The organism is Arthrobacter zhaoxinii (assembly GCF_024385505.1).
In the GTDB taxonomy this organism is placed as follows: Bacteria; Actinomycetota; Actinomycetes; order Actinomycetales; family Micrococcaceae; genus Arthrobacter_B; species Arthrobacter_B zhaoxinii.
Genome location: NZ_JANFLT010000006.1, coordinates 1 through 230686 on the forward strand (window position 1 = coordinate 1; position 230686 = coordinate 230686).

192 protein-coding genes, 2 tRNA genes, 6 pseudogenes and 2 riboswitches are annotated in these 230686 nt (G+C 65.5%); of the genes and pseudogenes, 107 read left to right on the plus strand and 93 right to left on the minus strand.

Annotated features, from left to right (window positions below; genetic code table 11):
* The first annotated feature begins 148 nt into the window (after positions 1–148).
* Both NNX37_RS11485 and NNX37_RS11490 read left to right on the plus strand, forming a co-directional pair.
* Positions 149–646: an SRPBCC family protein gene (locus NNX37_RS11485; RefSeq protein WP_255792859.1), complete on the plus strand. Its 498-nt coding sequence runs from the start codon at positions 149–151 to the stop codon at positions 644–646.
* A gap of 9 nt (positions 647–655) precedes the next feature.
* A complete protein-coding gene (locus tag NNX37_RS11490) occupies positions 656–2029 on the plus strand; it encodes an FAD-binding oxidoreductase (RefSeq protein WP_255792860.1) in 1374 nt (457 codons plus the stop codon).
* Here NNX37_RS11490 and NNX37_RS11495 read toward each other — a convergent pair.
* A complete protein-coding gene (locus tag NNX37_RS11495; RefSeq protein ID WP_255792862.1) occupies positions 2026–3738 on the minus strand; it encodes a glycoside hydrolase family 13 protein in 1713 nt (570 codons plus the stop codon). The genes NNX37_RS11490 and NNX37_RS11495 overlap by 4 nt on opposite strands.
* Positions 3739–3994: 256 nt before the next feature.
* On the opposite strand from NNX37_RS11495, the gene NNX37_RS11500 reads away from it, so the two are divergent.
* A complete protein-coding gene (locus NNX37_RS11500) occupies positions 3995–4621 on the plus strand; it encodes a DUF4190 domain-containing protein (protein ID WP_255792864.1) in 627 nt (208 codons plus the stop codon).
* A 34-nt stretch (positions 4622–4655) separates the two neighbouring features.
* Here the strand turns inward: NNX37_RS11500 and NNX37_RS11505 are convergent, their stop codons facing one another.
* The 4 genes from NNX37_RS11505 to NNX37_RS11520 all read right to left on the minus strand — a co-directional run bounded on the left by NNX37_RS11505 (position 4656) and on the right by NNX37_RS11520 (position 9646).
* Entirely contained in the window at positions 4656–6017 is a 1362-nt protein-coding gene (locus tag NNX37_RS11505; protein WP_255792865.1) for a DUF4032 domain-containing protein, read from the minus strand.
* 106 nt (positions 6018–6123) lie between these two features.
* Positions 6124–7212 carry an ABC transporter ATP-binding protein gene (locus NNX37_RS11510; RefSeq protein ID WP_255792867.1) on the minus strand — a complete coding sequence of 363 codons (1089 nt, stop codon included), beginning with the start codon at positions 7210–7212 and terminating at the stop codon, positions 6124–6126.
* Between the two features lie 167 nt (positions 7213–7379).
* On the minus strand, positions 7380–8162 hold the full coding sequence (otsB, locus tag NNX37_RS11515) for a trehalose-phosphatase (RefSeq protein ID WP_255792869.1): 783 nt from the start codon (positions 8160–8162) through the stop codon (positions 7380–7382).
* On the minus strand, positions 8159–9646 hold the full coding sequence (locus NNX37_RS11520; RefSeq protein ID WP_255792871.1) for an alpha,alpha-trehalose-phosphate synthase (UDP-forming): 1488 nt from the start codon (positions 9644–9646) through the stop codon (positions 8159–8161). Before NNX37_RS11520 ends, otsB begins: the two co-directional genes overlap by 4 nt.
* A 169-nt stretch (positions 9647–9815) precedes the next feature.
* On the opposite strand from NNX37_RS11520, the gene NNX37_RS11525 reads away from it, so the two are divergent.
* The 4 genes from NNX37_RS11525 to NNX37_RS11540 all read left to right on the plus strand — a co-directional run bounded on the left by NNX37_RS11525 (position 9816) and on the right by NNX37_RS11540 (position 13315).
* Positions 9816–10685 (plus strand): DsbA family protein, encoded by an 870-nt coding sequence (locus NNX37_RS11525; protein WP_255792873.1) that lies wholly within the window; start codon positions 9816–9818, stop codon positions 10683–10685.
* A 153-nt stretch (positions 10686–10838) separates the two neighbouring features.
* A tRNA-Thr gene (locus tag NNX37_RS11530) sits at positions 10839–10915 on the plus strand.
* A 626-nt stretch (positions 10916–11541) separates the two neighbouring features.
* Entirely contained in the window at positions 11542–12351 is an 810-nt protein-coding gene (locus NNX37_RS11535) for a hypothetical protein (protein ID WP_255792874.1), read from the plus strand.
* 322 nt (positions 12352–12673) lie between these two features.
* Entirely contained in the window at positions 12674–13315 is a 642-nt protein-coding gene (locus tag NNX37_RS11540) for an AmiS/UreI family transporter (RefSeq protein ID WP_255792875.1), read from the plus strand.
* On the opposite strand, the gene NNX37_RS11545 is transcribed toward NNX37_RS11540, so the two are convergent.
* The gene (locus NNX37_RS11545) at positions 13295–13711 is read right to left on the minus strand and encodes a MarR family transcriptional regulator (protein WP_255792876.1); all 417 of its coding nucleotides are present in this window, start codon (positions 13709–13711) and stop codon (positions 13295–13297) included. The genes NNX37_RS11540 and NNX37_RS11545 overlap by 21 nt on opposite strands.
* Before the next feature lie 141 nt (positions 13712–13852).
* Here NNX37_RS11545 and NNX37_RS11550 point away from each other — a divergent pair, with 141 nt between their 5' ends.
* The gene (locus tag NNX37_RS11550; protein WP_255792877.1) at positions 13853–14878 is read left to right on the plus strand and encodes a substrate-binding domain-containing protein; all 1026 of its coding nucleotides are present in this window, start codon (positions 13853–13855) and stop codon (positions 14876–14878) included.
* Here NNX37_RS11550 and NNX37_RS11555 read toward each other — a convergent pair.
* Together NNX37_RS11555 and NNX37_RS11560 are read right to left on the minus strand one after the other, a co-directional pair.
* Entirely contained in the window at positions 14873–16018 is a 1146-nt protein-coding gene (locus NNX37_RS11555) for an AAA family ATPase (protein WP_255792878.1), read from the minus strand. The genes NNX37_RS11550 and NNX37_RS11555 overlap by 6 nt on opposite strands.
* 65 nt (positions 16019–16083) lie before the next feature.
* Complete coding sequence (locus NNX37_RS11560; protein WP_255792879.1) at positions 16084–17121, minus strand: aliphatic amidase; 1038 nt, start codon at positions 17119–17121, stop codon at positions 16084–16086.
* 312 nt (positions 17122–17433) lie between these two features.
* On the opposite strand from NNX37_RS11560, the gene NNX37_RS11565 reads away from it, so the two are divergent.
* Entirely contained in the window at positions 17434–18252 is an 819-nt protein-coding gene (locus tag NNX37_RS11565) for a histidine phosphatase family protein (protein WP_255792880.1), read from the plus strand.
* 34 nt (positions 18253–18286) lie between these two features.
* Positions 18287–18661, plus strand: coding sequence for a DUF4259 domain-containing protein (locus NNX37_RS11570; RefSeq protein WP_255792882.1), 375 nt, complete (start codon positions 18287–18289; stop codon positions 18659–18661).
* Here the strand turns inward: NNX37_RS11570 and NNX37_RS11575 are convergent.
* The 8 genes from NNX37_RS11575 to NNX37_RS11610 form a co-directional block, all read right to left on the minus strand.
* Positions 18658–19137: a hypothetical protein gene (locus tag NNX37_RS11575; protein WP_255792884.1), complete on the minus strand. Its 480-nt coding sequence runs from the start codon at positions 19135–19137 to the stop codon at positions 18658–18660. The two genes, NNX37_RS11570 and NNX37_RS11575, sit on opposite strands and share 4 nt — an antisense overlap.
* 199 nt (positions 19138–19336) lie before the next feature.
* Positions 19337–20251 carry a ribokinase gene (locus NNX37_RS11580; RefSeq protein WP_255792885.1) on the minus strand — a complete coding sequence of 305 codons (915 nt, stop codon included), beginning with the start codon at positions 20249–20251 and terminating at the stop codon, positions 19337–19339.
* A gap of 30 nt (positions 20252–20281) precedes the next feature.
* Entirely contained in the window at positions 20282–21712 is a 1431-nt protein-coding gene (gene uriT / locus NNX37_RS11585) for a uridine transporter UriT (RefSeq protein ID WP_255792887.1), read from the minus strand.
* Entirely contained in the window at positions 21709–23157 is a 1449-nt protein-coding gene (gene uriT / locus NNX37_RS11590) for a uridine transporter UriT (protein WP_255793514.1), read from the minus strand. Before uriT (NNX37_RS11590) ends, uriT (NNX37_RS11585) begins: the two co-directional genes overlap by 4 nt.
* Positions 23158–23162: 5 nt before the next feature.
* A complete protein-coding gene (gene uriH / locus NNX37_RS11595) occupies positions 23163–24110 on the minus strand; it encodes a uridine-preferring nucleoside hydrolase UriH (protein ID WP_255792889.1) in 948 nt (315 codons plus the stop codon).
* 437 nt (positions 24111–24547) lie between these two features.
* Entirely contained in the window at positions 24548–24775 is a 228-nt protein-coding gene (locus tag NNX37_RS11600; protein ID WP_255792890.1) for a hypothetical protein, read from the minus strand.
* A gap of 298 nt (positions 24776–25073) precedes the next feature.
* The gene (locus NNX37_RS11605; RefSeq protein ID WP_255792891.1) at positions 25074–25916 is read right to left on the minus strand and encodes an NADP-dependent oxidoreductase; all 843 of its coding nucleotides are present in this window, start codon (positions 25914–25916) and stop codon (positions 25074–25076) included.
* A gap of 99 nt (positions 25917–26015) precedes the next feature.
* Positions 26016–27191 carry an SDR family oxidoreductase gene (locus NNX37_RS11610; protein WP_255792892.1) on the minus strand — a complete coding sequence of 392 codons (1176 nt, stop codon included), beginning with the start codon at positions 27189–27191 and terminating at the stop codon, positions 26016–26018.
* Between the two features lie 146 nt (positions 27192–27337).
* Between NNX37_RS11610 and NNX37_RS11615 the strand changes: the two genes are divergently transcribed.
* From NNX37_RS11615 to NNX37_RS11635, 5 genes are all read left to right on the plus strand, one after another.
* Complete coding sequence (locus NNX37_RS11615) at positions 27338–28420, plus strand: PLP-dependent cysteine synthase family protein (RefSeq protein WP_255792894.1); 1083 nt, start codon at positions 27338–27340, stop codon at positions 28418–28420.
* Positions 28421–28563: 143 nt separating this feature from the next.
* Positions 28564–29544, plus strand: a complete 981-nt coding sequence (locus NNX37_RS11620; protein WP_308206318.1) for an ABC transporter substrate-binding protein — start codon at positions 28564–28566, stop codon at positions 29542–29544.
* On the plus strand, positions 29544–30383 hold the full coding sequence (locus NNX37_RS11625; protein ID WP_255792895.1) for an ABC transporter permease: 840 nt from the start codon (positions 29544–29546) through the stop codon (positions 30381–30383). Before NNX37_RS11620 ends, NNX37_RS11625 begins: the two co-directional genes overlap by 1 nt.
* Positions 30380–31153 carry an ABC transporter permease gene (locus NNX37_RS11630; protein WP_255792897.1) on the plus strand — a complete coding sequence of 258 codons (774 nt, stop codon included), beginning with the start codon at positions 30380–30382 and terminating at the stop codon, positions 31151–31153. Before NNX37_RS11625 ends, NNX37_RS11630 begins: the two co-directional genes overlap by 4 nt.
* Entirely contained in the window at positions 31143–32021 is an 879-nt protein-coding gene (locus NNX37_RS11635; RefSeq protein ID WP_255792898.1) for an ABC transporter ATP-binding protein, read from the plus strand. The genes NNX37_RS11630 and NNX37_RS11635 overlap by 11 nt, the downstream gene beginning before the upstream one ends.
* Before the next feature lie 97 nt (positions 32022–32118).
* Here NNX37_RS11635 and NNX37_RS11640 read toward each other — a convergent pair whose 3' ends face one another.
* Both NNX37_RS11640 and NNX37_RS11645 read right to left on the minus strand, forming a co-directional pair.
* A complete protein-coding gene (locus tag NNX37_RS11640) occupies positions 32119–33081 on the minus strand; it encodes a catechol 2,3-dioxygenase (protein WP_255792899.1) in 963 nt (320 codons plus the stop codon).
* Positions 33082–33218: 137 nt separating this feature from the next.
* Positions 33219–33992: an NAD(P)-dependent oxidoreductase gene (locus tag NNX37_RS11645; RefSeq protein ID WP_255792900.1), complete on the minus strand. Its 774-nt coding sequence runs from the start codon at positions 33990–33992 to the stop codon at positions 33219–33221.
* 161 nt (positions 33993–34153) lie between these two features.
* Here NNX37_RS11645 and NNX37_RS11650 point away from each other — a divergent pair, with 161 nt between their 5' ends.
* Positions 34154–34813 (plus strand): GntR family transcriptional regulator, encoded by a 660-nt coding sequence (locus NNX37_RS11650; RefSeq protein ID WP_255792901.1) that lies wholly within the window; start codon positions 34154–34156, stop codon positions 34811–34813.
* Positions 34814–35169: 356 nt separating this feature from the next.
* On the opposite strand, the gene NNX37_RS11655 is transcribed toward NNX37_RS11650, so the two are convergent.
* Entirely contained in the window at positions 35170–35541 is a 372-nt protein-coding gene (locus NNX37_RS11655) for an SdpI family protein (RefSeq protein ID WP_255792902.1), read from the minus strand.
* 192 nt (positions 35542–35733) lie between these two features.
* On the opposite strand from NNX37_RS11655, the gene NNX37_RS11660 reads away from it, so the two are divergent.
* From NNX37_RS11660 to ligK, 3 genes are read left to right on the plus strand one after another with little or no spacing between them, the layout of a single operon-like run.
* A complete protein-coding gene (locus NNX37_RS11660; RefSeq protein ID WP_255792903.1) occupies positions 35734–36960 on the plus strand; it encodes a 4-oxalomesaconate tautomerase in 1227 nt (408 codons plus the stop codon).
* A complete protein-coding gene (locus NNX37_RS11665) occupies positions 36957–38012 on the plus strand; it encodes an amidohydrolase family protein (protein WP_255792904.1) in 1056 nt (351 codons plus the stop codon). Before NNX37_RS11660 ends, NNX37_RS11665 begins: the two co-directional genes overlap by 4 nt.
* Complete coding sequence (gene ligK / locus NNX37_RS11670) at positions 38005–38688, plus strand: 4-carboxy-4-hydroxy-2-oxoadipate aldolase/oxaloacetate decarboxylase (protein ID WP_255792906.1); 684 nt, start codon at positions 38005–38007, stop codon at positions 38686–38688. The genes NNX37_RS11665 and ligK overlap by 8 nt, the downstream gene beginning before the upstream one ends.
* 41 nt (positions 38689–38729) lie before the next feature.
* On the opposite strand, the gene NNX37_RS11675 is transcribed toward ligK, so the two are convergent.
* Positions 38730–39230, minus strand: a complete 501-nt coding sequence (locus NNX37_RS11675; protein ID WP_255792908.1) for a GNAT family N-acetyltransferase — start codon at positions 39228–39230, stop codon at positions 38730–38732.
* 173 nt (positions 39231–39403) lie between these two features.
* Between NNX37_RS11675 and NNX37_RS11680 the strand changes: the two genes are divergently transcribed.
* The 5 genes from NNX37_RS11680 (at position 39404) to NNX37_RS11700 (ending at position 43057) form a co-directional block, all read left to right on the plus strand.
* Positions 39404–39988, plus strand: a complete 585-nt coding sequence (locus tag NNX37_RS11680; protein ID WP_255792910.1) for a hypothetical protein — start codon at positions 39404–39406, stop codon at positions 39986–39988.
* Positions 39988–40524, plus strand: a complete 537-nt coding sequence (locus tag NNX37_RS11685) for a hypothetical protein (protein WP_255792911.1) — start codon at positions 39988–39990, stop codon at positions 40522–40524. Before NNX37_RS11680 ends, NNX37_RS11685 begins: the two co-directional genes overlap by 1 nt.
* 82 nt (positions 40525–40606) lie before the next feature.
* Positions 40607–41026, plus strand: coding sequence for a hypothetical protein (locus tag NNX37_RS11690; protein WP_255792913.1), 420 nt, complete (start codon positions 40607–40609; stop codon positions 41024–41026).
* Positions 41027–41101: 75 nt separating this feature from the next.
* Complete coding sequence (locus tag NNX37_RS11695; RefSeq protein ID WP_255792914.1) at positions 41102–41761, plus strand: peptidyl-tRNA hydrolase; 660 nt, start codon at positions 41102–41104, stop codon at positions 41759–41761.
* Between the two features lie 42 nt (positions 41762–41803).
* Entirely contained in the window at positions 41804–43057 is a 1254-nt protein-coding gene (locus NNX37_RS11700) for an MFS transporter (RefSeq protein WP_255792915.1), read from the plus strand.
* A gap of 86 nt (positions 43058–43143) precedes the next feature.
* Here the strand turns inward: NNX37_RS11700 and NNX37_RS11705 are convergent, their stop codons facing one another.
* Together NNX37_RS11705 and nhaA are read right to left on the minus strand one after the other, a co-directional pair.
* Positions 43144–43902 carry an SDR family NAD(P)-dependent oxidoreductase gene (locus NNX37_RS11705; protein ID WP_255792916.1) on the minus strand — a complete coding sequence of 253 codons (759 nt, stop codon included), beginning with the start codon at positions 43900–43902 and terminating at the stop codon, positions 43144–43146.
* Positions 43903–43925: 23 nt separating this feature from the next.
* Positions 43926–45752: a Na+/H+ antiporter NhaA gene (gene nhaA / locus NNX37_RS11710; protein ID WP_255792918.1), complete on the minus strand. Its 1827-nt coding sequence runs from the start codon at positions 45750–45752 to the stop codon at positions 43926–43928.
* Positions 45753–45949: 197 nt separating this feature from the next.
* Here nhaA and NNX37_RS11715 point away from each other — a divergent pair, with 197 nt between their 5' ends.
* Complete coding sequence (locus NNX37_RS11715; protein WP_255792919.1) at positions 45950–47476, plus strand: acetyl-CoA hydrolase/transferase family protein; 1527 nt, start codon at positions 45950–45952, stop codon at positions 47474–47476.
* 20 nt (positions 47477–47496) lie between these two features.
* On the opposite strand, the gene NNX37_RS11720 is transcribed toward NNX37_RS11715, so the two are convergent.
* From NNX37_RS11720 to NNX37_RS11730, 3 genes are read right to left on the minus strand one after another with little or no spacing between them, the layout of a single operon-like run.
* On the minus strand, positions 47497–47877 hold the full coding sequence (locus NNX37_RS11720; protein ID WP_255792920.1) for an RNA-binding S4 domain-containing protein: 381 nt from the start codon (positions 47875–47877) through the stop codon (positions 47497–47499).
* Between the two features lie 12 nt (positions 47878–47889).
* The gene (locus tag NNX37_RS11725) at positions 47890–48768 is read right to left on the minus strand and encodes an HNH endonuclease (protein ID WP_255792921.1); all 879 of its coding nucleotides are present in this window, start codon (positions 48766–48768) and stop codon (positions 47890–47892) included.
* A 3-nt stretch (positions 48769–48771) separates the two neighbouring features.
* The gene (locus tag NNX37_RS11730; RefSeq protein ID WP_255792922.1) at positions 48772–49062 is read right to left on the minus strand and encodes a DUF1540 domain-containing protein; all 291 of its coding nucleotides are present in this window, start codon (positions 49060–49062) and stop codon (positions 48772–48774) included.
* Positions 49063–49199: 137 nt separating this feature from the next.
* Between NNX37_RS11730 and zapE the strand changes: the two genes are divergently transcribed.
* The gene (gene zapE / locus NNX37_RS11735; protein WP_255792923.1) at positions 49200–50288 is read left to right on the plus strand and encodes a cell division protein ZapE; all 1089 of its coding nucleotides are present in this window, start codon (positions 49200–49202) and stop codon (positions 50286–50288) included.
* Between the two features lie 26 nt (positions 50289–50314).
* Here zapE and NNX37_RS11740 read toward each other — a convergent pair whose 3' ends face one another.
* The 3 genes from NNX37_RS11740 to NNX37_RS11750 all read right to left on the minus strand — a co-directional run bounded on the left by NNX37_RS11740 (position 50315) and on the right by NNX37_RS11750 (position 52769).
* On the minus strand, positions 50315–51295 hold the full coding sequence (locus NNX37_RS11740; protein ID WP_255792924.1) for a coiled-coil domain-containing protein: 981 nt from the start codon (positions 51293–51295) through the stop codon (positions 50315–50317).
* Positions 51292–51663, minus strand: a complete 372-nt coding sequence (locus tag NNX37_RS11745) for a DoxX family protein (protein ID WP_255792925.1) — start codon at positions 51661–51663, stop codon at positions 51292–51294. Before NNX37_RS11745 ends, NNX37_RS11740 begins: the two co-directional genes overlap by 4 nt.
* Before the next feature lie 128 nt (positions 51664–51791).
* Complete coding sequence (locus NNX37_RS11750) at positions 51792–52769, minus strand: aldo/keto reductase (RefSeq protein ID WP_255793516.1); 978 nt, start codon at positions 52767–52769, stop codon at positions 51792–51794.
* A 134-nt stretch (positions 52770–52903) separates the two neighbouring features.
* Between NNX37_RS11750 and NNX37_RS11755 the strand changes: the two genes are divergently transcribed.
* From NNX37_RS11755 to NNX37_RS11770, 4 genes are all read left to right on the plus strand, one after another.
* A complete protein-coding gene (locus NNX37_RS11755) occupies positions 52904–54412 on the plus strand; it encodes a CYTH and CHAD domain-containing protein (protein ID WP_255792926.1) in 1509 nt (502 codons plus the stop codon).
* A 13-nt stretch (positions 54413–54425) separates the two neighbouring features.
* A complete protein-coding gene (locus tag NNX37_RS11760; protein WP_255792927.1) occupies positions 54426–55991 on the plus strand; it encodes an MFS transporter in 1566 nt (521 codons plus the stop codon).
* Between the two features lie 129 nt (positions 55992–56120).
* A complete protein-coding gene (locus tag NNX37_RS11765) occupies positions 56121–57194 on the plus strand; it encodes a lipid II:glycine glycyltransferase FemX (protein ID WP_255792928.1) in 1074 nt (357 codons plus the stop codon).
* A gap of 446 nt (positions 57195–57640) precedes the next feature.
* Positions 57641–59248, plus strand: a complete 1608-nt coding sequence (locus NNX37_RS11770) for a threonine/serine exporter family protein (RefSeq protein ID WP_255792929.1) — start codon at positions 57641–57643, stop codon at positions 59246–59248.
* A gap of 56 nt (positions 59249–59304) precedes the next feature.
* Here NNX37_RS11770 and NNX37_RS11775 read toward each other — a convergent pair whose 3' ends face one another.
* Both NNX37_RS11775 and NNX37_RS11780 read right to left on the minus strand, forming a co-directional pair.
* Positions 59305–60168 (minus strand): siderophore-interacting protein, encoded by an 864-nt coding sequence (locus tag NNX37_RS11775; RefSeq protein WP_255792930.1) that lies wholly within the window; start codon positions 60166–60168, stop codon positions 59305–59307.
* Positions 60169–60197: 29 nt separating this feature from the next.
* The gene (locus NNX37_RS11780) at positions 60198–60971 is read right to left on the minus strand and encodes a uracil-DNA glycosylase (RefSeq protein WP_255792931.1); all 774 of its coding nucleotides are present in this window, start codon (positions 60969–60971) and stop codon (positions 60198–60200) included.
* A 166-nt stretch (positions 60972–61137) separates the two neighbouring features.
* Here NNX37_RS11780 and NNX37_RS11785 point away from each other — a divergent pair, with 166 nt between their 5' ends.
* The 4 genes from NNX37_RS11785 (at position 61138) to groL (ending at position 64504) form a co-directional block, all read left to right on the plus strand.
* Positions 61138–61401, plus strand: a complete 264-nt coding sequence (locus tag NNX37_RS11785) for a DUF3263 domain-containing protein (protein ID WP_407079970.1) — start codon at positions 61138–61140, stop codon at positions 61399–61401.
* Positions 61402–61468: 67 nt separating this feature from the next.
* Positions 61469–62104, plus strand: coding sequence for a LytR C-terminal domain-containing protein (locus NNX37_RS11790; RefSeq protein ID WP_255792934.1), 636 nt, complete (start codon positions 61469–61471; stop codon positions 62102–62104).
* Between the two features lie 204 nt (positions 62105–62308).
* Complete coding sequence (locus NNX37_RS11795; protein ID WP_255792935.1) at positions 62309–62512, plus strand: cold-shock protein; 204 nt, start codon at positions 62309–62311, stop codon at positions 62510–62512.
* Positions 62513–62866: 354 nt separating this feature from the next.
* Positions 62867–64504, plus strand: a complete 1638-nt coding sequence (groL, locus tag NNX37_RS11800; RefSeq protein WP_152272585.1) for a chaperonin GroEL — start codon at positions 62867–62869, stop codon at positions 64502–64504.
* A gap of 174 nt (positions 64505–64678) precedes the next feature.
* Here groL and NNX37_RS11805 read toward each other — a convergent pair whose 3' ends face one another.
* The 6 genes from NNX37_RS11805 to NNX37_RS11830 all read right to left on the minus strand — a co-directional run bounded on the left by NNX37_RS11805 (position 64679) and on the right by NNX37_RS11830 (position 71911).
* A complete protein-coding gene (locus tag NNX37_RS11805; protein ID WP_255792936.1) occupies positions 64679–64969 on the minus strand; it encodes a WXG100 family type VII secretion target in 291 nt (96 codons plus the stop codon).
* 215 nt (positions 64970–65184) lie between these two features.
* Positions 65185–66651: a sensor histidine kinase gene (locus NNX37_RS11810; RefSeq protein WP_255792938.1), complete on the minus strand. Its 1467-nt coding sequence runs from the start codon at positions 66649–66651 to the stop codon at positions 65185–65187.
* Positions 66652–66655: 4 nt separating this feature from the next.
* Positions 66656–67369, minus strand: a complete 714-nt coding sequence (locus NNX37_RS11815; RefSeq protein WP_227913521.1) for a response regulator transcription factor — start codon at positions 67367–67369, stop codon at positions 66656–66658.
* A 116-nt stretch (positions 67370–67485) separates the two neighbouring features.
* Positions 67486–69132 (minus strand): DNA repair helicase XPB, encoded by a 1647-nt coding sequence (locus tag NNX37_RS11820; protein ID WP_255792939.1) that lies wholly within the window; start codon positions 69130–69132, stop codon positions 67486–67488.
* On the minus strand, positions 69125–71560 hold the full coding sequence (locus NNX37_RS11825) for a helicase-associated domain-containing protein (RefSeq protein WP_255792941.1): 2436 nt from the start codon (positions 71558–71560) through the stop codon (positions 69125–69127). Before NNX37_RS11825 ends, NNX37_RS11820 begins: the two co-directional genes overlap by 8 nt.
* 39 nt (positions 71561–71599) lie before the next feature.
* Positions 71600–71911, minus strand: coding sequence for a hypothetical protein (locus NNX37_RS11830; protein ID WP_255792942.1), 312 nt, complete (start codon positions 71909–71911; stop codon positions 71600–71602).
* A 237-nt stretch (positions 71912–72148) separates the two neighbouring features.
* On the opposite strand from NNX37_RS11830, the gene NNX37_RS11835 reads away from it, so the two are divergent.
* The 3 genes from NNX37_RS11835 to NNX37_RS11845 are packed head-to-tail and all read left to right on the plus strand — an operon-like array spanning position 72149 to position 74445.
* Positions 72149–72532: a cold-shock protein gene (locus NNX37_RS11835; RefSeq protein WP_255792943.1), complete on the plus strand. Its 384-nt coding sequence runs from the start codon at positions 72149–72151 to the stop codon at positions 72530–72532.
* A gap of 48 nt (positions 72533–72580) precedes the next feature.
* Entirely contained in the window at positions 72581–73111 is a 531-nt protein-coding gene (locus NNX37_RS11840) for a DUF3027 domain-containing protein (RefSeq protein ID WP_255792945.1), read from the plus strand.
* A 53-nt stretch (positions 73112–73164) separates the two neighbouring features.
* Positions 73165–74445 (plus strand): MFS transporter, encoded by a 1281-nt coding sequence (locus NNX37_RS11845; RefSeq protein ID WP_255792947.1) that lies wholly within the window; start codon positions 73165–73167, stop codon positions 74443–74445.
* Positions 74446–74475: 30 nt separating this feature from the next.
* On the opposite strand, the gene serC is transcribed toward NNX37_RS11845, so the two are convergent.
* Entirely contained in the window at positions 74476–75603 is a 1128-nt protein-coding gene (gene serC / locus NNX37_RS11850; RefSeq protein WP_255792948.1) for a phosphoserine transaminase, read from the minus strand.
* A 214-nt stretch (positions 75604–75817) separates the two neighbouring features.
* Here serC and NNX37_RS11855 point away from each other — a divergent pair, with 214 nt between their 5' ends.
* The 9 genes from NNX37_RS11855 (at position 75818) to fdhD (ending at position 83539) form a co-directional block, all read left to right on the plus strand.
* Positions 75818–76516: a metal-dependent transcriptional regulator gene (locus NNX37_RS11855; RefSeq protein ID WP_255792949.1), complete on the plus strand. Its 699-nt coding sequence runs from the start codon at positions 75818–75820 to the stop codon at positions 76514–76516.
* A gap of 90 nt (positions 76517–76606) precedes the next feature.
* A riboswitch (cyclic di-AMP (ydaO/yuaA leader) is annotated at positions 76607–76801 on the plus strand.
* A gap of 111 nt (positions 76802–76912) precedes the next feature.
* Complete coding sequence (locus NNX37_RS11860) at positions 76913–77572, plus strand: M23 family metallopeptidase (protein WP_255792950.1); 660 nt, start codon at positions 76913–76915, stop codon at positions 77570–77572.
* Between the two features lie 149 nt (positions 77573–77721).
* Positions 77722–77881, plus strand: a riboswitch (cyclic di-AMP (ydaO/yuaA leader).
* Between the two features lie 3 nt (positions 77882–77884).
* Positions 77885–78700, plus strand: a complete 816-nt coding sequence (locus tag NNX37_RS16540) for an NlpC/P60 family protein (RefSeq protein ID WP_255792951.1) — start codon at positions 77885–77887, stop codon at positions 78698–78700.
* Between the two features lie 18 nt (positions 78701–78718).
* The gene (locus NNX37_RS11870; protein WP_255792952.1) at positions 78719–79519 is read left to right on the plus strand and encodes an NlpC/P60 family protein; all 801 of its coding nucleotides are present in this window, start codon (positions 78719–78721) and stop codon (positions 79517–79519) included.
* A gap of 262 nt (positions 79520–79781) precedes the next feature.
* Positions 79782–80282, plus strand: coding sequence for an HNH endonuclease (locus NNX37_RS11875; protein WP_255792954.1), 501 nt, complete (start codon positions 79782–79784; stop codon positions 80280–80282).
* Positions 80282–80980 (plus strand): molybdenum cofactor guanylyltransferase, encoded by a 699-nt coding sequence (gene mobA / locus NNX37_RS11880; protein ID WP_255792956.1) that lies wholly within the window; start codon positions 80282–80284, stop codon positions 80978–80980. Before NNX37_RS11875 ends, mobA begins: the two co-directional genes overlap by 1 nt.
* 36 nt (positions 80981–81016) lie before the next feature.
* Positions 81017–81301 (plus strand): DUF6457 domain-containing protein, encoded by a 285-nt coding sequence (locus NNX37_RS11885; RefSeq protein WP_255792957.1) that lies wholly within the window; start codon positions 81017–81019, stop codon positions 81299–81301.
* Positions 81298–82593: a molybdopterin molybdotransferase MoeA gene (locus NNX37_RS11890; RefSeq protein ID WP_255792959.1), complete on the plus strand. Its 1296-nt coding sequence runs from the start codon at positions 81298–81300 to the stop codon at positions 82591–82593. Before NNX37_RS11885 ends, NNX37_RS11890 begins: the two co-directional genes overlap by 4 nt.
* 100 nt (positions 82594–82693) lie before the next feature.
* Positions 82694–83539 carry a formate dehydrogenase accessory sulfurtransferase FdhD gene (gene fdhD, locus NNX37_RS11895; RefSeq protein WP_255792960.1) on the plus strand — a complete coding sequence of 282 codons (846 nt, stop codon included), beginning with the start codon at positions 82694–82696 and terminating at the stop codon, positions 83537–83539.
* A gap of 98 nt (positions 83540–83637) precedes the next feature.
* Here fdhD and NNX37_RS11900 read toward each other — a convergent pair whose 3' ends face one another.
* On the minus strand, positions 83638–85353 hold the full coding sequence (locus NNX37_RS11900) for a hybrid sensor histidine kinase/response regulator (protein WP_255792961.1): 1716 nt from the start codon (positions 85351–85353) through the stop codon (positions 83638–83640).
* A gap of 193 nt (positions 85354–85546) precedes the next feature.
* Between NNX37_RS11900 and NNX37_RS11905 the strand changes: the two genes are divergently transcribed.
* A complete protein-coding gene (locus NNX37_RS11905) occupies positions 85547–87427 on the plus strand; it encodes an ABC transporter ATP-binding protein (RefSeq protein WP_255792962.1) in 1881 nt (626 codons plus the stop codon).
* 41 nt (positions 87428–87468) lie between these two features.
* Here NNX37_RS11905 and NNX37_RS11910 read toward each other — a convergent pair.
* Positions 87469–87542 (minus strand) — tRNA-Arg (locus NNX37_RS11910).
* Positions 87543–87574: 32 nt separating this feature from the next.
* Positions 87575–88108: a MarR family winged helix-turn-helix transcriptional regulator gene (locus tag NNX37_RS11915; RefSeq protein ID WP_255792963.1), complete on the minus strand. Its 534-nt coding sequence runs from the start codon at positions 88106–88108 to the stop codon at positions 87575–87577.
* An 84-nt stretch (positions 88109–88192) separates the two neighbouring features.
* On the opposite strand from NNX37_RS11915, the pseudogene NNX37_RS11920 reads away from it, so the two are divergent.
* A pseudogene (locus tag NNX37_RS11920) lies at positions 88193–90154 on the plus strand (MMPL family transporter); the annotation flags it as partial.
* Between the two features lie 21 nt (positions 90155–90175).
* Here NNX37_RS11920 and NNX37_RS11925 read toward each other — a convergent pair.
* Positions 90176–90820, minus strand: coding sequence for a hypothetical protein (locus NNX37_RS11925; protein WP_255792964.1), 645 nt, complete (start codon positions 90818–90820; stop codon positions 90176–90178).
* A gap of 90 nt (positions 90821–90910) precedes the next feature.
* Between NNX37_RS11925 and NNX37_RS11930 the strand changes: the two genes are divergently transcribed.
* The 5 genes from NNX37_RS11930 to NNX37_RS11950 all read left to right on the plus strand — a co-directional run bounded on the left by NNX37_RS11930 (position 90911) and on the right by NNX37_RS11950 (position 98044).
* The gene (locus NNX37_RS11930; RefSeq protein ID WP_255792965.1) at positions 90911–91714 is read left to right on the plus strand and encodes an inositol monophosphatase family protein; all 804 of its coding nucleotides are present in this window, start codon (positions 90911–90913) and stop codon (positions 91712–91714) included.
* Positions 91715–91792: 78 nt separating this feature from the next.
* Positions 91793–94243, plus strand: coding sequence for a DNA helicase PcrA (gene pcrA / locus NNX37_RS11935; RefSeq protein WP_255792966.1), 2451 nt, complete (start codon positions 91793–91795; stop codon positions 94241–94243).
* Positions 94244–94446: 203 nt separating this feature from the next.
* Positions 94447–95616, plus strand: coding sequence for an ADP-forming succinate--CoA ligase subunit beta (gene sucC / locus NNX37_RS11940; RefSeq protein ID WP_255792967.1), 1170 nt, complete (start codon positions 94447–94449; stop codon positions 95614–95616).
* Between the two features lie 38 nt (positions 95617–95654).
* On the plus strand, positions 95655–96557 hold the full coding sequence (gene sucD / locus NNX37_RS11945) for a succinate--CoA ligase subunit alpha (protein WP_227926711.1): 903 nt from the start codon (positions 95655–95657) through the stop codon (positions 96555–96557).
* A 77-nt stretch (positions 96558–96634) separates the two neighbouring features.
* Entirely contained in the window at positions 96635–98044 is a 1410-nt protein-coding gene (locus tag NNX37_RS11950) for a sugar porter family MFS transporter (RefSeq protein ID WP_255792968.1), read from the plus strand.
* 79 nt (positions 98045–98123) lie between these two features.
* On the opposite strand, the gene NNX37_RS11955 is transcribed toward NNX37_RS11950, so the two are convergent.
* The 4 genes from NNX37_RS11955 to NNX37_RS11970 all read right to left on the minus strand — a co-directional run bounded on the left by NNX37_RS11955 (position 98124) and on the right by NNX37_RS11970 (position 104315).
* Positions 98124–99686, minus strand: coding sequence for an alpha/beta hydrolase (locus NNX37_RS11955; RefSeq protein ID WP_255792969.1), 1563 nt, complete (start codon positions 99684–99686; stop codon positions 98124–98126).
* Positions 99687–99875: 189 nt separating this feature from the next.
* Positions 99876–100373, minus strand: coding sequence for a hypothetical protein (locus tag NNX37_RS11960; RefSeq protein WP_255792970.1), 498 nt, complete (start codon positions 100371–100373; stop codon positions 99876–99878).
* A gap of 617 nt (positions 100374–100990) precedes the next feature.
* Positions 100991–102742: a BCCT family transporter gene (locus NNX37_RS11965; protein WP_255793517.1), complete on the minus strand. Its 1752-nt coding sequence runs from the start codon at positions 102740–102742 to the stop codon at positions 100991–100993.
* Positions 102743–103184: 442 nt separating this feature from the next.
* Positions 103185–104315: a VIT1/CCC1 transporter family protein gene (locus NNX37_RS11970; RefSeq protein WP_255792972.1), complete on the minus strand. Its 1131-nt coding sequence runs from the start codon at positions 104313–104315 to the stop codon at positions 103185–103187.
* Positions 104316–104635: 320 nt separating this feature from the next.
* Here NNX37_RS11970 and NNX37_RS11975 point away from each other — a divergent pair, with 320 nt between their 5' ends.
* A complete protein-coding gene (locus NNX37_RS11975) occupies positions 104636–106435 on the plus strand; it encodes a long-chain-fatty-acid--CoA ligase (RefSeq protein ID WP_255792973.1) in 1800 nt (599 codons plus the stop codon).
* A gap of 16 nt (positions 106436–106451) precedes the next feature.
* On the plus strand, positions 106452–107618 hold the full coding sequence (locus NNX37_RS11980; protein WP_255792974.1) for an AI-2E family transporter: 1167 nt from the start codon (positions 106452–106454) through the stop codon (positions 107616–107618).
* Positions 107619–107630: 12 nt separating this feature from the next.
* Here NNX37_RS11980 and NNX37_RS11985 read toward each other — a convergent pair.
* A pseudogene (locus NNX37_RS11985) lies at positions 107631–108029 on the minus strand (sodium:solute symporter); the annotation flags it as partial.
* Positions 108030–108120: 91 nt separating this feature from the next.
* On the opposite strand from NNX37_RS11985, the gene NNX37_RS11990 reads away from it, so the two are divergent.
* Positions 108121–108696, plus strand: a complete 576-nt coding sequence (locus tag NNX37_RS11990; RefSeq protein ID WP_255792975.1) for a helix-turn-helix domain-containing protein — start codon at positions 108121–108123, stop codon at positions 108694–108696.
* Between the two features lie 24 nt (positions 108697–108720).
* On the opposite strand, the gene NNX37_RS11995 is transcribed toward NNX37_RS11990, so the two are convergent.
* Positions 108721–110418, minus strand: coding sequence for an FAD-dependent monooxygenase (locus NNX37_RS11995; RefSeq protein ID WP_255792977.1), 1698 nt, complete (start codon positions 110416–110418; stop codon positions 108721–108723).
* A gap of 124 nt (positions 110419–110542) precedes the next feature.
* Here NNX37_RS11995 and speB point away from each other — a divergent pair, with 124 nt between their 5' ends.
* From speB to NNX37_RS12020, 5 genes are all read left to right on the plus strand, one after another.
* Positions 110543–111517 carry an agmatinase gene (gene speB / locus NNX37_RS12000; RefSeq protein ID WP_255792978.1) on the plus strand — a complete coding sequence of 325 codons (975 nt, stop codon included), beginning with the start codon at positions 110543–110545 and terminating at the stop codon, positions 111515–111517.
* Positions 111507–113177, plus strand: a complete 1671-nt coding sequence (locus NNX37_RS12005) for a thiamine pyrophosphate-binding protein (protein WP_255792979.1) — start codon at positions 111507–111509, stop codon at positions 113175–113177. The genes speB and NNX37_RS12005 overlap by 11 nt, the downstream gene beginning before the upstream one ends.
* Positions 113178–113317: 140 nt before the next feature.
* On the plus strand, positions 113318–113725 hold the full coding sequence (locus NNX37_RS12010) for an ACT domain-containing protein (protein ID WP_255792980.1): 408 nt from the start codon (positions 113318–113320) through the stop codon (positions 113723–113725).
* A 130-nt stretch (positions 113726–113855) separates the two neighbouring features.
* Positions 113856–114365, plus strand: coding sequence for a MarR family winged helix-turn-helix transcriptional regulator (locus NNX37_RS12015; RefSeq protein ID WP_255792981.1), 510 nt, complete (start codon positions 113856–113858; stop codon positions 114363–114365).
* Between the two features lie 45 nt (positions 114366–114410).
* Positions 114411–116093: an MDR family MFS transporter gene (locus NNX37_RS12020; RefSeq protein WP_255793518.1), complete on the plus strand. Its 1683-nt coding sequence runs from the start codon at positions 114411–114413 to the stop codon at positions 116091–116093.
* Between the two features lie 4 nt (positions 116094–116097).
* Here the strand turns inward: NNX37_RS12020 and NNX37_RS12025 are convergent, their stop codons facing one another.
* The 5 genes from NNX37_RS12025 to NNX37_RS12045 form a co-directional block, all read right to left on the minus strand.
* On the minus strand, positions 116098–117321 hold the full coding sequence (locus tag NNX37_RS12025) for an FAD-dependent oxidoreductase (RefSeq protein WP_308206320.1): 1224 nt from the start codon (positions 117319–117321) through the stop codon (positions 116098–116100).
* Positions 117311–118042 (minus strand): class I SAM-dependent methyltransferase, encoded by a 732-nt coding sequence (locus NNX37_RS12030; RefSeq protein ID WP_255792983.1) that lies wholly within the window; start codon positions 118040–118042, stop codon positions 117311–117313. Before NNX37_RS12030 ends, NNX37_RS12025 begins: the two co-directional genes overlap by 11 nt.
* Positions 118039–119238: a type III polyketide synthase gene (locus tag NNX37_RS12035; protein ID WP_255792984.1), complete on the minus strand. Its 1200-nt coding sequence runs from the start codon at positions 119236–119238 to the stop codon at positions 118039–118041. The genes NNX37_RS12030 and NNX37_RS12035 overlap by 4 nt, the downstream gene beginning before the upstream one ends.
* 104 nt (positions 119239–119342) lie before the next feature.
* The gene (locus NNX37_RS12040) at positions 119343–120125 is read right to left on the minus strand and encodes a cytochrome c oxidase assembly protein (RefSeq protein ID WP_255792985.1); all 783 of its coding nucleotides are present in this window, start codon (positions 120123–120125) and stop codon (positions 119343–119345) included.
* Positions 120118–120606 carry a DUF2243 domain-containing protein gene (locus NNX37_RS12045; RefSeq protein WP_255792986.1) on the minus strand — a complete coding sequence of 163 codons (489 nt, stop codon included), beginning with the start codon at positions 120604–120606 and terminating at the stop codon, positions 120118–120120. Before NNX37_RS12045 ends, NNX37_RS12040 begins: the two co-directional genes overlap by 8 nt.
* 79 nt (positions 120607–120685) lie before the next feature.
* Here NNX37_RS12045 and NNX37_RS12050 point away from each other — a divergent pair, with 79 nt between their 5' ends.
* Positions 120686–120979 carry a DUF503 domain-containing protein gene (locus NNX37_RS12050; RefSeq protein ID WP_255792987.1) on the plus strand — a complete coding sequence of 98 codons (294 nt, stop codon included), beginning with the start codon at positions 120686–120688 and terminating at the stop codon, positions 120977–120979.
* A gap of 54 nt (positions 120980–121033) precedes the next feature.
* Positions 121034–123568, plus strand: coding sequence for a Tex family protein (locus tag NNX37_RS12055; protein ID WP_255792988.1), 2535 nt, complete (start codon positions 121034–121036; stop codon positions 123566–123568).
* A gap of 7 nt (positions 123569–123575) precedes the next feature.
* On the opposite strand, the gene NNX37_RS12060 is transcribed toward NNX37_RS12055, so the two are convergent.
* The 3 genes and pseudogenes from NNX37_RS12060 to NNX37_RS12070 all read right to left on the minus strand — a co-directional run bounded on the left by NNX37_RS12060 (position 123576) and on the right by NNX37_RS12070 (position 125054).
* The gene (locus NNX37_RS12060) at positions 123576–123812 is read right to left on the minus strand and encodes a hypothetical protein (RefSeq protein ID WP_255792989.1); all 237 of its coding nucleotides are present in this window, start codon (positions 123810–123812) and stop codon (positions 123576–123578) included.
* Between the two features lie 21 nt (positions 123813–123833).
* A complete protein-coding gene (locus NNX37_RS12065) occupies positions 123834–124526 on the minus strand; it encodes an HAD family hydrolase (protein ID WP_255792990.1) in 693 nt (230 codons plus the stop codon).
* 11 nt (positions 124527–124537) lie between these two features.
* Positions 124538–125054, minus strand: a pseudogene (locus NNX37_RS12070) (very short patch repair endonuclease).
* Between the two features lie 125 nt (positions 125055–125179).
* On the opposite strand from NNX37_RS12070, the gene NNX37_RS12075 reads away from it, so the two are divergent.
* Positions 125180–125416, plus strand: coding sequence for a YegP family protein (locus NNX37_RS12075; protein WP_255792991.1), 237 nt, complete (start codon positions 125180–125182; stop codon positions 125414–125416).
* 99 nt (positions 125417–125515) lie between these two features.
* On the opposite strand, the gene NNX37_RS12080 is transcribed toward NNX37_RS12075, so the two are convergent.
* The gene (locus tag NNX37_RS12080) at positions 125516–125659 is read right to left on the minus strand and encodes a hypothetical protein (RefSeq protein WP_255792992.1); all 144 of its coding nucleotides are present in this window, start codon (positions 125657–125659) and stop codon (positions 125516–125518) included.
* Between the two features lie 206 nt (positions 125660–125865).
* Between NNX37_RS12080 and NNX37_RS12085 the strand changes: the two genes are divergently transcribed.
* A complete protein-coding gene (locus NNX37_RS12085; RefSeq protein ID WP_255792993.1) occupies positions 125866–127536 on the plus strand; it encodes an FAD-binding dehydrogenase in 1671 nt (556 codons plus the stop codon).
* Positions 127537–127623: 87 nt separating this feature from the next.
* Positions 127624–128247: an FMN reductase gene (locus NNX37_RS12090; protein ID WP_255792995.1), complete on the plus strand. Its 624-nt coding sequence runs from the start codon at positions 127624–127626 to the stop codon at positions 128245–128247.
* 21 nt (positions 128248–128268) lie between these two features.
* On the opposite strand, the gene NNX37_RS12095 is transcribed toward NNX37_RS12090, so the two are convergent.
* The 4 genes from NNX37_RS12095 to NNX37_RS12110 all read right to left on the minus strand — a co-directional run bounded on the left by NNX37_RS12095 (position 128269) and on the right by NNX37_RS12110 (position 133560).
* Positions 128269–128721, minus strand: a complete 453-nt coding sequence (locus NNX37_RS12095) for a MarR family winged helix-turn-helix transcriptional regulator (RefSeq protein WP_255792996.1) — start codon at positions 128719–128721, stop codon at positions 128269–128271.
* Between the two features lie 118 nt (positions 128722–128839).
* Positions 128840–129100, minus strand: a complete 261-nt coding sequence (locus NNX37_RS12100) for a hypothetical protein (RefSeq protein WP_255792997.1) — start codon at positions 129098–129100, stop codon at positions 128840–128842.
* Between the two features lie 205 nt (positions 129101–129305).
* A complete protein-coding gene (locus NNX37_RS12105) occupies positions 129306–132620 on the minus strand; it encodes a DEAD/DEAH box helicase (protein ID WP_255792998.1) in 3315 nt (1104 codons plus the stop codon).
* A gap of 151 nt (positions 132621–132771) precedes the next feature.
* Positions 132772–133560, minus strand: coding sequence for an SRPBCC family protein (locus tag NNX37_RS12110; protein WP_255793000.1), 789 nt, complete (start codon positions 133558–133560; stop codon positions 132772–132774).
* Positions 133561–133823: 263 nt separating this feature from the next.
* Between NNX37_RS12110 and NNX37_RS12115 the strand changes: the two genes are divergently transcribed.
* The 5 genes from NNX37_RS12115 (at position 133824) to NNX37_RS12135 (ending at position 138302) form a co-directional block, all read left to right on the plus strand.
* On the plus strand, positions 133824–134345 hold the full coding sequence (locus NNX37_RS12115) for a gluconokinase (RefSeq protein ID WP_255793001.1): 522 nt from the start codon (positions 133824–133826) through the stop codon (positions 134343–134345).
* A gap of 30 nt (positions 134346–134375) precedes the next feature.
* Positions 134376–135779, plus strand: coding sequence for a GntP family permease (locus tag NNX37_RS12120; protein ID WP_255793002.1), 1404 nt, complete (start codon positions 134376–134378; stop codon positions 135777–135779).
* A gap of 16 nt (positions 135780–135795) precedes the next feature.
* Positions 135796–136569 carry an SDR family oxidoreductase gene (locus NNX37_RS12125; RefSeq protein WP_255793003.1) on the plus strand — a complete coding sequence of 258 codons (774 nt, stop codon included), beginning with the start codon at positions 135796–135798 and terminating at the stop codon, positions 136567–136569.
* 15 nt (positions 136570–136584) lie between these two features.
* Positions 136585–137634, plus strand: coding sequence for an L-idonate 5-dehydrogenase (locus NNX37_RS12130; protein ID WP_255793004.1), 1050 nt, complete (start codon positions 136585–136587; stop codon positions 137632–137634).
* Between the two features lie 95 nt (positions 137635–137729).
* Positions 137730–138302, plus strand: coding sequence for a GNAT family N-acetyltransferase (locus tag NNX37_RS12135; RefSeq protein ID WP_255793006.1), 573 nt, complete (start codon positions 137730–137732; stop codon positions 138300–138302).
* A 3-nt stretch (positions 138303–138305) separates the two neighbouring features.
* Here the strand turns inward: NNX37_RS12135 and NNX37_RS12140 are convergent, their stop codons facing one another.
* The 3 genes from NNX37_RS12140 to ppk2 form a co-directional block, all read right to left on the minus strand.
* Positions 138306–139091 (minus strand): alpha/beta fold hydrolase, encoded by a 786-nt coding sequence (locus NNX37_RS12140; RefSeq protein WP_255793008.1) that lies wholly within the window; start codon positions 139089–139091, stop codon positions 138306–138308.
* A gap of 52 nt (positions 139092–139143) precedes the next feature.
* The gene (locus NNX37_RS12145; RefSeq protein ID WP_255793009.1) at positions 139144–139881 is read right to left on the minus strand and encodes a FadR/GntR family transcriptional regulator; all 738 of its coding nucleotides are present in this window, start codon (positions 139879–139881) and stop codon (positions 139144–139146) included.
* 81 nt (positions 139882–139962) lie between these two features.
* Positions 139963–141000, minus strand: coding sequence for a polyphosphate kinase 2 (gene ppk2, locus NNX37_RS12150; protein ID WP_255793011.1), 1038 nt, complete (start codon positions 140998–141000; stop codon positions 139963–139965).
* 151 nt (positions 141001–141151) lie between these two features.
* Between ppk2 and NNX37_RS12155 the strand changes: the two genes are divergently transcribed.
* Positions 141152–142204, plus strand: coding sequence for a GmrSD restriction endonuclease domain-containing protein (locus NNX37_RS12155; RefSeq protein ID WP_255793012.1), 1053 nt, complete (start codon positions 141152–141154; stop codon positions 142202–142204).
* A gap of 65 nt (positions 142205–142269) precedes the next feature.
* On the opposite strand, the gene gluQRS is transcribed toward NNX37_RS12155, so the two are convergent.
* The gene (gluQRS, locus tag NNX37_RS12160) at positions 142270–143187 is read right to left on the minus strand and encodes a tRNA glutamyl-Q(34) synthetase GluQRS (RefSeq protein ID WP_255793013.1); all 918 of its coding nucleotides are present in this window, start codon (positions 143185–143187) and stop codon (positions 142270–142272) included.
* A 161-nt stretch (positions 143188–143348) separates the two neighbouring features.
* On the opposite strand from gluQRS, the gene NNX37_RS12165 reads away from it, so the two are divergent.
* Complete coding sequence (locus NNX37_RS12165) at positions 143349–143603, plus strand: hypothetical protein (protein ID WP_255793014.1); 255 nt, start codon at positions 143349–143351, stop codon at positions 143601–143603.
* A 15-nt stretch (positions 143604–143618) separates the two neighbouring features.
* On the opposite strand, the gene NNX37_RS12170 is transcribed toward NNX37_RS12165, so the two are convergent.
* From NNX37_RS12170 to NNX37_RS12190, 5 genes are all read right to left on the minus strand, one after another.
* Positions 143619–144992 (minus strand): amino acid permease, encoded by a 1374-nt coding sequence (locus tag NNX37_RS12170; protein ID WP_255793520.1) that lies wholly within the window; start codon positions 144990–144992, stop codon positions 143619–143621.
* A gap of 218 nt (positions 144993–145210) precedes the next feature.
* Positions 145211–145648, minus strand: a complete 438-nt coding sequence (locus tag NNX37_RS12175) for a VOC family protein (RefSeq protein ID WP_255793015.1) — start codon at positions 145646–145648, stop codon at positions 145211–145213.
* A 4-nt stretch (positions 145649–145652) separates the two neighbouring features.
* Positions 145653–146141, minus strand: a complete 489-nt coding sequence (locus NNX37_RS12180; RefSeq protein WP_255793016.1) for an SRPBCC family protein — start codon at positions 146139–146141, stop codon at positions 145653–145655.
* Entirely contained in the window at positions 146141–146647 is a 507-nt protein-coding gene (locus tag NNX37_RS12185; protein WP_255793017.1) for an SRPBCC family protein, read from the minus strand. The genes NNX37_RS12180 and NNX37_RS12185 overlap by 1 nt, the downstream gene beginning before the upstream one ends.
* Positions 146644–147012, minus strand: a complete 369-nt coding sequence (locus NNX37_RS12190) for an ArsR/SmtB family transcription factor (protein WP_255793018.1) — start codon at positions 147010–147012, stop codon at positions 146644–146646. The genes NNX37_RS12185 and NNX37_RS12190 overlap by 4 nt, the downstream gene beginning before the upstream one ends.
* A gap of 301 nt (positions 147013–147313) precedes the next feature.
* Between NNX37_RS12190 and NNX37_RS12195 the strand changes: the two genes are divergently transcribed.
* Together NNX37_RS12195 and NNX37_RS12200 are read left to right on the plus strand one after the other, a co-directional pair.
* Positions 147314–147760: a hypothetical protein gene (locus NNX37_RS12195; protein ID WP_255793019.1), complete on the plus strand. Its 447-nt coding sequence runs from the start codon at positions 147314–147316 to the stop codon at positions 147758–147760.
* A 349-nt stretch (positions 147761–148109) separates the two neighbouring features.
* The gene (locus NNX37_RS12200; protein WP_255793020.1) at positions 148110–149300 is read left to right on the plus strand and encodes an NRAMP family divalent metal transporter; all 1191 of its coding nucleotides are present in this window, start codon (positions 148110–148112) and stop codon (positions 149298–149300) included.
* 129 nt (positions 149301–149429) lie between these two features.
* Here NNX37_RS12200 and NNX37_RS16635 read toward each other — a convergent pair whose 3' ends face one another.
* From NNX37_RS16635 to NNX37_RS12225, 6 genes are all read right to left on the minus strand, one after another.
* Positions 149430–151199: an HNH endonuclease signature motif containing protein gene (locus tag NNX37_RS16635; RefSeq protein ID WP_407079955.1), complete on the minus strand. Its 1770-nt coding sequence runs from the start codon at positions 151197–151199 to the stop codon at positions 149430–149432.
* Between the two features lie 250 nt (positions 151200–151449).
* Entirely contained in the window at positions 151450–153198 is a 1749-nt protein-coding gene (locus NNX37_RS12205; protein ID WP_255793021.1) for an ATP-binding protein, read from the minus strand.
* The gene (locus tag NNX37_RS12210) at positions 153195–154910 is read right to left on the minus strand and encodes a 5-oxoprolinase subunit B/C family protein (RefSeq protein ID WP_255793022.1); all 1716 of its coding nucleotides are present in this window, start codon (positions 154908–154910) and stop codon (positions 153195–153197) included. The genes NNX37_RS12205 and NNX37_RS12210 overlap by 4 nt, the downstream gene beginning before the upstream one ends.
* Positions 154907–155665, minus strand: a complete 759-nt coding sequence (locus tag NNX37_RS12215; protein ID WP_255793023.1) for a LamB/YcsF family protein — start codon at positions 155663–155665, stop codon at positions 154907–154909. Before NNX37_RS12215 ends, NNX37_RS12210 begins: the two co-directional genes overlap by 4 nt.
* 151 nt (positions 155666–155816) lie before the next feature.
* Positions 155817–157238, minus strand: a complete 1422-nt coding sequence (locus tag NNX37_RS12220; protein ID WP_255793025.1) for an FAD-binding oxidoreductase — start codon at positions 157236–157238, stop codon at positions 155817–155819.
* 226 nt (positions 157239–157464) lie between these two features.
* The gene (locus NNX37_RS12225) at positions 157465–158577 is read right to left on the minus strand and encodes a thermonuclease family protein (RefSeq protein WP_255793026.1); all 1113 of its coding nucleotides are present in this window, start codon (positions 158575–158577) and stop codon (positions 157465–157467) included.
* A gap of 265 nt (positions 158578–158842) precedes the next feature.
* On the opposite strand from NNX37_RS12225, the gene NNX37_RS12230 reads away from it, so the two are divergent.
* Positions 158843–159232: a hypothetical protein gene (locus NNX37_RS12230; RefSeq protein WP_255793027.1), complete on the plus strand. Its 390-nt coding sequence runs from the start codon at positions 158843–158845 to the stop codon at positions 159230–159232.
* A gap of 495 nt (positions 159233–159727) precedes the next feature.
* On the opposite strand, the gene NNX37_RS12235 is transcribed toward NNX37_RS12230, so the two are convergent.
* Positions 159728–162082 carry a hypothetical protein gene (locus NNX37_RS12235; RefSeq protein ID WP_255793028.1) on the minus strand — a complete coding sequence of 785 codons (2355 nt, stop codon included), beginning with the start codon at positions 162080–162082 and terminating at the stop codon, positions 159728–159730.
* A 318-nt stretch (positions 162083–162400) separates the two neighbouring features.
* On the opposite strand from NNX37_RS12235, the gene NNX37_RS12240 reads away from it, so the two are divergent.
* A complete protein-coding gene (locus NNX37_RS12240) occupies positions 162401–162835 on the plus strand; it encodes a VOC family protein (protein ID WP_255793030.1) in 435 nt (144 codons plus the stop codon).
* 61 nt (positions 162836–162896) lie between these two features.
* On the opposite strand, the gene NNX37_RS12245 is transcribed toward NNX37_RS12240, so the two are convergent.
* Positions 162897–163430: a VOC family protein gene (locus NNX37_RS12245; protein ID WP_255793031.1), complete on the minus strand. Its 534-nt coding sequence runs from the start codon at positions 163428–163430 to the stop codon at positions 162897–162899.
* Positions 163431–163464: 34 nt separating this feature from the next.
* Here NNX37_RS12245 and NNX37_RS12250 point away from each other — a divergent pair, with 34 nt between their 5' ends.
* The 4 genes from NNX37_RS12250 to mmsB all read left to right on the plus strand — a co-directional run bounded on the left by NNX37_RS12250 (position 163465) and on the right by mmsB (position 168532).
* Positions 163465–164337: an AraC family transcriptional regulator gene (locus NNX37_RS12250; protein WP_308206321.1), complete on the plus strand. Its 873-nt coding sequence runs from the start codon at positions 163465–163467 to the stop codon at positions 164335–164337.
* A gap of 232 nt (positions 164338–164569) precedes the next feature.
* Positions 164570–165682: a multiple monosaccharide ABC transporter substrate-binding protein gene (gene chvE, locus NNX37_RS12255; RefSeq protein ID WP_255793032.1), complete on the plus strand. Its 1113-nt coding sequence runs from the start codon at positions 164570–164572 to the stop codon at positions 165680–165682.
* A gap of 103 nt (positions 165683–165785) precedes the next feature.
* Positions 165786–167333 (plus strand): multiple monosaccharide ABC transporter ATP-binding protein, encoded by a 1548-nt coding sequence (gene mmsA, locus NNX37_RS12260; protein WP_255793033.1) that lies wholly within the window; start codon positions 165786–165788, stop codon positions 167331–167333.
* Entirely contained in the window at positions 167330–168532 is a 1203-nt protein-coding gene (gene mmsB / locus NNX37_RS12265; protein WP_407079956.1) for a multiple monosaccharide ABC transporter permease, read from the plus strand. Before mmsA ends, mmsB begins: the two co-directional genes overlap by 4 nt.
* Before the next feature lie 71 nt (positions 168533–168603).
* On the opposite strand, the gene NNX37_RS12270 is transcribed toward mmsB, so the two are convergent.
* Together NNX37_RS12270 and NNX37_RS12275 are read right to left on the minus strand one after the other, a co-directional pair.
* Positions 168604–169605 carry a sugar phosphate isomerase/epimerase family protein gene (locus NNX37_RS12270; RefSeq protein ID WP_255793034.1) on the minus strand — a complete coding sequence of 334 codons (1002 nt, stop codon included), beginning with the start codon at positions 169603–169605 and terminating at the stop codon, positions 168604–168606.
* A gap of 39 nt (positions 169606–169644) precedes the next feature.
* Positions 169645–170826 carry a Gfo/Idh/MocA family protein gene (locus NNX37_RS12275; protein WP_255793035.1) on the minus strand — a complete coding sequence of 394 codons (1182 nt, stop codon included), beginning with the start codon at positions 170824–170826 and terminating at the stop codon, positions 169645–169647.
* Positions 170827–171096: 270 nt separating this feature from the next.
* Here NNX37_RS12275 and NNX37_RS12280 point away from each other — a divergent pair, with 270 nt between their 5' ends.
* Together NNX37_RS12280 and NNX37_RS12285 are read left to right on the plus strand one after the other, a co-directional pair.
* Complete coding sequence (locus NNX37_RS12280) at positions 171097–172290, plus strand: ROK family transcriptional regulator (protein ID WP_255793036.1); 1194 nt, start codon at positions 171097–171099, stop codon at positions 172288–172290.
* Between the two features lie 71 nt (positions 172291–172361).
* Positions 172362–173516, plus strand: a complete 1155-nt coding sequence (locus NNX37_RS12285; RefSeq protein ID WP_255793037.1) for a GDSL-type esterase/lipase family protein — start codon at positions 172362–172364, stop codon at positions 173514–173516.
* Here the strand turns inward: NNX37_RS12285 and NNX37_RS12290 are convergent.
* From NNX37_RS12290 to NNX37_RS12300, 3 genes are all read right to left on the minus strand, one after another.
* Entirely contained in the window at positions 173497–175065 is a 1569-nt protein-coding gene (locus NNX37_RS12290; protein ID WP_255793038.1) for an SIR2 family NAD-dependent protein deacylase, read from the minus strand. The two genes, NNX37_RS12285 and NNX37_RS12290, sit on opposite strands and share 20 nt — an antisense overlap.
* Positions 175066–175133: 68 nt before the next feature.
* Positions 175134–176618, minus strand: a complete 1485-nt coding sequence (locus NNX37_RS12295) for an ADP-ribosylglycohydrolase family protein (protein ID WP_255793039.1) — start codon at positions 176616–176618, stop codon at positions 175134–175136.
* A complete protein-coding gene (locus tag NNX37_RS12300) occupies positions 176615–177568 on the minus strand; it encodes an ARPP-1 family domain-containing protein (protein ID WP_255793040.1) in 954 nt (317 codons plus the stop codon). The genes NNX37_RS12295 and NNX37_RS12300 overlap by 4 nt, the downstream gene beginning before the upstream one ends.
* 90 nt (positions 177569–177658) lie before the next feature.
* On the opposite strand from NNX37_RS12300, the gene NNX37_RS12305 reads away from it, so the two are divergent.
* The 4 genes from NNX37_RS12305 (at position 177659) to NNX37_RS12320 (ending at position 181262) form a co-directional block, all read left to right on the plus strand.
* Positions 177659–178321 carry an NUDIX hydrolase gene (locus NNX37_RS12305; RefSeq protein ID WP_255793041.1) on the plus strand — a complete coding sequence of 221 codons (663 nt, stop codon included), beginning with the start codon at positions 177659–177661 and terminating at the stop codon, positions 178319–178321.
* A gap of 256 nt (positions 178322–178577) precedes the next feature.
* Positions 178578–180242, plus strand: a complete 1665-nt coding sequence (locus NNX37_RS12310) for a hypothetical protein (protein ID WP_255793042.1) — start codon at positions 178578–178580, stop codon at positions 180240–180242.
* The gene (locus NNX37_RS12315) at positions 180239–180496 is read left to right on the plus strand and encodes a hypothetical protein (protein ID WP_255793043.1); all 258 of its coding nucleotides are present in this window, start codon (positions 180239–180241) and stop codon (positions 180494–180496) included. The genes NNX37_RS12310 and NNX37_RS12315 overlap by 4 nt, the downstream gene beginning before the upstream one ends.
* A 211-nt stretch (positions 180497–180707) precedes the next feature.
* Complete coding sequence (locus NNX37_RS12320) at positions 180708–181262, plus strand: hypothetical protein (RefSeq protein WP_255793044.1); 555 nt, start codon at positions 180708–180710, stop codon at positions 181260–181262.
* A gap of 85 nt (positions 181263–181347) precedes the next feature.
* Here the strand turns inward: NNX37_RS12320 and NNX37_RS12325 are convergent, their stop codons facing one another.
* The 4 genes from NNX37_RS12325 to NNX37_RS12340 all read right to left on the minus strand — a co-directional run bounded on the left by NNX37_RS12325 (position 181348) and on the right by NNX37_RS12340 (position 189641).
* A complete protein-coding gene (locus NNX37_RS12325; protein ID WP_255793045.1) occupies positions 181348–184689 on the minus strand; it encodes a UvrD-helicase domain-containing protein in 3342 nt (1113 codons plus the stop codon).
* Positions 184686–187538: a PD-(D/E)XK nuclease family protein gene (locus NNX37_RS12330; protein ID WP_255793046.1), complete on the minus strand. Its 2853-nt coding sequence runs from the start codon at positions 187536–187538 to the stop codon at positions 184686–184688. Before NNX37_RS12330 ends, NNX37_RS12325 begins: the two co-directional genes overlap by 4 nt.
* A gap of 98 nt (positions 187539–187636) precedes the next feature.
* Complete coding sequence (locus tag NNX37_RS12335) at positions 187637–188893, minus strand: sigma factor-like helix-turn-helix DNA-binding protein (RefSeq protein ID WP_255793047.1); 1257 nt, start codon at positions 188891–188893, stop codon at positions 187637–187639.
* A gap of 37 nt (positions 188894–188930) precedes the next feature.
* Positions 188931–189641 (minus strand): ribonuclease HI, encoded by a 711-nt coding sequence (locus NNX37_RS12340; protein ID WP_255793048.1) that lies wholly within the window; start codon positions 189639–189641, stop codon positions 188931–188933.
* A 507-nt stretch (positions 189642–190148) separates the two neighbouring features.
* Between NNX37_RS12340 and NNX37_RS12345 the strand changes: the two genes are divergently transcribed.
* The gene (locus NNX37_RS12345; protein WP_255793049.1) at positions 190149–196610 is read left to right on the plus strand and encodes a DUF4011 domain-containing protein; all 6462 of its coding nucleotides are present in this window, start codon (positions 190149–190151) and stop codon (positions 196608–196610) included.
* 387 nt (positions 196611–196997) lie between these two features.
* Here the strand turns inward: NNX37_RS12345 and NNX37_RS16545 are convergent.
* Together NNX37_RS16545 and NNX37_RS16550 are read right to left on the minus strand one after the other, a co-directional pair.
* A pseudogene (locus NNX37_RS16545) lies at positions 196998–198206 on the minus strand (RNA polymerase sigma factor); the annotation flags it as partial.
* A 36-nt stretch (positions 198207–198242) separates the two neighbouring features.
* Positions 198243–199616 (minus strand): annotated as a pseudogene (locus NNX37_RS16550) (DEAD/DEAH box helicase); the annotation flags it as partial.
* On the opposite strand from NNX37_RS16550, the gene NNX37_RS12355 reads away from it, so the two are divergent.
* The 5 genes from NNX37_RS12355 (at position 199578) to NNX37_RS12375 (ending at position 210935) form a co-directional block, all read left to right on the plus strand.
* Entirely contained in the window at positions 199578–200015 is a 438-nt protein-coding gene (locus NNX37_RS12355) for a very short patch repair endonuclease (RefSeq protein ID WP_255793051.1), read from the plus strand. The pseudogene NNX37_RS16550 and the gene NNX37_RS12355 sit on opposite strands and share 39 nt — an antisense overlap.
* 71 nt (positions 200016–200086) lie before the next feature.
* Entirely contained in the window at positions 200087–201442 is a 1356-nt protein-coding gene (locus NNX37_RS12360) for a DNA cytosine methyltransferase (RefSeq protein ID WP_255793523.1), read from the plus strand.
* Positions 201443–201450: 8 nt separating this feature from the next.
* Positions 201451–203886, plus strand: coding sequence for a hypothetical protein (locus tag NNX37_RS12365; protein WP_255793052.1), 2436 nt, complete (start codon positions 201451–201453; stop codon positions 203884–203886).
* A gap of 6 nt (positions 203887–203892) precedes the next feature.
* Positions 203893–205332 (plus strand): hypothetical protein, encoded by a 1440-nt coding sequence (locus tag NNX37_RS12370; protein ID WP_255793053.1) that lies wholly within the window; start codon positions 203893–203895, stop codon positions 205330–205332.
* Positions 205329–210935, plus strand: a complete 5607-nt coding sequence (locus NNX37_RS12375) for an ATP-binding protein (protein ID WP_255793054.1) — start codon at positions 205329–205331, stop codon at positions 210933–210935. The genes NNX37_RS12370 and NNX37_RS12375 overlap by 4 nt, the downstream gene beginning before the upstream one ends.
* A 325-nt stretch (positions 210936–211260) precedes the next feature.
* On the opposite strand, the gene NNX37_RS12380 is transcribed toward NNX37_RS12375, so the two are convergent.
* Positions 211261–212934 (minus strand): nuclease-related domain-containing DEAD/DEAH box helicase, encoded by a 1674-nt coding sequence (locus tag NNX37_RS12380; protein ID WP_255793055.1) that lies wholly within the window; start codon positions 212932–212934, stop codon positions 211261–211263.
* Positions 212935–213069: 135 nt separating this feature from the next.
* Between NNX37_RS12380 and NNX37_RS12385 the strand changes: the two genes are divergently transcribed.
* The 3 genes and pseudogenes from NNX37_RS12385 to NNX37_RS12395 form a co-directional block, all read left to right on the plus strand.
* Positions 213070–214332, plus strand: a complete 1263-nt coding sequence (locus tag NNX37_RS12385) for an arginine deiminase (RefSeq protein WP_255793056.1) — start codon at positions 213070–213072, stop codon at positions 214330–214332.
* Positions 214333–214618: 286 nt separating this feature from the next.
* Positions 214619–216067, plus strand: a complete 1449-nt coding sequence (locus NNX37_RS12390; protein WP_255793057.1) for a basic amino acid/polyamine antiporter — start codon at positions 214619–214621, stop codon at positions 216065–216067.
* Between the two features lie 26 nt (positions 216068–216093).
* Positions 216094–216316, plus strand: a pseudogene (locus NNX37_RS12395) (arginine deiminase family protein); the annotation flags it as partial.
* Between the two features lie 4 nt (positions 216317–216320).
* Here NNX37_RS12395 and NNX37_RS12400 read toward each other — a convergent pair.
* Complete coding sequence (locus NNX37_RS12400; protein ID WP_255793058.1) at positions 216321–216677, minus strand: hypothetical protein; 357 nt, start codon at positions 216675–216677, stop codon at positions 216321–216323.
* A 385-nt stretch (positions 216678–217062) separates the two neighbouring features.
* Here NNX37_RS12400 and NNX37_RS12405 point away from each other — a divergent pair, with 385 nt between their 5' ends.
* The 7 genes from NNX37_RS12405 (at position 217063) to NNX37_RS12435 (ending at position 222753) form a co-directional block, all read left to right on the plus strand.
* On the plus strand, positions 217063–218082 hold the full coding sequence (locus tag NNX37_RS12405) for an EcsC family protein (RefSeq protein WP_255793059.1): 1020 nt from the start codon (positions 217063–217065) through the stop codon (positions 218080–218082).
* A gap of 93 nt (positions 218083–218175) precedes the next feature.
* Positions 218176–218787 (plus strand): phosphatase PAP2 family protein, encoded by a 612-nt coding sequence (locus NNX37_RS12410; protein ID WP_255793060.1) that lies wholly within the window; start codon positions 218176–218178, stop codon positions 218785–218787.
* 194 nt (positions 218788–218981) lie between these two features.
* Positions 218982–220160, plus strand: a complete 1179-nt coding sequence (locus tag NNX37_RS12415; RefSeq protein WP_255793061.1) for a YkvI family membrane protein — start codon at positions 218982–218984, stop codon at positions 220158–220160.
* 125 nt (positions 220161–220285) lie between these two features.
* Entirely contained in the window at positions 220286–220780 is a 495-nt protein-coding gene (locus NNX37_RS12420; RefSeq protein ID WP_255793062.1) for a hypothetical protein, read from the plus strand.
* On the plus strand, positions 220777–221781 hold the full coding sequence (locus NNX37_RS12425; protein ID WP_255793063.1) for a hypothetical protein: 1005 nt from the start codon (positions 220777–220779) through the stop codon (positions 221779–221781). The genes NNX37_RS12420 and NNX37_RS12425 overlap by 4 nt, the downstream gene beginning before the upstream one ends.
* Complete coding sequence (locus tag NNX37_RS12430) at positions 221732–222316, plus strand: hypothetical protein (RefSeq protein ID WP_255793064.1); 585 nt, start codon at positions 221732–221734, stop codon at positions 222314–222316. The genes NNX37_RS12425 and NNX37_RS12430 overlap by 50 nt, the downstream gene beginning before the upstream one ends.
* Positions 222307–222753 (plus strand): hypothetical protein, encoded by a 447-nt coding sequence (locus NNX37_RS12435; RefSeq protein ID WP_255793065.1) that lies wholly within the window; start codon positions 222307–222309, stop codon positions 222751–222753. Before NNX37_RS12430 ends, NNX37_RS12435 begins: the two co-directional genes overlap by 10 nt.
* A 407-nt stretch (positions 222754–223160) precedes the next feature.
* Here NNX37_RS12435 and NNX37_RS12440 read toward each other — a convergent pair whose 3' ends face one another.
* Positions 223161–224432 carry an MFS transporter gene (locus NNX37_RS12440; RefSeq protein WP_255793066.1) on the minus strand — a complete coding sequence of 424 codons (1272 nt, stop codon included), beginning with the start codon at positions 224430–224432 and terminating at the stop codon, positions 223161–223163.
* Positions 224433–224458: 26 nt separating this feature from the next.
* On the opposite strand from NNX37_RS12440, the gene NNX37_RS12445 reads away from it, so the two are divergent.
* Positions 224459–225049, plus strand: a complete 591-nt coding sequence (locus NNX37_RS12445) for a TetR/AcrR family transcriptional regulator (RefSeq protein WP_255793067.1) — start codon at positions 224459–224461, stop codon at positions 225047–225049.
* Here the strand turns inward: NNX37_RS12445 and NNX37_RS12450 are convergent.
* A complete protein-coding gene (locus NNX37_RS12450; protein ID WP_255793068.1) occupies positions 225012–225587 on the minus strand; it encodes a hypothetical protein in 576 nt (191 codons plus the stop codon). The two genes, NNX37_RS12445 and NNX37_RS12450, sit on opposite strands and share 38 nt — an antisense overlap.
* 239 nt (positions 225588–225826) lie before the next feature.
* Here NNX37_RS12450 and NNX37_RS12455 point away from each other — a divergent pair, with 239 nt between their 5' ends.
* Together NNX37_RS12455 and NNX37_RS12460 are read left to right on the plus strand one after the other, a co-directional pair.
* On the plus strand, positions 225827–226834 hold the full coding sequence (locus NNX37_RS12455; RefSeq protein WP_255793069.1) for a hypothetical protein: 1008 nt from the start codon (positions 225827–225829) through the stop codon (positions 226832–226834).
* 170 nt (positions 226835–227004) lie between these two features.
* Entirely contained in the window at positions 227005–228192 is a 1188-nt protein-coding gene (locus tag NNX37_RS12460; RefSeq protein WP_255793070.1) for a hypothetical protein, read from the plus strand.
* A gap of 5 nt (positions 228193–228197) precedes the next feature.
* On the opposite strand, the gene NNX37_RS12465 is transcribed toward NNX37_RS12460, so the two are convergent.
* Positions 228198–229427 (minus strand): acyl-CoA dehydrogenase family protein, encoded by a 1230-nt coding sequence (locus NNX37_RS12465; RefSeq protein WP_407079971.1) that lies wholly within the window; start codon positions 229425–229427, stop codon positions 228198–228200.
* 70 nt (positions 229428–229497) lie between these two features.
* On the opposite strand from NNX37_RS12465, the gene NNX37_RS12470 reads away from it, so the two are divergent.
* A complete protein-coding gene (locus NNX37_RS12470) occupies positions 229498–230682 on the plus strand; it encodes a thiolase family protein (RefSeq protein WP_255793072.1) in 1185 nt (394 codons plus the stop codon).
* Positions 230683–230686: the final 4 nt, after the last annotated feature.

Genomic DNA, 230686 nt, shown 5'->3' on the forward strand with positions numbered 1-230686 from the left:
ACCCACAGCGCCGATGGTACTGCATCCGGGAGGATGTGGGAGAGTAGGTCACCGCCGGACAATATTTAGTAGAGAGGGTCAGGTCCCGCACCATTGGTGCGGGACCTGACCTGTTTAACGCCTAAACACGGCAGGTAGGGTGGAATGCATGAGTGCTTCCCTGTTTTCCCATGCCGCCGATCCGGATCCGGACGAAGGGACGCCCGGCCACGTCACGTCCGTGCCGGACGTGGTTGCGGTCCGGACGGTTCCCCGCGATGCTGAGGAAGCGTTCAACGGATTCACCGATTATCTCCATCTCTGGTGGCCGGAGGACCTGACGGACTTCGGGGAAGGTACACACGCCGAGTTCGAAGGCGGGGTGCTGACCGAGACCGGTCCCGACGGCGAAACCGCAGTGTGGGCCACGGTACGCACCCGGGAACCGGACACACTGCTGGAACTGGAGTGGGTGGCCGGCCAGGACCCGCGGACCCCCACCGACGTACGCGTGGAGTTCTCCGCCGTCACCGACGCTGCCACCTCGGTCACCCTGCGCCACTCGGGCCTGGGACGGCTCCCGAATGCAGCCCGCGAATATGATCGGCTCGAGAGCGAATGGGCGCAGATTCTGGACCGCTACGCCCGCTTTATGGGGGCACGGTAGTCTGCTGGCATGAACGCTCTGCACGGTCTTACCCTCGACGGCCCCGGCCGGCTCGTCGAAACCGCGCCTGATGTTCTGGCCGCCTTTGCCACCGACCAAGGTCCCGTCCTGGCCTATGCGGAGCCGCGAGCGGTTGTCTGGCCTACCAGCGTCCAGGGCGTCCAGGACGTGATGCGCTGGGCGGCGGCAACGGGTACTGCTGTGGTCCCCCGTGGAGCGGGCACCGGAGTCTCGGGCGGCGCCCATGCGACCGGCGGGTGCATCGTCCTCTGCCTGGACCGGATGAACCGCATCCTGGAGCTTAATGCGCAGGACGAGGTCGCCGTCGTCGAACCCGGCGTGATCAATGCCGACCTGAATGCGGCGGCAGCGGCCCACGGGTTGATGTACGCCCCCGATCCGGCCAGCTACCGGACTTCCACGATCGGCGGGAATGTGGCCACCAACGCCGGCGGCCTTCGCTGCGCCAAGTACGGCGTGACCCGGGACTCCGTGCTGGCGCTGGACGTGGTTCTGGCCGACGGATCGCTGATCAGCACCGGACAGCGCACCTTCAAGGGAGTCGCCGGTTATGATCTCAAGGGCCTTTTCACCGGCTCGGAAGGTACCTTGGGGATCATCGTCGGTATTACCGTTCGGCTGCGGTACCTGCCGGTGGCGATCCGGACCGTTGCAGCCTTCTTTACCGATTTTTCGACGGCGGCCGCAGGAGTCCTGGCTGCGGGGGCCGCCCGCGTTCAGCCGGCCATCATGGAGCTGCTGGACGGTGCCACCCTCAGTGCGCTGGACGACGCCCATGGAAGCAGCCTCCGTTCCTGGGGAAACGCGTTGCTGCTCATCCAGACCGATGGCTTCGGAGCCGACGCCGAGGCGGACGTTGTGCGCCGGTTGCTGGCGGCACTGGGCGGAACAGTGAGTACGGAAGGGTCGGTGGAAGCCGAACGGCTCCTGGAGCTGCGACGGCACAGCCGCGGCGACTCAATTGCCCACCAGTTCCGGGTGGGGGAGGACGTCGCAGTCCCGCGCTCCGCACTGGTACGGTACGTCGACGAGCTCGAGCGGATGGCGGCACAGCACCGGGTAAACCTCAAGGTGGTGGCCCACGCCGGGGACGGCAACCTGCACCCGACGTTCTGGGTGCAGGCGGCCGACGACGGCGGGCGGGAACGCCTGGACGCAGCACTGGATGAGTCCATCACCGTTGCGCTGTCCATGGGCGGAACCATCACCGGCGAGCACGGCATAGGCCAGTTCAAACTGCCCTGGCTGCCGCAGGAGCAGCAGGCAGAGGTGCTCGAGCTTCAGCGCAGGGTCAAAGCGGTGTTCGACCCCGCCGGCATCCTCAACCCCGGGAAAGCCATTCCCGGCGGCGAACCCCGCTAGTCCAGGCGCAGCCAGACCGCGCGGTTGGGGCGCAGCCGGTCGCCCTCGAGAGCATCGGGTGCGCTGCCCAGCAGCAGCGGAAGATCCGGCAGTTGCACCGGGGCGTCGCCCATGTTGATCGCGACGAGAACGCCATCATTGACGAACGACACCAGCCCCTCGTCGTCGTGCTCCGGCCACCACGCCAGGGAACCGTCACCCAGCCGCAGCTCCCGGCGCAGGGCGAGGGCGTTGCGGTAGAGGTTCAGGGTTGAGTCAGGATTGCGCTGCTCGATGTCGCGGGAGTGCCTGCCCCAGATCGGCGGCTGCGGGAGCCAGCTCTCGCCCGTCGCGCTGAAGCCGTAGCTGGGGAGGTTGGCCTTCCACGGCAGGGGGACCCGGTTCCCGTCCCGTCCCACGCGGACACCTGCGGTGCGGTGGAACGTGGGATCCTGACGGAACTCATCCGGAAGCAGCGTGTGGTCCGGCAGGCCGAGCTCTTCGCCCTGGTAGAGATAGACGCCGCCAGGCAATGCGAGCATCAACAGGGTCGCGGCCCGGGCCCGGGCAAGTCCAAGTTCAAGGTCCGGCTGTTCATCCTGCGGTCCGAGTCCGTCCCCGCTCCGGGGCCCGGCACCGGTGAGGCCGAAACGGCTGGTGTGCCGGACGACGTCGTGGTTGGACAGCACCCAAGTGGTCGGAGCCCCCACTTTGTCGAAGGCGCGCAGGGAGGACTCGATGACCTCGCGCAGGGCCGGGGCGTGCCAGGGGTGGTGCAGGTAGGCGAAGTTGAAGGTCTGGTGCATCTCGTCCGGCCGGACCCAGTCGCTGAGCCGGTCGACGGGATCAATGGTCGCTTCGGCGCAGAGCACCCGCTCCCCGTCGTAGGAGTCCAGGATTTTCCGCCAGGAACGGAAGATGTCGTGGATGCCCGGCTGGCCGAACATCGGGGCGGCATCGCCGGGGAACCCTTCGGAGGAGGACCCGTCGGCGCGCCCGCCCCAGTCCGGAAGCCCGGACTTCTTGATCAGCGCGTGGGCAACGTCCACCCGGAATCCGCCGACGCCGCGGTCCAGCCAGAAGCGCAGGATCTTTTCGAACTCGGCGTGCACGGCGGGGCTGTCCCAGTTGAAGTCCGGCTGGGAGGTATCGAACAGGTGCAGATACCACTGTCCGGGGGTGCCGTCCGGTTCGGTGACGCGGGTCCAGGCGGGCCCGCCGAAGTGGGACTGCCAGTTGTTCGGCGGGTTCTGGCCGTGCTCGCCGGTGCCGTCGCGGAAGATGAACAGATCCCGGGCGGGGGAACCGGCGGGGGCGGCCAGGGCTGCCTGGAAGAGGGGGTGCTGGTCCGAGCAGTGGTTGGGGACCAGATCCACGATGACGCGGATACTGTGGCGGGAGGCTTCGGCCACCAGGGCGTCGAAATCCTCCAGGGTGCCGAAGAGCGGGTCCACGGAGCAGTAATCGGCGACGTCGTAGCCGGCGTCCTTCTGCGGGGAACGGTAGAACGGGGAGAGCCAGACGGCGTCGATATCCAGATTCGCGAGGGCGGGGATCTCTGCGGTAATACCCTGCAGGTCTCCGATGCCGTCACCGCGCAGATCGCGGAACGAGCGTGGGTAGATCTGGTAAATCACCGAAGACCGCCACCATTCGCGGCCAGTCGCCGGTTTATGGACAGGGACCACGCGCAGCCGTGTCCGGCTGGGGGTAGCCAGTTGTTCAACCATTCGAGGCGTCTTCCTTCCGCAGATTCATCGAGTCTACAGTTCCATTTAACGACCCCGGGATCCCGGCCGGGGGTCGAATGCCGCGGAGATCACAGGAGATCCTGGACACGCCGGAGGGGCTTGCGGAGGATCTTTCCCTGCGCGATGGAACCGGTAGCCGCGCGTGTATAGGATTGGCGTACGTCACACTGACTTTGCGTAGTCGATCGATCAACCGTCCCGGCCACGCTAACCACTTCTTCAGGGGGAATACCGCGTGTCAGACAATCGACCAGAATGGCAGCCCGGGGCGGACCCCGCCGGCACCGATAATGCTGCGGACAGCGGCCAATACGCGTCCGGGTCCTCTGCCGCCGACCCCGGAGCCCAGGAGGGGCAGGACAACACTGCCTATCCGTCCTACGGCCAGCAGGAAGGCCAGCAGGATTCCAATCCCTACGGCCAGCAGGATTCCAATCCCTACGGCCAGCAGGACTCCAATCCCTACGGACAGCAGAACACTAATCCCTACGGACAGCAGAACACTAATCCCTACGCCCAGCAGGACGCCGCCCCTGCGCAGCAGGCAAGCTATCCGGGCTACGGCCAGGAAGGCTCGGCGTACAGCCAGCCGGCCGGTTACCCCGCCTACGGCCAGGGCGGCTACCCGCAGCCGCAGGCAAACCCCGGACAGGCGATGGGCATCGCCGGACTCATCACGTCCTTCTTCTTCTCCGTGGTGGGCCTGGTCCTGAGCATTGTGGGCCTGAACCAGTCCCGCAAGGCGGGGATGGGCAACACTCCCGCGGTCATCGGCATTATCGTCGGCGGGTTGGGAACCCTCTTCGGGGCGCTGATGCTCATCTTCATCATCGTTGCCATGTCGGCCCCCAGCGGCTACTGACCGCTACCCGAGCAGCATCCAGGGAGCCTCGGCCTTAGGCCGGGGCTCCTCCTGCATCCAGGATCTCCATGGTCCGGGTATCCGTGCTGAGCAGGATCGCGGCCTCGTCGCGCCGGTGGCGAAGGATGGTGTCCATGTAGGACTGCACCGCCTCTGCCATGGGCACGTTGCGGTTGGCCTTTTCAGACATGTACCAGCGGTGCTCCAGGACCTCGTGCACCACTTCGGCGGCTTCCAGCTTGCTGCCCAGATCCCGGGGGACGGCTTTGACAATCGGTTCGAAGACCTGCGTGACCCACAGATGCGCACTGAGCTCTTCGTCGAGTTCGGGATGGTTGGTCACCCGGTAGGAGTCCAGGTCATTGAGCAGCCGCCGGGCCTGGTTCTCCTGGGCATCGATTCCGGTCAGGCGCAGCAACCGGCGCTGATGGTGTCCGGCGTCGACCACCTTGGGCTGGAGCTGGACCTGCGTGCCGTCGGGGGTGGTGCTGATGCTGAGCTCGTCGACGTCGAACCCCAGGTCATTCAGGCGGCGGATGCGGGCGTCCACCCGCCAGCGGTCCGCCATTCCGAAGGACTCCCGTTCGGTCAGCTCCGCCCAGAGCCGGCGGTAACTGTCCATGATCCGTTCGCTGGTGGCCAGCGGATCCACGGATTCCTCGACCAGACCGCCCTCGGCCAGGTCCATCAGTTCTCCGGCGATGTTGACCCGGGCAATCTCCAGGTCATATTCGCGCTGGCCGTTGGACAGTTCGGGGTAGAGCTCTCCGGTCTCCGCATCCACAAGGTAGGCGGCAAACGCGCCGGCGTCGCGGCGGAAGAGAGTGTTGGACAGGGACACGTCCCCCCAGTAGAAGCCCGCCAGGTGCAGGCGCACCAGCAACAGTGCCTGGGCATCAATCAAACGGGTCAGCGTGACCTCGCGCAGGGTCTGGGAGAAGACTGCACGGTAAGGAAGGGAGAAGCGCAGGTGCCGGGTGACGAGGACCGGCTGCAGCTCCTCACCCGCGGGATCCATGCGCCCCGTGATGACCGCGACCGGCGACACCGCGGGAACATTTAACCGGCGAAGCTTGCGCAGCATGTGGTATTCCTGCCGCGCCACATGTTCGCTGGTTTCCTTGATGGCAATCAGCGAATCGCCCAGCGGGGCGAAGCGGACAACGTGGCGGGAGATGCCGCGGGGCAGGGCGGCCAGGTTTTCCTTGGGCCATTCCTCCAGCGGAATGTGCCAGGGCAGGTCCAGCAGGGCCGGGTCCATGGACGCGGCCGTGATGTTGAGCGACCCCAGGGTGTTGATCCGGTTGGTCGAAGAGCGTGTGGTGCGGGGCAGCTTGCCGGTCTGCTCCCAGTCCGTGGGTTCGTTCTGCCAGCGGGCAGGTACGGCGTCGGTCATAGGCGAAAGCCCTTACGTCTCGAGCATGCGTTAACGAAAAAGCGGCGGCTCCCCGTCTCACAGTTTAGTTGAGCAGGGGAGCCACCGCATGTCGCGTCGGTCCGGGTTACGCCTGCTCTGCGAGCCGTTCCCCGTTGGCGGTGTCGAACAGGTGCACGTGGCCCTGCTGCGGGCGGACGTGGAGAGTGTCGCCCTTCAACGGCGGACGCCGCCCGTCAACGCGGACCACCATGTCATGGTCCTTGCCGTCGATGGTGCTGTGGCCGTAAACGTAGGCATCGGCTCCCAGCTCCTCGACGACGTCGACCTCCACGCGCAGGCCTTCACCCTCGGGCACCGTTTCCAGGTCTTCGGGCCGGACGCCCAGCGTCACGGTGTTGCCTGCGGCAGCACCCAGCACGGCGCTTTCCACCGGGTAGACAGACCCGCCGAACGCAACTCCGCCGTCCACCACCGGCAGTTCAAGCAGGTTCATGGCGGGGGAACCGATGAAGCCGGCCACGAACACGTTCCGGGGGTGGTCGTAGAGGTTCCGCGGGGTGTCGACCTGCTGCAGGACACCGTCCTTCAGCACTGCCACGCGGTCACCCATGGTCATGGCTTCCACCTGGTCGTGGGTGACGTACACAGTGGTGACGCCGAGCCGGCGGGTCAGCGACGCAATCTGGGTGCGGGTCTGCACGCGCAGCTTGGCATCCAGGTTGGAGAGCGGTTCATCCATCAGGAAGACCTGCGGGTTACGCACAATCGCGCGGCCCATGGCAACGCGCTGGCGCTGGCCGCCGGAGAGGGCCTTCGGTTTCCGGTCCAGGTAGTCTTCGAGGTCCAGCAGCTTCGCGGCCTCGCGGACGCGCTCCATGCGCTCTTCCTTGCCGATGCCGGCGATCTTCAGGGCGAAGCCCATGTTGTCCGCCACGGACATGTGCGGGTACAGCGCATAGTTCTGGAAAACCATGGCGATGTCGCGGTCCTTGGGCGGAACGTCGGTGACGTCACGGTCGCCGATGAGGATCCGCCCGGAGTTGACGTCTTCGAGCCCTGCGAGCATCCGCAGCGAGGTGGATTTTCCGCAGCCCGAGGGGCCGACGAGAACCAGGAATTCGCCGTCGGCGATTTCGAGGCTGAGGTTGTCTACTGCGGGGCGTTCCGTCCCCGGGTAGAGGCGTGTTGCCTGGTCAAACGTTACCGTTGCCATGGTATTTCCCTTCACGGGCAGGTACGTGCCCGACGATCCGTTGTGAATGGAGAGCTATTGAGTTGGATTGAGGGCCGCGGCGGCAGATCATCTGCGATCTGTGACGCGGCTCACGGGGACAGTATTGCACACGTTTCCCGGTGCGGACGCCGGCCCGGCGCCCCGGGTTAACCGGCGACGGCGGCGGCGCGCAGCCGGGCAAGTTCGGTGAGCACCCCGGTGAACGCTTCGGGGGAGGCGACCCGGTACGCGGCGGCGGTGGTGCCGTCACCGACCTTGATCCCGACGTCGCCCGGTTCCAGGGCCTCGAAGCCGCGTTCGTCGGTGACATCGTCTCCGGCGAAGAGCACCGCCGTCGCGCCGGTCAGCCCGCGCAGGGCACGGATGCCCTCACCCTTGTTGGTGGAAACCACCGAGGCCTCCAGTACGGACTTGCCGTCGGTGACGTGCACACCGTCGAGCCGGCCGAGTTCCCGCCGCGCGTCCTCGGTGGCAGCGGCTGCCACCGGATCAGACACGCTGCGGGTGTGCAGTACGACGCCGGCCGGCTTGTCTTCCAGCCGGCAGCCCGGGTGCCGGGCGACCACGGATTCCACCGCCGTGCGGGCACGGGCCAGCAGCTGGGCCTGCTCGGCGGTGAGCTGCAGGGGTTCCTGGTTGGGCCCCGTCCAGGTCTCGGCGCCGTGGCTGCCGATCAGCAGGGTTTCGGGTTCCGGGGTGGCAACGGTGCGCAGGCTGTCCAGCGCGCGTCCGGAAATAAACGCGGTGACCGTGTCCGGCAGGGCGGCAAGGGCGCGGACCGCGGCCGCCGATCCGTCCAGCGGGCGGGCATCCTCGGCATGCTCCACCAGCGGGGAGAGCACGCCGTCAAAGTCCAGCGCCACCAGGAGTTTTCCGGTGCGGGCCAGCGAATCCAGCGCCGCCTGCAGATCCGGCTCCAAGGCACTCATGATTGTTCCCGTTCCTGATCCTGGCCTTGCTCCGGGTCCTGGTCCTGGTCGAGGGCCTCCAGGAAGTTCCGGGACCAGCGCTCGACGTCATTCTGCAGCACCTGCCGGCGCATCAGGCGCATCCGGCGGCTCGCTTCCCGGGTCGGCATGTTCACAGCGGTGAGGATGGCGGCCTTCAGCCCGTCGATGTCATGCGGGTTGACGAGCACCGCCTGGCGCAGCTGATCCGCGGCGCCGGTGAACTCGGAGAGCACCAGCGTGCCGGTGTTGCCGGTGCGGGCAGCCACGTATTCCTTCGCGACGAGGTTCATGCCGTCGCGCAGCGCGGTGACGAGCATAACGTCTGCCGCCAGGTAGAGCGCCACCATTTCCTCCACCGGATAGCTGTGGTGCAGGTAGCGCAGGGCGGTGTTGGAGATGGTGTCGTAGGTGCCGCTGATGCGGCCCACGGTGCCTTCGACCTCTTCGCGGAGCAGCCGGTACTGTTCAACGCGCTCGCGGGAGGGGCTGGCGACCTGGATCATGGCGGCGTTTTCCACCGTGATCCTGCCGTCTTCCAGAAGTTCCCCGTAGGCCTTGAGCCGGTGGCTGATGCCCTTGGTGTAGTCCAGCCGGTCCACGCCCAGCAGCACGGTGTCCGGGTTGCCCAGTTCACGGCGGATCTGCTTGGAACGTTCAATGACGTCTTCGCGCTGCGCCAGCTCCGCGATCTGGGCGGCGTCGATGGAGATGGGGAAGGCCTCGGCCCGGGAGACATAGGACAGGCCGTCTTCGGTGGTGACATTCACCTGCTGCTGCCGGATGGTGTAGCCGGCGAAACGGCGCACGCAGCGGAGGAAGTTGCTCGCGTCCGAGGGACGCTGGAACCCGATGAGGTCTGCACCCAGGAGGCCTTCGATGATGTTCCGGCGCCACGGCAGCTGGGCGAAGATTTCCAGCGGAGGGAACGGAATGTGGTTGAAGAAGCCGATCTTCAGGTCGGGGCGGGCCTGGCGCAGCAGCTGGGGGACCAGCTGCAGCTGGTAATCCTGTACCCAGACAGTGGCGCCCTTTGCGGCCACTGACGCGGCGGCGTCGGCGAACCGGCGGTTGACCGTGCGGTACGCATCCCACCACGTGCGGTGGAACTCCGGGGTGGCGATCACGTCGTGGTACAGCGGCCACAGCGTCGTGTTGGAGAAGCCCTCGTAATACAGCTCGACTTCGTCGGTGCTCAGCGGCACCGGCTTAAGGTGCATGTTGTCGTGGTCGAAGGGTTCCAGTTCTTCATTGGGGGAGCCTGGCCAGCCCACCCACGCGCCGTCGGCTTTTGCCATCACGGGAGCCAGTGCCGTGACCAGCCCGCCCGGTGAGCGGCGCCACGTTTCACCGTCGGGCCCGCTGATCCTGTCAACGGGAAGCCGGTTGGATACGACGATGAAATCAAAATCGCCGTAGTTGCCAGGAGCTTCGTCCTTGGAACTCGGCTCCGCGTCAGCGTTCACGAATGGCACCCCTTTGTTGATTGGCCGTATATTGCCACTCTAGCGAAGCAGCGAAACTTTGTACCGCCCGCAGGCGTTGGTCCAACGGCGGCGGACTTCGTTCCGCCTACACTGGTGATGAGCTGAGAGGCCCCGGAAACGGAGCCTGCGTTGAGAGACATGAGGAATAATGACTGACCGGAACCCCAAGCTGACCAAGGCAGAGCGCACTGTCGCCGCCCGCGAACAGGCCCGCGCACTGCGCGAGGCCCAGCAGAAGAAGGAGCGGCGCAACCGTCTCCTGGTGATCTGGGGCGTGGTGGTTGCCGTTGTTGCGCTGATCACGATCGTGGCGGTGATTGTGTTCAGCAGCATGAACGACAAGGTGCCTAATACCGGGCAGTCGCCGGCGAACGCCAATCAGTACGGCGGCTTCACCCTCACGTCCACCAGTGAGCTGGAGCCCACGGAGACGTTCGACTTTGATGTCGAGACGCTGCCTGCCGCCCCGGAAGAAGCTGCGGAAGAGACACCGGTTCCGCCGGGCGTTGCTGCCGCTGAGCCGGGCCAGCCGATCCAGATCGTGGAATACGTGGACATTAACTGCGTGCACTGCGCTGACTTCGCCGCGATGTTTGACGACCAGATTTCCCAGTGGCTGGATGCCGGGGAAGTCACCTACGAGTACCGTACGGTGGCGTTCCTGGACCGCAACTCGCCCACCAACTATTCCTCCCGCGGCGCCAACGCCGCGGCGTGCGTCGCAGCAGAAAGCCCCGAGTCCTACTGGGACTTCATGAAGGCCATCTTCGCCCAGCACGCCTCCGGTGAAGTGAACAACGACGGACTGGTGGACATGGCCGAGTCCGTGGGCGCCGACACCGACGGCATGGAAGACTGCATCGACGACGGCACCTACCGTCCGTTTGTGAAGTATGCGGACCAGCTGGCCCGCGTGGATGGCATCAACGGCACCCCGACGGCCTACGTCAACGGCGCCGAAGCGGACCTGAACACGTTCGCGGAGACCGTTCAGTCGGCGATCGACGCCAACAAGTAAACCCTGATTCGTCCGGGCCCTGTTCCCCGTGAAACCTTTCCGGTTTCACGGGGACGGGCGCTCTGGGCTAATCTTGTCTAGCGCTGTTTGTTCGGGCCTGTTTAGTCAGGCGGACGACGGCGGCGTTGCTCGCCTGGTTGTTTGAGGCAGCACGCCCCCTTAGCTCAGTTGGCCAGAGCACCTGTCTTGTAAACAGGGGGTCGCCGGTTCGAATCCGGCAGGGGGCTCCACTAAACCCCTCCTGATCAGGCATAACGCCTGACCAGGAGGGGTTTTTCTATGGGCTGCCAGGGGCAGGACCCCACCCCCCCCACACGGACCGGAAGGCTTTCATCGGGGTGGGCATGGGCAACGTCACCATTGCGCCCCGGGCGTTGTCCCCGGACATGCTGAGGTCCCACGATGTCCGCAAGGGCGATCAGCCTGCACCGGATCTGTCCTGGATTTATATGTCGCGCCGGCGCTTCCGCTTAATGAGGCGATCAGAAACAGTCCACACAAGGACGATAACCAGGGCTGTGATGAGCAATTGCATGAGACTTATCGTTCCACCAAGGACGACAGCATAAACAAAGACTGCAATCAGGAACAGTATTGGCGGGCCAATTCGATTGAGTAATTTGCGATCCAATATCCTGCCTCGATCCAGGCGGCGGATGGGGCTCTGTCGCCACTTACCCTAGCTCTGTGCGATGAAGCTAAGCGGCCGACGGACTGGCAGCGCTGGCCGCAACTCTACGCCGATAGAGTGTCCGGGGGAGCAATACCGCGGTATTTGCGCACAGCGCCCGGATCTGCAATGCACTCAGCTTCCGCGCTCCAGTCTCTTTACCAATATCAAATGGGGAAAACACCGATGAGAAATATTGCCAAACGCAAATACGCTGCAGCCCTGCTCGCTGCTGCCGCTCTTGCCCTGTCCGCCTGCTCTGCTACGGAAGAGGCGCAGGCCGGCGACACTACCCCGTCAGCAACGCCCTCCACGGCACCGACGCCGACGGAAAAGCCTCAGGCCGGGCCTGAACCGGTGTCCTTCGATCCCTCCAGGCTGGAGATGGTGGACGAGTCATCCCTGCAGACCAACCTGGCCCAGCAATGGGTGGGGAACGTGAGCACAAACGCCTATGGGCTCTCCGGCCAGTACACGCTGGACGGCAACGATCCGGCCAACATCGCCAAGCTTTGGTCCAATTACTTCAGCGACGATCTCTTGGCCAAGCTCACGGCCGCCGGAGTGAACGGTGATGTGTCCGGCTTCGGGTCCTGGGCCATCATGGCGCTCGCCCCCTCCGACAGCACAGACCCCATCAAGGCGTCCCCGTCCTGCAGCATGGAGTTCACCAGCTGCAACCTGGTGACCACGGCAGCCGACGGATCCCGATCCGTTTCGGGAAATACGCGCTATGAAACGCTCGATACCTCGGTTCCCAACAGGGTTGCCTACGATTACGACCTGATGGTCCCCGTCTCCCTGACTGACCACGGCAACGCCGAAGGCGTGCTCAAGGGGCTGCTGAAAGTGGACATCACGTTCGTGGAGAACCCGACTCCGGGCGACGGACGTCCGCCGTTCCTGATTGATTCGATCAAGAACGATCTGGTGGATGCGAACGCAGATCTGGCGACCAACTTCCCCGAGCTGGCTTTCGCCGGGGGAGCTAGGTAAGGCACTTGCAGCAGCAGCAGCAGCAGCGGCCGCCAGGCAGTCAACGGCGGCCGCTTTTGTGTCCGATGCCGCTGCGGCTCGAAGGGGTAAGCCTCGTCCTCCAGCGGCGTGCAGGCATCCGGGAGCCAGCCGAACCCCGGCTCTCGAGGGCGATTGCGAGGTCACAGCAAGAACCCTCACGGGCAACCTTGTCCAAAGCGATCCCTGGGTCCGAGGGATTCAATGATGCACAGGCGTTGACGTGATGTCGCAGCCTCGGTAGTTTCTGTATGAGATATTTTCAAATGAAACTAATTGGGCCGAGGCTCCTCGGAGGTGAACCATGAGTGCAGTGGGACTGTTCTATGTCGGTGCCGTGCTCTTCATAAATGGGCTGATGCTGCTCGGGCGCATCTCCGCCAGAAGCGCCGGGATCTTCAACATTCTCGTCGGGGCGCTGCAGTGCATAATGCCGCTGATGATTCTGGCCCAGTCCGGCGGGGATCCTGCCACGCTGCACGCGACGTTCACGATCCTGCTCTTCGGCTTCACCTATCTTTATGTCGGTATCGCTAATCTGTCGGGGATTTCCGGTGAGGGCATTGGCTGGTTTTCCCTCTTTGTGGTGATGGCAGCCATTTATGCCGCCATCGACTCGTTCTTCGCGGGCGACCTCACCTTTGGTGTGATCTGGCTGGCTTGGGGTGTCCTCTGGACGATGTTCTTCACCCTTCTTGCCCTGGAGAAAACCGCCTGGACTGCCTTCGCCGGATGGCTGGTAACACTGTGGGCGATTCCCACGACATCCCTTCCGGCGGTGCTCCTGATGCGCGATGCCTGGGTGCCCGGGGGTGCGGGAGCCGCGGGGCTGTCCGTGCTGCTGGGTGTGCTGGCTGTCGCAGCCTGGAGCTTGGCGAAGCGAACTTCCATGCCTTCCGGTGCCTCGGGCGGTGCGGTGCAGGAGCTAGCGGGCCAGCCCGTTTAGCATCCGGAGGATCTGCTCGGCAGTCTCGGTGCTGCCAGCCAGATCCTGTTCGAGGGCTGTCATCTGCGGTGCCAGTTTGGCGTGGACGGCCCAGCCTCTTTTGGACGGGCTCACCAGCACGCGCCGACGGTCACCGGGGTCGACCTCGCGAAACATAAGGGCCGAGGTTACCAGTTTGTCCACCGCCCGTGTGAGACTGGGGCCGGTTAAGCCCACGGCCTCAACGATCTCATGCATGGCCACCGGGGCGTTGGATCTTGCCACGAAGTCCAGAACCGACCACTGGTCCGCAGTGAGCCCCTCGGCTGAAGACAGAGCATGGGCGCGCTCGTGAACGCGCCGCGTGGCGGCTCCGAGAGCCGCGGCTAAGCCGACATCCGCTGTTGTCACCGACATTCCGACGACTCCTGTTCACGACAATTAACTTCCAAACTGAATCTTTACATGTGGAAGCAATCTATGGCAACGTGAGGGGCGCACACCTCTTACCGGAAGGGTGACTGGATGTCGAGTCAACCGTTGAACTGGCGTGTCGGTATGGTTGTTCCGTTGGAGGGAAGCGCGGGCATCTTCGGCCCCTCGTGCCAAGCAGTGGCCGAGCTGGCTGCCGCGGAGTTCAACAAAGAGGACGGCGTCCTGGGCAGGCACGTTGAGCTCGAGTTCATCGACGCCGGCCAGGCTCCCCGGGAGGTGGCCGCACAGGTGGCTGCCTTGGCCGACGAGGGCCGTCTCGATGCTGTGACGGGATGGCATATCTCATCGGTGCGCAATGCCCTCGTACCTGCGATCGCTGGAAGGCTTCCTTACGTCTACACATCCCTCTACGAAGGCGGAGAGCGCCGCCCGGGTGTTTACTGCAGTGGAGAGGTGCCGAACTTCCAGATCGTTCCGGCACTGGCTTGGATGGCGTGCCAGCTGGGCAGGAGGCGCTGGTTCGTGGTGGGTCATGACTACGTTTGGCCGCGGCAGACTGCTGCGGTGCTGACCCAAGCATGTGCCGGGCTGGGGATCGAAATTGTCGGAGAGGCCTTTGTGCCCATGGACGCCGGCCGGGTGAACATGCTCGTGAACGAGGTGGCCAAATCTTCCTGCGACGGGGTGCTGATGCTCCTTGTGGGACAGGAAGCAGTTTTGTTCAACAGGCTCTTTGCCGAACTTGGTCTGAGCGAGCGGATGGTGCGCTACAGCCCGTTGATGGAGGAGAACATGGTCATGGGCAGCGGTCCCGAGGCCACGGACGATCTCTATGTATCAGCGGGGTTCTTCCGCACCCTCGTCACAGCCGGGTCCTTCGACCTGCAGTCCCGGTACGCAGCCTTCCACGGTGTGGGAGCTCCACCGCTGAACAACGTGGCCGAGTCCTGTTATGAAGGTATGCACACCTTGGTCCACCTAGCGCGGCTGGCCTGCTCGCCCCTGGTCCAGGATATGAATCGGGTTATCGGAGAGCTGGGCTATGACGGGCCCCGGGGCACAGTGCAGTTCCACGGTAACCAGGCCACCCACCCGGTCTATCTCGCCCGGGCGGATGGCTTGGACTTCGAGATCATCGAGCAGTTATGACTCGACGGGAATGACAGCCACGGCACCGTCTCCGACTTCGGCGAGCAGCTGCACAGACTCTCCGGTGGCTCCCCTCAGGCCGAGGGCAGCTCGGGCGACGGGGGTGGCCAACTGGTCGCGCACCAGGAGCTTGATGCTGCGGGCTCCGTAGGTTTGGTCGAATCCCTGCCCGGCGATGAAGACTGCCACCGCAGGGTCTACGGCCAAATTGATGCCACGCAGTGCACACCGCCGCGCCAGGTCTGAGATCTCAAGGCGGACCACTCCAACGGCATCCCGGCCGGTCAATGAATTGAACACGACTATCTCGTCAATTCTGTTGATGAACTCGGGCTCGAAGAATCCTTCCAGGGCCTTACGGACCACCATTCCCTCGTTGGCGAGGGAGAATCGCCGGTACACCGTGGACTCCGCCACACCTATGCCGCGGGCCGTCTTGTCGAGAATGCCGCGTACTCGGCTGCGACTGCGGGCCAGCAGCTCAGCCGATCCCAGATTGGAGGTCATGAAGACATAGGAGTTTCGGAAGTTGATTGTTTCCTGCCCGTTTGCGAGCTTGAGCAGCCCGTTGTCCAAGACGTGGAGCATGGCCCGGTGCACGGAACGGTGTGCCTTCTCCACCTCGTCGAAGAGAGCGATTCCCGGGGTGTAGGGGTCTCCGGAGATTTTCGAGCGGTCGAAAAGCGAGAAGCTCTCCTTCGCCCCGGCGTATCCGGGAGGGGCACCGGTCAGGGAAGCCATGTAGTGCTCCTGGGAGAGCGAACTCATGTCGATGCGTGAGAGGTCGTCAGGATCCGAGCGCAGGATTCCAGCGACTTGGCGCACCAGTTCGGTCTTGCCGACTCCGGTCGGACCCAGCAGCAGGATGTTAGCCAACGGGCGGTCGCGATCGTTGAGGCCGGCCTGGCCGATGGCCACTGAGCGGACGACAGCCTCGATGGCTTGATTCTGACCCACGATCCGGTGGCGCAGGCGGCGACGAATGGCTTCCAAATCGGCCCCGTCGTCGACCGCCGGAAGACTCTCGGGTGGACCGCTGGGGTTGATTGGCTCGATGGGCCGGCTCCTGTCCTCCTGGAGCATCTTCTGCAGGTCTTGCTGCTGCTTGATTTCATTAAGCCGGTCGTTGATGAATGGCATGGCGCGCTCCAAAAAGGTAAGGGCGCCAGACCTCGGTCCGGCGCCCCTACCGTCGTAGTACGGTGCTAAACGGTCATTTCTTTCTTAGAGGGAAGCGACCCGACTTGGCACTCGGCGACGCCGATAGTGTCTCGAGTGATAGCCTCGACGGCTTCCTGGGCCTTCTGGGCGTCCGTGACCCACAGCTTGTAGAAGTCGAAGGGGCACTCTGCCACGCCCTTGTCACCGTCCCCGGCCGCGTGAATCCCCGTGTACCCGCGGTGCAGGAGCTTGAAGAGGTGGTTCTGGGACTGATCGTTCTCCCGGGCGTCGCGGATTGCCGAGACGGAAAGCTGGGCATACTGGATGCCGTACTCCTCTTCTCCCGTCTCGCCGAGTGTCCGGCCGTCGAAGCCGATGATGGCACTGTGGCCAAAGTAGGAATACACGCCATCGAAACCGGCAGCATTGGCCACGGCAACGTAGCAATTGTTTGCCCAGGCCATGGCCTTGGACATCAGCACCTGCTGGTCCTTGGCCGGGTACATGTACCCCTGGCAGCGGACGATCAGCTCCGCACCCTTCATCGCGCAGTCGCGCCAGATCTCGGGGTAGTTGCCGTCGTCACAGATGATCAGCGAGACCTTCATGCCTTTGGGCCCCTCGGTCACATACGTGGTGTCCCCGGGGTACCAGCCCTCGATCGGGTTCCAAGGCAGAACCTTGCGGTACTTCTGGACGATCTCGCCCTGGTTGTTCATCAGAATCAGGGTGTTGTACGGCGGTTTCTTCGGGTGGTCCTCGTGCCGCTCACCAGTGATTGAGAAGATCCCCCAGGTGTCAGCCTCCCGACAGGCGGCGGCAAAGATGTCTGTCTCATCGCCCGGAATCGTGGATGCCGTCTCGAACATCTCATCGTTGTCGTACATGATGCCTTGTGTTGAATACTCGGGAAAAACAACCAGGTCCATCCCCGGTAGTCCCTGCTTCATTCCCACGACCATGTCTGCTATTTTCCGAGCGTTCTCCAGCACCTCGGCCTTATTGTGAAGCCGTGGCATTTTGTAGTTGACGACAGCCACGCCCACGGTGTCGGGGCTGGAAGAGATATCACCATGACGCATCGGAAACTCCTTCGTTCAAAGTGGAATACTTTCATTTGAAAGTGTCTAGTGGTCTGAACCACCTGTCAACCCCTTTCCGCGTTCATGACACCTCACGCGTGCCGCCGCCCAAATCGTCTTGCCCACCATCATCAACACGCAGACTGGAAGCCGCTGAAGATTCCAGGATGAGGGCATGCTGGTGAACGAGCGGTCACCCGGACCATGGACGTTGATTTCAGCGCCTGACACGCGGACGCGGCAGGGAGGCGCCGCCGTCGTATCTAAAATGAACAGCAGAACCTGCCCACGTAGAAGGAGTCTCACATGGTCATGCCCCGGAATCTGTTCCTCGTCCGCCACGGACAGAGTGAAGCGAATGTGATGCAGCGGGCGGCCAAGGCGGGGGACCCCAGCCTGTACAACGAAGAGACGATGACCGTCCCGGACAGGTCCTGGCGGCTCACGGACCTCGGGGTACAGCAGGCCAAAGTGGCCGGATCCTGGATTGCCGAACAGAATATCGAGTTCGACCGTGCCATGGTCTCCGTGTACACCCGGACCCGCGAGACTGCCGCGCATCTGGGATTGGATGTGCGCTGGGAGGAGAACCGGGTGATCCGTGAGCGGTCCTGGGGCGAGATCGGGTCCATGTCGAAGCAGGACTTTGCACGCAAGTACTCGCAGAACGCGGCGTACCGGGACAGTGATCCGTTGTACTGGGCCCCGCCGGCAGGCGAATCCATTGCGAATGTTGCCGAGAACCGGGTGCGGAATATCCTGAGCACCCTGCACCGCGAAAACGCCCGGGACAACGTCCTGCTGGTTACTCACGGGGAATTCATGTGGGCTACGCGGCTGGTCCTAGAGCGCTGGAGCGACGAGGAATTCCTGGAACGGGAGGCCGACCGGGAGCAGATGATCCACAACTGCACCGTCCTGCAGTACACGAGCACCGATCCGAGTGACCGGAACAATGTCCGGGAGAAGCTCAACTGGGTCCGCCGCTGCTGGCCGGTGCAGGTTGACGGCGAGTGGACCATGTTCGTGGGCGAGTGGGAAGCCTTTGACCGGAAGCGCTTCACCGGGGAGGAACTCCTGGTGCGGGCCGAAGCAAACCGGCATTTTCTGGAGGGATCGTTCGGCAGCTGAACGGGTCTTGCCGTGCATCTGCAATACTCAGGGCATGGGTGCATGGGGGACAGGCATTTTTGCCAACGACACAGCCGCGGATGTCCGTGATGAATACTTCGAATACCTCGAGGACGAGGTGCCGGATGAGGAAGCGACACGTCGCCTTATCGACTCATTCGCTTACCTTCTGCGGGAGGACAACGCGGCCGAGTTGTGGGTGCCGCTTGCTGCGGCGCAGTTCCAGGTGGGCCGGCTCGACGGCCAGGTAAAGGCAGCAGCGCTCGCCGCCATTGATGAGGGCGCCGGCCTTGACCTATGGGAAGAAGCGGGCCCGGACGAGCTGGCCGAACGGGTGGCAGCTCTCCAGGAGCTGCGCGGCCAGATCACCGGGCCGCAGCCGGCACGGAAAACCTTCCCTACGTCTTAATTAGTCGTGTTTCGCCGGTGCTGGTCCATCGCCTTGAAATAGGCCCGTGAGGGTGCCCAGTACAAAAGCACCGTCGCTGCGACCATGGTCAGGATGGCGCCCCAGCTCAGAAGGTTCGTCCCGGTAAGGAAAGTTAGTACCGAGACCGCGGTGTAGGCGGTGAGCAGGATTCGGGCCCAGTGATGGCCCTTGCGGATAAATCCGGCTGCCACAGACGTGACAGCGAAGCCGATGCCCAGCGTCACCAACCAGACGGCACCCTCGCCGGTGACACCATCGCCGGCATTTAGAAGGGTGATTCTCGTGAGAATACCCAGTGCGGTCAGGCTCAAAGCGCCCAGCAGGAGGCCAAAGGACGAATCGACCTGCTTCGGCCGTATCGGCGTTCCGCCCACTGCTGCCGGGACCGGACCCGCTCCGGAACGGCCGTTGTAAGGATTGATATAGCTGGTGCCGGGCGGCACGTGTTCGGACATGTTTCCCCCATGCGAGCCTGCTGACGATGCGGCGGTTTGCCGTGATGCCCGACAGCATAGTCCGATGCTGGAAAAACACCGCCGGACCGGCCACCGGCTTAGACCACCGGCGCTGGCTTTGGCGGCGGCAGGTGGGGGAGGGACAGCACGAAAAGCGGCGCCTCCCGAAGGGGAGACGCCGCCGTTGGTCCGCCGGGATTCAGCGGACCATTTCGGCCAGCGCCGAGTAGGAGGACTGCGCACCCTCGCGGGTGGCCGCCAGCGCACCGGCACGGGCAGCGAACTCGGCCGCCTGGGCCAGCGAGTCACCGGCGGCAAGCCGTGCGGCTGTAGCGGCGGTGAACGCGTCCCCGCAGCCGGTGGTGTCCACGGCGGTCACCCGGGTGGGCGCAATGACGGCAACCCGGTCAGCACCGGAAGCGGTGCCGTCCAGTACGACGGCGCCCTCACCGCCCAGCGTGACGATCGTGCGGCGTACGCCCAGACGGGCCAGGGCAGCAATTACCCTTTCCCAGTCCGACGCCGGATCCGCCAGCCCCGTGACCAGCGCCGCCTCGTGTGCGTTGAGCAGCAGGACATCGGTCAGGGCCAGCAGCTCGGCGGGAACCTCGCGGTACGGCGAGAGGTTCAGCAGCACCTCGGCGCCGGCGTCGTGCCCGGCCTGCGCCGCGGCCGTGACCGCTTCGAGCGGCACCTCCAGGCTCAGGCAGAGCACCGCGGCGTTCTCAAACAGGTCTGCCGGCAGTTCCGCGCCGGTGACCGTGCCGTTGGCGCCGGGGGAGACGATGATGGTGTTCTCCCCGGCAGCGTCCACCACGATCATGGCCGTGCCCGTCGCGGTGCCGGGGCGGCGCAGGACGCGGGAGGCATCGACACCGGCACCGGCAGCCGCCTTCAGCAGCAGGTCCCCGTGCCCGTCGGCCCCAACGGCACCGAAGAGCCGCACATCGGCGCCCAGCAAGGCGGCGGCAGCGGCCTGGTTGGCACTCTTGCCGCCCGGGACAATGACCAGTTCCGATCCGTTCAGGGTTTCCCCGGGGGAGGGGAAACGGTCGGTGCGGACGGTCAGATCGGCATTAAGCGAACCGACAACTACAACTTTTCCGGCGGACATGCAGGGATTCTCCTTGGGTGGCGGACAGGGTCAGCGGTGGTCGGTCTCGGCCGCGGCGTCAACCTCGGCGTCGGCGGGCCTCGGGATGAGGAAGGACGAGGCTAGGGCCAGCGCCAGGATGATCAGACCCGCAATGATACCGGCGTAGTATCCGGTGGACCCGGCGCCGTCAGCCGGGGTGGCCGCCGTCTTCACCGCGTAGATCACGGCGAAGCTCAAACCCGCACCCAGATTGAATGCCCCTGCGTTGAGGCCGGGCAGGAAGCCGGGGTTCTCCTTTGGGGAGAGCACAATGCCCAGGCCGTTGAGCATGATGTTGCTGATGCCGGCGTAGGTGATGCCGATCAGCACGGATACGCCCAGCAGGCCCAACCGGGAGTCGCTGCCGACCATGAGGAGCATCAGCGCCAGCGTGATGACGGAGCCGATCAAGCCGATCCGCAGCACCTTGCCGTAGCCCCAGGTGGCGGCCAGCCGGCCGGCAATGGGCCCCAGGAGCAGCCCGGCGAGGGCGTAGGGGGTGAGGGTCCACCAGGCGGATTCCTCGGCGCCCATGCCGAAACCGACAACGCCGTCCTGTGCCAGGGCCGGGATGATGCCGTTGATGACGGCGAAAACACCGGTCATGGTCAGCAGCGTGGTCAGCAGCAGGGCCCAGGTGGAGCGCTGCTTCAGCAGGTAGGTAGCTACCAGCGGCTGGTCGGTGCGGTTCTCCACCTTCCAGAACGCCACGAAGGCGATGACGCCGATGACGATCAGGGCAGCCACCAGTGTCCAGTTGGCGTCCGCCAGTTTGCCGGCCTCGTTGAACGCGGTCAGCAGGGTGCCCACGGAGATGACCAGGGGAACAACGCCCACCCAGTCCATCTTTTCCTTCTTCTCGGCCCGGGATTCGGGGGCGAGGAAGAAGAGCAGGGCAGTGGCGACGGCGCCGACAATGGCCATGGCCCAGAAGACCGAGGCGAATCCGTGGTTTTCCGCAAGGTAGCCGCCGGCGACGGCGTCGACTCCGGCGATGCCGCCGTTGACGGCCGTGATGACACCCATCAGGGTGCCGTACAGCTTGGGGTCGCGGATTTCCACGCGCAGCATGATCAGTGTCAGCGGCACCACGGGTCCGGAAACACCCTGGATCAGGCGGGCGATAAAGAGGACTTCAATGCTCGGTGCCAGTGCAGCCACCACGGAGCCGATGGTCAGGACCACCAGCATGCCGGTCAGGACCTTCTTGCGGCCGATGATGTCGCCGAGCCGGGGCAGGAACAGGGAGAACAGCGCGGCGGCGGTGAAGAACGCCGTCTGCGTCAGGCCCACCGCTGCCGAGGTGGTGTTCAGTTCCTCCTCGATGCTGACCAGCGCCGGGGAGAGCATGGAGGCGTTGAGCTGGAACGCCACGCAGGCCGCCAGCAGGGCGGCCATGAGGGCGCCGACGTTTACGCGTCGGCGGGCGGTTTCAGTCACCGGTTTACCCCGACTTTGGCTCGGGCGGCATCCGGTATGGCGGCCTCCGGATCACCGCTGATGTCTGCAGGCTTGGGGATGAGGAAGGACGTGGCCAGGGCCAGGGCCAGAATGACTGCGCCGGCAATGATGCCGCCGTAGTAGCCTTCGGTGCCGGACCCGTCCGTCACCGTGGTTGCCGTCTTCGCGGCGTAGATCACGGCGAAGCTCAGACCGGCGCCCAGATTGAACGCACCGGCGTTGAGGCCGGGAAGGAAGCCGGGGTTCTCCTTCGGGGAAAGCATGACGCCCAGGCCGCTGAGCATCACGTTGCCGACGCCGGCATAGGTGATGCCGACCAGGATGGAAATGGCCAGCAGTCCCAGCCGGGAGTCGCTGCCGACAACCGGGAGCATCAGGGCCAGGGCGATGACGGAGCCGATGGTGCCGATCCGCAGCACCTTGGCGTAGCCCCAGCTGCCTGCCAGCCGTCCCGCGAACGGGCCGATGATGAGGCCGGCGAGGGCGTAGGGCGTGATGGTCCACCAGGCGGACTCTTCCGCACCCATGCCGAAGCCCACGGTGCCGTCCTGGGCCAGGGCCGGGATGATCCCGTTCATCACGGCGAAAACGCCGGTCATGGTCAGGACGGTGGTCAGCAGCAGGGCCCATGTGGAGCGCTGCTTCAGCAGATAGGTGGCGATGAGAGGCTGCTCGGTCCGGTTTTCGACCTTCCAGAACACCGTGAACGAGATGACGGAGATGACGATCAGGCCAATGACCAGCGGCCAGTTGGCGTCCGCCAGCTTGCCTGCCTCGTTGAACGCGGTCAGCAGGGTGCCAACCGAAATGACCAGGGGAACGACGCCCACCCAGTCCATTTTTTCCTTCTTCTCGGCCCGGGATTCAGGGATGACGGCAATGACGAGGGCCGTGGCAAGGACGCCGACGACGGCCATGGACCAGAAGATCGAGGCGAAACCGTGGTTCTGCGCCAGATAGCCTCCGGCAATGGCATCCACGCCCGCGATACCGCCGTTGACGGCGGCAATGACACCCATCAGGGTGCCGTATTTTCGAGGATCACGGACTTCCACGCGCAGCATGATCATGGACAGCGCCACGGTGGGACCGGAAACGCCCTGGATCAGGCGGGCGAGGAAGAGGACCTCAACGCTCGGCGCGAGGGCGGCGATCACGGAGCCGATGGTCAGGACCACCAGCATGCCGGTGAGCACCTTCTTGCGGCCGATGATGTCGCCGAGGCGGGGCAGGAACAGGGAGAACAGGGCAGCAGCGGTAAAGAATGCCGTCTGCGTGAGGGCTACGGCAGCTGAGGTGGTGTTCAGTTCCTGTTCGATAGTGAACAGGGCGGGGGAGAGCATGGAGGCGTTCAGCTGGAACGCCACGCAGGCGGCCAGCAGGGCGGCCATCAATGCACCGACGTTTACCCGTCGGCGGGTCATTTCACTCACAGGTCAACCTCGCCAATGCGCTGAAGTGCGTCGACAACCAGGTCCCAGAACTTCTGGTGATCCAGGTCGACGGCTACGGATGTGTTGCAGTCGTCGGGAGCCGGTGCGCGGAAGTCCGCCACCGTCATCCCCAGGGTCAGGGTGCCGGTCAGCTCCACGTCCAGCGGCACGCGCCGGGTGGTCATGACGGAGGGGTCAATGACGTAGGCAACGGCGCACGGATCGTGCACCGGCGGGAAGTCAAAGCCCTGGGCGTCCTTATACGCCTCTCCAAAGAAGTCGAGCAGCTCGCCGACGAATCTGGCCGGCTTGGTGCCGACGGCGGCGATGCGCTTGGCCACTTCATCGGTGGCCAGCGCCTGATGCGTGAGGTCGAGACCGACCATGGTCAGCGGCCACTTCTCGTTGAACACGATGTGTGCGGCTTCGGGGTCGATCTTGATGTTGAACTCGGCCACGGCGGACCAGTTGCCCACGTGGTAGCCGCCGCCCATGAGGACGACTTCCTTGACCCGTTCGGCGATGCGCGGTTCCTTACGCACGGCCATGGCGATGTTGGTCAGGCCGGCGGTGGGGACGATGGTAACGGTGTTCGGCTCGTGTGCCATCACAGTGTCGATGATGAGGTCTACCGCGTGGCGGGAATCCAGCTCAAGCGTCGGCTCGGGCAGTTCGGGGCCGTCCATGCCGGAGTCGCCGTGGATGTCCGGGGCGTTCTCGATGGTGCGGACGAGGGGTCGGTCACAGCCGGCGGCGAAGGGAATGCCTGTGATATTTGCGACACGGGCAATTGCCAGTGCGTTGCGTGTCACCTTCTCCAGGGTCTGGTTTCCGACGACGGTTGTCACCGCCAGGAGGTCGATCTCCGGGCTGCCGTGTGCCAGCAGCAGGGCGACCGCATCATCATGCCCGGGATCGCAATCCAGGATGATTTTGTGGGGCATTACGTCTCCGCTTCGTTGAGGTTCTAGCTCCGGGACCGCAGTTCCGGCATTGCGGCACCCGGTTCCGGTACTCCTGCAGCGGTCCGCGGCGGTGCAGACATGGGGGAGTGCCTGCCTGGCACCAGAATTAACGATATCGACGTATTGCAGACCACTCCGCCGGAGCTCCTGTTCGGCACCGGACGGAACTTCGCCCCGATTTGCCATCTGCCGGCCCGGAAATTATGCTGTCTGCCGCTCTTTTGCGGGCGGGCGCGGATGCCGGCCGCTGCCTCCCTTCCAGCATGACGGAACGGCCCCGGACCCCACCAGACGGCACCTTGATTCGGGCTGCCGGTGCGGCCCTTTCGATGAACGTTTCCCTGCTCCCGGCGGGGAGTTAAGGTGGCAGCCCCGCTCGGGAGGGAGCGGGGCTGCCGACGATGCCTTTCAGGTTTTTACCAGCGGACCTTCCGCTCCCGCGGGCCTTGCTTCGTGTTCGGGTGGGTGGGTTTGTGGTCCTTGCCCAGGCTTTGCCAGCCGGGCAGGGCACTCTCGGGAGCGGAGCCGGGCAGGTGGGTGCCCGCCTGGCTCAGCCGTGCTTCGGCCGCCGGAGCGAGATGGATCTCCACGGGCGGAAGGACGGGTTGCGCGGATTCGGGCTTTTTCTTTTTCGGTGCACGCATGGTGTCTCCAAGGGGTTACGGCCGTTGAAGCGAAGATCAGGGGCGCCGTCCGGGCACAATGGCGTGCAGGTTCCACCAGCGGGATCTGCGGGCAGACGGACGGGCTCGGAGGCCGGGCCTCAACAAGCTCTGAACTGGTTGTCTGCGGTCGGTAACGGCAGCGCTACTCGAATATGAGGAGTCCCATGCCGATGACCATAACAGCGGGTCCGTCCGCCGGGTAGTCCCTCTCGAAAACCTGCTGCAACAACGACGACGGCGGCACCTGGGGCAGGTGCCGCCGTCGTCGTCGGGCAGGTTAGAAAGTGAGCACAATCCGGCCGCGCAGGCCGCCGGCCTCCAGCCGGCGGTGTGCTTCGGCCGCCCGCTCGGCAGGCAGGACATCGGCGATCCGCGGGCTGAGCAGGTCCGCTTCGGCCAGCGCCCGCAGCCGGTCCAGCTTCGCGCCGGAGGAGTATTCCTCGCCGACCCGGATCGGATGCACCGTAATGCCGCGGCCGGGATCGCCGTCCCACCCGCGCACAGTGGCGAAGCCGCCGCCGTCGCGCACGGCACCCGCCGCCAGCTCGTTCATCACGGCTGCGTCCGCCACGGCGTCCACCCCGTCGGGGAAAAGCTCCCGGATCCGTTCGGCCACGTCGTCGCCGCGTTCCACCACATGGTCTGCGCCCAGTGCCGCCACTAGATCGGCGTCCTGTTCGGCGGCATCGGCGACGACGGTCAGCCCGGCATCCTTGGCCAACTGGATCAGGTAGTTGCCGAGCGTTCCGGCGGCACCGGTAATGGCCAGCACGGAGCCTTCGGCAAGGTCCAGCTTCTCCAAGGTCTGCACTGCGGTGAGGCCGTTCATCGGCAGGGTGGCGGCGGCCTCTAATCCGATGCCGGCCGGGATGCGGGCAATGGAGTCCGACGGCGCCACCAGGTATTCGGTGTAGGCGCCCCGGCGTGCGGCCCGGGGCAGGGCCAGGGCCATGACTTCGTCACCGATCCGCCAACCGGCGCCGGCGCCCACCTCGTCCACGACTCCGGCGGCGTCCATGCCCGGAATATAGGGCGGTTCCTGCCCGCCCATGTCCTGGGCGCCGGACCGCAGCACGGTGTCGGTGGGGCTGACGGCTGCAGCCCGTACCCGGATGCGCACCTCGCCGGGTCCGGCGTGGGGTTAGGGTACGTCGAGGACCTCCAGGGCCTCGGGGCCGCCGAAGGCACGGATGCCAACAATCTTCACTTGGAACTCCTCTTACTGATGCAGCGGGGCCGTGGGCCCCGGAATGATGCGCTGTTGTGCCAGCCGGTCAAAGAGCTCCAGGAACCGGTCTTCCGAGTCCAGGCAGTCGGTAAAGCCGGCCTGCCGTGCCTTGATGGTGGAGGAGACGTTGTCGAACTCCGAGCGGAAAATGAAGTCGGCGAATTCCCAGCGGACCAGGTCCTCATAGGGAATCTGTTCGAGGCCGTACCGTTCGGTCATCTGCTCCCAGAGGGCACGGTACTGCGGCATCGCGTCCGTGAGGGGCACCGGCTGCGGTTCCGCGTACTCCATGCCGAAGTACTTGGCGAAGGCCGGCCAGAGCTGCCGCCAGCGGAACTGGTCCCCGTTGGTGATGTTGAAGATTTCCCCTGCGGCGGCGGGCTCCGAACCCGCCCATACGGCTGCGCGGGCCAGCAGCTCGGCGTCGGTGACCTGGTACAGGGCATCGTAGGCAGCCACGGTGCCGGGGAAGCGCAGCGGCTGGCCCAGTTCCTTGCTGATGCTGGCGTAGACCGCAATGGCCATGAGCAGGTTCATCGGGTTGCCGGTGGCGTAGCCGATCACGCCCTCGGGACGCAGCACGCTCAGGGTGAAGCCGCGCTCTACGGCCACCTCGCGCAGCAGGTCCTCCTGGTCGTAGTAGAAGTTCGGCTGGATCAGCCGCGGATCCCGTTCCTTGGCCGGGGCGTTGAAGTAGCCCAGGTGTGCGCCGTACGCCTTTCCGCCCTGATAGAGCGTGACGTGGCGCAGCGGTGCACCGGCGGCGTGCAGGCCGTCCAAGGTGTTGCGCAGGAGAGCGGTGTTGACCTCGGACAGTTCGGCCGACGTCGGGCGCTCAATATAGGCACCGAAGACCAGATGAGTGGTGTCCGACGCCGGGGCCAGGCCTTCGCGGGCCTTGCCGGCATCCAGCAGGTCCACCGACAGGTGTTCCCAGCCTGCGCCGGGCACAGGACGGCGGCTGGCGCCGCGTACCTTCCAGCCGCGGCGGGCATACTCGTCCGCGGCGTGCCGGCCGATGACACCGCCGGCACCGGCCACAAGCACGGTGCCGGTGTCCTGCGCCTGGGGCCGTGCTGCGGTGCGGGCCTGGTCCTGTTCGATGATGCCGGGCGTCGGGTCGGTGCCGGCATGTGATTCAGCGGCTGATTCCGGGATGTTGTCCATGGTTCTCCTGGTGATTCCGTAATACCTGGTCAACGGCCAGTACCACGACGATATCGATCATCAGGGTGCTTATGAAATCCGGAAAGGTGGATGCGCACCAACTTGACGGTGATCCTCCGCCCCGCTGCCGAACGTAGGGTTGAAAGGTGAACACTCTTACGCTTCCGGACCGCACCTGGGCCGAGACCGCCATCCGCCGCATCGAAGCCGAGGGGGCACGTTCGGCGGACACGCACCTGTTCCAGGTTCCGGTCCCCGCCGGCTGGTCGGTGCAGATCTATCTCAAGGACGAGTCCACCCACCGCACCGGCAGTCTCAAGCACCGCCTGGCCCGTTCCTTGTTCCTCTTCGGCCTGGTGAACGGCTGGATCACGGAGGGCACCACGATCGTGGAGGCCTCCAGCGGTTCGACCGCTGTCTCCGAAGCCTATTTCGCCCAGCTGCTGGGGCTGCCGTTCGTGGCAGTGATGCCGCAGACCACCAGCGCGGAGAAGATCCGGCTGATCGAGCACTACGGCGGGCGTTGCCACTTTGTCCAGGATCCGTCGGAGGTCTATGCCGCTGCGGAGGCTGTCGCGGCGAGCACCGGCGGCCACTACATGGATCAGTTCACCTACGCCGAACGCGCCACTGACTGGCGGGGCAACAACAATATTGCCGAGTCGATCTTTTCGCAGATGGCAAGGGAAGACCATCCGCTGCCGGACTGGATTGTCGTGGGCGCCGGCACGGGCGGCACCAGCGCCACGATCGGCCGCTATATCCGGTACCACCGGTACCCCACGCGGCTGGCGGTGGTGGACCCGGAGAATTCCGCGTTCTTCCCCGCCTGGCAGAACCCGGGGGAGCCCGCCGTGGGGCGGCCCTCCCGGATCGAAGGCATCGGCAGGCCTCGACGGGAACCCAGCTTCGTTCCGGCCGTCATTGACCACATGATCCAGGTCCCGGATGCTGCCTCGGTGGCAGCCTCACGGCACCTGCGCCGGCTGACCGGCCTGCATGCCGGGCCCTCCACCGGCACGAACCTCTGGGGCGTGTGGCAGCTGGCGGCGGCCCTGGAAGCGGACGGCCGTGCCGGGAGCATCGTGTCGCTGGTGTGCGACTCGGGGGACCGGTACACCGCCTCCTACGGCGACGACGCGTGGCTGGCGTCGCGCGGACTGGATCCAGCGCCGGCCGCGGCCGTGCTGGAGGAACTGTTCCGGACCGGACGGTGGCCGGCGGGCTGATCCGTCCGCAGGACCGGCCCGGGGCGGCACCCGCAGACAGGGGCTGCAGGAACCCCATTGATCGTTACCCGAAATTGTTGACAATCATGTTTACCAAAAATACCGTGTGTGACTTAGCTAACTTTTCATCACGGAACCGGGGAATGACAATGAAGCCACTTCTTAGGGTGCTGGCAGCCTCCGCTGCGGTCCTGGCTCTTGCCGGCTGCGGCTCGGGCTCGCCCAGCGGGGAAACCGAAGGCACCGGCGGCGCCGGCGGGGACCTCACCCAGGTGACGGTCGGAGTCATTCCCATCGTTGACGTTGCTCCGATCTACCTCGGCGTCCAGGAGGGATTCTTCGAAGCGGAGGGCCTGGAGCTGGAACTGCAGCCCGCTCAGGGCGGCGCGGCCATTGTTCCCGCTGTCATGAGCGGCAGCATGGACTTCGGGTTCAGCAACATCTCCTCGATGCTGTTGGCCCAGTCCAAGGGCCTGGATGTGCAGGTGGTGACCGCCGGTGCAGCGTCGACAGGTGTTGACGGCGCGGACTTCGGCGGCATCTTGGTCAGCCCGGGTTCGGGAATCGGATCGGCGGCGGACCTCGCCGGCAAGAAGGTGGCCGTAAATACGCTCAACAATATTAATGACACCACCGTCCGCGCCGCGGTGCGCAAGGCCGGCGGCGACCCGTCGGGCATCGAATTCGTCGAGCTGGCCTTCCCCGATATGCAGGCTGCCCTGGAACGCGGCCAGGTGGACGCCATCCAGGTGGTGGAGCCCTTCCTGACGGGCGGGCAGAACGCCGGGTCCACCCGGATCGCGTCCAACTACGTGGATACCGCGGAGAACCTCGCCGTCGGTGCCTACTTCACGACGTCGGCAAAGGCCGAAGAGGACGCCGAAACGGTGGAGAAGTTCACGGCGGCCATGAACAAGTCCCTGGAATATGCGCAGGAGAACCCGGACGCCGTCCGCGACGTCCTGCTCACCTACACGAAGATCGACGCCGAGACCGCACAGGCCCTTATCCTGCCCAGCTTCACCACGGAGATCAACCGTGCAGGCGTGGAAACGCTTGCGGAGCTTTCCCTCAGTGACGGTTTGATCAGTGAAGAGCCGAAACTGGATGAGCTGCTGCCGTAATGAGTACTGAAGTGCTGAAACCCGGCCGGGCTGCGCAGCCACGCGCAGCCCGAACGGGCACGCGCCGCCCCGTGCCGAAGTGGGTGCTGGGCCTGGCCGGGGTCCTCGGCTTCCTGTTGATCTGGGAACTGGTTCCGGCAGTCGGCCTGGTCGAGCCCCGCTTCCTGCCCCCCGCCTCGGAGGTGATCATGGCCCTCATCCGGGACTTCGGACTCACAGCCTTCTGGGTGGCCGTGGGCCACACCCTGATGGCCTGGGGCATCGGCCTCGCGGCCGCCGTCGTCGCCGCCGGCATCCTGGGGCTGGTGATCGGCATGAGTCCGTTCCTTCGCCGCTTTACCAACTCCACCATCGAGTTCCTGCGCCCGGTTCCCTCCGTGGCCCTGATCCCGCTGGCCGTGCTGCTGTTCGGCGTCAAAATCGAATCGTCCTTGATGCTGATTATTTATGCCTGCTTCTGGCAGGTGCTGATTCAGGTGCTCTACGGGGTGGCCGACGTCGACAACGTGGCAACACAGACCGCACAGTCCTATGGCTTCTCCAAACTGCAGCGGATCCGGTACGTGGTCTTTCCCACCGTGCTGCCCTACCTGATGACGGGCATACGCCTGGCGGCCTCCGTGGCTCTGATCCTGGCCATCACTGCCGAACTGATCATCGGCTCGCCGGGGCTTGGGAACGAGATTTCCATGGCCCAGTCCGGCGGTGCCGTCTCCGGCATGTACGCCCTGGTGCTGGCCACCGGCCTGCTGGGTCTGGCGATCAATATCGTGATGCGTCAGGCCGAGCAGCGCCTGTTGGCCTGGCATCCGTCCGTCCGCGGAGAGGTAGTGCTGTGAAGACGCTCAAGAGTGTGGGCTACGTAGTTGCGCTGCCCCTGTTGCTGGTGCTCCTGTGGTGGGCATCCACCCGCGGCGAACCGAACTTCTTCGTGCCCACCCCCGCTGCCCTGGCGGAGGTCTTCGGCCCCACCTGGTTGGAGGGGCGGATCACCGCCGATGTCCTGCCGTCGGTGGGCCGGCTGCTCGTCGGGCTGGCCATCGCGATCAGCCTGGGCATCGTCGTCGGACTGCTGGTGGGCCTGAACCGGACGCTGCGGGCGCTGACCGAACCCGTCTTCGAGTTCTTCCGTGCCCTGCCGCCCCCGGTGCTGGTGCCGGTGCTGCTCCTGCTGGTGGGGCTTAATGACGGCATGAAGGTTGCCGTGATTGTGGTCGGCTGCATCTGGCCGGTACTGCTGAACACCATCGAAGGAGTGCGCTCCATCGATCCGGTGCAGAACGAAACAACCCGGTCCTACGGCATCTCGGGGCTGAACCGGATCCGCTACCAGGTGCTGCCTTCTGCCACACCGGTGATCATGGCCGGCATCCGGCAGTCGCTGTCCATCGGCCTGATTCTCATGGTCATTTCGGAGATGTTCGGTTCCTCCTCGGGGCTGGGCTTCACTATCCTGCAGTTCCAGCGCTCCTTCGCCATCCCGGAAATGTGGTCCGGCATCCTGGTGCTCGGCCTGATCGGCCTGGCCCTGTCCCTGATCTTCCAATGGTGCGAACGGCGCGTGCTGCGCTGGTACCACGGCCTTAAAGAGGTAGAAAATGCAGCCTGACGCCATCCCCGCCAAAACAACTCCGGCACCCCAGGGCCCTGTACCCTCCGGGCGTACCCTGCCCGAGGGGGAAGCGCTGCTCTCGGTCCGCGGGCTGAAAAAGGTCTACTCCACCGACGGCGGTCCCATCGAAGCGGTCCGCAACCTCACCTTCGATCTGGGCCACGGCGAACTGGCCTGCCTGGTCGGTCCTTCCGGCTCCGGCAAGACCACCCTGCTCAAGTGCATCGCCGGGCTGCTCGGAGCCACCGAGGGGGAGGTGTTGCTCGACGGGAAAAAGGTGACCGCGCCGCCCAAGAAGATGGCGGTGGTGTTCCAGGAATACGGCCGCTCCCTGTTCCCCTGGCTGCGGGTCGAGGACAACGTGGAGCTGCCCCTGAAGAATGCCGGCGTGCCCAAGCCGGAACGCCGGCAGCGGGTTGCCGACGCCCTGGAAGCGGTGGGGCTGGCGGACGTGCCCAAGTCCTACCCCTGGCAGCTGTCCGGAGGTATGCAGCAGCGGGTCGCCATCGCCCGCGCGGTGGCGTACCAGCCGGAGGTACTGCTGATGGATGAGCCGTTTGCCGCCGTCGACGCCCAGACCCGCGCGGACCTGGAGGACCTCACCCGCCGGCTGTGGAAGGACCTGGGGATGACCATCCTGTTCGTCACGCACGACATCGACGAATCCGTCTACCTCGGCGAACGCGTCATCATCCTGTCCTCCTCGCCCACCGTGGTGCAGGAGGACATCCGAATCGATCTCCCGGAGGACCGCGACCAGCTGGAGACCCGGGGAATGCCGCGCTTCACCGAGCTGCGCCACCATGTCTACGAGCAGATCCAACTGGCGAAGAAGGGCCACCGGCCGGACGCGGCGCTCGCCTAGGTCCTGCCCGCTCGACTCCTAATCGACGACGGCGGCCCCTCCTGCACAAGGAGGGGCCGCCGTCGAACATACGTACCCGGAGGGTTGTCCTGCCCGGCTAGCCGGCGGGCAGCTCCACCGGGGGAGTGCCGTGGGTATGGAAGGTGCTGATGGTCTTCATGCCCCAGGCCTGGCCCTTGGCACGCTCGGCTTCGGACCATTCGATGGTTTTCCAGTCCGGAGCCAGGATCAGGCGGGCACCGGCGTTGCAGAATTCGATCCGGTTGCCGCCGGGCTCGTACACGTACAGGAAGAAGGTCTGCTGGATGGCGTGCTTGTGCGGCCCGGTTTCAATGTGGATGCCGTTTTCCAGGAAGATGTCCGCGGCTTTGAGGATGTCTTCGCGGGTGTCGGTGGCGAACGCGACGTGGTGCAGCCGGCCGCTGCTGCCGGTCCAGTCACCGCTGTACACCAGGTCATAGGACTTGTTGGAGAAGGTAAACCACTGGCCGGACAGCGTGCCGTTGTCCAGCCGGATCTGCTCGGTGGGTTTGCCGCCCAGTACCTCCTCGACGAAGCGGCCGTTCTCGGCGACGTCGGCGCCCAGGAAGTTCACGTGGTCCAGCCGGCGGGCATTAACCCCGCGGCCCGGGAAGCGGTCCGCCTGGTTCTTCAGGGCCGGCCGCGACTCCTCGGTGGGGACGTGCCATTCGCTGTCGAAGTAGATGTCCATCGGATGCCCGTCCGGGTCCGTGAAGGCGTAGGTCTTGCCCATGCCCGGGCCGCCGTCGTGCCAGCCGACACCGCGCCCAGCTGCCTCGATGGCTGCGACGCGGCGCTGTAGCGCTTCCTCGCTGGCGGCGCGCAGGCCCAGGCGTCCGACGCCGGAGGTCTCGTGGGCGGTCAGCTTGATGGTGTGGTGCTCGTAGTCGTCCCAGGCATGCAGATAGGCGGAATCGCCGTCCCGCGCGACTTCGCGCATTGCCAGCAGCTCGGTGAAGAACCAGAGGCTCCTGTCGAAATCCGGGGTATAGAGTTCCACGAAGCCCAAGTGGGCCACGTCGCGAAAAGCACTAGCCATAGCGGTGTCCTTTGCAGTCTGCTCGATCGGCACGGGCGTCGTTGCCTGCCTGCCGTCCCTGAAGCGGTGCTGAGAGTCAACCAGCGGCTCCCGGTAGTGTCAACAATTTCGCAGACAATGCCGTGCTCATGCGGTGCTCATGCGTGCTCGGCGGCCAGGGCGGACAGCCAGTGCAGGGTGCCTTCGGTCATCCATGCCGGCGTGGAGAGCGAGCCGAGGTAAGCAAGGGAATCCTCCACCTCGTGGGCGCGCCGCACCGCGTGCGTGTGCGAGCCCTGAAGAAGGCGTGCCACCAGCTCCGCGCCGCCCGGGCCCAGTTCCCCGGCGATTTCCGCCAGGAGCCACTCCTCGGAGCCCGCCGCCTGTCCGGCCGCCTGGCATTCCAGTACCAGCCCTGCCAGCCCCTTCATAAACACACTGCGCAGCAGCTTCCGCCCGGCTGCTGCTCCGGCGGCACCGGGAACCGTCTCCACCGGTGCGCCGAGACCTGTCATCAGTGCCGCGAATCCGTCCGCCGCAGTCCCGCTGGCGAGCAGCGGGGTCCGGCTGCCGGCACGGGGTACGGGTGCCATAACCGCCACGTCCACCAGCGGTATGCCGAAGCCCGCGGCGAGGTCGGCCAGTTCGGCTTTGCTCTCCGGGCCGGAGGTGTTGAAATCCGCGAACACCGCACCGGGCGGAAGCAGCGGGAGCACCTGCTCCGCGACGCTGCGGGCGGCAGCGGCCCCGACCAGGCTGATCGCCAGGTCGGTTCCGGCCAGGGCCTGCGCCGGCGAGTCGAACTGGCAGATGCCCGCGCCGCGTGCGTCGGTGAAGGGGTCATAGCCGCGCACGTCCGCGCCGGCCGCCGCCAGTCCGAGGGCGTACAAGCGTCCGGCTTCGCCCAGCCCCAGTACGGTCACCGCAGTCATGGTTCATTCCTTTCGTAGCCGTCCGCCGATTATTGCCATGATTGTCAACAATTCCAAGCGCGGCGGCGGTACCCGGAGCTGAGAGCCTGCGTTGCAGTGATAACTTGACGTGACAGTAAAAATGACGGGGAAACGGAAGCCGTTTCGCCAAGGAGTAACCGATGACACCAGCAGTGCCCACGAGTAACGCTGCGCAGGTGGCCGACGCAATCCGTACGGCCATTCTTGACGGCGAGCTTGTTCCGTCCCAGCGGCTCGTGGAAGCAGACCTCTGCACCCAATTCGGTGCGAGCCGCAGTGCCGTTCGCTCCGCCCTGGCCGAACTGGCCGTCGAGGGCGTGGTGGAGCGGGTGCAGAACCGCGGAGCCCGCGTACGGTCAGTGCCTGTGGAAGAAGCCGTGGAAATCATTGAAGTCCGCGGCGTGCTGGAGGCACTGTGTGCCCGCAAGGCTGCGGAACGGATCGACGCCGGCCAGGTCGCCGAACTCCGGCAGATGGCCGAGGAGATGACCTCCGCGGTGAAGGCCGGGGAACTGATGCGCTATTCGGAGATCAACTCCAGGCTGCACCGGCGGATTGTGGAAATCAGCGGGCAGGGCACCGCCGGGGCCACCATCGAAAGGCTGCGGGCGCAGAATGTGCGCCACCAGTTCCGGCTTGCGGTTCAGCCGGGGCGTGCCAGTGTTTCCCTGCCGGAACATGTGGAGATCATCGAGGCCATTTGCACCGGGGAAGGTGATCAGGCTGCCGAGATCATGGAAGCCCACATGGCGAGCATCGCGGACGCCATCCGCCGGGCAGGATCTGCTGCCTCGCACTAGCTGGGCGGGGCCCGTGCGGTCTGGAATGGCCTCGACAGCACAGGGTCCCACCGGGTGGGGCTGATGGTGCCCGTGGGGTCACATGCGCCACTTCAGCACCACCGGCTGGGATGGCCTGCGGCCTGGGGCGGTCTTGCAGCACAGCGTCCCACTGGGTGGTGCGGTTGTTGCTGGTGGGGTCACATGCGCCACTTCAGCACCACCGGCTGGGATAGCCTGCGGCCGGACCCGGTCTCGACAGCACAGGGTCCCACCGGGTGGGGCTGATGGTGCCCGTGGGATCACATGCGCCCCTCCAGTCCCACCGGCTGGGAAGCCCTGCGGCTGTGCGAGGGAGGTGAACCCCCTCAGTACATCTAGTCCCCGTCGACGGAGCGCGCGGCGCGGTTGGCGGCTGCGGCAGCCCGGAAGAGGATCACCATCAGGAAGACCAGGGTCAGGAAGGTAATACCGATACCCGTCGGGCCGCCGGCCAGCACCTGTGCGGCCACCGCCGCCAACAGTCCGAGACCAGCAACAGGCCACATTTTCTTCACCACAGGCAAGGCTGCCCTGTGTCCGGCAATCCACGCCGCATCGGACGCCTTTGTGTGGCGGGTGCGGATCCCCATGGAAGCATTTGCCCCGATAAGCCCTTCAGCTGCCTGGCGTGTAACTGCAACGCAGACGCCCGGCAGGAGGATGAGGACAAGCAACAGGGGAATCAGGCCGCCGAGCTCCTCAGACATGGTCTGCCGCCCCCAGATGAGGCAGGCCGCAACCGGCCGGCAGTGGACTGCCCAAAACATATATCCCCGTAGTCATGCATCGAATCTAGCGCATAGGGCAAGCACCGCCGGGAGAGGCTGACCTCCCGCGGTGGGCGGAGAGCGCGGAATCCGCCGCCTCGGCCTTTGTCGCCGTTATTGTCAACAATATAGTTGACGAGGTACATTCTGGTGGTGCAGACCACAGCAGCGTCCCCCTCGGTTCCCTCCGGTTCCCTGCGCGGCAGCCAGCTCGGCATTCCCTGCTGGTTTATGCGCGGAGGAACCTCCCGCGGGCCGTTCTTCCGCCGGGCAGACCTGCCGGCCGGCAGGGACATCGAACGCCGGGACGCGGTCCTGCTTGCCGCCCTCGGCTCCCCGCACCCGCTGCAGATCGACGGGCTCGGCGGCGGCAATCCGCTCACCAGCAAGGTGGGGATAGTGGACGTCAGCAGCCGGGACGGTGTGGACCTCGAATTCCAGTTTGCGCAGCTGCAGCCCGCCGGCGACACCGTGGACACCACCGCCAACTGCGGAAACATGCTTGCCGCCGTCGTACCGTTCGCGGTGGAGGCCGGGTTGCTCGTTCCCGACGGCGACACCACCACTGCCCGGGTCCTGACGCTGAACACGGGCATGGTCGCTGACATCAGCATTCCGACGCCGGCCGGGGACGACGGCAGGGTTGTCGAGTACGCCGGAGATGCGGGGATCGACGGCGTTCCCGGAACCGCGGCGGCCGTCACCATCAACTTCCTGGACACGGCCGGTTCCGTGTGTGAGTCGCTGCTGCCCACCGGCAGCCCCAGCGACACGGTGGAGCTCGACGGCGTGAGGTTGGTCCGCGTGACGTGCATCGACAACGGCCAGCCGCTGGTGATGATCCGGGCCGGGGACCTGGGCCGCACGGGCTACGAATCCGCCGCTGACCTGAACCGTGACGCCGAGCTGAAGCAGAGCCTGGAGGCACTGCGGCTCCAGTGCGGGCACCTGATGGGCCTGGGCGACGTCACCGCCAAGAACTACCCCAAGATGACGCTCATAGCCCCGCCGGCACACGGAGGCACCATCACCACCCGCAGCTTCATCCCGCACGTCTGCCACGAGTCCATCGGAGTACTGGCCGCTGTCACCGCTGCCACCGCCTGCGTCATTGACGGCACCGTGGCACGGGACGTCAGCACGGTGACGGATGCCGGCCGCGGCGGGGACGTGACGGTGTCGGTGGAGCATCCCTCCGGGGAATTCACCGTGGAACTCGGGCTGGACCCGCAGGACCCGCAGCACGTCACCAAATCCGCACTGCTGCGCACGGCCCGGCTGATCATGGCCGGCGAAGTTTTCGTTCCGCGCAGTCTCCGGAGCACCGGGGCAGCAGCAGCAGAGGAGAATGCCCGATGATCATTGACTGCCACGGCCACTACACCACCGCTCCGCCGGCCCTGGGCGCCTGGCGCGACCGGCAGACCGCGGCGCTCGCGGAGCCCGGCTCAGCTGCCCCGGACCCGGCGGACCTGATCATCAGCGATGACGAACTGCGGGAAAGCATCTCCGCGAACCAGCTGCGCCTGATGGATGAGCGCGGCATTGACCTGACTGTTTTCTCGCCCCGGGCCTCCTTCATGGCGCACCATGTGGGGGACTTCTCCACCTCCGCCGCCTGGGCGGCTATCTGCAATGAGCTGTGCTTCCGGGTCAGTGAGCTCTTCCCGGAGCGCTTTGTTCCGGCGGCCATGCTGCCGCAGTCACCCGGCGTGGACCCGGCAACCTGCATCCCGGAACTGGAACGCTGCGTCAACGAGTACGGTGCCGTGGCGTTGAACCTCAACCCGGACCCCTCGGGCGGCTACTGGACCTCCCCGCCGCTGACGGACCGCTCCTGGTACCCGATGTACGAAAAGATGGTCGAGTACGGGCTGCCCGCGATGATCCATGTGAGCACCAGCGTGAACCCCGCCTTCCACACCACGGGCGCCCACTACCTCAACGCGGACACCACGGCGGTGATGCAGCTGATCCAGGGTGACCTGTTTAAGGACTTCCCGGAGCTGAAATTTGTCATTCCGCACGGCGGAGGAGCCGCGCCGTACCACTGGGGGCGGTTCCGCGGGCTGGCCATGGCCCTGAAGAAGCCGCCGTTGGAGGAACACCTGCTCAACAACGTCTTCTTCGACACCTGCGTCTACCATCAGCCCGGCATTGACCTGCTGCTGGAGGTGATGCCCACCCGCAATATCCTGTTCGCCTCCGAGATGATCGGTGCGGTGCGCGACGCCGACCCCGCCACGGGCTTCAACTTCGACGACACCGGACGCTACCTGGCCAACGCCGGGCTCACCGGCGAAGAACTCGAGGACATCCGCGAAAACAATGCCCGTGCCGTCTATCCGCGCCTCGATGCGCTGCTGACGAGGCAGGGCCGCGAACCCCAAAGGAGCAGCACCCATGCATGAACTTGGAGTGGTCCACCGCAGCATCACCCGTGCCCCGCAGGCCGACGTCGATGCCCTGGCTCCGTATGGAACCAGCACCGTGCACGAGGCTCTGGGCAGGCTGGGGCTGATGCGGCCCTACATGCGCCCCGTCTACCCGGGTGCCAGTCTCTGCGGCCCGGCCGTGACCGTGCTGCTGCAGCCGGGGGACAACTGGATGCTGCACGTGGCCGTTGAACAGCTCCAGCCCGGCGACGTGCTGGTGGCAGCCTGCACCACGGAAAGCGAAGACGGCTTCTTCGGCGAGCTGCTGGCCACCTCGGTGCGTGCCCGCGGCGGTGTGGGTCTGGTGATCGACGGCGGCTGCCGGGACGCAGCCGCCCTGCAGGAAATGGACTTCCCCGTGTTCTCGCGGGCCATCAACTCCAAGGGGACGGTCAAGGCGACCCTGGGATCGGTGAATGTTCCCATCGTGTGCGCCAACGCCCTGGTGAACCCCGGGGACGTGGTAGTGGCGGATGTGGACGGCGTCGTCGTCGTTCCTGCCGCCCGCGCCGCCGACGTTGCCGCCGCCTCGAAGAAACGGGAAGACAATGAGGCGGCCAAACGGAAACGCCTCGCCGAGGGAGAACTCGGACTGGACATGTACTCGATGCGGGGGCCACTGGAAGCTGCCGGGCTCCGCTATATCGACTAGCCGGACGTCGGCGATGCGTGGGCCGGCGGAGATACCGCCCGCTACGGCAACGGCGGGTAGTAGCGCTTGAACCCGATGTGGGAGGCCTCAAAGCCCAGCCGCTGATAGAAGCGGTGGGCAGAGTCCCGCTTCGCGTTGGAGGTGAGCTGGACCAGCTCCGCACCGTTCCGCCGCCCCTCGGCCGCTGCCCAGTCCATCATGGCGGTGCCGAGTCCGTTGGACCTGAGATCGGCCCGCACATGGACGGCCTCTATCTGCAGCCGGGTTGCTCCGCCTACGGCCAGGCAGGGAATCAGTGTCAGTTGCAGTGTCCCGGCAATCTGTCCGGTCGCATCCTCAACCGCAGCCAGGAAGTTGGCCGGATCCGCGGCAATGGCGTCAAAGGCCCGCTGATACGGTTCCAGGGCCTGGCCGTCTGCCGGAGTCTCACTGGAGTCCGGGGCGTCGGCCTGGAGCAGAGCCACAATCGGGGCGACGTCGTCGGGCTCCGCCCGTCGCACGTGGAAGGAACCGTTGAGCAAGGCGGCGGGCCGGATTTCCATGCCCGCAGTCTCGCACAGGGCCCGCAATCCGGCGTCTTCCATTGACCGGGCGGGCAGGGCACGGGCAGGGTTAATGGAACCGGATCACCGTTGCCGCCGTCAGGAGCCGTTGAGGCGCCGCATCCGACGGGGCGCTCTTTCCTGGTCCAGCGACCGACCGTAGAGAGGCAGCTGTGGGCGAAAATCTCAGGCGGGTCCGCAGAATAGCGCAGGCGCAGTTCGGAGCTTCCGAGCCGGTGGACAGCTACAGCCAGACCTGTGCCCGGCTCGACACCGCGATTGTAGCCACGGCCGGGCGCCGGGAGGTGCTGCGGAACCAGGTCCGCGCCGCCTGGGAAGTGATGCGGCACTACAGCATGGTGATGCGCTCCTACGAAGCCCGGTTGAAAGCGCTGGAGGCCGTTATTGCCGAGGAGCGCCTGGCCGGAGGGCAGGCCGTCACCCTCGCCGAAACTGCGCGCCGCATGTATGAGCTGGCGGTACGCATCGAAGCCACGGCGCACCACCATTTTGAGGTTGTCCGTGCGAAGGAATCCCGTGTGGAGGAATTGATGCAAAAACTGACAAGTTCCAAGGCGCAGTTGAAACTGGCGCAGACGGCGGAGAACCACCGAAGCCGGCTGCGCTCCCTCGAAGCGGCCGCCGAAGAGGACCCGTTGATCCGGAGCCGAAGCCGCTACGACAGCGAGCTGCGCGATGCGGCGCGGCTGGCACGCGAGGCAGAGGCACTGGCAGGCCTGAAGGGAGGCTGGTCCTGATGGCGGCGCAGGTCCAACCGGTTCTGGTTACCGTTCCGCTTCACCCCCGGCATCCCTACTCCGTCCGCACCATTGTGGGCCTGGGCATTGCGGCGATGCTGTTCCTTGTTCTGGGCGGCGGTGATCTGCTGACCCTGCTTATCGGGATCGGTTTCCTTGTTCATCCTGTCCAGGCAGCCGCGGACAAGCTGGTCCGCTGGCCCCGGCAGGACCGTGCGGACGCGGAATCACTCACCCGCGTGGTCCGCGAGTATTTCTACAACGCCCCTGCAGTGGACGCGAAAGGCGTCCGGGAACTGGCCGCGAAACGGCAGCTGCAGGTCAACGACGACGGCGGCGGGCAGCTTCGCATCGCGCTCACCGGACGGCGGAAGCCCACCGCGGCCGGCAGCAGGCCGGAAGCCAGGCTGTCCTTCAAATGCGGGGACGTGGGGCTGATGGACTTTGACCGCCTGCTGCAGAACGCTGAAGGCGATCCATTGGTCCGGCGTGCAACCGACCGGATGCGCCGGCCAGGCACGGAGGCAGCCGCCTGATTCGAGGCTGTGCGGAAGGCCACGTACCCCGTCCGGCGGAACGGCGGCGGGCTTTGTGCCCGACGGCTGAGACCATAGAAGTATGCAGACACTCAGCCTCAAGGAAGCCACCGACCTCGCAGAACAGGCAGCAGCCGTGGCGGAGACCCATATTCCCTACGGGTCAGGGCTGGGAGCTCCGACATCCTTCACCCTCGCCTGGCTGATGGCAGCCGCCGGGCTGGAGGATGTGCGGGTGGCCAGCGGCAGTTCGGGCATGGGGGACCACTTCTGGGTGGAGACGGATCAGTGGCGGATCGATCCGACCCTGCGGCAGTTCGCCCGGATGCATGGCCGTCCGCTGGTGGGCCCCGTTACCGAACCGGGCAATTTCGCCGCCGTCAAGTACCACGCCGTGCCCCGCTCCCGGCAGGACGCAGTGCGGGAAGTGTCCTACGGCTTCCGGAATGCCGCCGAGACCGAGGATTTCGTCAACGAGATGGCCGCGGCCATCCAGCTGTAGGTTTCGAGCCGCACAGGTCGCCGCGGCCCCGCCGGGCCGGAAAACCCACGGCTGTGAACGTGGAAAACTGGAAGCATGCAGCCGTTCGACAAAGTCCAGCCCATCGTCCTGCTCGTGGATAAAACAGATCCCGCCGCGCACCGGGACGCCGTGGCCGCCGCCGCCGTCGCCAGTGTCCGGGCCTACACGGCCACCGAGGACAGCGAAGCGTGGGAAAACTGGCTGTACGGCCGGTTCACGAAAACCGTCCGCCGGGCAAATCCCAGCACCTTCGAGCGGCTGGCCGGCGAAGCGCCGTCGGGATCGGTCACGGTAGGCCGTGCACAGGCCATCGCTTTCGAACCGGTCACCTACGAGCAGATGCCCAAGAACCTCGCCAAGCTGCAGGTCTCGGGCACCCAGCTGCCGGACGAGGAGCCTGCCGCCTGGCCGGAGAACGCCCCGGAGATTGTCCTGAACGCAGACCTGGACATGTCCACCGGCAAAGCCTCCGCGCAGGCCGCCCATGCGCTGCTGTCCTGGTACCTGCAGCTGGACCCGGCCGCCCGGCACGCCTGGCAGGAAGCCGGTGAACCTGCGGGCGTGCGCTTCACCACGGGCGGGCAGTTCGCTGAGCTCGCAGCGCGTCCCGGCGCCGGGCCGTTGATTGTCGACGCCGGGATGACCGAGATTGCACCGGACACCGCGACCGCGTTCGTCGCCGGCTTCAGTCCCGCCGCCGCTTCCTCCGCCTGACACATAGGTTTTATGAGGCAAGCCCGTGATAAAAAGGCTCGGGTGAGCGAGACCAGGAAACCACGGGAAACAATGACCGGGCGCGGGCACCCTCTGCCCTTCTGGCTGGTCGGCAGCGCCGTGGTTCTGGTCGCCCTGAACCTGCGCCCCGGGGCCTCGTCTGTAGGACCGGTCCTGGCGGAGCTGCAGGCCGGACTGGGTCTGGACGCCACGGCTGCCGGGGTGCTGACCGCCCTGCCGGGCCTGGCCTTCGCGGCCGTGGGAGCGCTCGCCGTCGCGCTCTCCCGCAAAACCGGAATCAACGGGTCTATTGCCCTGGCCCTCGCTGCGGCGGCCGCCGGACTGCTGGTCCGTTCGTTCGTGGATTCCGCCGCGCTGTTCCTGGTGCTGACCGTCCTGGCCTTCGCCGGCATGGCAGTAGGCAACATCCTCGTCCCGGCGTTCATCAAGCGCCACGGCGGCCGGCACCTGCCCGTCCTGAACTCGGTCTATGGCACCACCCTCGCCCTGGGCGCCACGTTGCCGCTGCTGTTCGGCGGCCTCCTGGCCGGAACGGGCCCGGAGGGCTGGCGGCTCAGTCTGGGACTGTGGGGTGCCGTGGCACTGGCGGCCTTCATCTTCTGGGCGGTCCTGGCTCTGCGCACCGGGCGGGACCCGGTAGCTGCTGCCGGCGGAACACGCACCAGGACACGCATGCGTTCCTCCCGCACCGCCGTCGCCCTGAGCCTCTTCTTCGGCGTGCAGTCCATGCACGCCTACGTCCAGTTCGGCTGGGCCGCGCAGATCTACCGCGACGCCGGGCTGGAGCAGGCCACCGCCGGCGTGATGGCCGCGATCATTGCCGGACTCGGCATCCCGGGCGGGCTGATCATGCCCGTGCTGGTAGCCCGTTCGCCGCGGCTGCGGACCTACATTGTTGGCCTCGGCACCTGCATGGCGGCCGGCTACAGCGGGCTGCTGCTGGCCGCGGACACACTGCCCTGGCTTTGGGCAGTGTTCCTGGGCGTGGGCGGGTTCGCCTTCCCCACCGCGCTGGCCCTGATTACCGCCCGTTCCCGTGAACCGCGGGTGACCGCGCAGCTCTCGGGTTTCATCCAGCCCGTCGGCTATTTGCTGGCCGCCATGGGACCGTTCGCCATCGGCACGCTGCACGATGTCTCCGGCAGCTGGACCCTGCCGCTGGCGCTCCTGATTGCCTCCGCCGTCGTGATGGTCGGGGCCGGCATCCGCGCAGCCGCTCCGCGGTTCGTGGATGACGAACTCGAGGCGGCAAAACGCCCGGTGACAGCTTCGTAGGGACTAGCGACCGGCCCGGCACTCTGCTTGAGCGCTGTGGCGCCGGGCCTGACCTGGATCGAGCGGCCGGCGCTGTCCCGGGTGGGTCAGCGCAGGTGCGAGGCGCCGTTGACGTCGATCACCGTACCGCTGACCCACTCCGGGGCGGCCGTGGCGAGCCACGCCACGGTTGCCGCGACTTCCTCGGGTTCCGCGACCCGGTTGAACGGACTCTGCGCCCGGATGGCGACGCCGCTGGCACCCTCCAGTGCGGGGCGTCCCATTCTTGTGTCCACGAACCCGGGAGCAACGGCGGCGGAGAAGATCCCGTGCGGCGCCAGCGCGACGGCGAGGGACTGGGTAAGTGAGTGCAGCCCGGCCTTGCTCGCACCGTAGGCGGGGTTGTCCGGTTCACCGCGGTAGGCGCCGCGTGATCCCACGTTCACCATCCGGCCGCCTGCGGGCCCCTCGGGACGCTGGAGGAGATGTTCGGCCATGAGCCGGCAGAGGTTCGCCGGCGCCATGAGGTTGAGGTCCAGAGTCTGCCGCCACGCGTCCTGCCACTCGGCGAAGGACCCGGACGTCGCCGACTGGGCCCGGAAGATTCCCGCGTTGTTCACCAGGACATCCAGCCCGCCCAGCTGATCCACGGCCTCGGCGAAGACCCGCTCGCACTCGGCCGGTATTGCCAGATCCCCGACGACGACGGCGTGCCCGGTCCCGGGCAGCGCCTCGGCCACCCGCCGGGCGGCCTCGGCGTCATGCCCGGCGTGTACGGCCACCGTGTGGCCGGCTTCCGCGAGGGCCGCTGCGATTGCTGCTCCGATGCCCCGGCCTGCGCCGGTGACCAAAGTGTTTGTACTCATCGCCCGAGCGTACCCGGCAGCCCCTACCGTCCCGCGTTCCGTGACGCCTCCAACGCACGGATCAGGGTCGCAGTGTCATAGGGTCCGTGGTGTCTGCGGTGCCCAATGAAGAAGGTGGGCGTTCCGTGCAGGTCCATGGACTCGGCGTCCAGCGCATCGTCCAGCACGCGGTTGCTGACCTCTGCCGAGCGCAGGTCCGCCTCGAACCTCTCCATGTCCAGGCCCAGGCTTTCGGCCGCTGCCAATAGGTCTTCGGGGAGCAGATTGTCCTGGTTCTCGAAAAGGTGCGCACTGTAGTCCCGGAAGCGCCCCTGCCGGTCCGCGGCCTCTGCCGCCTCTGCAGCCGCCACGGCATGGGGATGGACCCGGGACAACGGCAGATGGCGCCAGACATAGCGCAGCTCGGAGCCGAAATGCTCGCGCACTTCGAGGATGGTTCCCGTGGCCCGGCTGCAGAACGGGCACTCATAGTCCCCGTATTCCACGAGGGTCAACGGGGCGTCGGCGGGTCCCACAATATGGTCGCGGGCCGGGTCCACGGGCCGGGCCAGGACTTCCCCCGCGGGAACGGCAGGGCGGCGCCGCTCCACGATTCGGAAGATGATGGTTCCTGCAACGAACGCCAGCAGCGACGCGGCCAGGACCGCCACCCGTGCTTCGTTCTGCACCTCGGGGTCTTCGATGGCGAGGCCGATGATGAACAGGGAGATGGTGAAGCCGATGCCGGACAGGGCAGCTCCGCCTGCAATGCGGCCCATGGTCAGTCCGGGACCGAACTCGCCGATCCGCAGCCGGTGGAGCACTGCTGCGGCACCGAAAATCCCGGTGAACTTTCCCAGCACCAGACCGCAGACAATGCCCCAGGCAAGCGAGGAGTGGAGGGCGCGGTCCAGCGTGGTTCCGTCCAGTTTCACCCCGGCATTGGCCAGCGCGAATACCGGCAGAATCAGGTAATCCACGTACGGGGTGTAGGCGCTGTGCAGCCGGTCATTGATGGAAATGGACTCGCGCACGCTGTGCACCGCCGCCCGGGCGTACCGGGAACTGGGGGACTGACGGAAGACACGGGTCTGCTCCAACGCATGCTCCACGTCTCTCCGGGCGGGCGGAAACACGGGGACCAACAGGGCAATGCCGACGCCGGCCAGGGTCGGATGGACGCCCGAGGCGTAGAAGGTCAGCCAGACCAGTACCGCCAGCACCGCGTACACGGCGCCGCGCCCGTACGGCAGGTACCGGGTCAGTGCAACGGCAGCCAGCCCGGCGAAGGCCAGCAGCAACGGCACGGGTTCCAGATGGTCGGTATAGACCAGGGCAATGATGCTGAGCGCGGCAACGTCGTCGACCACCGCGAGGGTCAGCAGGAAGATCCGCAGCCTGCCGGGAACCCGAGGTCCTGCGACGGCCAGCGCACCCAGCAGGAACGCGGTGTCGGTGGAGATGACCACGCCCCACGCACCTGCATCCTCCGTACCGGCAGTGAACAGCAGGAAGACCACGGCGGGCACGGCAATCCCCGCAGCCGCGGCGACCACCGGAATCACCGCCCGGGACCGGTTGGTCAACTCCCCGAGGGCAAACTCCCGCCGCACCTCAAGTCCCACAACGAAGAAGAACACGGCCATGAGTGCGTCGTTGACCAGCTCCCGGGCCGTCAGCTCCAGGTCCATGCTGCCTGCACGCACCTCGACGGTGGATTCCCAGAACTCCTCGTAGGAGGCGGCAAACGGTGCATTGGCCCAGAGCACCGCCAGAATGGTTGCCAGCAGCAGCAGGGCGGCAGGACGCTTTTCCGCGCCGCCCCTGCCGGTGGCAGCGGTGGTGGCAATACGCTGCGGGCGGTCCGGCATGGCCTACACCTGGGCGGGTGTGACGGGTTTCGACATGGCAGGCTTCCTCCCGAGGGGTATCCCGCCGGGCACGGCCGGCGGCGCACCGGGCACCATCTTAGGCACGATCAAAATCCGTGTGCCCGGACACCCGGCTATGAGGCACGGCTCACAGGGCGATAGGGTGAGTTTGATCTCGTTCTTCGAAAGGCTCCACCATGCACCGTCGCATTTCCCATCCCGGACTCCAGAAACTCGTTATGACCGCCGAGCAGGCAGCGGCCCTGATTCGACCGGGAATGACGGTGGCCATGAGCGGCTTTACCGGAGCCGGCTACCCCAAGGCCGTTCCGCAAGCGCTCGCCGCCCAGATGGAAGCGGCACATGCCAAGGGCGAAGAATTCCAGATCAAGGTACTTACCGGAGCCTCCACGGCTCCGGAGCTCGACGGCGTGCTGGCCAAAGCCGGCGGGATGGAACTGCGCCTGCCCTACCAGTCCGATCCCACGCTGCGGAAGCGGATCAACGACGGCGAACTCGAGTACATCGACATCCACCTGGGGCACGTGGCCCAGTACACCTGGTTCGGGTTCTACGGGCACGTTGACCTGGCCGTGATCGAGGTGGTTGGCATCAATGAGGACGGCAGCCTCATTCCGTCCTCATCGGTGGGCAACAACAAGACCTGGCTGGAGCAGGCGGATAAGGTCATCATCGAGGTGAACCGCCAGCAGCCCGAAGCCATGGACGGCATGCACGACGTCTACTACGGCACCGCGCTGCCCCCGCACCGCAAACCCATCATGCTGGTGAATCCGGATGACCGCATCGGCGAGCCCTACCTGCGCCTGGACCCGGAAAAGGTCATTGCCGTGGTTGAAACCGACGCCCCGGACCGGATGACGCCGTTCGCAGCCCCGGATGAAACCTCCCAGCAGATTGCCGGGCACCTGCTGGACTTCTTCGACTCTGAAATCAGGGCCGGACGGCTGACCGACAAGCTCCTTCCCCTGCAGTCCGGGGTCGGCAATATTGCCAACGCCGTCCTCGCCGGGCTCTCCACCGCCGGGTACACCGGACTGACCGCGTACACCGAGGTGATCCAGGACGGGATGCTGCACCTGATCCGCGACGGCGTGATCCGGGTGGCTTCCGCCACGTCCTTCTCGCTCAGCCCGGCAGGCATCGAGGAATTCAACTCCAACATCGACTTCTACCGCAAACGCATCATCCTGCGGACCCAGGAAATCTCCAACCACCCGGAACTGATCCGCCGGCTGGGCTGCATCGCCATGAACGGCATGATCGAAGCGGATATCTACGGCAATGTGAACTCCACCCATGTGGCCGGCACGGCCATGATGAACGGCATCGGCGGCTCGGGCGATTTCGCCCGCAACGGCTTCCTCTCCGCTTTTATGTCCCCGAGCACCGCCAAGGGCGGCAAAATCTCCGGTATCGTCCCCATGGCCGCCCATGTGGACCACACCGAACATGACACCATGCTCATCATCACCGAGCGGGGCCTGGCCGATCTGCGGGGACTCTCACCCAAGCAGCGCGCCCGCGCCATCATCGAAAAGTGCGCCCACCCGGACTTCCAGCCGCTGCTGCAGGATTACTTCGACCGCGCCAGCCGGGACAGCCTGGGCAAGCACACCCCGCACCTGCTGGACGAGTCCCTGTCCTTCCACCAGCGGTATGTGGAAACGGGAACCAGCCTGCCCGAGCCGGCCGTCCGCTAACAACGGTCGGAGGCGGCGGGCTAGCTTCCGCGCAGCCGGTCCAGCTCGCGGCGGTCCTTCTTCGTGGGACGGCCGGCACCCCGGTCCCTTACCGGAATACCCAGTGCCGGAGCCGCCGGGCGCGCGGGCGTGGAGTCCGTGAAGCAGTGCGACGCCGCCTCGGCACCTACCCGCTTATTGATCAGCTGCCGGACCTCGAGGATCCGTTCGAAGCCGGGCTGCCGGATCCGGACGGTGTCCCCGGGCTGTACCGGCTGCGCCGCCTTGGCCGGGTTGCCGTTCAGGCGGACATGGCCGGCGCGGCAGGCAGCGGTAGCAGCGGACCGGGTTTTATAGGCGCGGACAGCCCACAGCCAGGCGTCCACCCGGACGGATTTGGAAGTGCTCGCTGGAATGCTCATGGAGTTCCGAGTCTAGCGAAGTCCGCGCAGCCGGGCGGCGTCTTCCAGCGCCTGCTGCTGCTCCGGGCTCACCATGGACCCGACGACGACGGCGGCCCCCCATCCGGCAGGCCCCTCCCGCCCTGCTGCATCCGGGGCCGAGGCAAGCAGGCCGCGTACCTCCGCGGGGGAGTAGGGGACCGGAACCCGGGTGTGTGCCACCGCGTGGCAGGTGGGACACAGCGGCACCAGGTCGGACACCGGATCCAGCACGTAGTCGACCGGCAGGTCCGTGCCGGGCACCAGATGATGCACCTGCAGCAGCGCGTCGGTCCCCGGGCCGTACCGCTGGGCGGGGACCAGCCCGCAGGCCGCGCAGCAGATGCCGTGGAAAGCCAGGCAGAGCCTCCGGGCCTCGGCGTCGTGCTCATAGTTATTGACCTGCTGCAGGCCCAGCGCCGCGGCAGCAAGCGTGCCCGGAACCGGACGGACCGGATCCGGTCCGGCGCCGAGGAATCCGGACCACAGCCGCCGCAGTGCGGGAACCGAGGCGGCCGGAACGGAGACCGCGTCCCCGCTCCGGGGCAGGTCCGGCAGATGTTCCTCGAGGAGGGACTCCGGCACCTGTTCGCCCAGGGGAAGCAGCCGGTCGAAATTGACGGCGACGGTGTCGGCGTCGTGCCCGCTTCCCGAAGAAACGACGACGCCGTGTCCCGCCAGCCCCCGCGGCCCCCGCCCGCTGCTGCCGCGCAGCACCAGCCACACTTCGGTTCCGGCAGCCGGGCGCGGGCCGGACAGCGGGACACACCGACGGACGGTTCCGCCGTCGTCGACGACGCTCAGGGCCGGGCCGTAGCCGCCCGGCCAGGGATCCGGCAGGTCAACATTCCAGGCCAGAAGGACTGAGGCCACCGGTCAGCGGGGCTGGTACGTGAGGCAGTCAGCCAGTTCCGCACCGGGTCCCACCCGCACGTCATGGGCGTCGCACATGAGGTGGTTGTTGAACCGGCACTCGTTGCGCTGGCAGGCCCCCACCTGGGCGAGGACTTTCGGCAGGCCGCCGGTGGCAGATGTGTCGATGAAGGTGGCGCAGCTGGCATGCTCCGGCGTGCCGCCGACCGTGATGGCATAGGCGGTGCAGCCCTCATGGTTGAAGTCGCAGCTGGACACCGTGCAGTCCTGCACATGGGCAACATGATCGGTCATGGTTCCTCCAAAAAGGTGGTCCTTCGTTCCGTGCCTGGGTTCGAACGTACCACCGCCTCACAGGAATAATTAGCGCGAATTTCCTTACCCTATTTGACGGGTTTGGTCTGCGCTGTCCGGTTGGGTAGAACGGAAGGATGACCGCAGCCCAGGCAACAGACGCCGCCGACGAATTCCTCCTCGCAGCCGGCGGACAGGGTCTAGTCCTGGATGCTGCCCAGCTCGCCGTCCTGCCGGCGCTGGCCCGGGCGGCCGAGGCGGCCCGTTCGCCGGAGCCTGCGCCGGACTGTTCCTCCGTCTACCTGTGGGGGCCGCCGGGGCGCGGCAAGACCTGGCTGCTGGATACGCTGTTCGATTCCGTGGACATCCCGGACAAGCGCCGGCTCCATTTCCACGACTTCTTCCGGGAACTGCACGCGCTGGTCTTCGCCGGCTACGGCAACCCCGGCTACCGGCAGGATTCCGCCTTCGCCGCAGCCCTCGACCGGATGCTGGGCTCGGTCCGCCTGCTGTGCTTTGACGAATTCCACGTCAACGATCCGGCCGACGCAGCGTTCATCACCCGCCTGCTCCGCACCGTGCTGGACCGCGGGATTGTCCTGGTGGCCACGTCCAACTACGCGCCTCAGGAGCTGCTCCCGGATGAAATGTTCCACCATCTGTTCGAACCCGGGATTGCCCTGATCACCGGGCACCTGCAGGTGAGGGAACTGGACGGGGAGGTGGACTACCGCACCGTGGCCCGGCCCCGCCACGCCGCAGGTTTCGCCGCCGGGCACCACCTGCGCAGCAACGACGCCGGGCTGCTGGCCTCCGCCGGGCTCCTTCCACCCCGTCCGGAAGAAGCGGTTCCGCTGACCCCGGGGACCCGAACGCTGCGGGCGCTGCGGGCGGACGGCGCACAGCTGTGGTTCGACTTCGAGGATCTGTGCCACGCGGAGTCGGCCACCTCGGACTACCTGCACCTGGCGCAGGCGCACCGGCACTGGGTGATCAGCGGCGTGCCCCCGACCGCCGGGTCCAATCCCTACGGCTGGCAGCGCTTCGGCAACGTCGTGGACGTGCTGTACGACGCCGGGTGCCGCCTGGACATTATCGGGCTGCCGGATTACGACGGCGTGTTCCCCGGGGTCGCGCACCCCACGGATCTGGCGCGGATCCGCAGCCGGTTCTCCATGCTGCAGCAGCTGTCCGCAGCCGGTACCGAAGCGGCTGCACGGCCCTAGGTCGCCGGCCCTAAGACCTGCCTGCCCTAGGTCCCGCCGTCTGCCGCATCCTGGGCGTCCGCGAGCTTCTGCCGGGCCTTCTCCGCCGTCCGTCGTGCGGAACGGGCGATGCGCCGGGCGTTGTCCCGCTCTCGTTCCAGCTTCCCGGAGCGCCGGTCCACGGCGGCGACCTCCCGCTCCAGCTGCCGGATCCGCTCCCGCAGCTCGTCGATCTCATCCGTGAGCTCGTCCCGGCGGCCGGCGGATTCGTCCACGTCCCGCTGGGCGGCGTCGAGCGCTTCCTGTGCCTGCTGCTCGCCGTCGGACGCTTCCTCCAGCTCGGCCTGCGCCTTCCGGACCGCCCGGCGGGCCTCGGCCTGCCGCCGTCGTGCCGCGGCAGTGTCCGCTGTCCCGCTTTTGTCCTTCGGCGCCCGGGCCCCGCCGGACGCCGGGCGGGAACCCGCCCCGCTTCCGGCGCCGTGCGGTACCGACTCCGGGTCGGCCACTGCACCGTCCAGATCCACCTCTTCCCACCCGCTCGCCGCGAGGGAACGGAGCAGCTGGCCGCTGGCAACGGCATCCGCCGCCGAGGGATCGGTCATCGCGGCCCAGAGGGTCTGTTCGGCCTCGGCCGCCAGCGATTCACTCACCGGATGGTCCAGCTCGGCGGCCAGGTCCCGGGCTTCCCGGACAATCGCCCGCAGCAGCCGCTGGCGTTCGGTGCTCAGCCGGCGCAGCTGTTTCTGATCGAGGTCCTCCTGGGCCTCGCGCAGCGCAGCCCCCAGCTCCAGCACCTGGTCCAGGTCTTCCCGCCGCCGGTCCGCCAGCAGATTAACGAGCCACGCCGCCGTCGAAGGCTTCGGGAGTGCCTTGATCCGCTTGGCCAGCTCCTTGTCGCCGGCCTTCCCGGCCTCGGCGGCCAGGGCGTTGCGGGCCGCCGTGAACTCCGAAGGCAGCAGCGCGTAGAGACCTGCGACGGCGGCACCGAGCGACGGCGGGCCTGAGTCTTGTCTGGGTGCGGCGTTCACCCGAAGACGCCAAACCGTCCCAGCGCCACCACCAGGGAAAGCACCAGCAGGATGAGGTTCAGGGCAATCCGGTTGCGTTCGCCGCGCCGTACGTGGACCAGCACGGCGAGGGCCATCAGCACGGTCAGCGCCGACGCAGCCAGCGGAGTCAGTACGGGCAGGATGCCGGTGGCCTGCGGGACGATCAGTCCCACGGCGCCCAGGACTTCGAGGACACCGATCAGCTTCACGGTGCCCGCCGGGAAATCCTCGGGCCAGCGCAGGTTCTCTGTGAGGCGCGCATGGTTCTGGACAATTTTCATAAAACCGACTCCGGCAAAAAGCAACGCCAGTATGAGTTGAACAAGCCACAAGACCAGGGACAGCATGGGTATCTAAGCGACTTTCTGTATGCGGGCAGGAGTCAGCGCACGGAACCGCTGTGGAACCATAACAACCCAAGCATGGTCTGCCGGCCGGGAACTGCGCAACAGCGGGCGTGGCGCGGTACAGCCGTTCAGAACCCGGCCACGGGCCGGGGGCGGTAGAACTCCTCGAGCGTATTGAATTCCTCTTCGGTGAGCTGGATGTCCAGGGCCGCGACGTTCTCATCGAGATGGGAAGCGGCCGTGGCACCGATCAGCGGGGCGGCGACCACCGGGTTGGCCAGCACCCAGGCGAGGGCAATCTGGGCGCGGGTGGCGCCGAGCCCCTCGGCCACGTTTCCCACCGCATCGATGATGCTGCGGTCCACGTCTTCGTTGCCCCGGTAGAGTTCATGGCCCTGCGCGTCGTAGTCCTGCCGGGCCGTCCTTGCGCCCCAGGGACGGGCCAGGCGTCCGCGGGCGAGCGGTGAATAGGGCAGCGTCCCGATGCCCCGGTCCGCGCAGAACGGGTACATCTCCCTTTCCTCTTCCCGGTAGAGGAGGTTGTAGTGGTCCTGCATCGTGACGAACTGCGCCCAGCCGTGCTGTTCCTGCAGGAACAGGGCCTTGGCGAACTGCCACGTGTGCATGCTTGACGCGCCGAGGTACCTGACCTTGCCGTCCCGGACCAGCTGGTCCAGGGTCTCCAGCGTCTCTTCCAGCGGCGTGGTGCCGTCCCAGCGGTGCACCTGGTACAGGTCGATGTAGTCAGTCCCCAGCCGCCGCAGGCTCTGCTCCACCTGCCACAGGATGTGCTTGCGGGACAGTCCCCAGCCATTGGGCCCCGGACCCATTTCGCCGTGGACCTTGCTGGCGATCACCACCTCGTCCCGCCGGCAGTATTCCGCCACGGCAGCTCCGAGGATTTCCTCGCTGTGGCCGGCGGAATACACATTGGCGGTGTCGAAGAAGTTGATACCCAGCTCCACGGCGTGCCGCAGCAGTGATTTGGCCTCATCCGCCCGGAGGGTCCATCCGTGCGCACCCCGGTCCGGGTCGCCGAACCCCAGGCAGCCCAGACCAATGACCGAAACGGTTGCCCCTGACCTGCCGAGCTTGGCGTATGTCATCGAGTTCATTCGCTGGCCTCCGCTGCTGCAGTGCCGATCCTTTACGGCGATGCTACCGGGACGCGCACCGGCTTCGGTAGGCACGGGGCCCGGGGACTCCCGGCAGCAGCCGTTGCGGTCCTATACTGGCGCACATGGCCGCCGGAACAGGTACCGCAAGCCGTTTCTCCGTTGACGAAGCACAGGTGCTGCCGCCGCTCCATGAGCTGGCGGGGATCGCGAAAGTGGCACAGCCACGGGAAGGCCACCGCACCGAGGTGTGGTATGACACCCCGGACCGGTCGCTGAGCCTGCGCGGGTTCCGCCTGACCCGGATCACGGACGACGACGGCCCCCGCTGGGAGCGCAGCGCACCGGCACTGGAGCCCGGTACAGCTGTTCTCAGGGAGGTCGCCCTCGGGATCCCTCCGGAACTGCTGGAGGACGTCCGGGCGGTGGTCCGGGACCGTGAACTGGTGCCGGTGCAGACCCTGGCCACCCGTTATCTGGAGTACGAGCTGCTGGACGGTGCGGCTACAGTCCTCGCCCGCGTCCGGGACGAAAGCACACACGACACCGGAGCGGGCAGGTCCGGCACAAACCGCCGGGCCTGGATCATCGAGGCCACCGATGCCGTCCTGGTCCGGGACGCCGAAGCTATGTTCCGTACCTCCGGTGCCGTACCGGGGGACGCGCAAGCCGGCGGGGAACGGGGGGAGAGTCCGGCGGGTACGACCCCGGACAACTCTGCCGTAAGCGGTGGTGGTCCGGGCGGCGCAGACGCCGATCCCCTGGACGTGGGAAGCCCGTTGGCACTGCTGCTGCTGCACTACCTGCGCGGCCAGTTCGAAGAGCTGCTGCGCCACGATCCGCGGGTGCGCCGGGGGGATGCCGACGGGATCCACAAAATGAGGGTGGCCACCCGGCGGCTGCGTTCGGCCCTCTCCAGCTACCGCAGCACCATGGAGCCGGAGCCGGGACGTTCCCTGCGGGCGGAGCTGCGCTGGCTTGCCCGGGTGCTCGGGGAAGCCCGCGATGCGCAGGTGATGCGGCACCGGCTGCGGGAGCTGATTGCCGCCGAACCCGAAGACCTGGTGATGGGGCCGGTGGCCGCGCGCGTGGATGAAGAGCTGCTCCATGACTACCGGCAGGCCTTCGGCCGCATCCTCGAAGCGCTGTCTTCCCCGCGGTACTTTCGGGCGTTGGACGAGTTGGAAGCACTGGTGGACAGCCGGGCCTGGACGGAAGCGGCCAAGGAACCGGCGGGACCAGCCGCCGCCCGCATCATCCGGCGGGACCGGAAACGGCTGCACCGCCGGGTCCGTGCCGCACGGAAACTCGCAGGCGAGGAACACACGGAAGCGCTGCATGATGCCCGCAAGAATGCGAAGCAGCTTCGCTACGCGGCCGAAGTCTGGGCGCCAGTGCAGCCGAAGGAAGCGAAGGAAATGGTGGACGCCGCGGAGCACGTGCAGAAAATCCTCGGCGAGCACCAGGACAGCGTGGTGACGCAGGCGTACCTGCGGCGCATGGGGGCAGCGGCGTCGGCCGCCGGAGAGAACGGCTTTACCTACGGACGGCTGCACGCCCTGGAACAGGCCTCTGCCCAGTCGGCCCGGGAGCGTTTTGCCGGCGCCTGGAAAGGTTTCCCGGCCAGCCCCTGACGGAGGGAATCAGATGGAATCACCCTGGGCGCCGCTGCGCCGGCGGATGTTCCTGATCCTGTGGCTTGCCCAGCTGGGCTCCAACATCGGCTCCTGGATGCAGACCGTGGGAGCCCAGTGGTTCCTCGTGGAGAGCAGCGAAAACCCGGCCCTGGTCTCCCTCGTCCAGACGGCGAACCTGGCGCCGTCGCTCATGCTCGGCCTCATCGCCGGGGTGCTGGCGGACGCGTTCAACCGCCGCCGGCTGATTCTCGGTGCCAATATCTTCGCTGCGGGTGCGGCCACTGTGCTGACGGTAGTGGCCACCCTGGGGCTGCTGAACCCCGATTCGCTGCTGCTGTACACATTCCTCATCGGCTGCGGCATGGCACTCAGCTCACCGGCCTGGCAGGCCATTACGCCCGAGCTGGTCTCCCGCGACGAAATCCGGGCGGCCGCGGCCCTCGGGAGCGTGGCGATGAATGCGGCCCGCGCCGTGGGTCCCGCCGTGGCGGGCCTGCTTGTGGCCGTTGCCGGTCCCGCCTTTGTGTTCGGCCTCAACGCGCTGTCCTTTGTGGGTACCTCCGTCGCCATCTACAGCTGGCGGGCACCCCGGCAGGATCCGGCGGAACGGGAACATGTGGGGGAGGCGCTCGCCGCGGGCATCCGCTACATCCGCGCCGCCCCGCGCGTCCGGCGTATCCTGCTGCGGTCCGGGTTGTTCATCTTCCCGGCCAGCGCCGTTTATGCCCTGCTGCCCGTTGCCGTCAACGGACATCTGCGCCTCGGCTCGGCAGGTTACGGGCTGCTGCTCGGAGCCCTGGGCCTCGGTGCCGTGCTGGGAGTCCTGCTCCTGCCGCGGCTGAGGACGGTCCTGCCGGACAACGCCCTGCTGGGCGGCAGTGCCGTTGTCTTCGCCGCCGGGGCCTTCGCGTCCGGTTACCTGCCTCCGGGAGCAGTTGCTGCGCTGCTGGTGCCCGCCGGATTCGCCTGGATCTGCACCTTCTCCACCCTGAACGCCGCGATGCAGCTGACGCTGCCCGAATGGGTGCGTGCCCGCGGCCTGTCCGTCTACCTGATGGTCGCCGCCGGTTCGCAGGCCGTGGGGGCGGTGTTCTGGGGATCCGGTGCCACCGGTGCCGGATATGCTCCGACGCTGGCCTTCGCCGCCGGGGTCCTGGTGCTTTCGGGTGCCAGCGTCCTGGTGCTTCCGCTGCTGCCCGGCACCGGCCACCTCGACCGGAGCGTAGCCGGCACGGAACTGCATCTTCCGTCCGGCGGGGAACCTCAACCCGGCGCCGGTCCGGTGACCGTCCTGATTGCCTATGAGGTGCCTCCGGACCGGAACGACGAATTCGTGAACGCCATGCACAGGGTCCGGCTGACCCGCATGCGCACCGGCGCCACCGACTGGGAGCTGGTGCACTCGGTCACCGATCAGGACCAGTTCCGGGAGATCTATGACGTACCGACCTGGCGCGAATACCTGCGGCAGGAACAGACCCGCACCACGGGGGAGGACCGCCAGATCATCCAGCATGCCTGGGACCTGGCTGAGGAGGAACCGCGGGTGCGCTGGTTCCTTCCTGCTTCCGCCTGAGGGTTCGGTCCCGCGGTGCTGCAACGGATAGACTGGGACCCGGTTCGACGGCCGTATCCACGGCGGGCCGGTGCGTTGCAAGAGACGCGCTGAGAACGATGCAGTGAACAAACCATTAGTTGAGGTATTTTGCGAGATTTTAGTGCACGCCTGGCCACTGCCGAGGAGATCGCCAACTGGGACAAGCACGTGCTTGCCAACCCCGGCGGCGGCAATGTCCTCCAGTCTGCATCCTTCGCGGAAGTGAAGTCCCACCACGGCTGGAATCCCGTGTACCTGGCCTTCACCGGACCCGACTACACGACGTACACGCTGGCGATCGAGAAGAAGGTTCCGGCACTCGGCAGCCTTTGGTACCTGATCAAGGGGCCCGACGTCGCCGCCCCCGAAGACGTGCCGCTGGTGGTGAACGCGCTCACCCGGTTCATCAAGCAGACCCGCCGCAAGGTCTTCGCCATCAAGGTCGAGCCGGACATCGTAGACAGCGAAGAGGTCCAGGCCCTGTTCACCGGCGCCGGCTTCATCAAGACGTTCAACCTGCAGCCCAATGACTCAACGGCCCTGCTGGACACCACGCCGGACGAGGAACAGCTGCTCAAGAACCTCTCCTCCCGCGGCCGCAATGCCGTCCGCCGGGCCATCCGCGAGGGTGCGGATGTCCGCCGCGTCGAGCCGACCGAAGAGAACATGCGGACCATGTACCGCCTGATGGCCCACATTGAGGACCGTTCCGCGGCGCGGCTGCGTTCCTACGAGTACTACCACCGGTTCTGGTCCAACTTCGTGGCTGCCGGGCAGGGCCGTTTCTACTTCGCGTTCGAGGACGGCGAACCCACCGTGGGCGCCTTCGTGATTGCCTACGGAAACAAGGGCACCTACAAGGACGGCGGCTCCAAGCCCCGGCGGTCCCAGTACGGGGATTCGCATCTGGTCCAGTGGACTGCGATCACCGAGCTCAAGAAGGAGTGCGGCATTGTCGAGTACGACTTCTGCGGCACACCGCCGAGCAGCCAGCTCAAGGACAAGAGCCACCCGCACCACGGGCTGGGCCTGTTCAAGACCAGTTTCTCAAAGACGGTCACGGATTTCGTTGGCTGCTATGACTTCGTGGTGGATCCGGTCCGCTACCGGATCTGGAACACCATCGGCGAACGCGTGGCACGCCAGATTTACTGGCGCCGCCACCAGCAGCCGTTCTACTAAGCAGCAGTTACACCAGGCAATAACCCGGGCAGGGCCCGGAACAGGCGAAAGGCTAGTCCTTGGAGAACACCTCCGATCCGGGTGGGCACAAGCCCGGATCGAATCGGGATTCGGCACCGAATCCGGACCCGGTCGCCGGGCCCATTCCGCTGATCAGCGTGCCGTCCGGCCGGCGGGTCCAGACCGGCAAAGCGCAGCCAGGGAAAGCGCAGTCGGGAAACGCGCAGCCCGAGAGTCCGCAGCCCGGCAAAGCGCAGTCGGGGAACCCGCAGCCTGGGAGCCCGCAGACCGCTAGCCCGCAGGCCGGCGGCCCCTCTGCGCAGAGGGGAAAGCCCGGCAAAGCGACCCGGCAGGGGCAGGGTGCGGCCGCGCGGTCCCTGCGGCCCGCCGTCAAGGCCCCGGTTCCGCCGTCGAAAGGGCCGGGGCAGCCGCCCGCGGGTATGGGCATGCCTACTGCCGCGCTCCGCAGCACCCGGCCCAAACCCCCGCCCCCCACCACATCGGTGGTTCAGCCGGCGGGGTCCAAGCAGCTTCGGCCCCAGACAAGCCGTATCCGCACCACCGCAGACCCGCGTGAGAAGCGGCCCGCACGCACGCGCAAGAGCGTGCCGCCGGGAACCGCACCGCTGGGCTCCTCTTCCATCCGCCCCGACCGTTCCTCCGCGGCAGCGCGGCGGATGCTGCGCAAACTGGTCCAGGGCGAGAGCCCGCCCACCCAGGCCATGTCCATTGTGGAGCGGCTGGCAGGCAGCCCCTACGCCAACCCGCTGGTGCGCAGCGGCGGGCCGGATGCCAGTGCCCGGAAAACGCTGGACCTCGCCCTCGGCATGGCCGAGACGATGTTCCGCTACGGTGCCGGTGCCTTGGAAGTGGAAACCGCCATCATCGCGGTGACCGCGGCGTTCGGGCTGGAAAGCATCGAAGTGGACATCACGAACCAGTCGGTCCTGCTGAACTATTCTCCGAAGGACCAGACGCCCATCACGGTGATGCGTGTGGTGCGTTCCTGGACGAACAACTACGCCGGGCTCGGCCTGGTCCACCAGCTGGTTACCGAGATCATCGACGGCGGGCTCTCCCGCGCCGAGGCTGCCAACCGGCTCAATGAAATCACCCAGCAGCCCAAGCCGTTTCCGCGCTGGGCGGTCACGGTGTCCGCGGGCGTCTTTGCCGCAGCCATTGTCGGGTTCATCGGCGGGGGTCCGCTGGCCTCACTGGTGGGTTTTGCCGGCACTGTGATGGTCAGCCTCCTCCAGCGCGTGCTGGGCAAGTGGCGGGTTCCGGACTTCTTCACGACGGCGGCCAGCGGCTTTGTGGTCACCGCCATGGCCATGCTTTTCTGGTCCATGGAAGTGCCGATTTCGCCCGGCATTGTCGTGGCCGGCGGCATCCTGGTCATGCTGCCGACCGGCCGGCTGGTTTCGGCGGTGCAGGATGCGATTAACGGGTTCCCGGTCACGGCGTCGGGCCGGTTCCTGTCCGCATTCCTGACCTTCGGCGCCCTGGTGGCAGGCATCGCCGTCGCGCTCGTGATGGGAGCGCTGATGGGGATGGGCCGGTTGAATGTCACTGACGTGGCGTCGTCCCAGTATTCCTTCGCGGTGACGCTGCTGCTGCTGGCCATTGCGCTGGGTGCCATCTGTGTTGTCGAACAGTCCCCGCGGCAGCTGGTGCTGCCCACGGTCCTGATCGGCGTGGCAGGGTTCCTGGTCTACCAGGCGGCGGAAGCAGGCGGCATGGGACCGCGCCTGACTCCGGCGGTGTCTGCCATCTTTATCGGCATGGTGGCCCGCATCGTGGCCCTGCGGATGGGCGCCCCGCAGCTGATCGTAGCCGTTCCGGCCATTCTGTTCCTGTTCCCCGGGCTGGCGATCTTCCGGTCCATGTACGGCCTGAGCATCGGCACAGACGAGATGTACCAGGGCGTGGTGGGACTCTTCGATGCCCTGACCGTCATCCTGGCCATTTCCGGCGGCGTGGTGCTGGGCGACAACCTGGGCCGTCCCTTCACCCGCAACCTCAACGGCAACGACCGCCGCAACCGCCGGCGCTAGCTGGAACCGAAAAAGGCCCGGACCGCTGCAGCGGTCCGGGCCTTTTTCGCGTTCGGCTAGAGGATCTTCCCTACCGGGGTGCGTTTCTCGGCCTGGAAGACTTCCTCTGTGCGTCCGGCAGCCCAGTAGCCGGAGAGGGACACCTGCCGGCGGTCCAGCCCGCGGTGGCTGAACAGGACGTCCCGCAGGGACTTCATCACTTCCCGCTCACCATGGGCAAAGACCTGCACTGCCCCGTCGCGCCAGGACGCGGTAGCGACCGCCTCGGTCAGCAGCCGGCTCCGGCCGGCGGGGGTGTCACCGCGGAACAGCCAGGTCAGCTCCACCCCGTCCGGTTTGGGAACCGGCTGCCGGTCCTCGGGACCAGCCACTTCGATAAATGCCTGACCGACTGCGTCCAGCGGCAGGGCGCGAAGCACGGTGGCCACCGCGGGCAGGGCGGATTCATCGGCAGCCAGCAGGTACCAGTCGGCGTCGGGGTCGGGATTGAACGCTCCGCCGGGGCCGGAAAAGGTCAACGGCTCACCCGGCTGGGCCGAGGCGGCCCACGGCCCGGCCAGTCCTTCGTCGCCGTGGACTACGAAGTCGATGCTGATCTCCCGGGCCTGCAGATCCACGTCGCGGATGGTGTAGGTGCGGGACACCGGCCAGTGCTCGCGTTCGCTGCGGGAGCGGATGGAGTCCAGGTCCTCCGTGCCGTCGATCGGGCGTCCCTGCGGGCCGAACCAGATTTTGCAGTAGGCATCGGCGCAGCTGTTGGGCTGGAACCGGTCAAACCCGGGGCCGCCGGCAACCACGCGGACCATATGTGCGCTGACCTGCTCCCGGCGGAGAACCTCGAGGGTCAGCAGCGGGCGCTGCCGCCGCGGAGCAGGAGCGTCGGGCTCCGGCGGGCGCGGTGGAGTCATTGATTCTGGCATGGGGTGTCTCCTAGGGAAGGACCTGTTTACTACCGTACAGCGCCCAGACGCCAGTCCACCGGCTCCGCGCCCTGCTGTACCAGCAGCTCATTGGCACGGCTGAACGGGCGGGAACCGAAGAACCCGCGCGAAGCTGAGAGCGGGCTGGGATGCGCGGATTCGACCGTGGGCGCACCGCCGAGAAACGGGACAATGCCCTGGGCATCGCGGCCCCACAGGATGGCTACCAGGGGAACTTGTGTGCCGTCGGGACGACGGCGGGACGCCAGCGCGCGGACGGCAAGTTCGGTGACTTCCTCCCATCCGCGTTTCCGGTGCGAGCCGGCCTCGCCGGCACGCACCGTCAGCACACGGTTCAGCAGGACCACACCCTGGTCTGCCCAGGCGCTGAGGTCCCCGGAGGGGGAGGGACCAATTCCCAGGTCAGCCTTCAGTTCGGTGAAGATGTTGTTCAGGCTGCGGGGAAGCGGGCGGACGCCCTTGCCTACGGAGAACGACAGCCCCACGGCATGCCCGGGGGTGGGATACGGATCCTGGCCGACGATCAGCACCCGGGCACTGGCCAGAGGACGCTGGAAGGCCCGCAGGATGTTTTCGGGTGCGGGCAGGATATGCTGCCCGGCGCGTCGCTCCGCCTCCAGCTCGGCGGCAATTTCCTCAAGGCGCGTCCTGGCCGGCGCCATGACCTGCGCCCAGTCGGGGGCCATGAGGTCCTCGAGCCGGGTGGGGGCGGCGAAAGGGAAGGGGGTCTTTGGTGCAGGCTCGCCGGTGTAGGAAAAGAGCAGGGGTTCGTCAGTGGTCACCGGACCATTTTGTCACCGCTCCGATTGCGGTGTCTTCCACGGTCCTTGGCCCAAATGACAACCCTGTTATTCCCAATTAGCATGGGCGGTACATATATACGGGAATCTTTTGGGAGTGAATGTGGCGGAATCGACCGAAGCCGAGCGGTTCTCCCTCGATGACGCAGTGGATCCGGAAAGCCCGCTGGGCGTTCAGGAACAGCAGATGCTCGCGTTGGAGCGGGCGTGGTGGAAGTATGCGGGTGCCAAGGAGCAGGCCATCAAGGACCTGTTCGGGATGTCGGCCACGAGGTACTACCAGGTCCTGAACGCCCTGATCGATACCGAGGAAGCCCTCGCGCATGATCCGATGCTGGTCAAGCGGTTGCGTAGACTACGTACGACCCGCCAGCGTGCCCGTACCGCCCGCCGACTGGGCACCGGAATATAGCGCCGGTTCCCACCAACGTTGGCAGCCTAGGATGCGGTGCCACCAGAACAAGGATTGAAACGCCACTATGAGCCAATATCCCCGGGACGAGTTCGACAAGGTCCCCGAATCCTCGGCGCGGCAGGGCGTGCACCGCGAACGCCTCATCCCCTCGCGTTCGACCGGGCTGGGGCTGCTGATCACCGTGGGTGTTCTCGCGCTGCTGATTGGCCTGGCAGCCTATTTTGTCCTGCCGCGCCTGGGCATCGGTGCCGGCTCCGGCGATCAGTCCCCCGCGGCCGGTGCGCCTGCTTCCGCATCCGCCACCGCCACCGCTGCCGCGTCTGCCACCGCTACGCCAACTTCGAACACTGACGAGGGCGAGGCGGAGGCATCGCCGAGCCCGACCGCTGCCTCCACCCCGACGCCGAGCCCGACGCCGACGGTACCGGCGATCGACCCCACGCAGCCGGTGGCGGTCTTCAACGCCAGCGGCGTCAGCGGCCTCGGCGCCGGAGTTTCCGGCCGGATGTCGGCTGCAGGATGGTCCGTGGGCGCGGTGGCCAACTGGACCGGTGCACCCCAGCAGGGATCCGGCGTCTACTACAGCGCGCCGGAGCTGGCAGCAAATGCTCAGGCAGTCGGCGCTCAGCTGGGGATCCCGGTTCTGGAAACGCCCGGCTTCACCAGCGTCACCGTGGTCCTGGGACCCGAATACCAATAAGCGGGGCCTGGCGGGTAAAAAGACCATAACGTTATTGACCCCCGCGTAGGTGATCCGGATCACCGTGGTTAGAGTGATGCCAGCCGGTTTGCGCCGCTGACCTCGGCCTCCCTTGGGAACCGACAGAGGCGCCGGATCCGGCGCCTCCGGCGTCCAAGCATGCCGCCGGAGGGCGGCATCTGGAATCGAGGTTGGAGAAGCATCATGGCGCAGGGGATCGTCAAGTGGTTTAACGGTGAAAAAGGGTACGGCTTTATTACCCTCGACGAGGCGGAAACGGACGTGTTCGTCCACTGGTCGGCCATCCAGGCATCGGGTTACCGGACTCTGGAAGAAGGCCAGCGGGTGGAGTTCGAAATCGGCGAGGGTCAGAAGGGGCCGCAGGCCGAGGAAGTCCGGGCACTGTAAACCACTCTGAACTACATCTTCCCGGCTTGGGGACGGGATCGGCAGCGGCGGAGCCTCGGCTCCGCCGCTGCTTTTGCATCCCGTGCCGGCGGTCCGCCGGTTCCCTGTGAACCCGGCATCATGTCGGCGTGATCGCTTGCACTCAGTGTGTGGGAGTGCTAATTATTGACTTAGCACTCTTGCCGGATGACTGCTAAATGTCCGACGGTGTTGAGTGAACAAGCAACCCACTGGGGTGAGGAACGGGGAGCGCGTAAAGAGATCGCGCGAGCCGTACCGTCCGTCGCGGGCACTCCAGCCAGGAATGCAACATTTTGCTCCAAGCATGACTGTTCCGGAAGGACGATAGCCGTTATGGCCAAGATCATTGCATTTGAAGAAGAGGCACGCCGCGGCCTCGAGCGCGGGTTGAACATCCTCGCCGACGCCGTCAAGGTCACCCTCGGCCCGCGTGGCCGCAACGTGGTCCTCGAAAAGAAGTGGGGCGCCCCCACGATCACCAATGACGGCGTTTCCATCGCCAAGGAGATCGAGCTGGACGATCCTTACGAGAAGATCGGCGCCGAGCTGGTCAAGGAAGTTGCCAAGAAGACTGACGATGTTGCCGGTGACGGCACCACCACGGCAACCGTTCTCGCCCAGGCACTGGTCAGGGAAGGCCTGCGCAACGTTGCCGCCGGCGCCGACCCGCTGAGCCTGAAGCGCGGCATCGAGAAGGCTGTTGCCGCTGTCACCGCCGAACTGATTGCTTCCGCCAAGGAGATCGAAACCAAGGAGCAGATCGCCGCTACGGCTTCCATCTCCGCCGGTGACCAGCAGATCGGCGACCTGATCGCCGAAGCGCTGGACAAGGTCGGCAAGGAAGGCGTCATCACGGTCGAGGAGTCCAACACCTTCGGCCTGGAGCTGGAACTCACCGAAGGCATGCGCTTCGACAAGGGCTACATCTCCGGTTACTTCGTCACCGACGCCGAGCGCCAGGAAACGGTCCTCGAGGATCCGTACATCCTGATCGTCAACTCCAAGATCTCGAACGTCAAGGACCTCGTTGCCGTCCTCGAGAAGGTCATGCAGTCCGGTAAGCCGCTGCTGATCATCGCCGAAGACGTTGAAGGCGAAGCCCTGGCAACCCTGGTTGTCAACAAGATCCGCGGCACCTTCAAGTCCGTCGCCGTCAAGGCACCGGGCTTTGGTGACCGCCGCAAGGCACAGCTGGCCGACATCGCCATCCTCACCGGCGGCCAGGTCATTGCTGAAGAAGTTGGCCTGAAGCTCGAGAACGCCACGCTGGACCTGCTGGGCAAGGCCCGCAAGGTTGTTGTCACCAAGGATGAAACCACCATCGTGGAAGGCGCAGGCGACGCCGAAGAGATCGCCGGCCGCGTCAACCAGATCCGTGCCGAGATCGAGAACTCCGATTCCGACTACGACCGCGAGAAGCTGCAGGAGCGCCTGGCCAAGCTGGCCGGCGGCGTTGCAGTCATCAAGGCCGGCGCGGCAACCGAAGTTGAGCTGAAGGAACGCAAGCACCGCATTGAGGACGCTGTCCGCAACGCAAAGGCTGCAGTGGAAGAAGGCATCGTCGCCGGCGGCGGCGTGGCCCTCATCCAGGCCGGCCTTAAGGCCTTCGCCAACCTGTCCCTCGAAGGCGACGAAGCAACGGGCGCGAACATCGTCCGCGTTGCCATCGACGCTCCGCTGAAGCAGATTGCCTTCAACGCCGGCATGGAGCCGGGCGTAGTTGTCGATAAGGTCCGCGGCCTGCCCGAGGGCTTCGGCCTGAACGCAGCAACCGGCGAGTACGAAGACCTGCTGGCTGCCGGCATCAACGACCCGGTAAAGGTCACGCGCTCTGCCCTGCAGAACGCAGCCTCCATCGCCGGCCTGTTCCTGACCACCGAAGCTGTGGTTGCGGACAAGCCGGAGAAGTCGGCCCCCGCTATGGGCGGCGCTGACGAAATGGGCGGCATGGGCGGTATGGGCGGCTTCTAAGCCCTCAGCAGCTCTTGCTTAAAGCGTAGGCAGACGCGGCACCCTTCTTCGGGTGCCGCGTCTGCTTTCGTTTAACCGCGCATCAACGGCCCGGGCGCAGCCCGGGTGCCCTCCGGCAGGTGCGCACCCGTGCCGGAGGTGGCCGCCCGCCCCGGGACCAGTGCTCCAGGACGATCAGTGCATAAACAATGACGTGTTCGCCGCCTCCGTTTCGGCGTATTGCGCTGAGGCAAAGGCCAGCGCCTGGTTGATGCTGTCCAGGGATTCCTCCACCCGGGCCTGGGTCGACCGCCAGTCGGTGATGAGGCTCTGGAAGTTGGCCGATGCCGATCCCCGCCAGATCTCACTCAACGAGGCCAGCCCGGCCTGCATTCCGTTGACGTCGGCGCGCAGGCGCTCGATGGTTCCCTGCACTTCGGCACTCTTGGCGGCCAGCGCTTCACTGTCCACGGCAAATAAGGGCATGATGTCCTCCTGGTAGCGGTTTGGTTCCGATACCCGGAAGGCTAGGCTGCCGGTTCCGCCGCCGGTGCGGGACGGCACGGGGATGTGGACAGCCGCAGCGGCCCGCGGCGGCTGAGCACCCTGTGGAGGACATCCCGGCCCCGCCCGGCCCCAGCTCGTGCCCTGCGCACCCCTGCGCGGCCGTCAGGCGGGTGCAGCCGGAGCCTGCGGAGAGGTCAGCGGTCGTCGGCGTCGTCGGGGTGCTCGGGGAACTGCTCCGGTGCCCGGTAGGGCAGCCGGATGGCCAGGGTGGCGCCGCCGCCCTCCGTCTCGGCCAGCCGTACGGTTCCGTCGTGCTGGGCCACCAGGGCGGCGACGATGGCCAGCCCCAGGCCCGTGCCGCCGGTTTCCCGGTAGCGGGAAGAATCGGCGCGGTAGAAGCGTTCGAAGACCCGTGCGGCGTCGTCTTCGGAAATGCCGGGACCGTGGTCGCGCACCTCGAGCACCGCATCCATCCGGTCGTGGATGACGGGGGCAACTCCAACCGCCACTTCGATCGGTGACCCTGCCGGGGTGTAACGCAGTGCGTTGGTCATCAGGTTGGCCACGACCTGCCGCAGCCGGGCCTCGTCGCCCATGGTGGGGGCGCTCTGCGGGGCGTGGCCGTCCAGCCCCACTACTTTGATGTCCCGGTCCGGGGCACTGGCACGGGCATCCAGTGCGGCGTCATTGCCCAGGATCATCAGGTCCACCGGTTCGTATTCCAGCGGCCGCTGCTCATCCACCCGGGCCAGGGTCAGCAGGTCCTCGACCAGCTGCCCCATTCTCTTGGCTTCGCTCTCGATCCGGCCCATGGCCGCGGAGATCTCTTCGGGTTTCTGCAGGGCGCCGTGCCGGTACAGTTCGGAGAACCCGCGGATGGTCACCAGCGGGGTCCGCAGTTCGTGGGAGGCGTCCTGGACGAAGCGGCGCATCTTGCGTTCGGACTGGGTGCGCGCAGCGAACGCGGTTTCAATATGCGCCAGCATGGCGTTGAGGGACCGGGACAGCCGGCCGATCTCCGTGGCGGGGTTCCCCACCTCCACGCGGCGGGACAGGTCACCGGCCGCAATGGCAGCAGCGGTCTTCTCCACCTGGCTCAGGGGACGGAACTGCCGGGTGACCGCCCAGTAGGCGATTCCGGTGGCGCCGAGGGTCCCGAGCAGGCCGACGGAAAACACCAGGGACGCCGCCTCGTCCACGGCCGCAGCCACGGAGTCCAGAGGGATGGCCACGGCAACCGATCCGGGCAGGTTCTGGTAGTCGTAGATCCGCACCCGCCAGCCCTTGGATGTCGGGGACGTGCCGCGGACGTCGAAGCCCTCGGTATCCATGGCCGCTACGTCGTCGGCTGTGTAGTTCCCCAGCTCCGGGATGTCGTTGGCGGATTCCGAATGGGTGGCCGGGCCGTGGCTGCCGTCATCGTTCAGATAGAGGCCGTAGTAACGGAACAGGGAGGCATCGGTGCTCGGCTCGTTGACGAGCAGGTAGCGCGAAACCTTGGAAGCGTTTGCATCAATGTCCGCGTCCAGGCGGTCCACCAGGATCTGCCGCAGCAGGGTGATGGTGGCGATGCCCGTGATGGTCACCGTGACCACCATCAGCACCGCCATGATGGCGACCAGCTGCGACCGCAGCGAAGCGGATTTCCAGCGCCGTACCAAGGTCCTAGCGCTTCTCCGAGGAACGGAGCAGATAGCCTACGCCGCGCTTGGTCTGGATCAGTGCCGGCGCGTCCGGGCTGCGGTCGATCTTGCGGCGCAGGTAGGAGATGTAGGACTCCACAATGGAGGCGTCGCCGTTGAAGTCGTATTCCCAGACGTGGTCCAGGATCTGGGCCTTGGACAGGACGCGGTTGGGGTTCAGCATCAGGTAGCGCAGCAGCTTGAACTCGGTGGGGGACAGGTCGATGGTGACGCCGCCGCGGCGCACCTCGTGGGCGTCGTCGTCGAGCTCCAGGTCATCCACGCGGATCACGGCGTCGTCGTCCTCCAGCGGCTGGGTGCGGCGCAGCACCGCGCGGATGCGGGCCACCACCTCGTCGAGGCTGAAGGGTTTGGTGACGTAGTCGTCGCCGCCCACGGTGAGGCCGGTGACCTTGTCCTCGGTATCGTCGCGGGCGGTCAGGAAGACCACCGGGAAGTGCTGTCCGGCAGCGCGCAGGCGCCGGGTGAGCGTGAAGCCGTCCATGTCCGGGAGCATCACGTCCAGGACAGCGAGGTCCGGGTTGTGGGAGTCGACGGCGGCGAGGGCCTCCCGGCCGTTGGCTGCCGCCACGACGTCGAACCCGGCGAACCGCAGCGAGGTGGACAGCAGCTCGCGGATGTTGGGCTCATCATCAACAACGAGGAGGCGTGCTTCGGGTGCAGACGATTTGTTCACCCGCCTAGTTTCTTACATTTAGCTGGACGTTGTCTGTAGGTGCGCCGAACGAATTCTGAATGTGACCAGTAAACACCTGGTGCAAATCCGTGGAAGCTGCCGGAACGGCGGCGGGTTTAGACCGGCTTTTCGATATCCGCCGCGTCCAGGATGGAATAGGCGTACCCCTGCTCCGCGAGGAACCGCTGCCGCTTGGCTGCGAAGTCCTGGTCCAGCGTGTCCCGGGCGACCACGGTGTAAAAGTGTGCGGCCTTGCCGTCCGCCTTGGGGCGCAGCAGCCGGCCCAGCCGCTGGGCCTCCTCCTGCCGGGAGCCGAACGAGCCGGACACCTGGATGGCCACGGAGGCCTCGGGCAGGTCGATGGAGAAGTTGGCCACCTTGGACACCACGAGGGTGCTCAGGGCGCCTTCACGGAATTCCTGAAACAGCCGCTGCCGTTCCTTGACCGGGGTGTCGCCCTTGATCACGGGTGCGTCCAGGCGTTCGGCGAGTTCGTCCAGCTGGTCCAGGTACTGTCCGATCACCAGGGTCTGCTCGCCCTCGTGCCGTTTCACCAGCTGCTCGACGACGCCGGTCTTGGTTTCCGACGTCGAGCACAGGCGGTACTTGTCCCCGTCTTCGGCCATGGCATAGGCCACCCGTTCATCCCGCGGCAGGTCCACCCGGACCTCGATGCACTCGGCCGGAGCAATGTAGCCCTGCGCCTCGATGTCCTTCCAGGGGGCGTCATAGCGCTTGGGTCCGATCAGCGAGAACACCTCGCCCTCGCGGCCGTCCTCGCGGACCAGCGTGGCCGTCAGTCCGAGGCGGCGCCGCGCCTGCAGATCCGCGGTCATCCGGAAAATCGGTGCCGGCAGCAGATGCACCTCGTCATAAATGATCAGGCCCCAGTCGTTCGCATCCAGCAGTTCCAGGTGCGGATACAGTCCGCCCCGCTTGAGCGTCAGGACCTGGTAGGTGGCGATGGTGACCGGGCGGACTTCCTTCACCGCGCCGGAGTATTCGCCGATTTCGTCTTCGGTCAGGGACGTCCGCTTCAGCAGCTCGTCCTTCCACTGCCGGGCGGAAACGGTATTGGTCACCAGGATCAGGGTGGTGGTGGAGCTGGTGGCCATGGCCGCCGCCCCTACCAGGGTTTTGCCGGCACCGCAGGGCAGCACCACTACACCGGAACCGCCGGCCCAGAAGTTCTCCGTGGCCAGCTTCTGGTACGGGCGAAGGGCCCAGCCGTCTTCGTTGAGCAGAATGGGATGCGGCGTGCCGTCCACGTAGCCGGCCAGGTCCTCGGCAGGCCAGCCGAGCTTGAGCAGCAGCTGCTTGAGCTGGCCGCGCATGGCGGACTGCACCACGACGGTTTCGCCGTCGATCCGCGGGCCGAGCAGCGGCTGGATCTTCTTGGCGTGCATTACTTCTTCGAGCACCGGATAGTCGGTGGTGCGCAGCACCAGCCCGTGCTGGGGGTCCTTCTCCAGCCGCAGCCGGCCGTACCGGGACATGGTTTCTTCAATGTCGATCAGCAGCGAATGCGGCACCGGGAACCGGGAGTAGGTCAGCAGCGTGTTCAGCACCTGCTCGGCGTCGAGCCCTGCAGCCCGCGCGTTCCACAGGCCCAGCGGCGTGAGCCGGTAACTGTGGATGTGCTCGGGTGCACGCTCGAGCTCGGCAAACGCTGCTATCGCGTGCCGGGCTTCGGTTGCCTGTTCATGATCGACCTCCAGAAGAATCGTCTTATCGCTCTGGACAATCAACGGTCCGTCAACCATGTGCCGGGCTACCCTCCACTATTTCCACGTCCATAATCCGGTGTACTGACACTGTGCGTTCGACGTCGTGGCGCGGGTCGTAGACGCGGACCCTACCGTCGCTCACTGACAAGGGAACGAAAATTTCCTGCCGCTGATTCCCCTGGGCATCGACTACCCCCATCCGAACCGAACTCCTGGTCCGGATCGCCTTGCGCAGGGTCTCCAGACTGACCAGGGACTGGCTTTCGCCGCCGGTGTGCGGGACAGGTCCGCCGCCGCGCAGCGCCGCGAGCTGCCGGTCCAGGTCCTCGTCCGTCAGCTCCCACGGGTTCAGCCGGGTGGTGGAAGAGGACGGCGCCGGAACCGGAACCATCCGGTGGGAGCCGACGGGTTTGCGGGCCGGGCCTTCCAGCGCCGGGGGATACCCCAGCTCGCGGAGGGAAAAGGTGAGTTCCTTGGCGGGCACGCCGGCGGCGACGACCGTCGGGGCCAGCCGCACCAGCCCCAGGGAAGCGGTCCGCGGATCCGCCAGCAGGGCGTTCAGGCCTGCCTCGTCATCGCTGCGCAGATATGAGCCGGCAGCCCCCACCCGGAGCCGGCCGTACCGGGCCGCGGTGTCCTCCACCAGGTAGCGCAGCGGCTGGGGAACCTCCGTGGCCGAATGCTGGTGCAGGAATGCCAGGATGCCGTCGGCGTCGAGCCCTTCGTCCAGTGCGCGCCGCACGGACTCGGCCGAGAACCGGTAGATCGTGGCCGGCCCCTGACCTTCGGGTGTGGCCACCAGGGCAAGTTCACGGGCGACGTCGGGCTCCAGGTAGCCGGGCGCCACCGCGGTGAGGTCGGCCTGGAGCAGGAACGAATTCAAGGGTGCGGGCAGGGCATCCCGCAGGACCGAGGTGGCGCGGGAATAGTCGCTGCCTGCCACGGCCGAGCCCAGCACGGTCAACGCGCCGGACCCCAGCAGCCCCAGCTGCGCCGCTTCCTTCAGGATGCCCGGAACCAGGCGGGCAAAACGCCGCTGCAGCCGCGGCTGGTGCCAGGTCAGTGCACTGATGAGGTCCGCGGTTTCGAAGGCACCCACTGTTTCTTCTTCGCCCGGTCCGTCGAGGTCGGACAGCAGGGCCAGCATTTCCAGGGCCCGGCGGCGGACAACGGGTGCGTCCGGCCGGGAAACTTCAGCTGCCAGCGCGTTCACTGCTCCGCCCGCCGGCAGGGGTGCCCCCACCAGGGACGGCGCCCGGTCCGCCGCCAGCCAGGCCTCCACCAGCCGGCGCCACTGCTCTTCACGATTCTGGGTCAGCCAGGTTCCCTCGGTGGCGCCCCAGCGCGAGGTCGCGGCGTCCAGCGTGATCAGGCCGGCCAAGGCAGCCAGCTCCAGCAGCCAGGACGTAGTGGCTCCGTCCAGGCGCAGCGATTCCGAGAGCCGGCGCACTTCGCGTACGCCCACGCCCCCGGAGCGGAGCGTCCCCACCGGATTCTCAGCAGCGAGGGCCACCAGTTCCGTCACCAGGCGCAGGGTTTCCGCCACTGCACCGAACGCGGCGTTGTCCCGCAGGCTGCGGGTGACCCTGCGCGGGACGGGCCGCGGGGCTTCCAGCTGGAAGTCCGCGACAATGACGTGCCCGCGCGAGGCCTGGCCGACGGGCCGCGGAAGTTCAACGTGGAGCGCGTCCAGGGGAACCAGGAGCCCGCGGGCCACCAGCCATTCGACGGGGGTGGGGGAGGGGTTGTCCAGGACGGCCCGCCCGAGGGCCGCCTTCTTCGGGATGGTGCCCACCGGAGAATACTTGAACCGGCGAAGCAAGTCGGCGGTCTGCGGCGGAGCGCCCTCCATGAGCGCGGCCCAGCCCGCCGGGTCGGAGACCAGATGATGCAGGGAATGTGCGGCGGTGGCCGGAGTGTCGGCCTTCTCTATCGGCAGCCCGCTGCCGCGCAGCCCTTCGACAATGCCGACCAGGCGCTGTCCGAACTCGGGATGCTGGGCCGCCAGGGTGGAATACGGGCGGCCGAGCCCGGCCGGATAGGCACCCAGTGCCTCGCCGAGGACCGAGACCGGGAGGTAGAACCGGCGGGAGGCATCGGCCTTCGGTGCCCCGGGGTGAGGTTTGGCTCGCCGGAGCAGGGCCAGGGAATGCAGATGGCCCAGGATCACGTCCAGGGATTTGATGGTTGAGCCGGCGATGGCCGTTTTTAACCACGAGGCGGTGGTGCTGAGCTGGGAATCCTCGTTGGTGGTCAGATCCACCGCTTCGAGGACCTGAAGCTCCGGGGCCGTCAGTTTTTCGAGAATCCGCTGGACGCTGACGCGCGTGGAAGCCCGGGCAGCCAGGGCCTGGAAATCCGGAACGGCAGGCAGCGCGAGGTCCGGCCTGGCAGTAAGCAATTCACGCAGCTGTTCGTCACTGCGTGCAGCTAAATCTTCGGCCAAAGCTCGAATCGCGGACATCAGCACCACGTTACCTGAGTGGGGAGAAAAACGGACCGATCAGCCCCGGCGCCGGCGCCTGATTCCGTCGATCACCAGGCCCGCCATCAGCAGGAACGCGAGGGGCAACGCGTAAAGGGACGCGGCCACGAGCCACGGCGCCACTGCCTGGCCCTGGAGGGAAAGGAGCAGCACCGCCGCGAGCGTCCCCAGACCGAACAGGGCCAGCACCGCTGCCAGCACGCCGGCGACCCGGCGGAGCGGAGACCTGCGCGGCGGAAGCCGGCGTTCCGGCGAGGCGGGGGAGACCGGCAGCTGCTGCTCTGCGGATGCCGCAGGGACCCGGACGTTGTCCGGCGAGGTGTTGCTCATGGTGATTAACGCTAACAGCGGAAAACCGCGGGACAAAGGGGAGGCCTTGGTGTCCCAATCGCTTGTGGGGATATTCTAAAGGGAACAGACTTCACCGTAGTATCTCTGCAGATGCTCCATCTCTTCCGTCTCTGCAGGTATCCGGGCGCCGCTTCGGGCCTGGCGGGCCAATGCGGGTGACGATTATTCCTGCGGCAGGTGTCCTGCTGCAATTAAACTAAGAACGAGGTAACCGAAGTGCCCATCGGCAAGGTCAAATGGTTCGACACTGGTAAGGGTTTTGGGTTTCTGGCCACGGACGAGGGGCAGGAAGTCTTCCTGCACGCTTCGGCCCTGCCCGCGGGAGTCAGCGAGGTAAAGCCCGGTACCCGCATGGAATTCGGTGTCGCCGACGGCCGCCGCGGCCCGCAGGCCCTTTCGGCACGCATCCTCGAAGCTCCGCCGTCGGTGGCCAAGGCGACCCGCAAGGATGCTGAGGACATGGCCGTGATCACCGAAGACCTGATCAAGCTGCTGGACGCTATCTCCAACGGTCTGCGGCGGGGCCGCTACCCGGACAAGAAACACGCGACCAAGGTGGCCGCTGTCCTGCGGGCCGTTGCCGATGATCTGGATGTATAGGGTTAGTGCGCTGAAGTGACTATGACACCGGTAACTCCCTCTCCCGATATGCCCTCTGAACCCGAATCGGAGCCCGCCGCTGCGGCCCCGGCTGCGCGGAAGCGCGCCCCGCGGCGGCCGGGAAAGCCCGACGCCGTCCTGGCGGATGCCGTGGCGGAAGCCCGCACCGGTCTGCTCGAAGTGGTGTCCGAGGAAGAAATAGGCAACTACGTCGGTGCAGTTGCCGACGCCGAACGGCTGGTGACGCACCGGTTCGCCTCCCGCCGTCCCGGCTACGGCGGCTGGTTCTGGTACGTAACGGTGGCCCGTATGCCCCGAAGCAAGAAGGTGACGGTCAGCGAGGTGGGGCTGCTCCCTTCCAATGAGGCACTGCTGGCGCCCGAGTGGGTGCCCTGGTCTGACCGGCTGCGTCCGGAGGACATCGCCGCCGAAGAGGAACTGCAGGCCCAGGAGCGTGCCGCCCAGGAGCAGGCTGAGCTGGAACAAAACGGTGACGGCCAGACCGGCCACGACCAGACGGAGCCGGATCAGTCCAGCGAACAGCACGTCGACGCGACGGGTGCCGAGGAGAACGAATAATTCCGTGACGGTGCGCGGCAACAGGTTCACTGTCCCAAGGGAGCGCTGAACTGATGTTCCGTTCCCTTCGCATCTTCAACTACCGCATCTGGTTTATCGGTGCCCTGGTTTCGAACATCGGTACCTGGATGCAGCGTACGGCCCAGGACTGGCTGGTCTATGACATCCTGACAAACCAGGACGCGGCAGCCATGGGAGTTGTCATGGCGCTGCAGCTGGGGCCGCAGCTGCTCCTGGCCCCGTGGTCGGGCCTGATCGCCGATACCTACAACCGGCGCAAGGTCCTCCTGCTGACCCAGGTCAGCATGGGCACGCTTGGCCTCGCACTGGGCCTGCTGGTGCTCTCCGGGCACGCTGAGCTGTGGCACGTCTACGCCTTCGCGCTGGCACTGGGGGTTGTGTCCGCCGTGGACGGCCCGGCACGCCAGGCCTTCGTCTCGGAAGTAGTCTCCGAACGGGACCTGCCCAACGCCGTCGCCCTTAACAGCGCGTCCTTCAACGGCGCACGCATGGTCGGCCCCGCCGTCGCCGGCCTCCTCACCGTAGCCGTCGGACCGGGCCTGGTGTTTGTGCTCAACGCCGTGACGTTCGGCGCCATGGTGATCGCCCTGCTGAAAATGCGTGCCGGGGAATTGCGCGTGCTGCCCAAGGCACCCCCGGGTAAGGGGCGCATCCGGGCCGGGCTTGCCTATGTACGCCACCGGCCGGACCTGATGATGGTGATGCTCGCGATCTTCATTGTGGGCACGTTCGGCATGAACTTCGCCATCTATATAGCGGCCATGGCGCGTACCGAGTTTGGCCGGGATGCCGGAATCTTCGGCGTCCTCAACTCGGTGATGGCGATCGGATCCGTGGCCGGCGCGCTGCTCTCCGCCCGCCGGGACCGGCCGCGCCTGCGGTTTGTCTTTGGCGCCGCCGGAGCCTTCGGCCTGTCCTGCATCCTGTCCGCTTCAGCACCCACCCTGATTCTGTTCGCCCTCTCGCTGATCCCGGTCGGCCTGTCGGCCCTGACCCTGATGACCAGCGCCAATGCGTATGTGCAGACCACCACCGCGCAGATCATGCGCGGGCGGGTGATGGCACTGTATTTCGCCATCTTTATGGGTGGCACACCCCTGGGCGCGCCGGTGGTGGGCTGGGTCTCGAACTCCTTCGGCCCGCGCTGGAGCCTCGGGGTTGCGGCTGCGTCGGGTCTGCTGGCGGCCGCCATCGGTTTCGTCTGGGCCTGGCGGACGTACGGCATGCGTTTCCACTACGACCGCAGCCTGCCGCGCCGGCTCAGCATGACCACGGACATCCCGGAAAAGCAGCAGGACCCGGACAGCGCCTAGCGTCCGGGTCCTGCGGCGGGGAGGTGCGGATCAGGAATTGGCAATCACGTAATCGATGCACTCCAGCAGCGCGCTGACGTCGTCGGGGTCGATGGCTACGAAGGTGGCGATCCGCAGCTGGTTGCGGCCGAGCTTGCGGTAGGGCTCCACGTCCACCACACCGTTGGCACGCAGGGTCCTGGCAACGGCAGCCGCGTCGATGCCCTCCGCAAAGTCGATCGTGGCAATAACGTTTGAGCGGTCCTCGGTCCGCGCCACGAACGGGGTAGCCACGGATGATTTCTCCGCCCAGGAATAGATGCGCCCTGCCGAGTCGGCGGTGCGGCCGGTGGCGAACGGCAGTCCGCCGTTGGCGTTCAGCCAGTCGATCTGCGCGTTCAGGGTCACCAGCGTGGACAACGACGGCGTGTTGTAGGTCTGGTTCAGCCGCGAATTGTCGATGGCGGTCTGCAGGTTGAGGAAGTCCGGGATCCAGCGCCCGCCGGCATTGATTCGGGCAGCCCGCTCCAATGCAGCGGGGGAGAACATGCCGAGCCACAGGCCGCCGTCGGAGGCGAAGTTTTTCTGCGGAGCGAAGTAGTAGACATCGGACTGGGTCAGGTCCACGTCCAGGCCGCCGGCCGCGGAAGTGGCATCGATCAGGACCAGGGAACCGGCGTCGGCGCCTTCCACACGCCGCACCGGGGCAGCGACGCCGGTGGAGGTTTCGTTCTGCGGCCAGGCGTAGACGTCGACGCCGGACTCCGCCGCAGGCTCCGGACGCGTGCCCGGCTCGGACTTGATGATGCTCGACGCCGAGAGGAACGGGGCCTTATTGGTGGCCGCAGCAAACTTCGAGCCGAATTCACCGAACGACAGGTGCTGGGCCTTTTCCTCCACTAGCCCGAAGGAGGCGATGTCCCAGAAAGCGGTGGACCCGCCCACACCCAGCACTACCTCGTAGCCCTCCGGAGCGGAGAAGAGCCCGGCGAGGCCCTCCCGCACACTGCCCACGAGGTTCCGCACCGGGGCCTGGCGGTGCGAGGTGCCGAGCAGGCCGGTGCCCGCTGCTGCGAGTGCGGCCATCTGCTCAGGCCGCACCTTGGAAGGACCGGCACCGAAACGGCCGTCCTTCGGGAGGAGCCCGGCGGGAATTTTCAGTGTGGCTGTATCGCCCATGAGGTAACACTCCAAGCGTGTTTCGAAGGTGGCGGATATGCACTTCCATTCTGCCGCACAGCCCTGGACCCCGGCGATATATGACCCGCACCACCAGTTCCTGTGAAGGGCGCCGCGCAATTATCGGGCGGTCCGGCCAATAGGCTAACGTGTTGGCGTATCCCCGGTCAGCGGTGCGCTGTCCTTCTTTCTCCCTAACTAGGAGCGGCCCGTCATGACGGATCTCATTGACACCACTGAGATGTATCTCAGGACCATCCTGGAACTGGAAGAAGAGAACATTGTTGCCCTCCGTGCGCGGATTGCCGAACGGCTGCGCCACTCCGGTCCCACTGTGTCCCAGACCATCGGGCGGATGGAACGCGACGGACTTGTGGTGGTTGCCGGCACCCGCCGGCTGGAACTGACGGAACTGGGCCGGCGCCGGGCCACCGAGGTGATGCGCAAGCACCGACTCGCCGAACGGCTCCTCTCGGACGTGATCGGACTCGACTGGGCCTATGTGCACGACGAAGCCTGCCGCTGGGAACACGTCATGAGCGAGCGGGTGGAACGGCGGTTGTATGAGCTGCTCGGCCACCCCACGGAATCTCCGTACGGCAATCCCATTCCCGGACTCGAAGGAATCGGCGGTGTGGCAGCGGAGGTCTCTCCCGACGGCGTCGTCGATCTGGTGTCCACTGTCGCGGCCACCGGACCGGGGACGAAGCTAAGGCTGGTCCGGCTGGCCGAGCCCATCCAGGTTGAGCCCGAACTGCTGTCCCAGCTGGACGAAGCCGGACTGCGGCCAGGCGCGCAGATCACTGCCGAAGTAGTGGGCGGCTACATCTCCGTGCGCGTTCCGGGCATCGAAGGAGCCCTGGAATTGCCCGCCGAAGTGGCTGCCCATGTTTTCGTTTCCACAATCGGGTAACGGAATGGTTACTTTTGTGACATTTACCCTATAGTGAGTTCCGACGCTGAAACACCATCGTTATCCGGTCCGTCCGCCGAGCCCTGCCAGCGGACCGGAGCACTACACTCGTCCAGGCAGGGGCGGAGGACCCATTTCCGGCAGTTCGACTGCCTTGGGGTGAAGCCTTCCGGAGGTCCGCGGCAATTGTCTGCATAGCTGCAGCAGATGCCCCGCATTTCCGGAGGCCGAGTTTCTCTACTCGAATCCGACAGCTAACTTCGCAGGCGATCCATGAGAGGGAAACACTTGTCGAAGCATGCTGCTTCGGGCCGGCGCCGCGCGCCCGCTCACAATGCGCCAATGCGCCCGCGAAACGCCCCAACATCAGGCCGCCGGCGCGCCGAAACCAAATCCGTGTCTGTTGGCGGTGCCGCCCATAAGGTGGCCATTACCGCTGCAACATCGGGGCTGATCCTTACAGCTGCCATGCCGACGCATGCGGCAGCAGACAATCCTCCGGTCAAGCTCGAGCCGGTAGTCGTTGACGCGCCCGTCTCCGCTGACCCCAACGCCGCCATCGGATTCGAGCGGACCGGCGTGAGCAGCAAATATGACCCGGATGCCAAGCTGGCGTCCATTTCGGTCGCTGCCGGGTCGCATGCGGTTCCCGCTGCTGCCAAAGGCACGCTGTCCACGCCCCTGGACTCCGCGCTGGTGCAGACCTCCGGGTTCGGCCACCGGACCAGCCCCATCACCGGGGAGGCCGGCGAGATGCATAACGGCCAGGACTTCGCCGCCACCTGCGGGACCGCCGTCAATGCTGCGGCATCCGGCACCGTGGTCTTTGCCGGCTGGCACCCGTACGGCGGTGGAAACCGCGTAGTGGTAGATCACGGCAACGGGGTCCAGACAACGTACAACCACCTTTCCAACATTGCCGTCACCGTGGGCACCGAAATCGATCGGGGATTCCTGGTGGGAGCAAGCGGCACCACCGGCTCTTCAACCGGCTGCCATCTGCATTTCGAGGTCATGGTTAACGGTGAAGTTGTCGACCCGTTGAATTGGTTGTAACCGCATCAAATGAATGCACCGTAACCGGTTGAATATCATTTCGTGACCGGAACGTGACATACCTCAAATGTTGCTGTACGCTCACACTCGTGCCTGATTCGCCAACGATGGGGCACCTTCGAACAGATCGCCTAGCTCTGCCACTGTTTGAAGTCCGTTCGCAGAATCGCATGGCAGAGGCGGGGGAACCAATTTCGGGTTTCGAAAGAAACCCTTGGGGTTAAGTTGCAAAAGGCCATTAGGCCGGGCAACCGGGTGACTCCCATCCGAATCCGACAGCTCACCTCGTAGGCAATTGGGAGAGGCAAACCTGTGTCATCAATTACTCATGGCCGCCGTCGTGCTGCCACCGTACAGACCAACCCGATCGCTGCACTTTCCAAGGCAGTCAGCAGCAACGCCGGAACAGTAGGCCGACAGGCCGCCGTCGTCGTTGCAGCATCCGGCCTCGTGCTGGCTGCAGGACTTCCTGCACAGGCATCCGTCAGCACGGACCGCCAGGCACTCGCAGCAACCCCGCTGAACATCGTGACCGGCAGCGTTACCGCTCCCGCCAACGCACCGTTCGAGCTTCCCCTGGTTGCCCCGAGCTCCACGTCCGGCGCCGAATACCGTGCACAGCTCGCCGCCGAAGAGGCCGCAGCCAAGGCAGCCGAAGAAGCGGCAGCCGCACAGGCAGCTGCAGTTCAGGCCGCCGCAGCCCAGACCGCTGCAGCCCAGACTGCCGCCCGCACCGCTCCGGCAGCTTCCGCACCGACAGCACTGGCAGCCACCTCCGGCTACGAAGCTCCGGCTAAACCGGCGGCAGCACAGGCCCCCAGTAACGTCGCATCCGCCCTCGTCGCTTCCGCCTACGGCCAGATCGGCGTTGCGCAGGACTGCACCGCCATGGTTGAGAAGGCCCTGCGCTCCGTCGGCAAGTCCGTCGGTGACCTGGCCCCCGGCCAGTTCTTCCAGTACGGCTCCGTGGTTTCTTCCCCGGCACCCGGCGACCTCGTCATCACCGGCGGCCACGTTGCCATTTACATCGGCAACGGCCAGGTCATCAGCGGTGGCCTGAACGGTATGAACACCGGCCTGCATTCCCTCTCCGATCTGCCGGGCGCCAGCTTCGTCCGCGTCAGCTAAGCCCGGTCCCGAGACATCATGACCTCAACGACTGAGCGCGCCCGCCACCGGGCGCCGGTGGCCCGCGCCACCACGCTGAACGCCCTTGCCGGCGCCGTCAGTGCCAACGCCGGAACGGTCGGCCGCCAGGCCGCCGTCATTGCGGCAGCCTCCGGGCTGGTACTGACCACCGGTGTTGCAGCCAATGCCTCCGGAGCCGACGCACCCCGCGACGTCCGGACCAGCGCACTGGATCTTTCGTCGGTATCGACACTCCATGTCCCCGCAGACGTGGCCGTGTCGTTCGAGCGTGCCGGAATCGCCGGTTCCACGCCGGCACCGGTCGTAGAGCCCGCAGCCCCGGTTGAAGCTCCGGTTGCCGACGCACCGGTGGCCGTTGCCCAGGAAGCGGCGGCCGCTGCTCCTGCCCAGGCCCGCGGCAACGCCGGCGCACCGGTTTCCAGCTTCAGCACTGAGGCTGTCGCCAAGCCCGCAGCGGCTGCCCCGTCCGGAGCAGCGTCCACCATTGCCGCTGCTGCTTATGCACAGCTTGGCGTCGGCCAGGACTGCACCATGCTGGTGACCAATGCCCTGGCCGCGGCCGGCATCAACCACCACGGCTGGCCTGCCAGCTACCTCTCCCTTGGACGGACGGTGAGCGCAGCTGAGGCTATGCCCGGCGACCTGATCTACTACGCCGACGGCGGCATGGGTATGGCCCACATTGCTGTGTACGTGGGCGGCGGACAGGCAGTGCACGGCGGCTTCAACGGTGGCTCCACCGTTGTGGCTCCGGCTGAACTCGGCTCCGGCGGCGTCTACATCCGTGTAGGCGGCTAAGCAGCCCCGGCAAATCAGCATCGCAAGGCCCCTCCTTCGGGAGGGGCCTTGCTGCGTTAAGCCCGGGTCGCCATGTTAGGCCCGGGTCGCCGCGGAGAGGCCCCAGCGGGTACTGCGGTTCCGGTTCCGGTCCCGCAGCACCGGCATAAATGGCCAAGATCGCGATCCCGTTCTACTCTTGCATAGACAATCGAAGTGCCGTTTGCGGCAAAGGTGTCTTGTACTCACCGGCTCGTGGGCGGCAGACGAAGAGGTATGTGCAATGCGCACTCTCGTTCTGAACGCTGGATATGAACCACTGGCCGTGATCACCTTCCGCCGCGCTTTGGTGCTGGTACTGAACGGAAAGGCGAGCGTGGTGGCGGAGAGCGGTGAGCCGGTGGTCGGGCCCAATGAAATCCTTCCCCGACCGTCGGTCATCCTCCTTCACCGGTATGTCAAGATTCCCTATCGCGAGGGCACCGTTGCCACTCGCCGCGGCGTCCTGCGCCGGGATAACCATGAATGCGCCTACTGCGGCAAGGCCGCCGCTACCGTCGACCATGTGGTCCCGCGGTCCCGCGGCGGTGACGACAGTTGGGAAAACCTAGTCGCCTGCTGCCTGCGCTGCAACAACACCAAGGGGGACCGGACGCTGGCCCAGCTCGGCTGGGAGCTGCGGATTTCCCCGAGAGCGCCCCGCGGAGCGCGTTGGCAGATCCGCGAACTCGAACGCCCGTCCCCGCAATGGGATCCATTCCTGCAGAATGACACCGCTGCCTGATGTCCGCTACACACCGCTATGACGCCATCATCCTTGCCGGCGGCCGGTCCACGCGCCTTGGGGGGACGCCCAAGGCACTGCTGCTCGCTGACGGCCGAACCCTGCTGGAAACCACCCTTGCCGCCATCCCGGACGCCCGGCATATCGCCGTAGCCGGGCCGCCGGAACTGGCGGCCCGGCTGGAGGCTGCCCCGGCCGAAGGAACCCGGCGGACGCCGGTACTGGTCCGTGAAGAGCCGGCCTACGCCGGTCCGGCCGCCGCGGTCGGGGCGGCCGTCACCGCTCTGGCCGCCATGGAGAGGGACACGGGCACTCCACGCGGCAGCAGCACGGACGACGGCGGCGGCGGGAGCCCGGCCGATAGCTGCCCCTGGACGTTGGTCCTGGCCTGCGACATGCCGCAGATCGCCGCTGCCGTCCAGGTTCTGCTGACAGCGTCTGCCTCGGCCCCGGCCGGGAGCCTGCTGGCAGTGGATTCCACCGGAAACCGCCAGCCGCTGGCGGCGCTCTACCGCACACAAGACCTTCGCGCCGCCGTCGCTTCCGTGGCCGCGGAAGGTTTAGCGAACAAGCCCATGAAGGCGTTGCTTGCTAGGGTGCAATGGAGGGGTGTTGATGTTCCCCCAGGAAGTACAGCCGATGTTGACACCTGGAACGATGCACAATCGCTGGGTGTGAGCGCCGGGGACGTGCCGTAGGACCAGGCAGTCCCCAAGCGATACGAAGGAGCACGAATGGCAAGCCAGAAGGAACAACTCGAGGCATGGAGCAGCAGGCTGCTGCAGGCATTGGAGCTCGAGGGTACGCCGGTGGATGTCTCCGCTGTCCTCGACCTGGCTGCGGTTGCAGCGCACAGCGTGGTGCGGCCGGCAGCACCGCTGACCACTTTTATTGTCGGGTACGCAGCAGGACTTGCAGCCGGCACCGGACAGGCTGACGACGCCGTGGCGATGCGCGCGGCCATGGCAGTAGCGGCCGATCAGTGCCGTGACGCCGCGGCGGAAGGAGACGCCCAGTGAGCGACCCCGCCGCACCCGTCATCCTTCCCGCCCAGCCCAACGCATCCTGGGTCCAGGCCCGGCACGCTGCCTATGCAGCCGCCCGCCCGCTGCCCTACGAAACCGTGCCGCTTGACGAGGCCCTCGGCCGGATCCTGGCCCTCGACACCGCGGCCCTGCAGCCCGTTCCGCATTACGCCTCGGCAGCTATGGACGGGTGGGCAATCGCCGGACCGCCGCCATGGACGGTGATAACCCCCGAGGAACCCCAGGTGGAGCGCTGGCAGGTCCATCGTGAATCCGGGCGCCGTGCCCTGCAGCCGGGCGAGGCCGTGGAAATCCTCACCGGCGGCTTGATCCCCGAAGGCGCGGACGCCGTCCTGCGCTCGGAAAGCGGTACGGTCTCCGCCGCCACGCCGCCGCAGCTAACCCTCGGCGACCGTGCACGGGAGTCGGAACCGCGGCCCGGCGAGCATATCCGGCCGGCCGGCGAAGAGGCATCGGCGGGGGAGACCGCCATTCCCGCGGGAAAGCTGCTTAACCCCGCCCACATTGCCCTGGCCGCCGTGTGCGGGCATGACACCCTTCCGGTGCTGCGCTCCCCGCGTGTCTCGCTGCTGCTGACCGGTGACGAGGTCATCGAAGCCGGCCTGCCCGAGCCCGGGCAGGTCCGCGACACCTTCGGTCCCCAGCTGCCCCAGCTGATCACGATGCTCGGCGGGCGGATCGACGTCGTGCGGCGCCTGCCGGACCGGCTGGAGGAAGTGGTGGCAGCGCTGAGCAGCGAAGCGACCGACGAACACTCCATTGCCATGTCTTCCGGTGACGTCCTCGTTACGACCGGAGGCACCGGGCGTTCCGACGCCGACCACCTGCGCCGTGCCCTGGAGGACGTCGACGCGGAACTTCTCATCGACGGCATTGCCATGCGTCCGGGCCATCCCACGATGCTCGCCCGCCTGCAGGACGGCCGCCTGCTGGTGGCGCTGCCCGGCAATCCGCTTGCTGCCATGATGGCGGTCTTCACCATCATCCAGCCGCTGCTGGACGGACTCCGGGGTGCCCCGATTTCCCGTGAACGCCACGTTCTGGCCGGTGTGGACCTGGAACCGCTGCCCGGAAGGACCCGCCTGGTCCCGTGCAGCATCCAGGAGGACCGCGCCATGCCTTCTCCGTATTTCCGGTCCGGGATGCTCCGCGGACTGGCCGAAGCGGACGCCGTGATGGTGGTGCCGCCGGAGGGCTGCATCAGGGACCAGGCCGTGATGGCCCTGCCCCTGCCGTGGCAGGTTAACCGCGCGCCCGCCGGGTAACCCCGGAACCACGGGACCCCGGTAACTCCGAATAACGCACTACCCGGGCGGCGCCAGTCGCCCGGGAATCGAACCAAAGCACCAAAGACAGGGAGACAGCATGGGACGGGTTACCCAACGAGGACGGGTTACACGGTTCCGACTGGACGGCAACGTCAGCCGGCGGGACGACGTATTGGCGGGGGAGGAACCGCTGGAAATCCGGATCGGCGGCAAGTCCTTCACGGTCACCATGCGCACGCCGGGCGACGACTTTGACCTGGTCGCAGGGTTCCTGGTCTCGGAAGGGGTGATCTGGGATCCGGCACAGCTGGTCAGCCTGCGGTACTGCTCGGGAGTGGATGAGGAAGGCAATCAGACCTTCAACGTGGTGGACGTCCAGCTCCGGCCGGGCACCCCGCTTCCGGACACCGGGATGGAACGGCACGTCTACACCTCCAGCTCCTGCGGCATCTGCGGCACGGCGTCCATCGAGGCTGTCCGGAAGTCATCGCACTTCGACCCCTCCGAGGACGAGGTCCGGCTGCCATTGGACATGCTGGCCGCCCTGCCGGACCGGCTGCGCGAAGGGCAGAAAGTGTTCGACAAGACCGGAGGCGTCCACGCTGCCGGACTGTTCAACGCCGACGGCGAGCTGTTGTGCCTGCGCGAAGACGTGGGCCGGCACAACGCCGTGGACAAGGTGGTGGGATGGGCTCTGCGCGCCGGGATGCTTCCGCTGCGCGGCATGGTGCTGCAGGTCTCCGGACGTGCGTCCTTCGAGCTGGTCCAGAAGGCCCAGCTGGCGGGAATCCCGGTGCTCGCGGCCGTCAGTGCACCGTCGGCCCTTTCCGTGGATCTCGCCAAGGACGGCGGACTGACGCTGATCGGTTTCAGCCGCGGTACGTCCCTGAACTGCTATTCCGCGCCGGAACGGATTCTGGCCGCAGCCCCCGCTCCGGTGTAGGCAGCGGAGGCAGGCCCGCCGCTCCGGACCGGCACGGACCGGGCGGGGTCCGGGGCCGGGCCGGCCCCGGTCCCGGTCCCGTTGCTCCGGATCCGCCCCTAGCGGGCGGCCGGAAGCTGGACCGTGGCTGTGGTGCCCTGGCCCACTTTCGAGACGATGCCCAGTTCGCCGCCGTGCTGGAGCACAATGTCCTGGACAATGGCCAGGCCCAGCCCGGTTCCCGGGATGGCAGCGGAGGTGGCGTTGGAGGCACGGAAGAAGCGCCGGAAAAGATTGGGAAGGTCCGCTTCCGGAATGCCGATGCCGGTGTCGCGGATCTGCACGCGCACCCCGGGCCCGGCACCGTCCGGCTGCACCAGCGCGGCACTGATTTCCACTGATCCGCCGGCAGGGGTGAACTTCACCGCGTTTGAGCAGAGATTGGTGAACACCTGCTCCAACTGGGCACGGTCTCCGTCCACCAGCAGCGCATCGGAGCCGAGCTCCAGCCGGAGGTCCAGGTTGTTGGTGACGCCGGCGGGTGCCAGCGAGGCGGCAACGGCCCGGAGGAGTTCCTCCAGATCCACTTCTTCCACCTCGAGGCTGCTCTCGTCCGCGTCCTGCCGGGAAATGGTCAGCAGGTCGCTGATCAGCTGGTTGAGCCGGACAGCGTTGCGCCCCACAATCTTCAGCATCTGGGCGACGTCCTCCGGGATGTCCCCGCCGGAACCGTCCAGGATGAGGTCCAGATACCCGGTAATCGAGGTCAGCGGCGTCCGCAGCTCATGGTTGACCGTGGCCACGAAGTCGGTCTTGGCCTGGTCCAGCTCGCGCTGGCGTTTGAGCACCATCCGCTGGGCCGTGATGAGGTTGCCCTGCACGAGGCCGTGCGCCAGGTTTCCGCTGACATGCTGGATCAGCGACATCTCCGTGCTGGTCCAGTCCCGCGGAGAACCCTCTCCGGCAAGCCAGAGCAGGCCGAAGGCCTGGTCCCCGTGGCCCAGCGGCACAATCACCGAGGTCCGCAGCCCCGCAGCGCATGCCGCTGCGCTGATCGGCAGCGGCTCGTCGCCGGGCTGGCCATGGTCTTCCACCGCCAGCGCCCGGCCCCGCTCCCACAGAGTCTCAGCCAGCTCCCCGGCGGTATGGGCGCCCAGCTCAGGCATGCCTCCCGAGGCGGTTCCCTCCCGGCTCCAGGCCAGCGTCAGCACCGGGACGCGCTCGTCCGGGAACGTCACCAGTTGTACATGGTCCGCTTCGAAGGTGGCTCCCAGCCCGTGAACCACCACCTCGGCCATCTGCTGGGGATCGTTCGTGGCCCGGACCGCGTCCGAAATGCGGCGCGTCTCCTCCCGCAGCCGGGCCGCGGCCATCCGCCGTCCGCGGCGGGCGGAGGCAGTGGCCAGGATGAGGTTGACCCGGCGGGCCAGGTCCTCCGGATCCACCGGGCTCGCCACGAAGTCGGCAATGCCCAGTTCCACCATGAAGTCCATGTCCACGCCGGCCTCGCCTGCCACCAGGATGACCGGCAGCTTGGTGATGGCGGGTTCGTGCCGCAGCCGCTTGAGCATGTCCATGCCGGCAACCTGCCGGATGGTGGAATCCACCACCGCCAACACCGGCGAAGCGGTCCGCGCAGCCTCCATGGCTTCGTCTACGTCTTGCACCGGAACCGCGTCCAGTCCCGCGTCGGAGAGGATGCCGGCCACAACGGAGAAGACAGCGGGCTCCTCCACGGCAACCAGGGCCTTGGGGCGGGGGCCTGTGCCGGGTTTGTCGCCCTCCGTAGAGGTGTCTGCCGTCGGAAAGGCAGAAGTTTTTAGTGCCGGGGACATAACGACCTTTCGTCAGTGCCCGGTTCAGCTCTAGGGGCAGCGTTAGGAAGTGTAACAGCACCCCGGAGGCCCCGAGGTGATACGACTCACCCTCGCCGGATGCCGCGGACCCTGATTTCAGCCCCTGGCGATCGGCCGGGAACAGCCCCCGGACGGGCTTAAGCTGGAACGTGCAGATATCGGAGGAACAAACATGAGCATGGAAGGCGCAGCGTGGGGTTCGCTGATGCAGATCTCCCGCGCCAAGGGCGGCGACGGCAAGATCTCGCGGGACACGCTGAAACGGATTGTACGCTTCGCTGCTCCCTATCGGACCCGGCTCCTTGGCTTCGTGCTGTTGTCGGTGGTGGGCGCGTTCCTGGCCGTGGCCACACCGGTCCTGGCCGGCGAGGTGGTCAACTCGATCGTGGCCGGAACAGCCCCCGCAGTGGTGATCCGGCTCGCCCTGCTGATTGCCGCCGTCGCCGTCGCTGATGCGGCCGTTTCCCTCGCCACGCGCTGGTTTTCCTCGCGCATCGGCGAAAGCGTCATCCTGGACCTGCGCACGGCCGTGTTCGACCACGTCCAGAAGATGCCCATCGCCTTCTTCACGCGTACCCGGACGGGCGCCCTGGTCAGCCGGCTCAACAATGACGTAATCGGTGCCCAGCAGGCTTTCAGCGGGACCCTTTCCGGCGTGGTGAGCAACGTCGTCGCCCTGATTCTGACCCTGATCGTGATGCTCGGAACCTCGTGGCAGGTGACCGTGCTGGCCATGCTGCTGCTGCCGGTGTTCCTGCTGCCGGCCCGGCGGATGGGCGGCCGGCTTGCCGCACTCCGGCGGGAGGCCGCCAACCACAACGCGTCCATGGGCACGCAGATGACCGAGCGGTTCTCCGCACCCGGCGCCACCCTGGTCAAGCTGTTCGGCCGGCCCGACGCCGAATCGCGGGAGTTCGCGCTGCGTGCCTCCCGGGTGCGGGACATCGGCGTGAAGATGGCCATGATGCAGGCCGTCTTCGTGACGGCCCTGACCCTGGTGTCCGCGCTGGCGCTGGCCCTGGTCTACGGGCTGGGCGGTTATCTGGCGCTTCAGGGCAGCCTGAACACGGGCGACGTCGTGACCCTGGCGCTGCTGCTCACCCGCCTGTATGCGCCGCTGACCTCCCTGGCCAACGCACGCGTGGAGATCATGAGTGCCGTGGTGAGTTTCGAGCGCGTCTTCGAGATCCTGGACCTGCGCCCGCTGATCCGTGAAAAGGAATCTCCGGCACCGGTGCCGGCGGGACCGCTGAGCGTAGAGTTCGACGACGTCCGGTTCGCGTACCCCACCGCGGACAAGGTGTCCCTCGCGTCCCTGGAGGAGGTGGCCGTCCTAGACAACCGCGGCGGCGAGGACGTCCTCCACGGAGTGTCCTTCCGGGTTGAACCCGGGCAGACCGTCGCCCTGGTCGGAACCTCGGGAGCAGGGAAGTCCACCATCGCGCAGCTGCTGGCACGCCTGTACGACGTCGATTCGGGGGCCGTGCGCTTCTCCGGCACCGATGTGCGGGACCTGAGTTTTGCCGGCATCCGGCAGGCCCTGGGCATGGTGACCCAGGACGGGCACCTGTTCCACGAGACCATCCGTGCCAACTTGCTGCTCGCGCGCCCGGAGGCCGGCGAGGACGAGGTCTGGGATGCCCTCCGCCGGGCCCGGCTGGAGGATATGGTCCGGTCGCTGCCGGACGGTCTGGAAACGCTGGTGGGGGAGCGGGGCTACCGGCTGTCCGGAGGCGAACGCCAGCGCATGACCATTGCCCGGCTGCTGCTGGCCCAGCCGCGGATCGTGATCCTGGACGAAGCCACCGCCGCACTGGATTCCACCTCCGAGGCAGCGGTCCAGGCGGCCCTGGGCGAGGCCTTGGAAGGACGGACCGCCGTCGTGATTGCGCACCGGCTCTCCACCATCCGCAACGCGGACCGCATCCTGGTGATCGAGGGCGGGCGGATTGCCGAACAGGGAACGCACACGCAGCTGCTTGCACGGGGCGGGCGTTACGCAGAGCTGTACAACACCCAGTTCGCGCCCGAGCCGGCGGACGCAGTGGAATAACAGCTTCTTCACTGAACCGGGGGTCCGGTTAAAGAAAAAAGTGCCCCCGGCCGGAATCGAACCGACGACCTGCCCTTTAGGAGAGGGCCGCTCTATCCTACTGAGCTACGAGGGCGGACCGCCGGGTTACCGGCGGGCGGTACCAGCTTACCCGTTTCTCCCGGTGCGCGGGTGCAGCCCCTCCGGTGCGGCGCCGTCTGCGGGCACCGCGGTGCCGCCGGCCTGCTGGGCCGAAATGTGCCGGTCATAGCTCTCGCGGATGGACTGCATAAAGCCCAGGATGGTGCGCAGCTCCGTTTCCGAATACCGGGACATGACCTCGTCGGTGAGGGCGCCCAACGGGCCGAAGTAGGCGCCGGCCAGCTGCATGGCCAGCGGTTCGAAGTGCAGGGTGACCTTCCGCCGGTCCGCATGGCTGCGGTTGCGGTGGATATGGCCGATGCGTTCCAGCCGGTCGATGACGGCGGTGGTGGCCCCCGAGGAGGTGCCCAGCCGGGCGCTGAGCTGACCGGCGGTGAGGGCCTCATGCCGCATCTCGGCCTCCATGATGAGCACCAGGGCGCGCATGTCCGTGGCGTTGAGGCCGTTTGAATGCGCAAAAGCGTCCGCGACACGCTGCCCGTCCAGGCTCATGCCGCGCAGTGCGTCGACGATATCCCGTCGTAGCTCTTTGTCCTCCACAGCCCAATAGTAACTGGGAATTGAAGTATCTCTATATCTGAGATACTTTCGAGCAGAGATACTTTAGACGGCTGGGAGAAGCACATGTACGCAGGGATAGTGAAGAACGCCAAGACGGCGTGGATCACGCTGCTGATCGGGGTGGCCGTCATCATCGGCCTGTTCGCCCTGCCCGCACAGGAAAACGACACCACCGGCGTGGGCGGGCTGAATGACAAGTACCAGTCAGCCCAGGTTGCCGAACTGCTCGAGGAGTTCCCGGACGCGCAGGAATCCTCCGCGATTGTGGTGGTCTCCCGCGAAGACGGCGAACCGCTGACTGACGCGGACACCGCCGGCATCGCCGGGATCAACGCGGCGGCTGCGGAGGCCGGCGCCTCAGGCCCGCCGCCGCAGGTTCCGCCGGTGGTTTCGGACAACAGGCTCGTGGCGATTGTTCCGCTGACACTGCAGGCCGCCGCCGACGACGGCGACGCCGTGTCCGCGGAGGTCGAAAAGCTGCGGGACGCCGTGTCCGAGGCAGCGCCGGAGGGCGTCCGGGCGGAACTGACCGGCGGGGCCGCCTTCAGTGCCGACCTGGCCGGGGTGTTCTCCGGAGCCAACTTTGTGCTGCTGACCGTTACTGCCGGCGTCGTTGCCGTGCTGCTGCTGATCACCTACCGTTCGCCGTGGCTCTGGATCGTGCCCCTGGCCATTGTCGGCGCTATTGAACAGCTGGCCGCCAAGGTGGTGGACCTGCTGGCTCCGGTCACCGGAATCACCGTGGATCCCTCCGCCGTCGGCATTACCAGCGTCCTGGTCTTCGGCGCGGCCACCAACTATGCACTGCTGCTGATTGCCCGCTACCGGGAGGAACTGCGCGTCCACGACTCGGTGTACGAGGCGATGCGCAAGGCCCTGACCCGGACCCGGGAGGCCATCATTGCCAGCGGCGGCACCGTGATCCTGGCACTGCTCACGCTGTTGTTCACCGACACCCAGAGCTACCGCGGCCTCGGTTTCTCCGCCGCCATCGGCATTGTGCTGGCCATCTTCAGCGCCCTGTTCCTGCTGCCGGTTGCCCTGGTGCTGCTGGGCCGCAGGCTCTTCTGGCCGTTCGTGCCCAAGGTGGGGGATCCGGCCAAGGAAGGCAAGTTCTGGGGCCGCCTGGGTGAAGCCACCGCACGCCGCCCCAAGACCATCGCCGGCACCGCCGTCGTGGTCCTGCTGGCCCTGGGCAGCGCGCTGTTCACCCTGCAGATCGGGCTGAGCGAAAACGAACAGTTCCGCGAGAAGCCGCAGGCGGTCACCGCGGCCGAGACCCTGTCCGAAGGCTTCCCCGCCGGCTCCTCCTCGCCCGTCACCGTCCTGGTGGATACGGACACCGCGGGTGACGCCGTCGCCCAGCTGTCCGGCATCGAAGGCGTCACTGCCGCCACCCCCGGAACCGAGCATGACGGCCGCACCCGGGTGGAACTGATCACCGGCTACGAGGCCGGCACCGACGAAGCCAACACCTTCATCACCGACCTGCGCGCGGACCTCGCCGATGAGGATTATGAGGCTCTGGTAGGCGGGGAAGCCGCAGAGCGGGTGGACCAGCTGTCCGCGAACCAGCACGACACGGTCCTGGTGGTGACCTCGGTGATCGTCCTGGTGTTCCTGGTCCTGATGATCCTGCTGCGCTCCCTGGTGGCGCCGGTGCTGCTGGTTGCCTCGGTGCTGCTGACCTTCCTGGCCGCCACCGGGCTGAGCTGGCTGGTGTTCGAGAATGTCTTGGACTTCCCGGCCATGGATGTGCAGACGCTGCTCTACTCCTTCCTGTTCCTGGTGGCCCTGGGTGTGGACTACAACATCTTCCTGACCACCCGGGCACGGGAAAACGCGGTGTCCATGGGTACGAAGCAGGGCATGCTGGCAGCACTGCGCTCCACCGGCGGCGTGATCACCAGCGCCGGGATCCTGCTGGCGGCTGTGTTCGCGGTGCTCGGCGTGCTGCCGCTGGTGACCCTGACCCAGGTGGGCATCATCGTGGCGATCGGCGTCCTGTTCGACACCCTCCTGGTACGGACCGTGGTGGTCCCGGCCCTAACCTTTGTCCTGGGCGACAAGTTCTGGTGGCCGTCCAACCCGGCGGGTAAAGACGGCCACCACGGACGCCACGAGGCTAAGCCCGAGCAGGATCCAGCGGGCGACGGTCAGCGCACCGGCCAGGGCGGCATCACCGCCCGTTAGCTCGGCGGCACCGAGGACGTTGTCAATGGCAATGTTTTCCCACAGATCGGCCACCACGAAGAGGATCGGCGCACTGAAGAGCACCCAGCGCAGCGTCCGGCGCTGGGTGCTCAGCCCGATGATCAGCAGCCAGGTCATGCCGAAGACCAAGGGAAACAGGGTGCCTGCGGTCTTGTGCACATAGCTGAGCCGGCCGAGGGCGTCTGCGTCCATCGCAGCGCGCAGGGCGGCCAGATGGTCCTGGCCGTAGCCGAAGACCAGGGAATCGGGCATGGCCAGGCCGTCCGCAAGCTGGCTCAGCTGGCCGAGCACCATCAGGTGCAGGTACCAGAACAGGAACAACGTTGTCACCACCCCGGCAATGACAATCAGCCCGGGGCTGCTCTTCCCCTGCGGGCCCGTCCCCGGGCCGGCTTCCGTTGCCCCCGGACTGCCCGTGCGGGGAGAGCCTGCGGATGGTCCGTGTTTGGCGGCGCGCTGCGCGGCGGTTTTTCCCATAGGTACAGTATGGCCGCACCCCTCCCGCGTCCTGCGCCGCCGCCGGTGCCCGCCTGTCCCGCGCGGAGACGGACGGCTAGGCTGGGAATTATGACTGCCGATGCGCGCCCCGAAGATCTCGCCCTGGCCGCCGAGCTGGTCCGGGAGGCCGGGCAGCTTGCCCTCCGGATGCGGGCCGAAGGGCTGACCGCGAGCGAAAAAACCTCGGTGTCCGACGTCGTTACCGCCGCGGACCGCGAGGCCGAGGCCCTGGTGGTGGCCAGGCTGCGCGAACTGCGCCCCGACGACGGAATCGTGGGGGAGGAGGGGGCCAGCCACCGTGGCACCTCCGGCAGGTCCTGGGTCATCGACCCGGTGGACGGCACGTACAACTTCTTCGCCGGATCCACCTACTGGTGTTCGGCGATCGCGCTGCGGACCGAGCCCGGTCCGCACGAAACGCCCGGAGATCCCGATGTGCTGCTTGGTGCCATCTACCAGCCGCAGGAAGACCGGCTGTGGATCGGCGGCAAAGGCTCAGCGGCCACGCTCAACGGCTCGTTGATTGCGCCGCCGGCGGACGAACCGCTGGACCGCCTGTCGGCCGGAACCTACATCCATCCCACCTGGCTGCTGCGCCCCGAGGTGTCCGGACCCTGGACGGCGGCGGCCTCCCGTGCCGCGACCATCCGGATGATGGGATCAGGCTCCTGTGATCTTGCCCGTGTGGCCACCGGCCAGTCCGGTGCCTGGTTCCAGCACAGCTGCCCGGAATGGGACTGGCTGCCGGGCAAGGCCATAGTTCGAGCCGCCGGCGGCAGCACCGCCGTCGTCGAAGTAAACGGCTTCCGCTGGCACATTGCCGGGACCGCCTCGGCCGTGCGGGAAATCCACGGCGCGCTGACCTCCAACTGAACCGGAAGGGGGCCGCCGGGGGCGCCCGGTTCGATGCTCGCCGGAATGTCGGCCGCAGCGCCTAGACTTAAAGCCATCATGGACTATCTCTTTGATCCACTCTTCCCCGCACCCCGCAAGAACGAACCGGCGCCCGCCCCCACGGCACCGCATGCCGACACTGCCCGGCGGGGCTCCTCCTACGCGGATGAAAGCCGTGCCGCGGACCTGCTGCAGGGACTGAACCCGCAGCAGGAGGAAGCGGTGAAGCACGCCGGCCCGCCGCTGCTGATTGTTGCAGGCGCCGGGTCCGGCAAGACCCGGGTGCTCAGCCACCGGATCGCCTACCTGCTCGCCACCGGACGCTCCAACCCGGGACAGATCCTGGCCATCACGTTCACCAACAAGGCCGCCGCCGAAATGCGTGAGCGCATTGAAAACCTGGTGGGCGGCGTCGCCAAGACCATGTGGATCTCCACCTTCCACTCCTCCTGCGTGCGGATCCTGCGCCGGGAAGCCAAGACCGTGGGGATGAACTCGAACTTCTCCATCTACGACTCCGCTGATTCGCTGCGCCTGATCACCCTGGTGGCCAAGGGGCTGGACCTGGACCCGAAGCGCTTCACGCCGAAGTCCATCATGCACAAGATCTCCGCCCTGAAGAACGAACTCATCGACGAAGAGTCCTACGCGGAATCGGCCAACTACGCCGATCCCTTCGAGCAGGCCGTCGCGGATGTCTACAAGGGCTACGCGCAGCGGATGCGCCAGGCCAATGCCATGGACTTCGACGATCTGATCGCCCAGACCGTGTTTATGTTCCGTGCCTTCCCCGGCGTGGCCGAGTACTACCGGCGGCGCTTCCGGCACATCCTCGTGGACGAATACCAGGACACCAACCACGCGCAGTACGCCCTGGTCCGCGAGCTGGTGGGCAGCGACGACGACGCGCTGGACCTCCCCCCGGCCGAACTCACCGTCGTGGGCGACTCCGACCAGTCCATTTACGCCTTCCGCGGTGCGGACGTCCGGAACATCAATGACTTCGAAAAGGACTACCCGAACGCGCGGACCATCCTGCTGGAACAGAACTACCGCTCCACGCAGACCATCCTCAACGCCGCCAACGCGGTGATCTCCCGCAACCCCAACCGGCCGGAAAAGCGGCTCTGGACCGCTGAGGGCGACGGCGAAAAGATCATCGGCTACGTGGGCGAGAACGAACACGAGGAAGCCCGCTTCATCGCCGAGGAGATCGACCGGCTGCAGGACGAGGAAAACCTGCGCCCCGGCGACGTCGCCGTGTTCTACCGGACCAACGCCCAGTCCCGTTCCCTCGAAGACGTGCTGGTGCGCGTGGGCCTGCCCTACAAGGTGGTCGGCGGGACCCGGTTCTACGAACGCAAGGAAATCAAGGACGCGCTGGCGTACCTGCGCGTGCTGGTGAACTCGGACGACGTCGTAAACCTGCGCCGGATCCTCAACGAACCCAAGCGCGGCATCGGCGACCGCGCCGAATACTCCGTGGCTGCCCTGGCCGAACGCGAACGGATCTCCTTCATGGCCGCCCTGCGCCGTGCCGAAGAGGCTCCCGGACTGGCGACCCGTTCGCTGAACGCGGTCAACGGCTTCGTGAAACTCATCGATGACCTCGCCGAGGTCGCCAGCGGGTCCGGCGCGTCTGCGGCACTGGAAGCAGTGCTGGAACAGACCGGCTACCTGGCCCAGCTGCGCTCCAGCAATGACCCGCAGGACGAGTCCCGGGTGGAGAACCTGGCCGAGCTGGTGGCCGTGGTCCGGGAATACGAACGGGACAATCCCGAGGGATCCCTCGGCGAGTTCCTGGAACAGGTCTCCCTGGTGGCGGACGCCGATTCCATTCCCGATGCCCCTGGCGGCTCGGCCGAGGAAGTCGCCGCCGCCGTTGAGGAATCCCGCCGGCAGGGCGTGGTCACCCTGATGACCCTGCACACCGCCAAGGGACTGGAATTCCCGGTGGTCTTCCTGACAGGCATGGAACAGGGCCTGTTCCCGCACCAGCGCTCCGCCACGGACCCGGCCGAACTGGCCGAGGAACGGCGCCTGGCCTACGTGGGCCTGACCCGTGCACGGCAGCGCCTCTACCTCACCCGGTCCGAAGTCCGCAGCATGTGGGGCCAGAGCCAGTACAACCCGGCCAGCCAGTTCGTGGGCGAAGTGCCGCCGGAGCTGATCGAATGGAAGCGCGAGGGGATGGACCGTCCCACCTGGGGCGGCGGCGGCAGCATCACCTCCAGTCGCTACGGCGGCTCCTCCTGGGGTGCCGGATCACCCATGGGGACCGGCGGCAGCACCGCCAACTCCCCGGTTGCCAAGGCCATCGGCCGCGTGCAGCCGCAGAAGGAAGTAGTGTCCGTGGCGGCCGGGGACAGGGTCAACCACACATCGTTCGGCTCCGGCACCGTGCTCGCGGTTGAAGGAAGCGGAGATAAGACCGTGGCCAAGGTGAAGTTCGACGTCGGTGAAAAGCGCCTGCTGCTGCGGTACGCGCCGCTGGTCAAGGAGGGGTGAGAAGGAACTTTTTTCATAACCCAAAGCGGGCATCTTCTACAAACGATAGAACTGTGTCCTTTACCACTAAAGGGGTAGTCTGGGATCGGCGTTCAGCCCTAAGGGACTAAAGTTCCTCGTGGGGCAGACCGGCCGGATGCATCTGCCCTGCGATCGAAAATGATCGTATGTAAACCTACTTCGACGTAGAAGGACACTAGCCCGTGGACCTGTTTGAATATCAGGCGCGCGATATGTTTGAGGCGCACGGTGTACCCGTGCTTGCCGGAATCGTGGCGCACACTCCTGAAGAAGCCAAAGCTGCTGCTGAGAAGATCGGCGGCGTTGTAGTCGTCAAGGCGCAGGTCAAGGTTGGTGGCCGAGGCAAGGCCGGCGGCGTGAAGGTTGCCAAGACTGCCGATGAAGCTTTCGAGCACGCATCCAACATCCTCGGCATGGACATCAAGGGTCACACCGTTAACACGGTGATGATTGCCCAGGGTGCCGACATCGCTGAGGAATACTACTTCTCGGTCCTGCTGGACCGAGCAAACCGCAATTACCTGGCCATGTGCTCGGTTGAGGGCGGCATGGAGATCGAGCAGCTGGCCGTGGAGCGTCCCGACGCCCTGGCCCGCGTTGCCGTTGATCCCGCCGTCGGCATCGACTCCGCCAAGGCTGCAGAGATCGTCGACGCCGCCGGGTTCGCCCCCGAGCTGCGCGAAGGCGTTATGAACGCCATCATCAAGCTGTGGGATGTCTTCACCAAGGAAGACGCCACTCTCGTTGAGGTCAACCCGCTGGTGAAGACCGGCAACGGTGAGATCCTCGCCCTTGACGGCAAGGTCTCCCTGGACGAAAACGCCGACTTCCGCCAGCCCGGCCACGCCGCGCTGGAAGACAAGGACGCAGCGGATCCGCTCGAGGCCAAGGCCAAGGAAAACGACCTTAACTACGTCAAGCTGGACGGCGAAGTAGGCATCATCGGCAACGGTGCCGGCCTGGTAATGTCCACGCTCGACGTCGTTGCCTACGCCGGCGAAAAGCACGGCAATGTAAAGCCCGCGAACTTCCTGGACATCGGCGGCGGCGCCTCCGCTTCCGTCATGGCTGCCGGTCTGGACGTCATCCTGAATGACTCCCAGGTGAAGTCCGTCTTCGTGAACGTCTTCGGCGGCATCACCGCCTGTGACGCCGTGGCCAACGGCATCGTCAAGGCCCTGGAAATCCTGGGCGACGAAGCCAACAAGCCGCTGGTTGTCCGTCTCGACGGCAATAACGTCGAAGAAGGCCGCCGCATCCTTGCCGAGGCCAACCACCCGCTGGTCACGCTGGCCACCACCATGGACGAAGGCGCCGATAAGGCTGCCGAGCTCGCTTACGCCGCTCGCTGACCCAGAGCCTGTCGAACCTTTAGAAAGAGAATCCCCTTATGTCTATCTTTTTGAACAAGGACTCCAAGGTCATCGTTCAGGGCATCACCGGCGGCGAAGGAACCAAACACACCGCCCTGATGCTCAAGGCCGGTACCCAGGTTGTCGGCGGCGTTAACGCCCGCAAGGCCGGTACCACGGTCACCCACGGCGACGTGGAACTGCCCGTCTTCGGTACCGTCACCGAGGCCATGGACAAGACCAACGCAGACGTCTCCATCGTCTTCGTGCCGCCGGCCTTCACGAAGGACGCCGTCATGGAAGCGATCGACGCCGGCATCGGCCTCGTCGTGGTCATCACTGAAGGTGTGCCCGTGCAGGATTCCGCCGAGTTCTGGGCCCACGCCCAGTCCAAGGTGGACGCCGACGGCAACCAGGTCACGCGCATTATCGGCCCGAACTGCCCCGGCATCATCACCCCCGGCGAAGCACTGGTGGGCATCACCCCCAACAACATCACCGGCAAGGGTCCGATCGGCCTGGTCTCCAAGTCCGGCACCCTGACCTACCAGATGATGTACGAGCTGCGCGACCTCGGCTTCTCCACCGCCATCGGCATCGGCGGCGACCCGGTCATCGGCACCACCCACATCGATGCACTTGCTGCCTTCGAAGCGGATCCCGAAACCAAGGCCATCGTGATGATCGGTGAAATCGGCGGCGACGCCGAAGAGCGTGCCGCAGAGTTCATCAAGGCCAATGTCACGAAGCCGGTCGTCGGCTACGTGGCCGGCTTCACGGCTCCCGAAGGCAAGACCATGGGCCACGCCGGCGCCATTGTCTCCGGTTCCGCCGGAACCGCACAGGCCAAGAAGGAAGCCCTCGAGGCTGCCGGCGTCAAGGTCGGCAAGACGCCGTCCGAGACCGCCACGCTGCTGCGCGAAGTTTACGCAGCTCTCTAGGTCCGTACCTGCACGCCCCCGTCCACCGGAACCATGTGGTGGACGGGGGTTTTGTGCGTCCCAGAAGAAAGACGGAAATGTCCACCTCAGTTTCACACGGCGCGGCCCGGGCCCCGAAGGCCGGCCAGCACCGACGGGCGCTGCGCCGCGCTTCCTGGATCGTCACCCTCGGCGGTTTCCTGTTCGGTTATGACACCGGCGTCATTAACGGCGCCCTGCCCTACATGCAGGACGATCTGGGACTCACCCCGTTTACCGAGGGCCTGATCACCTCCAGCCTGCTCTTCGGCGCGGCCTTCGGCGGAGCTATCTCCGGGAAATTGACGGACAGGTTCGGCCGGCGCCGGATCCTCACGGCCCTCGCCGTCGTCTTCCTGCTGGGTACCCTCGGCACCTCCCTTGCCCCGACGATCGCCGTGATGGTCCTGTCCCGGATTGTGCTCGGCCTGGCCGTGGGCGGCGCCTCGGCGCTCGTCCCTGTGTTCCTCGCCGAGCTTGCCCCCGCGGAACGCCGCGGACAGATGGTGACGCGGGACCAGCTGATGATTGTGACGGGCCAATTGGTCGCCTTTGTCGCCAACGCCGTCATCGGCAACATCTGGGGTGAGGACCAGGGCGTGTGGCGCTGGATGCTGGTCGTGGCCACCCTGCCGGCCATTGCCCTGTGGATCGGCATCGCGTTTGTTCCGGAAAGTCCCCGCTGGCTCGCCTCGAAGGGTCGTTTTGCGGAAACCCTCGCCGCCCTCCAGCGGATCCGCAGCGCCAACGACGCCCAGGCCGAATACAGCGAGGTGCGCGGCCTGGCGGAAAAGGAGTCCGCGGAGGCAGGCACGCTGCGCGACTTCGCCGTGCCCTGGCTGCGGCGGGTCCTGCTGATCGGTATGGGACTGTCCATCGTCCAGCAGATCACCGGCGTGAACGCGATCATGTACTACGGCACGCAGATCCTGGCCGACGCCGGTTTCGGCACCGAAGCGGCACTCACGGCCAACATCGCCAACGGTGTGGTGTCCGTGGCGGCTGCGATCGTCGGCATCTGGCTGCTGGGCCGCGTCCGCCGCCGGCACATGCTGATGACGGGGCTGATCGGTACCGGGTCTTCGTTGCTGCTGATCGGGCTGGTGTCGATCTTCGTCACCGAAGGCACTGTCCGCGGCTACCTCATCCTGGCCCTGACTGTCACGTTCCTGGCCTTCCAGCAGGGTGCAGTTTCCCCGGTGACCTGGCTGATGCTCTCGGAGATCTTCCCGCTGAAGGTCCGCGGCCTCGGTATCGGCCTGTCGGTCTTCGTGCAGTGGATGACCAACTTCGCCGTCGGGTTCTCCTTCCCGGTCCTGATGGACGCCATCGGCATCTCGAAGACCTTCTTCATCTTCGTGGTGCTGGGACTGCTGGCGCTGGCCTTTGTCCGTCGCTTTGTCCCGGAGACCATGGGGCAGAGCCTCGAGCAGGTGGAAGAGCAGCTCCGCGCAGCCGGCACCAAGTAGGAGTTTCCTCAGCACACGAAAAAAGGGAACCTGCCGCGGGCAGGTTCCCTTTCTTCGTTGGACGGCTTCTGGGGAGTCGCTAGGGGATTGCCGGGTAGTTCGCCACCGTCGGTACGGTGACCGACGCGGTGAAGCTGGTTAACGCGGTTGCTTTCGGCAGGGCGTAGACGGAGGTGGCGGGCGTGATCTGCAGGACCAGCCGGGTGTTGGGCCCGGCGGTATAGGAGACCTCTTCCAGCGGGAGGGTCAGGGTGTGCTCCTTCCCGTCCAGGATCACCGGAACCGGGGTGACCTGATTGCCCAGCACCAGGGAGGACCGGGACCGGTCAATGATCTGGGCATAGACATGGGTGTTCGCCTGCCGGGCGGAACCGCGGTAAGTGAGCGTCAGCTGCGGGGCACCGTAGACCGATGTCGTCACCGTGGGTGCGCTGATGGGGACATTAACTGCCACCGGTGCGACGGCGGCCGCCACGACGGCACCGCTCACGGCAGCGGGGGAGAGGATGATTGATCCTCTTCCTGCACCGGACAGGGCCCCGGTGGCCTGCGGGTAACCCGGAGCTCCCCGGGTCACGCCGGCCTGGTCGATGAACTGGAACGCAGCACCGGTGTCCACCGGCTCGTTCCGCAGATAGCGGGCAAACCAGTTCAGCACCGCGGGGGTGATCCGGTCCGGCCCGGCAACGGAGTTGCACAACCCGTGGCCGCCGCAGAACTGCAGCATTTTGGTAGGTGTGCCGGTGCCGCGGATGAGCTCATAGTTGCGCCGGGCCTCGTCGAGGGTAAAGAGCGTATCCGCGGTGCCCTGAATGATCAGGGTGGGGGCGGTAATCGAGGTGAACAGGCTGTCCGGGGTGAGGGACTCGAAGTAGGCGATGGATGCGGCGCTGAGCTGGTTAGGGTAGGTCAGGCCTTCCTGGCAGGCCTTGCGGACCGGGGCCGCGAGGGCACCCTGGTTGCCCACGAGGGATCCCAGCTGTCCCAGCGCCGTTCCTTCGGCGCAGAGCAGGGCGCCCCAGCCGGTCTTGAAGGAACCGGCCTTGTACAGGCTGGTGGTCAGGTCATTCCAGGCGATGGTGGGAGTGATGGCGTCCACGCGCTGGTCCTGCGAGGCGAGGACAAACTGGATGCCGCCGCCGTAAGATGCACCGGCCATGCCGAGGACGGGGTCGCCGGGGGAATCCAGGCTGGCTTCGGGCTGGGCAGCGATGTAGTCGATGATGGCGGAGCCGTCCCGGCCTTCGTAGGCGGGGTTGTTGACGTAGGCTTCGCCGCCGCTGAGCCCGAAGCCGCGCGGATCCCAGGTCACCACGTTGTAGCCGGCGTCCCGCAGGGGAGCGATGCCGATGGAGCCGATCAGCGTGCTGGTGGAAGACAGCGGGATGCGCCCTCCGGGCAGTCCGAACCCGGGCCCCACCATCACGGTGGGTGCCTTTTGTCCGGCGGCAAGGCCGGTGGCCGGGAAAAAGTTCGTGTGGATGGGGGTGCCGTCGAAGCTGGTGATGACGACGTCGGTGCGGATGGCGGGTGCAGGCGCAGCGATAGCCGGTGCCGCCGGTGCTGCGACGGCGGGTGCGGCGGCCAGTGACGAGCCCAGAAGTGTGGCGGACACCGCCAAAATGCCCAGATGTTTCCTCATAATGACCTCATTGTCTGCGGAAAAAGTGCGAGTGGTTACCGGGCGGTAACCTTCCGCAGATTATGAGGAAGTGGAGGAGGTGCACAAGGTTGCAGGGAACATTCGGGTTGTCGGAGACGATCTTGGCCGGTATCTATTGCTCCAGAAAGGTTTCACGGCTAGGCGGCCCGCGATACCGGCCGGGCTGCCTCACGGGGCGGTTTGCGAGACCTCGTTGTACATGGAAGGGTCGCTCGAGCACTCACTGGTGAAAAGGAGCGACTGCTGAAGGGAATTGGACCAGTACTTAGTCCGGCCGCCGTCGTCTGTCTCGGCCGTGACCGTCCAGGTCGCCTGCGGTGGATCACCTGGTTCCGGCTGGAACTCAGCAGTGATGGTCATGCCCCTGCTCTCAAAATACGCCCGCATCTGCTCACGGGCTCCTTCAGGGTCCTGGGGAGGGGGACCAAAGACGTGCTGTTCCATGTGCCACGGACCCGTGCTGCCATCAGCACCCTCGCAGGGGCCGGGATAGAGCACCTGATCATCTTCGAGGGACCAAGATGTGCCGTCACCGAGCTTCCAGCCTTCGGCTCCGGCGGCCAGGATTACTGCGTCCGAAGACGCCAGGAACTCGTCGTAGATCTCCCGGGACGTCCGATGGGTGTCCGGCATTCCCGCCGAGACGCTGTCGGATTGGGGTTCCATCTGATCAGTCCTTTCGGTGCAGGCCGTGGTTACGGCTGGGGATAGGACTAGCAGAAATCCTATTCCGAGAAGCCTTGCGGAATTCACGGATCGGGGGCGGTGATCTGGGCTCCGGGATTCATCATGGTTCATTTTCCGACGCTCCCTTCCATGAGTTGCTTTCCTTCGCCGGTGGTTGCCATGACGATACCGCGGAGGCTGCTGGAATCCACTTTGAGGTGCTCAGCGGCAACGAACTCGTCTACGCCCGCTGATCCGAGGTATACCGCAGAGTTAGCGGATAGAGGGTTTGGCCGAGGGCCTTGGTGGTCCTGCCGGTCCCGTAGGAGTGTCGCTCATCACTTCGGGCAGGCCCGGCGTTTCGTAACCCATATAGGCTGAGACGGCCTGATTGCTGCCCGTGGACGCTTTTTGCTCGCGCGCCAGAAGCAGTGCGTTGTCGACCAGATCCCCATATGGGTGGAGTAACTGTTCATGCCGGGGACAAGGTAGCCATGCGGAAGCACAGAAAGATGAAGCACAGAAAAATGCAGGAAGGTCCCCGCACGGTTCGTGCGGGGACCTTCCTGCATTAACTGCTGCCTTTTGTTAAAGGCTTTGGGAATTCCTGCTCCTGGTTATTTGCGTTCCGGCGCAGCGTTTACCCGTGCTGCGGTTTCCGGGCCGTCGTCGTGCTCGGTGGTGTGCAGATCGAAGGAGGAACCGTGTTCCTCCACGCCGGACTGGATAGCCCGGTCCACCACGGAAACGGCAAGCCGGCGCCGCAGCGAGAGCGGGTCCTTGGCCAGGTCCTTGGCGAGGGCGATGGTCATCAGCAGCATGACCACGGCAAAGGGCAGCGCGGCCACAATGGTGATCCGCTGCAGGCCGTCCAGCGCCTCGGCAGGGTCATCACCGCCGGCCAGCATCATTACCGCCGCCACGGCGCCGGTGAGGACACCCCAGAAGACCACGACGCCGCGGGACGGGTGCTCGGCCCCGTTGGAGCTCAGCGACGCCATGATGATGGACGCCGAATCCGCTCCGGTGACGAAGAAGATGGCCACCAGGACCATGGCAAGGATGCCCACCGCGGCGGCCAGGAGGTTCGGCATGGGGAGGGCTGCGATCAGATCGAACAGCGAGCCGTCGAAATCAATGGTGGGTTCGCCGTCGACCATCGTGGTGAGTCCGGGCGTACCGTTGGCTTCCGCTTCGCGCTGAATGCCGATCGCGGCGCCGCCGAAGATGGAGAACCAGACCACGCTGACTACGAAAGGAACTGCCAGGACGCCGGTGACGAACTGGCGGATGGTGCGGCCGCGGCTGATGCGGGCGATGAACATACCGACGAACGGCGTCCAGGACAGCCACCAGGCCCAGTAGAAGATCGTCCAGCTGGAAAGCCAGGCGCGCATGGATTCGTCGCCTGAGACCTCGGTGCGGGAGGCCATGGACGCCATGTTGGCGGCGTAGTCCCCGATGGCTGCCGGGATGACGTTGAGGATGAAGAGCGTCGGCCCGACAACAAAAACGATGGCGGCCAGGACCACAGCGAGGACCATGTTGATGTTGGACAGCCACTGGATGCCGCGGGAGATGCCGGAAACCGCGGACGCCACGAAGCAACCGGTGAGGATCGCGACGATCGCGACCAGAACCGTGGTTCCCGCGGTCCCGAGGAAACCAACGGACTGCAGGCCGCTGCCGATCTGCAGGGCGCCGAGGCCCAGCGAAGCGGCGGTACCGAACAGGGTCGCGAAGATGGCGAAGATGTTCAGCACCTTGCCCAACGGTCCCTCTACCCGCTTCACGCCGAAGAGTGAGGTGAAGGCCGAGGAAATCAGCTGGCGGCGGCCGAGGCGGTAGGTGCCGTAGGCCATGGCAATGCCGACAACGGCGTACATGGCCCACGGATGCAGGCCCCAGTGGAATAGTGACGTACCCATGGCGGTCTGCAGGGCCTCAGGGGTCTGGCCGTCAACGGTGCCGGGGGGAGGGGAGATGTAGTAGAACAGGGGCTCGGCCGCGCCGTAGAACATCAGGCCGATGCCCATGCCGGCGGCGAACATCATTGAGATCCAGGAAACCGTCTTAAACTGCGGTTCCTCGCCGTCCTGGCCCAGGGGAATCCTGCCGTAGCGTCCCACAGCCAGCCAGATCACGTAGACCACGAGGAACGAGGCAAGGAGCACAAAGAACCAGCCAGCGTTCGTGATGACCCAGTCCAGTGCCGTCGAGGAGACGGAGGCCAGGCTGTCTGTCCCGAAGAAGCCCCAGGCAATGAAGGCGATTGCAAGGACACCGGTGACGGCGAAGATCACTCTGTCGAGCTTCGCCGGCACGCCGCGGGTGAGTGCCGCTTCCTGCTCCCGCTGCCCCTCGAGCATTTGCTGGACGAGTTCGTGCTCCTGCTCCACGATGGGCATGGATGACGTCGAGGGATCTTCCGTTGCCACGGAGGAGTGGGTGGAGGCGGGAACCGGGGCGACGGGGTCAGCCGCATGCCTTCCGGCGTCGCGCGGTGGACCTTCTGTGGTAGCCATAGGCCTTCCTTATGTCAGCATGTCAGCGCAAAAGGGCCCGAGTCCTCGTTGAAGGATCCGGGCAGGCAGAATGGCAGCCACTCTTTATTTGAGCGTGTGGCGGACGGTACACCGCCCGCCGGAATCGATAAAGTAACGCTGCCTAGCTTCTGCGTCCCTTTACATAATTCGCGAGTGTTAGTTCCAGACTCGCGGCCTGCGGCGGATCAAGTCAAATTGGGCAACGGTGCTGTGTTTTAGGCCACGGACGCTGAACCGAGGCTGGGGGCTGCCCCGGCCGGACCCCCTAAAGTGCCGTTGTACCGAAGATCATGCCCAGCAGATATGTGGCACCGGCAGCACCCAGGCCGATCGCCAGCTGGCGCAGCGCCCGCTTGAGCGGGGAGGCTCCGGAGAGCAGGCCGACGACGGCGCCGGTCGTCAGCAGCGCCAGGCCCACCAGGACGCAGGAGAGGACGACGGCGGTCATCCCGGTCAGGCCGAACAGATAGGGGAGTACCGGAACCACCGCTCCGGAGGCGAAGAAGCAGAAGCTGGATGCCGCAGCGCCCAAACCGGTGCCTACGGACTCGTGCTCGTCGCGGTTTTCGTCGGCGTCGGCTTCGGGGTTGAGGGAGAAGCTCGGGTCGCAGTCGCAGGTGAACAGGCCCATCCGTTCCGCGGCACGGTGCTCGGCCGCTTCCTTGCTCATGCCACGCGCCCGGTAAACCAGCACCAGCTCGTTGGCGTCAATGTCCAGGGACTTCGCCGCAGAAAGCGTGATCTGGGTGGGCCGGGAGGCATCCAGGAGTTCGCGCTGGGACCGGACCGAAACATATTCGCCTGCGCCCATGGACAACGCGCCGGACAGCAGGCCGGCCAGGCCGCTGATCAGGATGAAGGTGCTGGACACGCCGGTGGCGCCGATGCCCATGATGAGGGCGAGGTTACTGACCAGCCCGTCATTGGCGCCGAACACTGCCGCCCGGAAGTTCCCCGACAACCGGGTCCGTCCCCGGGTGGCCAGCCCGCGGATGACTTCTTCGTGGATTTGCTCATCGGCCGCCATCGCACTGGTGGCGTTGGGATCCTGGGCGTAGGGGGAGCGCCCCTCGGCGCGCTGCGCCAGTGCCAGCACGAATACTGAGCCGAAGCGGCGGGCCAGCAGCCCGAGAACCCGGTTACGGAAGGAAGCGCGCGTCCCGCGGCCGGCGTCGTCGCCCAAGAGGGTCCGCCAGTGCTCCTCATGCCTTCCCTCGGCTTCCGCCAGCGCCAGGAGGATGTCACGTTCTTCACCGTCGCGGCGTTCCGCCAGATAACGGTAGGTGGCGGCTTCGGCCTGCTCATCGGCCAAGTACTGCCGCCAGCGCTTTAGGTCGGCGTTGGACGGCAAGGCGGGGTCGCTGGATGAAGGCTCCGGCGGGGAATCGGAATTCACGGTGCTCCTGACAGGGACCGGAAACGGGGGAATCCGGTCAGTTAACAAACAACTCTTCTGACCGAAGGTCTCGCTCGCCCGCGGCTGGTGCCGGCGGGTGGACTGCCGGGACGCCGCAGCGTCCAGTATGTCGACAGGCCTCGGTGGACGGACCATCACAGGTCGTACCGGAGCTACTCCCCTTCGCGTACCCAGTGTAGTTGAATCCCGCGGCGGAGCCCGCCGGAACCCGTCGGATCCTCCTGATCCAGCGGATATCACCTTGGGTCCCTAAGTACCCTGACTTTTTGTCTCTGACGGGCAGGCGCTACAGTCAGATCGTGAGCAAAAACTTCCCTCTTACGGATCCGGACCGCCCATGGACCCGCCACTACAGCGAGGGAGTTCTGGAAGGCTTCAGCCTCCCGGACGAGTCCCTCGTTGACGTGGTGGAGAACTCGGTCCGCAAATACCGGTCAAAGCCCGCCCTGCAGTTTTTTGGTGCCACCACCTCTTATGAGGAGCTGGGTGATCAGATCCGCCGTGCCGCGGCAGGATTACTGAAGCTTGGCGTCCGCAAGGGCGACCGGGTGGCGCTCGTGCTGCCCAACTCGCCCCAGCATGTGGTCGCGTTCTACGCGGTGCTGCGGCTCGGTGCAGTGGTCGTGGAGCACAACCCGCTCTACACGGACCGTGAACTGCGGCACCAGTTCGAGGACCACGGTGCCACCGTTGCCGTGGTCTGGGACAAGGTAGTGGAGAACATCCAGAAGCTGCCGGGGGACATTCCGGTCCGCAGCATCGTCTCAGTGGAATTGATCCCGGCCATGCCGCTGGTCAACCGGCTGGCGCTGAAGCTGCCGATTCCTGCCCTTCGCGCGGCGCGTGCGGCACTGTCCGCCGAGAAGCGTCCGCCCCGGCACCCACGGAAGCTCGTCCGGTGGCAGGACCTCTTGGACAACCGTCCGCTGCGCAAGCGTTATCCCCGGCCGGAGCCCGCGGACCTGGCCGCCATCCAGTACACCAGCGGAACCACGGCCGATCCCAAAGGCGCGATGCTCACGCACGCGAACCTTGTGGCCAACACCGCGCAGGGACGGGCCTGGGTCCCGGGCCTGCGGCCCGGACACGAAACCTTCTACGCCGTGCTGCCCATGTTCCACGCGTACGGGCTGACCCTGTGCCTCACCACCGCCATGAGCCTGGGCGCCCAGGTGGTGCTGTTCCCCAAGTTTGACGTGGACATGACGCTCAAGGCCATGAAGAAGACCCCGGCCACCTTCCTCCCCGCTGTGCCGCCGATTTACGAGCGTTTGGCCGAAGCCGCCAAGGAACAGAACATTTCCCTCAAAGGCGTCCGGTCCGCAATTTCCGGTGCCATGAACCTCCCGCCCCGAACGGTCGAAATCTGGGAAGAAGCCACCGGCGGCCTCCTGATCGAAGGCTACGGCCTGACCGAAACGTCTCCGATCGCCCTGGGCAACCCGTTCGCCAAGTCGCGGAAACCGGGAACGGTGGGCGTTCCCTTCCCACTGACCGATATCCGGGTCGTGGATCCCGAGCATCCGACCGTCGAGGTGCCCCAGGGCCAGCGGGGTGAACTGCTGATCAAGGGCCCGCAGGTCTTTGGCGGCTACTGGAACAAGCCACGCGAAACCGAGGCGGTACTGCTCGACGGCGGCTGGTTCCGGACCGGGGACATTGTCACCGTGGACGAGGACGGCTTTGTCAGCATCGTGGACCGGATCAAGGAGCTGATCATTACCGGCGGCTTCAACGTTTCCCCGTCCGAGGTGGAAGCCGCCCTGAAGCGCCATGAATCCGTGGACGACGTCGCCGTCGTCGGCCTGCTCCGTTCAGGCGGGGGAGAGGAAGTGGTTGCGGCCGTAGTACCGAAGGCAGGCACCCGGTTCAACGCCGAGGAACTGCGGGCCTACGTGCGCAAGGAACTGGCAGCCTACAAGGTGCCGCGCCGGATCGTGGAAATCCAGGAACTGCCGAAGTCCCTGATCGGCAAGGTCCTGCGCCGCCATGTGCGTGACAGCCTGCAGAACAGCCAGACCGGTTCCGAGACCCCGAGCGCGCCGGCGGACGGTGCCGGTGACTCCATTTCCCCCACTGACCTCCAGAACAAGCCCTGAGCAGGAAAGAGCGAACATGAGCGCATCAAGCCCGGAACGGGCTGCACGGGATACCCAACCTGACCACGCGAGGCCCGGCCGCTACTGGAGCGGTGCACTCGGCCACGCCGGGCAGCGCTCGGCCCAGATCCTGCTGATCCTGCTGCTGGTTTCCGTGACGGTCTACGGGCTGCTTCAGGTCACGCTGGTGGTGATCCCCGTCCTGCTGGCGCTCATTCTCGGTGCCGCCATTGCTCCGTTCGTGAACTGGCTGCGCCGGAAGGGCTGGCCCAGTGCCCTGGCGACAGGGCTGTCCTTCCTGTTGCTGCTTGCCCTCTTCGGCGGGCTGGTGACCGGCATCGCCTTCGCCATCCGCAGCGAGTGGAGCGACCTGGTGGACCAGGCCGTTGCAGGCTTCGAGAAGCTTTACGACTTTGTGCTCAACGGGCCGCTCCCGGTTGACGACGCCATGCTCGCCAACGCACGGGACAGCGTGATCGACTTCGCCACCAGCAGCACCGTCAGCAGCGGGGCCATTGCGGGTATATCCGCGGCAACCTCGTTTGCCACCGGATTCCTGCTGATGGCAGTGGTCCTGTTCTACTTCCTCAAGGACGGCGACCGGATCTGGGCGTTCTTCCTGCGGATGTTCCCGGAAGGGGACCGGCGAGACAAGGCCCGCCTCTCCGGTTTCCGTGTGATGGAGGTCCTGGGCGGATACATCCGCGGCACTGCGATCGTGGCGCTGGTCGATTCCGTGTGTATCGGTGCGGCCCTGTTCATCCTGCAGGTTCCGCTGGCACTGCCGCTGACCGTGATTGTTTTCGTCGGTTCCTTCATTCCGCTGGTCGGCGCCACGGCAGCCGGGGTCTTCGCCGCGCTGATCGCCCTCGTCGCCAATGGGCCGGTTGTCGCCCTGATCGTGATCATCGTGATCATTGCGGTGAACCAACTCGAGGGTAACTTCCTGCAGCCGGTGGTGATGGGCAAGTCCCTCAGCATCCATGCCCTCGTGATCCTGCTGGCCCTGACCGCCGGAACCATCCTGGCCGGTATTGTCGGCGCCATCCTGGCCGTCCCGATCGCGGCAGTGGGCTGGGCCGTGATCAAGGTCTGGACCGGAGAAGACGACGGTGAAGACCTCGACGCGAAGGAAATCCCGGATCCGAAGGACCAGCCGGAAATGGAATCTGCGGAAAGCTGACCGCCGGCAGGTCTACGGGGCCGGCACCTCTTCCGCTTCCACGGAACCGGTGCCGGCCACCCGCTTGTCCCAGGCTGCACGGACCTCAGGATCCGTGGGCCGGGAGAGCAGGGAAACCGCCCAGTAGGCGAAACCCGAGGCGATAAGGCCGAAGTAGATCGGTTCATTGGCGTACACGCCGTCGTACGGGGCGGCAGCCTGGATCTCCAGGTAGATCATGGCCCCCAGGGTCACGACTGTTCCCACGCCCATCGAGACGGCTGCACCCAGTCCGGTGCCGCGCTTCAAGACCAGTCCGCCCAAGATGCTCACCAGCAGGCCACCCACCAAAATGTCGTAGGCAATAGTCAGCGCGGCGACCACGTCCTGGACCACTATGGCGACGATGATCGCGACAACGCCCAGCCCGAGGAAACTAGAGTGTTCTCAGTCACGCCGTCAATTTAGCCGCCCTGCGCTACAAGCGCATTACGTGCAGGTTTCCCTCGGTATGCTCGTAAATATGAAGGCCCTGCCCGTTGAACCGACCAACGCCCCGATGGCCATCGGTGTGCGCATCCGCTCTGCCCGCCAGACCCGGCATCTGACCATTGAGCAGGTAGCCGAGGCCACAGGGCTCACCAAAGGGTTCCTCAGCCGCGTGGAGCGGGACCTGACCTCCCCCTCGGTGGCCTCGCTGCTGACTTTGTGCCAGGTGCTGTCCATCAGCATCGGAGACCTCTTCGCCGCGCCGGAAACCAACGTGACGCGCCTGGCGGATGCCCCGCGCATCAGCCTGGGCGGTGAAGGCATCGTGGAACGGCTGGTCACGGCCCGGACCGAGCGCCGCGTGCAGGTGGTCCGCTCCGTGGTGGCACCGGGCGGGTCGGGGGAAGCCGATCTCTATTCCGTGGACTGCGAGGTTGAGGTGCTGCATGTGGCCCAGGGCAGCTTCGAACTCATTCTCGGCAGTGAGCGTATCCCCCTCACTACGGGGGATACGGTGACTTTTCCCGGCCGGGAGCCGCACTCGTGGCACAACCCGTCCGACGAGGAAGCCATTGTGCTCTGGACCCTCGTCAGTCCCGGCGGTGTCTAGGCCGGGGACCCAGGAGCTGCCGAGCTAGGCTGATCGGCTTCCGCCGGCTGCCGGCTCGGCCGCGGCTTCGCCGGTCAGCCGCTGCAGGTACTCCACCGCGCCGGTGATGTCCCGGCCGGAGGACCGGTAGCCCACATAGCCGTCGGGGCGGATCACCAGCAGTTCGGGCCGGCGGGAGCTCAGCCCCAGGCGGTGGAAGGCCAGGCCACTGACGTCCTTGATGATGCCGGGAGCATTGGCAATGAGGCTGCTGCCGACGGTCAGCTGCTGGATATTCAGCAGGCCGGCGAGCTGGGGCAGTGCTGCCCGGAGCTGGTGCGGGGCATCCTGCGGCCAGCCGGGTCCGCTGAGGAGGATGGAGAAGCCGGGCGTGGCCACCAGGTCCTGCAGCCGCCGTTCCCGGTCCTGGTACATAACATCGGCGTCGGGCAGGCGGTCGCCCGGCCGCGGGCCGCGGGCCAGTTTGTCCGGCAGGCGGGAGGCCCCGGCGTCGACCATGCTGCTGCCGCGGTAGTTGATGTTCAGCTGCGCCATGGTCCGGAAGAGCCGTGAGCGCAGTCCGTCCCAGGCCATCGCCTTGGGCGCCAATGCGGGCAGGAGCTTGGTGCGGGGCAGCTTCTTCAGTCCGTTGCGGCTGGTGGCCAGCTTGAAGACGCGGTCCGTCGTGGACACCACTTCCTGGCCCACGGGGCGGCGCTCGGCATGGTAGCTGTCGATCAGCTCGTCGCTGGCGAGGCCGCGGGCACCGAGCGCGAGTTTCCAGCCCAGGTTCAGGGCATCCTGGATGCCGGTGTTCATGCCCTGCGCGGCCACGGGGGAGTGGACATGCGCCGCGTCTCCGGCCAGGAACACGGAGCCGCGCTGGAAGTACTCGGCCATCTGGTGTGAAAGGCGGAAGGTGCTGATCCACTGCGGGTCCCGTACCTGCAGTGCGCCGTGCGTGAAGGTATCGGCCAGTCCCTGAAGGGTTTCCAGCGTGGCGGGCTGGTGCGGCGGCAGAATGGCGATCATCCGCCAGGTGGCCGAGCCGCCGAGCGGGAAGAGGAAGAGGAAGCCGTCCTCGGTCGGGTAGGAATGCACGGCGTCCTGTTCCGCGCCGTCAATCTCGACGTCGGCCAGAATGAAGGTGTCGGGGTAGGCGCCGCCGCGCCAGTCCATGCCTGCCTTGGCGCGCACCGTGCTCCCGGCGCCGTCTGCGCCTACGACGTAACGGGCACGGATGCGCTCGATGCCGCGGTCCATGCGCTGGATCTTCGCTTCCATGCCGGCAAACGGGTCCTCGGGATCCAGCCGCTCCAGATCCTGCAGCTCGGCGCCGCGCTCAATGCGGACCCGGCGGGAGAGCAGATGCTGGGTCAGGATGCGTTCGGTTTCCGTCTGGGACAGGAACAGCAGCTGCTGGAAGGCTGAGTCTTCCAGCCCGGTGTCGAACAGATCCACTTCCAGCGTTTCCTCCGGCAGATGGAGGTGCAGCTCGCGGGCGGGGCGCCCGGCGGCAACCAGTTCCCCGCTGACGCCGAAGGGGCGCAGTGCTTCCAGGGTGCGGGGCTGGATGGCGATGGCCCGCGATTCGGTCCCGGGCGACTGGCGCCGGTCAATGATGCGGAAGCTGGCGCCGAAAGCGGCCAGCTGCGCGGCCAGGGCAAGCCCGGTGGGGCCGGCTCCCACAATCAGGACATCGACGTCGTAGTTCGGGTCTTCGCTGTTATCGTGAGCCGCCATGCTCTCAGCCTAGTCTTGACCCCGACGGCAGTTCCACTTTAGCTTTTGGGTAAACTTTTGGTTACTCTCAGGTAACCCTCGACGCCGAGTGACGGCGACCACCCTGGAACCGGAGACAGCACCTATGAACAACCTTCCCCGCGTGAACGCCAACGGCCACATCGGACCCGTCGACGCCGCCCAGGTCCCGCGCTATGCGGGGGCCGCCACCTTCGCCCGCCTGCCCCGGCTGGACCAGGTGGAGCAGGCCGACGTTGCGGTAGTGGGGGTGCCCTTCGACAGTGGTGTCTCCTACCGGCCCGGTGCCCGGTTCGGCGGCAACCATGTCCGGGAGGCCAGCCGGCTGCTGCGGCCGTATCACCCGGCCCTCGATGCCTCGCCGTTCGAAAACCTGCAGGTGGCCGATGCCGGCGATATGGCCGTGAACCCCTTCAACATCAACGAAGCGATCGAGACCGTCCAGCAGATCGCCCTGGACCTGACGGAGCAGGGCACCAAACTGCTGACGCTGGGTGGGGACCACACCATCGCCCTGCCGCTGCTGCGTGCCGCTGCCGAGCGGGCCGGCTCCCCGGTAGCCATGCTGCACTTTGATGCCCATCTGGACACCTGGGACACCTACTTCGGTGCGGAGTACACGCACGGCACCCCGTTCCGCCGTGCCGTCGAGGAAGGCATCCTGGACACCGAAGCAATCTCCCACGTCGGAACCCGCGGCCCGCTGTACGGCAAGAAGGACCTCGAGGACGACCGCCGCTTCGGCTTCGGCATCCTGACCTCCTCCGACGTCTTCCGGCAGGGCGTGGACGAGGTGGTGGCGAAACTGCGGGACCGCATCGGCAGCCGGCCGCTGTATATCTCCGTAGACATTGACGTCCTGGATCCGGCCCACGCCCCGGGCACCGGCACCCCCGAGGCCGGCGGCATCACCAGCCGCGAGCTGCTGGAAATCCTCCGCGGACTGCGCGGACTCAACCTGGTGGGCGCCGACGTCGTCGAGGTCGCCCCCGCCTACGACCACGCGGACATCACCGCCGTGGCCGCCTCCCACGTCGCCTATGACCTCATCACGCTGATGGGACTGTCGGATGAGCACTGATTCCGCAGCCACGGTTGTTCCGGGGTCCGGTCCCGTCCGCAACGGCGGGGACCTGGTGGTGGAAACCCTCGAGGCCCTCGGTGCCAGCAAGGTGTTCGGCATTCCCGGCCAGCACGCCCTGGGGCTCTTCGACGCGCTCTCCCGCTCGCGGCTGGAATTCATTTCCTCCCGGGTGGAAAACAACTCGGCCTTTGCCGCCGACGGTTTCTCGCGGGCGACCGGGAAGGTGGGGGTGCTGTTCCTGTCCACCGGTCCCGGCGCCCTGACCGCCCTGGCCGGACTGCAGGAGGCCTACGCCACCGGGGTGCCGATGATCGTGGTGGCCAGCCAGATTCCGATTGACGGCCTCGGCGCCCGGCGCCGGGGGATGCTGCACCAACTCGATGACCAGAAGGCCTCGGCCGCCAACGTCACCAAGAGCCAGCGGCTGATCCAGCATGCCTCCGGCATCCCCTCGGCCATTCAGGACGCCTGGACCGAAGCCATTTCCTCTCCGGCCGGACCGGTCTGGATCGAGGTTCCGCAGAACGTGCTGCTCAACCCGGTGATGGTGCCGGCCGTGGAAGACGCGCTCGCGGAACCGTTCGACAACCCGCCGCGCAGCGAACTGGTCAAGGAAGCCGTGCGCTGGCTCTCCGACGCCCGCCGGCCCGCTGTCATTGCCGGCGGGGGAGTGCGGCGCAGCGGTGCCGAAACCGCACTGCTGTCCATTGCACAGAAGCTGCACGCCCCGGTGATCTGCACGCCCGGCGGCAACGGGGCCTTCCCCTGGAACCATCCGCTGTCCCTGCAGTCCTGGATGGAGGACCGGCATATGACGGAGGTGCTCGAGGACGCGGACGTACTGGTGGTCATCGGCTCCTCGCTCGGCGAAGTGACCTCCAATTACTTCACCATGGCCCCGCGCGGCCGGATCATTCAGATCGACGCCGAACCCCGGGTCCTGGAGTCCAACCGTCCCGCCCTGGGCATCCGGGCCGATGCCCGGCAGGCCCTGGAGGCCCTCGACGCCGCGCTTCCGGCAGCGGAACGCCGTCCCGACTGGCGCGGCCAAAGCTCCGAGGAGCTGGTGGCCGGCGCCCTGGCCCGGGTGCAGGCGCGGCTGGATACCCAGGGGCTGGATATGGAACGCCGCTTTATGGCGGACATCCGCGCCGCCGTCCCGGACGATATGCAGACCTACTGGGACATGACCATCTCCGCCTACTGGGCCTGGAGCTGCTGGGATGCGAAGTCCGGCCGGTTCCACTCCGCCCAGGGCGCCGGGGGACTGGGGTACGGCTATCCGGGGGCCATCGGCGGTGCGGTGGGCCTGGGGGAGCGGGTGCTCGCCGTGTCCGGAGACGGCTCCGCCATGTACTCCATCGCCGAGCTGGCTACCGCCCGGCAGCATCGCCTTCCGGTGACCTGGCTGATTGTCGACGACGGCGGCTACGGCATCCTGCGCGAATACATGGAGGACGCTTTCGGCAAGGCCACCGCCACGGAACTGGCCCGGCCGGATTTCGTGAAGCTGGCCGAATCCTTTGAAGTGCCGGCACGGCGCTGCGCTCCCGAGGACATCCGCACGGCACTGGCAGAGGCCTTTGCCGGCGAGGGCCCCAACGTGGTTGTGGTTGAAGCGCGGATAGGGCTGTTTGCTCCCACCCACCTGGTCTGACGGGGGCGGTGCGGACGCGGGGCCGCGGCGCGCCGGGGCGGTCTGGAGAAGGTGGCCCTCTGGCATGATGAGCGGGTGCGATTGGCGCGGCCCCTCACCCGTCAGGGGGCCTTCCGCACAACAGTGAATCAGGACCACCCATGCCCCAACAGGCCGCTCCTTCCGTGGAACTGCACGTCCTTGCCGGTGCTTACGTCATTGCACGGCTTTCCCCGGCAGCGGAGGTCCCCGCCGCGCTGCTGTCAGCGGCGGCTCCGGGCGGATTCATCTCCGTCACCCGGACCCCGCAGGAGCTTTCCATCGTCTGCCCCGCGGCCCTTGCCCCGGCGGACTCCCAAACCGACGGAACGTGGGCGGCGTTTTATGCCTCCGGTCCCATGCCCTTCGGCCTGACCGGTGTGGTGGCGTCGCTGGTCGCTCCGCTCGCAGCCGCCGGCTGCCCGGTGTTTGTCGTGTCCACCTTTGACGGCGACCTCCTCATGGTTCCCTCGCCGCAGTACGAACAGGCCCGCGGCCTGCTGCGGACGGCAGGGCATACGCTCCGTTAGATACGGAACGACGACGGCATCTCTGGTTGGCGGCCGCAATCTCTCTCTGATTAGTTAGTTGACCTAGGCAAATTTCCTTGTATAGTTGCCTGAGTCAACTATCAGTACCTAGCCCCGGAGACCCATCCCCATGCCTATGCACCAGGAAACGGCGGATGACCTGATCCGGAAGATCTTCGCCCTGCAACGATCGCTGCGGTGCGTGACCCAGCGCAGCGCCGACATCGGCGGACCCGGAGTGGCACTGCAGGGTGTTATGCGGATGATCGGCGAAGACGGCGAGCTGCGGGCAACCGAGCTTGCCGCGAAACTCGGTGTCGGCCCTGCCGGACTCAGCCGCCACGTCGCAGAACTTGAAGAACTCGGTTACGTCCGGCGTCGTCCGCATCCGCAGGACCGCCGCGCGTATCTCATCAGCCTGACCGAGCTGGGGGACTCAGTCCTCCGCGAGGCACTCAAGAACCGGGCCGTCCTGCTCCAGGATGCCCTTGCCGACTGGTCCGAGGACCAGGCGCAGCTTGCCTCCTCCGCCCTGGGGGCGCTCTCAGACTCACTCTTTACCTCAATCCGCCGAGCACCCGGGACCGCCGGGCCGACGCCGGAAACCCCCGTATCCGAATCCGCAGGAGCTAACAACTAAGTGACCGATTCCAAGACCGCCCGGAAGAAACACGTCCCCGGTGACATGAGCCACCGGCAGATCCTGCAGGCCCTTACCGGCCTGCTGGCCGCACTGTTCACGGCAATGCTGAGCACCACCATTGTGGCCAACGCGCTGCCCACCATCATGGCCGACCTGCACGGAACGCAGACCGACTTCGCCTGGGTGGTCACGGCCGCCCTGCTGGCCAACGCCGTCAGCACCCCCATCTGGGGCAAACTGGCGGACCTGTTCAACAAGAAGCTGCTGGTGCAGCTGAGCATCGTCATCTTCGTTGCCGGTTCCGTCCTCGCAGGCTTCGCCCACTCCATGGAACTGCTGCTCACCGCCCGCGTCATCCAGGGCCTGGGCATGGGTGGCCTGACGGCGCTGGCACAGGCCATCATCGGTTCCATCATTCCGCCACGGGAACGCGGCCGGTACTCCGGTTACATGGGCGCCGTCATGGCAGTGGCCACCGCCGGCGGCCCGCTGCTGGGCGGCTTCATCGTGGACAGCCCGCTCGGCTGGCGCTGGACCTTCTTCCTCTGCGTTCCGCTCGCCGTCGTCGCCCTCTTCCTGCTGCAGGTCACGCTGCATCTGCAGCATGTACGCCGTCCCGCGCGGATCGACTGGCTCGGCTCGATCCTGCTTACCGCAGGCGTCTCCCTGCTCCTGATTTGGGTCTCCTTCGCGGGCAAGCCGGACTACTACGAATGGCTGTCCTGGGAAACCGCTGCGATGGTGGGCGGATCCGTGATCCTGCTGGCCCTGCTGGTGCTGGTGGAGTCCAAGGTTGCCGAACCGATCATTCCGCTGAAGATCATCAGCGAGCGGACCACTGCCCTGGCCATCGTCGCCTCCGTTGCAGTGGGCATCGCGATGTTCGGTTCCACCACCTTCCTGGGCCAGTACTTCCAGCTGGCACGCGGCTTCACCCCCACCGAGGCCGGCCTGCTGATGCTGCCGATGATCGCGGGCAACCTGCTCGGTTCCGTAGGATCAGGCCTCCTCATCACCCGCTTCGGCAAGTGGAAGCGTTTCCTGCTCATCGGTACGGTCCTGGTGATCCTCGGGACGGCGCTGGCCGGCTTCATCAACCATGAAACCGACATGATCCTCGTCAGCCTGTTCATCTTCATCCTCGGTGTGGGCATGGGCCTGCTGATGCAGAACCTGGTGCTGGCCGTGCAGAACACCGTCAAGGTCACCGATGTCGGCTCCGCCAGCGCATCCGTTGCCTTCTTCCGCACCGTCGGCGGCGCCATCGGCGTCTCGGTGCTGGGTGCGGTCCTTTCAAGCTCCGTCAGCCGCCGCGTCACGGAGGAACTGGACAAGGCAGGCATGCCGACCGACGGCGGCGGCACCATAGCCACGCTGGACCTGGGAGGGCTTCCGGAGGAGGTCCAGATGTTCTTCCGGATCGCCTATGCGGAGGGTACGGCGGACATCTTCAAGATCGCCGCCGCGGTAGCCATCATTGCCTTGGTCGCGGTGCTGTTCATCAAGGAGAAGGCACTGCGCCGGACCCTGGATATCAAGCCGACGTCCTCCAACCCCGTCGAACCGGGCCTGGCTGGCGGCGCGGAGATGCTGCACACCGGTGCCATGTCCGCCGTCGAACCGGCTGCCGTTCCGGCCTCCGGTTCCCCGGCCTCCGCTGCGGCTGCGCCGGATGAGGCACCGCGGACGGACGGTACGGAAAAGGCCGGCAGCACCCGGCCGTAAGCACCTACTGCATGGTGAAACGCCGTGCCACGGCCCCGCCCAGCGCCGGGACCTGGAACATCCGTTCCAGCCCGGCGTTGCGCAGGGCCAGCATCCCCGCGGGGAGCGGCCGGCCCAGCATCATGTTGATCTGTGCCTGGGCCGAGGCAACGGCGGCGTCGCGGCGGCGCCGTCGTTCGAAGTCCCGCAGGGCACCGCCCACCGGGTCACCGTGCAGTGATGCGGCAATGACGGGGGCCACTGCCGCAGCGTCCAGCCAGCCCAGATTCATCCCCTGCCCGCCGATCGGGCTGATCTGGTGGGCGGCGTCCCCGATCAGGACCGAGCGTCCGGAAACCAGCCGGTTCGTCCGGCCGATCCGGACGCCGAAGGCACTCAGCATGGAATTGCCCGCAGCGTCCAGCCGGTGCCCGGTCCGCTGCCGGACCAGCTCCGCGAGTCCGGCCGCGGTGGGATTCCGCTGCAGCGCGTCGGTATGGACCACCCAGCGGCGCAGGCCGCCGGGCAGCGGGAAGGATTCCACAATCCCCTCCGGCTCGAGATAGAGCACACCGAGGGGCCCGTCGCCCGTCCCGTCGGGGTAATCGCCCATGAGATAGGTGTCCGGCAGTTCGCGGGAGGACCAGCGGGCTCCCAGCGCGGAGCGGATCGAGGACCGGGCGCCGTCGGCCGCCACCAGGAGCGATGCCTCCACAGTGAACGCGCCGCCGGCGGCACCGTGCACACGAACCCCGGTACCGGTGTCCTCCACGGATTCCACCCGCGCGCCCCGGACCAGTGCCCCGGGGTCGAGGGCCAGCAGGCGTTCCTCCAGCAGCTGCTCGGTCCGGACCTGCGGCAGTGTGAGCACAAACGGGTAGCGGGCCGACGCCGCGGCGAAGTCCAGGCGGGCCACCGTCCGCCCCGCGCTCCGGGCCTCCCCGGAAGTAATCCGGATGCCCTCCCGGGTCATGGTTTCCGCGATGCCCGCCCGCGCCAGGGATTCCAGCGCCGGAGGGTGAACCCCGATGGCCCGGGAATGCGTGCTGCGGTCCAGCCGCTGTTCCAGGACCTGGACGGACACCCCCTCCTGCAGCAGCAGGACGGCCAGATACATCCCCACCGGCCCGCCGCCCACCACAACCACGTCGGCAGAGCTGCGGGGAATGCTGCGGGGAGCGGGTGCGGCTGCCTGCACGGCGGGGGCGGCCGTTTGTTCGACGGAGACGGTCGGCAGCTCAGCCCGCACGCTGGTCCTCTTCCCGGGAGCTGGGTGTAGAAACCAGCAGGTTCTGCCACGGCCACTGCTGCAGGCCCTGCCAGCCCGGCGGCGTCACTGCGGCAAGTTCCGCTGCGGTGAAACTGCGCCGGATGGAGGTCAGCCCGTCGGCCCGGATGAAGGATCCCGGGAAAAACGGCAGGGTGCCGACGGCGAACAGGGCGTACGCCCAGCGGCTGCGCTCGATATCGCTGTGCAGGCACAGACGCCGTGCCAGCTGCTCCGAGTCCGCCAGCAGTGCCTGCAGTTCCGCCGGTGCCAGATGGTGCAGCATGTGGTTGGAAATCACGACGTCGTAGGACCGTCCCTCCGCCACCAGCTCGTGACTGTAGGCCCGGCGGAAGGTCAGTCCCGGCAGTGCCGGAAGTGCGGAGGCGAAGGCGTGGGCCCGCGGGTCCGGGTCAATGGCGGTGACCTCCAGTGCGAATCCGTCCCGGCGCGCCCAGCGGGCGATACTGCGGGGAACATCCCCTCCGCCGGAACCGATGTCGAGCAGCGTGCCGCCGCCGCTTTGCGCAAATACCGGCCGAAGGTAACGGACATAGTTGCGCCGCCACCCCGAGACCACCGCGTTGACCAGCCAGAACTGGGCGTAGGTGCGGTCGAGGCGCTGCCGGTCGGCGTCGGGCCGGTCCATCTCCTCCACCGCGTCCACCGCCCGGGTGCCCAGGGAGGGAAAGCCAGCGATCATACTGCGGCGGGGACTTCGGCCGGCACGGCCTGTTCAGCAGGCACAGCCGCCACCGGCTGTACCGGGCCGCCCACCCGGGTGAACAATCCGGTCTCCACGGTGAGCCCCGGACCGAAGGCCATGGAGCAGATCCGCTCATTACCGCCGGTGAAAGGCTGGTCGAGGATGCGTTTCAGGACAAACAGGACGGTGGCGCTGCTCATGTTCCCCACGGTGCGCAGGGTTTCCCGGGCCGGCATCAGCTGCTCTTCGCTGAGGTCGAGTTTCGCCTCGACTTTGTCCAGGATGCTGCGCCCGCCGGGGTGGATGGCCCAGTGTTCTATTTCCCGGTAGGGGCGGACGCCCAGCGTTCCGTCGTGGGCCAGCAGGGGTTTCAGGGCGCCGACAATGTGGTCGTCGATGATGTGCGGAACGTAGGTGCCCAGCACCATCTCGAAGCCTTCGTCGCCGATGTTCCATGCCATGGCTTCTTCGCCGACCGGGGTCAGGATGGTTTCGAAGTGGTCCAGCTGGATGGCCGGTCCGGAGTCCGGCAGGTCCTCACGGGCGGTGATGATCGCGGCGGCGGCACCGTCTGCGAAGAGTGAGGATCCCATGATGGCGTCCGGGTCATTGGAGGTGCGTACGTGCAGGGAGCAGAGCTCCGCGCTGACCACCAGCACCACCGCGTCCGGATCGGACTCGCAGAAGGATTTCGCCGCGCGCATGGCGGGGAAGGCCGCATAGCAGCCCATAAAACCCAGGTGGTAGCGCTGCACGGACGGATTCAGCCCCAGGGCCCGAGTCACTTTGTAATCCGGGCCGGGATTGAAGAAGCCGGTGCAGGAAACGGTGATGACATGGGTGATATCGGCGGCGGCAATACCGGCACACGCGTCCAGCGCCTTGGCCGCAGCCTCAATGAAAAGCTTGGTGGCCTCGACGGCAAAGATGTCGTTGCGGGTCTTGGTGCTGGGCCGCAGCAGCAGTCCGCTGGCCGCATCATAGAACCGGGGATGCTCGGAGGTGTCGGTGAGTGAGAGTTCGGCCAGCGCGGTGCGGCGCGTGTCGATGGCAGCGGAATTGAAGCAGGTGCGCACCAGCCGCTCGCCCAGCCGGGTCAGGCCGGGCTGAGTTGCGAAGGCGTCGCGCACCTCCGACTGCACCAGGACAGTGGGCGGGAGTGCAGTTTCCAGGGACCTGAGGGTAACCGTCATAGTCCATTGTTAAGGGATAGTGATGCTCCACACAATGGCCGGACCTGCTCAACAGTTGCCTCAAGCTACTGGTTTTGGGAGCGCCGGCAACCAACTGAGGAAGCCTACTGATGGCGGACGGTCGGCGTGACCGGGCCGCGCGGCCGCGCGGAGATGTACCACTGGCGGCACAGCAGCACAATCAGCACCAGCTCGAGGATGCCGCCGCCGTAATACATCACCAGCGCACCCTGTTCAGCGGCCGCCGCCGAAAGGCCGGGAGGCGGATCGGCGTAAATGGACTTGGCGAGGATGTTGTGCGCGGCGATCGACAACACCAGGACCACCGCGCGGAGCCGGTAGCCGGCCCGGTGCGGGGAGGGGTCCCGTCCGATGATGGCGGCTGTGAACAGGTAACCGGCGGCCAGCAGGTGGAAGGTCACCAGCCAATGCACCGGCATGGATTCCTGCATGGCCTGCAGCAGTCCGGTGCGGAACATAAGGATCATTCCGCCGGTATTGAGCACCGCGGCGGTGACCGGGAAGGACAGGAAACGGGCGAACCGGCTGCGCAGGAGCCGGGAGAGCCGGCGGGCAGGAAAGACATCCAGCGTGCGCAGCGCCAGGGTGAACGGCCGGGAAAGCACCAGCAGCAGAGGGGAAAGCATCCCGGCCAGCAGATGGGAAAGGCTGAGCACGGCGAAATCCTCGTGGGCCAGTTGGGCCAGCGGGTTCAGGACCGTCACCAGGACGGCGGCCACACCCAGGGTGAAGAACGCAGTACGGTACCAGGGCCACCGCCCGGAACGCGGCGACACGGCTCCCGCCCAATACGCGACCAGGGCCGCCACGGCCGGAATGAAGAACAGCGACTCCGCGCCGCCGCCTCCGCCACCGTGATTATGCATCAGCAGACGCCGTCGATTCCCGCGGCACGGCCGCCCTGGTGCGGTAGGTCAGCCACGCCCCGGCAAGGATCAGCAGCACTGCGACGGCGTTCCACACCGTGTCATACGCGAGCAGGTCCACTTCGTAGCGGATCTGGTGCAGCCCCAGCAGTTTGTGCTGCACCGTTCCGTCGTACAGCTGGAACACGCCGGCGCCCAGCAGCACCCCGCCGGTCCAGCGCTGCAGGAGGGTCTCGTGCCACCGCCGCAGGTCCGCGAAGAGGAAGAGGCCGGCCACCGCCGCAAACCAGCCGAAGGCGTGGAACAGCCCATCCGAGAACAGTCCGACGGAGGTGGTGGAACGGTCATAGAAATGGTGCCACTGCAGCAGCTGGTGGAACACCACTTCGTCTACGAAGCCGGCCAGCCCGATGCCGAAAAGCAGACCGGAAACGAGGTTGCGCAGGCGCGGGGATCTGCGCGTGCGGTGGGGAGTGCTCATGTTTCGAACATAACACCGGGGCCGTGGGCCCCGCAGGGCCGCGTGACATGCATTGCTGCTCCGGGTGAGGATGGGAACTATGTGGATAGGGGCACTTGAACTGGACCTGTTGCTGGGAGACGTGCATTCCCTCAAAGGGAAACGATCGGTGGTGCGGCCGATCCTGGCCGAGCTGCGGCGCAAGTTCGACGTGTCCGCTGCGGAGGTCGGCTCCCTGGATCTGCACCGCCGGTCCGGGATCGGCGTCGGCGTGGTGGCAGCGGACCGTTCGCACGTGGTGGAGGTGCTGGACGCTGCGGAACGGCTGGTGGCCGGGCGGCCGGAAGTGGAGCTGCTGAGCGCGCGGCGTCAACTGTTCACCGAGCAGGACTAGGCGCAACGCCCGGCATCCGCCCATCCGCGGGGCAAATGGGGAACAATTGGCCGGGTGAGTCTAAGTGCCGTAGAACCAGTCAACGTTTCCGGAGCCACCGATGAGCAGGTGATCGCCCAACTGGCCGCCGAGCTGGGGGTGGCGCCCTGGCAGGTCCGGGCGGCGGTGGAGCTGCTCGACGGCGGCGCCACGGTTCCCTTCATCGCCCGGTACCGCAAAGAGGCAACGGGCACGCTCGATGATGCCCAGCTGCGGGATCTGGACGAGCGGCTGCGCTACCTGCGTAAACTGCAGGACCGGCGGCGGGCCGTGCTCGAGGCGATCGAGGCACAGGGCAAGCTGACCGCTGAGCTGCGTGCCGCCGTCGTCGGGGCGGACACCAAATCCCGTCTCGAAGACATTTATTTGCCCTACCGCAGCAAGCGGCGGACAAAGGCGCAGACCGCCCGCGAAGCCGGGCTGGAACCGCTGGCGGATGCGCTGCTGTCCGATCCCCGGCGTTCACCGGAAGCCGAAGCGGCACGGTACCTGCACGAGGGGATCCCCGATGCTGCCGAAGCCCTTGCCGGCGCCCGCGCCATCCTCATAGAGCGGCTCTCCCAAGACGCGGATCTGCTCACTGAACAGCGCGAAAAACTGTGGCGGCAGGGACGGATGCGCTCGCAGGTGCGTCCCGGGAAGGAAGCCGACGGACGGAAATTCACCGACTACTACGATTTCTCCCAGTCGCCCTCCGGGATGCCATCGCACCGCGTGCTCGCCCTGCTGCGCGGCGAAAAGGAAGGCATCCTGGAACTGGCGCTGACCGAGGGCGACCCCGCGGATGCCGAAGCCCTGGCCAAAGCCCGGGCCCGATACGAACGCTCCGTGGCTGCGCGCCTGGGCGTGGCGGACCACGGGCGTCCCGCCGACGCGTGGCTGCTGCAGACCGTGCAGCTGGCGTGGCGCAGGATCCTGGCCAAGCTCTCGCTGGACCTGCGCGTGCGGCTCTTCACCGACGCTGAAACCGAGGCCGTGCGCGTCTTCGCGGCAAACCTGCGGGATGTACTGCTCGCTGCCCCGGCGGGCAACCGCACCACCCTGGGGCTGGATCCGGGCCTGCGCACCGGTGTGAAGGTCGCCGTGGTGGACGGCACCGGGAAGGTGGTGGCCACGGATACGGTCTACCCGCACGCACCGATGCGCCGCTGGGATGACGCGCTGGCCTCGTTGGAACGTCTGGTGCGGCAGCACGGGGTGGAACTGATCGCGATCGGCAACGGAACTGCTTCCCGCGAAACGGATAAGCTCGCTGCCGAGGTGATGAAGCTGGTCCCGGGCGGGTCGCTGCGCAAGCTGGTGGTGTCCGAGGCCGGCGCGTCGGTGTATTCCGCGTCCGCCCTTGCCTCCGCGGAGCTGCCCGGGATGGACGTCTCCCTGCGCGGCGCCGTCTCGATTGCCCGGCGGCTGCAGGATCCGCTGGCGGAACTGGTAAAGATCGATCCGAAATCCATCGGGGTGGGCCAGTACCAGCACGACGTAACGCCCGCGAAGCTGGAGCGGTCCCTCAACGCAGTGATCGAGGACTGCGTGAATGCCGTGGGTGTGGACGTGAACACCGCCTCCCCGTCGCTGCTGAGCCGGGTGGCCGGCGTCGGTCCGCTGCTGAGCGAAAACATTGTGGCCTACCGCAATGCCAACGGACCGTTTGCCCGCCGCCGGGACCTGCTGAAGGTGCCCCGTCTCGGGGCGAAGGCCTATGAGCAGTGTGCCGGGTTCCTGCGGATCAGTGCCGGCACCGAGCCGCTGGACGGCACCAGTGTCCACCCGGAGTCCTATCCGATCGCCCGGAAGGTCCTCGCCACAGCGGGGGAGACCATGAGTCCGTCGGGGGCTGTTCTGACGGAGGTCAATCCAGCTGCCTTCGTGGACGACCAGGTGGGTCTGCCCACCGTCCTGGACATCATTGCCGAGCTGCGGAAGCCCGGGCGGGACCCGCGGCCCGCCTTTGAAACGGCCACTTTCTCCGACGGGATCGAACGGATTGCCGATCTGCGTCCGGGAATGATCCTCGACGGCGTGGTCACCAACGTCGCTGCCTTCGGAGCGTTTGTGGACGTGGGAGTGCATCAGGACGGGCTGGTCCACATTTCCGCCATGTCGCGCACCTTCATTTCGGATCCGCGCGAGGTGGTCCGGTCCGGCCAGGTGGTTAAGGTCAAGGTGATCGAGGCCGACCCGGAACGGAAACGGATTTCCCTCACGCTTCGGCTCGACGACGACGCCGCGGCGCCCGCCGGGCGGTCCGGTTCCGGCACATCCGGTGCTGCGAAGCCCGGTGCTGCGAAGCAGGACAGCGGCAAACCCGGCAGGTCAGAGGCGGGCAGCGCCAAGCACGACAGGTTCCAATCGGGCAGCGACAAACCCCGGAGCAACAAGTCGGGCAACCCGAAGGCCGGTACCGCAACGGCCCGCACTCCCAGCCCGGATCCGGCCGCCGGAAAGCAAAAGCCCGGCGCCGCTTCCCGGAAGGGAGCGGCACCGGGTGCACCGGGCGCACCCGGCGGAGCCATGGCGGACGCGCTGCGGGCGGCCGGCCTGTTGAAATAGGCGGGCGTTACTCCGCGGTCTGCTCGGCGTCGACGGGACCCTCGGCCTCGGCTGCTTCGTCCGCCTTCTCCGGCGCGGCCGGCACCGCGCCGGCGGCCGAGGTTCCCTGATCGTCCCGGATGTTGCCGGCCGAATGCGAAGCGCTGCCCGGGGTACGGGGTTCCCCGGTGGGGCCGGGCTGCGGAGCGCTGGGACCGAGCGGATCCTCGGCGTCGTTGGCCGGTCCGGTGGGTTCAGTGGTCACGGGGTGTCCTCTCGGTTCTGTCTAGCTGCGGGCGATCAGTTGGCCCAGCAGGCTGGTGTCCAGGGCGGCAATCAGATCGCGGGGGTTTTCATACACTTCCTGGGCGCCGGCGTCGCGGAGTTCCGCTTCGCTGGTGCCGCCGCAGGTCAGGCCGATGGTGGGAATGGACAGTTCCCCGGCCGCCTTCACATCCCACACGGAGTCGCCCACAAAAACTGTATCTTCAGCCTGCAGCTCGCCGGCCTCGAGGGCGGCTTCGAGAATGTCCGGGGACGGCTTGCTGGCCTCGGCATCTGAGGAACTGGTGGCACCGGTGATTGCGGCATCGGCATCGATCACGGTGCGTAGGTACTTCAGCTCGGCGCCGGTGGCCGAGGACGCCAGGACCACGGTGAGGTCCTTGTCCGAGCAGGCCTTCAGGAGTTCGCCGGCTCCATCGAAAGACCGCAGCGACGGCCACCAGGTGGAGAAGATGGCGCCGTGGGTGGCGTCGAGCTGCTCGTCCTCGTCCTTGTTGCGGTCCTCGCCCAGCAGGTGCTCCACGAGCTTGTCGCCGCCCATGCCGATGGACCGGTGGATCTCGGACATCGGCACATCGTGCTCCATCCGGCGGAAGGCCTGCCACCACGCGACCGCGTGCAGGTAGTTGGAATCCACCAGCGTTCCGTCCACATCGAAAAGGACGCCCCGCTTGCCGGTGCCTGTATCGCTCATGAAGTGCCGCCTCAATCTGTGCTGGTGCTGATCTCTGGCTCCGAGTCTAATGCCGGGACCGGCACCGCCGCTGCCCCTGCGGATGAGGCTGCGGCCGGCGCCCGCCCGGGCGGGCCCAGGAAGGTCCGCAGCTGTTCTTCGAGGATGCTGCGGTCCCGCAGCTCACACTCCCACACCACCAGCACGTCCCAGCCCTCCGCCTCCAGCCGTGCCTGGGCGGCAGCATCGCGCTCGACGGTCCGGTTCCGTTTCGCCGCCCAGAATTCGCTGTTGGTTTTGGGTGCGTGCTGGCCCGCACGGCAGGAATGGAAGTGCCAGAAGCAGCCATTGACGAAGAGGACCTTTTTGCGGCCGGCAAAAACCAGGTCCGGTTTTCCCGGCAGCCGAACCTTTCCAAACGAACCGTGCAGACGGAACCGGTACCCCGCAGCGTGAAGGACACTGCGGATCAGGAGTTCGGGTCTGGTGTCCTTGCCACGGATGCGGGACATTGCGGCTGCGTTGTTCCGGACTGACGGTATCGGCCATGGGTCCAGTCTAGGAACAGATACCAATTGCATTTCGCACTACCTGACTTACGCCGCGGGGGTCCGCAAACTCCTAAGGTGTCTTAGGATTGGAGGCACTGATGACCCCTTACAAGGAGGTAAGTGATGTCGGGTTACTTCAAGCTGGTGGACGCACATGAGGGAAGTTACCGCATTAAGCTCGTTGCCGGCGACGGAACGCTGATGGCGGTATCCACAACATTCGAAACCAAGCAGGAGGCGGCAGCTGGGATTGCCCAGCTGCGGGAAATCGCAGGAACAGGTCCTGTCATTGACCAGAGCCGGGATGCGGATGTGCTGGGCGAAGCCCGGAACTCGGCCCGCAAGGCCGCTGCCAGCTGACGAGTCGACGGATCACAACAGGCCTCCGGAACCCCAGACGGGGAACCGGAGGCCTGTGTGTGTCGCGCTGACGAATCAGCTGCACTATTAAGGGCCCGCTTAGGCCTGGTCTTCGCCGCCTTCGGCCGGCTCCTGGGTGTGCTCGCGCTGTTCGTTTGCCTTTTCGGTGGTGTCCCCTTCGGACGGCTCCTGCGGATGTGTCCGGTTGGAGTCCTTTTCCTCGTTGGCGCTCTGTTCGCTCATGTGGTTTTCTCCGATTTCTCTTACCGGCCGGCACCGGCATTCGCCGGTTCTCCTTCAGAGCGGCCCTACCTGCAAGTCTAGAAACCCATGCGGAAGTCTAGAACCCCCGCCCGGACGCAACCGCCTTCCGGCAGGGGTGTTGGTGGCAGGACACGCCTGACTCGAGCTGCTGGCCAGCACCGGCCGGCGCCGGTAGCGTGAGCCGGATGCAGCCCACAGACGCAGACGTCATTGTTGTAGGTGCCGGACTTGCCGGCTTGGTAGCCACCGCCGAACTGGTGGACGCCGGGCGTTCGGTGATCCTGGTGGAACAGGAGGGCGCCCAGAGTATCGGCGGCCAGGCGTGGTGGTCCTTCGGCGGGCTATTCCTGGTGGATTCCCCCGAGCAGCGCCGGCTGCGGGTGAAGGACTCAGTGGACCTTGCCTGGCAGGACTGGCTGGGCACCGCAGGCTTTGACCGGGCAGAGGATTATTGGCCGCGCCAGTGGGCGGAGGCATACGTGCACTTCGCGGCGGGGGAGAAGCGGGCCTGGCTGCAGCAGATGGGACACCGGCTCTTCCCCGTGGTGGGATGGGCGGAGCGCGGCGGCTACGGGGCCAACGGCCCGGGCAATTCCGTTCCCCGCTTCCACATCACCTGGGGAACCGGCCCCGGGATCACGGCACCCTTCGAGGCCAAGGTGCGCGACGGCGTCGAACGCGGGCTGGTGCGCTTCGCGTTCCGCCACCGCCTCGATGACCTCGTCCTGACGGGCGGTGCCGTGACGGGAGTGCGCGGCAGTGTCCTGGAGCCGACGACGGCGCCGCGCGGCACTGCCTCCAGCCGTACCGTCGTGGGGAGCTTCGAATTCAGTGCCTCCGCCGTGGTGCTCACCACCGGGGGGATCGGCGGGGACCACGACGCCGTCCGTGCCGCCTGGCCCCGGCGGATGGGCCCCGCACCCGTAAACATGCTCAGTGGCGTGCCTGAATACGTGGATGGCCGGGGCATCGGCATTGCCTCCGCTGCCGGCGGACGGGTGATCAACCCGGACCGCATGTGGCATTACGTGGAAGGGATCCGGAACTGGGATCCGGTCTGGAAAAACCACGGGATCCGCATCCTGCCCGGTCCGTCCTCACTGTGGCTGGACGCGGCCGGCAACCGGCTGCCCGTGCCGTTGTTTCCGGGTTTCGACACCCTGGGCACCTTGGAACACCTGCGCCGCAGCGGACAGGACTACAGCTGGTTTATCCTGAACAAGGCCATCATCCGCAAGGAATTTGCGCTGTCCGGGTCCGAGCAGAACCCGGACCTCACCGGAAAATCCGTCCGCGACGTCCTGAAGCGTGCCACTGCCGGGGTTCCGGCCCCCGTGCAGGCGTTCCTGGACCACGGCGAGGATTTCATCACCGCCGATTCGGTCGAGGAACTCGTGGCCGGCATGAACCTGCTGGCCAAAGGATCCTCGGTGCGGGGCGATGCCCCGGAACTGTCCGCCGAGGCCGTGCGGCACGAGCTGGAGGCCCGGGACCGCGAAATCCGCAACCCGTTCACCAAGGACTCGCAGGTCACCGCCATCCGCGGGGCGCGCACCTATCTGGGGGACCGGCTGATCCGCACGGCTGCCCCGCATCCCATCCTCGATCCCAAGGCCGGACCCCTGATCGCCGTCCGCCTGTCCGTGCTCACCCGCAAGACCCTCGGCGGGCTGGAGACCGATCTGCAGTCCCGGGTGCTGGCCGACGACGGCGCTCCGGTACCCGGTCTTTTCGCGGCCGGGGAGGCTGCGGGCTTTGGCGGCGGCGGCATGCACGGCTACCGGTCCCTGGAGGGGACGTTCCTGGGCGGCTGCCTGTTCAGCGGCAGGGCCGCCGGCCGCGCCTCCGCCGGCTAAGGGGAGCTACGGAAGGGGCAGCCCCGGAATAAGCCTGCACCCGGCGCTGTTGAAACTCACATGCAAAAGCATGAAAAGGAGGACAGCGTGGTGGATCGCAGGATAGTAGTGGTTTCGGGCGGACTGGGTGTTCCGTCGTCGTCCCGGATGCTCGCGGATGCCCTTGCCGCGGCGGCCAAGGCGGAAATTGAGGCCCTGGGGCTCAGCGTCAGCGTCACCACTTTCGAACTGCGTGAATACGCTGTGGACATCGCCAACAACATGGTGACCGGGTACGCCGCGCCCCGGCTGGAAGCAGCCATTAACGAGCTTATTGCCGCTGATGCGCTGGTTGCGGTGACGCCGGTTTTCACGGCTTCCATGAGCGGGCTGTTCAAGTCCTTCTTCGACGTTGTCGACAACACTGCGCTGGACGGCAAGCCGGTCCTGCTCGGCGCCACCGGCGGCAGTGCCCGGCACTCCATGGTCCTCGACTACTCCCTCCGGCCCATGTTCAGTTACCTTCGGGCACGGATCGCTCCGACCGCCGTCTACGCCGCGCCGGGGGACTGGGGGACGGGTGAAACCGGAACGGGCTCGCTGGAGCAGCGGGTCCGACGCGCCGCCGGTGAACTTGTGGCACTGCTGGGCGATGCCCCCGCACCTAAGCGCCGGGATCCTGCGCAGTCGCTTCCCTTCGAGGAACTGCTCGCCCAGACACAGCGCAAGTAGGCCCGGCCCGGGGATGAACTCCTAGGTGTCGACCCGGGGGCCGGAGGCGACGTCGCCGTCCCAGCCCAGGTTGCTGGCCATCCGCTGCAGGACCGCCAGGAGGGCCGTGTATTCCTCTTCGGTGATGTTGTCCGTCATCAGCTGCCGGATGCGGTCCACCGCACCGCGGAGGTTTTCCAGGCTTCGGCTGCCGAGGTCGGTGAGGTGGTACTGGCCGTCTTCCAGCAGTACCCAGCCGGATTCGCGCAGCTCTTCGATGAGCTCCGCGGAAGTGCCGGTCTCCACCGCAGGGAAGAAGGGGCGCAGCCCGTCCGACAACTCCTTGGAGGAGGCGGGGCCTTCCACCAGCAGGTTCATCATCTGCCATTGCCGGCGGGTGACGCCGTGTTCTTCGAAGCTGGCGCCAAACTGGTCATCAACCAGTTGGTCGACGAGCTTGAGCCAGAATCCGATGGGCCGCTCCTGATTCGCCATCACTCCACTGTACAAATCATTCCCCGTGCAGGGAATGGCAGTGGTGCAGGCAGTCGGCCGCAGTTGAAGCGGGCTTGGGTGCAGGTTCCGGACCGGGCGCCCGGGGTCGGGGTCTTGCTCAGTCGAAACGGGCCTGGGTACCGCACCGGGGACAGGGGGCGGACCTGGCCAGGTCCAGGCACACCGCGCAGACGGGAAGGTCGCCGGTGTCATCGCGCAGCGGACGGTTGGGCATCTGTTTGCCGCAGTAGGGAACCGGGCGCCGCGCACGGCTGCGTGCCCGCCGCTTGCAGGGGGTGCAGAAAACGTGCACCAGGTCGTCCTCATCCTTGGGGCGAGTCTCGACCGGCCGGACCAGCGTTGAATCCTGGACGCTCATTGCCTTTCCTTGGTACGCATGTGGCTCTGCCCGCAGACGTCCGACGGCGGAAGCGGGCCCTGGTTCCAAGGTAACGGTTTCTATGCACTGTAGAATTTGGCCGAGCCGGTACCGGGGCGCAATTCAGCGGGTATCCGGCGGTGCGGCGTGCTCGAATTCACGGACATAGGCCAGCCTCACGAACACCGGAAGGAGGCCCTTGTTGCTACTGCAGCAGTGACCGGATGTCGTCCGCCGTGAGCGCGGAACTGAAGACGGCGTCGTCGTCCATGACGGACGTGAACAGCTTCGCCTTTTGCTCCTTGAGCGCCATGACCTTTTCCTCGATGGTGTCCCGGGCGACCATGCGGTAGACCATCACGTTGTTTTTCTGCCCGATCCGGTGCGTGCGGTCCACTGCCTGGGCCTCTGCCGCCGGGTTCCACCACGGATCCAGCAGGAAGACGTAGTCCGCTTCCGTCAGGTTCAGGCCGAATCCGCCGGCCTTGAGGCTGATCAGGAACACGGGGACCACGCCGTCCTTGAACGAGGCAATCACCTCGGCCCGGTTGCGGGTGGAACCGTCGAGGTAGGCGTACTTGATGCCCTGTTCGTCCAGCCGCTGGGCAGCCTTCTTCAGGAACGAGGTGAACTGGCTGAAGATCAGGGCGCGGTGGCCTTCGGCGGTAACGTCTTCGAGCTGGTCAAAGAGCACGTCCAGCTTGGCGGACGGTACGCCGTCGTACTCCTCCGGCTCCACGAGTGACGCGTCGAGGCTGAGCATCCGCAGCAGGGTGAGGGAGCGGAACACGATCATCCGGTTCCGGTCCATGTCCTGGATCAGGCCCATGAGTTTCTGGCGTTCGCGCTGCAGATGCGTCTCGTAGATCTTGCGGTGCTTCGGATGCAGTTCCACCTCGAGGACCTGCTCCTGCTTTTCCGGCAGGTCCTTGGCCACGGCTTCCTTGGTGCGGCGCATCAGCAGCGGACGGATGCGCCGGCGCAGCCGTGCCAGCAGTTCCGGGCTGTCGCCGCGTTCGATGGGCCGCTGGTATTCGTCGGCGAACTTCCGGGCGGACGGGAACAGGCCGGGTGCCACAATGGCGAACAACCCCCAGAGCTCCATCAGGTTGTTTTCCATCGGGGTGCCGGTAATGGCCAGCTTGAACGGTGCGGGCAGGTCCCGGGCGCACTGATGCACGCGCGTCACCCGGTTCTTGACGAACTGCGCCTCGTCCAGGATCAGTCCGTCCCAGTCCAGCTTCCGGTAGGAGGCGAAGTCCAGGCGGAACACGGCGTAGGAAGTAAGGACGACGTCGGCGCCGGCCACCACTTCGGCCAGCGGGATGCGGGACTTGCCGCTGGTGTCGGAGACCGTCACCACCTTCAGCCCGGGGGCGAAGCGTGCCGCCTCGGAGGCCCAGTTGGGGACCACTGACGTGGGGGCGACCACGAGGAAGGGATGAGCCGGTTTGGTCCCGCCCTGCTCCCGGGCATGGGCCAGCAGGGCCAGGGTCTGCAGGGTCTTGCCGAGCCCCATGTCGTCCGCCAGGATTCCGCCGAGGCCGTGATCCCACAGGAACGCCAGCCAGTTGAAGCCTTCCTGCTGGTAGGGCCGCAGGCTGGCCTCGAGTCCGGCCGGCAGCGGCACCGGGTCCACCGAATCCAGCTCCAGCAGGGCGGAGACGGACTCCCGCCAGGCGGCAGCTTCCTCGGTTTCCTCCGCCAGTTCCTCCAGCTCGGACCACAGTCCGGCCTGGTACCGGCTGATGGACAGTTCCCCGGTATCCCATTCCTGCAGGCCCTGTGCTTCATTGATCAGCGCATGCAGGTGTTCGAATTCAGGCCGGTCGAGGGAAAGGTAGGTGCGGTCCACCAGCAGGAGTTTGGTTTTGCCCTGGGCGATCGCTTTGAAGATATTGGCGAATGGCACCAGCCGGCCCTCCACGGTGACCATGACGGCGAGGTCGAACCAGTCGCGGCGTTCGGTTTCCACCGTGGTGATCTTCAGCTTCGGCGCCTCGAGCAGCTCCCGGTAATCGGGCCGCGTTCCGGAAATTTCCACCTGGACGCCGGTCAGCTTCTCCAGCTCCGGCAGGACATGCTCGGTGAACTCGGCGGCTTCAATCTCCCGCAGGGTCCGGTCGCGGGGCACCGCGTGCAGTGTTTTCCCCACGGCAGCCAGGATTTCCGCCTCGGCGGGGATATCGCGGTAGGAGGTGTCGTCGTCGTCCGCCGGCCTGCCTGTCCGCGGCACGCGGGTGAGCGGCAGCCGGGTGGAGGAGCTTCCGTGCCGGTAGGACCAGTTCCAGGTCAGGGTCAGCTGGTCCTCGGGACCGAATCCGGCGGTGAGGACCAGCACCGGAGGCTCGATCTCGGGGAACTCCACGGAGTCATCGCTGCTCGTGACAGGCAGTACCTGCCGCAGCCGGGGATAGAACTTTTCGAGGAAGACCGGAGCATCCGCCTTCGGCACCATCACCGGAGCGCCCTGCAGTAGCAGGCCCTTGTCCTGTTCGGTGAGGGTCTTGGCGGTGGGCGCCAGCGTGATGGTGTTCTGCGGCGAGCGGAGGTAAATGCCGTGGCTGCCGATGATCCCGGCATCCTCCAACGGGACCGGCATGCCGTCCACTTCGAGTGTGGGCAGCAGCTGCAGCGGCGCCGGAGTGTCCCCGCCGGCGGCCCGGACGTCGAGGGACAGGGTGGCCAGCTTTCCCACCCGGACCGCGGTGTCCTTCTTGGTGCCGACAAAGGGGATGCCCAGCCGCACCGCTTCATCCAGCAGCTGCCAGAGCAGGGGATTGGCAAAGTCGTCCAGATACAGCCAGGAATCGTTCTGCCCGAAGTAGCTCACGCCGTTGGAGCGGTGCAGGGCGGGGAACTGGGAGAACCAGCGGTGCTGGTCCGGATCCAGCCGCAGTCCGTAGGTCTGGTAGCTGATGTTGCTCCAGGCCAGGTTGTTTTTGACCCAGTTGCCCTTGGAGTTGCGCACCACCGGACGGACGCCCAGCCGGAAGGGTGTGGCCCGGTGCCGGCTGCGCGGGGCCGGGGCGGCACCCCACCGGGACGCTGCGGCCGCGACAATGTTCCGCAGTTCGAACTGCAGTGCCAGGGGAGTGGTTTCAACGGGCTTGGTGCTGTCCGCCAGATCCGCATCAATGAGGGTCTGCAGCGATTGCTGCCAGGCCGGCACGGACGGACGCATGGTCGGGGCGGAGAGCTCCTGCCGGGAAATCAAGTGCTCGGTGTTGCTCTGCAGGGCAGCGGCGGCCACGTGCTTGCAGTCGAAGCCCAGGGGGCAGCTGCAGTGGTTATCCAGCAGACGGTAGTCACCCTGGCGTTTGGCGCCGAGCTGGAGCATGATCCGGTAGGGAACAGCCGCACTGCCGCGTACCTGCGCACGCAGCACCTCGCCCTGGGCATCCCACTCCAGGGCTTCCACGGCGCCGCCCTTGGCATAGGTCTGGCCCCGCTGGAACGCCGATCCGCCGACCACGCGGATGACGTCGGTAACGTCTACGAGCGGAGGGGTTTCGAGCATGGTTTTATCGTCTCACGCAGTACTGACGGTTTCCGCCGTCGGGTTCCTGCGGGGGATTTGGCAGGCTTCGGGGTGCCCTGTTTAGGATGTTAGTAGCGCGGGTCACAATGGCGTGATCTGCGTGTCACTCTTCTTTTAGCGTTCGGCTCTTTCACTGTTCGGCGCAGGCCCCCTGGACAAAGCCATAGACGGCGGCCGTGAAGTCATCCGGAGGTGCCAGGCGGACCTGGCCGGAGTATCCACCCACCGTCATGGTCAGGGGCAGATGGGTTCCCAGCTTGTCCTCGGCAAGCGCATGCGCGTCGCAGCGCTGGGGCGCAACGCCCAGCGCCAGCTCTTGAGGCCCGTCGAAACCGTTCACCCTGATTTCGGTCGGCCAGGCGGGCCCCGCCGGTGCCAGCAGGGGTGTGGTATCAATCCGGTGCAGGAGCATGGTGCCGGTGCCGGCGGGTTCAATCAGGACGCGGACGACGGCGGTACGGCCGTTGGGTGCCACCTCCAGATGCGGATCGGTGGAGAAACGGGCCACCGCGGCCATGCCCTGCCGCAGGCAGTCTTGGTAGTGCAGCACCGAGAAGTCGCCGCGGGGGTCGGCCGCAGCCAGTTCTCGAACCCCTGTGGACAGTTCCACGGAAACCACAGCGGGACGGAGGTCCGGACCGTCCGGCGGGCAGGCCGGACCGGCCAGGGGGACCGGCAGGCTGATGGTCGCTCCGGAGCGCGGCCGGACCGGTTCCGGGCGTGCAGGCAGCCACTCCTGCGGATCGGAATAGCGCTCTGTGAGCAACCGGGCGCCGGAGACCTCCACGGCTTCAGGAGTGGAATTGAAGAGTTTTAGCAGGACAGTGGGTTCGGCCGCGAACAACCTGCTGGCGGACAGCTCAGCGCTGACGCCTGACGTTAGCTGTTCCGGCAGGGGATCGGTTGGCGCGCCCTCCACTGTGTCTCCGGCCAGAAGCGTCTCCGGCCAGAAGCCCGACCGTGAGACAGGTTGCCACACCGATGGACAGGGCACTGGCGGCAACGTTCGTCCGACGCCCGTGGAACCGGACAGGAACAGCGCGGATCATGAGCACAACGTTCCCACTATGGATGGCATAAACCCACCCCCCGTACTGTGCTACCTTGTGGAAGATAAATCTGATTTATTGTCCGCTGGGTCACACGAATCAGAGGTGAAGATGCGTCTGAGGGAGTGTGGCCATGCCGTCGTCCAATGTTCCGCCGCTGATCGTGATGGGCGTTCAAGGCAGCGGTAAGTCCACATCCGGACGCGCTATTGCCGAGGTCCTGGGTCTGCCGTTCATCGACGGGGATGATCTGCACCCGGCCGCCAACAGGGAAAAGATGGCCTCCGGCCATCCCCTCAACGATGCGGACCGGGAGCCCTGGCTGCGGGCCATCGGAACGGTCCTGGCGGACGGACTCGCCCGCGGCGAATCCACCGTCGTCGCCTGTTCGGCGCTGAAACGCCGGTACCGGAACCTCATCCGCTCCTTCGCGCCGGACACCCGGTTTGTGCACCTGACCGGCGACCGCGACCTCATCGCGGACCGGCTCTCGCACCGCAACCACGAATACATGCCGCCCGCACTGCTCGACTCCCAGTTCGAAACCCTGGAACCGCTCGGGTCCGACGAAGCCGGTATCCCGGTGGACATCCACCTGCCACCAGCTGAAATTGCCGCGGCTGTCGCTGCGGTATTCACCGCCAACGGACACTGACGTCCGTACCCCACCCCAGATAGGACGAAAATGACCGATCTAGAACTCAACTGGACGTTGAGTACTCCCGGCCTGCTCGCCGTCGCCGTCGCAGCCATCGCGCTGCTGCTGGTGATGATCATGAAATTCCGTATCCACGCGTTCCTGGCGCTGATCACGGTCAGCCTGCTGACCGCCGTCGCCACCGGCATCGCCGCCGCCGATCTGGTGCCCACGCTGCTGAGCGGCTTCGGCACCACCCTGGCCAGCGTGGCGCTGCTGGTGGGCCTCGGTGCCATGCTGGGACGGATGCTTGAAGTTTCCGGCGGTGCGGAGGTCCTGACCAACGCGCTGATCACCAAGTTCGGACAGAAGCGGGCCTCATTGGCCCTTTCGGTGGCCTCGTTGATGTTCGGCTTCCCGATCTTCTTCGACGCCGGCCTGGTGGTTATGCTGCCGATCATCTTCACCGTGGCCCGCCGCATGGGTGGCTCGCTGCTGACGTACGCCTTCCCCGCGGCCGCGGCGTTCTCCGTCATGCACGTGTTTGTGCCGCCGCACCCCGGCCCCGTGGCCGCCACCGGCCTGCTCGGTGCCGACATCGGCCTGGTCCTGATCTTCGGCCTGCTTGTGGCCATCCCCACCTGGTACCTGGCCGGCTACCTCTTCGGTACCTTCCTGGGCCGCAAATTCGACATCCCGGTGCCCTCCATCCTGGACGCACCTAAGGGGTCGGCGGAGTCCGAATTCCGCTCCGCTCCCAAGCTCGGCACCATCGTGCTGCTGCTCCTGCTTCCGTTCGTTTTGATCTTCCTCAACACCGGCCTGAACATGCTGGCCACCGCCGAGGTCGTCTCCCTGGACACCGGCTGGGTGCAGGTCCTCCGCTCCCTGGGTGAAACCCCGGTTGCCCTGCTGATCACCGTTTTCCTGGCGATGTGGTTGCTCGGCCGCCGCGAGGGCAAGAGCGCCTCGCTGATCGAGACCGTTGTGGACAGTGCCCTGGGCCCGGTCTGCTCGATCATCCTGATCACCGGCGCCGGCGGCATGTTCGGCGGTGTGCTGCGTGCCAGCGGCATCGGCACCGCCATCGCCGATTCCCTGGACGCGGTGGGACTGCCGGTGATCGTGGCCGGCTTCCTCATCGCCGCCATCGTCCGCCTGGCTCAGGGATCGGCCACCGTTGCCCTGACCACTGCTGCGGCGCTGGTGCAGCCGGTGGTCCTGGACAACCCGGACTTCAACGGGGTCCAGGTGGTGGCCATTGTGCTGGCACTCGCCGGCGGCTCGGTCTTCGCCGGCCACGTGAACGACTCCGGCTTCTGGCTGGTCAGCAAGTTCTTCCAGATGGACACCAAGACCACCCTCAAGACCTGGACTGTCGGCCAGGCCCTGATCGGTGTGATCGGTTTCGTCTTCGCCCTGGCCATCTACCTCATCGCAGCGCAGTTCTAGGGGCCGGGGAACAGCGATGACTACCAGCATGTTTGATATTTCCGGCCGGATCGCCCTGGTGACCGGCTCCAGCCGGGGCATCGGCAACGCGATTGCCCGCGGCCTGGCCGGCGTGGGCGCCGTCGTCGTACTCAACGGACTGGACCCGGACCGGCTGGAGGCCGCCCGCGCAGAGCTCGCCGCTGAGTTCGGTGCGGACCGGATCTTCGCCCGGCGCTTTGACGTCACGGACGCGCAGGCAGCGGCCGACGGCGTCGCCTGGGTGGAGCGCGAAGTCGGGCCCCTGCGCATCCTCGTCAACAACGCCGGAGTCCAGCACCGTGAACCGATGCTGGACCTGGACGTGGCGGACTGGGAGCGGGTGCTCCGGACCAACCTGACCAGCGCGTTCCTGGTGGGCCGTGAGGCAGCCCGGCACATGATCGCCCGCGGGAGCGGGAAGATCATCAATATCGCGTCGGTCCAGACGGACCTGGCCCGGCCGACCATTGCCCCGTACACGGCATCCAAGGGCGGCGTCCGAAACCTCACCCGCGCCATGACGGCCGAGTGGGCGGGGGAGGGACTGCAGATCAATGCGATTGCCCCGGGCTACATCCAGACGGAGATGACGCAGAGCCTCGTCGATGACGAGGCGTTCAACTCGTGGATCCTCGGCCGCACTCCGGCCCACCGCTGGGGCACTGTGGAGGACATCGTGGGCCCGGCGCTCTGGCTCGCCTCGGATGCTTCGAACTTCGTCAACGGCCAGGTCGTCTTCATTGACGGCGGCATGACCACCGTGGTCTGAAAAGGACACCCTGCCATGACCGAACTGCCAGCCACCACCCTCGGGGTAGTAGCCCACGGCGCCGGGGACCTCCGGGTGGAACACGTGCCGCTGGTACCCGCGGGGACTGATGAAGCCGTGGTGGAAATTGCCTACGGCGGCATCTGCGGGTCTGACCTGCATTACTGGCAGCACGGTGCGGCGGGGGAGTCCATCCTGCGTGCGCCCATGCTGCTGGGGCACGAGGTAGTGGGACGGGTGCTGGCGCCGGCCGCGGACGGCACCGGGCCGGGTCTCGGCACCGCCGTTGCCGTGCACCCGGCAACCCCCGGCCCGGGGAACGGAACCCGGTACCCTCTGGACCGGCCGAACCTTTCGCCCGGCTGCACGTATCTGGGCAGTGCTGCGAGGTTTCCCCACACGGATGGCGCCTTCGCCCGCTACGTGAACCTGCCGGCGCGGATGCTGCGGGTGCTTCCGGAGGAGCTGCCGCTCCGCCGCGCCGCATTGGTGGAACCCGCGGCGGTGGCCTGGCATGCCGTGTCCCGTGCGGGCGACGTTCGGGGTAAACGGATACTCGTGGTGGGTTCGGGCCCTATCGGAGCGCTGATCACGGCCGTGCTGCGGACCCGCGGGGCCGGGGAAATCATTACCACGGACATGCACGAAGGCCCCCTGGCCATTGCCCGCACGCTCGGCGCGGACCGAAGCCTTCCCGCAACCGATGCGGATGCCATTGCCGGCGTCGATGCGGACATCTGCTTCGAATCCTCCGGGAGCTACCGCGGCCTGATGTCTGCGGTGACGGGAGCCACCCGCGGCGGCCGGGTGGTGATGGTCGGGTTGCTGCCTTCGGGTGAGCAGCCTGCCCTGATCTCGCTGGCGATCACCCGGGAACTGGAACTGGTGGGTTCCTTCCGGTTCAACGACGAAATCGAGGAGGTCATTGCTGCCCTGGCCGACGGCAGCCTGCAGGCGGATGCGGTCCTCACGCACGAGTTCGCCGTCGAGGACACCCTGGCGGCCTTCGAGACGGCACGGGACGCCTCCCGCAGCGGAAAGGTGCTGCTGCGCTTCGGCGACTGACCCGCCGCGACTGACCCGCCGTGAATCCGGGCCTTCGACCATCCGGGCCGGTGCCAAACCGCGGGAGGAAAACCCGGCTGCGTTATGATCCCGGCATGAATGATTACCTGAGGCTGCAGGAATGGTCATCGGCGCTGCTCAGCGGGGAAAGGATCCGGTTCCGTGAGCTCCGGGAGCAGGATCTGCCGCATCTGTCCGAATGGTGGAATGATCCCGCTTCCGCCATCCTGCAGCAGAACAGGGTGGCCGCCCGTCCGCAGGAAACGACGGCGGACATGTTCCGGGCGTGGAGCAAAAACGAGTCGCCGTCCGGCTTCGGGTACAGCATCGTCAATCCTGCCGAGCGCCTGATAGGGCATATCAGTGTCTGGGGCATGTCCGTCCCGGAGCGTATTGCCACCATGGCGATCATCATCGGCCCCGAATTCCAGGACCAGGGATTGGGGCGTGAATCCCTGCAGCTGGGACTGCGGATTGTCTTCGAGGAAATGGGTGCGCACAAAGCCGAGCTGCAGACCTGGTCCTACAACGAGCGGGCTCTCCATCTGTACCGGTCGCTGGGGTTCAAGGAAGAGGGGCGCCGCCGTGCCGCGGTGTTCCACCAGGGGGTTTTCCACGACCAGATGCTGCTGGGGATGCTGGAGGAGGAGTACCGGGTTTCCCCGTAGCGGCTACCGGGGGAGAGCGGGCGCGTGTGCCCGGGCGCTGGTCAGCCAGTCATCCATAAGCACCGAGACTGCGGCGGGACGCTCCATGTACAGATGGTGGCCTGCGGCGTCGAGCACTGCGAACGTTCCGCGCACGTAGTGGTCTCTGAGCGCCAGGCCGTCCTCATATCCGGTGACGTGGTCCTGCCGGCCGAAGATATGCAGCGACGGCGCCTCGAACGGTTCCGGATGGGCTGCCTCCGGCTCCTGCCGCAGCGCGTAGTCCGCGGCAATCCGCCCGGTCACCTGCTGATCCGTCCCCCGAAGACCGGGAAGGACAAATTCGTTGAACGCCGCGAGGGTGCCCGGAGTCTGGATTACGGCTATTTCCAGGAAGTCATCATCGGCTGCTTGGTCCGGAAGGGCCGCGGAGATGACTGCGCGTGCGGGGAGCACCCGCTTGCGGTGGTTGGCTGTGAAGACCGCTCCGAGGGTAGCCAGCCCGAGCACCTGGCTGCGCATCGCGTGCGCCACATGGCGGGCAACCATGCCGCCGAAGGAATGTCCGATGATCGCGAACGGCTCGTCTCCCAGTCGGTCCCGAAGCTCGTTGACGACGCCGTCGGCCACGTCCTGTGCGCTGGCGACCGGTCCGGGAACCGCCTGTTCGGTCCACGGCAGGTCGAGGTAGATGCGCCGCCATGAACTGTCAGCCAACGAGCTTTCGAGGGGCAGCATGCTGCGGTGGTCGAGCTCGAAACCGTGCACCAGTATCAGCGTTGTGCCCTGTCCCGCCTCATGTGCTATCACCGCATCATCCTATGCGTGCTGTCACTGAAGGAAGGGGAGGAGTCACCGGTCTTCAGACCGATTCTGAAGAGGGCAGCGGCTGGAAAATCCGCGGCTCGTGCGCCCAGACCCCGCCGACCTCGTCCATGGTCCGGCGCATAATCTTCTCCATCGCATTCCGGGCCAGCTCAGGGTTGTGGGCCTGGATGGCGTGGGCAACGTCCATATGCAGCTGCAGGGCCTCGTCATGCGGGTGGTCCGGCATCAGTCCGTAGTGGGTCCGGCCGCGCAGCACCTCAGCAATCATGGACTGCATCTGGTTGAACATCTCATTTCCGGATGCCGCCAGCACCAGTCCGTGATACCGGATGTCGAGGTCCAGGAACAGCTCCAGGTCTCCGGTCCGGCCGGCTGCCCGCATCTGCGTTGCCACCGTCAGCAGCTCGGCTGCCAGCTCGTCGGGGGCATGGACCGCTGCCAGTTCCGCTGCGGCGGGTTCGACGGCGGAGCGCAGCTCGGTGAGTGAGCGGAGCTGGCCGCCTTTTCCGGAAGCGGCGAGACGCCACCGGATCACCGTGGCGTCAAAGACATTCCAGTCAGTTGCGGGGAGAACCCGGATACCCACGCGCTTGACGGTTTCCACGAGGCCCAGTGACTGCAGCACCCGCACCGCCTCGCGGGCAACGGACCGGGACACCTGCAGTTCGGTTTCGAGGTGTTCCGAATGCATGGTGTCTCCGGCAGCAAGGTCACCGGAGACAATCCGCATGCCCAGCGTTTCCATCACGAGGTTGTGCAGCCGGGAACTCATGCGGACCGGCGAGGCATTGCTGCGGTAAGAATCACCTCTGTATTGTACGCACCGGCGTCGTAACGTCCGTCACAGCAGTAGCTAGCCGACAGCCTGCGTTGTCGCGTTTCCCTGCGGTTTCACCACCGGGAAGCTGCCGTGCGGTTCGTCGTCCTCTTCGAAATGGTTATAGGCCCGAGCCACAATCAACGGATCAGGTGCGTGTGCAATGGAGCGATCCTTGTTCGGGTATTCCACCGTGTTCAGCACGTGGCGCATCGCCTCGAGCCGGGCGCGTTTCTTGTCGTTGGACTTCACTGCGGTCCAGGGAGCGTCTCCGGTATCCGTGTAGAAGAACATGGCCTCCTTCGCCTCCGTGTAGGCGTCCCACTTATCCAGGCTGGCCAGGTCAGTAGGTGAGAGCTTCCACTGCTTCACGGGATCGGTTTCCCGGGCAGCGAACCGGGCCATCTGTTCCGCCCGGCCCACCGAGAACCACAGCTTGTGCAGCAGGGTGCCGGAGTTGACGAGCATCCGTTCGAGCTCCGGAACCTCCCGCATGAACTCAAGGTACTGCGCCGGGGTGCAGTACCCCATTACGCGTTCGACGCCGGCCCGGTTGTACCAGGAGCGGTCCATCATCACAATTTCGCCGCCGCTGGGCAGCGTACGGATATACCGCTGGAAGTACCACTGGGTCTGTTCCTCGGAGGTGGGCTTTTCCAGGGCCACCACCCGTGCACCGCGGGGATTCAGGTGCTCGTCGAACCGCTTGATCGCTCCGCCCTTTCCGGCGGCATCCCGGCCCTCGAAGATGATGAGCATTTTTTGGCCGGTTTCCTTGACCCACAGCTGCATCTTCAACAGTTCAATCTGGAGGCGGCGCTTCTGCCGGTCATAGGTCCGCCGGTTGAGCTTGGTGTCATAGGGATAGTTCTGCCGCCAGGCGTCGTCATCGACGTTGATCTTGAGCTTCTTGCCCTTCTTTTTGAGCTCCTGAAGCTCATCGAGTTCCTGGGCGTAGTCCTCAGCGACAGCGACGCGCTGCCCGTTCAGGCTTTGCCCGTCCGACTCCGCTCCGTCGGTTACCGGCGGCTGCCGGGGCGAAACTTCTTTGGTGCCGTTCTTATTGTTTGCCATGACATCTCCGCTGCAGGTCCGTTTTTTCCGAATCTACGCGGCACTGCCCACGGATTGGAAGAGGAAACGGGTTCTGTGCACGACGGCGTCGGGCAGCTTGGGCGGCGCGCCTGACCGGGAGCCGGTGCCCGGCCGCAGATAATGGGTGGCGATGACTTCACTACGCACCAAAGCTCTGTCCTTCATTGCCCTGCTTGCCCTCGGTACCGTCGGCTGCACCCCGGTTACCGACAGCCATTCCGCACCAGCTCCGTCCGCTGACATCTCCGAGTCGGCCTCCGCCCAGCCTGCAGCGACCGAGCCCGCCGACGTCGAGCCCGCCCAGCAGGAACCGGCCGAACCGGCGGCACCGGCCGCGGCAGGCACCGCCCTGGACCAGCTGGCCGGCATCCCGATCAAGGGCCGCGCCCCGAAGACCGGATATGACCGTGAACAGTTCGGTCCGGCCTGGGCTGATACGGACCACAACGGCTGCGACACCCGCAACGACATCCTCGCCCGGGACCTGGTGGACGTCGTGTACAAGGACGGAACCCGGGAATGCGTGGTTGCTTCCGGCACTTTCCTGGACCCCTACACGGGAAGCACCATCGCATTTGTCCGCGGCAACGCCACCAGCACCGCGGTTCAGATTGACCACGTCGTGGCCCTGTCCGATGCCTGGCAGAAGGGGGCCCAGCAGCTCTCCGCCGAGGAGCGCCGCCAGCTGGCGAACGATCCGTTGAACCTCATGGCTGCCGACGGTCCGGCGAACGGCTCGAAGTCCGACAGCGACGCCGCCACCTGGCTGCCCGCCAACAAGGGATTCCGCTGCGAATATGTGGCCCGGCAGACAGCGGTCAAGGCCGAATACCGGTTGTGGATGACGCAGGCCGAGCACGATGCCATTGCCGCGGTGCTCTCGGGCTGCCCGGAGGAGCCGGTGCCCGCCCGTGAAGGGGCGATGCCCGTAGCAGCCGTTGCCGCCCAGCCTGCTCCTGCTGCACCTGCTCCTGCTGCACCTGTTCCGGCGGCTCCCGCACCGGCCGCGCCTGCTCCGGCGGAACCTGCGCCTGCCGCGCCTGCACCGGCCGCTCCCGCAGGGGCGAGCTACGCCAACTGCTCGGCGGTCAAAGCCGCGGGTGTTGCGCCGATCCGCCCCGGAGACCCCGGATGGGATCCGAAATTCGACCGGGACGGCGACGGCGTCGGCTGTACGTCCTAGGCCGCCGGCAACATCACAGGCCCCGCCCTGCAGCGAAATGCTGCCCGGACGGGGCCTGTGTCGCGTCAGGAGTTACTGCGTGCGGTTCGAAGATCCCGTGCGGGGTCGAAAATCCAGGGCTCCAGCGGGATCCGGGCAGGGGAGAAGGCGGCCAGCGCCGCGTGCAGGTCCCCGGGCAGTCCCAGCGAACCGAGGATCAGGGCCCGGACGGCATCGGCGTCCAGCCCGGCTGCGGCGAGGTCGGAAAGGGTGACGGCGCCGTCCCGCTTGGCCAGCCGCTGCCCGGCGGTGTTCAGGGCCAGCGGTACGTGGGCATAGCCGACGGGCGGCAGGCCGAGGAGGGAACCGAGATAGGCCTGCCGGGGTGCCGAGCTGAGCAGGTCATCCCCGCGGACCACCTGGTCGATGCCCTGCAGTGCATCATCCAGCACCACCGCAAGGTTGTAGGAGGGGGCGCCGTCGTTGCGCAGCAGCACCAGGTCATCAACAGCCGAGGTGTAGCTGCCGTGCAGCTCGTCGGTCACGGTGAACTCGCGAACCTCCGCCCGCAGGCGCAGCGCCGCCGGACGGTCCCGCCGTCGTCGGGCGCGTTGTTCTTCGGTCAGGTGGCGGCAGGTGCCGGGGTAGGCTCCGGGCGGTGCATGCGGAGCCGAGGCCGCTTCCGCCACCTCCCGTCGGGTGCAGAAGCACTCGTACACCAGTCCCGCCCGGCGCAGTCCGTTGATCGCGTCGAGATAGATGTCGGTGCGTTCTGACTGACGGATGATGTCTGAGTCCCAGTCCAGGCCGACGGCGGTAAGGTCGCGCAGCTGGGCGGCTTCGGCGCCGGAGCGAACCCGGTCCAGGTCCTCCATCCGCAGCAGGAACCGGCGGCCGGTGCTGCGGGCGAAGAGCCAGGCCAGCAGGGCGGTGCGCAGGTTTCCTACATGCAGCTCTCCGGTGGGACTGGGAGCGAAGCGGCCGGCGGCGGAGGAAATAGGCACAGCTTCAGTCTATTCCGGCGCCGTGGTGTCCGCCGGTCGTGCCCTTTCCGCTCCGGGCGGAAGGGAAGTACATTAGCGGGGTCTCTGAGGTGCGAGTCTGCGGACCGGGGATGTCCGCAAGACGATGGTTCATCCGCGGGGCGGTGCCTAGCGTTGCAGGCATGGGACTTATGGAGCTCGAGGTCGCGCGGATGGAACACCGCCTGCGGGTGGCCGAGGTAGAGCGCCGCCACGCCCTCCGCCGAACCCTGCAGGAGCGGAAGCAGTCGGACGGCCCGGAGCGTGCCGAGACCGACTGGCCGCTGGCCACGCTTCGCCTGGGCCGGTTCAGCTTCGCGTTGTTCCGCACCGTCCGGCTGCCGGACGAACCCGGTGTCCGCCGTTCACCAGGGACGTCCAGACTTCTTCCGGGGTAGCGGGAACAGTGGAACTCAGACCCTGTTGTCCGCGGCCCCCTGGGTTCCGGCGTCGTACGTTTCATCAACCAAATCCGCACGCACCAGGCCCTCGCCGTGGACCCAGAGACGGTAGGCGCCGAACAGGAACGCGATCCACACTGCGCCCACGATCAGGGCCACCCGGGTTTCGGGCATGATGCCGAGCAGCACCACAATGAAGACCATAAAGGCCAGCGCAGCATAGGACGCAACCGGCCAGAACGGCACGCCGAATTCGGAGGCCGGCAGGTGCCGGCGCTTGATTTCCCGCTTCATCGCGATGTGAGAGAGCAGGATCATCAGCCATACCCAGACCGTTGCGAAGGTGGCAATCGAAGCGATGATCGTGAACAGCGATTCGGGCAGCAGCGCATTCAGCACGACGCCGGCCAGCAGCACCACGGCCATGGTCGCCACAGTCATCCAGGGCACGCCGTGCCGGGAAATCCTGGCGAACGACGCCGGAGCCTGGCCTTCCTGCGAGAGACCGTAGAGGACTCGGCCGGCACCGAAGATGTCGGAGTTGATGGCGGAGATCGCGGCGGTGATCACCACGGCGTTGAGGATGTGCGCTGCCGCAGGGATGCCGAGGGCGTCGAAGATCTGCACGAACGGACTGGTTTCGCCGTTGATGTCCTGCCACGGGAAGATCATCATCAGGATGCCCAGGGCGCACACGTAGAAGAGCAGGATGCGTACCGGCACGGTGTTGACCGCGGCCGGGATGGCCTTCTTGGGGTTGTCCGCTTCGCCGGCGGTAATGCCGATGGTTTCAATGCCGCCGAAGGCAAACATCACAATCGAGAAGGACGCCAGCAGGCCCCAGAACCCGTTGGCGAAGAACCCTCCGGAGCCGAGCATCGTGTCCAGGCCGGGGTTGGCGACGTCGGGCAGTCCGAAGCCGAACACTACAATGGCCGCTCCGCCTACGATCATCGCAATGATTGCGGCGACCTTGATCAGCGAGAGCCAGAATTCCGTTTCGCCGAACACCTTCACCCGCATCAGGTTCAGTGCGGCGATCAGCATCACGACGGCGAGGATCCAGATCCAGCGCGGTACGTCTTCGAACCAGAAGCCCATATAGATACCGAACGCAGTGACGTCCGCAATGGCGACGATGGCCATTTCGAAGGCGAACGTCCAGCCGGTGATGAACCCTGCGAACGGGCCAAGGTAGCGGCTGGCGTAGTGTCCGAACGATCCGGAGACCGGATGCCGGACAGCCATTTCGCCGAGTGCCCGCATGACCAGGAAGACAGCGGCTCCGCCGATCATGTAGGCCAGCAGCACGGACGGTCCGGCGGACTGGATGGCTGAGGCGGACCCGTAGAAGAGGCCGGTGCCGATGGCCGAACCGAGCGCCATGAAGCGGATGTGCCGGACATTCAGCCCGCGGGCCAATGCCTGGGTAAAGGAGGACTTCAAGAAAACGCACCTTGGAATGTGGGGGAGGTAGGCCGATTCAGGGGCCAATCCATATTACGCCCATGGGCGGGATGCCGTTTTCAGGGGGACCCAAGCTGACATGACGGTGGGGACCCCCGTCGAGGGATCCCCACCGAATAAGGTTCTGCCGCTGCGCGTTAGTGCTGCTCCGCCGGATAGCTGATCCGTGCATCATGCGGAATCAGCGGCTTGTCCGCCCGGACCTTCATCTCCTGCACGGTCCAGGCGTTGCCGTCCGGATCCGCAAAGCTGAAGAAGGTTCCGCCGTCGCGCTCGTCAAAGACGGTCACGTCGCCGACCTCCACGCCGCGGTCCAGCAGTTCCTGGCGGGCCGCCTGCGCATTCGGCACCACCAGCTGCAGCCCCCGCAGGGAACCGGGCAGCATGCCCTGTTGGGAAGCCGGATCGCCGAGCACGATCGAGCAACCCGAGCCGGTCGGTGTCAGCTGCGCGAAATCCATCTGCTCGGTCGACGTGCGGTGATCCAGATGGAAGCCCAGCTGGTCGCGGTAGAAGGCGATCGCCCGGTCCTGGTCACTGACCGGGACGATCATTACCTCGAGGGTCCAGTCCATGGCGTTATCCTCCGGTTCGGGCGGATGCGAGCAGATCATCCAGCTGGTTGTAGCCGTCAGACATGCCCTCTTCCATGCCGTTGCCCAGGAACCCGTCCCGGGATTCCACCGATGGGTACAGGGAACGGCCGGTCACCCGGCTCCTGCCGCCGGGCAGCTCAGTGAAGGTGTTGTATTCGAGCGTCACGACGTCCGGGTAGCCCTCGAATTCGAACGTCTGCAGTACGAAATCGTCCTGCCGCACCGAGTGGAACATGCCGCGGAAGGCATATTCCACACCGTCGTCTCCGGACTGGACGACCCGGTAGGCACCGCCGGATCGCGGCTCGAACACGTCCAACCGGGCGGTCAGGTCCCCCGGGCCGATCCACTGCACATAAAGGTCCGGATCCATGTGTCCTTGGAAGACAGCGCTGACCGGGAAATCGAAGTCGCGTTGATACTCCAGGAAGGGTTCACCCGCGGGTGCGTGAATTGTCAGCGGGTTGCTCATCACGCACCCCTTCCCTGCAGCGCCTCCGGCTGAAGCTGGGCGAGGAGCTCCTCCATCCGGTCGAAGCCCTCGGAGACCCCGCCCTCCATACCGGAGGCTGCCATGCCGTCGCGCGCCTCCATGGAGGGGTAGACCGCATGGGTGGTGATCCGGGTGCGGCCGCCGTCGAGCGCCTCGAGCGTCATGAACTCCAGGCTGGTGACGTCCGGATAGCCGGAGAATTCGAAGGTCTGAATCGCGGACTCGTTCTCCCGCACGGTGTGGAAGATGCCCCGGAATTCGTAGGGCACTCCCTCCGGCCCGGTATGGACGTAGCTGTAGGACCCTCCCGTGCGGAAATCGTAGTGGTTGATGTCCATCTTCATCCGGCGTGGTCCCAGCCATTGGACCAGCAGGTCCGGTTCGGAGTACGCCCGGAAGACCTGGTCCACGGGATAGTCCAGCTCGCGGCTGAAATCGATGAAGGGGACACCGTCTGGAACGGTGAGCTGCAGTGCATTGGTCATGATGAATCCTTTGCCTGCGGACCGCCTTTCGCTGCGGCCCGTGCGTTGAGCACGGCGTCAAGGCTGCGGAACTGCTCCTCGCGGGTCAGCCGGTACTGGCCGATCCAGGCGGTGAGCGCCTCCAACCGTGCGGGATTCAGGTGGACGGGCCGGCGCTGGGCGTCACGGCTGCGCGTGACCAGCTGCGCCTGCTCGAGGACCTGGATGTGCTTCGAGATGGCCTGCTTCGAGATCTCGAAGGGTTCCGCCAATTCGTTGACCGTGGCAGGGCCCCGGGATAGCCGGGCGATGATCTGGCGGCGGGCCGGATCGGCCAGGGCCAGGAAGGCCTTGTCCAGAAGGGGTTCGTCGCTGGAGGATTCCATGCTGTTGGTCAGCTTCTGTCTGCTCGCATATTAGTAGCGGTGTAATCAAGGTGCTGGTTGTTCAACCTTTCGGTTGATTACGAACGTACGACGGCGCCGGGGGAGGGTCAAGGGGTTGGTGAAGTTTTCTTAAGGACGACTGGGCGCCTGGGGCGGCAGAACGGAGCTATGTGAGTCGCTGTGCTGTGTCGATGCCTGCGCTGTGTGTGCGGAAGGTGCCGGCAAAGCCTGCGTTAGGGTTGTCGCGCAGGCCTGATACCTGCGGGAACGACGCCTAAGGTCATGGAAAAACGGGGGACCCATGGAATACCAGTATCCGTACAACGGAGATGAGCCGACGTCGTCGTCGTCTCCGCCACCGCCACCGCCTGCTGCAAGCCCGGAATCGACGGTTGTTCTTCAGGAAGCCCGGAGCGGGATGGACGGTGCAGCCGGCGGTACCGGAGATCTGCCGCCGTTGGGCGTGCTGGGGACGACGTTGATGGTAGTGGGCAACATCCTCTATCTATTGACGGCCGTTCCCGCCTTTGCCATCTTTGCGTTAGCGACACAGTTGCTCGAGGAATCGCAGTTGGACCCGCTTACCTTCTGGGCGAGTTTCGGGTGGCTGATCTCGTTCGCCGCCGGCTGGGGCGCCTTCGTATGGCTCTACCGCGACGGGGCGGCCAGACGCGGCGCCGTGGTATTCCTCGGAATCTTCTTCTTCTGGTCTGGAACATCTCTGCTGTCTCTGTTTGCGTTCGCGTAAGAACCGGCAATCGGGGAGGCGGTCGACGTCGCGCGCCGAAGTAGGCGCTGGGGCGGGTCTTGACTGCAGGTCTGTCCCGCGGGCCGTGACTGCAGGTCTGTCCGGCGGGAACAATCACGCCTCGGCGGGAGGGGGCGCCGCTGTTTCGCCGGAAAAGGGAGGCCCCCGTACCCAGTGCTTCAGGTTCCTTCCCCGCGACCGTAAACTGGCGGCAATTTATCCCCGGCAGCCCTGTGGAAGGGATGAGCGGATGGACGAGCAGCCTCTCGATCCAGCAAAGGGATCCTCCGGAGAGCCCGGTGCTTCCGCGGCGTCGGGTGCTTCTGCGGCGTCCGGGCGGAAGCCGCGCATGAGGGTCGATCCCAAACGTTCCGCCATTCTGGGCGCCATGTTCCTGATGGCCACAAGTGCCATCGGACCCGGATTCATCACCCAGACCACCGTGTTTACCGTTCAGCTCGGGGCGGCCTTCGCGTTCGCCATCCTGGTGTCGATCCTGGTGGACATCGCCGTCCAGCTGAATGTTTGGCGCATCATCGGCATTTCCGGGCTGCGGGCCCAGGTGCTGGGCAACAAGGTCCTCCCCGGGGCCGGGCTGGTACTCGCGATTCTGGTGTTCATTGGCGGACTCGTCTTCAACGTGGGCAACGTGGCCGGTACCGGCCTGGGATTGAACGCCATGCTCGGCCTGGACCCGAAGATCGGTGCTGCTGCTTCCGCTCTGCTGGCCATCCTGATCTTCCTTTCCAAGCGGGCCGGTCTGGCGCTGGACCGGGTGGTGGTGGTCCTTGGTGCCCTGATGATCCTGCTGATGCTTTACGTCGCCATTGTTGCCGGACCTCCGGTGGGGAGCGCGCTGAAGAACACCGTCCTGCCCGAGCAAGTGGATTTCCTGGCCATCACCACCCTGATCGGCGGGACAGTCGGTGGATACATCACTTATGCAGGGGCGCACCGGATGGTCGACTCGGGAAATTCCGGGCTTGAAAACATCAAGCCCATTACCCGTGCTGCTCTGTTGGGTGTGATTGTCACCGGGGTGATGCGGGTACTGCTGTTCCTGGCCGTTTTGGGTGTGGTTGCCGGGGGAGCGGTGCTGAGCGGAGAGAATCTGGCTGCCGATGCCTTCCGCATCGCTGCTGGAGAGATCGGCATCAGGTTCTTCGGCATTGTGTTCTGGGCTGCGGCCCTGACCTCGGTAATTGGTGCCTCGTACACATCCGTTTCCTTCGTCACCAAGCTTTCCGGCACCGACCGTGTCCGGAACCTTCTCACGGTGGCGTTCATCGCGGTCTGTGCGGGAGCCTATCTGCTGCTGGGCCAGCCGCCGCAGACGCTGCTGGTTTTTGCCGGGGCCTTCAACGGGCTCATTCTGCCGCTCGGGTTTGCCATCCTGCTCTGGGCTGCCTGGCGGCGCCGGGACCTCCTGTCCGGGTATCAGTATCCGCGGTGGTTGCTCATCGTCGGTGTCCTGGCCTGGCTGCTGACCCTGTACCTAGGTTGGAATTCGCTTGCCGGTCTGCAGGCTCTCTGGGCATAAGGCTTCGTGGACATAAGGCTTCGTGAAAATCGGGCTCTGTGAACACAAGGCCTTAGGGACCTAGCCGGTACACCATGGCTTCTTCGGTCCGGACGGCGGCGGCTGCATAGTCATCGGTGCATAATCCGCTCAGAAGGGTGGAGGCTCGCAAGCTGCGGCATAGTGCTCGTTGCGGCCCTGATCCGCGGAGGCTGTCCCATTCCCTGATGTCGTTCCGGACGTCGAGGCTGCTCCATACGCTGAGGCTGCTCCATAGGCTGAGGCAGCTTCATACGTTGGTTGCGCGTCATAGGCAGGTCTCGTTCCGGCTGGTACGGAGTCTCGGTGCAGTCCGGCCTTGTTCCCATCCGTCTCGTTCCCGCCCATCTGGAGGTGCGCCCGTGTCTGGTACTTCCGCCCGGCCGGAGACGTCCACTCGAGAAGCCCCGGTTCAGGCTGCCGGGCAGTCCAGAATCCAGCGGTTTTAAGGGCGTGGTGTTTTCGGCAAAGGCATTCGAGGTTCCCATGGTCCGTTGGTCCTCCTCTGGCCCACGGGATGGTGTGGTCGATCTCGGCAGTGAGTGCGTTGGCTGAGCAGCCCGGAAAGCGGCAGGTCGAATCCCGGGCCTGCAACCATCGGCGGAGTCCCGGAGGTACCCGGCGTTGCCTACCGACGCTGAGGATCTCACCGGTGTCGCCATCCTGAAGCAGCCCGGTCCAATGTCCGATGCTGCGCACCAGTTCCCGAGCCGAATCCGCGCTGATGGGTCCGTATCCATGTAGTTCTGCGGGACGGTTGTCCAAACCAAGCAGGGTTTCCGCATTGATGAGGACCATTACTTCGGCTTTCACCCGCGGTCCAAGCGGAGCGACCGGCCGTGCGGAGGTCTCCGGGGTATTCGGGGCGGAAACACTATCCGGGGCCGAAACACGGAAGGCTCCAGAGGGGGAGTGATCAGAACGCGAAGGCACTTGATTGGAAGGCGCTTGGTTGGAAAAAGCCGGGTCGGAAGGTGCGTTGTGTGGGCGGGCGGATGTCCTGCCGCGACGGTCGCTTCGGGATGAACCGAAACTCGTGCGCTCCTCGCGCCCGACGGTGCGGCTTTCACCGAGGAGCAGGGATACCAAGATGTCCGCCCGCAGCTGGTCAACGGTTCGGGGATCACCGGCCGCCTGTTCGGAGCGGGCACACGTCGTCAAACCGGTAAAGATGGCTTGGCCTTCGGGTGCAGGAAGACGGGCCGATAGGAAGCACATCCCATCCAACTGAGGTTCGAGGCACACCCTGCGGTCATTTCTAGCCTGACGGTGGCGGACATTCATGTCCGTTTCCGGCACCAGTGCCTCATACAGCCTCCGGGCTTTGCGCTCCAGCTGCGCAGCGGTCAGGCCCTGCGCTTCGCTCAGCAGGCGGTTCTCCAGTTTGGCGCGAGTGGTCTCCGGTAGCGAAACGGCCGTGGAACAGATGATCTGTGCCTTGCGGTAGCTGATTCTGCCCGCTTCCAATTCAGCCAATACGGCGGGGCACCCGGAGCAAAGCGTGGACGAATCAATCACAAGACGCTGGGCAGTCATGGGAGGGAGGGACAGGAGCGCGCCTATCTCCGAAGCCGCCAGTCGGAAAGCGGTCTGGGAATCGCACAAGGCGTCCAGGGTCCCGTCCGGATCCACGTCGCGGGTGACCAATGCTTCGAAGCGCGTTACGGCCCGGGCCTGTTGTGCCTGCGCCCACCCGATAAGAGCGTCCAGGCGTTCCAGTATTCGCAGGAGGTCGTCGCGTCCGAGGGCTTGGATATTTTGGAGCCGCAGGTCGCCGCTGAGTCCGTCGGCAATTGAGGCAAATGAAGTCGGGTCGGTACAGGCATCACTGCCGGCGCTCGCCGACCCTGACTCCGACACATGGAACTCGTATGACTGCATGAACTGATTCCATCAAGAGGCGGGGCGCCTGTCGCCAGCAGTGAGCGCGGTTGTGGAGAACCAGCCGGTGCCATGCAGGAAGTCTCAACTGTGGAGGAAGAGTGCGGATTGCGGACGGTAAACGGAATGGATGGAGCGGGGAGGTGAAGCGTTGGACCCGGGAGGTGCGGCGGTGGAACCGCGGGTTCGAGCACTGGAACGGGAAGCGAACGGGCAGGGAACCTAGGCGATCCGGAAAACCGCCCCAGGCTCAGGAACGGATCTCCCCAAACGAATCCCCACGCCCAACAGCAGTACCAGGCTCAATATCAGCACGGGAGAAAGCACCCGTACGGTGCGCACGGACAGTGGTCTCCATCTTCATGGCCTCCAGCACCGCCACGGGATCGCCTTCGGCCAGCTCCGCACCGTCGTCGGCCACCCACTTCACCAGGTTTCCGGCCATTGGGGAGGCGAGCACGGCGTCGTCAGCCCCTGTGGAACCCGCGGAATGCGCAGCACCGCCGCCCCCAGCACCGGAACCACCCGCCCGCAACGCATTCAAAAGCGCGGCCGGAACGCCCAGCACCACAGCTCGGCCGTCGACATCTATAGTCACCGTTTCCCGCTCGGCACCGGGGACCGATGCAGCAATTTCCGGCGAAGCAGCCAACGGTTCAGCAAATTCCGACTCAATCCACGTGGTGTAGACGCCCATCCGATCGGCACGTGTAAACGCTTCAGAGCGGACAACAGCACGGTGGAAGGGAACGACTGTCGGCACACCACGGATCACCAGCTCGTCCAGCGCAGCCCGGGCACGACGCAAAGCCTGCGGCCGGTCCTCGCCCCAGACGATCAGCTTGGCCATCAACGAGTCATACTCGGCAGGCACCACAGAGCCGGACCGCACACCCGAATCCATCCGAATCCCCGGACCGGTCGGCGGCTCAAACGCCTCCACAAGACCCGGTCCGGGCAGAAAACCCCGCGCGGGATCCTCGGCATTGAGCCGGAACTCAAACGCATGCCCGTACGGAACCGGATCTTCAGTGAGGGACAGCGGCAGCCCGTCGGCAATCCGGAACTGCTCCCGGACCAGGTCGACGCCGGTGGTCTCCTCGGTCACCGGATGCTCGACCTGCAGCCGGGTGTTGACTTCCAGGAAACTGATCAGCCCGTCCGGGGAAACCAGGTATTCGACAGTCCCGGCACCGGTATAGCCGGCCTCCCGGCAGATGGCTTTGGCCGATTCGTGGATGGTCACCCGCTGCTCGGAACTCAGAAACGGTGCGGGCGCTTCCTCCACAAGTTTCTGGTTCCGCCGCTGCAGCGAACAATCGCGGGTGCCGACGACGACGACGTTCCCGTGCGTGTCGGCCAGCACCTGCGCCTCCACGTGCCGGGGGCTGTCGAGGAACCGTTCCGCAAAACACTCGCCGCGGCCGAACGCCGAAACAGCTTCACGCACCGCGGATTCGAACGCGTCCTCCACATCCTCCATCCGGCGGGCGATCTTCATGCCGCGTCCACCGCCGCCGAACGCCGCCTTGATCGCCACGGGAAGCCCGTGTTCCTCGGCAAAGGCCCGGACCTCTTCAGCACTGGAAGCCGGGCCCTCGGTGCCCGGAACCAGCGGTGCCCCGGCCCGGACAGCAATCTCCCGCGCAGTGACCTTATTGCCCAGGTCGCGGATGGCCTGCGGTGACGGACCGATCCAGGTGAGCCCGGCGTCGAGCACCGCCTGCGCAAAGTCCGCATTCTCCGAAAGAAACCCGTAACCGGGATGCACCGCGTCGGCCCCTGCCCGGCGCGCGGCGTCGATCAGCTTCGGAATATTCAGATACGTGTCCGCAGCCGAGGAACCGCCCAGCGCATAGGCCTCATCTGCCACCCGCACGTGCAGCGCGTCGGCGTCGGGCTCCGAGTACACGGCAGCCGAGGCGATGCCGGCGTCCGAGCAGGCACGGGCCACCCGCACCGCAATCTCGCCGCGGTTGGCGACCAGGACCTTTTTCATGGGGTTCCTTCCGGAAACAGCGCGGCCGTGTCCTCAGCGCCGAGCGGTGTCAGGGTATCGGGATCGACAAAAACAAAACGTATGGGGTGCCCGGGCGGCAGCTGCGCGGCCAGGGGCAGGTCCTGCGGAACGACGACGGCGATCACCGGGTAGCCGCCGGTAACGGGATGGTCGGCCAGGAAGAGGACGGGCAGGCCCGACGGCGGCACCTGCAGCGAGCCGGCGACCACGCCTTCACTGGCCAGCTCCCCGTCCCGGACGCGGTGCAGCGGCTGCGCCGCAGAGTCCTCCGGGTCGGTCGCCAGCCGCACGCCGATCCGGTTGGACTCGTTGGTAGTGAACCAGACGGAACGAGTCAGGGCCGCGGCGGCGTCGGGCCCGAACCAGTCCTGCCGCGGGCCTGCGGTAATCCGCAGCAGGGTCGGGGTGGTTCCGTGACCGAGAACGCCCACGCCGCCGGGCGCACCCAACGACGACGGCTCCGGCGCCCCGACCGGAACCACACCGGACACCGCACCCACCGGTAGCCGTGCCCCGGAGTCCAACGCCGACGGACCGATGCCGCTCATGGTGTCCGTGCTCCGGCTGCCCAGGACCGGTTCAACGGGAATGCCGCCGCGAACCGCGACATAGCTGCGTACTCCGCGGAAGGGAGCACCCAGGGTCAGGGTTTCCCTATCGAGCAATGCAAAGGGAGCATTCAGTGGTGCTGGACGGTCCCGGATGCCGTCGGGGGAGACGACGGCGGCGGGCAGCTCCGCGCCGGCAAGGGCCAGGACGGCATCCCCGCGGGCCACCAGCTCCAGACCGCCGAAAAGGTTCTCGATCACGGCGACCTCGGGAGGATTGCCGACCAGCCGGTTCGCCTGCCGTGCGGACCGGGGGTCTGCGGCACCGGACACGGAGACGCCGAGGTCGGCATAGCCGGGGCGGCCCAGATCCTCGAGGAGGGACTGGAGGCCGGGGCTGCGGACCTCCAGCGAGGTGTGGTTGCGTTGGGTGGGCGAGGGAACCTGGTCCGTCGCCTCCGGTTTGGTTTCGACGGCCCCGTCCCTTGGAGATGTAGTGGCGATGAGTTTCCGGACCGGCTTGAACCAGACCGAATCGCCGGGCCGAATCAGTGCCGGAGACTCCCGGGCCAGGTCCCACATCACAGCATTCGTGCGGCCGATCAGCTGCCAGCCGCCCGGGGATTCGCGCGGATAGACAGCTGAGTAATCGCCGGCGAGCGCCACCGAACCGGCTGGCACCGCAGTGCGGGGAGTACTGCGGCGGGGAACTTTCAAGACCGGGTCACCGCCCACCAGATAAGTGAACCCGGGCGCAAATCCTCCGAATCCGCCGGTCCACGCGGTACCGGTGTGCGCCTTGATCACGGCGTCTTCGGACAGGCCGGTGAGCCGGGCAACCTCGGCGAGGTCCTCGCCGTCGTACACCGTCTCAATGGTCACCGTCCGCGCATCCGGCACCTCGCCGTGCGTGAGGTCCAGCGCCTCAATGAGTCCTTCAGCGGCAACTGTTTCCCGTCGTCTGGCAAACCGGACGAGGACGGTGGCAGCGGCAGCCAGCACATCCACCTGCCCGGGCAGCGGCCGGGTGCGGAGCTCGGCGGAGAGGGCGACGACGTCGGACAGCGACTCGAGCTCGACCAGCAGAGCGCGCGTCCCGGCCGGCCGGATGCCCCGGACACGCGTGCCCCCGCCCCTGCTCACACGAAACTCGAAATACTCACGCCGGCGTCTTCCAGCCCGGCGCGGACCGCCTTCGCCATCGCGACCGCGCCAGCGGTATCGCCGTGGACGCAGATCGATTCGGCGGACATCGGAATCTCGGTGCCGTCGATGGCGGTGATAGTGCCCTGCGTGGCGAGGCGGACCATGTTGGCGGTGACCGTACCGGCGTCGGAAATCACGGCGTTGGCGTCGCGGCGGGAGACGAGCGTGCCGTCGGGGTTGTAGTTGCGGTCAGCGAAGGCTTCGGCGACGCCGCGCAGGCCGGAGTCGGCCACCATCTCCAGGGCGACGGCGCCGGGCAGCAGCAGGACGGGCAGGTCCTTATTGAAGGTCCGGACCGCGTCGACGACGGCACGGGCGTGCACCTCGTGGCGGACGATGGTGTTGTAGAGGGCGCCGTGCGGCTTCACGTAGCGGACCTCGGATCCCGCTGCGCGGGCCAGACCCTGCAGGGCACCGAGCTGGTACAGCACGTCGTCGAACAGTTCGGTGTAGGAGCAGTCCAGGAACCGGCGGCCGAACCCGGCCAGGTCCCGGTAGGCCACGTGCGCGCCGATGGTGACGCCGGCGGCGACCGCGTCGCGGCAGGTTTGCGCAATGGTGGACGGATCGCCGGCATGGAAGCCGCAGGCCACGTTGGCGCTGGAAACGGACTCGAAGATGGCGACGTCGTCGCCCATGGTCCAGTTGCCGAAGGATTCGCCTACGTCGCTGTTCAGGTCGATGACCGGCATGGTGGAACCTCCGCACTGATGGGAACGCCGAATGGGGAACGTGGTGGGGAGCGTCCGGTAACAGTGTGCCCGTTGAGGTCAGTGTGTTCAATAACAGGCTGTGCAGCTACCCGGTCGCAGGGGCTGGAGCCGGGTAACGGAAAAGCCCCAGCTACCCGGTTGGCACGATGTTGTGGTTGCGCCGGAAGAGGTTCTGCGGATCGTAGGCGGTCTTCAAGGCGGTGAGGCGGGCCAGCTTGTCCGGGCCGTAGACGGACGGGGCAGTGCCCTGCGCCACCGGATCCTCGGCGCCCATGAAGTTCACGTACTGCGCGCCGGAGGAGAACGGTTCCACCGTCTTCGCCAGCCCGCGGACAAAAGCCGTACGGGCGGCGTCGTCCGCCGGGTCCTGCCAGAAGCCGTAAATGTTCAGCCAGTAGGGGGCATCCCGGGTGGGAAAGGCGGTGGCGTCGTCCGCGATCCGGCCGTAGGCGCCGCCCAGATGGTGGATGTCAAAGCCGGTCCCGTGCCAGGTCTGCTCACAGCCGGCGCGGACCAGGACGTCGATGGCGGCGTCATCCAGGCGGTCGATGGACGCGTTTTTCCAGTAGGCGCGGGAGCCTGGCGGGAACGTTGAATCCATGGCCGTCTGCCAGTCCGACCAGGGCACCGCCTCCACTGCCTCCATGTCAGGGGGAGCGGCGGCGGCAAGCTGCCGGATCAGCGCGTCCCCGGCCTCCTGATCCGGGTCCGCCCAGGCGAGTCCGATTACCAGCAGCGGTTGGTCGCCCATGTCCCATTCCTCGATCGGTACCAGGCAGCTGATGATGGTGGTCATCTCGTCGGGCAGGCCGGCCGCCCACGCGTCATAGGCGCGCAGAGCCTGGCGCCAGTGCATATTGCCGTACGCCAGGTTCCCGGTGAGGACTTGCGCGGGCAGCGGATGCGCCCGGAAGGTAAAAGACGACACGACGCCGAAGTTCCCGCCGCCGCCGCGAAGCCCCCAGAACAGTTCCGAATGATCATCGGCGGACGCGTGGACCTCCTCGCCGCCGGGGGTAACGACGTCGGCAGCCTCCAGGTTGTCGATGCTCAGTCCATGCGCGCGGGTCAGCCAGCCGACACCCCCGCCGAGGGTCAGCCCGGCCACCCCCGTGCCGGAAACGACGCCCATGGGAACGGCCAGGCCGTAGGGTTCGGTGGCGGCGTCGACGTCGCCCATGGTGGCTCCCGCCTGCACGGTAACGGTGCCGCTGTCCGCGTCTACGCTGACGTCCCGCAGGGCACCCATATCCAGCACGACGCCGTCGGCGACCGTGCCGTTGCCGGCCACATTGTGCCCGCCGCCGCGGACCGCCAGCGGCAGGTCCCACTGCTGCGCAAAGGCGAGGACCGCGGCAATGTCCTCAACGGAAGCAACACGCACCACCATCGCCGGCAGGACGTCGATCATGCCGTTCCAGACGCGGCGGGCGTCGTCGTAAGTCTCGTCCTGGGGTAGGACAACGGAACCGGACAGGGACGTTCGCAGGGCGGCTACGGCGTCAGGGGAGAGTTCGGGGACCATGGGGTCCACCACCTTTGGGCGGCCCACCGCCGGACGCCCGGATGGTGTTCGGTCACTTGGTTTTCCTGCCGCACTAAGAATTCTTCGCCTACCGCCCGGGGGAATCAAGGGTTTGCCCGCTCCCACCCGTGCCGACGGAGCGCCGCGCTTCCTGCTCCGAGTTCAGAGCCAGCAGCACCACCGTGAGCGGAAAACAAAAGGCCTCCCGGACCATCTTTCGTCCGGGAGACCTCAGTGTTGTTTCAGCTCGTTTCTAGCAGGGACGCCAGGATTGGCCGCCGGGCGCATAGCAGCGCGGCCCGGTGTAACCCGGGGGGCCGCTCTGCGCCGGCGGAGCCACATATTCCGGCGCAGGCGGTGCCACATACTGCGGCGTGGCAGCGCGCCGGTTCGCCTCGGCCTGTTCCGCCGCGATTCGGTTGGCCTCGGCCTGTTGGGCAGCAACACGGTTCGCCTCAGCCTGCGCGGCTTCCGCTGCCTTCCGGTCTGCCTCGGCCTGGGCCGCCGCTACCCGCTCCGCTTCAGCTTCGGCAGCCACCCGCTGAGCCTCATCCTCAACGGCCTGACGCTCATTCTGAATGCTGACCAGCGTCTCGTGACGCTCGTGCACCTTCGTCTTGGCTGCGGCGGCACGCTCTTGGAAGACTGTCTTTTCCTCGTCGGAAAGCGCGGCCCACATCATCGACGTGCCTGCTTTCGCACCGGCGTCGAGCACGTCAAAGGCAGCGTCCGCCGTCCTCACCAGGGCCAGGACGGCGGCCGCGGCGCTAGCTGCGGTCGCCACCGAAGAACCTTCGGCCTGAGCCGCAGCCTCTTCTGCGGTCTGCTCCAACGCGTCGACCATGGCAGGCACGGTGCAGGCGACGTCGGCGTTGTACATCCCGGCCTGGTTGTCCCGGGCTTCCTCGTACGCTGCATCCACCGGAGGCCGGAACTTGGCGTTCGGTTCGTATGTGACAGGAATGCCAAGACCCTGCCGTGCCACTTCGGCGTTGATGAGACGGTCGTCAGCGTCGTAGACACCGGCAAGGGTGCGTCCGTAGCGGTCCTCGCGCTCGACGTCGAACTCCAGGGTCACCGTACTTCCGGGCGGCAGAGCGTCTTCGAGGAAGTCGGTTGCTTCCGGACCCAGGCATTCCACGGGCTTATTGGGGTCCTTGGTTTCCGGAGTGTCCACGTTCAGGAGCCGAACGGTGAGTTCCTGGTCCTCGAAGTTCACCACGAGGGTGTCGCCGTCGATGACGCGGACAACTTCCCCTTGATTTGCGTTCGATGTATCGGCGGTGGAGGCGGAGGTGCACCCCGCCGTAGAGGCGGCAACGACGACGGCGGCGGCTGCGGCCAGCGCTGCTTGGCGGCTGATCATAAATTTTCCCCAACTATTGAATTGTCCGAAAGACATCTATCGGCCGGGTTCGGCTGCCGGGTAGCGGTGGCGAGGTGTTTTGGGTCACAGGTGCGGGGTGTGCCGGGCATCACGGCCACGGTTTCGTCGTTACACAGTTGGTGCCTCGGGAGGCCCGAAACCGGGTCAATCCGGAGATCGCGGCTGAAATAATAGGAAAGGCGGCTTACTTCCTCGGGGCCGCCCGTGCCACCAGAGTCTCGTGTCCAGGAATGGAGCCCCCCAAGTGTCTTCCGAATCAGCCCAGCCGTTTGAACTTTCCGCAACGGACCGCATCACCGTTTACGGTGCCAAGAACTTCCCCGAGGTGGCCGGGCTGCTGCCGGCGTCCGCGTTCCTGGCTGAGGATGACGGGCGCTTCCCGGCCGACGTCGTGCTCCTGTTCGTCGCCTCCGCAGCGGACCTGGCCCATGACCTGGCCACCGCCGCTGCCGCCGTCGAACCCGGCGGAGCCCTGTGGGTCTGCTATCCGACCGCGCAGGTCGACGGCGGAGCCCCGGACCTGAACCGGGACACGGTGGCTTCCCTTTTCGAAACCAATGACTGGGAGCCGGTGGGCGACACCGTGCTCAGCAGCGAATGGTCGGCAGTGCGCGGACAGCCCGCGGGGAAGTAAGGCTTAGGCCGGTTTGAGGCGGCCTAGTTGCCGGTGGAGCAATGCGGACACTGCACTGTGACCCCGTTCCAGGAACTCTTTGCCCAGAACGTTTTGTTGCAGGAGCGGCAGGTATGGACCTGTGTGTAGTCCCCCGTGCGACTCGCGGATGCGGTAAACGCCATTCAAAGTCCCTCACTTTCAACTGACGCAGTGTCCGTTGGCGTCTTCCTCTCCGTCGGACTGCTGCTTTACGGCTTGTCGGGGCTCTTCCACTCGTACTTGCACAGCTGACAGACGTACTTGTACCACCCCTGCCTATCCGGGCTGCCGACATCCATTCCGGTTTTCTTGCTGCAATTCGGGCATACTGCCGCCATTTTGTTCTCCTTGGGACGGGCGAAGACTGGTGGTGGTGGAATGTACATGCGGGCCGCACTCCTGAACAGGGAGAAAGGAATAGTTAATGATCGGAATCACCCCGCGGCGCATCCGGGTGGAGTAATAAGGCTTGGATTATGCCTTCAACGTGGCCAGTGGATCGATGAGTTCGGCTCGGCCAGCTTGGATAGCAGCAATCGCTGAAAGGTAGTGCCGCCACGCAGCCGCCTGATTCTCGGTGAGTGCGTTGTTGGAGATTTCATTGGAGATGCCGTTACGGATTTCGATGAGCCACGCAGATTGGCGGCCCCAGTTCTCCGGGCCTTCCTTTACTGGTACCAAAGAGGCCAGGATTTCGGGCAAAAGGTGGGAAACCGGTTGGCCTGCTTTTGTCAGAATGATGGCGCGGTTCAGGCTCTGAATGAGAATACGCTCGGCCTCATCTGCCCATCGGGCAGGAGACAAATATGCGTGTTGGGTAACTTGGGTGGTCAATCTTTCGGAAAGATCGGGGTGGAGCCGGATCCGGTGCAGCGGCGGGCGCTGCGTCCAGCGGACCTCGCGTACATCGCGCTCGAGACGGCCGTTGTCGAGGAAAGGTGTGTGGAGCAGGGATGCCTTTCCATTGGCCAGACGAATTCCGGCGGCGCGGTGGCCCCTTCCATACTTTTGCCGGTATTCCTCCGACACTCCCGCGGGCGTCAACGCCAGAAGTTCCGCCCCGTCGCTTGATACCGCCGGGAACCAAAAGTGCGGTAGTTCGGCCTGCGCCGGAACATCCAGGGTAATCGCCGGGAAGGACCTGCCGTAGGAATTGGTAGCCAGATTAAAGAGGCGGGGCACCGCCTGGCCGCGGTCATTATCGATAGTCAGCAGGCAGCTTTCATCAAGGGGCCACCACGCGGCATTGCTGATCTGAAGTACAAGGAACCGGCCGCCGGCGGTCTCGATCAGAGTGGAGTTTTGGCTTCCGCTGACTAGGAGCCACTTTCCGTCGCCGCTGAAGCGTATCGGTTCATTTCCCACGATGCCCTCGACGACCGTAAGCACCCGCCGCTGTCCGTCCGGGCCGTAAGTGGCAACAGCTCCGGTGGAGCCGCCCAGGAACTCCAAGGCGGCAATGGTACCGGTAGCTCCGTGGAGGTCCACGGAGATCACGTCTGCTCTCGAATCGAGGGGGAGGAAGACGCCGCTCTGCGAGGAGCCCACGTACAGCGAGGATGACGGTCTCAAGAGACCGTCGGGTTTCCCCTCATTCCGAAAGGTGAACCCATTCCTGCCGTCGATGGCCCCCAGATCATATGCCGGTGGGAGCCCCCAGACTTCGTGTGTCAGGTGGCCGCTGGCTACCGCGCGTCCGGTCCGGGGGTCGAGGCAGGCGGACTGAAGCGTCAACCAGGATGGTGAAATCGGCGCATCGCCTGAGGCCCGCCATGTGTACTCGAATCCCGATCCGCCCCGGCGGGAACGCAGGTCCATCGCTAGCGCGTTCGCCGATTCGAAGGTCGAGTCCGGCACGGACTCGCGGATGCGTTCGGTTGTCGTGTAGCGGGCCAGTGCCGGCCAGTGGAATGGACGACCTGCCAAGTTCTCCTCGGAGGCAGCCTCTAACCGGTCCCACAGCGACCGGCCGTCAGCAACCGGCAGTTCGGATACAGTCAGGCGGTCCGGGGCGTCGAACGTCCCGCTGTCGGGTGGGCCGGCGAGAAAATCAGCTGCCATCCGCTCGCTGAGATCCTCGAGCCCGGCGGCGTCGATGCCGGTGGGGACATCGAGGACTAGCGCTAGCTGGTCGGCAACATGTTCCAGAGAGTATGGTCCTTTCGCAGCGAGGGCCCGGTATTTCCAAGCATCATCTCCGGACAGGGCGTCGGGCGGGGCATCAATGCTGATGAGCAAAAGGGTCCTGCCCCCGATAAGACAGAAGAGGATATTTACCGTATCGCCGTCGCCGTCCTGCAGCACGCGGCGGTACATGTCCAGCTCCAGCCGTTCCCAGGAATGAGCCGCCCGCCGTGCCCACAGCGGCAGTGTCACGTAATGGTCCGGGTCCTGGCGGAGGCGGATGAATCTCGGGCTCTCCCAGACGGGAACGACGTCGGCCCCTGCCACGAGGTCAGCGACCGTTCGCGTCGTTGAGCCTAGGTGCACGGATTCCACCGCGAGGGGAGGGCGGGCAGATTGGAGGGGCTGAAGGAGGTGCTTAATCACGAAACCGCTATCCGCGTCCGGCGCGCACAAGATCAAAATGGCCGACCCCAGAGGGCCTTCCACCGCACACCAAGTGATTTCCGTGTCTTGCTCCAGTTGGAAGAAACCTCGGGCCCGGTGGATCGATCCCATCAACGTAGGCGCAAGATCGGCAGCCTCTTCGAGAAGGTCTTCTGCTTTAACCGGTCCGCTGAATACAACGCAGAAGCCGCAGGCTTCCAACAGCGAGTACAGCAACTGCCGAGGATCCGAGGGCTCCAGTCCGGGGTTTCGAACCATAGCCGTTTCCCTGGCTTCCGGCTGCGTCGGCCTAGCGTCCGCGGGCGCAGGCTGCGGACGATTCTCTTTTCGGAACAAGCCCATTCCGGTTCTCCTCTGGTACACGACCCCGACATCCCGGCTGCCACAGTTCGTCCGTGGCACTAGTGGAGGATTCTTACCACACGGGTCGAGGTAGGCGCTCCCCCTAGTGGATTCCGGACTACCTGTTCGCAGGTAACGGCGGGTCGGACGTAGTTTCTGTCGACGGCTTCCGCAGGCACGGCCACCGGCGCATACTCGGGTGCATCCGAACCGTTCCCCCGTAAGGAGACCGCCATGCCCTCGAACATGAACCCGTACCTGAACTTCCGGGACAATGCCGCCCAAGCGATGGCGTTCTACCAGGACGTCTTCGGCGGAACGTTGGAAAGCTCCACGTTCGCGGAAATGAATATGTCCGATGACCCGTCGGAGGCAAACAAGATCATGCATTCCACGCTGACCACGGACAGCGGTTTTGTGCTGATGGCCTCGGATACGCCCAACAGTATGGCCGGCCCGGAAAGCGTGGCACCGGATTCCAGCAACGGGTATGCCATTGCTTTGAGCGGCGACAACAGCGACGAGCTGCGCGGCTACTGGGACAAGCTGCTCGACGGCGGCCAGATGACCCTGCCGCTGGAAAAGGCACCGTGGGGCGATGTTTTCGGCATGGTGACCGACCGGTTCGGGACCAGCTGGATGATCAGCATCGAGGGGGAGGACTCCTAGTATCCAAGATGCTTGGCACTTCAGCCGCCCTCGCGACGACGGCGGCCCGCATGACGGCGGCTCAGTTGCCTCCACCGGACTGCGTTGCCGCCCACTCCGCGACCCGCCGGGCGCTCTCCTCCTCGGAAAGGTCCTCAACCCGGGACATCACAGACCAGCGGACCCCGAACGGGTCACGGATACTGGCGAAGCGGTCGCCCGAGACAAAGGTTGTCAGCGGTTCACGGATAACGGCACCGGCCGCCACAGCCCGCGCCACCGTCTGGTCCACATCAGCGCAGTAGAGCCCGAGCGAGTAGCAGTCGCTGTCCCCTTCAGGGGGAAGCACCAGCCCGAACGCGGGATTGGGTTCGCCCAGCTGAAGCCGGCCCATTCCGAAGTCGAGATCGGCGTGCACCACCACCCCGTCCATCTCGGTTACGTCCACCACCCGCGCATTGAACACATCACGGTAAAACGCGATGGCGTTACGGGCATCCGGAACGGCCAGGAACGGGGTCAGGCTGGTGGCGCCGTGCGGAACCCCGCCGGTGGTGTGTTCACCGGTGAGCCCGGCAGCGGTTTTGTCTGAAGCGGTGTTGTCTGTGAAAGTCATGCTGCAAGGCTAGGCAGCAGCACCAGGGTGGCGCTTGAAGATTCGCGACAGTAAGATCTCCGACCGCCAGCAGTACACGAATAACCGGAGAAATGAGCAGGCTATGGAGGACCAGTGGCGCGGGCTGCTCTACCCCGCCCGGCTGCCTGCGTTTCACCGTCTGCTGCCTCCGGACCTGCTCCGGGACCGCCTGCGCTGGGTCTGGATTCCGGAATGGGATCTGGAACCCGGCCAGGTCTCCCGGCAGGAGGTCCTGCCTTTTCCGGCCTCGAACCTGGTGGTGCAGGAGGACGGCGTCAGTCTTTCCGGTCCCGCCACGCGGCGCTCCTTCCGCGACCTGGCGGGGCGGGGCTGGGCTGTCGGAATGCTGCTGCGTCCCGCCGCCGTACCAGTCTTCACCGACAACCCGGGCGGCCTCCGCGACACGGAAATCCCGTTCCACGCCCCGGACCTGCATGCCGCGGTGACGGCAGCAATGAGCAGCGGCGCCGGCGATGGTGAGGGCGACGGCGCCCTCCGCCGGCAGCGTGCAGCGGAGACGGCTGCCGAGTGGCTGGATGCCCGCGTCCCGGTACCAACAGCCGAAGCCGACGCAGCCAACAGGTTGGAGGACCTGATCTCCTCCGACCGGGAGCTGACCCGGGTCGACCAGGCAGCTCAACGGCTCGGCGTCTCCGTCCGAACCCTGCAGCGCCTGGCGCGCCGGTTTGTCGGCCTGCCGCCGCTGGCGATGATCCGCCGTTACCGGCTGCAGGAGGCAGCGGAACGGCTGCGCGGAAACAGCGGAATCTCCATTGCCGATGTCGCCGTCGACCTCGGCTACGCCGACCACGCCCACCTGACCAACGCATTCCGGGAGGTCCTGGGCTTCACCCCGAGCGGCTACCGGGACTCCGCAGCCCCGTAGGCGCCGCGGATGCTGCACGGTCTCGATCCTGTAACTTTTCGAGTTCAGCTTGTGATGGAAGACACTTCAGGGATATGTTGTCTTCGCCTACAAATCGTTGATGCCATGCGTCGACAGGGCGCTACAGCGTTGTATCCGCTCGATCCGGCCCGCAGCGGACCCGTAGCCGTTTCCGTCAACACCAGGCGGAACGGCTCCGCCCCGGCAGGATCCTTTTCGAAGGTTTTCCAGCATGACCAGAATTAAGAATGTTTCGGCCGTTTTCCTGGCCGTTGGCCTGGCGGCAGGCATGTCGGCCTGTGCACCCGCGGGCTCGACCGAAGCTGAAGGCGAGGCCGGCTCCTGCAACGTCGGGATCTCCATGCCCACGCGCAGCCTCGAACGCTGGATCAATGACGGTGAGGGGCTCAAGGAAAATCTCGAAGCCCAGGACTGCACCGTTGACCTGCAGTACGCGGATGACAAGACAGACCAGCAGATCAGCCAGATCCAGAACCAGGTTGCCGGCGGTGCGAAGATCCTTGTGGTCGCAGCCATCGACGGCGAAACCCTCGGCCCGGCGCTCGAAGACGCCAAGGACCAGGACGTACAGGTCATCGCCTATGACCGCCTGATCAACGGCACCGAAGCCGTGGACTACTACGCCACGTTCGACAACTACAAGGTGGGCCAGCTCCAGGGCGAGTTCATCGAAGAGCAGCTCGGCCTGGCCGAGGGCAAGGGCCCGTTCAACCTCGAGCCCTTCGCCGGCAGCCCCGATGACAACAACGCCTCGTTCTTCTTCTCCGGAGCTTGGGACGTACTGCTTCCCTACGTGGAAAGCGGCCAGCTGGTGGTTCCCTCCGGGAAGTCCCCGGCGAGCAACGACGAGTGGACGTCCATCGGCATCCTCGGCTGGCAGTCCGCCGATGCGCAGGCCGAAATGGATAACCGCCTGCAGTCCTTCTACACCGGAGGCGAGAAGGTCGACGTCGTACTGTCCCCGAATGACAGCCTGGCGCTGGGTATCGAGGCCTCGCTGGACTCCGCCGGGTACAAGCCGGGCTCGGACTGGCCGCTCATCACCGGTCAGGACGCCGACGTCGCGAACGTCAAGGCCATGCTGGCAGACCAGCAGTCCATGACCGTCTGGAAGGACACCCGCGAGCTGGGTGCCCAGGTGGAGACCATGATCATGGCCCTCGTTGACGGCGAGGACGTAGAGGTCAACGACACCGAGACCTACAACAACGAGGTCAAGGTGGTCCCCACCTACATCCTCGATCCGCAGGTGGTCACCAAGGACACCGTCCAGTCCGCGCTGGTGGAGTCCGGCTTCCTCGAAGCCGGCGACGTCGGTCTCTAACCCCCGGGCGTTACTTTCGACGGGCATAAGCAGCGGCGTGCGACGGCGGAAAACCGCCGCACGCCGCTGCCGCCTGTATTGAAGCTACTGAAGCGAGAACGACATGACTGACGTCATCCTGTCCATGGACGGCATTGTGAAGGAGTTCAACGGCATCCGGGCCCTCGACGAGGTGTCCGTGAACGTTGAACGCGGCGAAGTCCACGCCGTCTGCGGCGAAAACGGTGCCGGTAAATCCACCCTGATGAAGGTGCTCAGCGGGGTCTACCCGCACGGCAGCTTCGCGGGAACCATCACCCTTGACGGCAAACCCGTCAGCTACAGCTCGATCAACGACAGCGAGCGCGACGGCATTGTGATCATCCACCAGGAACTGGCGCTGAGCCCGTACCTGTCCATCGCGGAGAACATCTTCCTCGGCAACGAGGTGGCCCGAGGCGGAGTGATCGACTGGAACAAGACGAATCTGTTGGCCGCCGCCCTGCTGGAGCGGGTGGGGCTGGACGAGAATCCGGCCACCAAGATCCTCGAGCTCGGCGTAGGTAAGCAGCAGCTGGTGGAGATTGCCAAGGCACTCTCCAAAGAGGTTAAGATCCTGATCCTCGACGAGCCCACAGCCGCACTGAACGACGACGACTCCGCCCACCTGCTGGGCCTGATCGACCAGCTGCGCGGGCAGGGGATCACCTCGATCATTATTTCCCACAAGCTCAAGGAAATCCGCTCGATTGCCGATACCGTCACGGTGATCCGCGACGGGAAGACCATTGAAGATTTTCCGGTGGAGGACACCGACGAGATTGAAACCCGGATCATCCGCGCCATGGTCGGCCGCCCGCTGGACCACCAGTTCCCGCCCCGGGAACCGGACATCGGCGAGGAGAAGTTTCGCGTGGAGGACTGGACAGTGCACCACCCGGCGGATCCGGACCGCGTGGTGGTGAAGGACGCGTCCTTCAACGTCCGTGCCGGGGAGATCATCGGGTTCGCCGGCCTGATGGGCGCCGGCCGCACGGAGCTGGCCATGAGCATCTTCGGCCGCTCCTACGGCACCGGAATTTCCGGGCGGGTCTACAAGGACGGCGTCGAAATCGGCACCCGTACGGTGGGCGAGGCAATCCGCAACGGACTGGCCTACGTCAGCGAGGACCGCAAGCGCTACGGCCTGAACCTCATCGGCAACGTGACCGTCAACGTCTCCGCTGCCGCACTGGGCAAACTGGCCCGGCTGGGCGTCATTGACCGGCACCGGGAATACGCCGTGGCGGACGACTACCGGCAGCGGATGAACATCCGCACCCCCAGCGTCACCTCGACCGTCGGCAACCTCTCCGGCGGAAACCAGCAGAAAGTAGTCCTCAGCAAGTGGATCTACTCCGGCCCGGAGGTGCTGATCCTCGATGAACCCACCCGCGGGATCGACGTCGGCGCCAAGTACGAAATTTACGGAATCATCAACGAGATGGCGGCCCAGGGCAAAGCCGTAATCGTCATCTCCAGCGAACTGCCCGAACTGATCGGGCTCTGTGACCGCATCTACACCATCGCCGAGGGACGGCTCACTGCAGAAGTGGACCGTGCCGACGCCACCCAGGAAGAACTGATGCGACACATGACCGCCGCCAGGACCCAAGGAGTACAAGTCCAGTGACCACCACAACCCCAGAACAGGCGAAGGCACCGCTGCCGCCGCAAGCCGCGGCTGCGAAGAAGCGCCGGCGGGTAGACCTGCGCCAATACGGCATCCTGGCCGCACTTGTTGTGATCATCCTGCTGTTCCAGGTGCTCACCGGCGGCCGGCTGCTCTACCCGGGCAATATCAGCAACCTCATCCAGCAAAACGCCTATGTGCTGATCCTGGCCATCGGCATGGTCATGGTGATCATTGCCGGACACATCGACCTCTCCGTGGGCTCCGTGGTGGCCGCGGTGGGAGCCATTGCCGCCCTGGCCATGAATGACTGGGGAATGCCCTGGTGGGCCGCCGTAGTGCTTTCGCTGGTGGCCGGTGCGCTGATCGGAGCCTGGCAGGGCTTCTGGGTGGCGTTCGTGGGGATACCCGCCTTCATTGTCACGTTGGCCGGGATGCTCGTCTTCCGCGGCGTCGCCCTGGTCCTGCTGACCGGCGGCACAGTCAGCGGCCTGCCGCGGCCGTTCAACGCCATCGGCTCCGGCGCCCTGCCCTCCACCGGCACTCCGGACCTGCTCACCCTGGGCATCGGCGCCCTGGCATCGATTGCCCTGGTGGTGCAGCAGCTGAAGGGCCGGGCGGACCTGCGCCGGCTCGACCTGCCGCGGGAACGGATGGGCTCGTTCGTGTTCAAGAACGCCGTAGCCGTGTTCGCCATCATGTACCTCTGCTACCTGCTGGCCTACAGCCGCGGCCTGCCGATCATCCTGATCATCCTTGCCGGGCTGGTGATGGCCTACTCGTTCCTGCTGGGCCGAACGGTGTTCGGTCGCCACATCTACGCCATGGGCGGCAACCTGAATGCTGCCATGATGTCCGGCGTGAAGACCCGGTGGGTGAACTTCCTGGTGTTCGTGAACATGGGCTTCCTCGCCGGTCTTGCCGCCGTGGTCAGCACCGCCCGCGCCGGCGGAGCAGTGGCCTCGGCCGGTGAAGGGTTTGAGCTGGACGCCATTGCCGCAGTGTTCATCGGCGGCGCTTCGGTGCAGGGCGGTGTGGGCACCGTGGTGGGCGCCGTGATTGGCGGCCTGGTGATGGGTGTGCTGAACCAGGGCCTGTCCATCCTGTCCGTGGACGCCGCGTGGCAGCAGATCATCAAGGGCCTCGTGCTGCTGCTGGCCGTTGTCTTCGGTCTCAGCCGGAAGCGCAACGCCCGGTAGGTTTTCTCGCAGCGAACGACGACGGCGGCTTACCTCCCGATGGAGGGGCCGCCGTCGTTGTTGTTGAGGCGTTAGCGCGAGGAAAAGGCCGCGTCGAACGCCGCATCGGGCGGATCCAGCGCGAGCGAACGGACAAAGGCCAGGGCTTCCGGCGCCCCGACCAGCCGGTCCATCCCGGCGTCCTCCCACTCCACCGAGATGGGTCCCTTGTAGCCGATGCTGTTGAGCATCCGGAAGGCGTCCTCCCAGGGGACGTCCCCGTGGCCCGTGGAAACGAAGTCCCAGCCACGCCGCGGATCGGCCCAGGGCAGGTGCGAGCCGAGCCGGCCGTTGCGGCCGTTGCTCATCCGCTTCTTCGTGTCCTTGCAGTCCACATGGTAGATCCGGTCCTGAAAATCCCAGAGGAACGCCACCGGATCCAGGTCCTGCCAGACAAAGTGGCTCGGGTCCCAGTTCAGGCCGAAGGCGGGCCGGTTGCCGATCGCCTCCATCGCCCGGACGGTGGTCCAGTAGTCGTAGGCAATCTCGCTGGGATGGACTTCGTGGGCAAAGCGCACGCCCACCTCGTCGAAGACGTCGAGGATGGGATTCCACCGGTCGGCAAAGTCCTGGTAGCCGGCGTCGATGGCCTCCGCGGAAACCGGCGGGAACATGGCCACGTATTTCCAGATGGACGAACCGGTGAAGCCGATCACGGTGTCCACCCCCAGCGCTGCGGCAAGCCGGGCGGTGTGCTTCATTTCCTCCGCAGCCCGTTGCCGGACGCCCTCCGGATCGCCGTCGCCCCACACCTGGTCGGACACCATGTCCCGGTGGCGCTGATCGATCGGATCGTCGCAGACCGCCTGCCCCTTGAGGTGGTTGGAAATGGCGAACACCTTCAGGTGGTACTTCTCCAGGATGTCGCGGCGGCTCTGCACGTATTCCTCGTCATCCCAGCGCCAGGGGTCCAGATGGTCGCCCCAGCAGGCGATTTCCAGCCCGTCGTACCCCCAGCCGGAGGCAAGCCGGGCCACTTCTTCGAGCGGTAGATCCGCCCACTGGCCGGTAAACAGAGTGACTGGTCGGGACATATGCAGGCTCCTTTGCCTAGGGATTCAGGGGCTGGGTCGTCAGCGTACGGGCAACCATACGCTGGACTTGGCTGCACTGCGGGCTACGGCATCGAGGACTTCCTGGACCTGCAGTCCGTCAGCGAACGACGGCGCGGGTGCGGTTCCGGCGGCGATAGCCTCCACGAAGTCCTTGGCCTGGTGCACGAAGCCGTGTTCGTAGCCCAGCGAATGGCCGGCCGGCCACCACGCCGAGAGGTAGGGATGCTCCGGTTCGGTCACCATGATGCGGGTGAATCCCTGCCGGTCCGGCGGCAGCGTGTAATCCATAAAGCCCAGGAAATTCAGGTCCTCCAGGTCGAAGCTGATCGCACCGAGACTGCCGGAGATTTCCAGCCGGAACGCGTTCTTGCGCCCGGTGGCCATCCGGCTGGCTTCGAAGGAGCCCAGCACGCCGTCCTCGAACCGCCCGGTAAACAGGGCGACGTCGTCGACCGTCACCGGGCCTCGGGTGCCGGCCGCTCCGGCGCCTCCGCCCAGTCCGGTGCCGCGCTGTTCCGCGTCGGGCACGGGACGGGTGGGCACGAGGGTGGCGAGGGTGCCGCTGACCTCGGCCAGCGGGACCCCGGTGATGTACTGGGCCAGGTCGATGGCGTGCGCGCCCAGGTCGCCGAGGACGCCGGATCCGGCCTTGTCCTGCTGCAGCCGCCAGGTCAGCGGGGAGTCCTCGTCCACGAGCCAGTCCTGCAGGTACACGGCCCGGACCTGCCGCACCGTGCCGATGGCGCCCGATGCCACCAGGTTCCGGGCGTGCGTGGTGGCGGGCAGCCGCCGGTAGGTGAAGCCCACCATCGCCTGCACGCCCCGGGCTTCGGCGCGGGCGGCGGCGTCGGCCATCGCCCGTGCCTCTTTCACCGTGTTGGCCAGCGGCTTTTCGCAGAGCACGTGCTTGCCGGCGTCGAGCGCTGCAATGGCGATCTCCGCGTGGGAGGCACCGGGGGTGACGATGTCCACGACGTCGATGTCCTCCCGGGTGACGGCCTCCCGCCAGTCGGTGGCGGACCCGGCCCAGCCCCATTTCCGCGCGGCATCCTGCGTCCGTTCTGCATCGCGGCCCACCAGCAGCTCCATCTGCGGCTGCAGGGGCAGATCGAAGAACCGGGGAGCCACCCGCCAGGCCTGCGAGTGGGCCGCCCCCATAAAGCCGTGCCCCACCAGTGCCACCCTCAGCGGCTTGTTCATGTTTTCTCCTTTGTGCTGTGCTGCATTTGAGACCGTGCGCCCGCCCAGGAAGACTGTGCATTAGGCAAAGACAGCGGAGGTTGCCTGCGCCAGCAAGATTGTCCTGCGTTGCGATACGCGTCACAATAACAGAAGTCAGGCGATTGCGGTCCAACATACTACTGGGCATCGACATAAGTACGGGACACCTGATGGAGGGGTGATTTCCGCTTCCGCGACGGACCATTTCGAAGCAGCACGGCAGTGGCGATCCCATGTTTGAATTGCCCGGTGATCGAACTCAGGAATAACCCCGCCGCCCCCGGCGCCAGCGAACTTGTCCAGCTCCTGCGGGACGGGCAGCCCCGCACCCGCAGCGAGCTGGCCGATCTGGTGGGGGTGGCCCGCTCCACCATCACGCTGCGGCTGGAGGCGCTCATGGACCTCGGGCTCGTGGCGCCCCTCGAAGACGCCGTGTCCGCCGGCGGGCGGCCGTCCTCCCGGTTCGCACTACAGACGGGGGCACGCGTGGTCCTGGGGGTCGACGTCGGCGCGAGCCACCTGCGTGTGGGCCTCACCGATCTGGTCGGCAACGCTCTGGCCGATGCCTCCCGCGACCTGCCGGTCAGTGACGGGCCGGTGGCGGTGCTGGACACCGTGGTGGAGCTCGGGACTGCGCTGCTGGCTTCGACCGGGCGGTCCGCTGCCGAGCTGCTCGCCGTCGGCGTCGGCCTGCCAGGGCCCGTGGAGCACCGCACCGGCCGCCCGATTAACCCGCCGATCATGCCCGGCTGGCACGGCTTCGACGTCCCCGGCTACCTGCAGGAATCCTTCCCCGTCCCGGTGCTGGTGGACAACGACGTCAACGTGATGTCGATGGGGGAGCGCGAGGCCGCGTGGCCCGACGTCGAGAACCTGGTCTTCGTGAAGGTGGCCACCGGCATCGGCGCCGGGATTATCAGCAACGGCGCCCTGCTGCGCGGCGCCGACGGGGTGGCCGGGGACATCGGGCACATCCGGGTGCCTAGCGGCGAGGACCTGCTGTGCCGGTGCGGGAACCGCGGCTGCCTGGAGGCGCTGGCTGCCGGACCCGCTGTCGCCACCCGGCTGCGTTCTCTGGGGCTGGCTGCGGAGGACGGGCGCGACGTCGTTGCCCTGGTCCACTCGGGCAACCAGGAGGCAGTGCAGGCGGTGCGGCAGGCCGGCCGCGAGGTGGGCGAGGTCCTCGCCACCTGCCTGAGCATGCTCAACCCCGAGGTGGTTGTGTTCGGCGGGTCGATGGCTCTGGCCGGCGAGCACTTCATTGCCGGGGTGCGTGAAGTGGTCTATTCGCGCACGATGCCGCTGGCCACCCAGCACCTGCGGATTGTGCAGTCCGCGTCCGGGCTCGACGCCGGGATGCTGGGTGCGTCCCAGCTTGCCATCCAGCATGCACTGTCTGCGGAGAGTGTGGAGCGGATGCTGGCGGGGCGGGTGGGGGTTTAGGGCTGGTTGGCGCCGCCGCCTAAACTGAGGGTGCCTAATCTTCGAGCCGCACCTTTGGGAGAACCACCCGCATGATCACCACCCCCATCACCCCGTCCCTGGTCCGCGGTGCCGCGGAACTCGAAACGACATCGCGCGGGCTGCGGCCGCACCGGCTGCCGGGCTGGGTTCGTACCCGGTTCCCCGATCCGCAGCTGCTCAAGGTGGAAAGCGAGCCGTCCGGCGTCCGGCTGGCGCTGACGACGACGGCGGAGGTCCTGGCGGTTGTGACGCACCCGTCCCGGATGGTTTACCGTGGCGCGGACCGGCCCCGGGGCAGTCTTGATCTGGTGGTTGACGGGAAGTTGCTCGAGAGCGACGAGCTCACCGGCGGCGACTACGTCGAGATGGATATGTCGACCGGGGCCGTGACTCCTTTTGAAGGTCCGTCGCATACCAGCGTCTTCCGGCTGCCGGCGGGCGAAAAGGTTGTGGAGGTATGGCTGCCGCACAACGAGTCCGTCGAGCTGGTCGAGATGCGCTCGGACGCTCCGGTGGCACCGTATACCTCGGGCAAACCCGTCTGGCTGCACCACGGCAGCTCAATCAGCCACGGTTCAAATGCCGCCACGCCATCCTCTATCTGGCCTGTGGTTGCAGCCCAGCTCGGCGGCGTCGAGCTTCATAATCTTGGTCTGGGCGGCAGTGCCCTGGTTGATCCGTTCACCGCGCAGGTGATGCGGGATACCCCGGCCGATCTGATCAGCGTGAAGCTGGGCATCAACGTGGTAAATATGGATTCCATGCGGCTGCGGGCTTTTGTGCCTGCGGTGCACGGTTTCCTGGACACGATCCGCGAGGGACATCCGGAGACACCTCTGATGCTCATTTCGCCCATCTTCTGCGGTATCCATGAGGACACTCCGGGGCCCGGTGCCTTTGACCCGGCGTCGTTCGGCACGGAGCAGGTTCGGTTTGTCGCTACAGGTTCACCGGAGGGTGTGGCTGCTGGGCAGCTGACGCTGCGGGTGATCCGCGAGGCGTTGGAGTCACTCGTGGCCCGCCGGGCGGACGATCCGAACCTGTACTTCCTGGACGGCCTGAGTCTCTACGGGGCCGAGGATGCCGAGGCGCATCCGCTACCCGACGCGCTGCATCCGGATACGGATACGCACCGGTTGATCGGGGAGCGGTTTGCTGAGTATGCGTTCGCGGGTAGCGGGCCGTTCAAGGGGTACACAAGCTAGGGGAGCTAGCGCCAAGCTCTGCCAGCATCTCCCGCAGTCGCACGCCTCCACTGCTTTGAGCTTCATCGTCTGTGAGGCGCTTACCCAGATCCAGCAGGGTTTCCCGCAGGGAACGCTCGGATTCGGTCAATGCTCCTTCGTAGCCCTCGGTCAAAAGATACGAATGGCTGTCTGTGGACAGGGCCACGAGAAGATCCAGGAAGATTTCGAGGGTCCGTCCTGCCGCGGTACTTGATTCCTCACCCATAGGGACCACATTGAGCTGGGAAACCATCCGTCGGTCCAGGGGATCCGCGGACAGCATCAGCGCCGTTGCGGACCCATCCTCTGTCTGAGGTTCCGGAGGAAGGGCCCGCTTAACGTCGTGCAGGATCTCGTGGAAGTGGTCATCGGCAAGGCCGAAGCCGACGAACAGGATGTGCTGCGTCATGAGGGTGGCTTTCACCAGGGCCGAGAGCGCGTTGCGTGATGTGTTGAAACCAAGATAATCGTCGCGGGTGAGGACGATCGAGTCAGGGTTTGTTACCGAACCATGCAGTTTGAGCAGCCAGTCGTCGTTCTCCCCGCCGCCGTCAGGAATCACCGACCGGGGGACGCCGGAGTCGTTCGAGGCGAATTCAAAAAGTTCGTCATAGTTGAGGGTGATTGCCTCCCGGCTGCCCAGACTGGCGAGGAGTGCCGGTGCCAAACCGTAGCGTTTCAGTTCCACCAGATCGGCGATGGTCTGATTGAAACTCCGACCACCCGCTTCGGAGCGTTCCTCATAGATAGAGCGCAGAATGCCGGCCTGGTCCAGATGCCCGCGCTTCTTGAGTGACTTACATTCATCGTCTGACAGCTGCGCGGCTGTCGCCAGACGGGCGAGGAGATCGTTCCAGCTCGGTGCACCGGCACTCATGCTGACGCCCGCGCCCATGAAGGGAACAAGCTTGCCGTCCCGGGCATGCGCGCCTAATCGTGCAGCGTGCTCCTGCAGCTCCCGATCGAGGGGTTTCCACCAGTCCGGCTGACGTTTCCGAAGCTCCTGGGCGAAGGCGAAGTCCTTTTCGTTCATGAGGACCAGCGCTACGTCGACGCCGAACTCGGCCGCCGCACTGCGTGCCTCCTGGAGAAGCCGCTGAATCACGTCGCCGCGCACCAGTCCCGCCCCGCCGCCGCCGGTACCGAAAAGCGGCATGGCCAGCAAGGGAACGGGACGGGACGGGTCGCCGTTCGCAGCCCGCCGCCGTCGTTCACATTGCTCCGCTGCGACTCGAATGAATTCACGCAACGGCGGAACCAGATCCTCGACCGAGGAAATGCCGTAATACGGAACAGCAGTGAGGACCGGTAGAGGTTCCTCAGCAGGCCAGACATCGAGGGGCTGCGCGAGCTTAGCCCCGTTGACGAAGTCGGCATCCCTGCTGCCGGCTATCACTGCTTCCAGCCCGGGGAGAGCCTCCCGCCAGTGCCCAGCAATGTTGTAAGTGCGATCGGTCGGAAGCAGCCATGCATCGCAAGCGAAGTTGGTCAGGCTGCCTCTGGTCACGAAGACGTGTGATTCCCCCATATGAAATTCCTACCACGGTCGGCCCCTGGTCCACGTATTGGTGGATCCAGAGGCCGGTCCGGCCCGAATTACGCGGAGGGTCGATCCGCCGCCTCGGCAGCCAGCAGCTCCCGGAACGCCGGATTCGGGTGGGCGTTGGGGAGTGCCCGACGCACATGCTCCAGCGCCTCCAACGGAGTCACCCCGGCTACCCGCGCGCCGTAGAGCGCGGCAACCGTCGGCGTCCGCGACTCGGCCCGTACACAGTGCAGCAGCACCTTCTTGCCCTCGGCACGGAAACGTTCGACGGCGGCGGCAGCCTCCTGCAGCACGTACCCGGCGTAGGCATTGGAATCCGCGGCAGCCGAATCGACGAGCCAGAACGTGGCATGGTTCTCCGGCGCGATGCCGGGGACATCCGTCGTTCCCAGCCGGCACAGCGAAACCACTGCATCAATGCCCAATTCGGCAGTCCTGGCCACAGCGCCCACGCCGCCGAGCCAGACGCCGTCGTCGTCCGGGTGCTGGACCAGGACATCGGTCCGGCTCCACGAGCTGTAATCGTGGTGCTCGGCGCGCGGCCACTCCTGCGTGCGACGTCCCGCCCCGGAGGCGAGTTCGACGCCGAGCGTCATCAGGTCGTGCGCCCGCAGACCCGGCCAGCCGTGCAGGTTACGGCGCCATTCAAACGGAACGGCGGAGTAGCCGTAGGCCGCGCCCAGCAGGGAGCCGGCTATAGCGGCCACCGTGTCGGTGTCCCGGCCGCCGCGGACCGCCTCTTCCAGTCCGGCCCGGAGATGGTCGGGTCCGGACGCGGTGCGCGTGGTGGAGATGGCGCTCCACGCACCCTGGAGTGCTTCCACCACCCAACCGTTCTTCGCGAAATCGCGCGGCCGGGAGCGTTCGGCCGTTTTGACCCGTTCCAGCCACACCGCGGCGCGGTCCGCCGGCAGCAGGGGCAGGCCGGTGCGGATGTCCAGCTTTCCGGTCAGGACGGCGTCGCGGATGGCAACGCACCACAGCCCGCAGGCTTCCTGGGCGTCGTCTTCGACGTGAGTCAGCGCGCTGAGCACGCCGGCCGCCTCCATGAGCTCGGCGGGCTCCCGGTCCAGATAGGCCAGGGCCAGAGGAGCGGTGCGCATCAGGGAGCCGTTGCCGGCACTGCGGCCTGCGCGGGTGTGGAACTCCTGCGCGGCACGGGTGAAATCGGCGGCCGTCGGGTCGGTCCGGCCGTCGTCGCTGGCGATGCGGCGGGCGCGGGCGACGACGTTGCTGGTCTGCGCGCCGACGTCCTTGGCATCGCGTGCCCATGCGGTCCAGGAGCGGACCACGGATGTGAGCGCTTCCGGTGTGGCTCCGGCGTCGAGGAATGCTTCGGCGATGGGGATGGCCATGGAGGTGTCGTCGGTCCATTCGGCCGGGTCGAACCCGAACGGGCCCTCGCCCTTCATAGTGACCTCGGCGCCGTCCGGCAGGGGAGCGCCGAATTCGTAGCCGGCGCCGAGGGCATCTCCGGCGGCGAGGGCGACGAGGACACCGGCGGCGCGGTGGTTCTGCTGTGAGTTCAGGTTCATAGGGCCTCCATAAGTGGATGTTTGGTGTTCCAGCAAGATAGGTGGGCGAGCTGCTGCTGGCTCCGGGGAGATTGGATGGCAATTCCTGCCGCTGTGACCGCACCAATGGTCCCGGAGACCGGACGGCTTTGAGGCATGTGGTGTTCGATGTCTTCTGCCGGAAAGGGACCGTCGGAAAGCGGTCCGAAGTTTAGTGCCTGGACAACTCCGGCAAAGTCCCGGGCCAGCTGTCCCGAAGTAGGGCCGGAATGCTGTGCCTGTGAGGGCATCAGCGTAACGTCCAGCAGTGTCGAAGCGACGAGCTGGCGGTAATGCCGGCGGAACAGGGCGCTGGTACCGAAGATTTCCAGGAGCAACGGCCGGTTGCCGACACCGATGACGACGCCGCGCTGGCCATCCAGTAGCTTCGGAAACATTTTGCCGTTGCGCAGTTCGTCTTGGTTGGCACGGTCCAGATGATCCAACAGCGAATCGGTCGCGGATGGTCCTAAGACGGTGCCGAAACGGCTGACCCGTTCCCAGACCCGGCCCTGACCGTCGCGGGGACGGTGCGAGGTGCCGGCAAGCACGAGCTCGGATCGAACGTTCAGGGGTGCCCGCCGGGCCTGACGGCGATGGTTGTTTTGGCCGTGTTCCCATCGGCCGGCTTCCACACAGTAGGTGTCGATGTCCCGGGTTTCGCCGGCACCGAGAACGACGTCGCGGACGCAGGTGCGGTGTTGCTGGCCGCCTTCCAGCAGTTCGCCGTCGAGCAGAAGGGCCGGTTTCCGGCCGTTGTTGGTGACCGTCAGTCGGCCTACCTCGGGACCATTGGCCAGTTCGGAGACGCTGACATCCGCATTGGTACCGGTGGCGATGTCCAGGGTCCCGGTGGCGGCTGTCCACACGGGGAAAACGGTAAGCGGGCCCAGAGTGCTGCCTGCACCGACGTGCAATGAGGGAACTTCCATAAGGACCTCCAATCTTTTGAGCAGTTATGCGCTAATCTCTTCAGTATGCACGTCTTGCATCTTTTGCGCAACACTGCGATAAATAGTTCTATGAAAGAACCTCAGGAGTCCTCGTCCCTGCTTGCCTATCCGCGGCCCTCCGTGGCGGTGGATACCGCTGTGCTGACCGTGCTCCGGGGAAGTATCTGTGTGCTGCTCGTGAGTCGACGTGTTGGCGATTCGCCGGGTTGGGCACTGCCGGGGACGTTCCTTCATGAACGCGAGACTCTGGCGCAGGCCGTGCTGCGGAGCCTGCGTGAGAAAGCCGGAGTCGAGGGACGGGTGCCTGTACAGTTGCACGTCTTCGATGATCCGGAGCGCGATGACCGGGGCTGGGTCCTGTCGGTGGCGCACGTCGATGCCGTTCCGCTCCGAGCGCTGGAAAGTGCCCTGCAGTCCGACGCCGTTCGGCTGGCTTCGATCACGGAGGATCGGGAGCTGATCGCGGAACTTCCCTACGGGCACGCGGAGATGGTGGACAAAGCCGTGCAGTGGCTGCGGGCTGCGTATTTAGACACCCCGGATCCCGGAGGGTTCCTGGACGAGCCCTTCACTCTCAAGGATCTGCGGACCGTGCACGAGGCTGTGGCGGGGCAGCCGCTCATGCGGGACACCTTCCGTCGGCAGATGGAACCGAAGCTGGTCGGCACCGGGCTGATGTCCGACGGTACTCGGGGGAGGCCTTCGAGGCTGTGGCGGCACGGAAAGGGGTAAGCGCTCTCCAGGCCGACGAATGGCGGTTAGGTCATAAAAGACATCGCCTTGTTGGTTACGATCCGGAAAATTCTTTTGGTTACCCGGCGGACGCCCGTAAATTGTCGGTACCCCACGGTACTTTGTTGCTTATCGGCAGTGGTCAGATATTTTACGGCTGGCGACAGGTTTCGATATCAAGGGGGGGAATAGTCAATGGAAAGTGTTTTTAAGGCGGCTACAACAGGCCGTCGCCGGGAGACGGTGATATCGACCTATGCCTGACCCGACAACCCGTTACGACGTCTGGATTCCTGCCCGTGAATGGGCCAGGGTTCGGCCCATCGTTGAGTCCATGAACAATCCGAACACGGACGGCCCGCACCTGCGCTGGCCCGTCGACCCCTGGCCGGTGACCTTCGCTGTGGAGGACAACGGGGATGCCACCTACTCCGGCAACGTGTCCTGGTACAACGACACCATCGGCGAGTCGACCGGATATGACGTCTTCCAAAAGCCCGGATGGACACCGGAAAAGTTCTCCCTCTTCGTGTTCTCTCGGCACAACATGCATCTGGACCTTGGCCGGCGGAGCTACCCCACACTGGCGGCTCTGGCCAGCTATTTGCAGACGCCGATGGTGGTGGACGAAGACATGGGGTCATTCCACCGGACCTCTCTTCTCGGCACCGACGGCAACGTTGCCCTCGTCAGCCACCCAGGCGTGCCGGGAACCATTGAGCACATCCGGACCGCCTTCTTCACGCAGGACCTGGCTGCGGTGCTGGCAGTCCCCGGTGTTTCCCTCAACAGCAAAAACGTGCGGCAAACGTCCAGCATGAGCGGCGCGGCGTATGGGCGGCAGACGCAGATTCGTGACTGGATGCAGGCCCACGTCCGCGGGAAGCTGTCCGCACCCAAGGGGGCGGAACTCGCCTGGAACGACTTTAACCTGCCCTACAGCGACGACATCGGGGATACCCGGCCGGTTGTCGCGTGGGCCCGCAGCTCCAAGCACTTGTACGAAGTGATTTACCCGACGACCGAACAGGTTGGACCGTTGGAGATGCTGTGCGCCGTCGACGGGGAGCTGCAGTCCTATGTGGACCCGGATACGGGTGTGGATGAGGGGGTGGGTGCCCACGGTGCCGATTGGGCCCAGTGGGTCCTGCAGCATTCCGTCCCGGAAGGACGCCGGACTCCGAAGCAGCCTTGGGAGGGCAACAACCCCGAAGCGCGGCTGTACCGCATGGAGCACAATATCGTCAGCTACGAGGACCACGAGACGGGCACGTCGCAGTTCGAGTCTGCCCTGGAGCTGCACACCTGGCTGAAGAGGTCCCTGGGGGATCACAACGCGCCGATTAGCGTCCATGTGCTTGATGATGTGTCGTTCATGCTGGCAGAGGAAAGACTGCCGGTACTTCAGGAGCACACGTATGAGCGGATATCGGGCCCAGGGGTAAAAGTCCGGTACTCAACGCAGACCTTTTTTCCATGGGTCAACGTTCTGGACTGGCGAAAAGGCGACCATGAAGGTCATTCGTGGAATTCCTCGCTGTCAACCGCCATGGACGGGGAAACCCTGGAGTCTTTTCTGGGCACGAACTGCGTGGATTTCGCCTCTCTTGAGCCGTACCTGATGCCTGTCGGAGCGCCGGTCAGGATGAACACCTGGTTTCTCCTCCATCTTGACGGCACCAGGGTGTGCATGGCGTTTCCGGCCGTCGGCACCATGCTCGAGGTAAGCACCGACCATGACGGGGCAACGGCGCAGATTGCGGCGCGGGAATACAGCAGCCGCCAGGAGCGGCTCGACCTGGAATATCGGTTCCAGACGAGATGGGCGAACTGGCTTGATGATGACCACCGGCTGACGCACACAGAAATGCGGGAGGGAATGAAAGCCCTCGCTGAGCTGATTAAGGAGAACAGCGAATGATTGGGACGAAGGATGACACTACGGCGGGTACCGGGACGGCGGCAGACTTTGGTTCCCTGAGATGTCTGTGGCCGGAGTCGGTCTGCGTCGATCCGCCGACGCACTTCGTCGCCCAGGAGCTGGCTGACGGGAGAGACGCTGAAGTGTTCTGCGTGCGCCACTACGTGTTGACGCTGGCCCGGATCTGCGAGGTTCATCTGCCCCTCTGCGAAGGGGACTTTGCCGGACACGTCGACAGCCACGGGGAGCTTTAAGCGCTGCCCGCCGTACGCCGTGTGAAGGGCAGCCGCCGGGCACGAGAATTCTGAAGAATGTGAAATTGCGAAGTGTGCTTTTCAATTCACGGTGAACCGTGTTTTGGCTACGCTTTTGAATATTAGTGTTCGTCCTGCTATAAAAGCTATGCAAGTATACGGTTAGGTGCGCGATACTTCTTTGCGGCTTAGCCTCAAAAATGGGGGACAAATGGATATTATTGTAAAACTGGCGGAAATTCTGTCCGCCATCGGTACTGTGGGGGCGCTGTTCTTCATCGCCAACCAAACGAAGCAAGCCAACAATGCGTTGGATCAGGCGCAGGAAATGCTCCGCATCGAGCAGAAGCGCGAGTTGCGTGCGGTCGCAGACGAAAATCAGCAGCAGGCCTCCGGCATCGTCTCTTGGCCGGCTATTATGACGACCGAAGAGGGTAAGCAGGTCTGGGGATTCGTTGTCGCGAATACGTCGCCGGCACCGGTATTCGAGCTGAAAGTCTCCCGCCAATCCGGCCGGGCGAAAGGCGGGGCCCCGATAGCCTTGGTTGAAAAGGGTGCAGCCATTCTTGCGCCTGGACGCTACTTCATGTCTGACCGGAAGGACGATCGGTTCATGACGCTCCTAAAGGGCGACGAGGCTGCGCCTCTTCTGGGCAACTCCGGTTACTCGGCGTCGTTGACGTTCACTGACAGCAACGGGTCGACCTGGACCAGAGACGCGCGAGGAAGCCTGTCTCTAGTAGATTCGGCCTCCGTCGCGGCGTAAACACCCGCAGCAGCGAAGCCCTCCAGCATCCGACAGGATGCTGGAGGGCTTCGTCGTTCATCCACCAGCGGCAATGCGCCCGGTGTCAGCCGCGGGTCCGCCGCAGAACCTCGGCACCGCTCGCACGGCAGAAAATCAGCACGAGTTCGCTGACCTCTTCACCCGTGATCCGGCGGATCATCGTGGCATACGCGCCCAGCTGCCGCCAGTACGCAGCGGCCTGCTCTTCGCTGACGCTGATGTCGGTCTTGAAGTCGGCAACCACCAGAGTGCCGTCATCCTCCCGGTACATCAGGTCGATGATGCCCTCCACGGTGTGGCCGGTCTCCGGCACCACAACCGGCAGCTCCAGCCAGTGTTCACGTTCGGCAGCCCGACGGACCGGTGCACTCTCCAGGGCCGCCCGGGCGGACGCCTCCAGGTCGGCAGCGTTGCGCAGCCCCGCACCGGCGGCGACATTGGCTGCCAGACCGGGGAGCGACGGCGACAGCTTCAGATCCGTGAGTTCCAGCAGACGGTGCAGCGCGGTGCCGAACACCGTTCCATGTTCCTCCGGCTTACCGCCGAACCCGGGAAGCCGTTCCTCCGCCCCTGCAGGAATCGAGAACGTATCTGCCGTTCCGTAATCCGTCGTGACTCCGGCGCCGCTGGCCTTCGCCAGCGCGGTGACCGAGGTACGGGATTCCCGGGCCGACTCCGCGGCCCACCCGGTGCTCGAGCTCAGCCAGTCGGCAAACTCCGGCACCGGATCGGCCGAGGTCTGTGCCTTGTGCAGCGGCGGAAGATCTTCCGGCAGTTCCAGATCCGGGGCCAGCTCGAGGGAGGTGTTCTCCTTGGCCAGCAGGCCGCTAAGACTGCTTGGCGACCCGTTGTAGTGCGAGACGACCAGATGGCTCTCGGCTCGGGTGCAGGCCACGTAGAGCAGTCGCCGGCGTTCCGCGTCCTGGAACGCCTTCTCCGCTCCCGCGGCCTCTTCATAGCCGTGCGTCTCAATCTCTTTGCGGAAGCGCACGAAGACATTGCCGGCAGCGTCCCACAAAGCGGGGGCGGACGAGTGCATGGGAGCGGAGCCGGCGCCGGCCAGGATCACCATCGGGAATTCCAGGCCCTTGGACGCGTGGATGGTCATGATCCGCACCGCCTGCATATCCGTCTCGGGGACCATGGCCTCCTTGACGCGGGCGTTTTCCTCCTGCTGCGAGGCCGCCCAGGCCAGATAATCCCGCAGGCCGCCGTGGGTCGCCTCGGACCAGGCCCGCGCCTGGTCGATCACGAACCGGATCCGCCGCCACACATCGCGGTAGCGCGGGGTGTCGGTTGCCGCTTCCAGCACCCGTCGGTCGGCGGCGATGTGCTCGATCAGCTCGGCCGGGGAGAGCAGCTGCTGTTCCCGGTGCAGGGACCGAAGGTAGCCCAGGGCTTTCCCCACAGGTGAGTCTTCCTGCCCCTCCGGCACCCGTGCACACAGGTTCCAGGCTCCGCCGGCCTGCTTCCAGCGGAAGAGGTCGTCGTCGCCGCAGGCAAAGAGCGCCGAGCGCAAGGCCAGCACGAGGGCCGCCTGATCGGCAGTGTTGGCCAGCGTCCGCAGCGCCAGCAGCAGATCGGTCACCTCCTGGGTGGCGTAGACCAGAGAGGAGGCTTCGGCCCGGTACTCGATGCCGGCGGCGTCGAGCGCGTCTTCCAAGTAGGGCAGTGCGGTGCGGGTGGGCAGGAGGATGCAGACGTTCTGCAGCTCCAGCGGCCGCCGATCAAAGTCGTTCTTGTTTCCGGTCTGATGCTGCCAGGCGTCCGTGCCGCCGCTGCCGGTGGCCACCAGGATAGCGGTGGCGACGTCGGCGGCTTCCTGCCGGTTCCGGCTTGCCGCGCTGACCTTGCCATTCTCATCCGGAGCGGCGTCCTTGCGTCCGAGTACGACGACGGCGGGCCCGTCGTCGTCGTTCCAGTCCGGCCGGTCGGGGTCCGGAACCAGGGCGGAATATGCCGGCTGGACGGTTCCGTCGGCGATGATCAGCTTCTTGAACACCGTGTTGATCCAGTCCAGCAGGGGCGCGGTGGAGCGGAAGTTGGTCTGCAGTGCGGCAACATGGGAGCCGCGATCCGCCTCGGCGCGGGCCCGCGCGGCGAGGAACGTGGCGATATCGGCGCGCCGGAAACGGTAGATGGACTGCTTCGGATCGCCCACCATAAACAGACGCCCCGGGGCAACCCGGAGGTCTTCCCAGCCGTCGGTGCCGCAGGCGGTGTCCGCTGCGAGGCGGACGGCGATTTCAGCCTGGACGGGGTCGGTGTCCTGGAACTCGTCGAGCATGAGATGGGTATAGCGCCGGTGCAGGGGCAGCCGCGCGGGGGCGTCGGCTTCCGTCTCACCCACCAGCAGGTCACGGGCGTGGACGAGTAGGTCGTGGTACTCCAGTTCACCGCTGCGCTGCCGCGCATTGGCTGCGGTAAGCAGGACATCCGCTAAGACCGCGCTGACCGTGTTGACCGCCGGGGAAACCAAGCCGGCGATGAGCCCGTTCCGCTCTTCGACCAGTGCCAGGAACTGCTCCTGGACGCTTTCGACGTCGCCGCCCCAGTTCTTTTTGGAACCCTTCCTGGCGTAGCCGGTGGAGGGCAGGGCGTTCAGTACGTCGATGATGCGGCCGAGATCTCCGGAGCCGGCGACTTCCTGCAGTCGGGTCCGCCATTCCTCCACGACAGGGAAGCGCGCCATCAGCTTGTCCGCAGGGTCGGTGCAGTCGGCCTTTCGTTCGAGCACCAGCTCGGCGGCCCGGAGCAGCGGCCCGACGTCGAGCACCGGAACGCTCTGCCGCTGCGGCGGGTGGGTCCGCAGCCGGTCCCAGTTGCCGTCCAGGGCAGCGGCGACCTTCCGCAGCTGGTCCAGGGTGACACCGACGGCGAGCAGCACGCGCAGCGCGGCGTCGGCCGTCGGATCGGTGAACAGCGCCTGCTGCGCGTCTTCCCACCGGCGCTCGAAGGCGATCTGGGAGCGGAGCTCGTCCACCACAGTGATCAGCGGCGGAACCCCGGCCTCGATGGGGTATTCGCTGATCAGCCGGGCAGCGAAGGAGTGGATGGTCCCGATGGGCGCGGCATCCAGCCGGTCAAGCGCCGTATTCCGCCGTTCGGACCCGGTACTGTCCAACCCGTCGGTCTTGCCCAGCTCGCTGCGCAGCCGGTCCCGCAGTTCACCGGCGGCCTTCTCGGTGAAGGTGATGGCCGCGATGCCGCCGATGTCGACGCCGCCGTCCACCAGGGCGGCAATGCGTCCGACCAAGGCATGGGTCTTGCCGCTGCCGGCACCGGCCTCCACAAACACGGTGGTGCCCAGTTTTTCGGCTATGTCTTTCCGGGCCTGCTTGTCCTGCAGGGGCTTCTTAGTACTGCCCGCGGTGTCCGGGGAGGGTGTGACTGTCGGCTGGCTCATTTTTCCTCCTGGAAGAAGCGGGAATAGTCGCTGAGGGCGGGGTCGTCCTTGAGCCGCTCCCAGGTGTGCCGCACTCCGGCGGCGCCCATCAGGGTGGTGTGGTTGGTGTAGCGGTCTGATTCGGGCCGGGGCGGGAAGATCCCGGCCTGGAGTGCCGCCATGACCAGTCCGGCGTCCTCGCGGAGCCGGGTTTCGACGTCGGCCCCCACCTCATAGCCAACGCGTTCGTACTTCCCGTCGGCGGTGATGAACCGGTATTCGGCGCGGACCTCCGCGCCGGGATCGGTGGAGAACCGCCGGGCGAACAGGCCGTAGACCGGCAGCTGGAACCGGGTGCCGCCCGCGGTGGGATCCTCGCGGGTCAACTTCTTGTACTTGTCCGCCTTGCCCGTTTTGTAGTCAATGACAAGCACCTGGCCGCTGGAATGCCGGTCCACGCGGTCCACCTTGCCTCGGAAGCGGACGGTGCTGCCGTTGGGCAGGTCCAGTTCCACCGGCGGTTCACCGTCCTCGGCGCCGAACTCGGCTTCCACCGAGAGATGCTGCCAGCCGTTCTCGCGTGCCTGCTGGTCCGAATCATGGACCTTTTGCAGGTCGGTGCGGATCCGGGATTTGTCCCGGTCCCAGGTGTGCAGCAGCCAGGCAGGATTGGTGGTGGACTCGAAGGCTGCTTCGGCAATTTCCAGCAGCCGCTCGGAAGACACTGTCTGGCTGCCGTCTGTCAGGCCGCGGACGTAGTCCTCGAGCACCTTGTGCATCAGGTTGCCGCGCTGCAGGTTGCTGATCTGGACCTCGAGGGTCACGTCCTCAAACAGTTCGGCGCGCAGGACACGGCGCAGGAAGTAGGCCAGCGGACTGATGACCCAGTCCTCAAGGTTGGTGGGCGAGATGGCCCTCTGCGGATCGATGATCGGTCCGCAGACACTTGTGAGGTTTCCGTTGAAACGGGAGAAGGTCCCGTTCCGGCGGTCGGTCCGGATCTCGGACACGGTGGCCAGCACAGCGTCGCCGGTCAGCGACCCGGTGCTCAGGAGCCGGCGGACGCGCCATTCCTGCCCCGTGGCGGCCACACCCGTGGGGGAGCCGTGCATCAGGCCGTGCGCGAAGGAGGGCAGATCCGTTACCGTGGTGCCGGCCAGCCAGCGCGAGGCCTGGAGGGTTCCGCCGGCGCGCAGGTTGCCGCGGGGAAACAGGATGGTGCGTTCGGTGCCGGTGGCGAGAAGCTGCCGGAACTGTTCCCGCCGGGCGGAGGATCGTTCGTGGATGGTGGGCAGCTTTACCGCCAGCAGATGGCCGGCGCTGTCGGGAAGCAGCGGGTTTTCCCGGATGCGGGCGGGAGCGAGTCCGTCCGCCGCACCGGTGATGAAGACGACGTCGAGATCGCGGCCCACGCCGTCGTCGTATGAACCCAGGACCACCCCGGTGCCGATGCTGCCGGTCGGGAGGCGGCGGGCCTCGATGCCCTGGGCGACGGCGGCGCGTACCGCCGCAGCGGAGGGTGCCGGGGCAATCCCGTGCAGCAGCCCGAGGTCGCGGACCACCTCATCAAGGGCTTTGCGGGCCTTCGCCAGCTCCGGGCGTTCCGTCTCGGACCGTGGACCCAGGAATTCCGTGACGAACTCCGCCAGGGTCCCGGCGGCCTCCGTCCAGGTCCGGGCGGTGAAGACCTCGGCCAGTCGTTCGCCCAGGACTCCGACGAAGCCGGTGAACTGGGCGTAGTCCTGCTGGCGTTTCTGCTCTGCCTCGGTCGGTTCGCGGTCTTCATCCGCTTCCTCCTGCTCGGCTGGGGGAGAGGCGTGCAGGCGCTCGCAGACGGCACTGCTGGGCAGGTTTCCCTCGCGCCAGTGCAGGACGCCCTGCGACATCACATCCAGAATCACCCGGACATCGGGCTTCGCCGGATCCAGGTGAAGCAGGTTGCCCAGCCCGCGGGCCAGCCCGGTATCGGCAAGAGCGAGTGCGGACGGCCCGGCAAAGCTGATGCCGGCTTCGTCGAAGCGTTGGGCCAGCAGGGCGCGGTACGGTTCGGCGGCGGAATAGAAAACTCCGATCCGGTGGCCCGGTGTGCCTGTTCGAAGCTTCTCGATGACCAAGCGGACGACGGCGCGTGCCTCGTCGTCGGCGTCGGATGCGCTGAGGATCTCCTCGCCCGGGGCGGGGGAGGGCATGGCGGTGAGGTACGCGGTTCCTGCCTGCTGCTCCAGCGCGGCGCGGAAGGCTGCGGCGGACGGGTCCTGCTCCTCGGCGAGCTGGAAACCGATCACCGGGCCCAGAAGTTTGCGGATCCGCGGCGTCTGCAGTGCGGTGGCAGCCGCGGAGTAGAGGTCATGGCTGGTGTACCAGCTGCCGCCGAGGATCCCAGCGGCGGCCCGGTGGACGCGGGCAACCTCGCACACCAGCGGCGACAGGCCGGTCAGGGTATCGGGGCAGGCTGCGTCCAGGGCTGCGGAGGTGGCGGCGATCGCCCGCGCGGTGGCCGGCTGGTCGGCGACCTCGGCAAACAGTCCGGGTGCGTCGGCGAGTACGGCGGTGACGGCACCTTCGCGGACCATCGCCGGGAGCGGAGCGCGGCCGGCCAGCTGCCCGTCGGTGGCGGCGAGTTCCTCGGCCAGGTCAGCCAATGTTGTGGTGCGGACGGCGGCGCTGCCGCGGCCGTCGCTCAGAACCCGGCCCAGATAGTGGGCTAGGTCCTGTGCGGCTGCCCAGCTGGGTGCCAGGACGGTTACCGGCTGCAGCGGTTTGCCCTGCTGAGCCTGGGTGACTGCTTCGGCCAGGGCCTGCAGTGCCTCCGGTGTGCTGGTGTAAGTCTGCGTGGACGAATGGCCCTCCAGCACAGAGCTAGTACTCAATGAATCCGTACTCAATTAACTCCCCCTTGTTATTAAGTGTTCTTCAACCTAGCAGTAGGTTCTGATGTCTTAGCTGCGGCTTGCACAGGTTTGGAGAATTACCATTCATAGCCGCAGGCATTGTTCATGCAGTGCCATGTTCTGGGGTCATCAGAAATGACCACGCAGCCAGCCCGCCACACCTTGGGTTCAGGGTTATCCGGGTCGTGCGCCCATAGGCCACGGACGATCGGCCAGGCATCGTGGGAACATCTAGGACACGTCGTGGTGTCATCTTCCGTTTCCGCAGGAGTTTCGGGCTGGCTATGTTCCGAGCCGGAGTGGGAATCGCTCTCACTTTGTGCGAACCGAAGGGCAGCGGTCCAGTTACGGAAATAGTTGCGAATGCTCGATGAAGACGGATACTCCCGACCCACCGCGTTCATAGCGGCGGACCATTGTGTGTATTTGTCATGGCTGGGATGCAAACCCGTCTGGTTCATGTCACTGACGAAATCGCGAATAGCCTTCTGATAGAGGGCTTCAGAGAATTTGACCAGCCCCGGCGGCCGTCCCGTTTTGGAAGCAGCCAGACCTATGGATTCCAGAGCGGCATTCCAATACGTGTACCTTCCCATGACGGTTTGCCGGGTCGGCGGCCATGGAGACGCACCCTGACGGGATTCCCAACCGAGCGCCGGGACAAGTTCATCCCGTAGTTCGTCATAGCGCGACCCGGTAATCGTCGTTTCTGGATGCTCGGCGATGTGGCGCTTGGCAGCGCCGATGATTCCGAGAATAGTTGCGATGTCTTCTTCTGTTGCTGTTCCTTGCTGGAGGACGGCGACCAGCTCTGTCATCATGTCGAGGTCCAGGTTGGCTGCTGCAAAGTGCGGGTCCGGAGCCAGACCCAGCTCGGCGCCCACAAGGTAGTACAGGCCCGCTTCAACAACGGCTTTGGAGAATATGTCCTGAGCCCGGGTATCAAACCGGATACTCGAATCCCGAAGGGTCGACTCCGCCAAGTCCTTGTCCATCTCCGGAAAAAGGATCGACAGTCTCAGGACCGTTTCCGTGCGGGTCGATCCGGTTGCAGCGGCAGTCCGCGCCACTGCTCCGTATGATTCCATGAAAGATTGGGAGGCGGCTTTGGTTTCCGCTTCCCGTTTTTCCAGCCGGCGTTTGCGGGACTCGGCCGCCATGCTGCCACCTACCTTGCTGACGATTTGCCGGACGCGTTCCCGCGTAACGCCGTGGTCGGCGCCGATGGCTTCGAGGGTTTCCCCCTCGATGTACCTCTGCACCATGGCCGCGTCTCGCTCCTGGGCGGTAGGGCGCGAGGGACTGAGTGAAGTTGTCTGTGATGCCTGGGTCATGGGATCCCCTAATTCTTGACGTTGATGAGAAATGTGGTCAGGCTGCCAGTGCCATGCTGGAACGCCGGATATTGTTCAACACGTCCTCATGAGCCATCGCTGCGAGGCGCTGTACCTCTTCGAAGCTGAGCTCGGCCTCGCGGGACCTTCGGGCAAGCACGGCCAATCGGTCGGCTGCCATGTTGTGCGGGTCGCCGCTGTGGCCTTTGACCCACAGGAAGCGCACCTGGGCGTCGCGTGTGTATCCAAGGATGCGAGCTACTTCCTCGCGGCAAAAGCGGCTTGCCGACGGCGGTGCGAAACCTGGTTCCGTGAGCATGCGGAGGGCCAGCTGGCTGTCCGACCGAACAGTGATGGCGGTGCCGCCCTGCAAAGCCGATGAATAGACACCGCGGGCAGCCTGCAAGCCGAATCTGATTGACCGTAGCTCGCCTTCGAGGATGCTGTCTCCCTCGGAGACCTTCTGCCCCGGCTTCACCCGTGCTTCCCTGCCGAAGTCCAGTACCCAGCCGTGCCCGAGCCAGGGAGAGCACTTTCCACGCGACGAATCGGTGGTGATGGTCAGTTGTGCGAACCGGCCGTTGATTTCCACGGCGACTGCCTCGTCCAGGGCAGTGATGGCGACGGCTGGAGGGTACTGGAAGCTGGCGGACACCCCCAGGGCCTGGAGGCTGGTTGCAGTGTTTTCGTCGTCGCAGTAGATCTCCTGGGCGCCGGCTTCGAGCTGGTAGTTCACTGCCTGGCGCACAGTGCCGTAAAGACTCGGCTGTCCGTCGGGACACGAAGGATTCCAAATCCCGGACTGAACTGCTGAAACCTGGCTGCCCTGCGATCTGACAACAGCCCAGACCAGCAACCCGTGCTTCGGTGATACACGCACAGAGATACCGCTTCGGGCCGCAACGGTATCGGCGGCGGAAATGAAGGGCCGAGCCGGTGCTACGGGTACGGGAAAACTCATAACTGCCTCCTGATGCCGGGACGGAATTGCTGCGACACGGATCACAGTAGGTCCCGGCACTGACATTTTCTGAACGGAGGTAGCTGAATACTTTTTGTAACCTGCGAAGCTAAATTTTTGTAAGTCCATTAGCTGGGGCGGGAAACCCCGTGCATGGAGAAAGGAACCGGGAACACTACGAGCGAATAGCCACCCGTCTTAGATGCGTATGAATGAACCGGGAGTGTGTCGGCAGCGGTATATTCTGGCAAAGCGGCGCCAGGGGAGGGGTCGCTCGAAGCGTAGGGAAGTGGCATGGCGTTATCCAACCGGGAGTTCATCGGGCGAATCCTGGAAATCTTGTCCAAGGGGCTGGAGCCCTATATCGATCGGGCGATGGCTGAAGTTTCGCCGGGAGTCGATTGGCCGTTGCTGCTGTCCCAGAAGGATGAATTGGCGGGCCGCGGCCTCAAGACGTATAAGGCCAATGACGTCCAGACCCAGCTCCGCATACTCACCGAACGCCTGGGGCCGCTGGGCTATCCGTTCGCTCTCCCGCAGGAGGCCGGTGCCTACGCCAAGGAACTGCGCCAGGTCCGAAACAACTGGGCCCACAACGAGCCGTTTTCCGACGACGACGTCGTCCGGGCCATCGATACGTCCCTGCGGTTGATGCGGTGGATGCGGTTGGACAAGCAGGCTGCGGCAGCCGACCAGCTACTCAAGGACTTTCGGGAAGCTAGCACGGCAGTTCCGGCTCCCGCTGCCGTCCCGACCCCCGTCCCCTTGTCCCTGGATAAAGAAGCCGTACCCTCGTCTGTGGCTCCCGTCCCCTTGTCCTTGGATAAGGAAGCCGTACCCTCGTCTGTGGTCCCCGTCCCCTTGTCCTTGGACAAAGAAGAAGTGCCACTGCCGCCGGCCCCAACGGTCCATGCTCCGCAGGGAACCACCATCACCCTCGAGACTGCCTCGGAAGTCAGCTACGCCATGTCCTACAACGGAGGGCAGGTCATTAACCGCCTCGTCGTGGCGAACCCCGGCCCTGAAATCCGCGGTGCAGTACTGCAGCTCAACCTCACAGCCGAAATAGGCGTTGTATCCCGGACCAGCGAGCATTACCTGGACATTCCCGCGGGTGGTTCCATCACCCTGTCCAGCCCGAATCTGCAGGGCGATCCCGCAGCCATGCTGCAGCTGGAAGACCGCCAGCAGGGCACCGTCAGTGCCGAGCTCAAGGTGGATAGCGACGTCGTGGCGTCCGCCAGCCGGGACATTGAACTGCTCGGAGCGCAGCACTGGAAGCTGCGGAGCGGATTGCTGGCGTTGGAATCCCTCGCCGCTTTCGTCCAACCCAACCATCCGGAAATCGCGAAGCTCTGTTCTGAGGCATCCGGCCTCTTGAAGGCAGAGACCGGAAACAGCGCGTTGAACGGCTACCAGTCCGGATCCGAACGCGCCGACGCGATTGCCTGGGCTATCTTCCGGGCGGTCCAGAACCGCGGCATCCGGTACAGCGAGCCTGCTCCGTCCTGGGGCCAGCACGCCCAGCGGATCCGGACCCCGGAGCAGGTCCTCAGCGGCCAGTTCGGCACCTGCATGGATACCACGGTGATCCTGAGCGCGGCGTTGGAGTTCGCCGGGCTGCAGGCAAACCTGTGGCTGATGAACGGACACATTTTCGTTGGCTACTGGCGCGATGAACGCAACTTCCAGACTCCTGCACTGGAAGAGGCGACCTACTTGGTCAACGAAGTGGATATGGGCAACATCCGCCTCATGGAATCCACGATGGTCACGGACGGTGGTGAAACCTTCCGACCGCAGGACGTGCACGACGCCGCGTACAAGCGATACCTGACCGGAGAGATGGACGAGGTCCGCGGGGTAGTGGATATCTTCGGCGCCCGCAGCGCCGGTATCAGGCCCATCCCGGCTCGGCTCACCAACGTGGACGGAAAAGTCGAGGTCTACGAGTACACGCCCCCGCGTCCGGAAATGCCGTCCGTTCCGCAAAGCAACGGTCGGGGATCCAAGAGTCGGGCCGAAACCAAGCAGCTTCCCCCACGTATCAGCCAATGGAAGAACGCACTGCTTGACCTCAGCCTGCGGAACCGGTTGATCAACTTCACCAAGACCGCACGCTTCCCGCTGGCGGTACCGGACAGCTGGATCGGGCAGTTCGAGGACCTGATCAGTGCCGGAACCCCGATCACGCTGGCAGCCTCCGACGACGTCGCCGCCATGCAGCGCGAACGAGGCGTTCGCTACGGCCGTGACCTGCCGCAGGAACAGCTGGCAGACATGATGGTCAAGCGCCACGCCGTGTTTGCCGACGTCACCGAGGCTGGCTACCAGTCGCGGATGCGCAGCCTGGCCTACAAAGCCCGAACCCTGATTGAGGAAACGGGAGCGAACAACCTGTATCTGGCGTTGGGGTCGCTGGTGTGGAGCCTGGACGGGAAGGAACTCCGTTCCCCACTAGTTCTGGTGCCGGTGCAGCTGCACCCGACGTCGAAACAGGGTCCCTACGAGGTTGTCCTGGACGAAACGGGCGGCTCGACGCCGAACTACTGCCTGCTCGAAAAGCTCCGCATGGAACACGGGATGGAAATCCCCGGGCTCGCGGATCCGGAGGAGGACCACTCAGGTATCGATCTGGACGCTGCGCTGGGCGCAGTGCGGTCTGCCGTCCAGGCCAAGGGACTGCCGTTCCGGGTGGAACCGACCGTGGACCTGTCCATCCTGCAGTTCGCCAAATTCCGGCTCTGGAAGGATTTGGACGAGCATTGGGAAGAACTGTCCAAGAACCCCTTGGTCCGCCATCTGGTCACCACGCCCACTGACCCGTTCACCGATCCGGTCACCACGGAAACGGGTGAAGACCTCGACGAGCTCGCCGCACGGGTGCCCATCCCTGCCGACTCATCCCAGTTGCAGGCCATCTCCGAAGCGGTGGCAGGAAAGACCTTCGTCCTGGAAGGCCCTCCCGGCACCGGCAAGTCCCAGACCATCACCAACCTTTTGACCCGCGCCGTCGCCGACGGGAAACGGGTCCTCTTCGTGGCGGAAAAACGCGCCGCCTTGGAGGTCGTCCAAAAGCGGCTCGACGACGTCGGCATGGGGGTCTTCGCGTTGGACCTACATGACAAGGGGAGCAAACCGGCCGCGGTCCGGGAACAGATACGACGTGCCCTGGACCACCACGCCGACCCGGACCGCCAGGGCCTGGACGCCGCTGTGAGCGAGCTGAACAAAGCACGGCGCGGGCTCGTCCGCTACGCCGCACGCCTCCACGACGAAAACAACGCCGAGCTTTCGCTCTACAGTGCCCGGACCAAGGAACTCGCCGTCGGCGATGAAACCGAACCCCTCTCCGTCCCGGAATCCTTTGTCGAAAAGACCAGCATCGAGCAGTTGCAGCAGCTGCGGAGCCTGCTGGCCGAACTTCCGGATGTTGCAGACCCAGCTGCTCCGGGTGACCGCACGCCGTGGGGGTTCATCACCCGCCCCCTCACGAAAGCCAAGGCGGAGGCGGCAAGCGACGCCGCCCGCCGGTTCCAAGTCGCTCTGGACCGGACCACGGCGGATCCCGAATTTGCCCGGGTGGCGGAATCGGCACGCACCGTGGCCGACCTCGGAAAGCTCAGGGAGGTACTGTCCGCCGGCACTTTGGACCTGGATCTGCTGGACGAAGTGGCGTCCCGCCGGTGGAACAACGCGATAGAGGGTCTGGGCAGCCACGTCACGGCCTTTATCGGTGCCGCCCATCCAGGACTGGACAAAGTCGTGCCCGAAGCCATCGACCTTCCCGTGGCAGATCTCCACGCCCAGGCAGTTGCTGCGGCGGAATCCGGTTTCTTCGGACGGAAGAAGCGCCTGATCGCGGTACGCGACCAATTGGAGGGCTACATCCGGCCCGGCGTCGTGGTGAAACCCAAGGAGATCCCAGCCCTAACTGACGCGCTGCTCACCGTCCAGAGTGCAGTACGCGGTCTGGCCGGTCAGGCGGCTTCGGTACCGGGCGTTCGGTTGCCGGAGTCCTGGAACCCGCTGACCGCCGCTGGCTTGCAGATGCTGAACAATTGGGTGCACTGGCTCCGTTGGGCGTCGGACCTTGTCAAGGTCACCGGCAGGCCGGGCGAGCAGACGTTCCTGCAGGTAGTCCGCGCCTACCTGCGTAAGGCAGGGCAGGTACCGGAAAGTCTGGGGAAGACCGCCGCCGACCTCGCGCAGGCTGCAGCTGACCTGTTCAATGCTGCCGGGGTGGGTCCGAGGGATCTCGAAATCTGGCTGGACGGCTCCACCTTGCTGGACCGTTGGAACCAAACCAGTCGCGGCCGCGACGTCGAACGTCCCGGACTGCCGTCGCTTGCTCGCTGGCTGGACTTCATCGAGGCACTCGAGCCATTGAGCGGTGCCGGTCTGGGGGCCGCCCGTGAGCAGCTCAAGTCCGGGAGCATTCCTGCCGACGACGCGGTCGGTGCGTTCGAACGCGGCCTTGCCCTAGCCGCCCAAAACGAGCGTTCGGCGGCGACGGGGTTGGACCGGTTCGAGGCACGCAGCCACGAAAAGATGATTGACCGTTTCATCACCCGCTCCGCTGCCATCCGCCAACAGCTGAAGGCCGCTGTGCCCGCGGAAGTGTTAGCGCAGCGCAGCTTCAATCCGCGGTCTGAAGCAGGACAGATGGGCAAGCTGCACCGCCAGCTGGGCTCGAAGCGCGGGATGAAGGTCCGTCCCCTGCTGGAGAATTTCGGTGAGCTGATTACTCGCATCACGCCGTGCGTTCTGGTCAGTCCCGACTCCGTGGCGCGCTTCTTCCCTGCACGGTCAGACCTGTTCGATCTGGTGGTTTTCGACGAGGCTTCCCAGATTCGGGTGGCCGACGCCGTTGGTGCGATGGGCCGCGGACGTTCCGTCGTCGTCGTCGGCGACAGCAAGCAGATGCCGCCCACTTCCTTCGCCGAAACCAGTCTGGACCGGGACGACGAAGAGGATGACGCAGCGGACACGGTGGCGGATGAGGAATCGATCCTCTCCGAATGCGTATCGGCACGGGTACCCAGGCAGTGGCTGACCTGGCACTACCGCAGCCAAGATGAATCGCTGATCGCCTTCAGTAACCAGCAGTACTACGACAGCAAGCTCTCCTCCTTCCCGGCACCCGTGCACGGCAGTGCCAGTGCGGACGTGAACGGGTACGGCGTGAATTTCATCCGCGTAACCGGCGGGCACTTCAACCGCACTGGCAGAGGCAAGCTGCTCCGGACCAACCCGGTGGAGGCGGAAGCAGTGGTGGCGGAGATCCGCCGCCGCTTCCTCGCCTCGCCGCAGATGTATCCCTCGGTGGGCGTGGTGACCTTCAACCTGCAGCAACGCGCCTACATCGAGTCGCTGCTGCGCGACGCCGACGACCCCCGGATTGCCGAAGCACTGGATGCGGCGGACGGGCTCTTCGTGAAGAACCTGGAAAACGTTCAGGGCGACGAGCGGGACACCATCCTGTTCTCCACCGGCTTCTCGAAAAACGAGAGGGGCTACCTGCCGCTGAACTTCGGTCCGCTGAACCGCAGCGGCGGCGAACGCAGGCTCAACGTAGCGGTCACGCGTGCCCGGCGGCAGGTCATCGTGTTCTCCAGCTTCGATCCGTCCGATTTGCGGGCGGAGGAGACCTCGTCGCTGGGTATCAAGCACCTGCGCAGCTACCTGGATCTCGCTGCCAGTGGTACCGACGCCCTGCCGTCCGACGGCCGGCGGAAGCCCGCCGTGGACCGTCACCGGGAACAGATCGCCGATGCCCTGCGTGAGCGCGGGCTGGTGGTCTCCACCGACGTCGGACTGTCGGACTTCAAGGTGGACCTCAGCGTGGCGCTGCCCGAGGAGCCCGAGCGTCCGTTGATTGCGGTCCTTTTGGACTCGCCCGTGTGGGCCTCCCGTGGGACCGTGGGGGACCGGGACGGGCTGCCCACCGATGTGCTTTCACGGATGCTGCGGTGGCCGTCGGTCCAGCGGGTGTGGCTGCCCGAGTGGCTGTCCGATTCGGCAGCGGTGCTGGACCGGTTGGAGAAGGAAATCCGGCGCGAAGACCTGTTGGCGGAGCCCGAGATTGAGGTGCAAGAGCCGGTCGTTGCGCCGGTTCCCGTGGCACGTCCCGAGCCCGCTGTGGTCAAGGCTGTCCCGATTCCTCCGGCTGCTCCGGTGTCGAACGCTCAGCCGTACGTCCCGTGGTCCTACCGGGGAACCGGCGGCATCGAATACCTGGACAACCTCGGCTCATCTCCCCGCGCCCGCGAAACCGTACGTGCCGTGCTCGAGGCGATTGTCGAAGCCGAGGGGCCCGTTCATACGGTGCGGCTGGCGAAGCTGGTCTGCGCCGAGTTCGACTTGAACAAGGTGAGCGGCCAGCGGGCAGCTTCCGTCCTGAAGCTGATCGACCGTAAAAAGTTCCGTGTGGATCGGGACGAGTTCGTCTGGCCTACATCGTTGGATCCGACAACGTGGGTAGCGTACCGGGAAGCCGACGAATTTGAGCCGCGGAAAATAGAGCACGTCAGTCTGGTGGAAATCGGCAATGCGATGGCTGAGCTCTGCCGGGATGCCGCCGGACTGGCCCCGGAGGAGCTTAAGCGGCAGGCCGTCAGGGTCTTTGGAGGCAAGCGGGTGACCGAAGGCATCGGCCAGCGTTTGGACGAGGCGCTGATCGCCGCCCTTGATTCCAGAAAACTGGGGATCACGGGCAACGGCCTACTGCTGCCGGGCAGCCGCGGCGGTGCGTGAGGGGCGAAACCGCTGGCCCACCAGCGTAGGGGCTCGAAGGGCCCTGTTCTAGTTCCAGCGCCTTAGCTGGAACTAGAACAGGGTTCCAAGGGACTCTTTGATCTTCGAGACCTGATGGAAGCCAAGCGTGACAGGGATCTCTCGCTCGAAGATGGTCACCATGACCAGTAGCTGGTCGGAGTCGGGTTTGATCTCGACAAGCCTTGCCTCCAGGGTTTTGAAGGGACCTTCAAGGATGGTTACTTGTTGGCCGATCGTGAAATCCGAGTCGACGGCCTTCTGCTGATGCTGTTTGGCCTGTGAATCCGATGTGGTCTTGGCTTCCTGTAGCTCTGGCTTGGCCGCGGCCGGACCCGGCGCCACGGTGGACGCCTGCGGCGGGTGGCCATCGTAGTAATCGTAGAGAACCTGTGAACGAGAACGGTGACGCAACTTGCTTAGCGTTAGCTTTTCGATCTGGCGAATCCGCTCTCGGGTAACCCCGTAAACCTTGCCGATTTCGTCCAGGGTCTTCGGCTCCCCGTCCGTAAGGCCGAATCGCATGGCGATTATTCCAGCTTCTCGTTCCGACAAAGTGTCCAGTACGGAGTGCAGCTGTTCCTGCAAGAGCGAAAAGATGACAAGGTCTATCGGTTCGGGTTCCGCAGGGTCATAGATGACATCTTGAAGCGATTCCCCGTCTTCGGTCAGCTCCGGAACGTGGAGATCGAGTGAGATGGGGGTGCGATCGTAGCGCCGTGCTTCTGTGACCTTCTCCGGCGTCATGTCGACTTTCAGCGCCACTTCTTCGGCCGAAGGATCGCGCATGAGTTCTACCGCCAGCTCGCGTTCCACGCTCCGGATTTTGTTGATGACTTCGACCATGTGCACCGGGATGCGGATGGTGCGGGCCTGGTCTGCCATGGCACGGGTGATGGCCTGGCGGATCCACCACGTGGCGTACGTGGAGAACTTGAAGCCCTTGGTGTAGTCGAACTTCTCGGCCGCGCGAATCAGGCCCAGGTTGCCTTCCTGGATCAGGTCCAGGAAGAGCATGCCGCGGCCGGTGTAGCGCTTGGCCAGCGAGACAACGAGGCGCAGGTTGGCTTCGAGCAGGTGGTTCTTGGCGCGCCTGCCGTCGTGGGAGACCCACTGCAGCTCGCGCTTGAGCTTGGGATCCATGTCGGGATCCGCTGCGACCTTCTCTTCGGCGTACAGGCCGGCCTCAATCCGCAGAGCTAGGTCGACCTCTTGGCTCTCCGTCAGGAGGGGAGTTCTCCCGATTTGCCGCAAATAGTCGCGGACCGGATCGGCATCTACGTCCGAGGTTTGTTCATCCAAGTCGATGACCGTCGGTTCCAGCACCTCCGGCTGGAATCCCGAATCTCCTAGGTCATCTTGAAGGCCCTGACTGCCTGACGGACCGACAGAGGCCGCACCGTCGGGATCCGGATCGACGGAAGGCGAATCGGAAAGGGGATATGCGAGGAATGCAATGAGCCGGTCCAGATCTCGTGAGATGTCGAAGTACTCGAGGTCCTTTGCGTGGGGAAGGATGCGGCCAAGGTGCTCATCCCCGCGGATGGTGGGGTCCTCGACGGTGTGGTTTGCGTACAAGACGACAAGGCGACCATGGCGTCCATCGACCTTTTTTCGAATGATGCGTCCCAGACGCTGGACCATCTGTCGCTGGCTGCGGTTGGCAGCGACGATGATCCCCAGGTCCGCTTCGGGGACGTCGATACCTTCATCCAGTATTCGAGGAGCTGCAAGCACTTGGGAAATGCCGGTGCGGAATTCCTCCATGTTCAAAGCCCGCTCTGCCTTGTCCATTCCGCTGTAGAGGGCGGATGCACGGCAATCGGTTCCATCGAAGATGGATTGCGCTGCGCGGGCGGAGGCCTGCGTCTGGGTGAAGATGAGCGTTCCCTTGGAAGCTGCGGCGGTTTCCCGCAGATGGGACATCGCTGCGTTCTTGGCTTCGGTTTCCGCGAGGAGCGCGAGCCGGGCCGACATCGCCTTCATGTACTTGCGGGCCAACGTGGGAGCCAATCCCACGTCCTTTGATTCGGCGAGCCTGCCAACCGCGGCTATGAACTCCGCGAAACGACGACGTGGAATGCCTTCATACCGCTCCAACCACCGGCCGGCGTCGTTCATCACTTCCGTGTGCTTTTGGTACTCGGCCATTTCAGCAGGTGCCAGGTCCACGCCCACCAGAGCAACAATGAAGGGAGAAATCACCTCATCACGCAGGGCACGGTCGTACCAGAGGGAGTAGATCACTCCGCCGAAGTACGGATCGAGCCGGTCGATATGGGCTCCGTCCGTACGTTCGTATGTGGCTGTGAGTCCCAGACGCCAGTCGAACCCGTCCTGCAGTGCATTCTCGAACATCGGCGATGCATAGCGATGGCACTCGTCGGCGATGAGGAGCCCCGCTTTGTGTCTGGCGAGGAGCTCCCTTGTCGCAGCTGAATGGACAATGGCCACCAGAACGTCAACCGTTGCCAGAGAGTCTTGCCGCCCGTTCCCGAGGGTGCCCTGCTTGACGTGCGGAAGGGTCTTTTTCAAGGTCCGGACCCATTGGTTCTGGAGTTCAGTCGTGGGCACGAGCACAAGCACCTTGAAGCCCTTCCGCAGGGCATCAGAGGCAGCTGCGACACCCACCCGGGTCTTGCCCGCGCCCGTTACCGCTTCGACTACGCCTCGGCGCGCCTGGCTTCTCCAGGCATCGACCGCCTCCTGCTGCCAGACATACAGGCCCGGGTAGTCGACTGAGGCAGGAAGCTCGTGCCGATAAGGCCCGCCGTGTACGTTGCCCGGTGATGACCGTACCAAACCACCTGTCGCTGAACCGCGAGTGTCTTCCCCAACCCGCGCCTGACCGTTAAACATGATTCCCCCTAGAAACATCTGAGCCCAACTGTAATCTTCACCACGGACATTTTCGTTCTGCCGAAAGCGCCGGTTTCCTAGAATGGGGTTGTGGCAGACTTCATGGATCCAGGGCAACGCAGCGCCCATATGGCCAAAATCAAGTCAAAGAACACCAAACCCGAGCTACTCCTGCGTAAAGGTCTTCACGCCCTGGGATACCGGTACCGGCTACACGAGCGGAAGTTGCCGGGAAAACCAGATCTCGTGTTTCCCAGCCGCAAGAAAGTCGTCTTCGTAAATGGGTGCTTCTGGCATGGCCATGACTGTCCAGTGGGATCGCGCCTGCCCAAGACCAACACCGAATTCTGGCGGGATAAGCGGGCGAAAAACCAGGCCAGGGACGAGCAGCAGCTAGCCCAACTGGACCTTTTGGGATGGGAAAGCCTCGTGGTGTGGGAGTGCGACATCAAGGCGTCGCAGGGAGTTCCAGCCGCGGTGACGGAGTATCTCGGTGGACCAGCCAAAGCACACGGGAGCGCCGGCTAAGGAGCGTCTGGCGTCCAGGCTGGGGCCCGTCCTGGACTTCTGTCCGTGCCGTACGGCAGAATGGGACGGTGATGAAATATATTGACCTTTTTGCCGGCTGCGGCGGCCTGTCCCTCGGTATCGAACAGGCGGGCGGCGAGCTGGTACTGGCCGTCGAAAAATCCGATATGGCTGCCCGCACCTTCTACCACAATCTGGTGGGCGATGCCTCAGACATTTCGGTCTGGATGCGCCATGTCAACTCACCTGTTAAGGAACAGGCCGAAGCACGTGTAGTAGTGCGTGAGCTTTCTGCCCTCCTCAGCGACGAAGAGGTCATGAACGAGATAGCAGCCGAGGGGATCGATCTGGTGGTGGGCGGGCCTCCCTGCCAGGGTTTCTCGCTCGCTGGTCGTCGTAACCCGGAAGACGCAAGGAACAAGCTGCCCTGGGAATACCTCCAATTCGTCGAAAAGGTCCAGCCAAAAGCTGTCGTTATCGAGAATGTCGTGGGTATGAACCAGCGATTCTCTGAAGATCTTGAATCGTCATTCGTGCAGTTGCAGCAGGCCCTCCGGGAAACATCACCCGGATACGAAGTCCAGGGAGTGCATGTCAACGCTATGCACTACGGCGCACCCCAGCACAGACCCCGGCTTATGATTATCGGCCTTCGTGCGGACATCGCGGCTGCAAAGGGAATCGAAACTGAGGGCGCCCTTTGGCGGTCTGGGTTCGCCGATGAGGTAGGGACGGTGCCTCCCCTCGCTCCGCAACCGACAGTCACCCGTACATCCCTACGCACTGTCCGCCATGCGGTCACCGATCTCAACGACGGCGAAGCAGATCGCGGAAACAATGAATACCTGGCCGACCTCAAGCACAAAGAGGACATCTGCAGGTTGCCTCGAAGTGGCCGGGTGCTGAACCACGTCGCTCGGAAGCACGCGCCCAAGACCATGCAGCGTTTCCGCCTCTACCAGTACCTCAGCGCAGAGGGCCTGGACCAAAAGGTTGTCTCCAAGGTGGCGTCACTCCCGTTCTCTGATGCACAGCTGTACGCGAAGACCCAGCTAGCAGGAGCGACAATGCCGGCGCAGTCCCCGGACGGCACACGGCTCGCAAACAACCTGGAAGAACTCGTGGACCTCGTTATGGAGCTTGGCACGAGGAAACACTCACAGAAGGTCCTCGGGTGGGACATGCCGGCGAGGACGGTGGTTACCCTCCCGGACGACTACGTCCACCCGGAGAAGCCTCGGATCTTCACGGTACGCGAGCTTGCTCGTTTCCAGGGTTTCCCCGATACCTTTGAGTTCCTCGGAAAGGAAACGACCGGTGCGCAACGACGGCGTGTGGAAGTGCCCCAGTATTCGCAGGTTGGAAATGCAGTCTCGCCGTGGTTGTCTAATGCGGTCGGACGAAAAATAGCGGAGGTTATTGCTTAATGGCACCAATGGGGGATTTTACCGAGGTGGAGCGTGCCAACCTCGCCAGTCTCGATGAACTAGGTCTCGAATATGCACTCTTGTCTCCAACGAAGACGGGCCTTGAAAAGTCCATCCTCGATGCCACGTGGGAGTACCGTGGATTCCTACATCGACACGGCATCCATAATTACGGCAAGCAGCTAAACGGTCCTGAATACAAGGTATCGGTGCCTGCCACGCTTCTCGACCCTACTGCCGAGCTGATCGAGACCAAGGCAAACTTCTACCGGTCGGCCACGAGGGGCGATACTCGCCTGTGGGTCACCGGACTTAGTTCGCATTGCGAAGGTGGCGAGGTGATTGCGAGCATCGTGGATGCCGGCCGTTTAGTCCTGATAAACGTGTCGCGTGGTTCTTTGGAAATCGAGACTGCCACAGATGCAGCAAAAAGTGGGGGAAATATGCAGGATTCAGTGGATTACTGGGGTGCGCTCCGAGAACTTTGGAGTAGGTCGACGGGAGGATCCGACGTCGCTGCGCGGCCTTCGGATTCCGTTGATTCCTTCTGGCCTACCGCACCCCGGGCGGCAGGAGTCGATGAGGCAACAGAGTGGTTCAGTGACGGGCTCCGAAACGGTGGTCTTCCCCGGATGCTCTTCCTCATCGGAGGACCCGGCGCAGGGAAGTCCCATGCGGCAGCGGCGGTGGTATCGGCTTGGCAGGAGTCCAACGCCCGAAACGACGGCCTCGCCCACAGGACTTACGAGTACGCAGTCGGCCCTTCCCGTAACAGCCGGCTGGTCGTGATCAATGATGCAACCATCCGGAATCATGGACAGGAACACGGTTCGCTTGTCGCCGATGCCTCGAATGCTGCGCGGGAAGGCGCAAACCTCCTCGCTTGCGTAAACCGGGGCATCCTTGTCGAAGAATCGACCGGGCGACTCACGGAGTCAGCGGATTCCGAAGCAGGGGCATGCCTCTTGGCATGGCTGCACACCGGAAAATATCCGGAAGGACTGTGGAGGATTTCCCCTAATATTGGGAAGGACTATCTGAAGGCCGGCACCCTTACAGAAGGCGGTACCCCAAGAGCGGAGATCCTGGCCGTCTATTTGGATACCTGTTCCATGATGGAAGCCAGCCCGGAAGTGCAAATAACCCCGGGTGAGACTTCCACTCCTCGAATTCAGGCAAAGGGATACGCCGTTCAGGATTACCTCGAGCGGGCCGCAAAACCACGGGAAACGCCGGCTGGAATTCTATTCTCGGCAGTGGCTGGCATTCTGCAGCAGGCAAAAGAACACAGTGTCGATACAGGTCTGGTAGACCCTATTGCCGCAAACATTGAGGCCCTAGGCAAACCGCGGCTCCGGACGAATCTGATGTCTATCCTGCGAAGTGCCGAGATTGCCTCTACCCAGCGGATGACCTTCAGGGAATTGTGGGGCGCTATCACTCGAAGCTTCATTGGCGAACTGCCGAGCAGGATATCCCCGGACGAATTACCATCATTCTTGAGGGAAAACCAGCCGGATGCCACCGCCGATGCGCAATCGCAGTTCACCTCGTATAGGCGTCTGGCAGAACTCAGGTACACCCAGTCGATCTTCGGCGCTCGAGAGCCGTATGAGCCGTTGTCAAATCCCATCACGCGTCTCACACACATCGTCGACCCCACAAAGGACGCTCGCCCCGGGTACTTCGACGGGTCTTGGGATACCGGCTGGGCGACTCCGGTTTCTGACGCCTTTACCGGCTATATGACGGAGGGTTCCCCGATAGCCAGCCTGGAATCAACGCTCCCGAATGGAGACTGCTTCCGTGCGGCCATCACAAGCTTTGACCGGGCCCTTGACGCCAGCTTCGTGGCGTTGGTAGGCGAGCCGACAGTCTCGGATGCCGCACGGTACGACGCTATTTCCTGGTACGGGGATTATCTCACTCGCTTATATGCGGTTGCTAACGGAATCCCCGCTTTCCGGGCCGAAGTCGTCCTGTGGACGCAGACGTGGGATCAGGCGCCGGTAGTGCCGGACCAGCTCGACGCCCGGCTCCGAACCTTGCTCCGACCTTCCAGCCGCCCCGGAGAGTATGGAGCGTCATCAATGATTCCGGTTTTCGACAGCCGAACCAACCCCATCCGAGGGACACAGGTCCAACCCAAGCTCGCACTCAAGCTCGGGGACATCGCGATGGCAACCGAGGCCGCGTCCGACTCGGTCGTCCTACACCTGTCCGAGCATGCACAACGCGTTGCTTCTATTTCGATGGACTTTTCTCTCATTCGGGAAGCGCTGGCTTCCAACGATGGATATGCGGGGGTGACGGAATTGACCGACGCTACTTCTCCACGTCTGGAACGATTCCGCGCAGCCAGATTGGTGCCGGCCCAACTGGCTGGTGCGCACTACAGCGTGGTCACCAACGATAAAGAATCAAACCTTAGTGTGAGGGGCTAGAAGAATATGTCGATCCAACAGAAGATGATTCTTCCCCTTCCACGGCCGCAATACGTTGCCGTTCCCGAGGCCCTGATCTCTGCACTTGCGTGGAGGGCGTACGACGTGGAGCTCGAGGGCGAACCCATCGGCCTCGTCTACCGGGCAGATTTGGGTAACAAGCAACCCAAGACCTTCAAGCTCCGGGCGACGGAGCCGGACAGCAGCGACAGCCTGGCGAAGTTCGGCGAGGCGCTTAAGGACTCCGGAATCAAGTCGCAGGTCCCCCCGGACATCCTCGCCCGAGCGGTGCTGAACAGCGTGGTGGGCGTGCGAGCGGAAAAAAGCGGGAAGCAGCCTGCCACCCCGATAACGCCGGGACTGGCTTTGCTGCAGAACATGCGCGGACTCCAAGGTTCAAAGAATCCGCCCGACCTCGCCGAGATCATGGAAACGATGTACCGACTGGGTGGCGGAGCGGAGTCGGCCCGCGGGAGCATGACCGCCCAGTGGCTCCATGCAACCGCAACACGATTGGAATTGGACAGTCTGCTTCGGGCACTGGACGTGGCTGTGGACGGCTCGCTGCTGGGGAACGAACGCACGAATGCCGGTGAAGATTCACAGGACAAGACTGTTGTCCGACTAACCGGCAGTAGCGTCCTAGCCCACACACCCTTTTCATGGTTATCACGCTCTTGGGACACTCTTACGTCCCGTCTCTGGGTTGAGGCCCTGCCCGCCCGGGTCTGGGTCGACTGGGCGACGACGATTCTTCGACTGGGGCTGGGGATGGGGTTCCTGTGGGAAGCTGCCTGGTACGAAACCATTGCCCGAAAGCTCCTGAGGGGCGAAGGTCCTGCCAAGGGCCAGGACCTCGTGGAATGGCTTGCTTCCGAAGTTGGGGAAGTCCTGCCATGGAAATCCTCACGCTCCATGACGTCAGTTCGGGACGTGGCGCCCGTGCTGAGCTGGCGAATCCATCGCGGAGACAAAATCCGCAGGCTCTTGGCCGACGAGCTTAGGGACTATCCGGATAGCGAAAACCTCGCGCAGGGGTGGGAACGCCTTGGATCAAACGGCGAGCTGCGTTCCGACCTGACGGTGGCCTTGGGCAGCAAGGAGAAGGGCGCCAACAACGCCTGGGAAGCAGTGAAGTATGCACTGCTGACTCGCGATGCCACCGGGCCCTCCGCAGACTACTACGGCCTCCTCAGGTCCAACGGCCGATATATAACGGTTGATCCTGGAACCGAGTGGATCGCTGTCGTTGCGAGCTTGGCTTGCGGTACACCGGGACAGGAGTCCAATGTACGGGACGTGATGGACTCGCTCGCGGATCTAGGTATGCAACCAGAACTCAACGATCTGGTCGCCCTCCTCGAGAGGGCCGGACTGGCGCGCGGGAGCGCGGATGCGGATCAGGCAGTTATTGTACAAAGCGCTTTCTCAGGGGGAACAAAATGACGGAATCAGCTCGAATATTCGGACGTGTGCTCGGGCGGCTCCTAGCCAATGAGGACGCGTTGACTGCTGCTTACCTTCCGCACGGCGTAAGCGAACGCATGGGCGAAGACATTGTTCGTGCAGCAAACCGTGCCCGGCCCACCACCCCGCCCTACGCGATCCTCGTCACCGCGGGAACGGAGAACCTTTCCGATCCTGAATGCCTGAAGCTCACGTCCCAGTCCGCCATCCAATACCGGCAAGGATCCCGCCTCGCTGTCGTAGTTGGGCGCCACCCGGACCTTGCCTCATTTATCCAGGCGTTCCGCGAGGTGCTTGGACAGGATTTCCCGATCGCACCGGCTGATCGGGTATCACTCTCTGCCATTGCCTCCGAAGCGGTGCACCTGATGCTTTCCGACGCAGGAAAGCTCGATGCCACGTACTGGAACAGGGATGCTGCCGTACAACGGTTGGCTTCCTGCCTGAATGATCTCCGCCGTATCCAAGAGAACCTTCGGCAAGGTTCCAAGGCATGGAATGCCCTGTGGCTTGAGAATGCTTCGGACGGATTCGATCGTTTACACTCAATCCTCAACCACTCCGCCACGCACGAACCAGAGCTGGTTCTGGACGAAGTCTTTGATCGTTACACCTATGCAGCGTTTGGCCTGCCCAAGGCCGCGAAGACCTCCGGACTGATCAGCAAGCACGGGGTTCTCGTTGATGCATTGGAACAGTGGTGGTCCGACGAAGACCAGGTCCAAATGACGGTGAAGCAGCTCGATTTCCACCCGGAGACAGCAGGGGAGACGCATCCATTAGGCGGGATGGACTGGGCTGGTTTCGACCAGACGCTAGCCGCGGAAGAGAACACGCTCTCAGCGCTGATCCGCCACGGCAACAACATTCAGTCCGTCCAGGCCCTGGCAGGCTTGACCGAAGGGCAATTCGTCGACCCCCAGAACACGAAAAAGAAGAAGGGGCAACTGACCCTCCTTTCTGAAGACGGGCACGACCGCGAAATCCCCGCCGGCGGCACGGCCCCCTTCCTCCTCGACAGCTCGGTATCCGGAGAGCAGGGCAACCTCCAGCTGATATCAGAAACCGTTCGTATCTTGATCCCCACCCTGACCGCCGTCGATGAGGTGGACGGTAGCCGCCTCCAGCCAACAGTCCGGGCACCGAAGACACGTTGGGAGGGATTCCTTGAACTGGATCCCGAGGGAGACCTGTGGTTCGTCGGCAACCTGATCCGCTCCCTTGGCAAGGAGCCCTTCACCCACGTTCCCAAGCCCCTTGCCGTCGGTCTGGAGCTCGGTGCGCAGGATCCACTGGCCGGAAGGGTCGATGACTCTGCTACGTGCACCGTCATCCTCAAAGGACCCGACGGACCAGGGCTGATTTACTGGCCTGACAAGGGGAAGGCAGGCGCCGGCAAAATCGCCCACCTGGGCCCGGAGAAGTACGGCGACTCCGGGAGCCTATCTCCTGTCGACGTGCCTTATTCCGCAGAGCTGCAGGACATCAGAAACCCACATCTCGCGGTTATGTGGGACAGCCAGACATCGGAGGTCCTTGTCGAGGGAAAAGAAGCCGCTCCTCTCGACGGCCGGACCAATGCGTGGTGGTCCATGCTTCCGATGGGGAATGCCGCAACGGTCTTGATCGGCGATCAGTCCTTCAACCTAACAACCGCACAGCCAAAGACTGCTTTCCAGTCGCCGGTGGTGGCCGCAGTCCAGAATCAAGTGGTTGGACCAGTCAGCGCGGATCACGACACGCAGAAATCGATCCGTGGCGCGTATGAGTCCTTCCTCTCCGAAGCACTGGACGATGAGAATGCGGACATGCTCTTGCAGACCATGGGCCATGTCGCCATTCCTATCGACCGGGAAGCAGGTTTCGAAGACCTTTCTCCTGTCCATGGCCTGCTTATGGAAAACAAACTTGGAGCCCTATGGCCCAAGATTTCCGATTTTTCCGTTCCGGCCGACATTGCCCAATCCGCCGAAGCGGATGAGTTGCGTGAAGCCTTCAAGAAGCTAGAGGTAGGAAAAGCGACACGAAGCCGGACAGCGGAGGGCGTGGAGTTCCGGGCCTGGCCCTCGCGCTCATCATGGCGGCACCTGTGGGAAAGTGTCGAGGGTAAAGCCGCGCTGCGGCGTTATCTAGACGCGTATGGAGCTTTGGTAGAGTTCGCTCGGCAGAGTGGGGATGCGGAGGCAATTTTCTGGGCCACCTATCCGTTTAGCATTTCCGCTTGGAAGACGGAAGGTGGGATTGGTTGCCAATCCATTCTCCTGAGCCCACTCCATCCCGTCCGCCTGGCATGGGTGGCCGGAGTAGAAAGCACGTTGTGGCACGCGTCTAAGGCTGAAGAACTTGCGGGGACAGTAGAAGGCTGGAATATCCCCCTCATCGGGCCGAGGAATAGCGGCAACGGGAAAATGATCGCAGTCCCTACCGACAGCGGAAGCGGTCAGGTTTTCCTTGGTTGGTCGATGCTGGTCGCGGCATCGGTGGACGGTCCAGAACCGCTGGTCGCACCACGAAAGCTCGGTTCCTACCCCGCACCGGGCAATGCCGCAAGCGGTCTCAACGCTACTGCGGCAGCGGCGGCGCTCAGGAACTATCGGAAAATGAATCCCCACGTTTCCACTTTGACGGTCGATCTCGCCGCCTTAGCGCCGACGTCTCGACTTAGCGAAGTCGACGACGCCGTGCTATCTACAGTCAAGGAATGGTCAGGCAAGGCCTCGCTTCAGCTGAGTGGCGGAGCGCGTATCTGGGATTCGTTGAACCGTGGAGGAGAGGCGCCAAGGGAAGCTGTGACCAGGCTGGTCCGGGAATCCGGGGGAGTTCCCCTCACCTGGTCGCGGTATCAGCCGTCAAACGGTACATCCAAGGCATGCAATATACGCATCCTCCAAGATAGTGGCGTCCGACTGGAAGTAGGTGTCGGTGGCCAAGGCAACTATGGGGTTATGGGAAGAACCCCCCTGCGCAGGCTGGAGGCATACCTTCCACCTTCTATGGGTGCGAAGAAGACTGAATCACACCCTGCGCTCAGGACCGGAACGGGATGGGAGCCGTTCACCCGCGCGCTCATGGCTCTCGAGGGCGCCTCGGTCCAACCCAAGGTCATGTCGAAACTTTTCAATGCGTTGCTAGTCGACGAGTCGGCGGACTGGACGGTGTCCGGCGAAGCGCTCATGAACCCCAGTGCGATGGCCGAACTCATCAAGACCTCCAGTGGAAGCGCCCAAATGCTTTGGGAATGGCGCCCGCCGTTCTTGGAAAAGTCACGGGATGTGCCAGCGTTGGAGCGCAGGCCATTTGTTTCCGTCACACGTGTTCCTCAGGGATTCCGTGACCAGATCCGTTCCCTCCTCGCAAAAGCGCTCGGCACCGAACCCTCCGAGAACGCCGTCGACGAGTTATTGGGAAAGCTCGGCTCGCGTGGAGTCGGGCTGTCCTCGCTGTTGTCCATGGGCGGCACCCATGCGTCCGGCGCGCTCGGTTTCTACTTGGCTTTTGCACTCATGGATTCGGCAACCCCGAACGAAACCGAACAGTTCGTACTCCCGATCGATGCCTGTGATACCTTCCTGCGGGCGCTCTCAGGAGAAGGGGCAAAGGAAAGCTCATCCCGGCGCGCGGATCTCCTGGTACTCAGCCTGGACGATACGGGCCTGACGTTGACCCCCATCGAGATCAAGTTCTATGGCCTCAAATCCAATGGGGGTAGCAAGACACTGCCCGTGGCGGGACACTCAACTTTGAACGAGGCGGTCGAGCAGTTGGCGTCCACGATGGAGCTCCTTTCCAAGGTGAAGTCCAGATGGGATGAACTCCGGGACGCCGAGCCGAGCGCGGACCGCGAGCTATGGGCTAACGCCATGGCCACGCTGGTCGAGACCGGTGTCCGCCTTACTCCGCGCCGAAGCGCTAACCCGGACGCCCTTGCCGACAGGCTTCAGAGCGTGGCGCTTGGCGAGATGGGCATCCAGCTGGGTAAACCACTTATCACCTATTTCCTTCATGATGCGGAAACCCAAGCGGGGAAGGGCTTCGCAACCTTCACCGACCGGGCAACCGGGTTTGGCGAATACGGTGTACTGGTCGCTAACGCAGGAGTGGCCCTAAGCCAGGTCGAAGACGGACAGGGTGCCATGAACGACGAGTGGGCCAGCTTGCTGAAATGGTCTACAACACAGGATGCCGACGCCGAAGAAACACAGTCTCGACCGACTCCGACTCCGACTCCGGCTTTGGTTCCGATCCCGGAACCGGGTATTGGGACTGGGGCTAGACGGTCCAAGGAGGTGCCTGACGCTTCGGATAAATCTGGCACTGCCATAGAGGATGATGCGGATCTGGCCCCTCGGGAGGAAACCCCGCCGGCGGTCGAGCCAACACCGGAGCCATTTGATCCGATGCCCGAACCCGTTGATCCGATGTCCGAAGCGGAAGTTGATGAACCTTTCAAGGAAGGCATCCGCGGGGAAGGAGTAATGTTCCCGGTCGGTCGGGTGCTCAACTCGATTGGCGACAAGGAAGCTGTCTTCTGGCCGGGTAACACTGCCCTGAACCAAATGAACGTTGGCGTAGTTGGCGATTTGGGAACTGGTAAGACCCAGCTGCTCAAGGCCCTCATCACCCAGCTGCGGTCCCAGGCAGCTGAGGCCCAGGAGACGCCGGTCTCTACGCTGGTCTTCGACTACAAGCGGGATTTCCAGGACGAAGAGTTCCTGTCCGCAGTTGGTGGCCGGGTTCTGCGCCCGCAGGGTATACCGCTCAACATCTTTGCGCTGCCCAATGGCTACACAAAGTTGGCGGCGTACCAGCGGGCAACCGCCTTCACCGACATCTTGGCGAAAATCTATTCCGGAGTAGGACCGGTCCAGCGTGAGCGGCTGGTTACCGTAATTACCAAGCTCTACGAAGACCAGAATGGGCGGCCGCCTAGGCTTTCCCAAATCCTCGAGGAATACCGGGAAGTAACCGGCACTGCCGATTCTGTAACCAGTATGTTGAGCACGTTTGTTCTGGGAGAGATATTCAGCGATGATCCGGACCATCTGGTCCCCTTTGGTGACCTGCTGGAGGACACTGTCCTCGTAGTCGCGCTCAGTGATCTGGGCGCGGATCAGAACGCGAAGAATGCCCTTGTCGTGCTCTTCCTGAACATGTACTACGACTACAAGCTGCAGAGCAAAAAGTGGCCATATGCCACCTCAGAGTCGGGGGAGCAGTTGCGCCGATTGAACTCATTCCTCCTGGTTGATGAAGCGGTGAACATCATGAGGTACGACTTCCCCGTGCTCATGGACATCATGCTTCAGGGCCGCGAGTTCGGTTTCGGAGTTATCCTTGCTTCCCAATACCTCTCCCATTTCAAGAACACGCATACGAACTACGGTGAGCCGCTACTTACGTGGTTTATCCACAAGGTGCCCAACGTGACGCCCAGGGAGCTGGAGCAGCTTGGGCTTAGCGGTATGCCGAAGGAGACCGCTGATCGGATCACCAAGTTGAAGGTCCATGAAGCCCTGTATAAATCCTTGGACTTCCCGGGTGTGTTCGTGAGGGGAACCCCGTTTTATGAGTTAGGTAAATAGCAGCGAGGGCGGGAGGGACCGAAAGCTCCCTCCCGCCTTTTTGGACTAACGCTCACTCCTGCCGAATACACTTTCGATAATCTTCACTAGCTCCAAGGCCGTTGCCTGATCGAGCTGAACGGTTTGGCTTACCTTTGGTTCGCTCTTTCGATAATCCGATCCATAAGTAGCGATATGTAGGAGCGGTTGGCCGTTTGGTGTATGAAGAATCTGGTAGGTGGCATCCACTTCGGAATCGTGGGGCCTAACGTTAGAGTTTCCTTTTTCAAGTTTTCGTATGAGAGCCATGTCGGAATCCTACGATGAAATGTCACCTTTTCTGATTTTAGGGAGACCAAACCGCCGCTCGGTTTAAAGCCAGCGTCAACTCCCGTCCGCCGGCCTCAGCAATCAGCGCCGGGTCGCCCACCACCACCAGCAGGCACCGCGCCCGAGACAGCCCCACGTAGAGCTGCTCCGGAGCACGTGCCATGTCCTTAAACCCGTTCACGCAGAGGATCACCACCGAGCGCTCCAGCCCCTTGAACCCCAGGACGTGCCCGTAGAACTCCGCATAGTCGTCGTGGAAGGACTTCCAGTACTCGGGGATGCGCTGGGTGTCGAAGTAGTCCTGGTGGATCGGGTGGCGCTTGTTGGTGGTGAGCAGTGCGATCTGGTTGGCAGCCCAGCCCTCGTCGATGAGTGCGTCCACACAGTCGCTCGCGACGTCCAGCGCATCTTCGGTAGGGCAGGCGACGAGACGCACCGGCAGCCCGTCCCCGCCTCGGGGTGAGAAGTGTTCGCCGGCGAATCCGCGGAAGGTCTGTGCGATCCGTTTGGTGTTACGCAGGTTCTCGTCGATGTGCAGGGTGACGAGCCCGGCGGTGGGGTCCTCGGCCGTTCCCGCGGTTGCCGCGTCCCACCGCCCGTAGACGTTCTGCCGCTCGTCCATGAACGCGTACACCCCGCCGTCGTCGGGCTTCTTCAGACATGCGAGCAGCGCCTCCCACCAGAGTGGGGCGAAGTCCTGGGCCTCGTCGACGACGACGGCGTCCAGCTTCTCCTCGACCGGCAGGCGGTCTGCGAGCTCCTTGAGCAGCCGAGGCATCTCCTCTTCGAAGTACTCCTGCCCGGACCCGTCGGGCACGCCCAGGGACTGCACGTAGTCGTGGAACTCGCCCACGAATACGGGCGGGGCCTGTTTCCAGCCGGCGACCTCGCGGCGCAGGTGCACGCTGAGTCCCTTGTTGTAGCAGAACAGCCCGACGCGCTGGCCGTCCTTGGCGAGGCGCTTGGCCTTCTCGACGGCGAGCCAGGTTTTGCCGCTGCCGGCGCCGCCGACGAAGCGCGCGCTGGTGATCGAGCGGGTGGAATCCAGCAAGACCTTCTGCCGGGTGGTGAGCCGTTCCTGATGGTCCTCCAGCTCGGCGGCATCCAGACCCGGACGGTCTGCCGGGGTGAGATCGCCAGAGAGATGGGGGAGGATGCGCTCGAGGTACTTGGGGGAGAGCGGTACGGACCCCTGCCCTTCCGTCTGGATAGCGCCCCGGATTTTTGCGGCGCAGTTGTTTGCCAGCTCCCCCTGGTCGACGACGAGGCTGCGCGGCGTGCCGGCCATCTCCCAGTCCGCAGAGACGTCCGAATAGGGGAAGCACGCCATGTAGGTGATGCGGCTGGTCAGGGGAGTGCCGAGGCGGCTGCCGATCCAGTCCTTGAACGCGTGCTGCGCGCTCTGGGCCTGGGCGACGGGGCTTTCCATCCGGCGTTTGCCGGTCCGGTCGCTTTGGTACCACTGGCCGTTGTCCACGGAGACCCGGCCGCCCTTGACCTCGAGGACGGCGACGCCGACGCCGGGCCAGAGGACTAGGATGTCGATCTCGTGTTCGGCGCGGCCGTGCCGCAGCTGGACCGAGTGGGCCAGTACGACGTCGTCGGGCAGCTGGGCGCGCAGGGCGTTCCAGACCGCCTGTTCGGCTAGGTGACCGTCCTGAAAGTCGGGCTCTTCCGGTATGCAGCGCACGATTCCCCCTTATCGTTCCGGCTGGTGCCGGCTCTGGTGGGTAATCTACATGGGCAGTGGCGAAACAGTTCCGATTCGGCCCCCGCCCCTCCGTCTGCAAGGATGCTGGTAAGCCTGCTGATAAAGGAGCATCCCATGCCTTCCCCCGCCCCCACCCCGAACGCCGCCGCCTACGGGGTGCACTCGGAGGTCGGCAAACTGCGCAAAGTCTTGGTCTGCGCACCGGGCCTGGCCCACGAACGGCTCACCCCCACCAACCGTGAAGACCTGCTGTTCGACGACGTGATGTGGGTGGAAAACGCCCAGCGCGACCACGCCGACTTCGTCACCAAGATGGAAAACCACGGCGTGGACGTGGTGGAACTGCACGATCTCCTGGGTCAGACCATGGACATCCCTGAGGCGCGGACCTGGCTGCTGGACCGGAAAATCGTGGCCAACCGCGTCGGGCTGGGACTGGTGTCCGGCACCCGGGCGTTCCTGGATTCGCTGACCGGCGCGGACCTGGCGCGCTACCTCATCGGCGGGCTCGCGACGTCGGACCTTCCCGCGGACTACCGCAGCGGTTACATCGCCCTGGCCCGGGAATCCTCGGGCCGGCCCGAGTACCTGCTTCCGCCGCTGCCCAACACCCTCTACACCCGGGACACCACCTGCTGGGTCGGCGGCGGGCTGACGCTGAACCCGCTGTACTGGCCGGCACGCCACGACGAGACCCTGCTGATGCAGGCCATCTATAAGTTCCATCCGGAGTACGCGGCGTCCACCGTCTGGTGGGGCGACGGGGAACAGGACTGGGGCCAGGCATACCTGGAAGGCGGGGACGTGATGCCGGTGGGCAACGGCACCGTGCTGATCGGCATGGGGGAGCGCACCTCCCGCCAGGCCATCACGCAGCTCGCGCAGTCGCTGTTCGCCGCCGAGGCCGCCGAGCGGATCGTGGTGGCCGGCATGCCCAAGCTGCGGGCCGCGATGCACCTGGACACTGTGTTCACCTTCGCGGACCGGGATCTGGCCACCATCCATCCGGCCATTGTGGACGGCATCCACGCCTTCACCATCCACCCCTCGGACCGCAGCCCCGGCCTGGAGGTGCGGGACCACCGCGACCGCCGCTTCGTAGACGTGGTGGCCGAATCCATGGGCTATCGAAAGCTGCGCCTGGTGGAGACCGCCGGCGACTACTCCGCCTCCGAACGGCAGCAGTGGGACAGCGCGAACAACGCCGTCGCCCTAGAGCCGGGCGTGGTGTTCACCTATGACCGCAACACCCAGACCAACGCGGCGCTGCGGAACGCCGGCGTCGAGGTCATCCCCATTGTCGGGGCTGAACTCGGCCGTGGCCGCGGCGGCGGGCACTGCATGACCTGCCCGATCATCCGGGATCCGCTCGACTAACGACGACGGCGCGGGGCCGGCTGGCATGTGACCGCGGCCCCGGCCACGGTTTCGACGTGGACTCCAGCGAACGCACCGCCCTTGACGGGTGCATGCCTTTCCACTGCAGGGACCCGTCCGACATTCGTCTCCGGGTGCTGGCCGCCGATTCGGACCCTGCCGTCTCCCTCTGAGAGGATTGTGGTGAGCCGCTGACGGAGGAGCCTCCGCAGGAAGCGGTCCGTCCCTCCACAGATGTCTAAGCGGTGTTGCCTCAGTGGCCGCAACATCCGATTGGAAAAGAACCGTGTCTAATGCGCCTGCTTCAGGGGACAAAGCCCCAGCAGCCAAACTCTCCCTGCTGACCCTCACCACTGTGGTGATCGGGTCCATGGTCGGGGCCGGGGTGTTTTCCCTGCCCCAGCGCTTCGCCGAGGAAACCGGGGTGTGGGGTGCGCTGGTCGCCTGGCTGATTGCGGGTTCCGGCATGCTGATGCTGGCCTTTGTGTTCCAGCGGCTGTCCATGCGCAAGCCGGCGCTTGATGCGGGGATCTTTGCCTACGCCAAGGCCGGCTTCGGAAACTATGTGGGGTTCTTCTCCGCAGCGGGTTACTGGGCCAGTGCCTGCGTGGGAAACGTCACCTACTGGGTGCTCACCATGTCCACGCTGGGAGTCTTGTTTCCGCAGTTGGGCGCAGGGGACACCCTCCTCGCCGTCCTGCTGTCCTCGGCCGGGCTGTGGGGATTCTTCTTCCTGATCAGGCGCGGGATCAAAGAAGCCACGGCCATTAACCGGATAGTCACGATCGCCAAGGTTGTTCCCATTTTGGTCTTCGTGCTGTTTGCTGTCTTCCTGTTCGACCCCGCCGTCTTCGCGGGAAACCTTACCGGGGCGGACTATACGGGGCCGCTGTTCGAGCAGGTCAGCAACACGATGCTGGTGACGGTGTTCGTGTTCCTCGGTGTTGAGGGTGCCAGCGTGTATTCGCGCCATGCCCGACGGCGGGAGGACGTTGGCCGGGCCACCGTCCTCGGATTTCTGAGCGTCTTTGCCATCTTTGCCTCGGTCACGATCGTCTCCTACGGCGTCCTGCCGATGGAACAGCTCGCCGAGCTGCGCCAACCATCCCTGGCGGGCGTCCTGGAAGCGGGGGTGGGGGCCTGGGGGCTGGTGTTCGTCAGCGCAGGCCTGATCATTTCGGTGATGGGGGCTTACCTGGCTTGGAGCCTGATGGCGGCGGAGGTCCTGTATGTGGCCGCCAGAGAGAAGGACATGCCGCGGTTCCTGTCCCGGGTCAGCGAGGACGATGTCCCGGTCAACGCCCTGCTGCTGAGCACCCTGCTCAGCCAGCTGGTAATGGTCATCACCTACTTCTCCGGGGATGCCTTCGACTTCGCACTGGACATGACCGCGGTCCTGACGTTGTTTTCCCTCCTTTTCGCGGCCCTCTACGCTCTCAAGCTCGGTTGGAGCGGGGAATCGTATGAAGGAGCCCTGAGCCGCACCCGGCGGGGCGACCTGGCCATTGCCGTCATTGCCACCATTTATTCAGTGTTCCTGGTCTATGCCGCCGGGCTGCCCCTGGTGCTGCTTTCGTTGATCTTCTACGCCCCCGCCACCGTCCTGTTCGTGATTGCCCGCCGTGAACAAGGGCAGCGCGTTTTCCGGGGAGGGGAGCTGATTCTTTTCCTCATTACTTTGGTAGGAGCCGTTGCAGGCGTGCTCGCCCTGACCCGGGGCTGGATAGAGCTCTGAGCAGAGGGCGTGCCGCGTCCTGCGGTATGCACCCGGAAGTGGGCAAGCTGTGCAAGGTTCTGGTCTGTGCCCCGGGTCTGACCCACGAACGGCTCACGCCGACCAACCGTGAAGACCTGCTGTTCGACGACGTCATGTGGGTGGATCGCCCAGCGCGACCACGCGGACTTCGTCGCCAAGATGACCAGCCGCGGCGTCGACGTCGTCGAACTCCACGACCTGCTGGGCCCGACCCGGGTACCTGCTGCCGCCGCTATGAATCTTCTGTCCTGGCAGAGATGTTCCACCAGTGAAGGACCACCGCCACGATGATTAGCGGGACGTGGATGGCGGGAAGATTTCTGGCCAGCCATTGAGGCAAATAGATGTCGGTGACAGACCCGGAACTATCTCCGAGATTTCGTGCCACCGCCGTAAGCGGGCAGTGAAATCCGTTGCCGGCGAAGACCAGAACCTCCATGGACACCACGGCGGCCGCGATCCCTGCTCTGCGGTCAGACCGCTTCCGGATGCCGGCGACCAGAACATGAAGCATGCAGCTTTCAATGGTGACCCACGCAAACGTGTGAAACACCTTCACTGCTCTAAGTAGCGCGTCGCGTTCGTTCATGCCCCATTGTCGCGCTCGCTGTCGGGGAACGAGTCCTGGTTCCCTTCCTTAGCTGGATCCGGGTTCGGTTGAGCTACGTGAAGGATTCAGTCGCTACGTGACCAATATTGGCCATTTCGGAACGGGGGACTTGGAACTAAGAGTCGAACTCGAATCACCATGGTCGGTCGTAGAGGATCTCACGCGGCGTGCTTACATGGCCAACTAGCCCTGGAAAGTGAAATTCCGGTCAAACCACCCCGCCGAATCCTCTGCAGTGTCGGAGTACGCCGCTAAAGTGTCCGACATGACGAAACCCTCGAGCTATGAGATCCATGCCTGGCGACGGATCCAGCATGTTAAGCCACGCCCGATCTCGCGGGCGATGAAAAAAGCCAGTGAACAAGTGGCTAACGGTGCTGCCGGTCTTGGTAAGCGTGCAGGACAATACCTCGAGGACCGTCCAGGCGCCCAGTCGGCCGTCTCCCGCGGCCAGGAAATGGTGGGCAAGGGTGCAAGCGCCATACGTGCCGGAGCCCGCAAAACTGCTGAGGCCGTTCCCGAAGCGATGACGGAATGGGGTGGTGCGGCCGTTGACTCTGTGACCCGGATGCTGGCACGGGCAGCCCGCGTGGGGCTATCTCCACGTCGGGTAATAGAAGCCCATCAGAAGCGTGGGCACGATGTGTCCTCGCTTTCGGACCTGCGCCGCCTTGACCTCGAGCAGATCGACGCGGTGCGGGGGCGGGGACTGAACCTTTACTATCCGATCGCTGCTGCAGTCTCAGGCATGGGTGCCGGGTTGGTCATCTCCGGTGGAGCGCTGGTCACTGTCGCCTCAGCCGGTGCCGGCGCAGCGCCTTCCGGTGTTGCGGTTGCTGGAGCCATGACCGGTGACGCGGCCGTTGTTCTGGGACTGGCATCGCGCTCGGTGGGGCATGTGTCGCTGTTCTACGGGTATGACCCGGAGGAACCCGGCGAAAAACTGTTCGTGATGTCGGTGGTGAATGCTGGCACCGCAATGTCGGCCAGCGCAAAGACGGCTGCCATGTCAGATATTTCCCGGCTAACCCAGGCACTCGTTCGTGGCAAAGCATGGTCCGTCCTGGATAAATCCATCGTCACTAGGGTTTCCCATGAGTTCGCGAAGGCGTTCGGCGTCCGGTTCACCAAGCAGTCGCTTGGCAAGGTGGTGCCGGCTGCAGGAATAGTGATTGGGGGAGGGTTCAATTGGGCCACCCTGGAGTCGGTTGTCGACGCCGCCGACACTGCATACAGGCGGCGTTTTCTGCTGGAGAAGTACCCCCATCTGGCGGAGGACGACGGACGTGGAGTGGTCGTTGACCCAGAGGCTCCGGACGAGGCAGACGAAACCATAAGCATCCTCGGGGAGCTGGCCGAAGCAGGCGGACCCGAAATCCATTAGGCAAGGGGGCCGACCCTCGCCTGCACCACTGCCTGACCTGCCGTTCGGCGATGCCATCGGCGGCGGTAACCCCGCCCCCGATAGAATCGACGGATGCCCGAAACCCTGCAGCCGCCAACATCGCGCACGTCCACAGCCTCCACCCGGCTTGCACGCATTGTCACCGAAACCACCGCCCCGACCGTCCTCGTGGGCGTCCTCCTGCTACTGCAGCCCCTGCTCACCCCGGGCGTGACCTGGCTGCAGGGCATCACGGCAGCGCTGTTCACCGTGGGACTGCCCTTCGCCGGGATCCTGGTGCTGAAGCGGCGCGGTAGAGTGACCGACCATCACGTGGGAGTGCGGACGCAGCGGGCACCGATTCTGGCCGCCTCCGCTGTGTCGCTGGGCGTCGGTGCGCTGCTCCTGGTGCTGCTCGATGCCCCGGCCGCACTGTTCGGCGAAATCGGAGGCGTCTTCATCGGCATGATGCTGTGCCTCGCGGCAAACCTGGTGTGGAAGCTGTCCGTGCATTCCGCCGTCGCCGCCTACGTCGGCCTGGCCCTGCTGGCGCCCATCCCGGCGGTGGGTGCTGCGCTGGCTCTGCTGCTGGCCTCGGCCACGGGCTGGTCACGGGTGAAGCTCGGCGACCACACACCTACACAGGTCCTGGCCGGACATGTGGCCGGATGCCTGACGTTCACCGCCGCCATGATGCTGCCCTGATCCGCGGTCCGGAAAGTGTTTCTTACAACCATAAGTCTTATTACAAACCCTTAACGATTTCCGCCCCTGCATTTTCCCGTTAATAGACCGTTCCAATTAACAGAAGAATGAGCGAAATACAAACCCGCCGAATCCGGATGCTCTGACATCCGAAGCCACGCGGGGCACCGTGACGCTTGTCATAATGTGGACGGATGACTCAGACAGCATCCAAGAGAGTTCGGGCCGGCACGGTCATCACCATGATGGGGGCAATCCTTGCCTACCTGATCGGCTCCGGTTTCGCCACAGGCCAGGAGGCCCTGCAGTACTTCGCGTCCTTCGGGGCGGTCGGTGCCGCTGGCGCCCTGGTGATTAGTTTTTGCCTTTATTCCTACGTCACGGCGGTGGTTCTCCGCGATGGCCACAACCTCCGGTTGAAATCCGGAAATGCGATCTTCGAATACTACTGCGGAAAGTACATCGGCAAATTCTTCGGCGTTTTTACGCCCTTGTTCTTCTTCTGCCTGTTCGGGGTCATGCTCTCCGGAGCAGGTGCCGCCCTCAACGAGCACCTGGGCTGGAACAGTCAGGTGGGAATCCTGGCGATGGCGGCGGTAGTGCTGCTGACCGTGATGATGGGGCTTGATGGCCTGGTCGGCATTGTGTCCAAACTCGGTCCCGTCATCGTCGCCCTGTGCCTCGTCGTCGGCATCGTCGGTATCGTCAGGAGCCCGCAGGGCATCGCGGCATCAGCGGATACCCTCCCCACCATCGACGTTCTGCAGGCGGCCCCGAACTGGGCCGTGTCGGGATTCAACTACCCGGGACTGGGGATCCTGATGCTGGTCCCGTTCCTTGCGAGCCTTAGCACACGAGTCCGCAATGACAGGGAAGCCGTCACCGCCGGTCTGGCCGGAGCCATGACGTTTGTGGCGGCGGTTGCCGTGGTGGCTTTCGGGCTGCTGGCCAACATCGGTGACGTGTATGACAAGCAGATCCCCATGCTGTGGATTGCCAACCAGATTTTCTCCGGCGCGGGCAGCGTCTTCTCGGTGGTCCTCTTCGCCGGCATTTACACCACCGCCGTTCCACTGCTGTGGACGGCGATCAACCGGATCGAGACAAACGACAGGAGCAACCGGGCAAAGCTGTTCGGCCTCATCGCCACGGTGGCTGCGGTGCTGTTGGCGCAGGTGCCGTTCGCGGCACTCGTCAACGTCCTGTACCCGGTTGCCGGTTACCTGGCACTGGTTCTGGTGGGGTGCATTGTCATCCGGCAGATCCGAAACATCAGGGCCCGGAAGCAGGGGACCGACGTCTACGCCGTCGAGTTCGAGCGGCTACCTGAGGAGAAGGCAGCTGCTGCACCCCACGTCGTCCAGGCCGGGTAGCTCGACGACGGCAGCAGCTCCCGGCAGGCCCCGCCCCTGGCCAAGTCCCAAGCTGCGATAAAGTCGGTGCAGTCTCTTTCCACATCTGCGTAGGAATGAAGTGGATAACAAACGATGGGGAATGAATGACAGCGCGCTATAGGAAGTCCGCCGGCGAACGGACAACCTCAAAAGCAGTGGTCGCCGCACTGAATCTGGGCGAACACGTCACCTTCGATGAACTGCTCGCTGCCGTAACCAAGACGCACGGCAAACCCATTGAACTGCGCGACATCGACTCCGCCGTCATTCCCTCCGTGACCGGTCTCTGGATCGAGAAGGACACGAAGTCCATCATCCTGCTGCCCTCCGGCGACAACCGGCTGCACCGCACCCACGCCGCCTGCCACGAGTTCGGCCACATCCTCCTACGCCACCAGGGCTGCGGCGGAGTGGACACCACCATGCCCTCCCTTTTCCAGCACATCGGCAGCCGCAAGGGAATCCGGCGGATGCTGGCACGGTCCCTCGCCTGGAACGAAACCGAACGCGCCGCCGAACAGGTGGCCTACCTCCTCTCGCTGGCCCTGCTGCCCCGGGAACGCGAGAGCCCCAGCACCTTTGAACGGACCTTCCTGTGATTACGCTGCAGATGCTGCCGGCCGCCGCCCTCTGGACAGTGGTGATCATCCGGCTGGTGGGCCTGCACTTCGGCTGGAAGCCGGGCATCCTGTCCGGCATGGCCGCCGTCGCCGTCGGCGCGACCCTGAACATTGACCAGGTCTACCTCTTCGTCGATTCCCTGCTGGGGGAGCGGAACCTGCTCAACCTGGTTGTCCACCTCTTTATGGGCGCCGGGATGACGGAACTGAGCCGCCTGCTGCTGAAGGCCACCGGCAGGTCGGACGACGACGGCGGGCGGCACATGAAGGCGCTGATCGGCATGGGCATTGTTATGGCCGTGATTCAGACGGCCCTGCTCCTGGTGTCCGATACCCGAGGGTCGGCCACCAACTTCACCGACGCCTTCGCATCCATCCCCACGATTGCCCCGTACCAGGCGAGCTTCTTCGCCTGGATCGGCGTTGTCCTCGGGTACACCGGAGTGGCCTGCCTGCGCCGGGACAAGACCGGGGAATCCCGGGAATTCGGTCGGGGACTGGGCATCGTCAGCGCAGGGTGCGGAGCCGGCGTGGGAGCCGTGCTGATGAAAATGCTGCTGATCGGCCTGGAATATTCCGGTGTGGAGGCGTCCTTCGGCCTCTATATCGGCTACCGGGTCCTCATCGCGCTGACCTTGCTCTGCTTCGCCGCCGGGTTCGCGGTGCCGTCCTCCGCCCGCATGAAAACCGCCGCCGCGGCCCGCCGTCGTCGTGCCGCGGATCTGGACACCCTGCGCCCGATCGTGTGCCGCTTGGCCACGACCGATGAAGGCAAGCGGGCCATGGATGCGGCCAACGTATCCCTGAACGCCCGCACCTCCAAGACCCAGCTCTACCGCTGGTTCATCCTCATCGGCGACATCCGGGTGCTTCGACCCGGACTGCTGTCACCGGAGGAAGTACACATTATTGACGAGATAGGCACACGAATTGAAGACAACGGAACACCGGCCCGCCGCGAAGCTATCGCCGGCGGCTAGCTGGTACTCCAAAATCCTGCCGCCGGCCCTGGTGCTGGCGGTCCTCATCATTGCTGCAGGGATCGAGGCGGGGCTCGGACCGGTGGGCGTCGCCCTGCTCCTGGCCGGCGTCGTCGTGGTGCCCGGAGCGGTCTACAAGGGCACCAAGGGTCTGTTCCGGCGTCGCGGCATACCGGACAGCCGGCGGACCACTTTAGTGGCTGTCCTGATGCTGGCCGCCGCCGTCGTCTGCTTCCTGGTGCCCGTGGCCGCGCCGGTGCCGGCAACGGTGACCGGGCTGCTGCTCGGCAACGTGGGCCTTGTCTTCTTCCGGCGCTGGCTCAACGTGTCGGCGCATGTGTCCGTGCTGACCTTCGGCGTGCTCTGGGTCATCGCGACATACGGGGCGGGCTGGGCGTGGCTGTTGATACTATCGCCGTTGATGGTCTTCAGCCGGGTGTCCCTGGGGGAACATAGTCTGCGGGAGGCGCTGTCCGGCGCGGCCCTGGGACTGGCCACCTTCTGCTGTTTCCTCGCAGTTATGACATGGAGCTGACATACGTGAATGACTTTGATCTTCCCCCGGAGCGCGCTGCGGGCATCCGGCGAGCCGAAACGCTTGCCCGGAAGATCAATCTCCTGCTGGACGTCATCATGTCCGACTCCGGTAAGCCCTTCGACTACCCGGCCATTCGGGACGGGGCGCAGAAAGCCGGCTACTACCTCTCCCGCACCCGGTGGTCGTTGCTGAAGTCCGGCAAGGAGCAGGTGGTTCCCGAGGAAGCGCTGCGTGCCATTGCCGCCGTCTTCGACGTCGATCCCGACTACCTGCTGCAGGAGGACGGCAACCTGCCCGAGCGGGTCGAGGCCGAGCTGGAGCTGCTCCGCAGCCTGCGGCGGGCCGAGGTGCGGAACTTCGCGGCCCGGGCCCTGGGGCCGGTGGATCCGGAGGCGTTGAAGGCCATCGCGAAAATCCTGGACGAGGATAACTAGGTTTCCGGCCCGCGGGCGGCCTGTGCGGCTTTCTGTGCGGCTTTCTTCGAAGGCTCACTGCGGTCGGAAAACTTTGACCCGGACCATGAGCGGTGGTAGCGTCTCACCCATGTCTCACACATGTGTGAGACATGGAAAAAGTTTCTAAACGGCGGACGGGGCCGATGAGGAATTCGTGCATTTGTGACTGGGGGGTCACTGCCGAAGTCTCCACCTCAAAGGTTTCTCCGTTCCCGTTTAGGGCGCGTCTCGGCGCGTCGTATCTGTAGCATCCGCTGCCTGTGGGGGGTCGGTGGAAGGCTGCAACCGAAGCCAGCGGATTACGTCCGCTGGCTTCGCTGTTTCCCGGGGCAAACGCCGGCGCAACCCAAGCGGACGGTTCCAAAGCGGACACCGGACGGTCCGGGTCAGTGCGTGGCCTGCGAAGGTCGAAGCTCATCCTCCGTGCTGGCTTTGGTCCGGGCAAGAACTCCGGCCGCACTGACTCCGCACGCCGCCGCGGCAACGGCAAATGCCAGGCCGAAACCGGACGCTTCAATGAGCCCGCCGGTCAGGGCCGCCCCGGCGGCCTGGCCGAGGATGAGGGTGATGAACAGGGCCGACGTGCCGGCGGCGCTGCTGCTCGACGTGGCGGTGGCCCAGATGATGAGGACCGACGTCGCAGCGGTGTAGGCGAGTCCGAACAGCGCCGCGGCAGCAAAGGCGAGGGCGGTACTGCCGGGTGCAAGGGCCATCGCCCCGGTTGCGGCAGCGGTGGCCAGCACCGTGACCGGCCAGGTGAAGCGGATCGGGTGCCGGGCCAGCCACGGGGCCGTCAGTACGGCGGCGGCGCCGCCGGCACCAAGGGCGATCCACGCCCCGGCCGAGAGGGCGACCGGCATGCCGCCCCGGTCTTCGAGCAGGGTGCGGCCGTACACCCAGACCGCGGCGCAGCCGACGCCGTAGAGGAAGGCCGCAGCGAGCGGCCACTTCAGTGCGGTCAGCACGCCGAGCTCTAGACCGCGGGACCGGCTTCCGCCGCGCTGTTGCCGCCCGTCGTCGTCGTTCCCGGGGTCGCGTTCCCGGCGCCCGCCGTCGTCGTCCGTACCTTCGATGCCTGCACGACGCCGCGAAACATCCGCGCGCAGCACCCCGAGCATCCCCGTCACCGCGATGACGGCAATCAGCCCCCAGGCCAGCCGCCACGAGGACCCCAGCATCAGGGCCAGCAGCCCGGCCGCGACCACCCCGAATCCGGTCCCGGAATTCACCACCGACTGCCGTTTCGCCGCGTGGATCGGCTTCGTGTTGCGCTGCACCAGTTCCACCAGCGCGGGGGAGGCGAAGCCCGCGCCCATCCCGGCCAGCAGTACGGCTGCAGCGAAGAGGCCCGTCGACGGAGCCGCGGCGATCCCCGCGGAGCCGAGCGCCGCCGTCGTGCCGGCGAGAATCGTCATCAGCCGCGGATGCCGCGGCGCGTAAACAAAGCCCAGCCCGGCCGACACGCAGTAGATCACCGAGGCGCCGGAGGAGAGCAGCCCGCCGACGGCCGGCGTCAACTCAAAGGAGGCGGAGAAGGCCGGCAGGAACAGGCCGTAGCCCAGCCGTGCCAGGCCGTAGGTCGCGGCGATGAGGGTTACCGCGGCGACCGCGAAGAGCGGGCCGGCGGTCGGAACGGAAGGCTGTAACGGGCGTTTCATTGAAACGTACGTTATATGATGGGCGCATGGTTGGACAACCCAGTGCACGTGAGCGCCTGCTCGATGCCGCCGAAGAACTCGCCTTCACCCAAGGGGTCGCGGCGACGCCGGTGGACCGGATCCTGCAGCGCGCCAACGTCTCACCCGCGACGCTGTATGCGCACTTCGGCAACAAGGAAGGCCTGATTGCGCAGGCGCTGCGCCGCCGGCTGCAGAACTGGGATGCTGCCTGGCAGCGGGAAATCGCCGCCGCCGCCACGGACCGGGACCGGCTGCTGGCGGTCTTTCCCGCGCTGACCAGCTACCGCTCGGGCACGTCCGCCGCCCGCTGGTGCGCCGCGCTGGGCGTCGCCGCGGAAACGGTCGACCCGGGCCAGCAGCTCGCGGAGACCCTGTCGCAGGATACGCAGCTGCTCACCGACCGCTTCCGGGAACTCGCGGTGCCCGTCGTCGGAGCCGACGACGCCGATGCGGTGGCGGCACATCTGCTGCTGATCTTCACTGGCGTCCTGGGCATGCTGCTGCGCGGTGACTCTCCGGAGGCGGCTGCCGCCACCGGGCGCGTCACCGCGGAGTTCGTTATCGACGGGTTCGGGGCGTCCCCTTCGGGCGCGTAACTTTCCCGGACGATGACGACGGCGCCCGCGACGGCGCCCGCGACGGCGGCGGCGGCACCCGTGGCGGCGGCGGCACGCGCTTGCCGGCCGGCGCCTCGCCGGGGCTGAGGTACTGCACGTCGCGGCGGCCGTCGGCGAGGATCCGCAGGTCCTCATCCAGATTCTGCCGCAGCTCCATCAGCCCGAACTGGTAACGCTCCGGATCCTTCGCAACATCGCGCAGGTAGCGGTTGCACACGGCTGACATGCGCATCAGCACCTCGGTCGCGCCGGAGCCGGGCTGCAGATGCGCGAGTGTTTCCGTGATGTTCTCGCGCAGGTCCTGAACAGCCGAGCTGTGCCGCGCCTCGGCAGGTCCGGCGGGCGCGGGTTGCGGGTCGATCGGGGCCAGCGTCCGTTTCAGGTGCAGATCGGTGATCAGCTCGTTGAGTGCCCGGGACTCGTGCCGCCGGTCTCGGCTGCGCCTGGTTCCCCAGCCCGCACCGAAGCCGATCAGCACCCCGCCCGCCGGCCCGAGAACGTCCCAGATCCAGTCCATCCCAGCCTCCAGAAGCGGTGCCTCCAAGCAGGTTACGGGGCCGGAATGCGGTTCTGCCAGAGGAACAGGTGCATGCGGTGGCTTCCCTGTGGGTTTGCCGAGGCGCAAAGGCGCTCACGACTGCTGTAGCGTAAGACTTGATGCATTCGCATCCATATTCGCAGTCTTTTCACGGGGGACCTTTGTCTTTTCAGCCACCTGCCCAAAATTCGGGTAAATCAATTCGCTCAACTTGGGTGGTGGCGGTCCTCCTGTTGCTGCTCCTTATTCTCTGCCTGGCAACGGGTGACGGCGGTTTCGGGATCTGGCTGTTTCTGACGGCGCTCGTTGTGCTTATCTCCGCGCTTTACGCGTTGGTTTTCCGCCGCCCCTCGTGGGTGCGGCTCACCACCCCTACGGCTCGAAAGCGGGCACTGGGACTAGCAGGTGCCATGGCGATCGTCGGCTTGGTTGTTACCGGGATGACCGCTCCAGCTGTGGAAAAACCAGTCGAAGCTGCCGCCGAAAAGTCACCCTCGCCGTCGCCCTCGCCGACTAAAACCACCGCTTCTCCGACCCCGACACCCACACAGATTGCCAACAAGGCATGTAAGTCCGCCGGTGCCACCCAGACGTTGAAGCAGGCTGCATCCCCCAGCCCCACTCCGTCCGATTCGACCTCAGCAAAGGCGTCACCGTCCTCTTCCCCGTCGACGACGGCAGCATCGCCGTCCGCCAGGCCAACCTCCCAGGCGGTTGTCTACGTCTGCACTGAAAACGACAACGGCAAGCTCGTCTGGATGGATGAAGATAAATCCAAAAAGTTGATCGCGGACCGGAAATCCTCAGAGGACAAGAAGGTTGAAGAGGAGAAGAAGGCGGCGGACGACAAGAAAGCCGCCGAGGATAAGAAGGCTGCAGATGCGGCTGCTGCGGAAGAGGCCGAGCGGAAGCGGGTGGCAGACGAAGCAGCTGCGGCAGCCGAAGCGCAGCGTCTTGCCGACGAACAAGCTGCAGCCGAAGCCCAAAGGGTTGCCGACGAACAGGCTCGCCAGCAGTACGTGCCGCCAGCACCAGCACCAGCACCAGCACCAGCACCTGCCCCTGCTCCGGCTCCTGCCCCTGCTCCGGCCCCGGCTCCTGCCCCGTCAGTTGTGCACCCAGGCTCGTTCTGCAGCAATGCCGGTTCCGGAGGAGTTACTTCCAAGGGAACGCCAATGGTTTGCGGTCCGGGCTCGGACGGACGCCTTAGGTGGCGCTCTGCCTAAAGCTCATGCGGCGAAAACAAGCAGTTTGCTGAAGCCCTAGATGTTGCCCTTGGACCCGCCTAGCGTGGTTCCAAGGGCAACGTCCGTTAACGGCTACGTTGTCGTTCCAGAAGCCAGCCGAGGTCCGCGGACCGGGGGAGGCAGGCCCGGCACCATACCGCTGAGGCACCATGTCGCACGAATCAACACCAGCAGCAGCTCCCTTCGGTGCGTCTGTGCGTCAGCGAAGTCTTGGCGGAACTCCCCGCTCCGCATGGCTGGTCATTGGACTGGCCGCCGGACTGCTGTTGGTCGCGGCCCTGCAGGGCAGCCTCGGAATCCTCGTGTGGCTGCTCGCCGCCGGATCCCTGCTGGTGTTCACTGCGCTCTACGCGCTGGGGTTCCGCCGCCGCAGCTGGGCCAATCTGGCCACTCTCGAACAGCGGAAATTTACGCTGTCCCTCGGAGCGGTGGTGGTTGTCCTCGGCATGGTGGCGGGCATCGTCTCCACACCGGAGCCGGCACGGACTCCGATGTCCTCGGACGCCGAAGGCCTCCGGCCGCGGCCCGATCTTTTCGCCCTCCCGACGCCGCAGACGACGCCGCCGCCCGGATCCATCCTCCGGCGGGCCCAGCAGCCCGCGGCCGACCAGGCAACGGACGAGCCCGCCGACGGGGCCGACAGCTATGCGCTGCTGGGGGATACGTCTGGCTGGGAGCCAGCCGAGGCCGATGATTCCCTCGCGGACAAGCCCTGCGAGGAGCCGGGGGAAGCACGCACCCAGCGGCAGACCGAGTACCGCTGCACGCACGCCACAGACGGACGGCTGGTCTGGGTCGAGAGATCCGGAGCGGAGCGGCTGCAGGAGGAGCGAGCTGCTGCGGAGATGGCACGCGCGCAGGAACGGGCACGTGAAGCGCAACGGGAGCAGGACATGGCGGAGCAAAGGGCAGCGGAGGAACGCGCACGGGAAGCCGCTCAGCCGCCGCAACAGCCGAATCCGCCCGCCAACCAGCCGCAGCCCCCGCCGAGTGATCCCCCGACGGAACCTCCAAACCAGCCGCCGACAGCACCGCCAACGGAACCACCAGCGGAGCCGCCAAACCCGACTCCAACGCAGCCGCCCGCTGATCCGCCGACCCGGCCGCCGAACCCGGATCCGACGACGCCGCCCACCGTTCCGCCTACGCTCCCGGATCGGCCGGACCCGCTCGCTCCGGATCCCGATATCCCGGTCCTTCCGCCGGAGTTCCCGGTGCCGCCGGAGCCGCAGCCTCCGCAGCGCCCGGCCCCGCCGTCGTCGTCGTTCGCTCCGCCGTCAACAGCGCCGGATGCCAGCCAGGCCGCCGTCGAAGCCGCCCTGCCCGCTTCCCGCTAACCGCCCTACCGGAACGCGGAAATGCCGGTAATGTGCTGGCCGAGGATGAGGGTGTGGACCTCGTCGGTGCCTTCGTAGGTCCGCACAGATTCGAGGTTGTTGGCGTGCCGCAGCGGTGAGTAGTCCAGGGTGATGCCGTTGCCGCCCAGGATCGCGCGGGCCTCCCGGCAGATCGCGATGGCTTCGCGCACGTTGTTCAGCTTGCCCACGGAAATCTGTACCGGTTCCAGCGTGCCGGAGTCCTTGAGCCGCCCGGTGTGGATGGCCAGCAGCACGCCCTTGGAGATTTCCAGCAGCATGTTCACCAGCTTCTCCTGGGTGATCTGGTAGGCGGCGAGCGGCTTGTCGAACTGCAGCCGTTCCAGCGAGTACTTCAACGCCTCCTCGTAGCTGTCCCGGGCCGCGCCCATCGAGCCCCAGAGGATGCCGTAGCGGGCCTCGTTCAGGCAGGAGAACGGTCCGCGCAGTCCCTTCGCACCGGGCAGCAGCGCCGAGTCCGGCAGCCGCACGTCGTCCAGGAACACATCGCACTGGATGGAGGCGCGCATGGACAGCTTCGGTTCGATCGGCACGGCGGAGAAGCCGGGAGTATCCGTGGGGACGAGGAAGCCGCGGACGCCGTCGTCGGTCTGCGCCCAGATCACGGCGACGTCGGCAATGGAGGCCAGCCCGATCCACCGTTTGGTGCCGCTCAGGACCCAGCCGCCGCCGTCGTGCCGGGCAAACGTGGTCATGCTGGACGGGTCCGAGCCGGCCGTGGGCTCGGTGAGGCCGAAGCAGCCGATCAGCTCGCCGCGCGCCATGCCGGGCAGGTAGCGGTTTTTCTGTTCCTCGGTGCCGAAGCGGTGGATGGCGGTCATGGCCAGCGAGCCCTGGACGGAGACGAAGGTGCGCAGGCCCGAGTCGCCGGCCTCCAGTTCCATCGCGGCGATCCCGTACTCGACGGCGGAGCGTCCCGGGCAGCCGTAGCCCTCCAGGTGCATGCCGAGCAGTCCGAGGCCGCCCAGCTCACGGACAATCTCCACCGGGAACACTGCGTCCTCGTACCAGTCCTTGATGTTCGGGCGGATGCGTTCGTCCACGAAGGTCCGGACTTTCGCACGCAGGGCAAGTTCGTCCTCCGTGAGGAGAGCGTCCAGACCGAGGACGTCCGACGCCGTCCGGAGGGTTTCGAGGTCCGGTGCGGCGGTGGCGGTGGGCGAGGCCGCAGGGGACAAAGGCGGCGTAGCGGGCATGCTCATGGTTCCTCCTGGCGCGTGTTGTTCAAGTCACATTACTAGTCCGGGGAGCAGTACTATTTCGAGCATGAATGAGGCCTATCTGGTGTCCGCTGTCCGCACTCCCGTCGGCAGGTACGGCGGCGCCCTCTCGAGCGTCCGCCCCGACGATCTCGCCGCCCTGGTCCTCCGGGAAGCGGTGGAGCGGGCCGGAGTGAGCGCGGCCGACGTCGACGAGGTGCTGCTGGGCAACACGAACCAGGCCGGGGAGGACAACCGGAACGTGGCCCGGATGGCGGCCCTGCTCGCCGGCTTCCCCGACACCGTGCCGGCCATGACGGTGAACCGGCTCTGCGCCTCCGGGCTCAGCGCGATCATCACCGCCTCGCAGATGATTCGCTCGGGTGCTGCGGACATCGTGGTGGCCGGGGGAGTGGAGTCCATGTCCCGGGCGCCGTGGGTGCTGGCGAAGCCGGAGAAGGCCTTCGCCAAGCCCGGGGAGTTGGCGGATTCGGCGATCGGGGCACGGTTCACCAACCCGAAGTTCTACGACCTGTCCGGCACCACCTACTCCATGCCCGAAACCGCCGAGGAGCTGGCGACCCGGGACGGGATCTCCCGTGAGGATTCCGACGCCTTTGCGCTGCGCTCGCATACCCGTGCGCTCGCCACCATCGACGAGGGCCGGTTTACTGATGAGATCGTGCCGGTGGAAACCAAGAAGGGCGTGGTGAAGACCGACGAGGGTCCGCGCCGGGAAACCAGCATGGAGGCCCTGGCGAAGCTGCGGCCCATCGTACGGTCCGACGGTGTGGTGACCGCCGGGAACTCAAGCTCACTGAACGACGGTGCGTCCGCCGTCGTCGTCGCCAGCGCCGACGCGGTCCGCCGGCTGGGGCTGAACGCACGGGCCCGGATTGTCGACGGCGCCTCCGCCGGGGTGGCACCTGCTGTGATGGGCATCGGCCCGGTGCCGGCGACGCAGAAGGTGCTGGACCGGGCCGGCTGGTCGCTCGGCGACATCGATGCCGTGGAGCTGAACGAGGCGTTCGCCGCCCAGTCGCTGGCCTGCATCCGCGCCCTGAACCTGGACGAGTCGATCGTGAACCGCGACGGCGGTGCCATCGCTTTGGGGCATGCGCTGGGGTCCTCGGGGTCCCGGCTTACGGTGACCATGCTGAACCGGATGGAGCGCGAGGGCGCTTCGAAGGGGCTGGTGACCATGTGCGTGGGGCTGGGCCAGGGCGTGTCGATGCTGTTGGAGCGGGTGTAGGCGC

Coding starts and splice junctions, on each gene's coding strand:
- NNX37_RS11485 (WP_255792859.1), top strand. CDS start 149: ATGAGTGCTTCCCTGTTTTCCCATGCCGCCGATCCGGATCCGGACGAA.
- NNX37_RS11490 (WP_255792860.1), top strand. CDS start 656: ATGAACGCTCTGCACGGTCTTACCCTCGACGGCCCCGGCCGGCTCGTC.
- NNX37_RS11495 (WP_255792862.1), bottom strand. CDS start 3,738: ATGGTTGAACAACTGGCTACCCCCAGCCGGACACGGCTGCGCGTGGTC.
- NNX37_RS11505 (WP_255792865.1), bottom strand. CDS start 6,017: ATGACCGACGCCGTACCTGCCCGCTGGCAGAACGAACCCACGGACTGG.
- NNX37_RS11510 (WP_255792867.1), bottom strand. CDS start 7,212: ATGGCAACGGTAACGTTTGACCAGGCAACACGCCTCTACCCGGGGACG.
- otsB (WP_255792869.1), bottom strand. CDS start 8,162: ATGAGTGCCTTGGAGCCGGATCTGCAGGCGGCGCTGGATTCGCTGGCC.
- NNX37_RS11525 (WP_255792873.1), top strand. CDS start 9,816: ATGACTGACCGGAACCCCAAGCTGACCAAGGCAGAGCGCACTGTCGCC.
- NNX37_RS11535 (WP_255792874.1), top strand. CDS start 11,542: ATGAGAAATATTGCCAAACGCAAATACGCTGCAGCCCTGCTCGCTGCT.
- NNX37_RS11540 (WP_255792875.1), top strand. CDS start 12,674: ATGAGTGCAGTGGGACTGTTCTATGTCGGTGCCGTGCTCTTCATAAAT.
- NNX37_RS11545 (WP_255792876.1), bottom strand. CDS start 13,711: ATGTCGGTGACAACAGCGGATGTCGGCTTAGCCGCGGCTCTCGGAGCC.
- NNX37_RS11550 (WP_255792877.1), top strand. CDS start 13,853: ATGGTTGTTCCGTTGGAGGGAAGCGCGGGCATCTTCGGCCCCTCGTGC.
- NNX37_RS11555 (WP_255792878.1), bottom strand. CDS start 16,018: ATGCCATTCATCAACGACCGGCTTAATGAAATCAAGCAGCAGCAAGAC.
- NNX37_RS11560 (WP_255792879.1), bottom strand. CDS start 17,121: ATGCGTCATGGTGATATCTCTTCCAGCCCCGACACCGTGGGCGTGGCT.
- NNX37_RS11565 (WP_255792880.1), top strand. CDS start 17,434: ATGCCCCGGAATCTGTTCCTCGTCCGCCACGGACAGAGTGAAGCGAAT.
- NNX37_RS11570 (WP_255792882.1), top strand. CDS start 18,287: ATGGGTGCATGGGGGACAGGCATTTTTGCCAACGACACAGCCGCGGAT.
- NNX37_RS11575 (WP_255792884.1), bottom strand. CDS start 19,137: ATGTCCGAACACGTGCCGCCCGGCACCAGCTATATCAATCCTTACAAC.
- NNX37_RS11580 (WP_255792885.1), bottom strand. CDS start 20,251: ATGTCCGCCGGAAAAGTTGTAGTTGTCGGTTCGCTTAATGCCGATCTG.
- uriT (WP_255793514.1), bottom strand. CDS start 23,157: ATGACCCGCCGACGGGTAAACGTCGGTGCATTGATGGCCGCCCTGCTG.
- uriH (WP_255792889.1), bottom strand. CDS start 24,110: ATGCCCCACAAAATCATCCTGGATTGCGATCCCGGGCATGATGATGCG.
- NNX37_RS11600 (WP_255792890.1), bottom strand. CDS start 24,775: ATGCGTGCACCGAAAAAGAAAAAGCCCGAATCCGCGCAACCCGTCCTT.
- NNX37_RS11610 (WP_255792892.1), bottom strand. CDS start 27,191: ATGGACAACATCCCGGAATCAGCCGCTGAATCACATGCCGGCACCGAC.
- NNX37_RS11620 (WP_308206318.1), top strand. CDS start 28,564: ATGACAATGAAGCCACTTCTTAGGGTGCTGGCAGCCTCCGCTGCGGTC.
- NNX37_RS11625 (WP_255792895.1), top strand. CDS start 29,544: ATGAGTACTGAAGTGCTGAAACCCGGCCGGGCTGCGCAGCCACGCGCA.
- NNX37_RS11635 (WP_255792898.1), top strand. CDS start 31,143: ATGCAGCCTGACGCCATCCCCGCCAAAACAACTCCGGCACCCCAGGGC.
- NNX37_RS11640 (WP_255792899.1), bottom strand. CDS start 33,081: ATGGCTAGTGCTTTTCGCGACGTGGCCCACTTGGGCTTCGTGGAACTC.
- NNX37_RS11645 (WP_255792900.1), bottom strand. CDS start 33,992: ATGACTGCGGTGACCGTACTGGGGCTGGGCGAAGCCGGACGCTTGTAC.
- NNX37_RS11650 (WP_255792901.1), top strand. CDS start 34,154: ATGACACCAGCAGTGCCCACGAGTAACGCTGCGCAGGTGGCCGACGCA.
- NNX37_RS11655 (WP_255792902.1), bottom strand. CDS start 35,541: ATGTCTGAGGAGCTCGGCGGCCTGATTCCCCTGTTGCTTGTCCTCATC.
- NNX37_RS11665 (WP_255792904.1), top strand. CDS start 36,957: ATGATCATTGACTGCCACGGCCACTACACCACCGCTCCGCCGGCCCTG.
- ligK (WP_255792906.1), top strand. CDS start 38,005: ATGCATGAACTTGGAGTGGTCCACCGCAGCATCACCCGTGCCCCGCAG.
- NNX37_RS11675 (WP_255792908.1), bottom strand. CDS start 39,230: ATGGAAATCCGGCCCGCCGCCTTGCTCAACGGTTCCTTCCACGTGCGA.
- NNX37_RS11685 (WP_255792911.1), top strand. CDS start 39,988: ATGGCGGCGCAGGTCCAACCGGTTCTGGTTACCGTTCCGCTTCACCCC.
- NNX37_RS11690 (WP_255792913.1), top strand. CDS start 40,607: ATGCAGACACTCAGCCTCAAGGAAGCCACCGACCTCGCAGAACAGGCA.
- NNX37_RS11695 (WP_255792914.1), top strand. CDS start 41,102: ATGCAGCCGTTCGACAAAGTCCAGCCCATCGTCCTGCTCGTGGATAAA.
- NNX37_RS11705 (WP_255792916.1), bottom strand. CDS start 43,902: ATGAGTACAAACACTTTGGTCACCGGCGCAGGCCGGGGCATCGGAGCA.
- nhaA (WP_255792918.1), bottom strand. CDS start 45,752: ATGCCGGACCGCCCGCAGCGTATTGCCACCACCGCTGCCACCGGCAGG.
- NNX37_RS11715 (WP_255792919.1), top strand. CDS start 45,950: ATGCACCGTCGCATTTCCCATCCCGGACTCCAGAAACTCGTTATGACC.
- NNX37_RS11720 (WP_255792920.1), bottom strand. CDS start 47,877: ATGAGCATTCCAGCGAGCACTTCCAAATCCGTCCGGGTGGACGCCTGG.
- NNX37_RS11730 (WP_255792922.1), bottom strand. CDS start 49,062: ATGACCGATCATGTTGCCCATGTGCAGGACTGCACGGTGTCCAGCTGC.
- zapE (WP_255792923.1), top strand. CDS start 49,200: ATGACCGCAGCCCAGGCAACAGACGCCGCCGACGAATTCCTCCTCGCA.
- NNX37_RS11745 (WP_255792925.1), bottom strand. CDS start 51,663: ATGCTGTCCCTGGTCTTGTGGCTTGTTCAACTCATACTGGCGTTGCTT.
- NNX37_RS11750 (WP_255793516.1), bottom strand. CDS start 52,769: ATGACATACGCCAAGCTCGGCAGGTCAGGGGCAACCGTTTCGGTCATT.
- NNX37_RS11755 (WP_255792926.1), top strand. CDS start 52,904: ATGGCCGCCGGAACAGGTACCGCAAGCCGTTTCTCCGTTGACGAAGCA.
- NNX37_RS11760 (WP_255792927.1), top strand. CDS start 54,426: ATGGAATCACCCTGGGCGCCGCTGCGCCGGCGGATGTTCCTGATCCTG.
- NNX37_RS11770 (WP_255792929.1), top strand. CDS start 57,641: ATGCCTACTGCCGCGCTCCGCAGCACCCGGCCCAAACCCCCGCCCCCC.
- NNX37_RS11775 (WP_255792930.1), bottom strand. CDS start 60,168: ATGCCAGAATCAATGACTCCACCGCGCCCGCCGGAGCCCGACGCTCCT.
- NNX37_RS11790 (WP_255792934.1), top strand. CDS start 61,469: ATGAGCCAATATCCCCGGGACGAGTTCGACAAGGTCCCCGAATCCTCG.
- NNX37_RS11795 (WP_255792935.1), top strand. CDS start 62,309: ATGGCGCAGGGGATCGTCAAGTGGTTTAACGGTGAAAAAGGGTACGGC.
- groL (WP_152272585.1), top strand. CDS start 62,867: ATGGCCAAGATCATTGCATTTGAAGAAGAGGCACGCCGCGGCCTCGAG.
- NNX37_RS11805 (WP_255792936.1), bottom strand. CDS start 64,969: ATGCCCTTATTTGCCGTGGACAGTGAAGCGCTGGCCGCCAAGAGTGCC.
- NNX37_RS11820 (WP_255792939.1), bottom strand. CDS start 69,132: ATGGTTGACGGACCGTTGATTGTCCAGAGCGATAAGACGATTCTTCTG.
- NNX37_RS11825 (WP_255792941.1), bottom strand. CDS start 71,560: ATGTCCGCGATTCGAGCTTTGGCCGAAGATTTAGCTGCACGCAGTGAC.
- NNX37_RS11830 (WP_255792942.1), bottom strand. CDS start 71,911: ATGAGCAACACCTCGCCGGACAACGTCCGGGTCCCTGCGGCATCCGCA.
- NNX37_RS11840 (WP_255792945.1), top strand. CDS start 72,581: ATGCCCTCTGAACCCGAATCGGAGCCCGCCGCTGCGGCCCCGGCTGCG.
- NNX37_RS11845 (WP_255792947.1), top strand. CDS start 73,165: ATGTTCCGTTCCCTTCGCATCTTCAACTACCGCATCTGGTTTATCGGT.
- serC (WP_255792948.1), bottom strand. CDS start 75,603: ATGGGCGATACAGCCACACTGAAAATTCCCGCCGGGCTCCTCCCGAAG.
- NNX37_RS11855 (WP_255792949.1), top strand. CDS start 75,818: ATGACGGATCTCATTGACACCACTGAGATGTATCTCAGGACCATCCTG.
- NNX37_RS11870 (WP_255792952.1), top strand. CDS start 78,719: ATGACCTCAACGACTGAGCGCGCCCGCCACCGGGCGCCGGTGGCCCGC.
- NNX37_RS11875 (WP_255792954.1), top strand. CDS start 79,782: ATGCGCACTCTCGTTCTGAACGCTGGATATGAACCACTGGCCGTGATC.
- mobA (WP_255792956.1), top strand. CDS start 80,282: ATGTCCGCTACACACCGCTATGACGCCATCATCCTTGCCGGCGGCCGG.
- NNX37_RS11885 (WP_255792957.1), top strand. CDS start 81,017: ATGGCAAGCCAGAAGGAACAACTCGAGGCATGGAGCAGCAGGCTGCTG.
- fdhD (WP_255792960.1), top strand. CDS start 82,694: ATGGGACGGGTTACCCAACGAGGACGGGTTACACGGTTCCGACTGGAC.
- NNX37_RS11900 (WP_255792961.1), bottom strand. CDS start 85,353: ATGTCCCCGGCACTAAAAACTTCTGCCTTTCCGACGGCAGACACCTCT.
- NNX37_RS11905 (WP_255792962.1), top strand. CDS start 85,547: ATGAGCATGGAAGGCGCAGCGTGGGGTTCGCTGATGCAGATCTCCCGC.
- NNX37_RS11925 (WP_255792964.1), bottom strand. CDS start 90,820: ATGGGAAAAACCGCCGCGCAGCGCGCCGCCAAACACGGACCATCCGCA.
- NNX37_RS11930 (WP_255792965.1), top strand. CDS start 90,911: ATGACTGCCGATGCGCGCCCCGAAGATCTCGCCCTGGCCGCCGAGCTG.
- pcrA (WP_255792966.1), top strand. CDS start 91,793: ATGGACTATCTCTTTGATCCACTCTTCCCCGCACCCCGCAAGAACGAA.
- sucD (WP_227926711.1), top strand. CDS start 95,655: ATGTCTATCTTTTTGAACAAGGACTCCAAGGTCATCGTTCAGGGCATC.
- NNX37_RS11950 (WP_255792968.1), top strand. CDS start 96,635: ATGTCCACCTCAGTTTCACACGGCGCGGCCCGGGCCCCGAAGGCCGGC.
- NNX37_RS11955 (WP_255792969.1), bottom strand. CDS start 99,686: ATGAGGAAACATCTGGGCATTTTGGCGGTGTCCGCCACACTTCTGGGC.
- NNX37_RS11960 (WP_255792970.1), bottom strand. CDS start 100,373: ATGGAACCCCAATCCGACAGCGTCTCGGCGGGAATGCCGGACACCCAT.
- NNX37_RS11965 (WP_255793517.1), bottom strand. CDS start 102,742: ATGCTCGAGGGGCAGCGGGAGCAGGAAGCGGCACTCACCCGCGGCGTG.
- NNX37_RS11980 (WP_255792974.1), top strand. CDS start 106,452: ATGAGCGCATCAAGCCCGGAACGGGCTGCACGGGATACCCAACCTGAC.
- NNX37_RS11990 (WP_255792975.1), top strand. CDS start 108,121: ATGAAGGCCCTGCCCGTTGAACCGACCAACGCCCCGATGGCCATCGGT.
- NNX37_RS11995 (WP_255792977.1), bottom strand. CDS start 110,418: ATGGCGGCTCACGATAACAGCGAAGACCCGAACTACGACGTCGATGTC.
- speB (WP_255792978.1), top strand. CDS start 110,543: ATGAACAACCTTCCCCGCGTGAACGCCAACGGCCACATCGGACCCGTC.
- NNX37_RS12005 (WP_255792979.1), top strand. CDS start 111,507: ATGAGCACTGATTCCGCAGCCACGGTTGTTCCGGGGTCCGGTCCCGTC.
- NNX37_RS12010 (WP_255792980.1), top strand. CDS start 113,318: ATGCCCCAACAGGCCGCTCCTTCCGTGGAACTGCACGTCCTTGCCGGT.
- NNX37_RS12015 (WP_255792981.1), top strand. CDS start 113,856: ATGCCTATGCACCAGGAAACGGCGGATGACCTGATCCGGAAGATCTTC.
- NNX37_RS12020 (WP_255793518.1), top strand. CDS start 114,411: ATGAGCCACCGGCAGATCCTGCAGGCCCTTACCGGCCTGCTGGCCGCA.
- NNX37_RS12030 (WP_255792983.1), bottom strand. CDS start 118,042: ATGATCGCTGGCTTTCCCTCCCTGGGCACCCGGGCGGTGGACGCGGTG.
- NNX37_RS12035 (WP_255792984.1), bottom strand. CDS start 119,238: ATGACGGTTACCCTCAGGTCCCTGGAAACTGCACTCCCGCCCACTGTC.
- NNX37_RS12040 (WP_255792985.1), bottom strand. CDS start 120,125: ATGCATAATCACGGTGGCGGAGGCGGCGGCGCGGAGTCGCTGTTCTTC.
- NNX37_RS12045 (WP_255792986.1), bottom strand. CDS start 120,606: ATGAGCACTCCCCACCGCACGCGCAGATCCCCGCGCCTGCGCAACCTC.
- NNX37_RS12050 (WP_255792987.1), top strand. CDS start 120,686: ATGTGGATAGGGGCACTTGAACTGGACCTGTTGCTGGGAGACGTGCAT.
- NNX37_RS12065 (WP_255792990.1), bottom strand. CDS start 124,526: ATGAGCGATACAGGCACCGGCAAGCGGGGCGTCCTTTTCGATGTGGAC.
- NNX37_RS12075 (WP_255792991.1), top strand. CDS start 125,180: ATGTCGGGTTACTTCAAGCTGGTGGACGCACATGAGGGAAGTTACCGC.
- NNX37_RS12080 (WP_255792992.1), bottom strand. CDS start 125,659: ATGAGCGAACAGAGCGCCAACGAGGAAAAGGACTCCAACCGGACACAT.
- NNX37_RS12085 (WP_255792993.1), top strand. CDS start 125,866: ATGCAGCCCACAGACGCAGACGTCATTGTTGTAGGTGCCGGACTTGCC.
- NNX37_RS12095 (WP_255792996.1), bottom strand. CDS start 128,721: ATGGCGAATCAGGAGCGGCCCATCGGATTCTGGCTCAAGCTCGTCGAC.
- NNX37_RS12100 (WP_255792997.1), bottom strand. CDS start 129,100: ATGAGCGTCCAGGATTCAACGCTGGTCCGGCCGGTCGAGACTCGCCCC.
- NNX37_RS12105 (WP_255792998.1), bottom strand. CDS start 132,620: ATGCTCGAAACCCCTCCGCTCGTAGACGTTACCGACGTCATCCGCGTG.
- NNX37_RS12115 (WP_255793001.1), top strand. CDS start 133,824: ATGCCGTCGTCCAATGTTCCGCCGCTGATCGTGATGGGCGTTCAAGGC.
- NNX37_RS12120 (WP_255793002.1), top strand. CDS start 134,376: ATGACCGATCTAGAACTCAACTGGACGTTGAGTACTCCCGGCCTGCTC.
- NNX37_RS12125 (WP_255793003.1), top strand. CDS start 135,796: ATGACTACCAGCATGTTTGATATTTCCGGCCGGATCGCCCTGGTGACC.
- NNX37_RS12130 (WP_255793004.1), top strand. CDS start 136,585: ATGACCGAACTGCCAGCCACCACCCTCGGGGTAGTAGCCCACGGCGCC.
- NNX37_RS12135 (WP_255793006.1), top strand. CDS start 137,730: ATGAATGATTACCTGAGGCTGCAGGAATGGTCATCGGCGCTGCTCAGC.
- NNX37_RS12145 (WP_255793009.1), bottom strand. CDS start 139,881: ATGAGTTCCCGGCTGCACAACCTCGTGATGGAAACGCTGGGCATGCGG.
- ppk2 (WP_255793011.1), bottom strand. CDS start 141,000: ATGGCAAACAATAAGAACGGCACCAAAGAAGTTTCGCCCCGGCAGCCG.
- NNX37_RS12155 (WP_255793012.1), top strand. CDS start 141,152: ATGACTTCACTACGCACCAAAGCTCTGTCCTTCATTGCCCTGCTTGCC.
- NNX37_RS12165 (WP_255793014.1), top strand. CDS start 143,349: ATGGGACTTATGGAGCTCGAGGTCGCGCGGATGGAACACCGCCTGCGG.
- NNX37_RS12170 (WP_255793520.1), bottom strand. CDS start 144,992: ATGGCGCTCGGTTCGGCCATCGGCACCGGCCTCTTCTACGGGTCCGCC.
- NNX37_RS12175 (WP_255793015.1), bottom strand. CDS start 145,648: ATGGACTGGACCCTCGAGGTAATGATCGTCCCGGTCAGTGACCAGGAC.
- NNX37_RS12180 (WP_255793016.1), bottom strand. CDS start 146,141: ATGAGCAACCCGCTGACAATTCACGCACCCGCGGGTGAACCCTTCCTG.
- NNX37_RS12185 (WP_255793017.1), bottom strand. CDS start 146,647: ATGACCAATGCACTGCAGCTCACCGTTCCAGACGGTGTCCCCTTCATC.
- NNX37_RS12190 (WP_255793018.1), bottom strand. CDS start 147,012: ATGGAATCCTCCAGCGACGAACCCCTTCTGGACAAGGCCTTCCTGGCC.
- NNX37_RS12195 (WP_255793019.1), top strand. CDS start 147,314: ATGGAATACCAGTATCCGTACAACGGAGATGAGCCGACGTCGTCGTCG.
- NNX37_RS12200 (WP_255793020.1), top strand. CDS start 148,110: ATGAGGGTCGATCCCAAACGTTCCGCCATTCTGGGCGCCATGTTCCTG.
- NNX37_RS16635 (WP_407079955.1), bottom strand. CDS start 151,199: ATGCAGTCATACGAGTTCCATGTGTCGGAGTCAGGGTCGGCGAGCGCC.
- NNX37_RS12205 (WP_255793021.1), bottom strand. CDS start 153,198: ATGAAAAAGGTCCTGGTCGCCAACCGCGGCGAGATTGCGGTGCGGGTG.
- NNX37_RS12215 (WP_255793023.1), bottom strand. CDS start 155,665: ATGCCGGTCATCGACCTGAACAGCGACGTAGGCGAATCCTTCGGCAAC.
- NNX37_RS12225 (WP_255793026.1), bottom strand. CDS start 158,577: ATGATCAGCCGCCAAGCAGCGCTGGCCGCAGCCGCCGCCGTCGTCGTT.
- NNX37_RS12235 (WP_255793028.1), bottom strand. CDS start 162,082: ATGGTTCGAAACCCCGGACTGGAGCCCTCGGATCCTCGGCAGTTGCTG.
- NNX37_RS12240 (WP_255793030.1), top strand. CDS start 162,401: ATGCCCTCGAACATGAACCCGTACCTGAACTTCCGGGACAATGCCGCC.
- NNX37_RS12245 (WP_255793031.1), bottom strand. CDS start 163,430: ATGACTTTCACAGACAACACCGCTTCAGACAAAACCGCTGCCGGGCTC.
- chvE (WP_255793032.1), top strand. CDS start 164,570: ATGACCAGAATTAAGAATGTTTCGGCCGTTTTCCTGGCCGTTGGCCTG.
- mmsA (WP_255793033.1), top strand. CDS start 165,786: ATGACTGACGTCATCCTGTCCATGGACGGCATTGTGAAGGAGTTCAAC.
- NNX37_RS12270 (WP_255793034.1), bottom strand. CDS start 169,605: ATGTCCCGACCAGTCACTCTGTTTACCGGCCAGTGGGCGGATCTACCG.
- NNX37_RS12275 (WP_255793035.1), bottom strand. CDS start 170,826: ATGAACAAGCCGCTGAGGGTGGCACTGGTGGGGCACGGCTTTATGGGG.
- NNX37_RS12285 (WP_255793037.1), top strand. CDS start 172,362: ATGATCACCACCCCCATCACCCCGTCCCTGGTCCGCGGTGCCGCGGAA.
- NNX37_RS12290 (WP_255793038.1), bottom strand. CDS start 175,065: ATGGGGGAATCACACGTCTTCGTGACCAGAGGCAGCCTGACCAACTTC.
- NNX37_RS12295 (WP_255793039.1), bottom strand. CDS start 176,618: ATGAACCTGAACTCACAGCAGAACCACCGCGCCGCCGGTGTCCTCGTC.
- NNX37_RS12300 (WP_255793040.1), bottom strand. CDS start 177,568: ATGGAAGTTCCCTCATTGCACGTCGGTGCAGGCAGCACTCTGGGCCCG.
- NNX37_RS12305 (WP_255793041.1), top strand. CDS start 177,659: ATGAAAGAACCTCAGGAGTCCTCGTCCCTGCTTGCCTATCCGCGGCCC.
- NNX37_RS12310 (WP_255793042.1), top strand. CDS start 178,578: ATGCCTGACCCGACAACCCGTTACGACGTCTGGATTCCTGCCCGTGAA.
- NNX37_RS12315 (WP_255793043.1), top strand. CDS start 180,239: ATGATTGGGACGAAGGATGACACTACGGCGGGTACCGGGACGGCGGCA.
- NNX37_RS12320 (WP_255793044.1), top strand. CDS start 180,708: ATGGATATTATTGTAAAACTGGCGGAAATTCTGTCCGCCATCGGTACT.
- NNX37_RS12325 (WP_255793045.1), bottom strand. CDS start 184,689: ATGAGCCAGCCGACAGTCACACCCTCCCCGGACACCGCGGGCAGTACT.
- NNX37_RS12335 (WP_255793047.1), bottom strand. CDS start 188,893: ATGACCCAGGCATCACAGACAACTTCACTCAGTCCCTCGCGCCCTACC.
- NNX37_RS12345 (WP_255793049.1), top strand. CDS start 190,149: ATGGCGTTATCCAACCGGGAGTTCATCGGGCGAATCCTGGAAATCTTG.
- NNX37_RS12360 (WP_255793523.1), top strand. CDS start 200,087: ATGAAATATATTGACCTTTTTGCCGGCTGCGGCGGCCTGTCCCTCGGT.
- NNX37_RS12365 (WP_255793052.1), top strand. CDS start 201,451: ATGGGGGATTTTACCGAGGTGGAGCGTGCCAACCTCGCCAGTCTCGAT.
- NNX37_RS12370 (WP_255793053.1), top strand. CDS start 203,893: ATGTCGATCCAACAGAAGATGATTCTTCCCCTTCCACGGCCGCAATAC.
- NNX37_RS12375 (WP_255793054.1), top strand. CDS start 205,329: ATGACGGAATCAGCTCGAATATTCGGACGTGTGCTCGGGCGGCTCCTA.
- NNX37_RS12385 (WP_255793056.1), top strand. CDS start 213,070: ATGCCTTCCCCCGCCCCCACCCCGAACGCCGCCGCCTACGGGGTGCAC.
- NNX37_RS12400 (WP_255793058.1), bottom strand. CDS start 216,677: ATGAACGAACGCGACGCGCTACTTAGAGCAGTGAAGGTGTTTCACACG.
- NNX37_RS12410 (WP_255793060.1), top strand. CDS start 218,176: ATGCCCGAAACCCTGCAGCCGCCAACATCGCGCACGTCCACAGCCTCC.
- NNX37_RS12415 (WP_255793061.1), top strand. CDS start 218,982: ATGACTCAGACAGCATCCAAGAGAGTTCGGGCCGGCACGGTCATCACC.
- NNX37_RS12420 (WP_255793062.1), top strand. CDS start 220,286: ATGACAGCGCGCTATAGGAAGTCCGCCGGCGAACGGACAACCTCAAAA.
- NNX37_RS12435 (WP_255793065.1), top strand. CDS start 222,307: ATGGAGCTGACATACGTGAATGACTTTGATCTTCCCCCGGAGCGCGCT.
- NNX37_RS12440 (WP_255793066.1), bottom strand. CDS start 224,432: ATGAAACGCCCGTTACAGCCTTCCGTTCCGACCGCCGGCCCGCTCTTC.
- NNX37_RS12445 (WP_255793067.1), top strand. CDS start 224,459: ATGGTTGGACAACCCAGTGCACGTGAGCGCCTGCTCGATGCCGCCGAA.
- NNX37_RS12450 (WP_255793068.1), bottom strand. CDS start 225,587: ATGGACTGGATCTGGGACGTTCTCGGGCCGGCGGGCGGGGTGCTGATC.
- NNX37_RS12460 (WP_255793070.1), top strand. CDS start 227,005: ATGTCGCACGAATCAACACCAGCAGCAGCTCCCTTCGGTGCGTCTGTG.
- NNX37_RS12465 (WP_407079971.1), bottom strand. CDS start 229,427: ATGCCCGCTACGCCGCCTTTGTCCCCTGCGGCCTCGCCCACCGCCACC.
- NNX37_RS12470 (WP_255793072.1), top strand. CDS start 229,498: ATGAATGAGGCCTATCTGGTGTCCGCTGTCCGCACTCCCGTCGGCAGG.